Genomic DNA, 230,686 nt, shown 5'->3' with positions numbered 1-230,686 from the left:
TCTTTGAAATGAGCATAAAATGTTGCACGATTGATCATTGCTTCATCGGCGATTTCTTGGATCGTGATCCGCTCCATACTTTTTGTTTCTAATAAACGTAAGAACGCTTCAATAATCATTTTATTGGTACGTTTCACTCGAAGATCGTTTTTCTTCATCATAAAAATCTCCTCACTTTTGGTCGACAAATCGCACATAATTGTTGTTTATCTCACAAACTGACGATTATTGCTTATTGCAATCGCTCTAAATCGTTTTAGAATAGATATATGTAGTATAACAGACGGTTTGTTCAATGTTCAACAAAGCGTCTTTTTAAGAAGGTGGCGAGATGATGAAAATGTACGGAGGTATCGATGTAGGTTCAACGACAGTAAAATTAGTGATTCTTGATAAACATGGTGAAACTCTTTTTGCTAAATACGAACGACATTATGCAGATATCAGAAAAGCAACCATCAATATATTAGAAGAAGCCAAAACAACCTTACAAGATCAGGGGATTGCTTTTGCCATCACTGGTTCTGGCGGTATGGGCTTAGCGGAACATCTACAATTACCTTTTATCCAAGAAGTGATTGCATGTACAAAAACGATCGAAGAAAGGATTCCCGAAACAGATGTAGCAATTGAATTAGGGGGAGAAGATGCTAAAATCACTTTTTTTGGTTCTTCTTTAGAACAACGCATGAATGGTAGCTGTGCGGGAGGGACAGGCGCATTTATTGATCAGATGGCCGCACTATTGAAAACCGATGCAAATGGGTTGAATGAACTAGCCAAAGCATACCAACAGCTTTATCCGATTGCCTCTCGCTGTGGTGTATTTGCTAAAACGGATGTACAACCACTGATCAACGAAGGAGCGGCGAAAGCTGATATCGCTGCTAGTATTTTTCAAGCCGTCGTCAATCAAACGATCGCTGGTTTAGCAGCAGGCAGAAAGATCAAAGGAAAGGTCGCCTTTTTAGGTGGCCCACTTTACTTTATGTCCGAATTGCGCCAACGCTTTATTGAAACGCTTAGTCTATCGACAGAAGAAGTGATTTTTCCAGAAAATCCGCAACTATTCGTAGCATTAGGAGCAGCTTATCACGCAAAAGCTTCAAAGGAAAAAACACTCAGTGAATTAGTCCAGAAATTGAAAAGCCAAGAGCAAGAGTTGCTTCATCCATCTCGTTCTTTAGCGCCACTGTTTCAGAACGATCAAGAGTTAGCTGATTTTCGTAGACGACACGAAAAAGCGAAGGTGCAAGAACGTGCGCTAGCTACCCATCAGGGGGGACTTTCCTAGGTATTGATGCTGGTTCGACAACGACGAAGGTCACCTTGATCAATCAATCAGGAGAGCTATTATTCTCATTTTATGGAAACAATGAAGGACAGCCTTTAGAAACAACCATCAACGTATTGAAAAATATGTATCAGCAAATGCCCAAAGACTGCTTTATCGGTAAAGCGGTAGTGACTGGGTATGGTGAAGCGTTGATCAAGAGTGCGTTGAAAATCGATATTGGTGAAGTCGAAACGATGGCGCATTATAAAGCAGCAAATTTTTTTCAACCAGGTGTCGATTTTATTTTAGATATTGGCGGACAAGACATGAAGGCAATGACGATCAAGGACAGCGCATTGTCTTCGATTCAATTGAACGAAGCCTGTTCTTCAGGTTGTGGTTCATTTATCGAAACATTTGCTAAGTCATTAGGTTATGGAATCCGAGATTTTGCGGTTGCTGCTATTTCAGCTAAGAACCCTGTGGACTTAGGTTCCAGATGTACGGTCTTCATGAATTCAAAGGTCAAGCAGGTCCAAAAAGAAGGCGCTTCTGTTGGGGACATCTCAGCTGGTCTGTCTTATTCTGTGATCAAAAATGCGATCTACAAAGTGATCAAAATCAGAAACCCAGAAGATTTAGGCAATAAGATCGTGTGCCAAGGTGGAACCTTTTATAACGATGCAGTCTTGCGAGCATTTGAAACAATCAGTGGAAGAGAAGTTGTTCGTCCTTCTATCTCAGGATTGATGGGTGCATACGGCGCTTCTTTGATTGCTTTGGAAGAATATCAAAAAGGGGAAATAAGTGAAGTACTCTCATTTGAAGAATTGACTCAGTTGACGACAGAAAAAGAATTGACGCACTGTGGGTTGTGTGAGAATAATTGCTTATTGACGGTCACTTTATTTTCTGATGGTCGGAAATTGATTTCTGGTAATCGTTGTGAACGTGGGGCACAGATCAAAATCAAAAAAGCCGATCAAAAAATCAATTTAGTGGCTGAAAAATCTCGACAATTATTCCGTTACCGTCCATTACGAAAAACAGAAGCTGTCAACGGGGAAATCGGGATTCCAAGAGTATTGAATATGTATGAAAACTTTCCACTTTGGCAGACTTTCTTTCGTGCTTTAGGCTTTCGAGTTGTCTTATCCCCTCGTTCGAGTAAGAAAATCTACGAACAAGGGATCGACACGATTTCAAGCGATACCGTCTGCTATCCAGCGAAACTGGTGCATGGCCATATCCAGTCACTGATCGATGCTGGTGTTCCCTGCATTTTTTATCCGGGCGTGATCTTTGAGCAAAAGGAGAACAATCAAGCGGACAATCATTTTAATTGTCCCATCGTTCAAAGTTATCCAGATGTCATCAAAAATAATGTCGATGCAATTCGGGAAGGACGGATTGATTACCGTCAGCCGTTTTTGAATCTAGCGAACGAAGCATCAGTGGCAAAGACGTTACACCAAACATTTTCTGATTATGGATTTTCAGAAGAGCAAATAAAAGAAGCCTTACACCAAGGATATGAAGCATTAGCCGATTTTAAAAAAGAAATTCAGCAAAAAGGAGAAGAAACCTTAAGGATGCTACATCAGAACAATGAACGTGGCATCGTTCTTGCAGGTCGCCCTTACCATCTAGATCCGGAAATCAATCATGGGATTGCAGAATTGATCACACAAGAAGGCTTCCATGTCTTGACAGAAGATAGCATTGCTCATCTAGGAGATGTGGGGCAATTACGCGTAGTGAATCAATGGGTCTATCAATCAAGATTATATGCTGCCGCCCGAGTCGTCGCCAAATCTAAGGAATTAGAATTAGTGCAATTAAACTCTTTCGGGTGTGGTATCGATGCGGTGACAACTGATCAAGTGGAAGAAATCATGGGGCAATATGGCAAGTTATACACTGTACTAAAAATCGATGAAGGTGCAAATTTAGGTGCCATCAGGATACGCTTGCGCTCATTAAAAGCGGCAGTCGATGCACGAACCAAACAACAATTTCACCCAACAAAACGATTTCTTATACCAGATAAAATCACTTTTACCAAAGAAATGAAGAAAACACATACCTTGTTATTACCTATGTTGAGTCCTATCCATCAATCTGGTTTAGTTGATGTTGCTCTAAAAGCCTCGGGATATCAAGTCGTTTGTTTGCCAAGAGAAAGTGGAAATGCGAATGATGTTGGGTTAAAGTACGTCAACAATGACGCGTGTTATCCAGCAATCATCTCAATTGGGCAAATAGTCGAGGCATTGGAAAGTGGCACATATGACTTAAATCATACCAGCGTGATGATGACCCAAACAGGAGGTGGATGCCGAGCGACTAATTATATCCCACTGCTTCGAAAGGCGCTTGATGAAGCTGGTTTCCCACAGATACCTGTGGTTTCTGTGTCTTTCGGCAATCAAGGGGTAGAATCTTCTCCTGGTTTTACGTTCACATTGCCATTGTTGAAACGCTTAGCTGTTGCTTTTTTATATGGCGATCTTTTTGAACGGGTCGTTTACCGTACTCGACCATATGAGATAGAAAAAGGCACGATTGATGCAATGCACCATCAATGGCTTGAACGAGTGGAACGCAATGTCAAAAATGGTTCTTTGACAAATTTCAATCGAAATATGGTGAAAATCATCCATGCTTTTGACACGGTTCCGCTAACGAACCAAACGAGACCTAAAGTAGGGATTGTTGGAGAGATCCTAGTCAAGTATTCACCTACAGCCAATAATGATATCGTCCGATTATTAGAAGAAGAAGGAGCTGAAGTCGTTGTTCCTGATATCATGGGCTTTATGAATTATTCGCTATACAACCAAATCTGGAAATATGAACATTTAGGTCATTCGAAAAAAAGCAAATGGGTCGCGCAGTTTCTTATCCGCTTGATTGAATATGTTGTAAAGCCAATGGATAAAGCATTAAGGAAATCACAACGCTTTGATGGAATAACACCAATTCATCAATTAGCAGAGGAAGCAAGCCAGATTTTATCAATTGGTAATCAGACCGGTGAAGGCTGGTTTTTAACCGGTGAGATGATTGAATTGTTGGAAAATGATGTGCCTAATATCGTTTGTATGCAACCATTTGGCTGTCTACCGAATCATGTTGTAGGCAAAGGGGTATTCAAAGAGCTTCGTCATCGTTACCCAAAAGCCAACATTACTGCAATCGATTATGACCCAGGTACGTCTGTCGTCAATCAATTGAATCGAATCCGTTTGATGATGGCAACGGCCATGAAAACACTGGATCAATGATTAGTTGGGTAAACTTGAGCCAGCCTTTTTGATTCTGTCGTTTCCGAGCAAGAATAGTAAGAGCTTGTTACTTTAATTACTTATTTGAATAAGAGTGAATGATCATAGTTCTCTATCCAAACGCTATTATGTCGTAGGGCGAGGCAGTGGAATGAACAGCATGGTGGGCTCTTTTTTGTTGAGAATTAGGTATATACCAGTTATAATAAAATAGAAATGAAAGGACGGATAGATGTTATGTCGAATCAATTACCGGTATATATACAAATTCACGATCAAATCAAAAGTGAAATCGAGCAAGGCGTTTGGAAAATCGGAGATCGTCTTCCTTCAGAAAGAGAATTAGCCATCAAATTCAATGTTAGTCGTATGACTTTAAGACAAGCGATCCAAAACTTAGCCGATGAAGGAATCCTTGAAAGAAAAATTGGATCAGGTACGTACGTAGCACGAGAAAAGGTCCAAGAAAAAATGTCTGGTGCAACCAGTTTCACCGAAATTATGGAATCACAAAATCGTGTGCCATCCAGTCGAACGGTTTCTTATTTTCTCACGTCACCAAGTTCGAGTGAAATGGAGAAATTGCAATTAACAAAAGATGATACCATCTTACGAATGGAACGGATTCGTTTTGCTGATGATATCCCTATTTGCTTTGAGATTGCGAGTATTCCGCAAAAAATCATCGATGGATACAGCAAAGCAGAAATTACGGAGTCATTGTACCGAACACTCGAAGAAAAAAGAGGAAACAAGATCGGTGCGGCGAAACAAACAATTTCAGCAGTCTTAGCTTCAGAAAAAATTGCTGAATATTTAGAGGTCAAGCGAGGAGATGCTGTTTTACGTTTAAGGCAGATTTCTTACTTTGAAGATGGTACGCCATTTGAATATGTACGCACCCAATATGTCGGCGACCGCTTTGAGTTTTATTTAGAAAGATGATCGTTCATATCGAATAAAAAGACCAGAGAATAGTCATCGGCATAGCTGCCTTCTATTCTTTGGTCTTTTTCTATATGATCAGACTCATTCTCTTGTTTGAATGAGTTGTTCATGATAAGAAACAGCTCCTTCAGTAAATGTCACTTGACCGCTCAAAAGTTCAATGATTGCTTCTTGGAAAGCAGAGACCTCTTTTTCATTGATCATGCAAACAACGATGACTTTTTCTGTATAGCGGATTTCTTTCACATTCACCTGCTGAAGTGCCAAGTAGTTTTCTATTTTTCCTAGTTGGGGATAGGCAATATGAATCGATAGTTCTTGTTGCAATGTCCCCTCAACGATGCCAATTTCTTGTAATGCGTGGGAAACCGAATGCGCATATGCACGAATCAAGCCGCCTGCACCTAACTTGATCCCGCCGAAATAACGAGTCACAACAGCTGCAACATTGATTAGTTCATTTTTTTTGATTACTTCTAGCATCGGCACGCCAGCAGTTCCACTCGGTTCACCATCATCGCTACTTCGTTGAATCTCATTTTTTTCACCAATCACAAACGCACTGCAATTATGATTGGCTTTCCAATGTTCTTTTTTTGTTTCTTGGATAAATTGTTTTGCTTCTTCTTCTGTTTCAACTCGTTTAAGTGAGCAGATAAAACGTGATTTTTTTATTTCAAGCTCACTTTGACCATTTTCTTTGATCGTGTAATAACGTTCTAACATCTGTTTCACTACTTTCATTGTTTGTTCTCGTCTCTTTTCAAGTATAGAGAATTTTTTTCTGCATGACAATTATGTTAATAGTTGCTTAACGAAGGGAATATGGGATAATAAAGAAAAGTGAGGTGCGTAACATGAAAGAACGAGTCAAAAAGTATGATGCTATCACTCATTATCTAAAGACAAATGGTGGCTCTCAAATCACGCTGACATTTACTCAAATCGATGAGTTGCTTTTTCCAAGTAGTGCTTTGCCCCGTTCTGCACGAGAAAATACCGATTGGTGGGCGAACGACTATAAACATCCTGAAAAAGGCGCCTATGGCTGGATCAATGCTGGCTATGAAGTGGTGGTCATCAATTTAGAAAAAGAATTTATCGTATTCAATCAATTAGTCAAATCCAGTTGGTTATTTGACGAATAACTATTTTTCTAGCTGTTGATCCGATCTCTCGATTCAAGTCCAAATTTAGGTCTAGCTACATATACCAGTATGATCTGAGTCCGAAAGTTTCTGTTAAAGAAATGGCTTGCTGAATCAGTTTCATACTTTTTTTTCATTGAAATCATCGCGTTCGTCCGCTTATTATTTGATTTTCTAATTGGATCAATCCGATTGATTCTGCATGGAGGATTTCCTTTTTGGCGTATCTATTTTGCGAAGGGAGAGAAGTGCATATGCAAGCGGAAGATTTTTTTGGGAGACGATTATTAACTAAAGAAGTATATGGGAATGAACATTCTTATGAAGAATTGAACTATGAAGTGGTAGATGCAGTCACAGTCAAAAAAAAGCAGCTTTATTGCAATCGTTGCAGTCAAACTACCCCTTTGCAAACAGCAAGGCTCAATGCGTCTACCTACTACTGTCCCCACTGTCTGTTTTTGGGGCGTTGCGATACCCAGCAACAGCTCTACTTATTCGAACAACCAAATGGAAAGAAGCGTCATATAAAACACTGTTGGGAAGGCCGATTAACAACACTACAACAGCGGATTTCGGATGATCTATGTGAACGATCGGGTGAGCATTTGGTTTGGGCAGTGACCGGCTCAGGCAAGACGGAGATGCTTTACGCCAGTATCCGAACGACCTTAGCTAAAGGTGGGAGAGTGGCTATCGCCTCACCAAGGATCGACGTTTGCCAGGAATTATACCTACGACTTAGCAAGGTCTTCCCAGAAGAAACGATCCGCCTGCTCCATGGGAAATCAGACGAACCTGATCGCTATGGTTCTTTAGTGATTTGTACGACGCATCAATTGTATCGTTTTTACCGAGCATTTGCTCTTTTAGTCGTAGATGAAGTGGATGCTTTTCCATTTGTGGGGGACCAAGGGTTAGCTTATGCAGTGAAAACCGTACTACAAAGAAATGGCCAACTGATATATTTAAGTGCGACACCCGATAACCAGTTATTGAAAAAAAGCCGAACAGCTATAAGTGTTCATCAGTTGGCTTTACGCTTTCATCAACGATTATTGCCAGAACCGAAATTGCTTTTTTGGAATCAGTGGTCAAATCGCTGTTTGCACCCAAAAAAGAATCAACGATTGTGTCGCTTGATCCAAGAGCTAGTTAAAGAAAACCATGTGCTATTGTTTTGCCCGAGTATCTCTTTAATGGAGCAATTGGAGAAACAATTAAAAAAACAATTGTCTTTTCGTATGACATCCGCCTCTTCAAAAGATGAAGCACGTAGTAGCAAAGTTCAAAATATGAGAGAGCAACATTACGATGTATTTTTGACCACGATGATCTTAGAGCGTGGGGTGACTTTTGAACGGATCTCAGTCATTGTTTTAGGCGCCGACCATCCGGTATTCAGCAAATCATCACTGGTCCAAATTGCTGGACGTGCCGATCGAAAGGGAGGATTCACCAATAGTCAGGTCTATTTTTTCTATGAAGAAAAGACACGTGCTATCGCAAAAGCCTGTAAAGAAATCAAACAAATGAATAAAAAAGGAAAAGAGCAACGAGATGAGATGCGTATACTGTAAGAAAATATTTAGTAGAAATATAACAATTAGTGAATTGCTTGGACTGAAAAAAATAGCGAGACGTTGCCAGGAATGTCAATTCTTATTTCAACGAATACAACAGGAGAGTAGCCATCAGTGCGAAGGCTGCCAAAAAGTATGGACGAAACAGGCTATTGATCAACATGACTATTGCCGAGATTGCTTGCATTGGCGTACGCGTTATCCTAACTATCGTTGTTGTCATCGTGCGTTCTTCCGCTATGATCAAGCGTTCCGTACTTGGCTCAAACAATATAAATTCATGGGGGATATCTTGCTGGCACATACATTCAGCTCAGAGTTACAAGAATTACGAAAACAATACAAGTCGTTTGTTTTTTGTCCGATCCCATTGTCTACAGAAAGGATCAGCGAAAGGGGATTTAATCAAGTGAGTGAACTATTGAGAGCTGCTGGGCTTCCTTTTCAAGAATTGCTGATTAGAGAAAAACACCATACACCGCAATCTAAAAAAACAAGAGAGCAACGTTTGATTACGACCCAACCATTTGTTTATCAGCCATCTACACCTAAAATCAAAGGGGAAAATATCTTACTGATCGATGATGTTTATACGACGGGCCAGACGATGTTCCATGCAGCGACCTGCCTATTGGCGCAGTCACCCAATAAAGTACAGACGTTCTCACTTGCTAGATAAGCTTTTTGTAGAAACGGCCGTAAAATGACAGCGATTTAGTTTGCAAATGCTTACGAGTTCGATATAATAGAAGTAAGAAGAGGGAAAGAGTGGTCCTTCTCCTTCTTGATTGTGGTAGATGAAAGGGGTAGTTTTTATGTTTAGATATAATGTACGCGGCGAAAATATCGAAGTAACTGAAGCGATTCGTGACTACGTAGAGAAAAAAGTAGGAAAATTAGAACGTTATTTCAGCGATGCTCCCGATGCTACGGCGCATGTGAATTTAAAAGTTTATACTGAAAAAACAGCAAAAGTGGAAGTTACAATTCCATTACCTTATCTCGTATTACGTGCCGAAGAAACTTCACCAGATCTATATGCAAGTATTGATTTGGTTGTTGATAAATTGGAACGTCAAATCCGCAAATTCAAAACAAAAATCAATCGTAAATCTCGTGAAACTGGTTTGAATACAGCAAATGCGGCGGTTATGTTCAATAATGAAGACGAAGAAGAAAATGAGTCTGAATTAGATATCGTGCGCACAAAACGCTTGTCATTGAAACCAATGGACAGCGAAGAAGCTGTTTTACAAATGAATATGTTAGGCCATAACTTTTTCATCTTTGAAGATGCAGAAACGAATGGTACAAGCATTGTTTACCGTCGTAAAGATGGCAAATATGGATTGATTGAAACTGATTGATAAATAACGAAATAATAACATGAAAAAAACTTGCAGTGGTCTCTAATGACTACTGCAAGCTTTTTTTTCGGATTGAATAGATAAAAAAGAATATGAAATAATTATGAAGATATCACTTTAATTGTCTTAAGTTATTTCATTTATCCACAACTAATGATAAAATAAGAAACAGAGTCTACATAGTTTGGATATTATATAAAAGGAGATTAAACAACGCATGGCCAATTTTATTCGTTCGATTATCGAAAATGATAAGAAAGAACTAAAACGTTTAGAAAGTATTGTAAAAAAAATCGAAGCTCATGCTGATGATATGGCAGCATTAACAGATGAACAATTACAAGCAAAGACAACAGAATTTAAAGAAAGATATAAAAAAGGGGAAACATTAGATCAACTTTTACCAGAAGCTTTCGCAGTAGTTCGCGAAGCAGCAAAACGCGTATTAGGGTTGTACCCTTACCCTGTGCAGTTGATGGGGGGGATCGTCCTTCATGATGGGAATATTCCAGAGATGCGTACCGGTGAAGGGAAAACCTTGACTGCTACGATGCCTGTTTATTTAAATGCTTTGACAGGAGAAGGCGTTCATGTAGTTACTGTCAATGAATACTTGTCTACTCGTGACTCCAATGAGATGGGTGAGTTATACAACTTCTTAGGTTTGACAGTTGGCTTGAATATCAATTCAAAATCAGCAGATGAAAAACGTGAGGCCTACAATTGTGACATTACGTATAGTACAAACAACGAGCTAGGGTTTGACTATTTGAGAGACAACATGGTCGTTTATCGCCATCAAATGGTCCAACGTCCATTGAACTATGCGATCGTCGATGAAGTCGATTCGATCTTGATCGATGAAGCAAGAACGCCATTGATCATTTCTGGACAAGCAGAAAAGTCAACTGCGTTATATACGCGTGCGGATAACTTTGTCAAACGATTGAAAGAAGAAGAAGATTATAAAATCGATGTTCAATCAAAAACGATCAGTTTGACTGAAGCGGGAATTGAAAAAGCGGAAGAAACTTTTGGTTTAGATAACTTATATGATATCGAAAATTCTGCTTTAACGCATCATATCGATCAATCATTACGCGCAAACTATATCATGATTTTAGATATTGACTATGTGGTCCAAGATGGAAAAGTAATGATCGTTGACCAATTTACTGGTCGTATCATGGATGGACGCCGTTATTCTGATGGCTTGCACCAAGCGATTGAAGCCAAAGAAGGCGTGGAGATCGAAGATGAAACAAAAACGATGGCATCGATCACATTCCAAAACTATTTCCGTATGTATAAGAAATTATCTGGTATGACAGGGACAGCGAAGACAGAAGAAGAAGAGTTTAGAGAAATCTACAACATCCAAGTCATTCAAATCCCTACAAATCGTCCGGTCATTCGTGATGATCGTCCAGATTTGTTATATCCGACATTGACAAGCAAGTTCAATGCAGTCGTTCAAGATATCAAAGATCGTTACCGTAAAGGACAACCTGTTCTTGTAGGTACTGTCGCTGTTGAAACGTCTGAATTACTTTCTGATTTATTGAACCGAGAACGCGTGCCTCATGAAGTACTAAATGCCAAAAACCACTTTAAAGAAGCCGAGATCATCATGAATGCTGGTCAAAAAGGAGCAGTTACGATTGCAACAAACATGGCTGGTCGTGGTACGGATATCAAGTTAGGTCTAGGTGTTCGTGAGTTGGGTGGATTAGCCGTTATTGGTACAGAACGTCACGAATCAAGACGTATCGATAACCAGTTACGTGGACGTGCAGGTCGTCAAGGAGATCCAGGGATGTCACAATTCTACTTGTCTCTTGAAGATGACTTGATGAAACGATTCGGTTCAGAGCGAATCAAAGCCTTCTTGGAACGCATGAAGATCGGTGAAGAGGATGCAGTGATCCAAAGTAAGATGTTGTCGAAACAAGTTGAATCTGCGCAAAAACGTGTAGAAGGAAACAACTACGACACACGTAAAAACGTTCTTCAATACGATGATGTGATGCGTGAACAACGTGAAGTCATCTATAAACAACGTCAAGATGTAATCATGGAGGAAACAAGTCTATCTGAACCATTGATGAATATGGTCAAACGAACGATCAGTCGAGTAGTAGATGCACATACTCAACTTGAAAAGGAAAACTGGAACCTTGAAGGGATCGTTGACTTTGCTGGTAGTACACTGGTTCATGAAGACAGTATTTCATTGGCTGATCTAGAAGGCAAGACACCACAACAAATCAAAGATTTCTTAAATGAAAAAGCACAAGAAATCTTTAATACGAAAGCTTCACAACTAAATGGTCCTGAGCAATTACTTGAGTTTGAAAAAGTCGTGATCTTACGTGTTGTTGATTCAAAATGGACAGACCACATCGATGCAATGGATCAATTACGTCAATCGATCGGACTACGTGCTTATGGACAAAACAATCCACTTGTCGAATATCAAACAGAAGGCTATAAAATGTTTGAAGACATGATTGGTGCAATCGAATACGAAGTAACACGTATCTTTATGAAAGCGGAGATCCGTCAAAACGTCCAACGTGAACAAGTGTCTCAAGGGCAGCCTGTTCAACCAACAGAAGGCGGTGCAAAAGAAAACAGTCGATTGAATGTGAAATCACAGCCTGTCAGCGTCAATAAAGTTGGTCGTAATGACCCTTGCCCATGTGGCAGTGGTAAAAAATTCAAAAATTGTCATGGTAAGAATGAGATGTAATCTTTCCTGTTGAAAGAAATCGTTCATACGGAACAATAAGATTTGATCAATTCAGAAAAGGAACTCACCTCATATGAGAGTGATCGTTCCTTTTCACAAACTAAAATAGATAGGGAATCTTAAAGCATTATTTTTTGTTTTATGACTTCCCTGAGGTCAAGAAGTGCTGAGCCTCAAGAAATAAGGTGGAATCCGCAAAAATCGTTCGTTGAATTTTTGTGGATTCCACCTTATTTCCGAAGAGGTGACTTTTGGGACACACTTACCATTAAGAACGGAATGAAAAAGGAACGTGGCGAGCTTGTCGCATCTTATTCTTTCTGTTCGTTCAAGATTCTGGTAGACTAAATAATGAAGATTAGATAGAAAGAAGGAAATCGAAATGGAAATTTCTGAAATTCGAAACCTCCTAACCGAAATGCAAGAGAAAGTCACAAGTTTTAGGGGGTCTCTTTGACTTAGATCAGCTGGAAGAAGATATTGCTGAAGCAGAAGCAAAAATGGCTGAACCCGGTTTTTGGGATGATAGTGAAGCTGCACAAAAAGTGATCAATGAAAATAATGCAAACAAAGAAACCTATGATCAGTTCAATGAACTCGCACAAGAGTTAGAAGAACTAGAATTGATGGTGGAAATGTTACAAGAAGAGCCAGATGCGCAAATGCAAGAAGAAGCACAAGAGCGAATCAGTGCGTTAGCTGAAAAGATGACGACTTACGAATTAGCCATGTTACTAGACGGATCTTATGACCGCAATAACGCCATCGTCGAGCTACATCCGGGTGCTGGGGGAACAGAATCTCAAGACTGGGGAAGTATGTTGCTACGAATGTACACCCGTTGGTCAGAGCAACACAACTACCAAGTGGAAATGTTAGATTACCAAGCTGGTGATGAAGCTGGAATCAAAAGTGTGACATTATTGATCAAAGGGCATAATGCTTATGGTTATTTGAAATCAGAAAAAGGCGTTCACCGTCTTGTTCGGATCTCGCCATTTGATTCGGCGAAACGCCGACATACGTCATTTTGTTCGGTCGATGTCATGCCAGAATTAGATGACATGATCGACATCGAGGTCAATCCTGATGATTTGAAGATCGACACTTACCGAGCAAGTGGAGCGGGTGGACAGCATATCAATAAAACAGAGTCTGCTGTACGGATCACGCATTTGCCAACAGGAACGGTCGTTGCCAGTCAGGCACAACGCTCACAATTAAAAAACCGTGAACAAGCGATGGGGATGCTGAAAGCGAAACTTTATCAATTGGAAGTTGAAAAGAAAGAACAAGAAGCAGCTGCATTACGTGGGGAACAAATGGAAATCGGTTGGGGATCACAGATCCGTTCTTATGTTTTCCATCCTTATTCGATGGTCAAAGATCATCGGACCAATGTGGAAACTGGAAATGTTCAAGCGGTGATGGATGGCGAGTTAGACCCATTCATCGATGGCTATTTAAAAATGCATATATAGTATGCTTACGATTAGTAGTAAATTGAAATAAAATTGTAAGATTTCGAAAGCAAGCTGAAACATTCCCATGCTATAATGACTAAAGACTGAAAAGATATGGAGAGAACGCCATGATTGAAATGAAGGATGTAATGAAGAAGTACTCAAATGGTACCACAGCTATCCGAAATCTCTCGATCGTCATTGACCAAGGAGAGTTTGTTTATGTAGTAGGACCATCTGGTGCTGGTAAATCTACATTCATCAAATTGATGTACCGAGAAGAAAAAGCAACGAAAGGAACGTTGAACGTTGCTGGACATGATCTGATAAATATCAAGGATCGTGAAGTACCTTATTTACGTAGAGAAATTGGAGTAGTTTTCCAAGACTATAAATTATTACCTCGAAAAACTGTATATGAAAATGTCGCGTATGCGATGCAAGTCATCGGTAGAAAACCTCGTGACATAAAAAAACGTGTCATGGAAGTTTTAGACTTAGTCGGCTTGAAACACAAAGTACGTGTTTTCCCGAGTGAATTGTCAGGTGGGGAACAACAACGTGTTTCGATTGCTCGAGCAATCGTGAATACACCAAAAGTATTGATTGCAGATGAACCGACAGGAAACTTAGACCCAGAAAACTCATGGGAAATCATGAAGTTATTGGATCGGATCAATGCGCAAGGAACCACTGTTGTTATGGCTACACATAACAGTACGATCGTTAATACAATTCGTCACCGCGTAATCGCCATTGAAAATGGCCGGATTATTCGTGACCAAGCGGAAGGGGAATATGGATACGATGATTAGAACCTTTTTCCGCCATTTATTAGAAAGTATCAAAAGTTTAAAACGAAACGGTTGGATGACCATCGCATCGATCAGTGCAGTGACGATCACACTGACTTTGGTCGGTGTATTTATGGCAATTATCATGAATGCGACTAAATTAGCCGAAGACATCGAAGGTAACGTAGATGTTTCTGTGTTCGTTGATATCGGGACGAATGAGAAAGATATGAAAACACTCGAAAAAGAATTGAATGAACTTGAACACGTCAACAAAGTTGAATTTTCAAGTAAAGACCAAGAATTAAAGAAAATCCAGGATCAAATGGGTGATTCTTGGAGTTTGTTTGAGGGAGACGGCAATCCGTTATACGATGTATACGTTGTAACAACGACACAACCTTCTTATACTAAAGAAGTTTCTGAAGAAGCGGCGAAGTTGAAAAATGTTTTCCGTTCGGATTATGGTGGCACTTCGTCTGACCGAATCTTTGATATTGCTGCGGCAGTGCGTACATGGGGATTAGCAACAGCTGCCTTGCTATTGTTTGTCGCGATGTTCTTGATCTCAAATACGATTCGTATCACGATCATTTCACGTCAAAGAGAGATCCAGATCATGCGTTTAGTTGGTGCCAAGAATGGCTATATCCGTTGGCCTTTCTTCCTTGAAGGAGGTTGGATCGGCTTGATTGGAGCCATTATTCCTGTATTGATCCTCACATTTGGGTATCAGGAAATCTACAGATTACTCAACCCAACCTTGTTGCGTTCAAATTACTCATTGATACAGCCACAGGATATCGTTTGGAAAATCGATGCGTTGATGGCCGGTATTGGTGTCATTATTGGTTCATTAGGTTCGATTATTTCAATGAGAAGATTCTTGAAATTTTAGACAAAGATATGAAGCAGACCAGTGGGAGCGATCCTGCTGGTTTTTTTTACAAAAATTTTCATTCTCGAAAAATCTATTTTATAGAAAAATAAACTTACTCTTTCCTGTCTATCTATAGTATTCTTAGGAAGCCGGTTTTTCTGGTAGACAAATCAGTGGTTTTTCTTTACTTTAAAAAACAACTTCGCTATCCTAAGGAGGATAGCCGGATAAGAGGTGAGGCAATGGATATTATTTTTGACAATTTTTCGACGATCTTACTGCTTACGAATACATTATTATCTTTAGTGATCGTTTTTACCGAAAGAAAAGAAACTGCTCAAACTTGGGCATGGTTACTTGTATTGACTTTTATCCCGATCCTAGGTTTTTTCCTTTATATTTTCTTTGGACGTGGGATTTCAAAAGATAAGATATTTGATTTGAAGATTCAGGGAAAGGTCGGTAAGAACTTAGAGATTGAAGAGGATCGACAGGCATTGATGCGGGGATTATACCCACATCCTCCGACTGGACAAGTGGATGTCAAACAGTTGATTTATATACTAACTGTTGGAGAAAGCACGCTGTATACCACAAACAATGACGTTACGTTGTTCACCGATGGAAGAGAGAAGTTTGATCGTTTGATCGAGGACATTGACCAGGCAACTGATCATATCCATCTACAATATTACATTTATCGTAGTGATAGCTTAGGGATCGAAGTGTGCGCAGCATTAACTTCTGCTGCTCGCAGAGGGGTACAAGTAAGAGTTTTACTGGATGCGTGGGGATCGACAGAAGTTTCAACCAAGTTTTTCCATGAGTTAAAAGAAGCTGGTGGAGAAGTTGCTTTCTTTTTTCCGCTTTTTGTTCCTTATCTGAACCCGCGAATCAATTATCGGAATCATCGAAAGATCGTAGTGATTGATGGGAAAATTGGTTATACAGGTGGATTCAATGTGGGAAATGAGTATTTAGGTCTCGTGCAAAAATTTGGTTACTGGCGAGATAATCATTTGCGTATCTATGGTGAAGGAGTCTATGCGCTACAAAATCGTTTTTTGATGGATTGGAATTCTCAACATACAAAAGAAGTACACTATGCGGCGCGCTTTTTCCCAAGTATTGCATCAACCGGTGAGATTGCCTTACAGGTCGTGACGAGTGGACCAGATTCAGAACATGAACAAATCAAAATGACGTACCTTAAAATGATCTCACTGGCCAAGCGGGAAATCTTGATCCAAACGCCTTATTATATTCCAGATGAATCAATCCACGAAGCTTTAAAATTGGCATTGTTATCCGGTGTGAAGGTCCATTTGCAGATCCCCAATAAACCAGATCACCCATTAGTTTATTGGGCAACGTATTCTTTTGCTGCTGAATTGATCGAATATGGTGCTGTCATTGAAACTTATGAAAATGGATTTATTCATGCGAAGACAATGATCATCGATAGCGGAATCGTTTCCGTAGGTTCAGCAAATATCGACGTTCGTTCTTTCCGTTTAGATTTTGAGGTCAATACACTGATCTATGATGAACGGCTCGCAACTCAAGTGCGAGGAGCATTTTTTGAAGATGCAAAAGTTTCTGAGCGTTTGACAAAAGAACGTTACGAGGCTCGGGGTTGGATGATCAAGCTAAAAGAGGGATTGGCTCGACTTGTTTCGCCACTCTTGTAAAAAACTGAACAAAAAAGGACATGAAATAGACTCATAAGAGCAGATTTTCATGTCCTTTTCTATCGGGGCCATTTCTGTAGTTTTATTACAAGAAATGGAGAAAGCGTCTCGCAAGAGCGGGAATTAACTTTTGGGGTATTTCTTGTTTTTTGGGGAAAGCAAGAAATAAGTTAATGCTTGCTTGGTACAGAGACACATTTCAATGCCAGTATAGCATAGAAAAATTTATTGAGATAGTATTTTTTTGATTAAATTAAATTATTTGTTATTTAATAAAATTAATTGATTTTCAAGTAATAGTGAAAATGTTAAAATGAAAATACTTTAGGATTGAAGGAGATTTCTAATGAAAAAATTACGATTATTAATACCAATGATAGCACTATTTATAACAATGTCTGGGTGTTCAAACCTGGTCGACCAAGGAGAATCGATCACAGCGGTGGGATCATCCGCTTTACAACCTTTAGTTGAAACGGTTGCTGAGACATATCAATCAGAAAATCCCGGCAGATTTATCAATGTACAAGGTGGCGGAAGTGGTACTGGTTTATCGCAAGTCCAATCAGGCGCTGTTGAGATCGGTAATTCTGATTTGTTTGCAGAGGAGAAATCAGGGATCGATGCGTCTGCACTGATCGACCATCGAGTAGCAGTAGTGGGCATTACACCAATTGTCAACAAAGAAGTCGGCATCGACAACATTTCGATGGAAGATTTGAAAAAAGTATTTACTGGTGAACTGACGAACTGGAAACAACTAGGTGGGAAAGATCAGCCAATCGTGATTTTGAACCGTGCAGCAGGTAGTGGAACGAGAGCAACTTTTGAAAAATGGGTCTTAGACGGCGAAACAGCGATTCGTTCCCAAGAACAAGATTCTAGTGGAATGGTCCGTCAAATCGTTGCTGACACGCCAGGAGCAATCAGCTATGTCGCATTCTCTTATGTATCAAAAGATGTGGATACACTGAAAATCGACGGAGTCGAGCCAACAGACGAGAACGTCACAACAAATGATTGGACGATTTGGGCTTATGAGCATATGTATACGCGAAAAGAGACAAGTCAATTAACGAAAGACTTTTTAGCTTATATCTTATCAGATGAAGTGCAAAAAAATATCGTTGGAGAGTTGGGTTATATTCCAGTGTCGAGTATGAAAGTTGAACGCGATTGGGAAGGTAATGTGGTGAATTAACCATCTTTACACAAAATTTACAAAGTTAGCACAAAATTTACATGTTATTAAAATCAAATTGATATTCGCTTAGTAGACTGTATAGGTATGTTAAAGGACCAAGGAGGAATCATCTGTGGAAGATGTAAAAAAAGCACTAGTAACTAAATCCAAGCGCTCGAAAATGGAACAACGTGGAAAGTTTATCAGCTTTTTATGTATTGCATTGATTGTAGTGGTTGTTTTAGCAATATTTTATTTTGTTGCCAGCAAAGGGTTAGCGACCTTTTTTGTTGATAAAATCAATGTTTTCGATTTCTTATTTGGAACAAATTGGAATCCGAGCGCACTAGGGCCGGATGGAAAACCAATGGTAGGAGCTTTACCAATGATCGCGGGTTCGTTTATCGTTACTTTTTTATCTGCGATCATTGCAACACCTTTTGCCATCGGAGCAGCTGTGTTCATGACAGAAATCTCTCCGAAAAACGGAACAAAGATTTTACAACCGGTCATTGAACTACTTGTAGGTATTCCTTCAGTTGTTTATGGGTTTATCGGTCTATCCGTCATCGTTCCATTTATTCGTGGCATTTTTGGCGGAACTGGTTTTGGTATTTTAGCCGGAACATTTGTGTTGTTCGTAATGATCTTACCAACGGTTACGACGATGACAGTCGATGCGTTAAAAGCCGTACCAAGACACTATCGTGAAGCTTCTCTTGCATTGGGAGCAACGAGATGGCAAACCACGTATAAAGTAGTCTTACGCGCAGCAATTCCAGGAATCTTGACAGCTATCGTCTTTGGGATGGCTCGTGCCTTTGGTGAAGCCTTAGCGATCCAAATGGTTATCGGGAATGCGGCATTGATGCCAACAAGCTTTACCACCCCAGCTGCAACACTGACATCGATCTTAACGATGGGTATCGGAAATACGATCATGGGTACCGTTGAAAACAACGTGTTGTGGTCTCTAGCCTTGATCCTACTCTTGATGTCATTATTCTTTAATATCGTTATCCGCTTGATTGGTAAGAAGGGAGAATTGAAATAATGAATGCAAAACGTTCTGATAAAATAGCAACAGGTGTCTTATATGTGATTTCAGGCATCATCGTCCTGATCCTCGCTGCGTTGCTTCTTTATATCTTAGTTCGCGGTATTCCACATATCTCTTGGGCATTTTTGACTGAACCGTCAAAAGCGTATCAAACTGGCGGAGGGATCGGAATCCAATTATTCAACTCGATCTATTTACTGATTATCACAATGATCATCAGTTTTCCGATTTCACTGGGTGCAGGAATCTACTTGTCTGAGTATGCAGGTAAAAACTGGTTGACAGATGTTATCCGCACATCCATTGAGATTCTTAGCTCATTACCTTCTGTTGTTGTCGGTCTTTTTGGTTTCTTGGTTTTCGTTATCCAATTCCAATATGGGTTCTCGATCATTTCAGGTGCCTTGGCATTAACCGTATTCAACTTGCCTTTATTGACTCGGACAGTCGAAGAATCTTTACAAGCTGTTCATTACACACAACGTGAAGCTGGTTTAGCTCTAGGATTGTCTCGTTGGGAAACAGTACTTCGTGTCGTTGTTCCTGAAGCGACACCAGGTATTTTGACGGGGGTCATCTTGAGTTCTGGTCGTATTTTCGGTGAGGCTGCAGCGTTGATCTATACCGCTGGTCAAAGTGCGCCAGCCTTAGATTTTACTAACTGGAATCCATTTAGCATTTCCAGCCCGATCGGTATCTTCCGACAAGCTGAAACACTAGCTGTCCACATTTGGAAAATCAATACAGAAGGAACGATGCCCGATGGGGTTTCCGTTTCGGCAGGAGCTTCTGCAGTATTGATCATCGCTGTGTTACTATTCAACTTTGGTGCACGAGCAATTGGAAAACGTCTGCACCGTAAAATGACTTCAGCTTAAGGAGAAGAAGCAGAATGAAAGAATATAATATGAATGAAACCAACATCATCAAAATGGGCGCTGAAAAAGATATCGCGCTATATACAGATGATTTGCATGTATGGTATGGCGATAACGAAGCCATTAAAGGTGTCAATCTTGAATTTGAAAAGAATAAAGTCACTGCATTGATCGGACCATCAGGGTGCGGGAAGTCCACTTATCTACGTTCATTGAATCGAATGAACGATGGGATCGCAAACACGAAGATCACTGGAAAGATCATGTACAAAGAAGTCGATGTCAATGCACCACAAATCGACGTTTACGAAATGCGTAAACGAATCGGCATGGTGTTCCAACGTCCGAATCCTTTTAGTAAATCAATCTATGACAATATTACGTTTGCCTTGAAACAGCATGGGGAGAAAAACAAACAAAAACTAGATGAGATCGTCGAAACTAGTTTGAAGCAAGCGGCATTATGGGATCAAGTCAAAGATAGTTTGAATAAAAGTGCTTTGGCGTTATCAGGTGGACAACAGCAACGTCTTTGTATCGCTCGTGCAATCGCGATGAAACCAGATATTTTATTGCTTGATGAACCAGCGAGTGCGTTAGACCCGATTTCTACTGGGACTGTCGAAGAAACGTTAGTCAACTTAAAAGAAGATTATACGATTATTATTGTGACTCACAATATGCAACAAGCTGCCCGAATCAGCGATTATACTGCGTTCTTCTATCTTGGAAATGTGATCGAGTATGACAAGACGAATAAGATATTTACTAGACCTAAGATTCAGGCAACTGAAGACTATGTGTCCGGTCATTTTGGTTAAGACGGAGGACTTGCTATGACAAAAGAAATTATCTCATCAAAAGATCTTCATCTGTATTATGGGGAAAAAGAAGCCTTGAAAGGCATTGATCTAAGTTTCAATAAAGGCGAGATCACTGCAATGATCGGACCATCTGGTTGTGGGAAATCTACTTATTTACGTTCATTGAATCGTATGAATGATTTGATTCCAGGTGTAACGATCACTGGTAGTGTCGTTTACAAGGGCAATGATATCTACAGTCCTAAAACGGATATCGTTGGACTACGTAAAGAAATCGGTATGGTGTTCCAACAACCAAATCCTTTTCCATTTTCAATCTATGAAAATGTCATTTATGGATTGAAAATCAAAGGTGAAAAAGACAAAAAAGTGTTAGACCAAGTAGTAGAAGAGAGCTTGAAAGCAGCATCTGTTTGGGAAGATGTCAAAGATAAATTGCATAAAAGTGCGTTGTCTTTATCAGGTGGACAACAACAGCGAGTGTGTATTGCTCGCGTGTTAGCTGTCAATCCAGAAATTATTTTATTAGATGAGCCAACTAGTGCCTTAGATCCAGTCTCTACTGGTAAAATAGAAAGTATGTTATTAGAGTTAAGAGAACGTTATACGATGATCATCGTGACTCACAATATGTCACAAGCATCACGTATCTCAGACAAAACAGCTTTCTTCTTAGATGGCAATTTGATCGAGTTCAACAATACGAAAAAAATATTTATGAATCCTGATAAAAAAGAAACGGAAGATTATATCTCAGGACGATTCGGATAAGGAGGAAAGAGGATGTTACGAACACAATTTGAAGAAGAACTATTGAACCTTCATAATCAATTTTACGAAATGGGAATGATGGTTAGTAATGCCGTGCATAAATCAGTGCGCTCTTATACAAAACACGACAAAGTTCTTGCAAAAGAAGTAATTGAAAATGACATTACAATCAATGATATGGAAACACGATTAGAGAAAAAAAGTTTTGAAATGATTGCTTTGCAACAACCGGTGACAACTGATCTACGAACGATCATCACAGTCATGAAAGCAAGTTCAGATTTAGAGCGTATGGCTGACCACGCAGTATCAATCGCCAAGTCAACGATTCGTCTTAAAGGAGAAACAAGAATTCCTGAAATCGAAAAAGAAATCTCTGATATGTCTGATTATGTCAAAAAAATGGTAGATAATGTCTTAGTCGCTTACGTTAAAACAGATGAAAAGGACGCACGTACGATTGCAAACATGGATCATCGTGTGAATGAATCCTTCAATCGGATCTACAATGCAACGATCAAAAATATGCAAGCAAACCCCGAAACTGTTATCAGTGGAACGGACTATGTCAACGTAGCAAGTTATTTAGAGCGGATCGGTGATTACGTAACAAATATCTGTGAGTGGATCGTGTATCTAGCTACAGGTAAAATCACTGAGTTGAACACAAATCATAACGAAGAGACTAATCAAAGATAAAAATCATTCGCTGATTTTTGTCAAATGCTGATCAGTATTTCTGAGAAATAAGCGCCAACTTCCGAAAAGAGAGATATATTTTTGGAAGTTGGCTTTTTTATTAATTATAGAAGACAAATATTTGAGATTTGGCGATGATTCATTATTTATTGTTATCCATTTCATAAATTTTAAGGATCGGGTACATTAGATATCCTGTTCCTTCTAAAAACGAATAGACGGTGTTCAAGAAGCTGACCTTCTACACTAAGCTAAAAAATTGTAAAATATGAAAAACTATTTTTCAATTTTCTTTCTTACTGCTCAGATCAAGTCACTTCTTTCACAACCTCAGAAAGGAAGGCGTATGCAGAAAAAAATTCGATTATTGATCAAATGTTTGATTCTTTGTAGTTGTTTTGTGGCCGCATGGGCAATCCAACATGCCACTGAATGGTACGAAGACCCAATCATGCAAGTACAGCAAGTATCGCTAGAAAATGAACAACAAGTAATCAAAGGAGAATTGATGAATACGCAAGCGAAAGGAACAGAACTCACTCTGTTTATTCCGCACCAAGAAAATCAGATCGAACATGCAAAAGCTAAGACGAATCAACTTTATCTCATACGTAAAATCGGGGATGAATGGCAGATACTCAGTAAAAAGAATGACGGCTGGTTATTCCTTTTTACAAGTTTATTTATCTGTGCGCTCTTATTCGTAGGCGGAAAAGCAGGCATATTCACTTTGATCAGTGTAGGACTCAATCTCTTGTTATTGATTTTACTTCTTCAGGGTTTCACGCAGATCCAAGGGATATCTTTGGTGATGACGAGCATTCTTTTTGTCTTACTAGGAACGATCATTTGCGTTTTTGCCTTAGATGGTTGGCAACAAGGTGGACTGATAAAAATCGTCGCAACAATGACGAGTGTAGGTGTAGCGTTTCTAATTTGTTTGTTCGCAATGGATTATTTGAACGATCAAGGATTACGTTATGAGGAAATGAGTTACTTGACTCGACCGTATCGTTCCGTTTTTTTAGCTAGTTTATTAGTCGGGATGACAGGTGGGGTATTGGATACAGTTGTCACAGTCACGACAACTTTAGATGAGTTGCTGAGTAAACAACCAAAAATAACGATGAAACGATTGTGGCAATCTGGTCAAATGGTAGGACAAGATGTGATTGGCTCAATGACGAATATCTTACTATTCGTATACGTCAGTGGGACGATCCCGATGTTACTTGTTTACTTTAACAATGGTTGGCCTTTGAGAGATGCGGTTGAGCTACATCTCTCGTTGGAATTGCTACGTGTGATCAGCGGAAGTCTAGGCATTGTCCTTTCGATTCCCATTACACTTTTATGCTATTTAAGCCATTTGAAGTATCGGAGGGCGATTTGATGAATGTACTTTTGCTCTTAGCGCTTCTCTTAGTGCTATTGATTTTACTGGTTGGTGGGAAAAATGGGCTCTATACGATTTTAGGTCTGTTCATCAACATCCTATTGTTTTTCCTTCTATTGCTCCTCTATCATTTTCGGTTGCCAATATTACCAAGTGCCATCGTGATATTTTTATTGATCACTAGTGTCACATTGTTTTTTGTTAATGGCTACAATCTCAAGATGAAAGCAGCTTTTCTTAGTGTATTACTTTTTTTAGTAGTTTTCTTAGTGGTGACGCCGCTTCTTTCTGAATTAGCGATCCAAGGGTTTACAAGGGTTGAATTAGATGAACTAACAGGGTTCGATTTACATGTACCTCTGGATTTTTTCGCATTGACGCGCGCAATTTTATTGATCAGTGTGAGTGGAGCCGTATTAGATGCAAGTGTGTCCGTCGCTAGTGCGACGTATGAAGTATATCTCACAGATCCATTACAAAGCTATCGGGAATTAGTAAAATCGAGTATACGGATCGGCAGAAAAATTTTAGCTACAACAGTAACGACCTTGGTTTTTGCTTTTATGGGAAATTGTTTAGCTCTGATATTATGGTTCATTGATCTAGAATTGTCTTTTGGCCAGTTGATCAATGAAAAAACTTTTGTTTTGGAGTATGTAACTGTAGTGGTCACGACAAGTGCAGCGATCCTTGTTTTACCGATAACGTCAGTCATTTCTTCAATTTTATTTACTCGACAGAAAAAATCATCCTAAGAATGAGAGAAAGTTACAACTTAAGTCCTATGACTTTTTCTTCAAATCATTGCATAATATGTATGTAAGGAAAAGCTTGCAAACAATTTTTGCTATAAGGAGGCAATTTCCATGAAAGAAAGAGAACGTATTTTAGAATTAGTTAAAAAAGGCATCCTTTCAACTGAAGAAGGTTTAGACCTATTGGAGAGTATGGCAACTGAAAAAGATGAAAAGCAAATCGCAAAAGAGGCAGATCGTGTACATGCTGATCGTAAAGAAAAAGATGAAGCAAGTCGTTTGATCGATGAACTTGAAAATGGCAAAGCTGAACGTGAAGCAGTGAAACCAGATCCAAGACAAAAAGAACAAGAAGACAAAGAGAATCTAGAAAAAATCTTAGATGAATTGGCGACTGAAGCGAATAAAACTTCTGCTCACTTAGATGAAGTCAACGCAAAACTTTTTGAAAATAAAATTGCACGCAATGAAAAACAGGAAACATTGATGCAATTGAATACAAAAGAAGAGTTGGATCAACTAACAGAAGAAGAATTGACACAACGTCAACAACTGGAGCAAGAAGTCAAAGAACTTGAAGCAGCCGGTGATCTTTTATCTGAAGAGCGTATCAAGCTTGAAGCTGAATTAAAGGATATCCGTAAAAACCAATGGTCTGAGAAAAAAGACACCTTTGCTGAGAAATTTGACTTGCCAGAGGATTGGAAAGAACAAGCAAATGACACATTGAACCAAGTCGGCGAAAAAATGACTGAAGCTGGGAGTCAACTAGGTAAATTCTTAAAGAAAACCTTCCAAAATGTTTCCGTAACAGTGAATGACAATATGGAATGGAAAGATGTCAGCTTACGAGTACCTGGGATCGCCACAACTAAATTTGAACACGAATTTTACTATAGCGCGCCACAAGCAAGTATTATCGACATCAAAGCGGCTAATGGGAATGTCACCTTGAAAACTTGGGATAGCGAAGACGTAAAAGTCGAAGCGAAAATCAAGCTTTATGGAAAAATGGGTGCAGAGCCATATGAAGCTTTTGCTGAACGCAGTCAAATCGAAGTCAATGATGAACACATTTCTTTCCAAATCCCGAACAAACGTGTACGTGCCGATTTAGTCTTCTACTTACCAAAACGCACGTATGACCATACAGCAATCAAATTCCTCAATGGTAATATTGTAGTTGAAGACTTAGATGTAAAAGATATTTACATGAAATCAACAAACGGTAATATCTTGGTTGAGCAAATGGCTGCAACGATGCTTGAGATTGGTGGAGTCAACGGAAATATCGATGTCCGTAATGGAGATATTTTAGATTCAATCATTGAAACAGTCAATGGTACAGTTACTTTTGGCGCAACACCAGAAAACTTAGCGATCTCATTGGTCAATGGGGATGTTCGTCTGACAGTGAAAGAAGATCGTTTGAAGAAAATCGAAGCAAGCTCAGTTAATGGTAACGTCAAAGTTGCATTGCCAACAACTATCGGTATGGACGGTCACGCAAAAACAAGTCTCGGTAGTATCAATAGTCGGCTGTCTGATTATGAAGTGATCCGTGAAAAGAAAGAGCGCACGAATCAAATGTTAGAATTCCGTCGCCTTTCTGAAAATGAAATGGCGAAAATTGAATTATCTACTACAACAGGTAGTATCTATTTAAAAGATACAGATAAATAATTTTTTCGCTTCGACCTTCTGAAAGAGGAAGACGAAGCGAAAATCATACTTATAAGAAACAAACAATCGGTTTATTATTTCAATAAATCTTCCGAAGTAAGATTGTTTTAGCATCTTTCTTCAATTAAAATAGTAGAACAGAGGTGAAAGAAAGTGAAAAAAAAGTTGACAAAATCAAATAAAAATATTGTATTGACTGGTACTTTAGCTGGGATTGCTGAATATCTTGGGATTGATCCAACAGTTGTTCGTGTCATTTACGTCTTCTTAAGTTTAGTTGCATTCGGAAGCCCAATTATTTTATACATTCTGTTGGCTTTACTCGTGCCTTCAGGAAAGAATAATCAACGTCGTTATGGACATGACAACGACTATTATCAAAAAAACAACTACAGAGAACAAACGAATAAACGAAAAGAGGCAGAGAAAATCAACGATGACGAATGGAGTGACTTTTAATGTCTTATCTTCAACGTATTGTTGTTAGTACGCTGACGTTTATCTCTCTGGCAGTTATTTTTCCAAATATGATATTTGTGAATAGTATTTGGACCGCAGTCGTGGCAAGTTTTGTTCTTTCTGTGCTGAATCTATTAGTCAAGCCATTCATTATGTTTTTATCGATCCCCTTTACCTTGTTGACGTTTGGATTATTCACTTTTGTGATCAACGCATTGATTTTACAAATGACCTCCTTCTTTGTCGGAGCAGCTAATTTTAGCTTTTCGTCATTTGGATCAGCAATAATGATTGCAGTGATCATGTCATTCGTAAATATCATCGTTAGCAATCGTAATATGAACAGGAATCGTTAGAAAACAATGCAAAGGACAATAAAGCACATTCAAATAAGTGGAAAGAGGAGGTGGCAATTGTCGCTTCCTCTTCTTATTTGCAAAGAGATGATAGCGATTTCTTGATCGGCGCTTGCCAAAAAAACGAGTGTAATGAAAAGGATATCCCTTGTTTTTTTTATTGGTAGTACTTTTACCGATAGAATGATAAAATAAAAGAGAACAGTTTAATAGAAATGAGGTATACGAATGGCAGAAATGGTAAAAGTTAGCCAATTAGTAGAAAAACTATCATTAGAAATCGTCACTGGTGACGAGCAAAGTCTAAATCGTGTCATCGTAACTGGTGATATCTCCAGACCTGGACTGGAATTGACCGGTTATTTTAATTATTATTCCCATGACCGACTACAGTTATTTGGGAGTAAAGAAATCAGCTTTGCAGAACGGATGATGCCGGAAGAGCGTTTGATGATCATGCGTCGTTTATGCAGTGAAGACATGCCAGCCTTTATCATCTCTAGAGGTTTAGCTGCACCAGAAGAAATGATTCAAGCAGCAAATGAACATGGCATGGCCGTTTTGCGTTCGCCGATCTCAACCTCACGTTTGCTTGGTGAGTTATCAAGTTATTTAGATGGACGATTAGCACCTAGGACTAGTGTTCACGGCGTCTTAGTCGATGTCTATGGACTAGGTGTCTTGATCCAAGGAGATAGTGGCATTGGAAAGAGTGAAACAGCGTTAGAACTGATCAAAAGAGGCCATCGATTAATTGCAGATGATCGAGTGGATGTGTATCAACAAGATGAGCTAACTGTTATTGGAGAGCCACCAAAAATCCTTGAACATTTGATTGAGATTCGCGGAATCGGGATCATTGATGTGATGAATCTTTTTGGGGCCAGTGCAGTCAGAGGATCGATGCAAGTCCAATTAGCTGTCTACTTAGAAGCTTGGGCAAAAGAGAAAAAATACGATCGTTTAGGGTCTGAAGATACTTCTGTTGAAATTGCGGAAGTAGGTATTCCCCAAATCAAAATACCTGTGAAAACTGGACGAAATGTCGCAATCATCATTGAAGTTGCTGCGATGAATTTCCGTGCGAAAACGATGGGGTTCGATGCAACGAAGACATTTGAAGAAAGATTGAGCCGTTTGATCGAAGAAAATTCAAACGGACAATAGCTAGGAGTGAAAGTATGATTGCACAAATCAACCGGGTCGCTTTTGACCTTTTAGGAGTTCCTATTTACTGGTATGCATTGATCATTGTTTCAGGCATTATTATCGCCATGTGGTTAAGCAGTCGAGAAGCAGTAAGGGTAGGAATGAAAGCAGAAGACGTAACTGACTTTATGTTATGGGGATTACCGCTATCGATCATTGGCGCACGCTTGTATTACATCTTGTTCGATTTACCACAGTATATTGCAAATCCGATCCAAATATTCAATATCCGTTCAGGCGGCCTAGCGATTTATGGTGGTCTGATTGCAGGCGGTATCACATTATATTTTTACACGAAATATCACTTCATTGATGTCTGGACGTTCTTGGACATTGCTGCACCTAGTGTTTTATTAGCACAAGCAATTGGACGCTGGGGAAATTTCATGAACCATGAAGCATTTGGACCAGATACAACAAGGAGTTTCTTAGAAAGTCTATATTTACCGAATTTTATTATTGATAATATGTATATCGATGGGATCTATCGACAACCAACTTTCCTTTATGAATCAATATGGAGCCTTATAGGCGTGATCCTCCTCTTATTACTAAGGAAAAAAACACATCTTTTGAAAAAAGGGGAAATCGCACTGATTTACTTGATATGGTATAGTTTTGGTCGTTTCTTCATCGAAGGAATGAGAACGGATAGTCTTTACTTTTTAGATACAATCCGTGTGTCACAGCTTTTATCTGCTGTGCTATTCATTGGAGCAATCGTTCTATTCATCTGGCGTCGAAAAAAAGGCAACTTACCAGATTACGACCGATCTTTAGGAAAAAATCAATTCATTATCTAAAGTCCAAGTCGAAAAAAATGAAAAAATTTGCAGGAGTGGTAAAATGAAATATAGGGTAGCGGTTTTAGGTGCTGGCTCGTGGGGAACAGCATTAGCACAAGTGCTTGCTGAAAATGGTCATGACGTTCGACTCTGGAGTCACCGTGCCTCACAGGTTAATGAAATCAACCAAAAGCATACCAATGAGCGTTATTTACCAAAACACCAATTGCCCAAAACGATCATCGCATACTCGGACATGGCGAAGGCTGTTTCTGATGTAGATGCTGTTTTGTTTGTTGTACCGACTAAGGCGATTCGTTCTGTATGTCAAGAACTCGTTGAGGTTTTGCAAACAAAACCAGTGATCATCCATGCAAGTAAAGGCTTAGAACAAGGAACACACAAGCGGATCTCAGAAGTCCTAGCAGAAGAGATCCCAGCAGAAAAGAGACAAGCAATTGCTGTTTTATCGGGTCCAAGTCACGCAGAAGAAGTGGCTCGTCACGATATTACGACGATTACTGCTGCAAGTACGGAGACAGATGCTGCTAAATTTGTTCAAACACTATTTTTGAATCATTATTTCCGAATCTATACGAATCCTGATGTCATTGGGGTTGAAATGGGTGCCGCTTTAAAAAACATTATCGCAATCGGTGCAGGTGCAATCCATGGCTTAGGTTTTGGGGATAATGCAAAGGCAGCTATCATGACAAGAGGATTAGCAGAAATCAGCCGCTTAGGTGTTGCTATGGGAGCAAATCCGTTGACCTTCATCGGACTGAGCGGTGTCGGTGATTTGATTGTCACTTGTACAAGTATCCACTCGAGAAATTGGCGTACCGGTAATCTGCTTGGACAAGGCCATGAATTAAGCGAAGTCTTGAATAATATGGGCATGGTCGTGGAAGGTGTCCAGACAACACGAGTCGCTAAAGAGTTAGCTGAGACCATGGGGATCGAGATGCCGATCACTCAAACGATTTATGAAGTGCTATATGAGCACAAGAACATAAATGAAGCAGCGACAGAGATCATGTTGCGCGATGGCAAAAAAGAGAATGAATTTCACTAACATTTTTAAGGGAGAGAAAAAAATGAAAGTAAAAAAAGCAGTGATTCCAGCAGCAGGTTTAGGAACAAGATTTTTACCTGCAACAAAAGCGATGGCAAAAGAAATGTTGCCGATCGTTGATAAACCAACGATTCAATTTATCGTAGAAGAAGCGTTAAAATCAGGGATTGAAGACATTTTGATCGTCACAGGTAAAGCAAAACGCCCAATTGAAGATCATTTTGACTCAAATATCGAATTAGAAACGAACTTAGGCGAAAAAGGAAAAACTGAATTACTAAAATTAGTGGAAGAAACAACGGATGTAAACCTTCATTTTATTCGTCAATCGCATCCTAAAGGGTTAGGACACGCTGTGTTGCAAGCAAGAGCATTCATCGGAAATGAACCGTTTGTTGTCATGTTAGGCGATGACATCATGGAAGATGAAATCCCATTGACACAACAACTGATCGACGATTATGAGCGTACACATGCATCAACAATCGCCGTGATGCAAGTACCACACAAAGATACCTCTAAATATGGAATCATCAATCCAGGAGAAGAATTAGAAGACGGCTTATTCAATGTCAAAGATTTTGTTGAAAAGCCTGAACCAAGTAAAGCACCAAGTGATTTAGCAATTATTGGACGCTATTTATTGACACCCGAAATCTTTGATGTCTTAGCAGAGCAAAAACCAGGTGCAGGTAATGAGATCCAATTGACCGATGCAATCGATACATTGAATAAGACACAACGCGTATTCGCACGTAAATTTACGGGTAAACGTTACGATGTCGGCGACAAATTTGGTTTTATGAAAACAAGCATCGAATATGGGTTGACACATCCAGAAGTGGGTGGACCGTTAAGAGAATATATTCTAACATTAGGTAAGTCTTTAGCAGCAGAGACGCCTTCATCTTTCAATCAATCAACAGAAACTTCTGAACCAACTAACAAAAAGTAAACAAGCGAGATGCTTCAGCTGCTGATCAAAATGTAGGTAGTTGAAGCTTTTTGCTATTTTTTATTTGTTTAAAAAATATGAAAATGCTATCCTTATAGCAAGGAAGAGGAGAAGGAGGCTTGATTATGACAGTTGGAGAAATTGCTGGCTTGATTGCAGCAATTGCTTTTGCAATACTTGTGGTCTTTCTAGTACGTGTATTGATTCGATTAGCAAAAACGATTGAAAAAGCAGAGCAAACAGTAACAGAAGCAAACACAACGATTGAAGTCGTTACAAAAGATGTTGATCTTTTATCGAGACAAGTCGAGGGCTTGTTAGTGAAAAGCAACGAATTATTGAATGATATCAACGGAAAAGTAGCAACAATCGATCCTTTATTTACAGCTGTCGCTGATTTGAGCGAGAGTGTATCAGAATTGAATTCTTCAAGCAAACACATCGTTACAAAAGTCGGTGGCATCGGTAAAACAACAGCAAAAGCAACTGTTGCCAGCAAAGTCGGTGGGACTGCGGTGAAATTCTTTAAACACAAAAAAACAACAACAGATACGACAGGAGGAAAATAATCATGGCAAAAAAAGGTGGATTTTTACTAGGTGCAGTGATTGGTGGTACAGCCGCAGCAGTGGCAGCATTGCTACTTGCACCAAAATCAGGTAAAGAATTACGGGATGAATTAGCAGCACAAGCGGATGATTTTCTAGATATGGCTTCTGATTATACAGAGATGGCAAAAGAAAAATCAACTGAATTGACAAGTATCGCAAAAGACAAAGCGCAAGATCTTTCACAACAAGCAGGCAATCTAGCTGGTAATGTAAAACAAACAGTCTCAGACGCAACAGCAGATGCAGGAGATGAATCAGAAGATATTTTAGTGACCTTGAAAGAACAATCAGCTGATTTATCTGATCGTTTCAAAAAATCTGCCGCTGATTTAGGCGACACAGCCACAGCTGCGAAAGAAGACATCATGATCGACATCAAAGATACAGCAGATCAAGCAGGTAGTACTGTAAAAGAAGGCATTGACGAGGCTAAACCAATAACTGAAGATGCAAAAATCTTGTCTGAAATGGCAAAAGAAGATGCAGCTACTGCGAAAGAAGATCTAAAAGATACATTTAAATAAGCAACACTAAAAAGTGAGCAAGAAAAGGCACGATCAGGAAACAACCTGATTCGTGTCCTTTTTTCTCTAATCTTACGTGGAGAGGATATTGTAAATGATTGAGATCAAGAAAAGCGAATCCGAAGAAACAGAAAAGAAAATCATTGGTCTACTGAACGAACAATATATGCAATCATTTTCTACAAATGAGCACTTAACAATTCAAACCATTTCAATCAGTGCATCTAAGGATGAGAAGTGGATCGGTGGCGCAGTGGCATCTTTATTTGGAAATACCTTGCATCTATCATTGCTTGGCGTAGATCAATCGTACCGTCACGAAGGCATCGGATCACGATTAATAGAAGCGGTTCAACAAACAGCATTAGAATATCAATGCTTATATATGACTGTCAATACACAAGATTATCAAGCTAGAGAGTTTTACGAAAGTCACGGCTTTGAAGTGTTTGCTTCGGTGGAAAATATGCCTTTTGTTGGCACAACGAAATTCTATTTAAAGAAACAAATAGTAAATGAACAGGCAACTAACTGATATCAGAAAAAGCAACTAAAAATAAGCGATAACCCGAAAAGAGTTTCTACTTTGGGGTTATCGCTTATTTACAGGTCAAAACGTTTTTTTCACAACCTCGACAAACGGTGTTCAAGAAGCTGACCTTCAACATTAAGCTGAGAAATCAAAAAATATAGAAAGCTATTTTCTGATTTCCCAGCTTACTGCTCAGGTCAAAACGCTTCTTTCACAACCTTACTCCACTACTAATAATTCTTTTGGTGTTGTTGTAAATGGGATACAACCGTCACTTGTGACATAGACGCAATCTTCAATTCTTACGCCTACTTGATCAGGGATATAAATACCTGGTTCTAATGAGAAGCACATGCCTTCTTCGATCACTAGATCATTGCCTGCAACTAGTGAGGGATATTCATGAACAGTTGTACCAATACCATGACCTAGACGATGATTGAAGTATTCGCCGTAGCCGTAGCTTTCAATGACGTTACGTGCGACTTGATCAAGTTCAGCGGCTGTGACGCCTGGACGAACAGCTTCTTGGGCTGCTAATTGAGCTTCAAGCGTGATTTGGTAGATTTTCTCTTGAAATTCTGTCGGTGTTTGGTAGGCAACTGTTCGTGTCGCATCACTACAATAGCCATCCCATACGACACCTAGATCGAACAAGACAAGTTCATTTGGTTGGATCGTGGTACTTCCAGGTGTTCCATGAGGGCTTGCTGCATTTGTCCCCGCTAAAACTAGCGTGTCAAAAGACATTTGAGATACCCCTTGTTTTTTTAGTTGATATTCGATTTCAGCAATAATCGCTTGTTCCGTTACGCCTTCTTTGATGGAGTGAAAACCGATCTCAAAAGCTACATCTGCCCACTTTCCTGCCGCAATCAATTGCTCTTTTTCTTTTGTTGTTTTGATCAATTGCAGACGTTGGATGACCGGAGTCAGGTCAGCAAATCGGACGCTGCTTGTCATTTGTTGCGATAACGCGTCAAAGCGATCAACCGTCAACGCATTTTTTTCGATTCCGATCGTTTTTATTTGTGGATAACGGGTGCGGATCTCTTGCCCGATCAATAGCCAAGGATCTTCATTATCAAGATAACCTCGGACATCATAGGCCCAAGGACTATTTTGTGCATCTTCTACTTCTAACGCTGGTGTAAACAAGAAAGGATCTTGGTCAAGTGGAAGAAACAGAGCTAGTACACGTTCGTGGGGTTCACTTTCATAACCAGCAAAATAGGCGATATGACCTGGATCACTGATATAAGCAAGATCGATTTCTTTTTGAGCCATCCATTGGCGTAATTCATTGATTTTTTCAAGATTCATTTGGACATCCTTCTTTCGCATTTATGGCATGTTTCGATAATTCATTGTACCACTCTTGTAAAAAAAGACCAATTGACTAAAAGTGAAAAAGGTGATTTTTTTCATGAAAACGCTAGTAAAACGGTTGCAATTTCTGTCAATCTTTGATATTCTGTTTTAGAAATGTAAATCGTATTTTCAGAAAAGATATAAAAATAGAATAGGAGAACAACGATGGAAAAACAAACTATCACTATTTATGACGTAGCGAGAGAGGCAAATGTTTCGATGGCTACTGTTTCACGTGTTGTCAACGGGAATCCAAATGTAAAACCAGCTACAAGAAAAAAAGTATTGGAAGTCATTGACCGCTTAGATTATCGCCCAAATGCTGTAGCTCGTGGTCTTGCAAGTAAAAAAACAACGACGGTTGGAGTCATCATCCCAGATGTCAGCAATATGTTCTTTGCTTCATTAGCACGTGGGATCGATGATGTGGCAACGATGTACAAATACAATATCATTTTGGCAAATTCAGACGGAAATGACCAAAAAGAAGTCAACGTACTGAACAATCTTTTAGCCAAACAAGTTGACGGTGTGATTTTCATGGGGCATCATATCACAGATGAAATCCGTGGTGAATTCTCACGTTCAAAAACTCCAGTTGTCTTAGCTGGTTCGATCGATCCCGACGAACAAGTAGGAAGTGTCAACATCGACTATACTTCAGCGACAAAAGATGCAGTGACTAAATTAGCTAAAAACGGCAATAAAAAAATTGCCTTTGTAAGTGGTGCATTGATTGACCCGATTAATGGCCAAAACCGTTTGAAAGGCTACAAAGAAGCGTTGAAAGAAAATGGACTGACTTATAGTGAAGGTTTGATCTTTGAATCAAGCTATAATTTTAGAGATGGCTTGTCATTAGTAGAACGTATCCATAATAGTGGAGCAACTGCTGTTTATGTGACGGATGATGAACTAGCAATCGGTATTTTAGATGGCTTGATTGACCGTGGTGTCAAAGTACCAGAAGAATTTGAGATCATCACAAGCAACAATTCTTTATTGACTGAAGTTGCTCGCCCACGCTTGACAAGTATTACGCAACCATTATATGACTTGGGTGCGGTATCAATGCGTCTATTGACAAAAATGATGAACAAAGAAGAAGTAGAAGAAAAAACAATCATCTTACCATATGGAATTGAAGAAAAAGGTTCAACGAAATAAATCGATTGAGATAAACATCCAGCGATTGATCGAATAAAACGATAACTAAAAGTAGCTGAAATGACAAAGAATAGTCGTTTCAGCTACTTTTTTGTGGAAATAGCAGGGTCAAAGCTTCACCAAAGATAAGTAAAAACAAAAATGAGCCAGATCTTGATATCATTTATCAAGATCCGACTCATTTTTTGAGAAAAAGTAGTGGACTCAGATTGTTTTGTTAATCGTCGTCTTTGTCATCCTCTTTGTTCTGTGGATTTTCACGTTCGAATGTTCCGACAGTATTCCAGTAATCTTTGTAATTTTCATCCGTTCCACCTACACCAAATTTGAAGGTGCTTTTTTCAGGACCATTTTTTGCCCAAAGTGACTCGACAGTTTTGCTAGGTGTATTGATCGATCTTCGGTCCACGGTCACTTTTCCAGGTAATTGTCCTGTAAAGGCAGAAACGTCTTCTTTCTTCACATCAGAAGCAAGTGTGAATTTCTGATCGGTACCAAAAATCGTTGGGTTTACTTGATACACTTGATTGATTAAATTCGCTAAATATTTGGATGAACGTAATCTTGCTTGGGCATCCATTCCGGTATTATCATCGTGTCCTGCCCAACTACTGATCGTGACAGAAGGGGTCGAGACAACTAACCATGAATCTCGGTAATCATTCGTTGAACCAGTTTTACCGATCCAGTCCGCTTGCCCTAAGCTGCCATTGAGACTAGTGATATCATCTTTGAATGGTGTGGTGATTTTTTCATTGATAACGCTACGCAACATATCATTGACGATCGAAGCGGCGGCTTCGGAAAAGACACGCACTGGTTTAACTTCGTGATGATAAATCACATTCCCATCGTTGTCAGTGATCGCATCAATGATATACGCTTGCTGGAATTCACCATTATTTGCTAATGCCTGGAAGCCGTTGGTTTGTTGAAGAGTGGTGACATCGACTGTTCCCAGTGGGGCCGATTCAACACCCCAGTTGGCATTTGCAGGATAGTTCATTTTTGATAGATACGTTTCGTAGGCGTATTGTTTTGAGCCGCCATTGTTCAAAACATCTTGATATAAATGGTAAGCAGGGATATTGTTCGACCATTCCAATGATTCACGAACCGTTTGGAAGGTATTTGATCCTTTATTCGTCGCATTGACGATGTCTTCTCCGGCATTTGAGCCTTCTTGCCAAGTAGTTGCATAGTCAGAAACACGTGATTCTGAACCAACTAAGCCCATATCGATCGCTGGGCCATAAACCAACATCGGCTTGATCGATGAGCCGGCTTGTCTTTGAGTATCAAAAGCATGATTATTTTGGTTCAGCGCATAATTACGACCACCGACAAATCCATAAACTCGACCGGTTTTATTATCCATCAGAACGTTACCAGTCTCAACAGGAGTGCCTTTTCCGTCATCAAGTAAGTAACCATAATTAGCAACACCTGCTTGCATCGCATCATAGATGCCTTTGTCGATCGTTGAATGAATCGTATAGCCTTGATTTTGAATCGTTTGTTCTGCACGTTGATAGTAAGCATTGTAGACGTCTGTATCGGATAGATCTGCGTTATCTTTTTCTCCCAATTGTCTAGCAATGATATCGGTCGCGGCATTCATGATCGTGTAATATAAGAAGTTACGGTCAGTTTGTTCTGCCACTTGTTGACCTAAGAAATCTTTTGTTAAGTCATAGGCTTTTGCTTCTTCATATTGTTCTTTTGTGATTTGGTGTTCACGGTACATGCTAAATAGCACGATGTCTTTTCTTTCTAAGCCGGCAGTAAGGTCTTCTTTCAATGCACCTGTATTGGTATAAGGGCTATAAGTAATCGGACTTTGTGGCAAACCTGCGATAAATGCCGCTTGTGGCAAGGATAAATCGCTCGCATTGACTCCGAAAATCCCTTGCGCAGCTTCTTGGACACCGGCAATATTTTGGCCTTTATTGTTTCTTCCGAAAGGTGAAACATTCAAATAAGTGGAGATGATTTCGTCTTTAGTAAAATGTTTCTCGACTTGTGCAGCCAATAGAATCTCATTTGCTTTACGCTTAAAGGTTGTTTCATCGGTCAAGATCTGTTGCTTGACTAACTGCTGGGTCAGTGTTGATCCTCCAGATGAGCCGATCCCAGTTGCTTCAGAGAAAAGTGCTCGGATCACCGCTTTAGGAACATAGCCTTTATGTTCTTCAAAATATTCATCCTCTGTGCTGATGATCGCAGATTTTAAATAAGGCGACATTTGATCTGAAGGGACAGTTGTCCGCATTAAATCAGTTTGGATCGTCGAGATCTCTGTATTATCGGCATAAACAAGTTTTGATGTTTCAGTTATATTGCCTAACTCAGATTGTAACTCAGATTTGGAAGGTAGCTTTGTATCTTCAACTAGATACGCAAAATAGCCGGCACCAACTCCCATACCTAATGCAGCGAATAGAATGATAAGAACCATGATAAAAACGGTTAATGATTGAAAAACGCGAAAAATGACCTTAGGAACAAACCACTTTTCTTTTGTTTGTCGTGCTTGTTTTCTTCGTGTATTATTACGTGGCAAAGGTTTCACCTCAACTAATGGTTTTATTTCGCTAATTATAGCAAATAATAGAACAAAAAAACAGACATGGCTTTTTTTGTGTCCTTTTTGACCTTTGGTTTTGAGAAAACATTAAAAATACTTCTAGTTATTTTGTATCTGCTCGGATCATTGGACAGATTTCAAACTTTTCTTTCAAATCCGTTTCAGTTAAGATAAAAGAAGAGTGAACAAATCCATTCACTGAGTGACTAGCCGAGAGGGCTTTATAGGAGGAGTACGATGTTATTAGGTTCACATGTCAGTATGAGCGGTAAAAAGATGTTACTAGGTGCTGCAGAAGAAGCAGCCAGCTATGGTGCTTCTACCTTTATGATCTATACGGGTGCACCACAAAATACCCGTAGAAAACCAATTGAAGAAATGAATATTGAAGCTGGAAAACAATATATGGAAGAAAATGGACTGAAGAATCTAGTGGTCCATGCACCGTATATCATTAATTTAGGCAATACAACGAAACCAGAGATGTTTCCATTTGCTGTGCAATTTTTAAGAGAAGAAATCGTTCGAGCGGAAGCATTAGGAGCAACTCAGATCACATTGCACCCAGGCGCACATGTCGGTGCTGGAGCAGAGGCAGGGATCGCAAGGATCATTGAAGGGCTAAATGAAGTCTTGACGAAAGAACAGACCGCACAAATCGCCTTAGAGACAATGGCAGGAAAAGGCACAGAAATCGGCCGAACGTTCGAAGAGTTGGCACAGATCATCGAGGGAGTGACGTTGAATGAAAAGCTATCAGTCACCTTTGATACATGCCACACGAACGATGCCGGCTATGATGTAGCGAATGATTTTTATGGCGTCATTGAAACGTTTGATAAAGTGATTGGTTTAGATCGCTTAAAAGTACTACACATCAATGATTCAAAAAATCCACAAGGTTCACATAAAGACCGCCATGCCAATATCGGCTTTGGTACGATCGGTTTTGATGCATTGAATAAAATCGTCCATGAACCAATGTTCAAAGATGTTTCAAAGATTCTTGAAACACCATATGTCGGAAAAGATAAAAAATTGGCTTATGCCCTTATGGAAAAGAAATTGCGATGTTCAAAGCTGAAACCTTCGATCCAGAAGTATTCCCGGAATTATTAGCAGATGTAGAAGGCTAAGTCAGTCGTATTTTTTGTAAGATAAATACATGTTTAAGAGCAACTGACAAAGGAGGTCGGGACACAAGTGTTCAGCCTCGCGAAATAAAGTGCCATCCACGAAATTTGTTCTTCCAATTTTTGTGGGTGACGCCTTATTTTTTGAAGAAGTTGCTTCTGTTCTCGTTGTTCACTTGATTTTAAATCAAAAGGATAAGGTTATGTTTATTTTGAAAGAAACGGATAATAAAAGAAAACCAATCAAATAAAGAAAATTTGTTGATTATCATTTGCCTTGGAGTTGACTTTAGGGTTTATGATAACCTATATAGAAGTGGAAGGTGATGGAATAAATATCAAAAAAACAGCTGACATGTTTGATTTTAGTGTGGATACGCTCCGTTACTATGAACGTGTAGGAGTCATACCGCCGGTTAGTTGTAATGAGAGTGGATATCGGGATTACATAACAAATGACCTAAATTGGATTTACTTAGCAAAAAAATTTACGTAATGCGGGTTTATCTGTAGAATCTCTCATTGAAGTTGCTCACTTGGCTCAATTACGTGATGCACAAAAGTGGAAAAAGCGCAAAAGCAGATTTTAGTTGATCAGTTAGAAGAACTAGAGGAGATGCAGGAAGTGAGAGAATTGCTGGTTGATAAGATCGAAACGTATGATGAACTTTATTGCGAAGTTCAAGGCTGGGGAAATGACTTCAGATAAAGTCGAAAAATTATGGGTTCAAAAAAAGTAAAAATTTTTTTCTTGCTATGGATCTAACTTCAAGGTTTAGGATAGAAAAGGTAAAGAAGAAAAGGAGGAAATAATATCAACGCAATCAAATTGAACAATGGTGTAGAGATACCTTAACAATGGGATTTGGACCACTAGAAGAAACAGTAGAAGCGGTTTATCAAGCCATCAAAGCAGGATATCAGTTGATCGACACAGCATGACCATGTGCACCACAACAAGTGGAATGGTTTATGGAGAGAATGTTGGCTACAGAAAAATGATAGATGACTATTGATTTGTGAAAGGGATAAAAGCTTAAAACAATCGAATGTGAAAGGACGAAACAATAAAAGCAATAGAAAGAAGTTAGGGAATTTGAAGAAAGAAAAATCTGGTGTCATTTTACCAATTACTTTATTATCCTATTTTTTGATTTTAATGGATAATTCTATTATTTTTACTAGTTCTATGCAGATAGGAGAAAGTTTAGCTTTATCTGCAAGAGCATTTTCATGGGTATCCAGTGCATATACGCATACTTTTGGTGGTTTTTTACTATTAAGTGGTCGCCTTTCTGATTGATTCGGAAGAAAAAGAATTCTTTTAGTTGGTTTATTTATTTTTGGGATAAGTTCATTGCTTATTGGATTATCACAAACAGCAGAAATGTTGATCATGATGGGTGGTGTCCAAGGAGTAGGTAGTTCCATCATTGCTCCGACATCTTTAGCATTGCTCATGGATGCTTATCAAAATAATATGAGGCAACGTGCGATCTCTTATTATGGAGCAACTGCGGGAATTTGTTCAAGTATTGGTTTGTTAGTTGGTTGGGGATTGCCTAGCTTGATTTCTTGGCGCGCTGGTTTCTTGATAAATGTGCCATTTACTCTTTTGCTAGTGGTTTTAACATTGAAATATGTGAGTCCTTCGGAACGTCGAAGGAAACGTATTGATTATTTAGGAAGTTTATTATCGATCCTCGGACTGATAGGAATCATCTACGGTCTTACTGAAGGGAAAAGCAACTTTTTATTAATTGATATCCTATTTTTTGGTTTGTTTATTTTCTGGGAGCGAAGGACTTCTTCGCCAATGCTTCCTCTCGGATTTGTTAAAAATAAGATACGTTCTGGTGCCTATGCTACTCGTCTCTTATTTATGATGGTGATGCTGCCATTTTGGTTCTTTTTACCTCAAATGATGCAAAGTCAATATGGATTTTCAGCGTTACAATCAGGATTTGCTTTTCTACCACTAAAGATAGTTGATTTTATTATTGCGATGCAGTTGCCGAGAATGACTACACGATTTGAAAATAATAGGATATTGTTTGTTGAAGAAATAATACTAGCAATAGGGTTGATTTTACTAGCGGTTTCGAACCCGTTTAATGGTTATTGGCAAACGATCTTTGTTCCTATGATGATCCTTGGATTAGGACAAGGAATGATTTTAGCGCCAGTGACATCTGCTGGTATCTATGAAGCACCTGACGAATTAGCAGGTATCGCAAGTAGTTTGACGAATACCATGCACCAGTGGACCAATTGGTTTGTCATTGATTGTCTCGACTACTACTAATTTTCAGACTGGAATCTGGTGGATGGTTGTTTTTACGATCATAGCTATTGTCGTGGTAGTTATTTATCTTCATGATGAAAAATAGAACTGTCTAATTTAGTAACCACAAAAAAGAAGTAAAGGTCAAAACCTATGCTTCTTTTTTGTCCTGCTTAGAGGGTGAATAACTCACGACAACTCTTGTAAACGCTGTTCATAGCGTTTATTTCCCTTATAAAGATCAACGATCGTCCAAGCGAGTAAGGCGAGTACAGCAATAATGATGATATAGGCAACTTGATCAGCAAAGGCAATCGTCGAGCTAGAAGCTTGATCACCGAAGAAAGCTTCAATTTGTCCTGGGAGTCCACGTAAGTTTAGATACGTCAAACTGATAACGGAAAACCAGCCGAGTACTTTGACGATCAGAGAATTCTTGAAACGATTGCCCATTTCTGCTTGACTGTTGGTCATCATCAATAAAGGAATCATTGAAAAAGGCAAGGCAAAAGCTAAGAATACTTGGGACTCATTCATTAGATTATTAAGTGCTGTATGTTCTTCGATCGTGCCTTTAGAACTAGTGAACAAGACACAAAGTAGCACAGGGATGACGGATAATAGTCGAGTTACTAAACGGCGTAACCAGATCGGCATGCGCATATGGATAAAGCCTTCCATAATGACTTGTCCAGTCAATGTACCGGTAATCGTTGAATTTTGACCAGAAGCAAGAAGTGCTACTGCAAATAAGGTTGATAAAATGCCTGATTTTGCTACGGCGATCAAGACACCGTTACTCATGGCAGATGGATCAGAAAGTGCTTCATACAAACCAAAGAAAGAGGGATCTTGAACTGCACCAGTTTTAAAGACGGCAACCCCCATGATCAAAAGAAGTGCATTGACAACGAAAGCCATCGTTAATTGAATATTGGAATCCCATGTCGAGAAACGAACCGCTCTTGCAATATCTTCTGGATCTTTTCGATCGATCTCACGGGTTTGGGAAACAGCAGAGTGCAAATAGAGATTGTGGGGCATCACAGTTGCACCAATGATCCCTAAAGCTCCAGTCAATGGAGTCTCTCCACCGATTTTTGGTTCTTCAGCAAATGTTTGGCTATTAGGAATAAAGCCTTTGAATAGACTGCTCCAGTCAGGATTTGAAAGCGCCACTTGGTAGACAAAGACAAATAGAATAACGAAAATCAAACAGACAACTAACGCTTCAATTTTACGAAAACCGATCTTTGTCAAAAGAAGCAAGACAAAGACATCCAAGACGGTAATAAAGACAGCAATTGCCAACGGAATATCAAATAATAAATATAGAGCAATCGCTGCACCAATGACTTCAGCGATATCTGTCGCCATGATCGCTAATTCGGTCAAGATCCAAAGAATGACCCCTAACGTTTTACTCGTACGAGCACGAATCGCCTGTGCTAGATCCATTTGGCTGACGATCCCAAGTTTGGCAGCCATATATTGTAGTAACATAGCAATCAAGCTGGACATCAGAATAACTGACATCAGTAAGTATTGGAAATTTTGGCCACCGGTGATCGATGTTGACCAATTACCTGGGTCCATATAGCCGACTGCTACGAGTGCGCCAGGTCCGGAATAGGCAAGTAAGGTGCGGAAGAAACTTTTTCCTTTTGGTACTTTGACCGTACCGTTTACTTCTGAAAGGGATAACCCATTAGTGTGTTCAATCCATTTATGTTTATTCTCGTGATTATTCAAATGAAAACCACCCTTCTATTTCTTTTCGAATTCATTCTACACCCAGAGACGAAAAAATAAAAGAAAAAAATTCGGCTAACCTAAAAATTAAATGTGGCTCGCTTTCTAAATAGGTGTTTTTGTATAATCATGAAATAAAAATGACTTTTTTTACATATTCTTAAGAAAACGCCTTTCTTTTTTTTGTAAGTTTTAGTAAAATGAATCATTGAGAGCAATTAGGAAAAGGAAAGGAGAGATTTACATGGTATCAAACGGAATCGTTGTACTTATTGCAGTTATTGCATTGTTAATCGGCGCAGTCGGTGGATTCTTTCTTGCGCGTAAATATATGAAAGATTACTTAGAAAAAAATCCTCCCGTTAATGAGGAAATGTTAAGATCAATGATGATGTCTATGGGGCAAAAACCATCTGAAAAGAAAATTCGTCAGATGATGCAGCAGATGAAGAACCAAGGGAAGAAGTAGGTTCTTATTCGACAACATCAAAAAGCGGGCTGATTGATTTCAGCTCGCTTTTTTCTTTTTCTCAATTTGAGAAAAGCGCATTCATACCGATCAATGATTATTTTTTATAAATTGTATGACGATCATATTTTTTCGATTGTGATCAACGATATCTGAGGATGTAATTCAACCTCGGAAATAAATGGAATTTTTAGGAGTTAGAAGGAGGAAATATATGTCGATTTTCAGAAAATTGGGTTGGTTTTTTAAACAAGAGAAGAAGCACTATTTGATTGGCGTATTTTCTTTGTTCGCAGTGGCATTAGTGCAGTTGATCCCACCTAAAGTCATCGGGATCATTATCGATGAAATCGCCGATCAAAATATCTCGATGCAAATCATTGCATTGTGGATAGGTGTATTGATCATTGCAGCTTTTTTGCAATATCTTTTTCGCTATATTTGGCGAATGAACATTTGGGGCAGCGCAGCTAGGCTTGAAAAAGAATTACGCCAGCGTCTATTTGCTCATTTTACGCGAATGGATAGTTTGTTCTATCAAAAATACCGGACGGGTGACTTGATGGCTCATGCAACAAATGATTTGAACGCGATTCAAAATGTGGCTGGTGCAGGAATTTTAACATTTGCAGATTCAGTGATCACTGGAGGAACGACGATCATTGCGATGGTTCTATTCGTCGATTGGCGTTTAACTTTGATTGCGTTGATCCCATTGCCATTATTAGCAGTTACTTCAAGGATCTTAGGCTCAAAATTACATGATGCGTTTCGTGATTCACAAGAAGCCTTTTCAAGTATCAACGATAAAACGCAAGAAAGTATCACAGGTGTCAAAGTCATCAAAACTTTTGGTCAAGAAAAACAAGACTTGGAAGATTTCCAAGAAAAGATCGATGATGCGATTGAGAAAAATAAGCGAGTAAACTTTTTAGATGCGCTTTTTGATCCATTCATCACATTGATCATTGGCTTGTCATATGTGGCGACAATTATTTTAGGTGGAAGTTATGTCTTGGATGGTACGATCTCAATTGGACAGATGGTTTCCTTTATCAGTTATATCGGCATGCTTGTCTGGCCGATGTTTGCGATTGGGCGTCTGTTCAATGTACTAGAGAGAGGGAATGCTTCGTATGATCGTGTCAATGAACTATTGCATGAGAAAACACATATCGTCGAAAAAGTAGGAGCAGAAATGACACCAGCAAAAGGTGAGTTGAATGTGGCAATCACACAATTTACCTATCCAGACGATGAACAGCCAGCATTAGAACACATCAAATTTGCGATCAATGAAGGTGATACGTTAGGTATCGTTGGTAAAACAGGTGCCGGTAAGACCACGATCATCAAATTATTGATGCGTGAGTATGACCATTATCAAGGAGAAATCAAATTTGGCGGACGAACGATCAGAGATTACTCACTAGATGCCTTGTTGCGCTCGATTGGTTATGTGCCACAAGATCATTTCTTGTTTTCGATGACGATCCTAGATAATATTCGCTTCTCCAATCCACAGAAATCACCAGAAGAAGTGGAAGAAGCAGCGGAATTGTCGTATATCAACAAAGAAATCAAAGGACTGCCAGAAGGGTACCAGACAATGGTCGGTGAACGTGGGGTCTCCCTTTCTGGTGGACAGAAGCAACGGTTGTCGATTGCTCGTGCATTGATCCAAAGTCCCGAATTATTGATTTTGGATGACGCATTATCCGCTGTTGATGCTAAGACAGAAGAAGCAATCTTACGTAACCTTAAAGCAGAACGGAAAAACAAAACAACGATCATTGCGGCTCATCGTTTAAGTAGTGTCATGCACGCCAATGAAATCATCGTCATCGATCATGGTCGGATCATTGAACGTGGCACACATCAAGAGTTGTTAGCTCTTGGTGGTTGGTACGAACAAATGTGGCAGAAACAACAATTAGAAGCAAAAATTGAAGGAGGTGGCGAATAATGGAAGATCAATATCAGTCGGAATGGTCAAAATCCATGACCTATAAAGAACAAGCTTCGATCATTAAACGGTTGATGCAATTTGCTAAACCCTTTCGCTCGACATTCATCATTGCGATTTTATTTGCTTTAGTATTATCAGTCATCAATGTGCTATTGCCAAGGATCATCCAAACATTCATGGATGATCATTTGGCGAAGCAGTCAGCAACGACACAAGTCATCCTTTTCTTTGCAGGGCTTTATCTATTTGGGGTCATTATCAAAAGTATCATTTGGTTTTTCCAATGGTATTTATATTCGATGGCTTCATTGAAGACCTACCAGCATATCCGGGTGAAGTTATTTGAGAAACTGCATACGTTAGGTATGCGTTATTTTGATCAAACACCTGCAGGATCAACCGTTTCTCGTGTGACGAATGATACTGAAACCTTGTTTGAATTTTGGTATGTTTTTCTGATGGTTTTAACAGGTATTTTTGCGGTCGTCTCGTCATTTATCGCGATGTTCCAGATCAATGAGAAAATTGCGTTATGGTGTCTGGTCTTCTTGCCAATACTTGGTATAGTGATTTGGTATTACCAAAAATTCAGTTCAAGGATCTATCGCAATATGCGGGAACGCTTGAGTCAATTGAACACAAAATTGAATGAATCGATTTCTGGGATGCGGATCATCCAACAATTTCGTCAAGAATCGCGTTTAGCAAAAGAATTTGAGAAAGTCAATGAAGAGTATCTGGCGACTCGCTATGCCATGATCAAGACAAATTCGATTCTTTTGAGTCCAATCATCAGTTTTTTATATGCTTTAGCAATTGCCTTGACTTTGACGTTGTTCGGACTTGATGCGTTACATTCGCCAGTTGAAGTCGGTTTGATCTTTGCTTTCACCACCTATGTTCAAGGATTCTTTAATCCGATGTCACAAATGATGGACTTTTTGAGTGTGTTTACGGACGGAACAGTCGCAGGAAGTCGTATTTTGAAAATCATGGATACGGAAGAATATGCACCACAGCAAAAGGAATCAGCGGATCGGGCGATCACTGCTGGAAAAATCGAATTTCGCAATGTCAGTTTCTCTTATGATGGAAAAAACAATGTATTGAACAATATTTCATTTGTTGCTAATCCAGGAGAAACTGTCGCTTTAGTCGGACATACAGGAAGTGGAAAAAGTTCGATCATCAATGTGTTGATGCGTTTTTATGAGTTTTATGAAGGACAGATCTTGATTGATGACCATGACATTCGGGAATATCCGATCGCTGAATTACGCAATAAAATGGGTCTAGTATTACAGGATGCGTTCTTATTTTATGGGGATATCGCTGGAAACATCCGGATGATGAATCCCGAAATCACAGATGAACAAATACGCGAAGCCGCTGAGTTTGTCCAAGCGAATCAGTTCATCGAAGATTTACCGAAAGGGTATCATTCTAAAGTGATTGAAAGAGGGGCAAGCTATTCAAGTGGGCAACGCCAATTGATCACGTTTGCTAGAACGATTGTAACGGATCCTAAAATCTTGGTTCTGGATGAAGCAACTGCGAATATCGATACAGAAACAGAAGTGTTGATCCAAGAAGGACTTGCGAAGATGCGTCAAGGTCGGACAACGATTGCCATCGCCCATCGTCTGTCAACGATTCGCGATGCAGAGTTGATCCTCGTATTAGATAACGGACATATCGTGGAGCGCGGGAATCATGAGACACTTTTAGCCAAAGAAGGGCTATACGCAGATATGTACAAATTACAAAGTGAGTAACAGGGAAGAATAAAGGTATCTGTTTTTGAAACACTTGTATCGTAAACCGTGATAAAAATAGTTAGCCTCCACTCATAAGTCTTGAATCCCCAAAAACGTGCCAAATTTTGAGGATCAAGGCTTATTTTTTATGATTTGATTGACAGCAGTGGGATTCAAATCATAAACAGTCAGTCGGCTATTCTTACTGTCTGATTAATAGCTGTTCTGGGGGAGTGGTAGTTTCCATGTTAACGTGAAATAATTTTTTTAATAAATTATAGAAATAATAAAAAAGAAAGCGTTGACATTTTAAAATTGTTTCGCTACTATGAAGAAAAGAACATACTGTTGGATAGTGATTGCATCACGCAAGCTAAACCTAATCAGTCACCATGAATCGATTCCATGGCCGACTTTTTGGGTTTTTTTGTTTTTTTTAGGAGTGACAATCATAGAAAGGGGATATTATGCGGATTGAAAAAATTCTAAATAATAATGTCGTTGTCACAAGGGACAAATTAAATCGAGAAATGATCGTTATGGGAAAAGGATTAGCATTCAAAAAAAAGATTGGTGATGCTATTTTAGAAGCGGGTGTGGATAAAGAATTTCATTTGACAGATGATCGACTGTCGAGGCATTTTCAAAAATTAGCGGAGGATATTCCGATGGAATACCTCGAACTCTCCTATGAGATCATCGAGTATACGAAAGAAAAGTTAGATGTGACATTGAATGAATCCATTTATATTTCATTGACCGATCATTTATACAATGCGATCAAACGTTATAAAACCGGCGTTGGATTACCGAATGTTTTATTATATGATATCAAGCAATTATTTCCGAGAGAATACCAAATAGGTAAAAAAACGATTGAAAGAGTCCATCATAAATATGGATTTGATTTATCCGAAAATGAAGCTGGATTCATTGCCCTTCATTTAGTCAATGCACAATCAGAACAAGATAGTATGAACAATATGTACCAGTTTACGAAAACCATTCAGGATATTTTGAATATCGTTCGCTATTATTATCAGACACCCTTTGATGAAGAATCGATTTATTTTTTCCGATTTGTCACGCATCTTCGTTTTTTTCTTAGCCGTGTGATGAACACGTCCCTTACCCAAGAAGGTGAGGTCGAGGAAGAGCTGATCCAGATGATCCAGCGAAAATACCAAACGGCTTCTGGCTGCGTGGACAAAATCGCTTTATTCTTACAGGAAACATTTAATTATCATATGTCAGACGATGAAATTGTCTACTTAACGATCCATCTGGCTCGTTTGGCAGATAATAATCATTTAAAAAATCACTAAAAGGAGGGTCGTGGGTTCAACGAATGAGTACCAAAGGATAGTGACATTGAGTTGGCTAAACCTTCAATCAAACAATTGGAGGAAAAGAACATGGGAAAATACCAAGATTTAGCAAAAGAAATAGTGAAATATATTGGCGGAAAAGAAAATATCAGTACTTTGACGCACTGTGTGACTCGCTTGCGTTTTCGGTTAAAAGACGAAAGTAAAGCAGATGACGAGACATTGAAGAATATGGATGGTGTCGTGACCGTCATGAAAAGCGGTGGGCAATACCAAGTAGTCATTGGTAATCATGTACCAGACGTATATGCAGATGTATTAAGCGTAGCAGGGATTTCAGAGGATGCGGAATTAGCCCCTGCGAAAGGCAATATATTTAATCGTTTGATCGATATTTTAAGTGGTTGTTTCCAGCCCTTTTTAGGAGCTTTAGCAGCTGCCGGGATGGTCAAAGGATTGAATGCATTATTTATCTTTTTAGGATTCTATGAACAGACTTCCGGAACTTATATCATGTTAAATGGGATCGGTGATTCGATCTTTTATTTCATGCCAGTTATTTTAGGGTATACAGCAGCTAAAAAATTCAAATTGAATCCAATGGTCGGCATCGTGATCGGTGCAGCCCTTGTCTATCCGACCGTGCAAGGGCCGGCATTACAAAGTGGATTTGAAGCAGCAAATCAAGGAGCCTCTGCGCCATTAAGTCTCTTGGGTTTACCTGCATATGAAAGTTTCTTGGGGATTCCTTGGGTTGGTGCTTCTTATACATCGAGCGTCGTTCCTGTTATCTTTATCATTGCTTTTGCCGGACAAGTCCAAAAATTTGCGAAGAAGATCGTTCCAACAGTTGTTCAAACGTTCGTTGTGCCGTTTATGGTCTTATTGATTGCTCTACCGATTGGCTTTTTGGTGATTGGTCCAATCGTTAGCTTATTAACAGAGTGGTTGAGTGCAGGTTTCCAAGCATTGATGGATTTTTCACCAGCATTATATGGTGGGGTTCTAGGCTTCTTCTGGCAAGTATTAGTTATCTTCGGTCTACATTGGAGTATCATTCCTTTGGCGATCATGCAGTTGGCACAAAATGGCTCAAGTCAAATGCTTGTAGGTGTTTTTGGGGCAAGTTTTGCACAAACCGCCGTTGTATTAGCAATGTACTTCAAGTTTAAAGACAAGAAAATGAAAGCCTTATGTATGCCTGCGTTTATCTCCGGAATTTTTGGTGTCACAGAACCAGCAATCTATGGAATCACGCTCCCTAAAAAAATGCCGTTCATCTATTCAATGATCGGTGGCTCACTTTCTGGTATCTTTCTTATGATGAGCGGTACGACCGGCTACACAATGGGCGGCTTAGGTATTTTTGGGGTTGTCAACTTTATCAGCGGAAGTGATGCAAGTGGAATGTACAATGCGTTTATTGGCATCGCGATCGCTGCAGTCGTTGGGTTTACTTTGACTTTCTTATTCTGGAAAGATACGGAAGAAGTAGTACCTGAGAAAAAAGAAAGTAAAATCAAAGAAATCGTCAAAACACCGATCCAAGGAGGTATTGCATCTTTAAGCGAAGCAAAAGACCAAGCATTTGCTAAAGGTGCATTAGGACGAGGAATCTTGATCTATCCAGAAAAAGGAGAAGTCGTTGCACCATTTGATGGAACAGTGATGACCTTATTCCCTTCAAAACATGCTATCGGTTTAGTTTCTGAAAGTGGATTAGAACTATTGATCCATGTTGGGTTAGATACTGTACAATTGCAAGGGAAACATTTTGAGTCTTTTGTGAAACAAGGGGATAAAGTGAAACAAGGAGACGTCTTATTGCGATTTAATATCAATGCGATCGAAAGCGCAGGCTATAGTGTAGAAACCCCTGTCATTATTACTAATTCAGCAGATTACCTCGATATCGTCGAGAATCAATCGAAGATCGTGACGAATGGGGATGAGTTAATCACAGCGTTGACTTGATGAGTTCAAAGCCTTTAAGATCAAGGTTTTAGAAAGTTAGCTTAGTATTAAAAAGCATTTTTCCACAGGAGAATGTTTCTAAGTACCAGATTCCCAAAAAAGTCGTAACATCCGAGGGTTTCCTCTCATATTTTGGATGTTACGGCTTATTTTCTTAGAAGTTCAGCTATTTAATTAGAGAGTAGATTTCAAGGAGCAACTTTGTTCTAAATGAATCTCTCTTATCGTTCCCGCTATAAAAGTAGACTAATCGCCATCTGCGATTGAATCGGTAAATAGTTCTTCTTTCATAATGGATGAACTGATCTGCCGTGTATCGACTTTTTGCCCGACTTCGATCAAATAATCGAGGTTCTCACGATAATGTTCAGCAAAGACACAACTATATAAAACATCCAACAAATAGGAGATCGACGTATTGATCGTGAAACTACTGATTTTTGAGTACAATCGTTCACGTGTGGTCAGTCGCAATACCACATCGCTCGCTGTGGACAAACTTGACTCACCGATGCTCGTCAACGATAAAATCGGAACATTTTTTTCTTTCAAAATCTCAGCAGTCCGAAGCATCATCTGATTTTCTCCCGTATAAGAGATCAAGATCGCACAGTTTTCAGGCTGACAATTGTAGGCATCGTAATAAGACTCACCAGAAGTTGGCACGATGGTCACTTCTTGTTTGATTCGATTCATTTTCAATTTGAATGATTGAGCGATCAATGTGTTAGTGTCACTCGAAAATAATATGATTTTATTCGATCGCAGCAGAAGTTGTTTTGCTTGTTGGAGATCGTCGTGCATCAATAAGGATAACGTATCTTGGATCGTCATACGTTCAAGTGCCGCAATCCGATTGGCAATCGTCATGATGCCTTCATTTTCGGAAAAAGGGAGATTGGCGTCCACTTCTTGAAAGTTTCCTTGCAGATATTCTGTTTCAGCGATGAACGCATCTCTAAAATCCACCCAACCATGAAAGCCCATTTTTTTGGCGATCCGAATCAAAGTCGAAGGATGGACATAGCAAGTTTCAGCAATTTGTTGAATCGTTCGATCAGCCAGAGTTGTTTCATTGGCTTGGAGAAAACGGATGACTTCTCTTTCTGAAGGTGAAAAGTTGATTTGTTTGAGCTTTTCCTTTAATAGCATAATTCGATCCTCTTTTTTACGTTTTTTGTTAAAAGTATGTAAAATAATTGTAAACGGTATTATATGGTGTGTCAATGAAACAAATAAAAGAGAAGTGATTCCTTTACTAACTTATTTTGATTAAAAAATTAGGATTTATTTGGTTTTTTTCATTATTTTTCTTTTTGTTATGCGCAATAAATTTACAAAAAATTGCAAGAATATCGATCATTTTGTAAATGGTTATTCAAATTCATCAAAAAGTATTGTGACTTTTATTTACAAAAATGATAATAGAGTTGTAAAAAAGACGAAGGAGTGAGTGTATGAATCAAGGAATCAAGATCGCGACAATTGGTGGCGGAAGTAGTTACACACCGGAACTAATGGAAGGATTCATCAAACGTTACGATGAATTGCCGATTCGTGAAATCTGGTTAGTCGATATCGAAGCTGGGCGTGAAAAACTAGCGATCGTCAGTGAAATGGCCCAACGGATGTGGGATGCTTCTCCATATGACGTGAAAATCTATGCTACCTTAGATCGCGAAGAAGCATTGAAAGATGCGGACTTTGTCACTACACAATTTCGAGTCGGTCAATTGGATGCTCGTGTAAAAGACGAACGTATTCCAGCGTACTACGGCATGTTGGGCCAAGAAACCAATGGAGCTGGGGGGATGTTCAAAGCATTTCGTACGATCCCAGTCATTTTAGCAGTAGTGGAAGACATGAAACGCCTTTGTCCGAACGCTTGGTTGATCAATTTTGCTAATCCAAGCGGTATGGTGACAGAAGCAGTCGTTCGTTATGGGAAATGGAACAAAGTGATTGGATTGTGCAATGTTCCAGTAATGGCAATGATGACAGAGCCAGTCATGATCAGTGAAAAGAAAGAAGAGTTGATTTATAAATTTGCTGGGCTGAACCATTTTCATTGGCACAAAGTAGCGGATGCAAAAGGAAATGATCGTACGGAGGATTTGATCGAACAACTTTATGCGGAAGATAACGGGTTGCCAAAAAACATATTCGATGTGCCATTCTTTAGAGAACAACTAGATCAAATGAAAATGATTCCTTGTGGCTATCACCGCTATTACTATCGTGAAGAAGAAATGTTGGAGCATGCGTTGGAAGAATACCACACGATCGGAACGCGAGCACAACAAGTCAAACAAACAGAAGCGGAATTGTTTGAGCTATACAAAGATCCGCAACTCGATCATAAACCCGAACAATTACAACAACGAGGCGGTGCCTATTATTCGGATGCCGCGTGTGAAACGATTGCTTCGATCTATGGCAATAAAGAAACTCAAATCGTTGTCTCAACGAAAAACAATGGGGCCGTGCCTGATCTACCAGCAGACTGTGTCGTTGAAGTAACAGCGTATGTAGGCGCGCAAGGAGCAAGAAGTGTTGCTTTTGGTTCATTACCTACAGCGGAACGTGGCTGGTTACAAGTGATGAAAAATATGGAGTTGTTGACAATCGAAGCAGCTGTCACAGGTGATTACGGGACAGCGTTACAAGCATTTACGATCAACCCATTAGTTCGTTCTGGTAAAACAGCAAAACGTATGATGGATGAATTATTTATTGCTCATCAAGAGTATTTACCACAATTTAAAGAAGCCATCGATCGTCTAACAGCAGAAGGCATCGAAGTGCAAGATGAATTAGCAAGAAAATTGTCAGAAAAACGTGTAGTGGAAGGAGTATAACAACGATGGGATTTAGAAAAGACTTTTTATGGGGTGGCGCAACAGCTGCCAATCAATGTGAAGGTGGATACGACGAAGGCGGGCGCGGCTTAGCTAACGTAGATGTCGTGCCGATTGGTCCAGATCGTTTTCCAGTGATTACCGGTCAACAAAAAATGTTTGAGTTTGATGACGAACATTTTTATCCAGCAAAAGAAGCCATCGATATGTACCATCACTATAAAGAAGATATTGCCTTATTTGCAGAAATGGGCTTTAAAACTTACCGTCTATCGATTGCCTGGAGCCGTATTTTTCCATTAGGTGATGAGAAAGAGCCAAACGAAGAAGGGTTGAAATTCTATGAAGATGTCTTTAAAGAATGTCAAAAGTATGGAATCGAACCCTTAGTAACGATTACTCATTTTGACTGCCCAATGCATCTAGTCAAAGAATATGGGGCATGGCGTTCGCGTGAATTAGTCGGATTCTATGAAAATCTTTGCCACGTGATCTTTAACCGCTACAAAGGATTAGTAAAATACTGGTTGACTTTTAATGAGATCAACATGATTTTACATGCACCGTTCATGGGGGCTGGCTTGTATTTTGAAGAAGGCGACAATGTAGAGCAAGTCAAATATCAAGCAGCTCATCATGAGTTACTAGCGAGTGCGATTGCCACAAAAATCGCGCATGAAGTCGACCCTGAGAATAAAGTCGGTTGTATGTTAGCTGCAGGGGCTTATTATCCTTATTCATGTAAACCAGAAGATGTCTGGGCATCACGCCAAGCAGATCGTGAAAACTACTTCTTTATCGATGTGCAGTCAAGAGGAGAATACCCAGCATATGCACTAAAAGAAATGGAACGCCAAGGCATCGAGATCAAAATGGAACCAGGAGACCTAGAATTATTGAAACAACATACCGTTGATTTTATTTCATTCTCTTATTATTCTTCTCGTGTTTCAACAACCGATCCAAAACTATTAGAACAAACCGCAGGAAATATCTTTGAATCAACGAAAAACCCTTATTTAGAAGCAAGCGAATGGGGCTGGCAAATTGATCCATTAGGTTTACGGGTAACCTTGAATGATATTTATGATCGTTATCAAAAACCATTGTTTATTGTCGAAAATGGTTTGGGAGCGGTAGATACTCCGGATGAGAATGGCTATGTAGAAGATGACTATCGCATTTCATATCTTGCTTCACACATCCAAGCGATGAAAGATGCAGTCGAATTAGATGGTGTTGATCTTTTAGGTTATACGACTTGGGGATGTATCGATCTAGTTTCTGCTGGAACTGGTGAAATGAAGAAACGCTATGGTTTTATCTACGTTGATCGTGACAATGAAGGTAATGGTACATTGAAACGAACAAAGAAAAAATCATTTGATTGGTATAAACAAGTGATTGCTTCGAATGGTGAAAATCTAGCGAACAAATAGGATAGAATAAGAATGTCTATTGTTTTTGTCTATCGATTTCGAGTATAATATATCTATTCGAAACTCGTAGGCAAAACAATAGACTTTTTGTGTGATTGGCTGTAAAGTAGGCTTACTTGATTTTAAAACGGAGGAATCTACATATGTATGATGTAATCGTAATTGGCGCAGGACCTGCTGGCATGACCGCTGCTTTGTATGCTTCACGATCAAACTTATCAGTAGCAATGATCGAACAAGGGGCACCTGGTGGGCAAATGAACAACACCGCAGAAGTAGAAAATTATCCTGGATTTGATTCGATCATGGGTCCAGACCTTGCGTATAAAATGTATGAAGGTGTTTCACGATTTGGAACTGAAAATGTCTACGGTATTGTCCAAGATATCAAAGATCATGGCAACTATAAAGAAGTCATCTGTGAAGACAAAAGTTACGAAGCGAAAACAGTCATCATTGCAACTGGTTGTATCCATCGTAAATTAGGGGTACCAGGCGAAGAAGAATATGCTGGACGTGGTGTTTCTTACTGCGCGGTTTGTGACGGTGCATTTTTCCGTAACAAACGCTTAGTCGTGATCGGTGGTGGCGATTCTGCGGTAGAAGAAGCTGTGTATTTGACACAATTTGCTTCAGAAGTCGTTATCGTTCATCGTCGTGATGAGCTAAGAGCGCAAAAAATCATCCAAGATCGCGCATTTGCGAACGAAAAAATCTCATTTGTTTGGGATACGATCACTGATGAGATCATCGGAAATGATATGGTCGTTACTGGTGTCAAAGGGCACAACGCAAAAACAGGGGAAGAAATCGAATTAGCAGCTGACGGTGTGTTCATCTACGTTGGACTAGATCCATTAACTGAACCTTTCCGCAAAGCCGGACTCACGAATGCTGCTGGCTGGATTCCAACAGATCAAGATATGCGTACGAATATGCCTGGTGTGTTTGCTATTGGCGATGTACGAGAAAAAGATCTACGCCAAATCACCACAGCAGTAGGCGATGGCGGGATTGCTGGGCAACAAGTGTATAAATACTTGGAAGCTTTAGAAGAAATGCCAAACGCTCAAGGATAACTAATGATTTAAAAAATGAAAGATGTCTGGGACATTAGTCCTCTTGTACCACCTAAAATCGAATAAACGGCGGGAACAGAAGTAACCTCTTCGGAAATAAGGCGCCATCCACACAAATTTGAAGAAAATTTTCGTGGATGGCGCCTTATTTCTCGAGGCTGATTACTTCTTTCCCGACCTCTTTTTCTTATGCTTTGCTATCTAAAAAGAGAATGCTATACTTAGAAAGGAACATATTTTTAGAAAGAGGTGTCAGCTTCATGTCTTGGAAACAAGTTTACGAGCAATGGGCAACTGAAGAATCATTAGAAGAAAATTTAAAAAAACAATTAAAAGAATTAAGTGAAAATCCTGAAAAATTAGAAGATGCGTTCTACGCACCTTTGGAATTTGGTACAGCAGGAATGCGCGGGATCTTAGGACCTGGAATCAATCGAATGAACATCTATACTGTACGTCAAGCAACAGAAGGGCTTGCACAATTTATGGATGAACAAGGAGCAGAAACAAAAAAACGTGGAGTAGCGATCGCTTATGATTCACGTCACCAATCGCCAGAATTTGCGATGGAAGCGGCAAAAACTTTAGCACAACATGGTATTCCATCTTTTGTATTTGAAAGCTTACGACCAACCCCAGAGCTTTCATTTGCGGTTCGTCATCTTAACGCATTCGCTGGGATCATGGTTACAGCTTCTCATAATCCAGCGGCATATAATGGCTATAAAGTCTATGGCGAAGATGGTGGACAAATGCCGCCTGCTGATGCAGACGCATTGACAAAATATGTACGAAACATCAGCAATCCATTAAAAGTAGAAGTTTTAGCAGAAGAACAAGCAAAAAATAGTGATTTGATCACGATCATCGGTGAAGAAATCGACCAAGCGTACTTGGAAGAAATCAAAGCAGTGACGATCAATCATGAATTAGTAGAAACGTTAGGGAAAGAATTGAAGCTAGTCTTCACGCCGTTACACGGAACAGGCAAAATGTTAGGTGAGCGTGCGTTGACTCAAGCGGGATTTGAACAATTTGTCTTGGTTCCTGAGCAAGCAGTCGCTGACCCAGACTTCACCACAGTCAAATCACCAAATCCAGAAGAACACTCTGCTTTTGAATATGCAATCCGTTTAGGCGAAAAAGAAGGTGCAGATCTATTGATTGCTACTGATCCAGATGCTGATCGTCTAGGTGCAGCTGTACGTTTGCCAGACGGTTCATACAAAGTATTGACAGGAAATCAAATCGGCGCTTTGCTTGTCCAATATATCCTGGAAGCTCATCAAGAAAAAGGAACACTGCCAGAAAATGCAGCGGTCTTGAAATCAATCGTTTCAAGTGAACTACCGACCGCAATCGCTAGACATTATGGTGTAGAAATGATGAACGTCTTGACTGGTTTCAAATTTATTGCTGAAAAAATCCAACAATTTGAAGAAACAAAGGCGCATACATTCATGTTTGGTTTTGAAGAAAGCTACGGTTATTTAGTCAAACCATTCGTTCGTGATAAAGACGCGATTCAAGCACTATTATTATTAGCAGAAGTTGCTGCATTTTATAAAAAACAAGATAAGACCCTTTATGATGGGTTACAATCGATTTTTGAAACGTATGGCTATTATGCAGAAAAAACAATCTCAGTCACAATGAGTGGTCAAGAAGGTTCAGCGAAAATTGCTGCACTGATGGAGAAATTCAGAAAAGATGCACCAACTGAATTTGCCGGAGAAAAAGTGTTAAAAACAGAAGATTTCAAGGCACTAACAAAAACAGATGCCCAAGGAAATGTAGAAAAACTAACGACTCCACCTTCAGATGTATTGAAATATACACTAGAAGAAGACGGTTGGATCGCGATCCGTCCTTCTGGAACGGAACCAAAAATCAAATTTTATATTGGTGTCAAAGGTGATTCAAACGAAGCAGCACAAGAAAAAATTGCTGCGCTTGAAGCTAGCATCAAATCAATGACAGAAGAATAAACAGTTGAGACTGACGAAAAAAGTGGTACACTTTAGTAGTCAGTCTTTTTTTGGAGGTGAATCGTTTGTCGGGGAATCAAAACATTCAAGTAGAAAAAGTGAGTCAATTATTCAAGGTATTAAGTGATCCGACACGTTTGAATATTTTACTTTATTTAAAAGATGGTGAAAAAAATGTGACGTCGATCAGTCAATCTGTTCAAATGGAACAATCAGCTGTGTCTCATCAATTACGGTTGTTACGTGAAAACCATGTGGTGAAATCACGACGTGAGGGAAAAACGATCCTTTACAGTTTGGATGACTTTCATGTATTAGATATTTTAGAACAAACGATCAAACATGTAGAGCATCAAAAAAATTAACTAAAGTCATTAAAAAAAGGATTTGAAAGACGCTGATGCGCCGATCAAACCCTTTTTTTATTATTTTAAAAGATCAGAAATCTCTATTTTTCTTCCGAAGTTTCTGTGCCGTAATAGCTATGGTCTTCTAGCTCTAACTCATTCAATATCAATGAAGCCGTTTCTTCAATGGAAAGAGAAGCAACATTGATGACGACACACCCTAATTTTTCATAAAGTTCATTGGCAAATTCCAATTCTGCACGAATTTTTTCGATATCGGAGTACGCAGTATCTGGATTAAGACCATAGGAACGCATGCGTTCTTTACGAATGTTATTTAAAATATCAGGATTATTTGTTAATCCAACAATCTTCTTCGGATCGATTTCCCACAACTGTTTAGGGATATGTGCTTGAGGTATCAGTGGAAGATTCGCTACTTTTAAATTTTTATTTGCTAAAAACAAACTTAACGGTGTTTTAGAAGTTCTGGAAACACCAAGTAAGACGACATCGGCTTCCAAAAAACCTCGAGGATCTTTTCCGTCGTCATATTTCACCGCAAACTCCATCGCTTTGATCCGTTTGAAATAATTTTCATTCAATAAGTGAAGTGCCCCTGGTTGACGTGTCGGTTTGATGCCAGTCAAGCGCTCGATTTCTGCAATTGGCGGAGTCAATACATCAAAGCTGTATAAGTTGTTTTTTTGACAAAATTCATTTGTTAAATCCACCAATTCTTGGTTGATCAATGTATGAAGAACTAATGCTTGTTCTGACAATGCATCATTTAGTGCGCGTTGCAACGTCTCTGGATCAGTCACAAATGTTCGTCGAAATAAACTAAATTCGATTGATGGATATTGCGCCATTGTGGCTTGGGCTAATTTTGTTGCTGTTTCACCTGCAGAGTCGGAAATGACAAAAAAGGTGACGACTTCATTTGATTCGGCAGTCATAAATAAAAAACCTCGCTTGCTTTTTTTTTAGGTTTATTATACCATACTCAAGTGTACATACTTCGTAATCATTTTGATTTGGGGGATAATGATGAATAAACAAACATTGATCGAACAATCTTTAGAAACATTGAAAAATAACGGGTTCAAATACACAAAAAAGCGAGAAGCATTACTCGCATATTTAATCAAACGAAATCGTTACGTCTCTGCAAAAGAAGTCTTTGACTATATGAGTCAGGAATTTAAAGGAGTCAGCTATGATACGATCTATCGTAATTTACATGACTTTTCAGAGTTAGATCTTTTGGAAGAAACGGATTTAAATGGAGAAATGAAATTCCGTTTTCATTGTTGTCAAGGCGAGATTGGGCATCATCACCACTTCATATGTACCGTTTGTGGGATGACAAAAGAAATCCATATGTGTCCAATGAATTATTTTGAAGAACAACTCAGTGGGTGTACCATTGAAGGGCATCGCTTTGAGATATTTGGTCGCTGTGAGAGCTGTCAATAATAATTTCCAATAAAATAACAGGTGATTATTTAAAAAAATCATAAGAATCTCTTGACGGTCAAAACTGCTTTAGCTATAATGTTTATAGAACAGTCTTGTTTCTTGAGATTAATATTTCAATAACAATTACGGTTACTTTTTAAGCTCGGAGGGAGGGAATTAATATGTCAAAAACAGTCGTTCGCAAAAACGAATCACTTGACGATGCTCTTCGTCGCTTCAAACGTTCCGTGTCAAAAGCGGGTACTTTACAAGAATCTCGTAAACGTGAATTCTACGAAAAACCAAGTGTAAAGCGTAAGAAAAAATCTGAAGCAGCTAGAAAACGCAAAAAATTCTAGTTCTTTGATGAATTGGAGTTGGTAGTGTGTCACTACTAAGTAGATTGAACGATGACATGAAGACAGCGATGAAAGCTAAAGATAAAGAATCTTTACAGGTGATTCGTATGATCAAGTCATCTATACAAAACGAGCAAATTAAAGAAGGTCACGACTTGACAGAAGAAGAAGAACTAACAGTGTTGTCTCGCGAAATGAAACAACGCCGTGATTCTTTGCATGAATTCGAGGAAGCTGGACGTGACGATTTAGCTGAAAAAGTGAAAAGTGAAATTGTGATAGTCGAAAAGTATATGCCAGAGCAACTTTCTGAAGAAGAAATTCGACAACTTGTTCAAGATGCGATCACGCAAACAGGTGCTTCATCTGCAAAAGAATTTGGTAAAGTCATGGGAGTTATCATGCCTAAAGTCAAAGGAAAAGCAGATGGAAATCAAGTAAACGCTATCGTAAAAGAACTATTGCAGTCTTGATCTTAGCAAATGAAACTACGGACGCGAAAGTGTCCGTAGTTTTTTTGTGTTCATTAAAAGAATAGTTTTTTGATCAATATTTTTTTGTTTAAAAACGTTTGTTGTTACTTGGTAAAAGATTCATAGATTAAAATAAATTGGGCAACTACTGTTCAAAGACAGGTATCTCTGATAGTTACTAAATGATTAGGTTGTTTTAGTTGAAGAGCGTTTTGTCTCAGTAATCCAAATGAAAACTTTTTTCTCAAGTCGTCTCATTTTATTCGCTATATAGTTTTTCATGATTATGGTAGAATAGGTAAGAACGATTTGAAATAAAGGAGATGTCTATTTTTGACAGAAGCGTCTAGTTCTTTGGATATTAGATTAACAGCAACTGATGATATCAGTATGCTTTTAGGATCACATGATAAACATATCAAACTGATCGAAGAAACAACTGAAACGACGATCCACACAAGAGGTGAAGTGATCCAGATCATCGGGGAAGAAACCGATATTTCTTTGGCTGCTTCCGTAATCCGAACGTTACAAGAATTGATCAAACGAGGGATCCATATCAGTATGCCTGATGTGGTCACTGCCTTGAAAATGGCTCAAAAAGGGACATTGGATTATTTTGTTGAGATGTATGAACAAGAGATCGTCAAAGATCGCAATGGCAAACCGATCCGTGTCAAAAACAGTGGACAAAAAAAATACGTCGATTCTGTCGCCAAACATGATGTGGTCTTTGGCGTAGGACCAGCTGGTACTGGGAAAACATTTTTGGCTGTCGTATTAGCGATTGCTGCCTTAAAAAAAGGTGAAGTCCAAAAAATCATCTTGACTCGTCCAGCCGTCGAAGCAGGTGAAAATCTTGGATTCTTACCTGGAGATCTGAAGGAAAAAGTCGATCCATATTTACGACCAGTTTATGATGCACTGTACCAAATTTTTGGGTTGGATCATACCAATCGTTTGATGGAACGAGGAATCATCGAGATTGCACCACTTGCTTATATGCGTGGTAGAACACTAGATGATGCCTTTGTGATTTTGGATGAGGCGCAAAACACAACAGTCGCTCAAATGAAAATGTTTTTGACTCGACTTGGCTATCAGTCAAAAATGATCGTCAATGGGGACACGAGCCAAATCGATTTACCAAAAGGGACAATGAGTGGATTGATCCATGCAGAACGAACACTCAAACAAATCAAAAAAATCGATTTTGTGAATTTTGAAGCTAGTGATGTCGTTCGTCACCCTGTCGTGGCAGAAATCATCAAAGCTTATGAAAAAGCGGATCTTCATCAAGAATAGCTTTTTTAGGAGGATTACCACATGTTGAACAAAATATTGCAGCAGCTTCAAGCGAAATTAGGGAAAGCTGCAGCTCCATTTCTCTTATTGCTTTTCTTTCTTTTGATGTGTGGGATCACGTTTAGCAGCGTGAAGCAAAAGCCCAATGATTTTAGAGAGGGACAAGTAGCGGAAGAAAGTATCCGTGCCAATAAAACGATTGAGAACACGGAAGAAACTGAACAAAAAAGGAAATTAGCAGCTGAAGCAGTGACACCTGAGTACACCTACCAAAGTGACCTTGCTTCGGAACAAGATCGTCGGATCAATCAACTGTTTGTTTTGATCAGTCGTGCGAATGACACAATCGACAAACAGTACGAAGAAAAAGTCAGTAAGGCAAAAGAAGATGAAAATGTACCAAAGCCAACAGTAGAAGAACGGATAGCCGCATTGAAACGAATATTCGAAAGTTCAAATGCGGATGATGTCGCGTTCTACCAAAAATTACCAAATAGTTTTTACTCAACAATCATGAATATGTCAGAAAGCGAGATCACGACGGTTCGTGATGAAAGTTTGAAATTGATCGACGAACAAATGAGTAAGCAAGTTCGAGAAAGTGATTTAGATAATTTTAAACAAGAAGCAAATGATAAGATCCAGTATTTGAATGTTTCGGCAGAACAACAAGAAATGATCCGCTATTTAGTCGATCAGGGCATTGTTGTGAATGATGTGCTAAATGAAAAACGAACAGAAGAGTTGAAGCAAGAGGCACGTGACTCTATCCAACCCGTCATGATTTTCCAAGGGGAAATCATTGTTCGTGAAGGGAATCAAATCGATGCAACTGCTATGAAAAAATTAGAGTTGTTAGGTTTGACGAGTCAATCTACTTCGATTTTTCCTCTTGTCGCTATGATTCTAGCGGTATTATTGCAAATTGGTGTGTTATTCTACAATTCACTACAGTATAAAGATCTATTCAAACGAACAGAGTATATTCTTTTCTACGTAACAGCGATGTCCATTAGTATTTTATTGATGAAATTTTTCCAAGTCTTTCAAACAGAACAAGCGACATATATTCCGTTACTTTACCCAGCAGCGTTTGTACCGCTTGTCTTAAACTTTTTCTTGAATCGAAGAGCGGGTATCATGGCTGCCTTGTTCCAAGCGGTTTCAGCGCTATTCATTTTTTACAATTCAATTGGTACGAATTTCTTGACTGTGATTTTGGTCTCGTACCTATTTGCCGGCTTTTTAGCAGCGATTTTAAAACGGCAACGTATTTCAGAACAATGGTTCCCAGCAATCATGTGGGTCGTTGTGTTTCCGTTATTGATGGATGTCGTTTTAGTGGTTTATCAAGGCATGAGCTTTAGTGATGGTACCACTTGGTTAACACTTGTATGTGGCTTTATGGGCGCATTTTTATCCTATTTACTGACGATTGGTCTGCATCCCTATATTGAGCTATTAGTGAATGACGACAGTGTGATCGTCCTAAATGAATTGAGTAACCCGAACCATCCATTATTGAAGCAATTGCTAGAAGAAGCACCGGGAACTTATCATCATAGTATGATGGTTGCAAATCTGAGTGCGAATGCAGTTGCTGAAATCGGTGGGCGTTCGTTGTTGACACGTGTGGCTTGTTATTATCATGACATCGGCAAAATCAAACATGCCAGCTTTTTCGTAGAGAACTTACCTTCTGGTGCGGAAAATCCCCATAACTTTTTACTTCCTGAAGATAGTAAACAAATTATTTTTGGGCATGTGACTGACGGTGCAAAGATTTTAGAAGAGTACGATATGCCACAAATGGTGATCGATATCTGTAAGCAACATCATGGGACAACTTTGATGCGTTATTTCTATATCAAAGCAAAAGAACGTAATCCCGAAGTTACAGAGGAACAATTCCGTTACCCTGGGCCTAGACCGCAAACACGGGAAGCTGGGATCGTCAATATTGCGGATAGTTGCGAAGCCGCTGTGCGAGCGATGGATCATCCAACCAGTGAAAAAATCGAAGCTTTTGTGCATAATTTGATTGAAGAACGGATTTCTGATGGTCAGCTTGATGATAGTGGATTGACACTCAAAGAAATCCGCAAAGTTGAAAAATCTCTTGTTAGTGGATTGAGCAGTACCTTCCACTCAAGGATCAAATACCCTAAGATGAAGTCTGAAGCAGAAAAAATGAAACAAGAAAAAGAATAGCAAGAAGGAAGCGATGACTAATGGATATTACATTTATCGATGAAACAAACACTGTATCTGAAACGAAAATCAAAGAAATTGAAGAATTGCTTCAATTTGCGGCAAAAAAACTTTCTTTATCAGATGAGACGGAAATGTCGGTGACCTTCATGGATAATCCGTCTATCCAAGAAATCAATCGTACGTACCGTGGCAAAGACGCACCAACAGATGTGATCAGTTTTGCGTTAGAAGATGAAGGTGAAGACGAGATCCCAGTGATTTTTGAAGAGGACGATGAGCCAATGCCTCGTGTATTGGGAGATATCATGATCTCAATCGATCGGGCAAAAGAACAAGCTGAAGAATATGGTCACTCCTATGATCGCGAACTAGGCTTCTTAGCCGTCCATGGATTTTTACACATCAACGGCTACGACCATATGACACCTGAAGATGAAGCGGAAATGTTTGGCTTACAGAAAGAGATTTTAGATGCTTATGGACTTAAAAGATAAAAGAGAAGAACAAAAAGTAGATAAAAACAAACATTTTTTGATGTCCCTGGAGTTTGCTTTACAAGGAGTCAAAACCGTTTTTGATGAAGAACGAAATATGAAGAAACATGTGGCTCTTGGGATCATTGCTCTGATCATGGGGTTCATCTTTCAATTGGATCGAATGGAGTGGCTATGGTTGCTCCTTTCAGTCTTTCTCGTATGGATCGTCGAAATCATGAACACTGTGTTTGAGAATGTAGTGGATATGTTCACAGACTTCCATTTTCATCCCATTGGAAAAAAAATCAAAGATATGGCAGCTGGGGCAGTGTTAATGACTGCTTGCTTTGCTGTAATCGTTGGGATCATCTTATTTGGTCCAAAAATCTATCAACTGTTTTTTTAATTAAAAGGAGAGTAATTATGTCAGAACATAAATCTGGATTTGTAGCAATCGTCGGACGACCAAATGTTGGTAAATCGACGTTGCTCAATCGGATCGTTGGTCAAAAAATCGCGATCATGAGTGATAAAGCGCAAACGACAAGAAATAAGATCCAAGGAGTATATACGACTCCTGAAGCACAATTGATCTTTATTGATACACCAGGAATCCATAAACCCAAACATCGTTTAGGCGATTTTATGGTAGAAACAGCTTATAGTGCCTTACGTGAAGTCGATGCAGTATTGTTCATGATCAGCGCCGATCAAAAAAGAGGAAAAGGCGACGATTTCATTATCGAACGCTTGAAAAATGTCCAATCACCGGTGTATTTAGTGATCAATAAGATCGACAAAGTCCACCCAGATGAGTTGTTAGGAATCATTGAAGATTATTCCTCGCAAATGGAGTTTGCTCAAGTTGTTCCAATCTCTGCGACAGAAGGAAACAATGTCGAACGTTTGATGGAGGTCTTAGTGGACGAAATGCCTGAAGGCCCTCAATATTTCCCAGACGATCAAGTCACTGACCATCCGGAGTATTTTATCGTTTCTGAATTAATCCGGGAAAAAGTCTTGTTTTTGACACGAGATGAAGTACCCCATTCAGTCGCAGTAGTCATCGATACGATGAAACGTAATGAGAATAATAAAATCCATATCCAAGCTACGATCATCGTGGAGCGTGATAGTCAAAAAGGGATCATTATCGGTAAGGGCGGTAAGATGCTGAAAGACATTGGAACAAAAGCACGAAGAGACATTGAAAATCTATTAGGAGACAAAGTCTTTCTAGAACTCTGGGTCAAAGTCCAAAAAGACTGGCGAGACAAACGAGTCTATTTACAAGACTTTGGTTATCGTCAAGACGAGTATTAAACAAGGTTGTGAGAAAGCCGGTCAGCTCCGAATAGTAAGGCGGAACGTGGGAAAATAGCTTTCCATATTTTTTCACGTTTCGAGTTACTATTGACGGAGCTGTCTTTCGAACACCGTTTATCATAGGTAGTGAAAGAAGCGGTCAGTACTGAGTAATAAGTCAGGAAAATCGAAAATGGCTTTTTCATTTTTGATTTTATTGGCTTGTTATTGAAGAGTTGCTCTTGAACACCGGTTATCCAGTTATAGAAGTTAGAGGACAACTAAGTCATGGAAGCAATGAAGCGTCTGGAATCAAAGTAATAGTTACTTTTGTCTCGACTTCACGGATGCTCGAATGGCTTTTTCCTTCTTTTCGATATATAAAGAAGCAATCTACGTTAAAGTCAGAGGAGGGGTGACGATGAGTCAGCTTGCAGAATCAAAAGGAATCATCCTTTCTAGTCGCAACTATAAGGAAAAAGATAAATTAGTCAAGATATTTACAGAATCGGCCGGAAAAATGATGTTTTATGTCAAGGGGATCCATCGTCAAAATCAACCGATTGCACCCGCATTGTTGCCTTTTACGGAAGCAATTTATATTGGTCATTTTCATAATGAAGGTTTGTCCTTTGTGAACAGTGTAAAAGATGTCCACTCGTTTCGTAAGATACAAGAAGATATTTTTCTTAGCGGTTACGGGACTTATTTGTTGAACTTAGTGGATGCGGCAATCGAGGATCGGCAATATGATCCGAATCTATTTCAATTTACACACCAAGCTTTGCAACGCATGGATCAAGGAGATGACCCAGAGATCATTACGAATATTTTTGAGATCCAATTATTGCAACGTTTTGGGATCTCTCCGGTTTGGACCCACTGTGCAGTGTGTGGAAAGACGCAAGGAAAATTTGATTATTCATCCAAGTATGGTGGCGTCTTATGTGAAAATCACTGGGAGTTAGATCATCATCGGTATCACGCGGACCCACGTGCAGTTCACTTCGTGCGGCTCTTCTCAGCAATCTCGTATGATCGCATCAGCGGGATCGACCTCAAAGAAGAAACCAAACAAAAGATTCGCCAATTGATTGATCTGTTATATGAAGAATACGTGGGCATCCATTTGAAAAGTAAAAAGTTTATTGATCAAATGAAAAGTTGGGAACATATCATGAAACCGACCAATGAGGCAACGAAGGAAAATCCTGCAGAAGAATAAAAAATCATTTGAAATAATGTTTTTTTTTCAAAAATATTTGACAAAGTACTTGGTTAACGTCTATTATAAAGCCTAGATAGTAACTATTGTTTTTTCAATAGACGAATGTCATTTATGAAGGGATATTCAATAATCACATACGTACGATGATCAAGATCAGTAGAAAATCAAGTGGCACAAGCGAGTTCGGGAGAGTGTGAGCCGAATGCTAACGGTTTTTGAAGAGGCACTTGTGAGTACGATCAACGAAGCTGCCGAGTCGCTCGGAAGTAGGGTGGAACCGCGAAGATATTCGTCCCTATGTTTGTTTACGCAAACATAGGGACTTTTTTTGGTACTATTTTTGATTCTTGGTTAAGATGAGAGGGGTAATTATATGAGTAAGAAGCAAACAATTCAAGAAATGATTTTGACATTACAAAAATTTTGGTCATCGAACGGTTGTATGCTGATGCAAGCATACGATACAGAAAAAGGGGCAGGTACAATGAGCCCTTACACGTTTTTACGAGCAATCGGTCCAGAACCTTGGAATGCCGCTTACGTTGAGCCATCACGTCGGCCAGCTGATGGTCGTTATGGTGAGAATCCTAACCGGTTATATCAACATCATCAATTCCAAGTGGTGATGAAGCCATCACCAGAAAATATCCAAGAACTTTACTTGGAAAGCTTGCGTTTGTTAGGGATCGATCCGTTGGAACATGATATCCGCTTTGTTGAGGACAACTGGGAAAATCCTTCGATGGGGTGTGCCGGTGTTGGTTGGGAAGTCTGGTTAGATGGCATGGAAATCACGCAATTTACGTACTTCCAACAAGTCGGCGGTTTGCCATGTAAACCAGTCACATCAGAAATCACTTATGGATTAGAGCGCTTAGCTTCTTATATCCAAGAAGTGGAAAGTGTGTATGATCTTGAATGGTCAGCAGGTGTCAAATATGGCGAGATCTTCAAACAGCCTGAATACGAACACTCAAAATATTCATTTGAAGTGAGTGATCAAGAATTATTATTAAGTAATTTTGATCGCTTTGAAAAAGAAGCGAAACGTTGTATTGAAGAAAATCTGGTCCATCCAGCATATGATTACATTTTAAAATGTAGTCACACCTTCAATTTATTAGATGCTCGTGGTGCAGTATCTGTGACTGAACGTGCTGGCTACTTGGCTCGCATTCGTAACATGGCGAAATCTGTGGCGAAAATCTTTGTTGCAGAACGTGAAAAACTTGGATTCCCATTGCTGAATGATCAATCAGAAAATCCAACGACTGTTAAGGAAGGTGAATAAGATGGCAAAGGACTTATTATTAGAAATTGGTTTGGAAGAAATGCCAGCGCATGTTGTGACACCAAGCATGAAACAATTAGAAGAAAAAACAGTAGCGTTTTTAACGGACAATCAATTGACCTACGAGGCACTCGAAACATTCTCGACTCCGAGACGTTTGGCGATCAAAGTAACAAATGTGCCAGAACGTCAGGCTGACAGTGAAGAAGAAGTGAAAGGTCCAGCAAAAAAAATCGCATTAGATGCTGAAGGCAACTGGTCTAAAGCAGCTCAAGGATTTGTTCGTGGGCAAGGATTGACGACAGACGATATCACCTTCCGAGAAATCAAAGGTGTGGAATATGTTTATGTGACGAAATATACTCAAGGTAAACCGGCAATCGAAGTCTTGACAGGATTGATCGATGTTATTAAAAGCATGACATTCCCTGTGACAATGCACTGGTCTTCCTTTGACTTTGAATATATTCGCCCCATTCATTGGATCGTGGCACTATTTGGAGAAGAAGTGATCCCGTTTGAATTTTTGGATGTGAAAACTGGACGTACTTCTCGTGGGCATCGTTTCTTAGGTGAAGATGTGACAGTTGCTCATCCAGCAGAATATGAAGAAAAGCTATCTGAACAATTTGTAGTTGCTTCGCCACAAAAGAGAAGAGCAATGATCATGGAACAAGCGACTCAATTATCAACAAAAAATGATTGGCACATCGATTTTGATGAAGACCTACTTGAAGAAGTCAATAATCTAGTGGAGTATCCAACTGTCTTTGCTGGTGATTTTGAAGAAAAATATCTATCTGTACCGGAAGAAGTACTCGTGACTTCCATGAAGGAACACCAACGTTATTTTGATGTACGAAATGCTGAAGGCCAGCTATTACCACATTTTATTGCTGTGCGAAATGGCGATCGTGTGAAGCTGGATAATGTCATTCGTGGGAACCAAAAAGTACTGACTGCGCGTTTAGAAGATGCGGAATTCTTTTACAATGAGGATAAAAAATTCCCAATCGAACATTATGTCAATAAGTTGAAATCAGTGACTTTCCATGAAAAGATCGGTAGTATTTATGAAAAAATGCAACGTGTGCAAGTGATTGCATCTGTTATCGGTAAATCTGTCGGTTTATCGGGGGAAGAACGAGATGCATTACAACGTGCCGGCGAAATCTATAAATTTGACCTAGTGACGAACATGGTTGGAGAATTTCCAGAACTTCAAGGAATCATGGGTGAAAAATATGCGTTGTTGCATGGAGAAGATCCAGCAGTTGCGACAGCGATCCGTGAACATTATTTACCGATCGCTAGTGAAGGTGAATTGCCAGAAACGACGATTGGTGCAGTCTTAGCCATTGCCGATAAATTAGATAGTATTTTCTCTTTCTTCACTGTAGGGATGGTGCCAAGTGGTTCAAACGACCCTTACGCATTACGTCGTCAAGCATATGGGATCGTTCGGATCATTGAAGCAAAACAATGGGCTTTCCCATTGGCACAATTACAACAAGAAGTGAATGTTGCAATCAATGAAAATCAAGAGCGTTTCGGGTTAGCTTTCGTTCAAGGAACTGATGTGATCGACTTTATCAAAGGACGTTTACGCCAACGATTGATGACAAAAGCCATTCGCCACGATGTGATCGATGCTGTCTTGAATGCGAAGGAAAGTAATTTGACAACCGTTTTTGCAGCTGCACGTCTGTTGAAGGAACGTTTGCAAGATGAAAACTTCAAACCATCGATGGAAGCTTTGACGCGTGTGATGAACCTAGCGAAAAAAGCCGAAGGAACAACGAATGAGATTGATCCAAGCTTGTTTGAAAATGAAGCAGAGCAAGCATTGTATGAAGCAGTTGAGAAAGTGAAAGCTCAGTTTGCGGAACGTACACTTAAAGAGAACTATGAGCAATTAGTCAGCTTAAGACCAGTTATCGATCAGTATTTTGATCAAACGATGGTCATGGTCGAAGATGAAGTTGTCCGTAATAACCGTTTAGCACAGTTGCAACAAATTGCTGACATGGCATTAAGTATTGCTAGTCTGGATCAAATCATTACAAAATAAAAATGATCAAGTGAAAGCTTGAAACGAAAAAAGGTTTGGGATGCGAACATCCCAAACCTTTTATTTTTTACGTTGCTGTTTACCGGCATTTCGACCGTTAGCATTTTTCTTGGTGGCTTGTGTATTGATTTTTTTTGTTGTTTTCGTTGTTTGTTCAGGTGTCACATCTTTGCGAGGTGTCACGACTTGTTTCGGTGGATTTTGTTTCAATTCTTCTGCGACCTGAGCTTTTAATCGTGGCTTCATGATCACATTGGTGATAAATGTTTGTAGACAACTAAAGATACCACCGACTACCCAGTAAAGGGTCACTCCTGCAGGCGCACTGATTGACATAAAGACGATCATCGCAGGTGAAACGATCAACATAGTGCGCATGGTTTTTTTCTGTTCTTCAGGAATACCGATCGTTGAGATATACCCTTGGATAAGGTAAGCAATCCCGGCAATCGCAACTAAGAGCAAACTTGGATTCCCTAAATCGATGCCATAAAAAGTCGATTCACGGATACCTTCTGTATAGCGAGCAGTGAAGTACAGCGCTGAGAAGATCGGCATTTGGATCAATAAAGGTAAACAACCGATTCCTCCTGTCATACTTAACCCATTTTCGCGATACACTTGTTGCATCTCTGCTTGTGCAGCCATTTGTTCTTCACGTGTCGTCGCCGCTTTTAGTTTTTCTTGGGCGGCACTGACCTGAGGTTTCAATGCTTGCATTTTTTCAGATTGGATCATTGTCTTTTTCGATTGACTAATTCCTAAAGGTAAAATGATGATTCGGACGATCACAGTCATCAAGATAACAGCCCAACCGTATGACCAGTTGAAATTCTGCACGAGATATGTAATCGCTTGTCCCATAGGTTGTACTAATACGCGATAGACGATTCCAGATGTATCAGGGTTTCCTTCAGCATCCATTCTGACACAACCAGATAAGAAAAGTAAGAGTGTTACAAGACCAGAACCTAGTAACCAATTTTTCCATTTATTCATAAAATACTTCCTCTATTAAAATTTTTACACAAGCTTAACTATACTAAAAATATGAGAATAATTCAATGAACTTCATAGAAAATTCAAATAATTGCCTGAAGTTTAGCCGATCATGCGAGGGACAGGGAAGAGCACATAAAAGAACAGAGAATTGAAACGACCATCTTCCAGTAGATGGCAACAACGACTTTCTTCATATGTGCTTTCAAGAAGAAACATTTAGCCAATCACATCAAATTTCTTTCGTTCTTCCATCATCGGATGTTCTTGCAAGTCGACATATTGGACACGACCACTGGGACTAGGTGATTGCTTGACTTCTTTGATGAACTGATCGATGGTTTCCTCCTCACCAGCGGCTTCGATCGTCACCGAACCATCTTCTTCGTTTTTAACTGTTCCTGTCACACCCAATTGATCAGCGACTATTTTTGTCATATAACGAAAACCTACACCTTGGACACGCCCTTGAACATTCATTTTAACTTTTTTCATTTGAAGCACCACTCTTTCCTCTATTTGATAAATTTATGATAACGATTTTTTATAAAACTAACAAGCCCAACGATTGATTCCATGCTATAATGAAGTGAGGTGGAAAACGTGAAAAAAATTCAATCAGCAAAAAATCCTAGAATCAAAGAAATAAAAAAATTACATAAAAAGAAGCACCGCGAAGAAGTACAGGAGTACCTGCTTGAAGGGTTTCACTTGATCGAAGAAGCTGTGAATGCCAAAGTCATACCTAAAGAGATTTTTTTGACAGAACGAGGCTGGTCAGAATGGGGGACATGGGTCGAACAACACGCATTGGATTGCTTTTTAGTCACTGATGAGGTGATGGCGGTGATCTCTGATCTACCAACACCACAAGGAATCGTGGCAGTGATGCCGCTAGAAGTTAGCCAGGTGTCAATAGATACAGGGGGCTGGTTGCTTTTAGACAATGTCCAAGATCCTGGAAATGTCGGAACGATGATCCGAACAGCAGATGCGTTTGGTTTAGCAGGTGTGATCTTAGGGAAAGGCTCAGCTGATATTTATAGCACCAAAGTTTTAAGAAGTATGCAGGGAAGCAATTACCATTTACCAGTTATCTCACAAGAGTTAGACACGTTCATTCCTGAATTGAAAGAAAAAGGATTTGCGATATACGGAACAGAACTCAATGAAGAAGCTGTTTCTCTTCCAACCGTCGTACCAACAAAAAATTATACGATCATTATGGGAAATGAAGGGCAAGGTGTGCGATCAGAATTATTGGCGCTAACTGATAAAAATATCTATATCCCAATGAATGGCCATGCCGAGTCATTGAATGTCGGCGTAGCTACAGGCATATTGTTGTACCATCTTTCTTCTTGATTAAGGAACTATTAAGCTTTTTGGATTTTTAATCAACCTCACTAGAATATTCCGAATATGAATGATATACTATGTACAATTTCAACGATAAATGAAATTCAAAAAGGTGGCAGATCGAAAATTATGACAGAAAAATGGCGTGAAGACGAAGAATACATGTCTTATATCGAAGATCTATTAGAAACAGAAGCAGTACAAAAATTAGCTGATTATATCCAACATGTACATTCGACAAGATTGGAACACTCGATCAGTGTTTCTTATTACAGTTACAAATTAGCAAAAAAATGGGGTGGAGATGCAAGAGCCACTGCACGTGCAGGACTTTTACATGACCTATTCTATTATGACTGGCGTACAACAAAATTTGATGAAGGCACACATGCGTATGTGCATCCTAGGATCGCTGTGAAAAATGCAGAAAAGATTACTGAACTTTCTGATTTAGAGCGCGACATCATCTTGAAACATATGTGGGGGGCAACGATCGCTCCACCAAAATACAAAGAAAGCTATATTGTGACATTTGTTGATAAGTATTGTGCAGTGAAAGAAGCGGCGCAACCAGTAACGGATACAATGAAACAAAAATGGCAACGATATTTTGGAAAAGAACAGTCGATCTAACTATTTGACCAGCTGAACGGAAACAGTCGAAGGTCCCGATCATGGGAAACCTTTGACTGTTTTTTTGTGCGAAAGTAGTTGACGAAATAAGATTTATAAGGTTAACTCTTTAATAGGTGAATGTACATAGATGAAAAAAGCATAAGGGGGGTGATGAGATGCGATATGTATCTTATTTAGCAGAGTTCAAGGACTTCAGTTATTAAGCTTACTTTGTTGAAGGACTCTTTTTTCTTCAAAGTAGCTACTTTTGAAAGAAGAAAGGACTCAAAAAATCATGGAAACAACAATCAAAACGTATCAATATTTCTTTATCAAACGAGAAATCGAGCAACTCTTAAATGTCTATCATTCAGTGAATGATAAAAAAACTGTCGCAACCGTTCAAGCATTAGCCACAGAACGAATCAATGAGGTAGTAGAAAATGATCCACAAGTAACTGCCTTACTTGCACCATTTGTGAAGCAAGTTATGGACACAAACTTGAAAAAAGAAAAAGCGACAGAATTGCTCGAACGTTTAAAAGAACATGTTGCGCCATTCAAGCAACCATCAAAAATCCAAGTGGAAAAAATATTCCGAAAAGTGAAAAAGTTGAAACAACCAGATTGGCAAACATTGGATCTTAAAGAGCATACTTATGTGGGCTGGAATGATCCAGGAACACAGAAGAAATATCTGCTTTATTATGCAGATGAGCGGCTACAAGGTGTCCATGGCACACTTTCTCCAACGATCATCAAAGGAGTATGCGCGATTTGTCATAAGACTTCGAGTGTTTCGATGTTTCTTTCTACGACAAAGTCAGGATCAGATGGCACGTATACTAAAAAAGGAAATTACATTTGTCATGATAGTGATCAGTGCAATCAACAACTAGTAAAGCTAGCACCATTTTATGAATTTACAGACATCGTGAAGAAAGAAAAATAGCGCCATTGTTTTTCTTGAGAATGTATGATAAAATTTTTGTAAATGAATAGGTGATGGTGTTCGCCTTTAAATGTCGATCGATAGATGACTAATGACGCCTACTAAAAATCGGGGAATCCGTTTTTAGTAGGCTTTTTTTGTGGGGAGGAATAGAAAAATGGATCAACGGTTAATTAGTCCATTCAAAATAGGGACATATATGGTGAAATGGTTAGTGATCACTGCTTGTTTAGGCATACTAATGGGAGGACTTTCCGCTTTTTTTCTAAATAGCTTGACCGTGGTGACGAATTTACGAGAAGCACATACTTGGTTATTGTATCTATTACCAGTCAGTGGGGCATTATTTGCTTTTCTTTATCAACGATACGGCGGAAATGCCAGTCGTGGGAATAATCTGGTTATCGATCAAGGGAATGGTGGGGAAGAAAAAATCCCACTCCGATTGATTCCTTTAACGCTTTTCGGTACGATCACGACGCATCTCTTTGGCGGTTCTGTCGGTCGAGAAGGAACAGCAGTCCAAATGGGTGGCGCTTTAGCTGAAAATCTAGCAAGGGGATTAAAATTGAGTCCTATCGAGCGAGAGGTGCTGGTCATCAGTGGAATCAGTGCAGGATTTAGTTCAGTGTTTGGGACACCTTTAGCAGGCACATTGTTTGGACTTGAAGTACTAGCAATTGGAAAGATGCGAACAGAAGCAATCTTTCCCAGTTTTTTTGCTGCTTTATTTGCTAACTTCGTAACGGAAAGCATTGGCGTCACACATATCCATTATAAGATGGGGGAAATTCCAGGGTGGAGTCCTGCACTCTTTGGCAAACTGATGGTGGCGGGTATCGCTTTTGGGATTATTGGTTGGGTTTTTAGTCGGTCCATCGTCTTTTTGAAAAAGTGGTATCTAAAATGGTTCAAACATCCAATCACTAGAAATTTTATAGGTGGAGGAATTGTCGTAGTTGCGGCACTGATTTTACAAACACAACGCTACTTAGGTCTTAGCTTGCCTTTATTGCAAGATGCGTTTGCCGGAAAGGCACACGCCTATGATTTTATCGGTAAGTTAGGATTTACTGTCCTTTCTCTAGGCGCTGGCTATCAAGGTGGGGAAGTGACCCCTTTGTTTGAGATTGGCGCAACTCTAGGGGCAACTTTAGCGCCGATCTTGCATGTTTCGATTCCTTTTCTAGCTGCATTAGGATTTATCGGTGTATTTTCTGGAGCGACGAATACACCAATTGCATGTTTTGTCATGGGCATCGAATTATTTGGAGGAGAAGCAGCTAGTTTCTTTTTTATGATTTGTTTGATCAGTTTCATGTGTTCGGGAAATAACGGAATCTATTCCGCACAAAAAGTAATGATCAAAAAAGGGATTTTATTTTTACCAATGAAAAAAGATCAGAGAGAATAGTTTACTGATTGAAAGAAAAAAAGAAGTTGCATGAATCGCAACTTCTTTTTTTTAGACAATAAGTGTGATCAAAGCTAATAATCCAGTCAGGCCAAGGATGATACCACATACGATCATGTGACGTTTTTTATGTAACATCAAGATCGCGATATATTCTCTAAGAAAAGCATTCGGCAAATAATAAAAGGCTGTTTTTGCACCAATGCCATTGGCTTTTAACTGTGCTTGCTTCGCAAAGAGTCCTGCACGGAAAATGTGGTAATTGTTTGAACTGAAAATCGCACGATAAGCGCCACCGCCAGATTCACGATCCATCAATTCTTTGGAGAAACGCATATTTTCTAAAGTGGTTGTTGAATTTGTTTCAACTAAAATGTCCCGCTCCGGAATCCCTTTTTCTAAGGCATAGTTTTTCATGGCAATTGCTTCTGGTAATTTTTCGTCTGCACCTTGACCACCAGACATCAAAAGAATCGGTGGATTGAGCGTAGCATGACTCTGAGCCCAATAAAAAGCAATTGCTTTGTCGATCCGTTTGGCTAGGAGAGGAGAAACACGTTCCCCGTTAATCAGGCCTGCGCCTAACACAATAATATAATTCTGGTTATAACGTGGTCGGTTGAACTGATATAAGAAAGAGACAGTCATAAAATTATAGAAGACAATAAACAGATAAATCAAGATGACTGCTATACCAGAAAGAAGAACATTGATCCACGCTGGTAAGTAGTTGATTAAAAATACAGTGGCGATTAAATATAGCGTTAAGGCAATCCCTAGCAGTAAAGTCAAAAGATTAGCTAGTGAACGTGATTCTCTTTTTAAGACGATGATGCCATTCCAAATGAGAAAAACGACTAAAATATATATACCAAATAGTAAAATCAATAAAGCTGGTACTGCAATCAAAGCAAAAATCCCACCAATAAAGATATTCTGCGTCTCAAAAAGTAAGAGTAATAAATAAGCGCCAAAACTAATCAAAAATAAATTGAAGATTAAACCATTCAGTAGTCGCCTTTTTTCGGTAAAGTAAAAAAAAGCAAAGATACTGAAAAAAGCGAGAGGGATCAAGAAATAAAAACTCGCATAAAAAATCTCTAATACAATGAAGTACGTAAGCATCATTGTAAATGTCCAAGTACCACAATAAAAGAATAGCGCGGGATCTTTTTGTTTCCTGCGCCAGATGATGATCCCAACCATCCCTATGATATAGAGAATCGAAAAAATCAAATCTCTTGTTAAATTCATAATACCAACTCCTTTTTCTAATCGTGGAGTCATCACTGCGAATGAAAAGGAAACAGCTGATTAGCAGACTAGTGATGATTATTCAAGTGTTACTCGCCCCTCATAGACCAACCCTACAAGTAACAATCTACCATCTACAGTATAACGAAAAATTTGCAAAAATGCTTTTATAAATAGAGAAAAAATAGAAAATACATTTATTTTCTGTAAGCATCAGAAAAATACCCAAACAGTAAAGGTTGGTGGCGTCTCGTCGATTCGTGAAGAAGAGCCAGCATTTACTGCTTGGGTAAGTAGTGGGTTTAACTATTTGGAATTTTTATTTAGAATAGATTACTGAAAAAATTAGTGACATTGCGCCAGCCAATCACAAAGATATTAGCTTTTTCAACCGAACTAGCAGTGATGATATCTGTGCTTGGAGAGGCACCATCTTCTAAGTAACCTAATTGATCATCGGCTAAAGTGATAGTGGCTGTGCCAACCTTTGTGCCTCTAACGATCGGTGCTTCAAGTTCATTATCTTTTACTTTTGTCTCATCGATCTTAGGTGTGATCGTCAATTGACCCGTATCCATATCATTTCTGACCCAGACACTGACTGGGCTTTTTAATACGACATTGACAGAAGTTTCTTTTCCGTTTTTCACATCGATCGATTTGAGTGAAGGAATGCTTGCGTTTGCTTTGCCGATTTCTTTGACTGACCAGTTATCATAGCAATAATCCATCAAGCGAGCCGTCTCGGTGAACCGAACGCTTGGGTTTTGCTCATGACCTTCAGCATTCAATATGACTGTAATGATGCGTTTGCCGTCTCGTTCGATGGTACCGACAAAACAAGCACCAGCAAAATCAGTTGTTCCAGTTTTTAGCCCATCAACGCCTTCTTTGAAGTTGATAAAACCAGGAAGCATCCAATTCCAATTGACCATTTCAACCGGGGATTGTGTGTTTTCGCCAAACATTTTTGTTGTAGTGCTCGTCACTTCTAGTACCTCAGGAAAATCGAGTAACAGGTGACGTGCGATGATCGCTACGTCTTTTGCGGACATTTGATTTTCCTCTGCTTCGCCAGTGCCTTCTGGACGATTTGCACCGAGGTAAACATTGTTTAATCCAGAAACATTGACGATCGTTGCATTTTCAATGCCCCATTCTTTTAACTGGTCATTCATGACAGTCAGAAATGCTGTTTCACTACCAGAGATCTTTTCAGCTAAAGCGACCATTGATGCGTTGGCTGATTGGATAAAGGCAGAGTCAAAAAGTTCTTTTACAGTATAGGTATTCTCCTTATGTAAGGGAACATTCGATAAATTAGGTGCAATGCTTAATGTTTCAGCATAATCGGAGATGGCCACTTCATCATCCCAGGATAATTTTCCTTCTTTGACTTGGTCGAGTACGATGTACAACCCGATGATTTTTGAGATTGACGCGATCCCCATTGTTTTTTCTCCGTCTTGGTCGTATAAAATTTTTCCACTTGTTGCGTCCACAGCAAATGCTGCTTGGGAATTCACAGAAAATGCTTCATCTGCCTGTACGGATAAAGTTGGCACGAATGATCCTAACGTCAAAAGAAGCGTTGCCAACAGTAAAGCGAAATATTTTTTCTTAGTGCCCATGTCCAATCTCCTTGTTTTCTAATTTGATTTGCTACAAATTAAAATTTTATCAGAGAGTGTGCGTAGTTTCAATCTTTCTGAAAAAAACTTTAGATAAACCAAACGAACACAAGAGGATAGTTAGCGTTGATTCTTTTTGACTCGTACAGGTTGAGCCTCGGGTTCATTTAGACGAAAGGCAGTGAATACAAGTAGAGCAGTCATACATAGTAAACTAAATATCATCAATAATTGCATAAAAACACCTCGATTTCTACTTTTCTTTATGTTATCAGTTAGGTATGAATAATTTCGCTGTGAAATGTAACGAATCATTGATGAAATTTTGAAGAATAGTTGAAGAAAACAATCCTTAGTCAGAGATGATATTGTAAACGTTTTTTTGTCTAGGGACCATTTTGTTTTATGGATAAAAATGGTTGTGGTAGACTTTAGTTAGTAGTATTGAAGAAATGATTTTTAGGAGGGGTACGTTTATGGCGAAAAAGGATAGAGAGTTACTGTCACAACTGACTTCAAAAGGTGTCAAAGGACCATTTATTACTATTATGCTAAACACTCACGTTGCACATCAAGATGTGGAAAAAGATCAGATCAAATTCAAGAACTTTGCAAAAGAAGCAAAAAAACGTTTTGAAAAGAAATATGCGGAGCATGATTGGTCGAATTTTCAAAAAAAAATCGATCAACTACTAGAAGATGCTTCATTTTGGCGCAGTGCCACTGCGAGTGTCGCGGTGATTTTGTCTCCTGAAAGTACGATTGTTCATCGTTTGAGCATTGCAGTAGATGATCAATATTATGTAAGTGACCTACCTTATTTATTAGCGATCATTAAAAATGGACATTTTAACTACTCTTATTATTTACTGGGATTGAATCGTGATTCAATGAAGCTTTACGAAGTAAGCAACAAACAAGTAAAAGAAGTTGATCTACCCGAAGGAGCACCTACAGATGTGGTGACAGCTTTAGGATCTGAGTTGACAGGTGGAGGTATCAACTACTCGTCAAATGGTAGTGAAGGCTCAACATTCCATGGGGTGAATCCTAAAGACGAAGAAGTTGAAATTGACTGGATCAATTATTATCAAGCGGTCGATGAATTTCTTAAAGACAGCTTGGATAATCCTGAAAAATGGCCTGTGTACTTGTATGCTTTACCTGAAAATCAAACAATGTTCAAAAAAGTGGCGAAAAACCCTTATTACCGTTCAGATGTTGCGATCTCAGCTTCACCTGCCCAATTATCTTTAAAAGATATCGAAGCAGGTGCGAAGAAACTTTCGGATGAACTGGCAGCGAAGGAAGCAAGTAGCTACAATCAATTGTTAGATAAAAAATTCTTGGATCAACTAGTGGACATCGTGCCAGCAGCGAAAGAGGGAAAGATTTCTCACTTATTTATCGCAACCTCTAATCTAGCTGACGGATTTGGTGAAGACCCAGAAACAGAGTACGACCGTCGACAAGTGTTGAATCAACTAGCTGACGACGTGATCACCAATGGTGGACAAGTCTTTATCTTGGATCAAAAAGATGCGCCTGACGAAAAGAGTTTGACCGCGATATTGCGTTATTAGTCTCTAGGAACAGTACCTAGAAACGATTGATCATCCATTTAATAAGAGAGAAAAAGTCATGCAGATCATTTATATGATTGCTTGGCTTTTTCTTATTTCTAAGGGGGAAAGATCAGAAAATCAGCAGGTTGAAAAGTGAATTTTTTTTAAGCACAAATTAAAAACGTTCGTTTTTTTTGGAGAAATAAGCAAAAGAATGAAAAAAAAATAAAAAAATATCAAAATTTACTAGCTAAACTGTAATTAATGTGCTACAATAACTATGTAGTTTTTGTTCGGTAATCTTGGTAGTTTGTTTCAAATAAACATCTTCCAGATATTCACCATTCAAGTAATTGCAAAATATGTGTTTGATACACAAGGAGGATTTTTATTATGGAAACAGGTACAGTGAAATGGTTTAACTCAGAAAAAGGTTTCGGTTTCATTACAGCAGAAAATGGCAACGATGTATTCGTTCATTTCTCAGCTATCCAAGGTGATGGATTCAAAACTTTAGAAGAAGGCCAAACAGTAAACTTTGATGTTGAAGAAGGTCAACGTGGCCCTCAAGCAACTAACGTTGTTAAAGCTTAATTAACCCACTACTAAATAAAAGCTCAGTCTGCTAATCCCTAGCGGTCTGGGCTTTTTTGTGTTTTTTTTCATATGCTCTGATTCTCTACACCTAAGAACATCGCCTAGCATGGTTGGATGAGTGATAACGAAGAAGGAGGGGAGTGAATTTACTGTTTCTCTCAGTAGCAAATATGACAACAGATGTATGCTTTAGGTTGATTTCCTAAGAATTTTCAAGTGATTTGTAGTATAATTTCAAAAGAAGACTAGAGGGAAGAGAAGAGGAAGATATGTTGAAACCGAAAACCTATGCAGTCGTCGATATTGAAACGACTGGGACAAATCCAAAAGAAGATCGCATTATCCAATTTGGATGTGTCATGATCGAAGATGGGCGGATCACCTCTCGTTATTCGATGGATATCAACCCTGGGCGAAAAATCTCCAAACAGATCCAGCATTTAACAGGGATCACCAATCAACGTGTCCATCGTTCACCCTATTTTGAAGATGTAGCACAAACGATTTACAACCTTCTAGCGGATACCATCTTCGTGGCGCATAATATTTATTTTGATTATCAGTTTTTGAACCATGAATTGACTCGCTGTGGCGTACCTAAATTAAATATTCCGGGAATCGATACAGTCGAGTTGGCCCAGATATTTTTGCCGACCGAACCGAGCTTTCGTTTAGCTGATTTGTCAGAAAGTCTGGGTTTTATCCACGATAATCCCCATCAGGCAGATAGTGATGCGGAAGTGACAGCACAGTTGCTCTTGCTGATTGAAGAACGGATGCGTCAGTTACCTTTAGTGACGCTTGAACAGATCGTGAAACTGAGCAATCATACAGGGATGGATACCAGATTATTCATCGAACAAATCACCAACGAACTGAGAAAGCAGCCACCACCTTTATCAGATGAACTGGAAATCATCGAGGGAATCGCCTTACAAAAAAAAGAAGTCGAACTATTTTCAGAAGTTTACTATGGCCATAAAGATTATCCAAGAAAAAAACAAGCGAAAGAAAAAATATTTGGAAAAACGTTGATGTATCGTAAAGAACAAAATCGTCTGATGAATGTTGTCTACGATCATTTTACCAAAGATGAATCAAAAAATTTGATGATCGAAGCAGCGACTGGTATGGGCAAGACGATTGGCTATCTATTGCCTCTTAGCTATCTGGCCACACCGGAGAAGCCGGCAGTGATCAGTACGGTATCGCTTGTTTTACAAGAGCAGATCATGGAAAAAGATATTCCTTTGTTGAATCAATTATTCGACCAACCGATCCAAGCGACGATTATCAAAAGCTACCGCCATTATCTCGATTTGCAACGATTTAAAGCCACACTCCTTGAGCCAAAGGAGCAAAAACAATATGCACTCTATCAAATGACAGTTCTTGTCTGGCTGACGCAGACAAAAACAGGAGATTTAGATGAGTTACATCTAACGAATTTGAATCATGCTTTTTTTGCAGATGTTTCGCATCGCGGGCTTGACTTTTTAGCGAAAAAACAAGCGTTCTATGAACAAGATTTTATTCGATTTTTGCATCGACAAATCAAGCAAAGTAACTTCTTGATCGTCAACCATGCTTTTTTAGTCCAAGAAACACAAAGAAAGCTGCCGTTGTTGCCTAAAAGTCCTTATTTATTGATCGATGAAGCGCATCATTTGCCTGAGATTGCTGAAAAAGTCAATGATCGACGATTCAGTTTGAGCTATTTTAACAAGGAAGTACAATTATTCGAAGAACCTGATCGTTTGTTCGATCGCTTCAAAGGCTATCTTCCAGCCAATCATGAGGGCCAGCGCTGGCTTGATATCTACAAAGAAGAGTTGTCTGCGCTTCGTGAGGCACAGCTTTGTTTAGCTGAAGGTTTACTTGAGATCATACCTCAACAAAAAAGACAAACTTACGCCGAAGAAGTCATGATCACAAAAGAGGACTTGGATAATTTATCTTTTGAAGCAAGTACAGCCATTGACCATCTTCATCTTTTTTACCAAGAAATAAAGGAATTGCAGTACAGGATCCGTTCAGGCTTAGAGGTGCTTCAAGAAAGTTGGACAAAGCGAATGCGTGTCGATCTTGCAAGTTTGTATACTTTGTTTGATCGTTTAAATCAACAAGCAAGTTTTATGGAAGAGTGGTTGGAGAATTGGCAAGAAAGTTTAGTCCATTGGTTTGTTCCGGGTGTCACCCCTCAGCAGACAATGTTCCATCTCCACGATTTCACTGCCGCACTGATTCCCAATACAGTTTGGTATCAGCGCTATGAACGGATTTTATATATAGGAGGGACATTGAAAGTGGGGCCAGATCGCCAATATTTGGCGAAACGATTAGGAATTGAAGGGGCTCCGCTGAAAGTCATTGCCTCTCCTTATGATTATGAAAAACAAGCACGGATCTTCGTACCAAAAGAAGCACCAGAGATCAATCAATTAAGTGGTACAGCGTATGTCGACTATCTAACGGATGTGTTATACCAGTTGATCAGACAAGAAAAAAGACCGATCCTGGTTTTGTTTACTTCTCATGATGTTTTACAAAAGGTGTATCAACGAATGCATTTGACAATGCTTGAACAAGGAAGAGAGATTTTAGCTCAAGGGATCGGTGGCAGTCGTGAGAAACTATTGAAACGTTTTGTTCTTTCTGATATGAGCGTGCTATTCGGTGCAGATAGTTTTTGGGAAGGCGTCGACCTGCCAGGAGATGCGTTACAACTAGTCGTCATTACGCGGCTGCCATTCGATCATCCAAAACGTCCAATGGTCAAAGCGAGAAATGCATATTTGGAATCGGAAGGCATCAACCCTTTTTACCAAGAATCCTTACCAAAGGCAGCACTGAAGGTCAGACAAGCTTTAGGTCGCTTGATTCGTTCGGAAACGGACAAAGGTGTTTTGCTGATTTTAGATCGACGTTTGGTGACCGCAAAATATGGCGCGAGGATCATTCATGCCTTGCCTAAAAAGATGCCTGTCCAAGAGGCGCCTTTTGAACAAATTTGTAACGATATCCATGATTTCTTAAACAAAAACGAAGAAATTAAGCCATAATCGAGGACTATTTTCACCTCGAAATCTGTTATAATGGACATCAATGAAAAAAGAAGGAGCGACAGTCCTTGAAGAATCAGATAAACAAAGAACATACGATCAATCGCATCTTGCTGGGCTTGATCATCGCTTTATTAGCAGTAATCGTGATCAGCACTATTTTTTATCTGCGTGCGACACGCCCAATGACGCAAGCGAAACAAGAGGCGACAAAACTAGCTGAACAATATGCAAATCTTGAGGAAGTGGACCAATTCTATTGGTTTACTCGGGAAGCCACTTATTTTTCATTAACAGGCCAAAACGATAAAGGACAAGATATTGCAGTAATCATACCTAAATCGGGTGAGCGTGTGAAAGTATTAGAACAAAAAGCAGGCTTGACCGAAGAAGCTGCCCGACAAGAAATCAGCAAACAGCATCCCGATCAACAAGTGGAAAAAGCTTCTTTAGGGATGTACAAAGAGGAACCGGTATGGGAAGTCATTACCAAAACATCAGATGACCAGTTGAATTATTATTTACTTTCTTTTAAAACGGGAGAGGAAGTCAAAGTCATTAGCGGGGTATAGAAAAGACGGATGAAAGGATAGATTGGATGAAACAGTCAAAAAGAGTGGAACGCTTAGAGCCTTCCATAACACTAGCAACTGCAGCAAAAGCAAAGGCACTGAAAGCACAAGGGAAAGACATTATCAGTTTGACCGTAGGAGAACCTGATTTTGCTACACCTGAAAATATCCAAGAAGCAGCGATCGCAGCCATCAAGAATGGAAAAGCAAGCTATTATACGCCAACAGCGGGTATTCCAGAATTAAGACAGGCAATCGTTTCGTATCTGGAAACCTATTATGGCTTGACTTACGATGCTTCTCAGACGATTGTGACAGACGGGGCGAAATTTGCTCTCTATGCCTTATTCCAAACAATCCTAGATCCAAAAGATGAAGTCATCATTCCAGTACCTTATTGGGTAAGCTATGGTGAACAAGTCAAGTTAGCAGAAGGTGTCCCTGTTTTTGTCACTGGTCAAGAAGTCAATGATTTCAAAGTGACCCTCGAACAATTGGAACAAGCACGTTCTTCCAAGACAAAAGCAGTCATCATCAACTCTCCTTCTAATCCGACAGGGATGATCTACACAAAAGAAGAACTACAAGTTATAGGTGAATGGGCAGTAAAAAACGATATTTTAATAGTTGCTGATGATATTTATGGCCGATTAGTTTATAATGACAATGAGTTTACTCCAATTGCAACGATTTCAAAAGCAATACGTGAACAGACGATAATCATCAACGGTGTATCAAAAACCTATGCAATGACAGGCTGGCGTATCGGATATGCAGTCGGCGATCAAAAAATCATTGATGGGATGATTGCGATTGCGTCACAATCAACTAGTAACCCAACTGCAGTCAGTCAATATGCGGCTGTCGAAGCATTACAAGGGGAACAAGATACCGTTGAAGAGATGCGCAAAGCATTTGAAGAACGTCTAGACATCGTATTTCCGCTTGTTGCTGATTTGCCCGGGGTGTCGGTCAAAAGACCACAAGGCGCATTTTACTTGTTTCCGAATGTGAAAGAAACGTTAGCGATATGTGGCTATGAACAAGTGACGCCGTGGGTCGAAGATTTACTAGAAGAAGCAGGGGTTGCTCTGGTTACAGGTGAAGGTTTCGGCGCACCGGAAAATGTTCGTTTGAGTTATGCGGCGAATCTAGCAACGTTAGAAGAAGGAATCCGACGAATCCAACGTTTTATTGAGAGTAAAAGTCAAAACGAATAGAAATTATTATAGGACAAAGGAGAATTTTACGTGGAACAAATTCAAATCATCGATTCAAAAAAACATGTAGGCGAAACAGTAACGATCGGTGCTTGGGTCGCTAATAAGCGTTCAAGTGGGAAAATCGCCTTTTTACAATTACGAGATGGGACAGCATTCTTCCAAGGAGTTGTCGTAAAAAGCGAAGTGCCTGAGGAAGTTTTCCAAATGGCAAAAAATCTTTCTCAAGAAACATCGATCCTTGTGACAGGTGAGATTCGTGAAGATAGCCGTTCTAAATTTGGCTATGAGATCGGGATCACGAACATTGAAGTAGTGAGTGAAAGTCATGATTATCCAATCACACCAAAAGAACATGGAACAGATTTCTTGATGGATCATCGTCATTTATGGTTACGCTCTTCTCGCCAACATGCAGTGATGCAGATTCGAAATGAAATCATCCGTGCAACCTACGAATTTTTCAACAACAACCAATTTGTTAAAATCGATCCACCGATCTTGACTGGCTCTGCTCCAGAAGGAACCACCGATCTATTTGAGACGAACTACTTTGATCAAAAAGCATATCTGTCACAAAGTGGTCAATTGTATATGGAAGCTGCTGCAATGGCATTTGGTAAAGTATTTTCATTTGGACCAACTTTCCGTGCTGAAAAATCAAAAACACGTCGTCATTTGATCGAATTTTGGATGATCGAACCTGAAATGGCGTTCACGCATCAAGAAGAAAGCTTAGAAGTACAAGAACAATACGTTGCTTTCTTAGTTCAAAGTGTATTAGATAACTGCGAGTATGCTTTAGATGTCTTAGAACGTGATAAAGAAAAATTAAAAACTTATACTAAATTACCTTTCCCACGTATCACATATGATGATGCCATCGAGCTATTGAAGAAAAATGGCTTTGACGATATCGAGTGGGGCGATGATTTCGGTTCACCACACGAAACGTTCATTGCGAATTCGTTTGAACAACCTGTCTTTATCTTGAACTATCCAAAAGCGATCAAACCATTCTACATGAAACCACATCCAACAAGAGAAGATGTCGTGATTTGTGCAGATATGATCGCACCTGAAGGATATGGCGAGATCATCGGCGGAAGTGAACGTGCGACTGACTATGATTTCTTACTTGAACAAATCAAGAATCATGGCTTAGACGAAAAAGAATACTCATGGTACTTAGATCTACGTAAATACGGATCTGTTCCACATTCTGGTTTCGGCTTAGGCTTAGAACGTACAGTGACTTGGATCTCAGGGATCGATCATGTACGTGAAGCCATTCCATTCCCACGTTTGTTAAATCGTATTTACCCATAAAAAATAAGACGCGTTCCACGAAAATCGTTCATCGCATTTTCGTGGAACGCATTTTTTTAAGAAGTTGTTATAAAATCACTATTGTTCCAATTCCTTCTTTCTTTGGCTAGATGTGTGTGGGATAATAACATAAAAGTGGCATAGAAAGTAGGATGTGTGATGGAACAACGACTTTTATTCATTGGTGACAGTATCACAGATGCGGGTAGAGGAACTGGCGATCTCGGTCATGGCTATGCACTGTTAACAGCAGCAAAATTGGCTGCGAGTGATCCAGAAAACACGTGGACATTTGTCAATCGCGGAATTGGCGGAAATAAGTTAGCGGACCTTAAGAAGCGCTGGCAAGCAGACTGCATCGATTTGAAACCGGATATCGTTTCGATTTTGATCGGTATCAATGATACATGGCACAATGTAGGCGAGCCTGCAGCATTTGCGACAAAAGAATCTTTTGCGCGTTTTGAAGCAGATTATCGGTATTTACTTGGTCGTTTAGTGGAAAGTGACATCAAAAAAATCGTCTTGATGGAACCATTTGTTTTGCCCGAGCCTGACGATCGGAGAAGTTGGCGTAGTGATCTTGATCCAAAGATCCACTTGATTCGTCAAATAGCAAAAGAGTATCAAGCAGTTTTTGTCCCGTTAGATGGAACGTTGAATTCTTTAGGCATTTCATATGGCTATGAGAAATACACAGGGGATGATGGTGTCCATCCGACACTACTGGGTCATGAAACGATCGCCAATATTTGGATAGAAACGGTCAAAAAAAGAAAAGAGTGGTTTGAATGATCATTCGTCCAGCAACCGAAGCAGATCTACCAATGATCAATACGTTGATCAGGCAACAAGCAAATCGATTCTTGGAGGAACTAACGTTGCCAGATATAAACGATCCATTGAATATATCGTTTATAGCAGCACACGATGACGCAGAAAAACAAATGATTTTCGCTTTTGGACAAGCGAGACAAATCGAAACGACTGAAGCAGATCAGCAAGCATGTGAACTAGTTCAAACGATTTTTGCAGCAGTCGATCAAGAAAGAACAGTAGCCGCTCAGTTTATAGAGCTGTGGTTATTAGAAGCAAAAAAACGTAAAATCAAGAGAGTCGATTTCAATGTTTTTTAACGTAAGGCTCTTATTAGAATGGAGAAAGAAACAATGAGTTGTATTGGAAATATTATTTGGTTTATTTTTGGTGGTTTACTCGGAGGACTTAGTTGGGCGGCAGCAGGTGTATTATGGTGTATCACAATTGTTGGTATTCCGGTCGGGCTACAATGTTTCAAACTAGCTTCTTTATCGTTTGCACCCTTTGGAAAAGAAGTCATTTATACAAACAATGGCGTGTCTTTGATCGTCAATATCATTTGGTTGATCGTGTCAGGGTTGCCGATTGCTTTAGGTCATGTCATCAGTGGGATTTTACTTTGTATCACGATCATTGGTATTCCTTTCGCAAAGCAATCCTTCAAACTAGCACGCCTAGCGTTGATGCCATTTGGGGCAGAAATCGTTTAAATAGTCACTAATATAAAAGTAACTCTCTTGTACAGTTGGTTGTCTGTCCAAAGAGTTACTTTTTTTACACTTAGCGAGTGATATCTGTATGTTTTTTAGGTATTTGCTTACTCAAAAAATGCGCTTTGTTGGTTGTGTCTACTACGCGATGATTAAAATTCGCTGGTATAAGGGACGTTTGTGTTGGAGAAGTTGGAAGTGGCACGTCTGTGGCATTATTTTTAGAGGTCTGTCTATCAGAAAACATCCTATCTTTGACTGTTCCCCCAAACCGCTGACTCTTGACTTTTACTTTTTGGCGAAAGCCCTCTTTTAATGGTTGGTCCGTTCCATCGATGATTGCGTTGATGTGAGCATCCAATGGTTTCAATCGTCTGGAATTATCATAAAAAAAATGATAATAATAAGGTGCGACCTCGATGGATTGATTTTTTACAAATTTTTTAGGTGTTTTAGGATCTTCGTAGACTTTCAATAACCTTGTATTAATAGAGTAAGAGGGAATGATGACAAAGCTAGTTGGATCATCCTCTCTTAAATTTTCAATGATGGGCTGAACATCTCTTTTTTTCCCATCATCATAGTCAATCGTATGTTTAAAAGAGTGCTTCAAGTCATTTTTTTCTCTGTTTCAATAAAAAAGGAAGCTTGATCATTTTAATCAATTTTGAAAATTTTCTTTTCCTTTCTTTCCGACTATTTTGAAGTTGGCAGCTTTTCCTAGTCGCAAAGATGGTATTGATCGTTGAAATCAATCATGTATTTCCTCCTTTATTTTCTATTGTAAAAGTTTATCATTCGTCACTTTTACCTAAGAAACTTCATTTACATCTTAAAGAAATAATGACTCTCTCCCAAACGATACTTCAACCATGATCTGTTATTACTATGATTTGACATATGAATAATTGTTCATGTATAATAACTTATGAAGAGATAGTCATATGTTTAGTGAGGAGGGACTTGAAATGAAAAGTTATCAATTAGAAGGTTTGGATTGCGCAAATTGTGCGATGAAAATCGAAAAAAAAGTACAAGCAATACCCGGCGTAAAAGAAGCATCGGTCAATTTTGCAACTGGGAAAATGATGATCGATGCAGATAAAGCTGTCATAGAAGCGATTGAAAAACAAGCAACAGAAGAAATCCATCAATTAGAACCAGATGTCAAAGTAATTGAAGTGAAAAATCAGACAAGTAAAAATCATGAACCAGAAAAAGAAAATAAAACAGCATTGTTACGTATCGTCATAGCGTCAATTAGCTTACTTTTATTGTTTTTATGGAAGCCTGCTGAGCCAATTCGTTTCATTACTTTTTTCGCCATTTTTGTTCTCATCGGCTTTGATGTTATTAAGCAAGCGTTCGTCAATATTCGTAAAGGACAAGTGTTTGATGAAAACTTTTTAATGTCGATTGCAACGATCGGTGCAATGATGATCGGTGAATATCCAGAAGCAGTTGCTGTCATGCTATTTTATCAAATCGGTGAGTATTTCCAACATTTTGCGGTCGATCAGTCTCGTCGGTCAATTCGTGAGTTGATGGCGATTCGACCGGAAATTGCTCATGTGATCACTGAAATCGGCTTGGTAAATAAGCAACCAGAAGAAGTGCAGATCGGTGAGTCAGTCATGGTCAAACCGGGTGAAAGAATTCCTTTGGACGGAACGATTTTGAAGGGACAATCCCTCGTAGATACATCTGCATTAACAGGAGAATCATTGCCTAAAGAAGTGATGAGTGGTGAAAATGTATTAAGTGGTTTTATCAATAAGACCCATCCTTTAACCATCGAAGTTAAAAAGAACTATGAAAATTCGACAATCAGCAAATTATTAGAACTGGTGGAGACAGCAAGCAGTAAAAAGGCACCTGCTGAAAAATTTATCACTAAGTTTGCTCGTTACTATACGCCGATCGTCGTTGCTTTAGCTGTTCTTTTAGCAACTGTCCCACCCTTACTTTATGGAGGAGATTTTTCTGAATGGATTTATCGAGCATTGACATTTCTAGTGATTTCTTGTCCATGTGCATTAGTCATTTCTGTTCCACTTAGTTTTTTCGGAGGAATCGGTGGAGCTAGTAAACGGGGATACTTGTAAAAGGTGGAAATTATCTAGAACTTTTAGCTCGTACAGAAACAGTGGTATTTGACAAAACAGGGACCCTAACAAAGGGGGATTTTGCCGTACAAAAAGTTATTTCTAACATTGACGAGAAAGTATTTATCAAATATGTGGCGAGTCTAGAAAATGTGTCGACACATCCAATCGCCAAGGCGGTCATGGATACCTATAGTGGCCCGTTATATGAAATTGAAGACCCTGCAGAAATCGCTGGAGAAGGAATCAACGCACAGGTTAAAGGACAAGAGGTACTTGTCGGAAATCAAAAATTATTGGCTCGCTATGGAGTCGAGCAACCAGAGAATCATGAAATAGGAACATTGATCTATTTAGCGATTGACAGTCAGCTCATGGGGTATTTAGTTATTGCGGATACGATCAAACCAGATGCAACTTTTGCTATCGAGACATTGAAAGAAGTCGGCGTCAAAAAGACAGTGATGTTGACAGGTGATGCTCAAAAGATTGCAGAACAAGTTGCAAAAGAGATAAGGGTCGATACATTCTATAGTGAACTGCTTCCAGAAGATAAGGTAGAAAAATTAGAAGCATTGATGAGCGAAACGACTCAGAAAACTGCATTTGTAGGTGATGGGATCAATGATGCACCGGTATTAGCTCGAGCAGATGTGGGAATCGCCATGGGTGGTTTAGGCAGTGATGCAGCCATTGAAGCAGCCGATGTTGTCATCATGAACGATGAGCCATCAAAACTTGCAGAGGCGATTCAAATTTCAAGAAAGACGTTGAAAATCGTCAAGCAAAATATTGCATTTGCTATTGGAGTAAAAGTAATCGTATTGATTCTCGGAGCTATTGGCTTTGCTTCTATGGGAAACGCAGTCTTTGCCGATGTGGGTGTGACCCTGATAGCAGTTTTAAACGCCATGCGTGGATTATCTGTCAAAAAAGTCAAATAAACAGTCAAAAAAGCACCGTTAAACCACAGAAATCATTTATTTGAGGACTGTGGTTTTTTTGTGATTAAAATAACTGCAAGTTTTTAACTGTTCTGAAAATTCCAAAATAGTTAGAAAATAATTCTTGTTTATGCGCCTTTAAATTAGGTTTTTGGGGATAAAATGAAAAATAAATGTAAAAACAATGTGTTTTACCTAAAATAATCCACAATTAAAATAACGAAGTGTTGTAAACATTATGAAAATTGAATATGATAGTCAATGAATAATTATTAAATATTTATAAAGGAGAAATCAGATGAACGAAAAACAACTGCGCTGGTTTACAGTAGCGTTGATTGCATTCAACATGGTCTGGGGTATGGGAAATGTCGTCAATAACTACGCGCAACAAGGAATCTCAGTAATCACTTCATGGTTATTGATCCTAGCTATTTATTTTATCCCCTATGCACTGATCGTCGGTCAATTAGGATCAGCATTCAAAGATAGTAAAGGGGCGTTAGTTCTTGGGTAGAAAACACTACTTCGAATAAACGCTTAGCTTATTATGCTGCCTGGACATATTGGGTCGTGCACATTCCATACTTAGCACAAAAACCACAAGCGATTTTGATTGCAGCTGGTTGGGCAGTTCAAGGAAATGGCGATATCGTCAATACGATGTCTGTCCAAATGGTCGCAGTGATCTCATTGATCATTTTCTTAGCTTTCTTGTATCTATCAACAAAAGGCTTATCAACGTTGAAAGTTATCGGTGGTTTAGCAGGTACAGCGATGTTCGTCATGTCATTATTATTCATTTTACTTGCTGTTACTGCGCCATTCATCAATCCAACGATGGAATTTGCGACAGCAAATATGAACCAAGTCAAAACGTACATTCCTAAATTTGACTTTAGTTACTTTACGACTGTTTCGATGTTAGTCTTTGCTGTAGGAGGCGCTGAGAAAATCTCTCCTTATGTTAATTCTACACGTAACCCGGCAAAAGAATTTCCAAAAGGGATGATCTTTTTAGCAGCGATGGTCGGTATCTGTGCTGTTTTAGGTTCTGTGGCAATGGGTATGTTATTTGCAAGTGACAATATTCCTAAAGATTTAATGGCAAATGGTGCGTACAGTGCCTTCCAAATCTTAGGTAATTATTATGGTATCGGTAATGCGTTGATGATCATCTATGCATTGACGAATATGGTCGGTCAAATTTCTGCTTTGGCATTTTCTATTGATGCGCCATTGAAGATCTTGTTAGCCGATGCAGATCCAGAATTTGTACCAAGTTGGTTACGTAAACGTAATCGTAAAGGAACGTTGGTCAATGGTTACATGTTAACTGGTATCTTAGTCGGTATCATCATTCTATTACCGATTATTGGTATCAAAGATATGAATGAATTAGTTAAATGGTTGACGAACTTAAATTCAGTCGTTATGCCAATGCGTTACTTGTGGGTATTCCTAGCCTATATGATGTTGAACAAAGCATACAAAAAATTCACCTCAGAATATAAGTTCGTGAAAAATCCTAAAGTTGGATTCATCTTTGGTGCTTGGTGTTTTGCTTTCACTGCGTTTGCATGTATTTTGGGAATGGTACCAAAAGTGGAATACGCTGCTGATCCACAAGCTTGGTGGTTCCAATTGATTTCTAATATCGTCACACCAATCATTTTGATTTTATTAGGTATGATCTTACCAGCAATCGCACGTCGTGATAATAAGAAAAATCCATTGAAAGAACCAGTTTCTCAACTTTAAAATAAGATATGACCGAATCAATCCAACGATTGGTTCGGTCTTTTTTTGCGTTATTAAGAATAAAAGGTAAAATAAAAAGATGACCATTTGGAGGAGGACAAGATGAAAATAATGATTATTGGACAGTCGGGTGCAGGTAAATCCACACTTGCAAGAAGCTTACAAGTAACGACAGGAAGCCCACTTTTAGCTCTTGATCGATTGTGGTTAGCAACGGACTATGGAAAAGCTGCCAAGCAGTGGTTGTTAAAAGAACAAGAAAAATTTATGGTTGAAAACAAGGAATGGATTATTGAAGGCAATTATCTATCGATTGCAAAAGATAGAATTAAACAGGCTGACTTGATCCTGTTACTTCGCTTGCCGAGACATATCGCGATGTATCGTGTGATCAAACGTTCGATCAAACGAAAATTAGATAAAAGTACCCGTCCAGATGTTCCAGAAGAATTTATAGAAAAATTCGACAAAGAATATTGGGACTTTTTACTTTTTGTTTGGCGTTTCAAGAAAGAAAGGGAACCCTTGGCAATCAAAAAAATCTATGAACAAGGAGCAGAAGGAAAATTAGTCATTTTGAATGGTTCACGACAGCAAAAAAAATTCCTAGAGCAATGGCGAAGTAAAAGTAGTTGACACGTTTCGTTTACAAGTGTAATCTATATTTAGAATTTAAGTTTACGTTTGTAAACGAAAAGGAGAGTGATACATATGGAAGAAGTGAAAAAACCAATCAAAATCAGTGACTCAGAATGGGAAATCATGCGTGTCGTCTGGACATTAGGTGACACCACAGCTCAGGAAATCACACAGATCCTTTCTGAATCAATGGGCTGGAAAGCAGCAACAGTCAAAACGTTATTAGGACGACTTGTTAAAAAAGAAGCGATTTGGACAGAACAAGAAGGAAAAAAATTCATTTATCACCCAGCAGTGTCTGAAACGGAAACTGTACAAAGTGCTGCTGAAAATCTATTCTCACATATTTGCGCCAAAAAAATCGGCGAGACGATTGCAGATCTTGTCTCAGAAGCAACTTTAACACAAGCAGATATTGACCAAATCATGGCAGAATTAAAGAAAAAAGAGCCAGTAACAAATATCCAGTGCAATTGCATTCCAGGACAATGTCATTGCCATCAAAACAACTAGGAGGAAACCAGGGATGAAAACAAAAGTAACAATCAAAGGAATGAGCTGTAAACATTGCGTTGCAAGAGTGGAAGAAACGGTCAATGCGCTACCGGGTGTAAAAAAAATCAATGTCAACTTAAAAAAAGAGATTGGAACTGTGTCATTAGATGAAACAGTGATTCAATCATCTACGATATGTCAAGTAATCAATGATTTAGGCTATCAAGCAGAGGTGATTTAAATGGAGTATCCAGCTAAAAAAGACACACTCGTGATTACTGGAATGACTTGTGCCAATTGTGCTGCACGAATCGAAAAAGAGTTGAATGAACAGCCCGGTGTATTATCTGCAACTGTTAATCTGGCAACAGAAAAAGCGACGATTAATTATCAGGAAGTATCAATTGAAGAACTGATCCAGAGTGTTGAAACCATTGGTTATGGTGCGATTTTATATGATGAGGCCCATAAGCAAAAAATTGCAGAAGAGAAGCAAACTTATTTAACAAAGATGAAGCGAGATGTCATCATAGGTGCTATCTTGACGCTTCCTATGATGATCGCGATGATTGCAATGATGTTAGGTTTTCACGGAACACTTGTCCATTTTTTTCATGATCCATGGGTCCAACTGATTTTAGCAATTCCTGTCCAATTTTATATTGGTTGGCGCTTTTATGAAGGAGCGTATCATGCCATCAAAACAAACGCACCCAATATGGATGTGTTAGTGGCAATCGGTACGACCGCCGCATTTGCGCTTAGTGTATATAATGGTTTTTTCAGTATGCATTCATCGGACTTATATTTTGAAAGTAGCAATATGATCATCACGTTGATTTTGTTAGGGAAATATTTGGAACACACAGCCAAAAGTAAAACCGGCGATGCCATCAAGCAGTTGATGTCTCTTCAGAAAAAAACAGCACAGGTCATAAAAAATGGTGAAGAAAAGACCATACCAATCGAGGAAGTAGAGATTGGGGATATTTTACTCGTCCGACCGGGAGAACAAATCCCAACAGATGGGAAAGTCATCAAAGGGAATAGTGCGATCGATGAAGGAATGTTGACGGGAGAAAGCGTGCCAGTTGAGAAAAAAATGGGGGATCTACTCTTCGGTGGAACCATCAATTCTACAGGGATTCTTGAAATGACGGTGACCCAAGTAGGAAAAGGAACTGTCCTCTCACAAATCATCCAAATGGTGGAAGATGCCCAAGGAAGTAAAGCACCGATCCAAAAAATTGCTGATAAGATTTCTGGTATTTTCGTACCTATCGTTTTAGTCATTGCTTTCTTTACCTTAATAGTCACTGGACTCATCAGTGGCAACTGGGAACTGGCAGTGATCCATAGTGTTTCAGTGCTGGTTATTGCTTGTCCTTGTGCGTTAGGCCTAGCGACACCAACTGCAATCATGGTTGGTACAGGATTAGGCGCACGAAAGGGTATTTTGATCAAAGGTGGCGAGGCATTAGAAGCTGCGACACATCTAGATACGATTCTTTTAGATAAAACTGGTACGATCACACAAGGTAAACCAGTGGTCACAGATATTATCGGTGACGAAGAAGTATTAACGATCGCCACCACATTAGAGCAAGGCTCAGAGCATCCTTTAGGTAAAGCCATTGTGACTTATGGAAAAGAACAGGAGACCACGACTTTGCCTGTGGTTCAAGCAAAAGCACATCCGGGTGCTGGGATCAGCGGGGTAATAAATGAAAAATCTTATTTTATTGGTACGAGAAAACGACTAGTGGAGCTGAACGTTTCATTTGAAGCGTATCAAGAACAAGCGTTACAATTAGAACGACAAGGAAAAACCGTGATGTTTCTTGCAGATGACAGACAGGTATTGGGGATGATCGCTGTGGCTGATCAGATCAAAGAACACGCACAATCAGCGATCCAACAATTACAAGCCCAAGGATTGGCAGTTTATATGGTCACAGGGGACAATCAATCAGTTGCAACGACGATTGGACATGAAGTTGGTATTCCAAAAGAACACATCTTTGCTGAAGTATTACCTGATGAAAAAGCAGGATATGTCGAAAAATTGCAAAAAGAAGGAAAACAAGTGGGAATGGTCGGTGATGGTATCAATGATGCCCCCGCTTTGGCTTTAGCAAATGTCGGTATCGCCATGGGAAATGGCACCGATATCGCCATGGAAACAGCAGATGTAACGTTAATGAATAGTCAACTCTCGTCGATTGGACAAACGATCGAACTTTCAAGTGTGACCTTGAAAAAAATCAAACAAAACTTATTTTGGGCATTTATTTATAACACAATTGGCATTCCGTTTGCTGCGTTTGGCTTATTGAATCCAATCATTGCCGGAGGAGCGATGGCCTTTAGCTCAATCAGTGTGTTACTCAATTCATTAAGTCTAAACCAAAAAATGAAGAAATAAACGGTTCAACAAAGGAAAGGACAGAATGAAAATGAACGAGCAAAAAAAACAAACGATGCACGAGCATCATCATGATGAAATGAAGCAACAAACGAACATGACACACCATAAAATGGATCATACGAATATGGACCATACAAAAATGAATCTCGAGAGCATGGCACATGAGTATCACTCAATGGATCATAGTTCCATGGATCATCATGACCATATGAGCGGCGGGATGGATCATTCGATGCACATGGGGAATTTTAAACAAAAATTTTGGTTGTCATTGTTGTTAGCGATTCCGATCATCTTATTTTCTCCCATGATGGGCATGGAATTTTCCTTTCAAGTGACTTTCCCTGGCTCTGATTGGCTCGTCTTGATTCTAGCGACCATCTTGTTCATCTATGGCGGACAACCCTTTTTAAGTGGCGCTAAAATGGAATTGAAACAAAAAAGTCCAGCAATGATGACCTTGATTGCTATGGGGATCAGTGTGGCCTATGTTTATAGTGTCTATTCTTTTATCGCAAATCTTATCAATCCACATACTCATGTGATGGACTTCTTCTGGGAATTGGCGACGTTGATCGTCATCATGTTATTAGGGCACTGGATCGAAATGAGTGCCGTTTCTAATGCAAGTAATGCGTTACAAAAATTAGCAGAATTATTACCTGAAACGGTCAAACGATTACGAACAGATGGGACAGAAGAGACAATTTCTTTAAAAGAGGTCAAAGAGGGCGATCATTTAATCGTTCGAGCAGGAGATAAAATGCCAACGGATGGGAAGATCCTGAAAGGTGAAACAATCGTGGACGAATCTGCCGTAACTGGCGAGTCCAGAGGGGTCAAGAAGCAAACATCTGATCCAGTGATCGGGGGTTCGATCAATGGAGACGGCACTATTGAGATCGAAGTGACTGGAACTGGTGAAAATAGCTATTTAGCCAAAGTCATGGATATGGTCCGTCAAGCACAAGGTGAAAAGTCAAAACTAGAATCTTTGTCTGACAAAGTAGCAAAATGGTTGTTTTATGTCGCATTGATCGCCGGTCTATCGGCATTTGTTGTGTGGCTCTTTTTAACCGATTTACCAACTGCTTTAGAACGGATGGTCACCGTCTTCATTATTGCCTGTCCCCATGCATTAGGTTTGGCGATTCCTTTAGTTGTTGCACGTTCGACGTCGATTACGGCTAAAAATGGGCTGTTGCTCAAAAGTCGTCGCGCCTTAGAACAAGCCAATGAGTTAGATGTCATCATGCTGGATAAAACAGGTACGTTGACGGAAGGGAAATTCACCGTCACTGGTATCGAAAGCTTAGACGATGATTATCCTCAAGAAGAACTATTGAAATATCTAGGTGCCTTAGAGGCGAACGCCAATCATCCGTTAGCCATTGGGATCATGCGTTATTTGAAGGAACAAAATATTTCTCCTTATCAAGCTGAGAATCAAAAGAATCTTTCAGGGGTTGGCTTAACTGGAACAGTAGCAGATAAAAATGTAAAAGTAGTCAATGAAAAAGAAATCAAACGTTTAGGACTTAAAATTGCAAAAGAACGACTAACTCCTTACGAAGAACAAGGGAATACAGTCAGTTTTCTATTGATCGATGATCGTTTAGTGGGATTAGTGGCTTTAGGCGACATCATCAAAGCAGAAGCAAAAACCTTTATTCAAAGACTCAAAGAAAGAAATATCACTCCGGTGATGTTGACTGGTGACAATCTACATGCAACAGAAGAGGTCGCACAATACTTAGGTATCGAAGAGTATTATGGCGGACTTTTACCAAATGACAAGGAAGATATCGTCAAACGTTATCAGGAACAGGGGAATAAAGTCATTATGGTCGGTGATGGAATCAACGACGCCCCAAGTTTAGCACGTGCGACGATCGGGATGGCGATTGGAGCAGGAACCGATATTGCGATCGACTCAGCGGATGTGGTTTTGATCAACAGTGATCCAAAAGATATCTTGCATTTCTTAGATCTAGCCAAACAAACGAGAAAGAAAATGATCCAAAACCTATGGTGGGGAGCTGGTTACAACATTCTTGCCATTCCTTTAGCAGCAGGTATTCTTGCACCAATCGGGATTTTGTTAAGCCCAGCGATTGGAGCTGTCTTGATGTCATTGAGTACCGTAGTTGTAGCACTGAATGCGTTGACGTTGAAGATCAAAGAATGATCATTTTTAGTAAATAATTATGGAATAAAGAGTGAAACGACGATGTCAATACGGTCGGGACAGAAGTGTTCAGTCTCAAGAAATAAGGCGTCAGCCACGAAAATTGTTTTTCAAATTTTTGTGGCTGGCGCCTTATTTACGAAGAAGTTACTTCTGTTCCTGTTGTTTATCCGGTTTTAGGTGATGGGAGAGAACGAAGGTCCCACTTTTTTTGTCGTTGGTATGATTTACACAAACGAGAGACGTTGGTTTAATTTCTGGTTAATTTTGTAAATTAGTAAAATAATAAAAATAAAAAATATTTCTTTGCGTACTTTATATAAGAGACATTTTCAGAGTATTGATGAACCACTCTGGAAAAACTATTGATAGAGTGAGGTTAAGCAATGAATTGGCAAACATTACTAACAAAAAATGCACAGAATATCTTTTTACTGATCAACCAAATGAAAGATTTGGCATGGAAGAAAAGCGACTTAGCCAAAAGGATGGATGTCGATGTCAAAACGATCGATCGTTATTTGAAGCGATTGAAATCAGAGGATTATCCCTTAGAATTAGCGTATGACAAAAAAGAAGTCCAACTGGTCTACCACCAAGCATACAATGAACCATTTCTTTTGTTTGAATTTTTGATTCGATCGGATTCGTTCTGTTTATTACGGGATCTGATTTTACAAAGGGAATACTCCTTCGAATACGATCGTTCCGCACAAGAGCGATTAAAAAAATGGTTAGGGGATTATCATCTTTCTTTTTCCTACAAAAAGCGGCAAATCTATGGTTCTGAACGAAAAATCAGATATTTACTTTTTTGTTTTCTCAAAGAGTTCCCAACTTTTTTTAAGGAAGACCATGAGCAAACATTTTCAGAACTATTCATCCAACTTCTAGATCATCGTGCCAAACATACAGATATTGAGATTTTTACAAATCATCAATTGTTCTTCTATGAGATTTTTCCAGAACTACTCTTTCGCTCTGAACAAAAGCTTCCGACTAAAGAAAAGAATTATCGGGCTATCTTGCGCCTGAATAGCCATTTGATCACAGACAAGCGGTGGGAAAGGATCGAAAAAACCTCCGTCTATCAAAAATTATCGATCGTTACTGAAAAATTAGATTCATTATTTTGGTTGACGAATGATTTTGAAAGTTCCAACAAAAAGAACATAACAAGAGTACTATTCCAAGAGTGGTTAAAGTATTCAATAGGTCTTCATGATCGCTTTATCTATGAAGAAGCTGTTGCCTACCAAGCATTAGCAGACACGATCCCTAATTTTATTGAAAAATCAAACCAATTTCGTATCGCTTTGCAACAAGCTTTGTTTCAGCCAACAACCGATTGGGCAAGGATGTTGCTGAAATTATTAAATGAACGAGGCTATCTGGAGATGTATGCACCGGAAGTAAAAATCGTGTTCTTTTTTCGCTATGATCATGAAGAAGCTAGACGACTTGCAGCCATTTTAGATAAAACGTTACGTCATCGCAAACGCACATCGATCCACGTATGTACCAGGAGTAAGCCACCTAGTTATGCTCAACTTGTCATCACAGACCACTTTTTTTCTGCTAGTCTCACTAACGATCAGAAAACTTATTTTTATCAAGATTCACTTGGAATCGAAAAACTATTATCAGACATCGATTATTGGATCAACACAAAAATAACTTTTACGAGTAAACGAATCATCGAACGCTAGAATATGCTATAATGGACTGGAAAAACAAAGGAGGAAAATCCATTGGAATTAAAGAAATTAGAAGTACCTACATCTTCGATTACAGAAGTGAAAAGATCGCCGATGGATGTGTTTGACCAAGCTAGAAAAGCTGAAACAGGCGTATATATTTTTAATCGTGAAAAAGTTGCTGGTGTGATGTTGACCCAAGAGCAATATGAGACGTTGTTGCAAGAATTAGCCACGCTTCGCCAACTCGTTACTACAGAAACAGAAGAAGCAAAAACAAATGGAACTGAGACAAACGAACCATTCACAAAAAATCGCACGGCCATCGTATCCACTTCTGAATCGTTAGATGAATTGGTCAGCGCCTTAAAACAATATTTAGTTACAGGTGTGTCTATCTCTGCTAAAAATCTTGATGAACGAATGGTGGCATTAGGATTCATTACGAAGAAAACTGGTTTTGGCGGGGTTGTTGATATGCTCAATGAATTAACAGAAACGGGTAAAATCAATTACCAATTAAGGAAAAAACCAAATGGTAAAATCGTGATCGCAGAAATCATCGGTGAACAAGATAGTCAATCTCAACTATTCGATAAGCTGATCATCAAAAAAATCTATTTACATGAAATATAAAAAACTACGAAGTGTTGCCTTGACTGCTTCGCCAAATATCGAACCTTGGCCAAAAAGAAATATAAAAATAAAAGTAGAGCCCTCTAACGACCGCTAACCGTCTCTGGGTGCTTTACTTTTATTTTGCTATCTAAAAAAGTGAACGCTTATTTTACTTGCTTACGCGAATAGGCAAATATACTTCCCCAAATGATTCCTAATAATTGTGGAAATAAGTAAATACCAGTGAGTAGTAAGATGATCTGTTCAGGGGAAAAGGATGATATAAAAAATGCCATTCAGTACATTTAGCAAAACATAAATAAGAGGTGATCGTAGAACAAAGATTGCCAAGATCCAATGTTCCTAAACGATTGGCTCGTCTCAACGTAAAACCAAGAAAAAAAACCCAAAATATCAATAGTATAAATAGGATGACTGAATGATAGTAATAATCTAAAAGTAGAGCGAGATAAAAATAAGGCACACACATCGATAAGTAGATTGTATTTTTTATGTAGAATAATTGCAAAGGTACATTCCTCCAAGTCAGTTCTCCTTGGTTTTTATTGTAAAATCAAACAATTAATAATCCATTCTTTTTAGAAATATTCTGAATAAAATGAATAAACTCTCATTGCTTTATTCTTAAAAAACTAGTCTTTCCCCTCAGATTTTTTAGAGAAATAGCATATAGTATGATAGATGGAGTGTCTTTTGGGAGGTTTTGTATGAAAAAGAGAATAAAACTAGAACAATTGTATTTGTTTCTTTGGTTTTCCCCAATTTTTCTTTTGCCTTTTACATGGGTGAATGCAGTAGTACAAGGTGCCGAGATTCTTGGCATCATCAATGGAAGTGGCTTTATTATTTCCAAAAATTTTCCGACATTGACCCTTTTTTATTTTTTGATCAGTGTGAATTTGATCGTTTCAAAAACATTTATAAAAAAGTATAATTGGCATTTGATCCAGTTTTCTTCTATGCTGGTCTTTACATCTTATTTTTCGATATTACCGAGGATCATCATCGGTCCGAATGGATTAAGTGAAAGTGGACTAAAAGATACAAGCTATTCTGCGATGTATTTTTTGACCATCAAACCTTGTTTTTATGTAGCGATTGCTTCCTTTGCGTTAGCAGTTGGCCTATTCTATTATACAGAGATCCGTGAACAATCCTTACTTATAGAAAAGATTTAGTTTTTTGTAGGACGTCCATTTTCGGACGTTTTTTTGTTTTACGATATATTTACACAACTTAACAATAACTTTACATATTCAATATCTAGGATTTACAGTACCCTGATACAATCAATTTGTAACTAAGAAAGGGGCATATAAATGAAAAAAGTTTTATTTTCTTTAGGAGTATTAGGTTTTATCTTAGCTGGATGTGGTTCTGGTTCAGGAAGTACGGATGGATCAGCAAGCAACTCGGCTAGTTCAGATAATCAAGTAAAAATCGTAGCGGTCGGTTCAACCGCTTTGCAACCTTTAGTTGATGCTGCACAAGAAATGTTTACACAAGATAACCCCAACTATCAGATTTCTGTTCAAGGTGGCGGAAGTGGAACTGGTCTTAGTCAAGTAGCGTCAGGTGCTGTAACAATCGGAAACTCTGATGTATTTGCAGAACAAAGAGATGGAATCGATGCAAGTAAATTGGTAGACCATCGTGTAGCAGTTGTTGGAATGGCACCAATCGTAAATAAAGATACAGGCGTTGAAGATATTACAAAAGAACAATTGATCGACATCTTCACTGGTAAGATCACTAACTGGAGTGAACTAGGCGGAGCAGATCAAGAAATCAACGTCATCAACCGTGCAAACGGAAGTGGCACTCGTGCAACCTTTGAATACTGGGCATTAGATGGCGCTGTACCAATACAATCTCAAGAACAAGATTCATCAGGAACAGTTCGTCAAATCGTTTCACAAACACCAGGCGCGATCAGCTATTTAGCTTTCTCTTATTTAGATGATTCTACTCAAGCGTTGAAAATCAACGGTGTAGAACCAACTCCTGAAAATATCTCAGACAATAGCTGGGAAATCTGGTCTTATGAGCATATGTATACAAATGGCGAACCAGAACCAGAAGTGAAGAAGTTCTTAGACTTCATGATGACTGATGCCGTTCAAGAAGGACCAGTTAAAGATTTAGGCTACCTACCAATCAGTATGATGAAAGTTGAGCGTGACGCAGAAGGTAATTTATCATAAGATTGAATCCATCTTTCAATCACATGTTTATTCATAACGACTACCATAGATCATTAAGCTTAGTTCCTCGCTGAGGATCTAAGCTTTTTTAGTTTGTTGTCCACTCTACGTTTTTGTTTTTTCATATGACAGTTTTGAAAGAAGAATATCAGTTATATCTGAGGATTTATTGGACGAAATGACGTATGGTTAAAGAGTAGAAAAAAAGTTGAGGGATTAGTTATGAGAAGAAAAGATAAACAGCGAGAAAAACAGATACAGCAAATGTTGGCACAATTAGAACGCATTGATCCTAACAAAAATGAAGGGCTGACAGACACACAGGTACAAGAAAGAATACGTGTTGGCGCTGTCAATCAAGCAACGAGTTCTACATTTAAAACGAATAAGCAAATCGTGATGGAGAATGCCTTTACTTATTTCAATCTGATTTTTTTAGTCTTAGCGATTCTTTTATGTGTCGTCAACTCCTATAAAAATTTGACTTTTTTACCTGTCATATTGGCAAATACGGGCATTGCAATCTATCAAGAGATTCATTCCAAGAAAATTTTAGATCAGTTGAGCATGTTACATGCCGCAACAGTCAAAGTATTACGGAATGGTCAAGAACAGAAGATAACTATCGAAGAGTTAGTTCTAGATGATCTCGTCATTCTAAAAACAGGAGACCAGATCCCTGCAGATGGAAAGATCATAGACGGTAATCTACAAGTGAATGAAGCGCTATTGACTGGTGAAGCGGATGAGATAAGTAAGGGAATCGGCGACGAATTAATGTCGGGAAGCTTCATCGTCGCGGGTAATGCGAAGGTTCAGTTGACACGAGTCGGCAATGAATCTTATATTGCCAAATTAACGATGCAGGCAAAAGAAATGGGGACAGGAGAACAATCAGAGATGATTGCTTCGTTAGATAGGATCATCAAATGGGTAGGGATCATCATTATCCCCATTGGATTGACCTTATTTTCTCAAAGCTATTTTTACAATGGCAATACGTTGAGGGAAAGTATTGTTTCGATGGAAGCTGCGTTGATCGGTATGATTCCTGAAGGACTGTACCTACTAACGACGATTGCTTTAGCAATGAGTGCGACACGCTTAGCGAAACAACAAGTGTTGCTTCATGACATGAAAAGTATTGAGACGTTAGCACGAGTGGACGTATTATGTGTCGATAAAACAGGAACAATCACTGAAAATGCGATGGACGTTCAACGTGTGCTGATTTCTGAGAATTCTTTAGCAAAACAAACAGCAGATCAGTTAGATGAATTACTTGGTGACTACGCACAGGCAATCGAAGCTGACAATGAAACGATGCAAGCAATCAAAAATTACTTTACGAAGCATTCTGACAGGGAGGCAACAGCAAGTTTACCCTTTTCTTCTGTGAGAAAATATAGCAGCGTGACATTTGCGGATAAAACGTATGTCCTTGGAGCACCAGAAATGGTCTTGCGTGAAGCGTTCACAAATTATGCCTCTGAATTTAGCGCTTATACGGATCAAGGCTATCGTGTATTAGTTTTTGGTGAATACCAAGGGGTACTGTCACAAGAAGACTTGGAAGAAGCCGTTATCCCGTTAGGTTATTTATTGATTGCTAATCCGATTCGTCAAGAAGCGAAAGCGACGTTTAATTACTTTAAGAAACAAGAAGTTGCTATCAAAGTGATTTCTGGAGATAACCCAGCGACAGTTTCTCATGTTGCAACACAAGCAGGTATTTCAAACGCGGAGCAATATGTGGATGTCTCCTCGTTAAGGGAAGAAGAATTTCCAGAAGCAATGGAAAAATATACCGTCTTTGGCCGTGTCAAACCAGAACAAAAAAAGGAATTTGTCCGTTTACTAAAAGAGAAGCATACAGTGGCGATGACTGGGGATGGTGTAAATGATATCTTAGCGATGAAAGAAGCCGATTGTAGTATTGCGATGGCATCAGGGAATGAAGCGACGATGCAAGCTGCACAAGTGGTCTTGTTGGAATCAGATTTTTCTAAAATGCCAGAGATTGTTGGCGAAGGCCGGCGTGTCGTAAACAATATCGAACGGTCTGCCAGTCTTTTTTTAGTAAAAAATATTTTTTCATTCTTACTGTCTGTTTTTTCTGTTCTTTTTGCATTCACTTATCCATTAGAACCTTCACAAATCACATTGATTAGTTTATTTACGATCGGGTTACCTTCCTTTTTATTAGCATTGGAAGAAAATGAAAACCGAATCGAAGGCCGATTCATTGAGAACGTCTTGGAAAAAGCCATTCCGGGTGGTTTGACCGATATGATGGTGGTAGGCGCTTTAGTCGTGGGTGGTTCAATTTTAAATCTGAACAAAACCGATACGTCGACAGCCTCAACTATGTTGCTGATCGTTGTTGGCTTTTTAGTCCTTTATAAAATCTGTCAACCATTGAATCAATTTCGAACACGGATCATGCTATTTTGTGCAAGTGGAATCGTCTTTTCTGTTGTCTTCTTGCATAAACTATTTTCAATATCAGCCATTTCTCCAGTGTCTATCTTAATGGTGGTCATGCTCTTTTTCGCAGCAGAATCCATCTTTCGTCAGTTGACCTTTTTCGTGGAAAAATATTTGCATTTAGGTAAGATCGATACGACACGTACGAAAAAACGTTGGAGAAAAGTATTTCCATTTTTCAAGAAGTGAGCGAAGACTTGTTGGGTACAAAGAGATAGCGTCAGCCTCCTAAAACAGAAATGTTCTTGGAGGTTGACGCTTATTTCATTTATACCTATCTGGTTCACGATTAATTGATTTTAGGGATCATCACAATAAAGGTAGAGCCAATACCAGGATGACTTTCGATTTCCACTGTACCATGAAGTAAATTCACGTATTCTTTCACGATCGACAATCCTAATCCTGTACCACCTGAATGGCGACTACGCGCTTTATCTACACGATAAAAACGTTCAAAGATGCGTTCTTGATCTTCGCGATCGATACCAATACCAAAATCTTGTACAGAGAAAATCAGCTGATCGTGGCTTTCGTAGCGAATGATGATCTCACTTTCTTCTTTTGAATATTGGATCGCATTTTCAAACAAGTTTTTGATGATCGGGTAAAGCAAATCAGGATGTGTCGTAAAGGCAGTATTTTCTCCAATCAATTTGATCGTCAACTGTTTTTTCCGAATCATTGGTTGATAGCTTTGGATCACCTGTTGGAAATAAGGCTCCATATAGATCGTTTGGGTTTCATGTAAACTCTCTTCGTCTTTTGATAACTGAATAATTTCTCGGATCAGCTTATCTAAACGAATCGCATCTTTTTGCATGATCAATAGAAATTCAGTCAGTGTGTCGGGATCTTCTTTTGCACCGTCCAGTAAAGTCTCAGTAAACCCGATCAAAGAAGTGACAGGTGTTTTTAATTCATGTGAGACATTGCCGACAAAATCTTTTTGCATTTTTTCTAAATGTCTAACTTTTGTCAGATCATAAGCAACACCTAAAATTTGTCCAGTATCCTCTGAACTATTGAAATAACGCAAGCTGATATCCAATGTTTGCGTACCGTCAGCAATCGTGACTTCTTGATGAACGATTGGTTCAGTCGGAGAAACTTGATGGATCAATTGGATCAATTTTGGTTCGCGGATCACTTCTGTGTAATGTTGATTTTCTTGATAGTCTTTCACACCTAGATGGACTTGCATTTTTGGATTAAGCAAGCGCAGTGTGGCATTGGAGTCAATCAGAAAGACACCGATCATCAATTCATTCAACAAGCTGTATAATTGCTCTTCCGTCGTCGTATAGGCGCGATACATTTTGGTCATCTGTTCACTCAAGCCATTGATCGTCTGATATAATTCTTCCCATTGATCAGAAGTCTGCATAATGATCTCCGTTTGTTCCGGGTTCTTGACCATCTTTTTCAAAACAGGAATCACTGTTTTGAGTGGTTGGTTCCGTTGGTAAATCAGATAGTAGATCATAAATGTCAATAAAAGAAAGAAAACCAAGAAGAAACCGAATACCCAACGGCGAAAACTTTCCGTTCGAGGAAGAAAGCCACTTGTAGGTTCAGCGATGCGAATGATCGCTACCAATTTCCCATTGACTTTGATAGGCAAGGCGACATAAAGTAATTCTTCGTTCAATGTCGTACTCTGACGAAGCGAAGTGCCAAGCGTACTGCCTTCTAAGATCGCTTTGATTTCCGGACGTGTTTTTCTTTGTTCATGCAGAGAGGATTCTTCCGTGTCATAAATGATCGTGCCAGTTTGATCGATCAATGTCACTCGTTCATTGGATTGATGGACAAAATCATCCAGAACTGCTTTATTACTAGCAGAAGCTGGATTCTCGACATCTAGTTGACGAGCCAATAACTGCGCTTTTTTAGTCAAATAACTTTCTTGCTGTTCGATGATCTGTTGTTGGAAATAATGGGAGATGATCTGCCATCCACCAAAAAATAAGCCAAGTAACAAGACGAGAAAAAATAAGCGCTCGGAGAATTTTTTCCATTGGTTTTTCATCGTTTTGGTTCCTGGAATTTATATCCAAAGCCCCGAACAGTCAGTAAATATTTAGGATGTTTCGGATCACGCTCGATTTTTTCACGTAAATGACTGACATGGACATCAACAATGCGACTTTGTCCAGAAAAATCAAAATTCCAGATACGATCCAACAGTGTATCTCGGTCGATCACTCGATCTTTGCGTTTCATGAAATAAACAAGCAACTCAAATTCTTTCGGCGTGAGTTCGATCGGTTGGTCCTCAATCGTCACTTGATAATTCGTCAAGTCGGCTTTGATTTGTCCAATTGATAAGTATTCTGGTTCTGCCTCATCAGATTGAGTTTTACGCGGCTCGATTCGACGAAAGATGGCTTTCATCCGCGCAAGGACTTCCCGAGGACTGAAGGGTTTCGTCAAATAATCATCCGCACCGATCTCCAGTCCGATGATTCGATCGACTTGATCATCTTTAGCTGTTAGGATCAATATAGGTGTGTCATTTTTTTCTTGACGAAGTTTTTGTGTGATCGCGATACCATCGATCGAAGGAAGCATCACATCTAAAATAATGAAATCATATGAATGTTCTAATGCAAGATCAAGACCTTCTTGACCATCTGCAGCACTGGTTACTTTATATCCTTCTTTTTCAAGATTGAATGTCAGTAATGTTACAATTGAGGGTTCGTCATCAACAACTAGTACTTTTTTCATAAATTCTCCTTTTGATAAATTTCATCTCCTTTATTTTAGCACAGAATCGGAGGCAAGGACTATTTAACCAGCTAAATAAATGGTATAATATAAAAGCAATTTGCTCAGCTAAAGGAGAAAATGTCCGATGATTGGTATCAGTGCTTGTTTAGGTGGCGTCTCATGTCGCTATGATGGCCGGGAACAAACAATCCCTGCCTTAAAAAAACTCGTGACAGAAGGTCAAGCAATCATGATCTGTCCAGAAGTAGCAGGAGGTTTGCCCATTCCAAGAGAACCAGCAGAAATCGTTGGTGGTGATGGGTTTGATGTCTGGGATCATCAGGCAAAGGTCATGACGATCTCTGGAGAAGATGTCACAGAAGCCTATAAAAAAGGTGCGATCAATGCTTATCAAGTTCTAAAGGAAAAGCAGATCTCAACGTTGATCTTAAAAGCAAATAGTCCTTCCTGCGGCTCGTCAACTATCTATGATGGTAGTTTCACTGGTAGTCTGAAAGAAGGCATTGGTGTAGCCACCGCCTATTTTCTCCAACAAAAAATCAGTGTCTGCTCAGAAGAAGAGTGGATGGATCAATGAGGTGAGTTGAATGGAAATTGAGAAAACCAATCGGATGAATGCTCTTTTTGAATTTTATTCGACACTGTTGACTGAGAAACAAATGAATTATATGGAATTATATTATGCAGATGATTTTTCACTTGGAGAAATCGCTGAAGAATATGAAGTCAGTCGCCAAGCAGTTTATGATAATATCAAACGTACGAGCAAGATCTTGGAGAATTACGAAAAAAAACTCCACCTTTTTTCTGATTATGTCGTTCGTGAACAGTTGTTGACAGAATTGACGAACTATATCAATGAACAGTATCCTGAAGATCAAACGCTGCAAGGATACATCAAAAAAATTCAAGAAATCGAAGAATAACAAAAAGGAATGAATAAAATATGGCATTTGAAAGCTTAACTGAACGCCTACAACAGGCGATGTCAAAGTTACGAAAAAAAGGAAAAGTCTCTGAAGCTGACGTCAAGGAAATGATGCGCGAGATCCGTCTTGCGCTATTAGAAGCCGATGTCAACTTACAAGTAGTCAAAGACTTTACAAAACGTGTGCGCGAACGGGCAGTTGGAGCAGAAGTGCTTGATAGTCTTTCTCCAGCACAACAAATCGTAAAGATCGTGGATGAAGAGTTAACGATCACTCTGGGGTCTGAAACAGTTGAATTGACTAAATCACCTAAAATCCCGACTGTCATCATGATGGCTGGTTTGCAAGGGGCAGGTAAAACAACGTTTACTGGTAAATTAGCGAATTATTTAAAGAAAAATGAAAATGCTCGTCCCTTATTGATTGCAGGTGACGTGTACCGTCCTGCTGCCATCGACCAGTTAAAAGTTTTAGGACAGCAATTGGATGTTCCGGTTTTTGATATGGGAACAGATGTGAGTCCTGTAGAAATCGTTCGTCAAGGGATGGAACTTGCAAAAGAAAAGAAAAATGATTACGTATTGATCGATACAGCTGGTCGTTTACACATTGATGAAACATTGATGGATGAATTAAAACAAATCAAAGACTTGACACAACCTAACGAAATCTTACTCGTTGTCGATGCGATGACTGGTCAAGATGCCGTCAACGTTGCGGATAGCTTCAATCAACAATTAGGGATCACAGGGGTCGTCATCACAAAATTAGATGGAGACACACGTGGGGGAGCGGCGCTATCAATTCGTTCAGTGACAGGTGCACCGATCAAGTTCATCGGTTCTGGTGAAAAGCTGACTGACTTAGAAGTCTTCCATCCAGATCGCATGGCAAGTCGTATCCTTGGTATGGGGGATATGTTGACGCTGATTGAAAAAGCGCAACAAGACTATGATGAGAAAAAAGCAGAAGAGCTTGCGCAAAAAATGCGTGAGAACTCATTTGACTTCAATGATTTCATTGAACAATTGGATCAAGTCATGGGTATGGGCCCAATCGAAGACTTATTAAAAATGATCCCAGGAATGAATCAAATGCCAGGAATCGAAAATATCAAAGTTGATCCGAAAGATGTTGAGCGTAAAAAAGCAATGGTTTATTCGATGACACCTGCAGAACGTGAAAACCCAGACCTATTGAATCCAAGCCGTCGACGCAGAATTGCTGCTGGTTCAGGAAACAGTGTAGTGGAAGTCAATCGTATGATCAAACAATTCAAAGAATCCCGTAAGATGATGCAACAAATGTCTAAAGGGGACATGAATATTCCTGGCATGGACCAAATGTTCGGTACCGGTGTCAAAGGTAAGCTAGGAAAAATGGCGATGAATCGCATGATGAAGAAAAACAAAAAGAAAAAGAAGAAAAAGAAATAAATAGTAATCAAGTGCAAAAAAACTTCGAAGACGTATTTAATTTTGTCTTCGGAGTTTTTTCATACATTGTTTGAAAATCCTAAAAGGAGTGAGTCGATGCAACGCTGTCCATGGAGTGAATCAACTGAAATGATGCGTGAGTACCATGATACGATTTGGGGGGTACCTGAATATGAGGACCAACGATTGTACCGTAAATTAATGCTTGATATCAATCAAGCAGGTCTCAGCTGGCAAACGATCTTGAATAAAAGCCAAGCTTTTGATGAAGCTTACGACCAGTTTGAACTCGAAAAAGTCGCTAGCTATACTGACGAAAAAATCGCAGAATTGATGAGAAACAAAGGAATCATCCGCAATCGCCGGAAAATTGAAGCGGCAATCGCTAACGCACAAGCTATTTTAGCCATGCAATCAACCGGACTGAGTTTTTCTGATTACCTCTGGTCCTTTGTCAATGGCGAAGTCGTGATCGGAAACTATCAAGACCAAAATGAAGTGCCAACTACTAGTGAACTCTCTGATCGCCTCTCGAAGGACTTGAAAAAACACGGCTTCAAATTTATTGGAAGTACGACCATTTATGCCTTTTTAGAAGCGGTAGGGATCATCAACGATCACCTGACCACTTGTTTTCGCCACCAGGAAATCAAACGCTAAAGGAGAAGGATAATATGTCTAAGCTCTTTTTTTACGGAGCAATCAGTATGGATGGCTATCTAGCAACAACTAATGATGACTTACAATGGCTCTTCGATACGCCTACTGGGGAAAAAACAACCTATGATGCATTTTATCAAACCATCGATACAACGATCATGGGCAGAAAAACGTATCAAGAAGCCAAAAAATATTTAGATACAGCCAAGATCTATCCAGAAAAAACCAATTATGTCTTTTCAACAGACAAAGAATTGAAGTTGGAGGATGCTAGGGTCGTTCACGAACATCCTGTAAGCTTTCTCAAGGGGTTGAAGGAATCAAGTGAACAAAGGATCTGGGTAGTTGGTGGCGGTAGTTTGCTCAAACCAATCATTGAACAGCAACTGATTGATGAATGGTACATTCAAATTGCGCCTGTATTACTCGGAAAAGGGATTCGTCTTTTTCAAGAAGGAGATTATGTACAGCGGTATCAATTGGTGGACACGAAACGCTTTGGTGAGTTCATCGAGCTTCACTATCGCAAAGAAGAGCATAAAGAATAGTAGGTCACACAAAAAACCACGAAACAACATGCTGTTTCGTGGTTTTTTGTAAAATTAGCAAGACACTAAGCGTTCAATTTTCCAGCGAAATCTAGATACGCATCTAAAATCGTTTGGAAGAAATCAACGGTTCCTTGGATAATATTGCCATCTTCATCAAGTAAGTTAGTGATATTTCCGATATACGCTTCTGGTTGTTGTAATGTTGGGACATTTAAAAAGACTAATGATTGACGTAAGTGATGATTTGCGCCAAAACCACCGACTCCACCAGGAGAAGCAGTGACCACTAAACCAGGTTTTTTATCCCACACACTTTGACCATAAGGACGAGAACCAACATCCAAGGCATTTTTCAATACAGCTGGCACTGAGCGGTTGTACTCAGGAGTTACAAAGATCACGCCGTCTAGATCTTTGACTTCTTCACGGAAACGTGTCCATTCTGCAGGTGTTTGCTCAGGTGTTTCGATATCTTCGTTATAAAAAGGAAGGTCATCGATTTTTACAAATACGCTCTCGTATCCTTCCGGTAATAAGTCCGCAAAAGTTTCTGCAACTTTCTTATTGTATGAATCTTTTCTTAAACTTCCGATGAAAAAACCAATTTTTTTTGTCATAAAACAATTCCTCCTTCAATCTTTCTATATTTATCTTACAAAAAATAAGTAAACTGAGCAACTAAAAACACTTGGGTTATTTTAATGTGTGATCGAAAACATAAGAAATGCTTATGGATAGGGGATTTATAAGCTTCCTATGTTCAACCTTGATGATTCAAAAAAGTAAGAAGAAATCCTTAGAAAAGGACACTAACTATTTAGAGAAAGAATAAAAATAGAAAAAAATCAGACTGTAAAGAAAAAAAGCTTTACAGGGTAAAAAAAAACTGGTACACTACATCTTGTGAATAAAACAATGGAGGTGGAAATATATAATGGCAGTTAAAATCCGTTTAAAACGTATGGGTTCTAAAAAGAGTCCTTTTTACCGTATCGTCGTAGCTGATTCACGTTCTCCTCGTGATGGACGTTTCATCGAAACTGTAGGTACTTACAACCCTTTGAAAGACCCTGCAGAAGTAGTTTTAAAAGAAGATTTAGTACTTGACTGGTTATCAAAAGGTGCACAACCTTCAGATACAGTACGTAACATCCTTTCAAAAGAAGGCGTTATGAAAAAACATCATGAAGCTAAATTCTCAAAGAAATAAGGTGACCGGATATGAAAGATTTAAGCGACTTAGTCTTAACAATCGTTCGTCCGTTAGTTACTTATCCTGATCAAGTCCAGCTAGAAGTCGTTGAGTCGGAAGATTTTTACGAATACAATCTAACTGTGGCTCCCGAAGATATCGGTCGTATCATCGGTAAACAAGGACGCGTTGCGAAAGCAATCCGCACGATCGTTTACGGAGTACGAATCAATGCACCGAAAAAAGTGCGTTTGAATATCATCGACAATAAAGAATAAACTGTTTCGTTTTCGCGAAACAGTTTTTTTGTGTTCTTTAGAGATCATATTTGGCAAAAACAGGTACAAAGCGTATCCTTAATACTAAGAGAGGAGTGTTTCGAATGAAAAAAATAGGTTTGATCAGCTTATTCGCAGTTGCTTTACTCGGTGCCTGTCAATCACCAAGTGAAACGAGTCAAGAAACGACAAATGAAACAGTTCGTACGACAGAAACCAGTACTTCAACGGAAGAGATAGGGTCATCTTCCGTAAGTAGCAATGAGACAGCCTCATCAGCTGAAACAAGTACGAGTACGCAAGAAAATTCGACGCAAACTGCCTTTGAGCAATTGCAAAAAGAGTATCCAGACACACCGATGCCCAAAGAGATCCCAGTTGGGTCATCTAACTTGAACATCGCAGCAACGATGACAAAACAAGGCTTTTCTGTCTTATACTATCAATCAGAACAAGCGCTACCACTAAACGACGCTTCATTGAACCAATCAGAACCAATCGCTTCTTACCTTTATCAAGATGACTTTGCATCTTCCCAAGAAACACTGAACACGATTCAGCCATTTACGGTCGATACTGGAGGAAGACAAGTCGATCTCGGTTATAACATTGTCGGTTATCAACAAGGTGCTGCTGGTTCTTCGATTCTTGAATGGCAAGAAGGAAATTGGCGGTTACGAATACGTGCCAGCAATATTGATGGACAAGATCCTGTACCTTTGGCCAAACAGATCGTGACTTACTTGGAGTCTGCCCGATTACCTGCACCGGAAAAAGTCGGAACGATCGAAATCAATATGGCCGATGGCACGAATCAAAATACTCGAATCATTTGGCAAAAACCAACCACTGTCTATACGATCACGAATCAAGATTCGATGAATGCATTAAAAATGGCTGTTTCCATGGAACAACAATAAAAGAAGACTAGAATTGCCAAGAACCGCATGCTAAAATAGACAGGAAACGATAGAACACTCTGAGTCCAAAAGTAAATCGTGACCAAGCAGAGTGACAAGAATCATGAAAGAAATGAGGACAAAAGTTGACTGAATATCTAAACGTTGGCAAGATTGTCAATACCCAAGGAATCAAAGGCGAAGTCCGTGTCATCTCAACCACAGATTTCCCTGAAGAACGTTACAAAAAAGGTGAAGTTTTGACACTCTTCCAAGAAGGAAAAGCTCCTGTAGAATTGACTGTAAAGAGTCACCGCAAACACAAAAACTTTGATTTACTCAGCTTTGAGAATCATCCTTCCATCAATGATGTTGAAAAATACCGTGATGGTATCTTACGTGTATCAAAAGAAAACTTAGTTGAATTGACAGAAAATGAATATTACTACCATGAAATCATTGGCTTGAAGGTCATTGATGAAAACGAAAAAGAACTAGGAAAGATCAAAGAGATTTTATCTCCAGGCGCAAATGACGTTTGGGTCATCCAACGACCAAAGAAAAAAGATGCATTGATCCCATATATCGATTCCGTCGTTCAAGAAGTCGATCTTGAAAATGGGTTGGTTCGTGTGACATTATTAGAAGGATTGATCGATGATGAAGATTGATGTATTGACTCTGTTTCCACGAATGTTTGAAGGCCCGATGGGGGAATCAATCATCGGTAAAGCAGTAGCAAAAGAATTACTAGAAATCAATGTTTCTAATTTCCGTGAGTATTCGGATAACAAACACCAAACGGTCGATGATTATCCATATGGTGGTGGGGCAGGGATGTTATTGAAAGTCCAACCCATCTATGACAATATCAAAGCTATCGAAGAAAAACATCCAGAGACCAAAAAACGGGTGATTTTACTTGATCCGGCTGGTAAACCATTCAATCAAAAAATGGCAGAAGAATTTTCGGAAGAAGAACATCTGATCTTTATTTGTGGACACTACGAAGGCTATGATGAGCGCATCCGCTCGCTCGTAACAGATGAAGTCTCATTGGGAGATTATGTACTGACTGGTGGGGAGTTAGGTGCCATGGTCATGATTGATGCGACGGTTCGACTATTGCCAGATGTTTTAGGTAACCAGACATCTGCCCAAACAGACTCGCATTCTACTGGTTTACTGGAACACCCACAATATACAAGACCAGCAGAATTCAAAGACATGAAAGTACCAGAAGTATTGACCAATGGTAACCATAAATTGATTGAAGAATGGCAACTAAAAGAATCCTTACGCCGGACATATCTTCGACGGCCAGACATGTTAGAAAAATTAGACATGACACCACAAATGGAAAAAATGCTAGTGGAGATCCAAAAAGAAGAAGCTTGAGTTGCAACAAATAAATAAAAAATTTCTTTACACTCACCATAGAATATGATAGTATTCTATGGTGAGTGTAAAAACACTTAACTATTACGATATTCCGCTGTGAGAAATTACTCATAAGAATGTTTGGAATAAGGAGAAGAAAACAATGAATCCATTAATCGAAGAATTAACAAAAGAACAACTACGTTCTGACATTCCAGCTTTCCGCCCTGGTGACACTGTACGTGTTCATGCGAAAGTTGTCGAAGGTACTCGTGAACGTATCCAGTTATTTGAAGGTGTTGTAATCAAACGCCGTGGTGCTGGAATCAGCGAAACTTATACAGTACGTAAAGTTTCTAACGGTGTAGGCGTTGAGCGTACATTCCCATTGCACACACCACGTGTTGCAAAAATCGAAGTTGTACGTTACGGTAAAGTACGTCGTGCGAAATTGTACTACCTACGTGCATTACACGGAAAAGCAGCTCGTATCAAAGAAATCCGTCGTTAATTTCTTATTATCAGACAGAGAAAGAACCCTTGAATTTTCAAGGGTTCTTTTTTTTGCTTTACGACAAGTAGGGTTCGTGAATTTAAATTAAATGAATATCATCGAGGATCAATCGAAATGTAAATCCCCCTTTTTAATGGTGGTTATGATTTTACTGTTTTTTGATAAACGTATTGATTTGTACAGCAAGTTCTTTAGTTGCTTTTTTGATTTCTTCTTTTGCTAAGATTGCTGAAACCATAGCAAAGCCTTGGACAGGGAAGGTTTTGAATTCTGCAATCGTTTGTTCATTGAGCCCACCGATCAAAACAACAGGAATCGAAACGTGTTGAAGGATCTTCTTGAGTTCTTTTTTTGATACGATGACGGCATCTGTTTTAGTAGAGGTTGGCAACATCGTCCCTACACCTAAATAATCTGCCCCCAATTGTTCAGCGGAAATTGCTTGTTCCAGTGTTTGAACGGAAGCACCGATGATTTTTTCAGGTCCAATCATTTTTCTCACCACAGCCACAGGAAGATCTGTTTGGCCGATATGAACACCGTCTGCATCACAAGCTAACGCAATGTCTACTCGATCGTTGATGATCAATGGAACATTATATGGTTTAGCTAATCGTTTTAATGCGATCGCTTCCTCATAGAAATCTCGTGAGTTGGTTTTTTTTTCTCTCAACTGTAAGATGGTAATACCTCCTTCAAGGGCTTGTTGCACTGCTTCTTGGAGGGACTTTTTTTTCAGCAGTGACTGATCGGTCACTAGGTATAAGGAATAGTCGATGTCATTTTTCAAGATAGTTTCCTCGCAGTAGTAATGTTTCCCTATTAATGCGGCTGATTTCATCAATCAATGCGATCCGAAAACTTCCCGTACCAGCTGTTTGTTCCAACGCAAGCTCACCAGCAATTCCCATGGTAAGAACGGCTGTGGTTGTGGCGTGAAAAAGATGTTCAGGAGAACCTCCACAAAAGCTAGCAATCAATGAAGTGAGCATACAGCCAGTGCCAGTGATCCGACTCATTTCAGGACAACCATTGTGCACTAATATTTTACGCCGCCCATTAGAAATCACATCTGTCGCACCGGTGATCACTACAATACAATTGTGAGCGATTGCTAATTGATCAGCAATCCGTTGGGCTTCTTCAATGGAGCTTGCATCATTTGCCGAGGCATCGACACCTTTCGTCGTGCTTGCGATTCCTGCTAAAAAGCGGATTTCTGAAATATTGCCACGAATCACTGCACATTTTAGGTTTTCCATGATCGTTTTCGCTGTCTGATTACGAAACTGTGAAGCCCCTGCACCGACTGGATCAAAAATAATCGGACTGCTTTTTTCTTTGGCTGTTTGCCCAGCTAATAGCATCGAAGCTACGGTACGTTCATTTAAAGTCCCCATGTTTAGTACCAATGCCTGTGACATTGCTGTGATTTCCGCTACCTCTAACGCATCATCAGCCATGATGGGTGAACCACCGATCGCAAGTGTAACATTCGCACAATCACTGACCGTTACATAGTTCGTGATATGGTGGACCAAAGGATTTTTCATACGGACTGTTTCTACAGCTGTTTTTAAAAATGTATTCATTGACTTTCTTCCTCCTTAAGACCATTGCGATAGAGTGAATAGAAATGATTGGTTGGGCCATGACCTTCGCCCAATTCTAGTGAATGTGCGATTGCAGTAGTAATATATTTTTTTGCCTTGGAAATTGCTTGGTCTAATGGTACGCCCAAAGCGAGTTGTGAGGCAATCGCTGAAGAGAAGGTACAACCAGTGCCATGGGTGTTTTTTGTGGCGATTCGTTCAGACGTATAGGAGTAAATAGTTTTCCCATCATACAATATATCAGTGGCTTCACCTGAGCGATGGCCTCCTTTGATCAAAACTGCAGCGTGACATGTTTCATAAATGGCTTTTGCTGCTCGTTCCATTTCTTCCAGGGAAGTAATCGATCGATCTGCAATTTTTTCTGCTTCTGGAATATTTGGGGTGATTAAAGTAGCTAATGGTAAGACGTTTTTGATCAATGTGTCGATTGCTTGTGGCTCCATTAAGGCATCGCCATTTTTTGCATACATCACAGGATCTAGTACAATATTTTTAGGTTGCCATTCCTGTAGACTGCTTGCGACAGCTAACATCGTATCTGCACACGACAACATACCGATTTTAACTGCATCAGGATAGATGTCCTCGAAAACAGCTGTCATCTGTTCATTGATAATTGTTGGTGCGATGTTTTGGTATGAGATCACACGAGCGGTATTTTCAGCAACTACTGAGGTGATCACAGACATTCCATAAACACCATGAGAGGCAAATGTTTTTAAATCGGCTTGGATACCGGCACCCCCGCTACAGTCTGAACCGGCAATAGTTAGTACTTTTTTCATCAGATTCCTCCTTAAAATAGAAAAAAGACATTCTTCCCGTATAGAAGAATGCCTTGATTGTTTCGATTTCGCATCAACAAAAAGGACATTTGCTCCCTACGCTGGTATCAACCAACAGGTTCAAAGGGTCAGGTTTTACCTTCTCAACGCGATAACGTCCCCCTGCAAACAAAATCATATTTAGTTACGAACCAATGATATCTGAAAAAAGCAGAAGATTCAAGTTTTACAGGAGCAAGCCTACACTGAGTAGCTAAAAGCAACAGTTTACTTTCTCTCGAAGTAGCGTTCTTATATGAATTGCTAGTGCGTTTCTCAAGATTGTATACTAAAGAAAAACGATAGAATATTCTAAGTGTACTATGCAATAGATCAAAGCCAAACTTTTGGAGGGAATCTCATGACAGAGTTAAGTAATCTACCGAATGTAGGAAAAGTATTAGAAGAAAATTTACGAAAGATTGTTATGACAACGGAAGACAATTTAAAGAAAAGGAAACGGAACAGATATTTTTTGAAATTCGTCAAAAGATGGACAGTGGCGCCTGTCTGCATATGCTATATGGAATCGAAGGAGCGAGAAAAGGCAAGCCTATAAAAGCTTTAACAAAAGAGGGGATAGAAAAAGTTAAAGCAATTAGCATCACTCATAAAAAGACATTAAGTCAGATTTTTTTTGGGAATTCAAAAAAAGTCTGACTTAATTATTTTCTTCTACGTAGCTATACTGAAAGCGTAAACAAAAAAAGGGGTGATAGCTTATGACAAATTGGCTGAACATTGAGGGGAAAACGATTATTGTAACCGGAGGATCTTCTGGTATCGGGAAATGTATCGTCGAAAGTCTATTGGAGCAACATGTCAATGTAGCAAATTTTGATATTAAAGATTCGACACTTAAACATCAACGATTATTATATGTAAAAACCAATATAACATTACGACAAGAAGTAGAAGCTGGAGTGACAAAAGTAAAGGATCACTTTGGTACGATAGATGGTTTGGTCAACAATGCAGGCATCAACATTCCACGCTTATTAGTGGATAAAAAGCAAGCGCATGGGAGATATGAATTATCCGAGGAAGTATTTGACAAAATCATCGCAATTAATCAAAAAGGATTGTATTTGATGACTCAAGCAGTAAGTAGAATCTTAGTTGCTAAAGGAGAAGGAGTAATCATCAATATGTCTTCTGAATCAGGACTTGAAGGTTCAGAGGGGCAAAGTGCTTATGCGGCAACGAAAGCCGCTGTCAACAGCTTTACTCGATCTTGGGCAAAAGAGTTAGGAAAATCAAATGTTCGGGTAATAGGGATTGCCCCAGGAATCATGGAGGAAACCGGATTACGCACATTTTCTTATGAAGAAGCCTTGGCCTATACTCGTGGCATCACGATTGGAGAGCTTAGAGCAGGTTATGCCAAAACGAGCACGATTCCATTAGGTCGAAGCGGGAAATTACAAGAAGTCGCTGACTTAGTTAGTTACTATCTATCTGATCGTTCGAGTTATATCACTGGAGTAACCACAAATGTGGCCGGAGGAAAAACTAGAGGATAAAAAGTGGGGGAAGTAAATGACGGTGGTGAACAGATGGTATCAAATTTTACAATTACTGGTTACCCACAAAGAAATGAGGATCGGCAGTTTGAAACAACAGCTGAATACAAGTACGCAAACGGTTAAAACCAGCATTGAATCTTTAAACGAAGAATTGATTGGAATTGCAGAAATCGTTCAACATAAGAATGATTTTCATATCGAAATTGAAAATTTTGAAAAATTTGATTTGATAATGAACGGCAGTTTGAAGCGGAAGAGTGATTTTAATTCTTGCAGTAAAAGAGTTTTCTTTATCGTCAAGAAGCTGATCGAGCAAAAAGGTTTTTTGCTGATCGATGATCTGTCAGAAGCATTAGGGGTCAGCCGAAGTACTGTTGTCAAAGATCTACGAGTGATGAAAAAACTGATTTCCTCTTTTAATGTCGAAGTGATTGGAACGCCGAATCGTGGACTGCGTATGCGTGGAGAAGAACTGGATCTACGACTGTTACACCTTCATTATGTACAAGAATATTTTGCTGAACGTCCATTACGAGAACGCACACAAGATTTTGTAGAACACTTAGTTCAAAAATTTAATTTACCTAAAAATCAGGGGCTTCTTTTGAAAAAAACGATTTCTATTACAATGAAACGACTCCTTAAAGGAAATATACTGGTAGAGTTGCCAAATGAATATATGGACCTTATGACGAGTCATCCTGCTTTTGTCGAATTGATCCATCATTTGGAATATGAATATAGCATCACACTAAGCCAAACAGAACAAGCTTTTCTCAGTTTTCCTCTTAATATAAGTGCTATTGCTGGCATGGATAAGTCTACTATTGATGAGCAAAAAATCGAACAGTTATTTCAACAAATGATAGAGAAAATCCATAAAAATTTACTAGTAGAATTTGATGAAACCTTCTTAGTTCATGAAATAAAAGAACACTTCATTTACATGATCAATCGATTGATTTTTCGAATAGAGCTTCAAGATCTGTTCAATGGTGAAATCGAATCCCAATATCCTCTAGCCTATGAACTGGCAAAAATTGGTCTTCAGCAGATTGGGGAGCAATTACAACGAGTGGCTCCAACTGTTGAAATCAGCTATATCGCTTTTTATTTTGAACTTGCATTGAGGAAACAAACCAGTAACAACGAACACAAAGAAATTGCGATCGTCTGTAATACCGGAAAAGGAACAGCTTTGATTATTCGCCGTCAATTGGAACGGATTTTGGGTCCTCAAATCAGCATGGTCCATTTTTCTGAGGAGGAGTATCAGCAGGAAGACTTAGACCGATATTTTGCTGTTTTTACAACTATTCCTCTGAAAAATGTAAAGAAACATACGCCAATCATTCGCTTGATCAATCTATTCAACGAAACTTGGTTGCAAGAAGAGTGGCGTAAAGCAGAAAAGTTGAGAGCCGCAAATGTTCATCATTTAAAATTAGATTTTGAGATTTTAAATGAAAAGAAACCCTACAAACAAAATCTTGATCATATGCTTGAATCTCTTGAGAGCAAAGGTTTAGTCGATCAAGAATTTAAGGAACAATTGTTTATTAGAGAAAAGTTAAGGAGTACGATTTTTGAATATGGCATTGCTTTTCCTCATGCCATCAATAAAAAATCTGCTGAAATTATTTTATCAGTGGGTATCTTTAGGAAAGGGATCTCCACGATCAATGGACAAGTGCAAGTCGTCTTGTTGTTAGCCATTCCACAAGATCTAACGATGGAAAAAGAATTGCTAAAACTATATGATCAGCTTTTTGCTGTTATTGGCGATCCTGGATTTAGAAGTGAACTATGTCGTTTGGATGATTTAGTTGAGTTACGAAATTGGATGATACGAAAGGGGGTCATAACATGAATTTCATATATATATTCGGCGCATTTGCACTTGTTGCTTACGGACTGCAAGTGTTATTTGGAATGAAACAAATTAAGCACTTTAATCAAATCTATCTAGAAATGCGCAGAAAAGGGAAGGTGGCTATCGGTCGTCGATCCGGAAAAATCAAAGCAGGAACGATCGTCATGTTTGCTATTGATCATAAAGGGATCATTATTGATGCGCGAAAGATGCAGGGCGTGACTGTTCTAGCAAAATTTCGTCTATTGCCACAATATATCGGAACAGATATCCACTACATCGACAGCTATCATCCATTGGTGCGAACAGAAAATAAATTGGTGCAACAAGCAATGGCAAATGCCAGAGAAATCTATTTGCGAGTAGAATTAGGCAATTATCAAGAAGAATTGCCACCTTCCCCACTTACGATGCTTGGCATTCAATTCAGTTTATGGAAAAAACAATACCTATCAAGAAAAAGGAGTGTTGAATAATGGAATATATCACAAAATTTGCGGAGGGCTTCATCGGTTTATTTGAAACGGGTGCGGAAACTTTTATATCTTGGATGACTGGTATCGTCCCTGTAGTGTTGATCCTAATGGTAGCCATGAATACACTGATTGCTTTCTTAGGTGAAGAACGAGTAACTAAAGTTGCCAAACTATCAACGAAGAATCCCGTCACAAGATATTTGATCTTACCTTTTTTATCTGCCTTTATGTTGGGAAATCCGATGTCTTTTACAATGGCTCGCTTTTTGCCTGAATATTACAAGCCAAGCTATTATGCTTCTCAAGCACAATTTTGTCATACGAGCAATGGCGTCTTTCCACACATCAATCCGGGTGAATTATTTGTTTGGTTAGGAATCGCCCAAGGAATCACAACCTTAGGATTAAATTCAATGGAATTAGCTGTGCGTTATATGTTTGTCGGTATTCTTATGAATTTTATTGGTGGTTGGGTGACAGATTTTACCACCGCATATGTTTGTAAACAACAAGGGGTTACTCTAAGTAAAACTGTAGAAACAGCGACAGAATAAGGAGGAAGTGGGAAAATGAGCTATCACAGTATTCGAATTGTAAGAGGAACTGGTGGGTTCGGAGGACCATTAGTGATCACACCAACAGAAGAAAAACACAAATTCATTTATATTACTGGCGGGGGAGAAAAACCAGCAATCGTCGATAAAATTGCTGAATTGACAGGCATGGAAGCAGTCAATGGCTTTAAAACTTCTATCCCAGACAATGAAATCGTTTTAGCGATCGTTGATTGCGGGGGGACGTTGCGTTGTGGGATCTATCCAAAAAAAGGAATACCTACGATCAATGTCGTACCAACGGGAAAAAGCGGACCATTAGCACAATACATTACAGAAGACATTTATGTATCGGCAGTAGGGGTCAATCAAATCACACTGACGACTGAAGAAAGCACAATCGGTCAATCTGTCAACATAGAAAATAAGCGTGCACCAGTACGTGAATATAAATACGATACAAGCAAAAAAATTACTGAACAAAAAGCTGAACAGCAGAATTTTATTGCCAAAATCGGCATGGGTGCAGGAAAAGTAGTGGCCACTTTTAATCAGTCCGCACGCGAAGGTGTACAGACGATGATCAATACGGTCATTCCATTCATGGCATTTGTTTCTTTGTTGATCGGGATCATACAAGGATCTGGTATCGGTAATTTCTTTGCCAATATCATGGCACCTTTAGCAGGAAATATTTGGGGGTTGATGATCATCGGTTTTATCTGTTCCTTGCCGTTTCTTTCACCATTATTAGGACCTGGGGCAGTAATCAGTCAAGTCATTGGGACACTGATCGGGGTAGAGATCGGAAAAGGCAATATTTCACCACAACTCGCTTTACCTGCGTTATTTGCAATCAATACTCAAAATGCTTGTGATTTCATCCCTGTCGGACTAGGCTTAGAAGAAGCAGAGGCTGAAACAGTAGAGGTTGGCGTGCCTTCCGTTTTATATTCACGCTTTTTAAACGGTGTACCTAGGGTGTTAGTCGCATGGATAGCAAGCTTTGGAATGTATAGTTGAATCTAGGAGGAAAAAAATGTTAGTTTATTCAACAAAAGTCACTTCGATTGGCGCAGAAGCTACGCTCTTTAAAGAAGAGAAGATCGTGATACTATTTGGAAAAGATGCTCCAGATATGCTATCAGCCTATTGTTACAATATTGAACTTCAGCCAATCCACGGAGAGATCAAAGTAGGACAACAGTTGTTCGTCGATGAGACAAGCTATCGCATCACGTCTGTCGGAAATTTGGTCAATGATAATCTAAAAGATCTTGGACATATCACAATTAAATTTGATGGAGCGGTGATACCTGAACTTCCAGGTACTTTATATGTCGAAGGAAAAGAAATCGTTGAGATTGGTATCAAGACTAAAATCAGTATTAAGTAAAATACAGAGCAACAGATCTGTTGAAAGGACGAATGAAATGGAATTCATGTTAGATACGATAAATATTGAGAAAATTAGTTATTATCAATCGTTCCTCCCGCTATCTGGAGTAACGTCGAATCCTTCAATCATCAAAAAAGAAGGAAAGATCGATTTGTTTGCTCACTTGAAAGAAATCAAGCAGCTCATTGGAAAAGCAAGTTTACATGTACAAGTAGTTGGAGAAACAACGAAGGAAATCTTAACTGATGCCCAAGTAATCATGGATCACCTTGGTAAGGATATCTTCATTAAAGTACCAGTGAACGAACCAGGACTGGCTGCCATTAAACAATTGAAAGCCAAAGGAGTACATGTCACTGCTACCGCTATCTACTCTGAGATGCAAGGATACTTAGCAATTGCTGCAGGTGCCGATTATGTGGCACCTTATTATAACCGTATGGAAAATCTGAATATCGATGCTGTTGCTATTATCAAAGCATTATCAATGGAAATCGAACGAACGCAATCTCAGAGCAAGATCTTAGCTGCTAGTTTTAAAAATGTTGCACAAGTCAATCATACTTGTCGTCAAGGGGCGCACAGTATTACTGCGTCACCAGATATTTTTGCACAAGTTTTCGATATGCCTTCCATTCATAAGGCAGTGACAGATTTTAAGAAAGATTGGGAAGAGACATTCGAGGTCGAAGATGTGAAAGCATTAGGAGAGTCAGAGCAATAAGTTCTTCCAAATAAAAAGAATAAAGAGTCAATAGAATGGTTGGTCTATCCGTTCTATGACTCTTTTTAAATAACGTCATATTTATAATATCCATCCATAATCAAATAGTCACCGTGTAATTAAACCAACAATGGAATGGGAACTTCATATGTTTATATACATATAGTTGATATCGTAAAAAATGATTTTTTTATGCAATTCCACAAATGAGCATATCTACTTTATGACTGGATGTTTACGTAAAAAATGAACGGTTTATTTCATCCGTTGAAGCAAGAATGATTACATTATTTTCTGTACCGATTTTGTTAAATAGGAGTGGGAATAACTGTTTTAGTTGACTATTAGTAAATAGACCTTTATAACTGACAACTAGTCTTTCTAAGTGATATAATTTATATAAATAGTAGATTAAAAATAATCGTATGTATATTTTAAAGTAGGCTTTTATTAACGAAGGAGGCAGTTGATGAGGATCATAATTGTTGGAGGAAACCACGCGGGGATTGCCGCAGCACTTCGTATTCGTGAGGAATATCCAGACGATGAAGTAATCGTATTTGAAAAAAAAGATGAAATAACATTTGTATCCCAAACAATTCCATTGTTTTTGATGGGACATCAAGATATCCACTCCCAAGCAAATTATGCAACACCGCATGAAATTATTGCTCAAGGAGTGGATTTGCGCATTCAAAAAGAAGTAACCAACATCGATGCGAAAAAGATGACGTTGAATTTTAGAAATGTTTTAAGTCAACATGAGCACGAAATATCTTATGATCGATTGATCATGGCTGTGGGTTCGTATCCCAATCTTCCTCCAACTGGCGGAAAACTGAATGAGACACTTTTTCTTCTGAAAGAGCGTAAAGATGCTGAAGCAATTGAAAAATTTATATCAGAAGCCCATCATGCGGTAGTGATTGGCGCTGGACTGGTCGGTGTAGAGATTGCTCGTATCTTAGCCCAACGAAAAATGAAAGTCACTTTGATCCAGTCAAATGCAAGAATTCTTGACAAAAATTTGGATGAGAATGCCGCAATCGAAGTAGAGAAACAACTAGAAGAAGAAGGTATCCAACTATTACTAGGTACTAAAGTGACAAGCTACCATACAATTGATAAAAAAATCTGGAGTCGTCCTAAAATCGAAGTTGAAACTTCTTCTGATTTAACTATCCGTGCAGATGGCGTCTTTGTTTCTGTTGGCTTCCGACCAAATTCGTTCTTATTAGCTGGACAAGTCGAAACCGGTGACCGTGGAGCCATCGTCGTTGATAAGTACATGTATACAACAGATGATTCGATATTAGCGGTAGGGGATTGCTCTACGACTTATATGGACTTGACTAAAGAAAATATTTATAATCCTCATGCTTCCGATGCGTTTCGTCAAGGGCTGATCGCTGCTGTCAATATCCACGAGAAAAAGCAAGAAGTAGCAATGACCACTGGAACTTATAAATTCAATATGGATGGATTTACCATTGCGAATACAGGAATCACACTCAATCAAGCAAAAAAATTCGGATATGATGCAGAAGAGGTACATTATCAGAATCGTTATCTAGAGCGTGGTGGTCAGTTTGTACATGAATCAATCGTTAAATATTCACCAATTGATAAAGATAAAAAAAATCATTATTCAAGTATTTATCTTGTATATGAAAAGCAAACTAAAAAAATCTTAGGATTGCAGGTTTTAGGAACAGTTGATATTTCTCAATATGTCAATATCATCAGTTTAGCCATCCAAAAAAATGTGACTGTGCCAGAAATTGAATTTACAGATTTCTTTTTTGAACATGGCTACAAGAATCCTCTAGGTTTCACAAAAATATTAGCCTCTTTAGTTAGGGAAAAAGAAAGAGAGAGTGGTCATGATGGCAAAGAAGAAAGATCAATTGAAATTAAATAAACCAGATAAAGAGATGTCAAAAAAACAAAAGCGAATGATTGAAGCTGGCGCACTGTTGACAGTAGGTACTGGTGCATTTATCGGTGGCGTCACGATTCCAAATCTTTCTGCCTCTGCAGACAGTTCCTCTTTGTCCGAAAAGCGACTTGTTGAAGATGAGACCATCCAAGATATTGAACATACTTCTGTGGATGAATTGAATCAATCCTTACAAAAAGGTCAAAGTAGCAGTGTGAAGACAAATACTGGCTTTGTAGCTAAGCTAATGGATCAACTACCAAGTAAAGAAAAACTTTCTTCTATGTATGAAGGAGAAGGGATTAAAGTCAGTGATAGTCATACAGCATATGATATCCAACAAATTCTAGGAATCAAAGATGCGGACGTTTATTACCAAACTTCTACTTTATCTACAAGTGATGCGCAAGTAATGAAAATATCAAGCTATCGGCAATTGATCCAAGCAAATCCTAATGTGAAGGTAACTTCACAAGATAATTATAAAACGGTCTCTCCTCATTTATATGAATCCAAAGAAAAGGCTTATGAAGATTCTGCAAACTGGAAAGATTCAAAAGTAGTTGCAAGTACGAGAGAAAAATCCTTAAGTTTCTCATCTAAATCAAAACCTGAAAGCACCAACTTTACCGCGGATGATGGTGCAGTATTAGGAAATATGAAAATCGATACAGGCTTTTCTTTGAACGTGAAAGCAGAAAATGGTCAAGGAAAATTAACGGATGAGAACAAAAGTGACTTTGAAGATGCAATGGAGAAGAATTTTTCCATCGCTTATGAAGGTAGTACCTATTATGCAGTTTATCATGATGAGTCTATTTCTACCGACCATGGTAAAAATCAAGCAGATGGTTACTTCACGTTTTCTTCGTCGACACATGGATTGCCTTTAGAGATCAGTGGTCATTACTTGGTCTCACCTGTCCAGTTCGGTAGTACAGTCGACAGCCTGAAAACGTCTTTATCCTTGCACGGTGTACGGAGTTTTGAGAACACCGATTCTTGGTTAAATACAGATGAATCCAATATCAATGTAAAAGTAAATTTCGTTGATCAATTAGCGGATGAAAATACAACTTACTATGAAATCCAAGCAAAAGATCAAGTGATCGAGTCATTGAAATATGAATATGTGACCGTTAGTTTAGATGAGCAAAAAGCCACTGATCCAACTACAGTATACGCAGATGAGATGTCGATGCCAACGTATAGTGGTTCTCAATCAGGTATTAGTCCTGGGGGAGCAGTTGATGGTAATCTTGCCGAAGACGCAGCTGGGTTAGCAGGATGGAATCAGATAGCAACGTTTTCTGGTGGCGGGTATGGCGGACACACGATTACAGCGAATTCGGCAGTAACTGTGAAAACAGGATATCTTTCTCAGACAAACTTTTCTTCAGTTATAAGTACGGTCAATATAACAGTAGACGGTGTGTCTTATAATCAGTTTGTTGCTCAACCAATCATGGTCAATGGGGTTCAGCATGCTGGCTATTTAACCGGAGCAAATGGAAGTGGCAGTGATTTTACGATCGTTGTGAAAGATACGAACTTTAATATCTACCAAATTGGTGGAGAGTTTGCTTATATTTCTTCATCAATGAAGGATATAGCTTCACCAGATGCAACAATACCGGATGCAACTAATCCACAAGTTACCCCAGGAACAATTACACCAGAAGTCGATCCAGGCGCCGGTGGAGGAGAAACTAGTGATCCTGGAACAGGTACGCCAGAGGTAGACCCAGGCACAGGCGGTGACACTAATCCAGAAACAGGCACACCAGAAGTCGATCCAGGCACAGGCGGTGAAACTGATCCAGAAACAGGCACGCCAGAAGTCGACCCAGGTACAGGCGGCGGAGAGACAGATCCGGGAACAGGCACACCAGAAGTCGACCCAGGTACAGGCGGCGGAGAGACAGATCCGGGAACAGGCACACCAGAAGTCAATCCAGGTACAGTCGGTGAAACTGATCCAGGAACAGGAACGCCAGAGATAGACCCGGGTACAGGCGGAGAGACTGGTCCTGATACAGGAACGCCAGAGATAGACCCAGGTACAGGCGGAGAGACAGATCCGGGAACAGGCACACCAGAAGTCGACCCAGGTACAGTCGGCGGAGAGACAGATCCGGGAACAGGCACACCAGAAGTCGAATCAGGCACAGGCGGTGATACTGATCCAGAAACAGGCACACCAGAAGTCGACCCAGGTACAGTCGGCGGAGAGACAGATCCGGGAACAGGCACACCAAAAGTCGAACCAGGTACAGTCGGCGGAGAGACAGATCCGGGAACAGGCACGCCAGAAGTCGAACCAGGTACAGTCGGCGAAACTGATCCAAGTACAACAACCCCGGAAGTCAATCCAGGTACAGTCGGTGAAACTGATCCAGGAACAGGAACGCCAGAGATAGACCCAGGTACAGGCGGAGAGACTGGTCCTGATACAGGAACGCCAGAGATAGACCCAGGTACAGGCGGAGAGACTAATCCTGATACAGGTACCCCGGAAGTCGAACCAGGCACAAGCGGCGAAACTGATCCTGATACAGGAATGCCAGAGATAGATCCAGGCAAAGTCGGCGAAACTGATCCAGGTACAACAATCCCGGAAGTAGACCCAGTTACAGTCGGCGAGACAGATCTAGGTACCGGCACACCAGAAGTCGACCTAGGCACGACAACACCAGAGGTAAATCCAAGCACCGGTGGTGGTGGAGGAACTGATTTAAGTAGTACCACACCAACTGAGACAACCTATACAGATAATCAAATTGCAAGAACCCAAGTATTAAGTGATACCAGCTCTAACGATGGATTATCTAGTAATAACCAAACGACTAACACACAAGGGACAAGTGACTCTGAAGATGTTTCAGGTAAGCAATTACCTAAGACTGGTTCAACTTCAGGGATGTTTGGAAAAATTGTTGGTGGGATACTTGTTGCTTTTGCGGGATTCTTTGGACTATTCAAACGTAAACGTCGTGAATTACAAAAGGATGAAGATCGTGTCGAACGTGTTATCAAAGAGGAAGATGAAGAACAAGAAAATAAAGAGGAAAATAAGGATAAAAAGTAGAAAATAAGATAATATAGAGTACTTTTACCTCGATAAGCAAGAAATCGGAACATAAGTACTTAGCCTTGAAAAAAAGGCACCATCCACAAATTTGTTTTAGTAGATGGTGCCTTATTTCCGATGATGTCACTTCTGTTTCCGCTGTTTATTCAGTTTTAGGTGGGTGATAGGACTGATGTCCAGACACTTTATTTTGAAGTGGTCATTTTGACTCCACTCATTCTAACTAGAGAATGGATAAAATAAAACGATACAAAACAACCCATGAACCCCCGAAAATAGTTTCCTATTTTTGGATTTCATGGGTTGTTTTCGAATAGCTATTAGTTACAATGCTTATTCTGCTAGATTTTTATTAGGTTGTTCATCTAGAATAGGCGAACTCTCATTCACTAAATCAATCGCCTTAATAGTTAAAAATTGAGTTTGAAATTGTAATAGTTTTTTCATAAAAAATGAAATGAGATAAATAGAGATGGTCGAGATAACCGCTTGTCTTATCCCAAGAATCACAAGGTTTAGAACTATGATCACGGTATTTGTCAGTAAAACGCCTAGAGCATGTTCGATCCCAAAATATTTTTTGAAAATCAATGGTGGAACTGTAACCCCGCCGTTTGACGCGCCGATTTGATAAAGAATGAATATTCCAAGACTAAATAGAAAACTGCCAGCGACTAAAGCGATTGGGAAATGTTGGGTGATTACCAAAGCCGGTGTGTATGCTAAAATAATCGGAAATATCAAACTACCTATCAGAGTTTTAAAAAAAACTGCTCTTTCCAGAAAGATAAAAGCTAAACAAAGCATCGCAAGATTGATTGCCCAAACAATCAATGTCCGGTCGATCAACAAGACCATTTCTAGAAGAAAACCAATTGATCCTACGCCCGCTGAAGCAATTTGATGTGGAAGCAAAAACATATTTAGTCCCACAGTAATACTAATGATTCCAACAATAATCACAGGTAATTTTTTTATTTCTGCTTTCACACGCGTATTCCTTTCGTTTTTCACTATTTCTATAATTATAGCAAGTAGTCCAGTTAAGAAAGTAACAACTTTTTCAGACTAAACTGAAAAAAATATTACGCGGGTTTGTTGCTTATTTGTTGACTAGATAATTATTTTCTTGTAAAGAATGTGCACGATTTTGTTTCATTTTTCGATACTCTTTAGGTGAGATTTTTTCTTTTCGCTTAAAAATAGAACTAAAATAATTTGGATCATTGTATCCCACTTCTGAGGCTATGACAGATAGTTTTGAATTGGTTTCCCGCAAAAGTCGCCTAGCCATGCTCAAGCGTTGTTCAGTAAGATAGTCAATAAATGTTTGTCCTATCCCTTGAGAAAAAATCGTACTGAAATGTGAGCTACTCAAATGGACATGGTCAGCCACTTCTTTAAGAGAAAGCTCTGGTTCAAAATAGTGGTTTTCAATATACGTGACGGATTGTTCGAGTACTTCTTTATATTGATTCATGTGATTCTCAAGTACCATTTCTTTTAAAAAGTTAATCATTTGTTCAACGTATTGGACGAAGAGAGGCGTGTCTGACAGAATGTTCGGAATTTCTTCTGTAGAGGTAAAAGAAACGACTTGATTGGTTTGGTTTTGACGTATCGTTACTAATCCATTCAACTCATTAATGATCAGATGCCTAACGAAAAGTGGATCGGCATGTTGATTGGTCTGTTTAACTAACTTCTCAACAAATGAAGAAATTTCGCTTTTTCTGAGTAAACGAATGGCTTCTTTTAGATCAAAAGATTGTCCGTAATTGCCAAGCTTTTTTTCATAATCTAAATAAGAAAGAATTTTTATTTTAGGATCGATCTTCAAATAACTGAGCAAATGAACAGCAGTCTGATAACTATGTGGAATTTCGCTGATTCGTTTCACAGGGTATCCGATTCCAATAACCAAATCATCTGTCGTATGCCCTAATGTTTTGTGAGAAAGCAATGCAACCTGATTTGCTTTTTTTTGTAATAGCTCTTCATTTGGATCAAAAATCAATAGTTTGATGAATCGTGAAGAAAGGGAAGAAAAAAGTATTTGTTTATCGTTATTGAATAGCTCAGCCATCTTTTCATGAAAAATATCATAATCTGAAAAAAATTTATTTGTATGATTTGCGATCAAAAGAACCATATATTTATTTCCGGCGATTTCACGTTCAAGTTTTCGACCTTCTTCAATTGCTTCTGACAGTAGTAACTGATTATTGAACAGGGCATTCAAGTAGAAGTTTTTTTGTACTTCTAAGGAATAGCCGTTTGTTTCTTTAGACTGTTTCGATAAGGAGGCAGCTTCTAGTTTTTGAATGATTTGTTCTAGGCTTTTTTGTAGTTCATTAGGTTTGATCGGTTTTAACAGATACTCTGCTACTTGAAGTTGAATCGCAGCTTTTGCATACGTAAATTCATCATATCCACTAATAAAAATGATTTGGATATCAGGCAAGAGTTTTTTTACTTCATTGGCTAGTTCAATCCCATTCATAAAAGGCATACGAATATCTGTCAATAAGATATCTGGTTTCTGCTCGGCAATCATTGATAAAGCAAGTTCACCATCGCTGGCATCTTCAATAGAGCCCAATGGTAAAAAGGTTGAAAACTCAGTGATGATTCTCTTCAATGATTCGCGAATCAAATGTTCATCTTCTGCAATAAAAATTTTATACATTTGCTTCATTCCTATCTATATTTTTTGTAGGGACAACGACATGGATGACCGTTCCATGATCGATCCGACTAGTAATCTTAATACTTGCATCGGTTCCATAGTACAAAAGCAAGCGTTTGTTGACATTAAAGAGTCCATATCCTTTATGGAAATTAGTATCTAAACCATCTGCGAGTTCTTGGTTGATCTCCTCTAACTTGGTTTCAGTAATCCCTTTTCCGTTATCAATGATCCAAAAATGGATAAATTCTTCTTGGTCTATATACGCTTTTACATTGATTCTTCCTGGCCGACGTACCAATTTAGTTCCATGATAGACCGCATTTTCAATCAATGGTTGAAGAATCATTTTCAATATTGGATGAGTATTGACTTTTGGATCAATGGTTAATTGATAAGATAATTGGTCTCCATAGCGGATTTGCAAAATCTTCAGGTAATTGTCGCAATGTCGAATTTCCTGTTCGACTGGTATCCAATCTTTTCCCTGGCTTAATGAAATGCGGAAAAAGTCAGATAAGGCATATGTCATTTCTTTGACTTTTTCAATTTCACCCATTTCTGCCAAGACCAAAATGGCATCTAAACTATTATAAATAAAATGGGGAATGATCTGAGCTTGTAATGTCCTGACTTCACTTTGCGCAAGATTATATTGCTTCAACGCATTTTCCTCTAACAAAATCACTAAGTTATCAGCCATATCATTCATGCTATTACTTAATTTTTTTAACTCATTATTTTGTGGAGTTTTGATCCGATGATTTAAATGTCCTTCTGCTAATGCATCAGCCATTTTGATCATTTCATCCATAGGCTGTTGAATTTGGTACATCATTTTTGTGTTGAACTTTCTTGTCAATAGGAAAATCAGCACGATGATAACAGCCTCGATGGTGGAGAGAATCACTAAGGAACTGCGAACTTCTTCACTTTTTACGGAAGCTGCATCGATTTCGATTTTGACAAAATCTTGTAAGATGTCATGAGCAAGTTTGACCGCAGATTCAACATGTAACATCAATGCTTGATTCTCTGCGAATGTTTCTTTTTGATAAATATTTGCAATGATTTTGTCTAAATAGTCAGAAACATTATCAAGAGAGCGCAAAACGATATTGAGTGTTGCTAATTCTTGTGAGTTTTGAGTACTGACTTTGATCGCACTGATTTCTTCTTTGATACGATTGATCTGGTTGCTCTGTTGGAATTCTTCGGGTGTGATCTGTCCGTAAGTTAATCCAAGAGCTTCTTCGATGATTGTTTCTTCTACGTTACTTGCGATTTGATTAGCAATCGAGATATTATGGATACTTTTTTCATAGGAAAAAAGATAATGTGTATAAAGTGCAATGCTAATGATCAAAGGCGTGATTGCTAAAGATAACATGAGCCAGCTTGTATGTCGAAGTAGTACTTTAATGCTTTCGTTCTTTTTCATTTTACCTCCTAATATCCCCGCGGTGGGATCGTTGAAAAATCATTTTGGTCTGAGAACACCGTATCAGAAACGTAGATATCTTGTGGAATCGCTTTCTTTTCGAAGTAGCGTTTGACTGTATTGGCTACTAGTTCACCCATAAAAGGATTGCATTCCACCACACAGTTGACATTTCCTTTTTTTAATTGATCGATTATCTCTTTTTGTGCATCAATGCTGACAATCACAAAATTCTTTTCGAGTTTTTTTTCCTTGATCGCATCTAAGGCACCTAGTGTCATTTCATCATTGTGAGAATAAATGACATCGATTCCCTCAAGTTTTCCCTCATCAATGGCTTTTGAAAATTGTTCTTTGGCTTTTAAGCGAATATAGTCTCCGGTGATCGCTTGCCTGACATGGATTCTTGGGTCGCGAGCGATGGTTTCTAAAAAGCCGTCTGATCGCAAGCGAGTGGGAGATGTGTTTTCTGAACCACGTATCTCAAATACTTGGATCGATTCTTGTGTTTTTTGCTGGTAATGATTGGTGACGTAGAGGCCAGCTCGACTACCTTGTGCTTTGAAACTTGAACCAATATGGGTCAAATAGAGATCTTGTTTTTGCGTTGTGATGTTGCGATCAACGATGATGACTGGGATATTCGCTTCTGTGGCTTCTTCCAAAACAGAATCCCAGCCAGTTTCTTCGATAGGAGATAACACGATCATATCGACTTGATAGGCAATAAATGTCATCACATCTTGTATCTGTTGTTTTGGATCAGAGTAACTATTTCGGTGAAGGACTTGGAAATTTTGTTTTTCTAGTGCTTCTTTGATGGACTGATTTTGAACTTTGCGCCAATTACTTTCGGTGCCCGCTTGAGAAAAACCAATGGTCAACTCTTTTTTTGTAGGCTCAGTAGAGTTGAAAGCACACCCAGTCAACAGCAGGCAAAAAGCTGCCAGAATAAAAAAACTTTTGTTCTTCATAATGAATCTCCCCTTTTATCTATATCATATAGCGTTTTCAAATTTCATATTAGCATGTTTGTCAATTTCGTAAGAAAATCAAGAATCGTCAAAAAAAAATGAAGAAAAATCAAAAGTTTACATAAGTTTACGAGGGAATTTATAGAAACACAGAAAAATAATCAATGAAAGCGTTTTATATTTAAACTATGATGAATTCATCAAATAAGTATTTGGAGGGACACACATGAAACGAGTTGGGAAAAATTGGTTGGTAGCAATTGTTTTTTTATTAGTGTCAGTAACAGTATTTGCTGGTTGTAGCGATGGCAGTGCAGCCGGAGATGAAAAAGGGTTCGTCGGTATTTCGATGCCAACAAAATCTGCAGAGCGGTGGATCGCAGATGGCGACAACATGGTCAAGCAACTAGAAGAAAAAGGATACAAGACAGATTTGCAATATGGAGAAGACAAAGTAGAAAACCAAGTGGCACAAATCGAAAATATGATCACAAAGGGAGTTGATACGTTGGTTATTGCATCGATTGACGGTTCAGCATTGACAGATGTCTTAGAAAAAGCACATCAGGCGGATATCAAAGTCATTGCGTATGACCGTTTATTGATGAACTCTGAATATGTCGATTATTATGCAACATTTGATAATTTTGGTGTAGGTGTTTTACAAGCTTCTTATATCGAAGATAAATTAGGCTTAAAAGATGGTGCTGGACCATTTACGATCGAATTATTTGGCGGTTCACCTGACGATAACAACGCATTGATCAATTACAATGGTGTGATGTCGATTCTTCAACCTTATATCGACAGCAAACAATTGAACGTCTCATCAGGTCAAACGAAATTCAATCAAATCGCGACGCTTCGTTGGGATGGCTCAACCGCACAAGCACGTATGGATAACTTATTAAGTGCTAACTATACAGATGAACAACTAGATGCGGTTCTTTCTCCTTACGATCCAATTAGTTTAGGGATCATTTCTTCCTTAAAAGGAGTAGGGTATGGCTCAGCTGACAAACCACTTCCAGTTATCACAGGACAGGATGCAACGATTGCTGGAGTGAAATCTATCATTGCAGGAGAGCAAACACAAACGATCTTTAAAGATACACGGGTGCTAGCTGATAATACGGTAGAGATGATCGAAGCAATCAACAATGATAAAGAAGTGCCGGTCAATGACGAGGAAACCTACGATAATGGCGTGAAAGTTATTCCAACTTATCTAGCTAACCCTGTATCTGTAGATAAAGAAAACTACAAACAAGAGCTGATCGATACTGAGTATTACAGTGAAAGTGATTTAGGCCAATAAGAGGGCATTAAATAAAAGGGCTTTGGAACATTTGTCCTCTTGTACTCCTTAGAACCGAATAAACGGTGTTTAGAAGCTGACCTTCAACATTAAGCAAAAAATCGGAGAAATATAACCAACTATTTTTCAATTTTCTCTCTTATTGCTAAGGTCAAAATGCTTGTGGCATAACCTCAATAAACAGTGTTTCAGTAGTAGCTCCTTCAAAAATAAGCGTGAGATCTCAAAATTTGAAGAATAAATTTTAGTTTTTTCGCTTATTTTTCGAAGTTGAGCGCTACTATCACACTCTCGATTAGGAAGTGAAAAAATGGCAGATTATATTTTAGAAATGAAAGAAATCATCAAAGAATTCTCTGGTGTTCGTGCGTTGAACAATGTCAATCTCCGTATCAAACGTGGAGAGATCCATGCCCTTTGTGGCGAGAATGGTGCAGGAAAATCCACATTGATGAATGTGTTGAGCGGCTTGTATCCTTATGGCAGCTATTCAGGCGAAATCATGTATGACGGTGAGGTATGTCAATTTAAAAATCTTAGAGATAGTGAAGCGAAAGGGATCGTGATCATCCACCAGGAATTAGCTTTGAGTCCTTATCTATCGATCAAAGAAAACATTTTTTTAGGGAACGAACAAACAAAGCATGGCATGATCGACTGGAACTTGACTGAACGAAAAACAGAAAATCTACTAAAAACAGTGGGCTTGAAAATCGATCCGAATACCTTAGTTTCGCAAATCGGTGTCGGGCATCAACAGTTGGTGGAAATTGCGAAGGCTTTTTCTAAAAATGTTCGATTACTCATATTAGATGAACCGACAGCAGCACTGAATGAAGAAGAAAGCGCCAATCTGTTAGCCTTGATCAAGGAGTTTCGCAATCAAGGAATCACTTCGATCATCATTTCGCATAAATTGAATGAAATCGTTGCGGTGGCGGACAGGATCACAATCTTACGAGATGGCCAAACGATCGAAACGTTAGAAAATACAGCAATCAGTGAAGAACGGATCATTAAGGGGATGGTTGGTCGTGATTTAACGAATCGTTACCCTGATCGTCATCCTGATATCGGCGAGGTTTATTTTGAAGTCAAGGATTGGACGGTCCACCATCCATTGACAACCGACCGAATCATCAATGATCATATCGATTTTTCGATTCGACGAGGAGAAATTGTTGGTATCGCCGGATTGATGGGAGCAGGACGAACTGAATTTGCCATGAGTATTTTTGGTCGATCATATGGAAGCAATATCAGCGGCAAGGTTTTTAAAGACGGAAAAGAATTAGTGATCAAAGATGTTTCTCAAGCAATTGATCATGGGTTGGCGTATGTGTCCGAAGATCGTAAATCTGTTGGCTTGAATCTTTTGATGGACATCAGAGAAAATACGACGATTGCTAGTCTCGAAAAAATTAGTCGAAGTGGCATTTTAGATCAAGAAAAAGAAGTGATCGAAGCAGAAAACTTTCGGAAAAAAATGAGGACCAAGGCCACCAATGTGTTCCAAAACGTGGGTAGTTTAAGTGGTGGGAATCAACAAAAAGTCGTTTTAGCTAAATGGTTGATGACAGAACCGGAAATTTTATTTCTGGACGAACCGACTCGTGGTATAGATGTCGGGGCGAAGTATGAAATCTACACAATTATTGAAGAAATGGCTGCCTTAGGAAAATGTGTCTGTATCATTTCTTCTGAACTACCTGAGATCATCGGTATGTGTGATCGGATCTATACCATGAATGAAGGGAAAATGACGGGAGAAGTGCTTAGAGAAGAGGCAAATCAGGAGTTATTGATGAACCTGATGACAAAAGAAGAGGAGGCAGTGGGCTGATGGAAAATGTCACAAAAAAAAGTCAGGAAAAAAAAGCTTGGAATGTGAAAGAAAAGATCTTAGATATCTTTAGTAAATATAGTATGGTCATTATTTTGGTCGCTTTGTTGATCGCTTTTCAACTAATGACCGGCGGGATCTTTTTAAGACCGCTGAATATAACGAATATCGTGCTGCAAAACAGCCATATTTTGATTTTGGCTGCGGGAATGTTGTTGGTCGTGCTTTTAGGCTACGTGGATCTATCGGTAGGTTCAGTCATGGCATTTGTAGGAGCGATGGCGGGTATGTTAATGGTCAATAACAACATCAGCCCATGGCTCGCAGTCCCTTTATGTTTATTAGTCGGTGGGGTGATCGGCGCATGGCAAGGCTTTTGGGTCGCTTATGTAGGGATTCCTGCGTTTATCGTGACACTTGCCGGTCTATTGATGTTTCGTGGCTTGACACAGGTTGTATTAGGAGGGCAATCTTTAGCTCCTTTCCCTGGAGGTTTCCAAAAAATCTCGACGGGGTATTTACCAGATATCTTTGGTGTTCCTGGAATGCACTTATTGACGTTGATTTTAGGTGTCGTGTTAGCTGTTAGTTTAGTATTTGCTCAATGGCGTGCGAGAGCGCGAAGAAAAGAAAATTTATTTGAAGTACCATCATTGAACGCATTCTTGATCAAAGCGGCATTGACGATTGTTCTTGTCTTAGGATTAAGTTATATCTTTGCTTCATACCAAGGATTTCCAGTAATATTGATTATTTTAGGTGTAATTGTTGGGATATATGGATTTTTGACCAATCGGACAGTTGCGGGACGACAAATTTATGCCACAGGTGGTAATTTGAAAGCTGCTCAATTATCTGGGATCAAGACGAAGAAAATAACTTTTTGGGTATTTGTGAATATGGGCGTCATGGCTGCTTTAGCAGGACTGATCTTAGCTGCACGTTTAAACGCTGCTACTCCTCAGGCAGGGACTTCGCTTGAATTAGATGCGATGGCATCTGTGTACTTTGGAGGAGCTTCGACTTCTGGAGGAATTGGAACGATCACTGGAGCAATCGTTGGTGGGTTAGTCATGGGCGTGCTGAACAATGGGATGTCGATCATGGGGGTCGGAGTAGACTGGCAACAAGCAATCAAAGGCTTGATTTTATTGCTAGCTGTCGTATTGGATATTTACAATAAAAAACGCAAAATTTCTTAAGGTGGCGAACAGATGGAAATGACAGAGGAAAAACGGATATTATTGATTTGTACCGCTGGGATCACTTCAGGTCTGCTAGTAAAAAATATCCAAAATGCAGCAAATGAAAAAGGTGTACCGCTACATGTATACTCTGCACCAGCAATCGTGGCAGAGCAGGCAATCCAAAACCAGCAGATTGACGGACTGATGATCGGTCCACAATCAGAATATGAATTGGAACGATTAAAAGATTTTCTGACGGTGAAAGCTGTTCCTTACAAAATGATTCGGAAAGAAGATTACGAAACATTTGATGGAGAATCTGTCTTAGCAGATATCTTACAATTTTTTTGAAATCACTTGAACTAAAAGCTGAAAACAGAGCAGTTATTCCTTACAAAGCGCTAACAAAAAGAAACTCACAGATATTTTTTCCTGTTAATAAGCCTTTCCAAAACAAGTTGTGCTACAATGATATCATATAATTGTTCGGACAACTTACGTCGGAGTGAAAGGATTGGCAAAGTAATTATGGATAAAACAAAATATCAAATGATCGCAGATGAGATAAAGGATAAGATCATTGACCAAATTTTCAAACCAAATGAACCGATACCGCCTGAACTCCAATTACAAAAAGACTATCAAGTCAGCCGTCATACGGTAAGACAAGCGATTGGATTGTTAGTCAATGAAGGGTATCTGCGTAAAGAGAAAGGCTCTGGAACATATGTCGATGACGCGTATAAGAAAACATCAGAAAGTAGAAAAAACCAAAAGACGATTGGCGTGATCACGACGTATTTATCGGATTATATATTCCCTTCGATCATCCGAGGAATTGAAAAAACGTTGAGTGAACAAGGATATTCACTCTTATTAGCGAGTACGAATAATGATCATCAACAAGAAAAAAACTGCTTGGAAAAAATGTTGCAGTTTGGTGTAGATGGCTTAATCGTAGAGCCAACAAAAAGCAATGAATATAATCCGAACCTTGCGCTCTATGTCCGATTGAGAGAACAAGGGATTCCGATGGTCATGATCAATGCTGTCTATGAAGAATTAGCGGTCGCCTCGATTTGTGTCGACGATGTAAAAGTTGGCTTTAAGGGGACGGAGTATTTGATCCAGCAAGGTCATCAGCGATTACTGTTCATCACGAAAATCGATGATTTACAAGGAAAATATCGGATGAAAGGCTTTATTCAAGCGTGCGAAGCCTACGGTATCCAATTTTCGCCGGAAGATATCCTCACCTACACGACTGATTCACGTGGGAAACTAGGTGAAAAAGTCCTCTTACAGCTAAAGGAAACGGCAAGTACCGGCATCATCTGTTACAACGATCAAGTTGCTAGCCAGTTGCTTGATGAAGTGATCGCGAAGGGTTATCAAGTACCGCAGCAATTGTCGATCATCGGAAATGATGATTCCTCGTTGAGTCAGATGGGTGCAGTGAAACTGACCACTTTAACTCATCCAAAAGAGCGGATGGGGAAAGATGCGGCAGAATGGATCATTCACACGATCCAAACAGGCAATCAAGGAGAAAATATCGTCTATGAACCTAGGTTGGTGATCAGAGCTTCAGTTGGTGCAGCAAAGAATGGCGAGTAGCTAAGGGGAAACTATAAGTGTACCAGATACGATAAAAATTTATTTGATGAACATTAGTCAATGTCTAGCAAGAGTATTTGCTCTTAAAAAGGTAAAGAGGAGGAATTTGCTCTCTTTGCCTTTTTTATATGGCAAATGTGAATTTAGCAGGAAAAATAAAAAAAGATTTATGTACGAACAGATAACTATATTTCCGTTGACATGTACGTACAAAAAGTTTTATACTATAACTATCATAAAGAGAAACAAAGGGGGCGTTTGACATCGAAGCGAAAGAAACTAGGTTGAAACAAATAGAAGCGATTCGCACAGGGCAAACAGCACTAGGCATTGAGCTAGGATCGACGAGAATCAAAGCAGTGCTGATCGATCAACACTATGAGCCAATTGCAGCTGGAAGTTACGATTGGGAAAACCAGTTAGAAAACGGTATTTGGACCTATTCACTTGATGAGGTTTGGAAGGGGTTACAATCGAGTTATCAGCAATTAATCGATGTGGTTTCTGAAAAGTATGACACGACACTGACTACGATAGGAGCTATCGGCTTTAGCGCAATGATGCATGGTTATTTGGCATTCGATCAGCACGATGAATTGCTTGTTCCTTTTCGCACGTGGCGCAATGCCATTACCGCAGAGGCAGAGGAAAAACTGAGCAATGCCTTTCATTATACGATCCCACAGCGTTGGAGCATTGCCCATCTATATCAAGCAATTTTAAATAAAGAAACACATCTACAAAATCTTAGTTACTTTACAACTTTAGCCGGCTACATCCATTGGCAGTTGACCGGACAAAAAGTATTAGGAGTTGGAGATGCCTCTGGAATGTTTCCGATTGATTGTCAAACGAAGGGATATGATGTACAAAAGATTGCTATTTTTGATCAATTGGCACAAACAGAAGGTTTTATGCAACCTTTAGAAACGCTCCTTCCAGAAATTCGTTTGGCTGGTGAGGTTGCAGGGACGTTGACTGAAAGAGGAGCAAGGCTCTTAGATCTGTCGGGAAATTTAACCGCAGGGATTCCTGTTTGCCCACCAGAAGGGGATGCCGGCACCGGTATGGTCGCAACGAACAGTGTGGGGATACGCACAGGGAATGTTTCAGCTGGGACATCGGCTTTTGCAATGATCGTATTGGACAAAGAGTTAGTAAATATCCATCCAGAAATTGACCAAGTAACAACACCTGACGGAAGCCCTGTGGCAATGGTGCATACAAACAATTGCTCATCAGAAATCAACGCATGGGTCAAGATTTTCAAAGAGTTCAGTGAGAGTCTTGGTGTGACGATCGATACACAGCAGATTTATGAAACCTTATTTTTGAAAGCGCTACAAGGAGATGGCGACTGTGGAGGATTACTCAGCTACGGGTACCACTCTGGAGAAAATATCACAAAAATGGAACAAGGCAGACCATTATTCGTGCGACAGCCGGATAGTAAGTTTGATTTAGCGAATTTTATGCGGATGCACCTTTCAAGTGCTTTTGGGGCGATGCGTCTAGGGATGGAGATACTTAAATCCGAACAAGTCACGATCGATCGTTTAGTCGCACATGGTGGGATCTTTAAAACGCCGAAAGTTGCTCAAACGATTCTAGCTTCAGCGATGGAAGCACCTGTTACAGTCATGGAAACAGCCGGAGAAGGAGGCGCTTGGGGGATTGCCTTATTAGCTGCTTATCTCCGAGCGGCAGAGGGTATGACTTTGGAAGAATTTTTAGCAAAAGAGGTATTTTCAACTAGTGAGGGTCTGACAATCGATCCCAAAGAGGCAGATTTAAAAGGTTACGAAAAATTTATTAAGCTGTATGAAAAAGGGTTGCCTATCGAAGTATCCGCGATCGTATCAATGGAAGAAGGAGTGAGAGAATGTTAGAAAGTCTGAAAGAATCTGTTTATCAAGCAAATTTAGCTTTACCAAAACAGGGACTGATCAAATACACATGGGGGAATGTCAGTGCATTTGATCGGGAAACGGGTTATTTTGTCATCAAGCCTAGCGGCGTAAGCTACGAGAAAATGAAAGCAGAAGATATGGTCGTTGTTGATTTGAATAATCAAGTCATCGAAGGTGAACTAAATCCATCTTCCGATACACCGACACATGCGGTTCTTTACAAACATTTCCCGGAAATTGGTGGGATTTGTCATACGCATTCGACATGGGCAACGATCTGGGCACAAGCGGGTATCGATCTACCTGCCATGGGTACGACTCATGCAGATACTTTTTATGGGAGCGTTCCTTGTGCAAGATTTTTATCACAAGAAGAAATCGATGCTGGTTATGAACACGAAACCGGCAATGTGATCATTGAGACATTCCAAAATAGAAATATTGATATCATGGCAATTCCAGGAGTGTTGTTACATGGCCATGGACCATTTACTTGGGGGAAAGATGCTTCCCAAGCGGTGATGAATGCCGTTGTACTGGATGAAGTGGCGAAAATGAACTTATTTACTCGCCAATTGAATAGTTTTTCCGAACCATTGCCCCAACGAATATTAGATAAACATTATTTACGCAAGCATGGCAAAGATGCGTATTATGGCCAAAAAAAATAAAAAATAGAGGAGTTACAATCATGTTAGCAATCAGTAAAAAAGAATTTTGGTTTGTCGTAGGTTCACAACATCTATATGGAGAAGAAGCGTTAGCGCAGGTCAAAAAGAATGCAGAGACGATCGTTACGGCACTAAATGATCACCAAACGTTGCCTTATCCGATTGTACTAAAAGAACTAGCAGTAACTGCTGATACGATCACCTCGATCATGAAGGAAGCGAATTACCAGGAGCAAGTAGCAGGTGTTATCACTTGGATGCATACTTTCTCACCAGCAAAAATGTGGATTCGTGGCACGCAATTGCTGCAAAAGCCCTTATTACATTTAGCTACTCAATTTAACGAGAGTATCCCATGGGAAACGATCGATATGGACTTTATGAACTTGAACCAAGCAGCCCACGGGGATCGGGAATATGGTTTTATTAATGCACGTCTCAATAAGAAAAATGAAATCGTTGTTGGTCATTGGCAATCAGAAGATGTACAACGCCGAATTTCAGACTGGATGCATGTGGCTGTAGCTTATAATGAAAGCTTCTCGATCAAGGTCGCTCGTTTTGGAGACAATATGCGTAATGTGGCTGTGACCGAAGGAGACAAAGTAGAAGCACAGATCCAGTTCGGCTGGGTGGTCGACTATTATGGGATTGGCGATTTAGTCAAAGTGATCGATGAAGTCACTGATGAAGAAGTAGCGTCATTATTTGAAGAATATACACAACTTTATGATTTTGATTATGCAGATTATGATCATGACACTTGGGAGGCACATGTCAAAGTACAAGCAAAACAAGAAATCGGAATCAGACGGTTCTTGGAAGCGGGCAATTATAATGCTTTCACAACAAACTTTGAAGATCTTTACGGTATGCAACAATTACCTGGCTTGGCAGTCCAACGATTAATGGCAGAAGGCTACGGATTTGCCGGTGAGGGGGATTGGAAAACAGCTGCTTTGGATCGGATTTTAAAAATCATGGCACAAAATAAAGACACAGGTTTCATGGAAGATTACACCTATGAACTGACACCAGGAAAAGAAGCAATTTTACAATCTCACATGATGGAAGTAGATCCGACATTGGCAGTCAATCGACCAAAAATCGTTGTTTCGCCATTATCGATGGGTGATCGAGAAGATCCGGCTCGTTTGGTGTTTGACGGGAAAGCAGGCGATGGTGTCGTGGTTTCCATGGCAGATTTTGGCACGCATTACAAATTGTTGATCAATGAAGTGGAAGCCTTCGAACCAACGGAAGAAGCCCCACATTTACCAGTGGCACGCGTACTTTGGAAAGTCAAACCGAATTTCCATGAGGGGGTAGGTGCTTGGATCCGCACGGGTGGCGGACACCATACCGTTGTGTCATTGCACCTTACGACTGAGCAGATCCAAACGTGGGCACGCTTGGTTGATTTAGAAGATATTGTCATCAAATAACTTAAATGATCCATTGAAAGACTTTGGGACTTTAGAAAAACTTACGTCTAACATTCTTTTTCAACGAAGTAGAGCGTTATGATGTCATTTCTTTGAGATTCAAGTTAAAGTTAAATAAATACCGTAATGTTATCAGCTGATTAAGGGATAGCACATACGAGCAGTCGAAAGAAGCGACGAAGATGAGTCTGGACACTCTGGTAAAGGCCAGACTCATTTTTTGTTCTTTTGTAGGACTAGCAATGATTAAAGGGGTGTTCGATATGACAAACATAGACAAACAAATAGAATTCGAACAATTAGATGCTTGGTGGCGGGCTGCAAATTATATTTCTGTTGCTCAAATGTATTTAAAAGATAATCCATTATTACGCCGTCCGTTAACTAAAGACGATGTAAAGACACATCCTATTGGACATTGGGGAACGATTGCTGGACAAAATTTTGTGTATGCACATTTAAATCGTGTCATCAATAAATACGATTTGGATATGTTTTACATAGAGGGCCCTGGTCATGGTGGACAAGTGATGGTATCTAATTCTTATATTGATGGCAGTTACAGTGAGATCTATCCTGAATTTACAGAAGATGAAGCAGGATTGGCACATTTATGTCGGGTATTTTCTTATCCTGGCGGAATTGCATCCCATGCCGCGCCGGAAACACCAGGATCGATCCATGAAGGTGGAGAACTTGGCTATTCACTTGCCCATGCGACAGGTGCGATCCTTGATCATCCGGATGTGATCGCGGCGACAGTTGTAGGCGATGGCGAAGCAGAAACAGGTCCATTAGCTGGCGGTTGGTTTTCAAATGTCTTTATCAATCCAGTCAATGACGGTGCGGTGTTACCAATTTTGAATTTGAATGGCGGAAAAATTTCGAATCCAACCATCCTTGCCCGCAAGAGTGATGAAGATCTTCGAAAGTATTTCGAAGGAATGGGCTGGAAACCTTATTTTGTTGAGGGAACAGACCCAGAGGTTGTTCATCACATCCTGGCTTTAACGCTAGACACAGTGATCGAAGAAATCAAAGAAATCCAAAATGAAGCAAGACAAGCACCTGCGGAATCAGCCACGATGCCAAGATGGCCCGTCATTATTTTTCGGACGCCAAAAGGCTGGACTGGACCAAAGACGTGGGAAAATGAACAAGTGGAAGGAACGTTCCGCGCCCATCAGGTGCCAATTCCAGTTGATTCAGAGCATATGGAACACGTCGATCATTTGATTGATTGGTTACAGTCTTATCGCCCGGAAGAGCTGTTTGATGAACAAGGAAGAATCAACCAAAAAATCAAGGAGCTCGCACCCAAAGGCAATCGTCGGATGTCGACAAATCCAATCACAAATGGCGGGATCGATCCCAAACCGTTAGTCATGCCTGATTGGAAAAACTATGCAGTGGATACTGCAACACCAGGAGCTGTCGTTGCACAAGATATGATGGTCTTTGGAGAACAAGCCAGAGATGTAATCACGAAGAACCCAACCAATTTTCGGATCTTTGGCCCGGATGAAACAAAATCCAATCGCTTGAATAAAGTCTTTGAAGTGACAGATCGACAATGGTTGGAACCTAAAGATGCTTCAGATGAGTGGCAGTCTTCTGTAGGAAGGGTCATTGATGGACAACTGTCGGAACATCAAGCAGAAGGATTTTTAGAAGGGTATGTTTTGACAGGACGGCACGGCTTCTTTGCTAGTTACGAATCTTTTTTACGTGTTGTTGACTCGATGTTGACGCAACACTTCAAGTGGATGCGTAAAGCTAGTGATCAGCCTTGGCGGAAAAACTATCCTTCATTGAACTTGATTGCCACATCGACTGTGTTTCAACAAGATCACAATGGGTATACCCACCAAGACCCTGGGGTGTTGACTCATCTAGCAGAGAAGAAAGCAGAGTTTATTCGCGAATACCTGCCTGCAGATGCGAATAGTTTGATGGCTGTGATGGATCGCGCGCTACAAGAAGAGCAAGTCATCAACTTGATTATTTCCAGCAAACATCCACGTCCGCAATTTTATTCTGCAACAGAAGCAGAAGAATTAGCCAATGAGGGGTTGAAAATCATCGATTGGGCTAGTACCGTTTCTGCGAATGAAGAGCCAGATTTAGTGATCGCAGCAGCAGGCACAGAACCAAATCTTGAAGCACTTGCGGCAGTCTCGCTATTGAATCAAGCATTTCCACAATTAAAAATCCGCTTTATCAACGTGGTAGATATCTTGAAGTTAAGATACCCATCTGTTGATCAGAGAGGGCTAAGTGATGAAGTGTTTGACACGTTCTTTACGAAAGACAAACCAATTCTGTTTGCTTTCCATGGGTATGAAGGCATGATCCGGGATATTTTCTTCTTACGACACAATCACCGATTGATGGTCCATGGTTATCGAGAAAATGGCGATATCACCACGCCGTTTGATATGCGCGTCTTTAGTGAATTGGATCGCTTCCACTTAGCGCAACATGCAGCGGTAACTGTGTACGGTGAAGAAGCGACAGCTTTTGCTGAAGAAATGACGCAACAATTGAAAGAACATCGAGAGTATATTCGTAAAGAAGGACATGATCTGCCAGTAGTGGAAAACTGGAGATGGGCGGAGTTAGCTCGGGTGAAGGAATAATAACTAAGAATGGCACTAGTGAAACGCGGCTCTATCCGCCTTCGCTGGTGTTTTTTTAGCAATCTTACATTTAGTTCCTTTCACAGAATTTTAGTGTGTGAAAAATCAAAGCAACCTATTAGTTGTTTGAACAATCGGGCATGCATAAAACAAGTGTTTTGTGCATGCTTATCCATGGAGATTAAAGCCGTAAGATAGCGCTCTCATTATCGCTATTTAAGCATATATTTTGACTGTTATGGTTATAATTATATAATGTTATAAGCATAAAAATTCATTTAAAAAATAAAGTGTGTTATTATTTTTTTGATGAGAGATATCGTAAGAAAATATTTAGATTATACATAGCTCTTTTTTTATTTTAAATAACTCTATCAGTCATTCCGTTGTTTTTACATAATAGTCTTTGATGGATTTTCTTTTTCAAGTGAAATTTAGTAGAAATGGACCTGATCTCAAATGCTATTTGAAAAAATGATAAAAGTAACGACTTTTTACAAGTCTTCTATATTCAAATTGCAATAGTTTGGACAAAGGAGGTAAATCTGTGGGGATAAGGAATAGAAATCAAACCAATATTCAACCGTTTTTTATAACTTTTATTATTATTATGGTGTTCTTCTTTGGAGGCGTTTGCTCTTCTGTTTTTGCTAATGTCGACCAAATCCAGCCAATGAATGTGTTGATCGATAATGGCGAAGTGGCGTTATCACTCGAAGACACAGATAAAGGGATACAATTTAAACTAGATCAAAATTCGTCTGAAGTTTTACAATTTTCCGTAAGTTTGATCGATTCTAAGGGGGAAAAAATCCCTCTCATGTTAGATGATAAATTACTCGGTGAGAGTCAGGTGTTGACAGAAGAACAATTTTCTACCCTATATTTTACCCAACCAACTAAACCTGTTCGATTATTTGTCAAGTACAAGTCCACAAATGGAACATTGACGAATCTGACACCCCCAGAAGGAGAAATTCTTCCATTTGCTGAACCAGAAAATAACGATCAATCTGCTACTTCAGAGAGTCAAGCAACCGAAGTAACGAGCGGTACCATTGAAGAAAATAGCGAAACTGGAGAAAATCAGGAAACGGCTGAGACACAGCAATCAACCAGTGAAGCAAAAGTAGCGGAAGAACAAAGCTCGACTTCTTCTGACTACCAACCACCCAAGGCACGAGTAAACCAAGCTTTTGCAACAGGCACGGGTTCTCAATACGTACCACCGGGAGCTATGCCTATCAGTGGCGCTTTTGCCGCACCAAATGGTGGGGCAGTCGTTTCAAATGTCACGAATACGAATGATAATGGTGGAAAACCATTTTCACAAATTTCTCTTTCGGGGAGTAATAACTGGACCTCGATTTGGTCAAATGACGCGTATCGTTTAGATTTTACGAAGTCATTTTCACAACGTGTCTACGTCAATTTTGGTACACAACAAGCAGACGGCGTGGCATTTGTCATGCATAATGATGCTAGAAAAACTACAGCCATCACGAATTCACGAGCAGTAGGCGTAGACGGACAAAATTTGGGTGTCTACGGAGCAACTGGCGGATACTATGAGGGATTAACCCCGCGTACGCCAGAAACAACCGCTATTAAAAATTCATTTGCGGTTGAATTTGACTTGTTTGCAAATGAAGCAGTAACTGGTAGAGCTCGCTATGATGCACAAATTCCTGCTGGAAGTACGCCACACATGGCATATACCTTTCCCGGCAATCTAATCCGAACGTATCAACCAATCAATGCTGTAAATGGTGATTTAGGAGCAAATGATTGGTTCACTTTGACCCTCGCTAATCCCGGACGGATCAAACACAACAGCTTGATCCCCCTTAATGGAGCTGTCAGTACAAATGTCCAAGATGGGACATGGTACGAGTTCAATTATAGCTTTAATAGCACAACACATAACTTTACGTATTCATTCAGAAATCCTATCAATGGGGCAAAAACTACTGACACGACGGTTTCTTGGGGAGAGCTGAACTCGGAATTGCAGTTAGCCACCAACAACAATCGTGCCTATTGGGGATTTACAGCGGCAAACGGAAGTGTATCAGGACAAGTTCGTTTTGCTTTTACACAACCGCCGATACCGACAGGAGCGACAGTGACGAGTAGTGTATTAGATAATACGAATACCTCTGTGACTGTTCCTAGTACTGACACGAGTAAAAATAAATATTTGATCAGTGAGCAGCCTGCTAAGATTCAATCCACAATCAAAGTAAACACAGGCGAAGCACCCTTGAATACTACGAGGTGGACGACAGTGCTGGATGCGAAAGCAATTAATTTGGCAACAAATGCGACAGTCATACCGACGATCACGAAGACGACTGCCATAGGGGTAACATCAACCATTGCCCCAGCAAATTTATCAACAGTCGTGACAAATAACGCAACGACTGGCGTGATCACAGTGGTCACGACGTTAGCCAATAACGCGGTCAATCTCAATCCAGGAGATTCAGCGACACTGAGTTATTCAGCACCAACAAGAACATTGTCAGCCGATGCACTAACTAGTTACGGAAGTTCAGTCTTGGCAAATCCAGTGGGGACGACGCCAAATGATACAACAAACGTCACCTACTATGGCGATACCGTGTATTATTGGGTTAGAAAAACGGACCAATTTACGGCTTTATCATGGGAAAATGTCAATACGGTGACCAATTTTAGTGAGACATTGGATATCTCTGCAAATCGCAATCCTGGGTATAAAAAAACATTCTATTGGAAAGATTTGGATGTCGGCGATCGATTAAGTTTCAAATTGAGAAAAGGAACGACTTATCTAACCGATGTTCCATTCTCTGATGTCACGACAACAGGGGCGACAAATTTTAATGCAAATACACAGTTAGTGATCCCTACGAAATATTTTGATTATGGAGAAAATAAATTTGTCATTGAAGTATACTCCTCCGGAAAAATGACGAAACCCGAAGAACCGGCAGCATCATTGAATCTGATGGTAACCTACACTGGAGAATTAAGACTTGAACAGGCACCAAGTACATTCAAATGGACGAATCGAAAGGTTCGTCAAAGTAAAGGGATCTTGGATCGTGATGCGGGCAATAGCTTAGAATTAAAGGTATGGGATTCGAGAGATCCACGAACAACAAGAAATTGGTCGGTTGGTCTTTCAATCACGAGTGGAACGAGCGCACCTTTTTCTTTCGTCTGGAAAACAAGTCCTACGAGTGCGGTTCAAAATTTGGGTAATTCATCAATCAAAGTGTTTGATTCTTCGAGTGTGACCCCGACTGGTTATCTTTATACGCTGAATATGAGTGAAAATACGGGAGTGTTGTTAAATAGCTCAAAACTGTTGCCTGTGGGTGATTATAGTGGACGAGCAACAGCCAATTGGAAGCTATATAACACGGCTACGATCGAATAAGGAGGCGATGAGATGAAGCGAATAACTATGAATCTTTTGTTCCTGCTTAGTTTTGTTTTGTTCACTGGCTTTGTGCGAGTCGCTCCTGCGTTTGCCAACGAAGTGATTGCTTCCGATCAGCAAGAAATCCAGTTTGAATTATATGAAAAAGACGAAGTGAGTCCCATAGATAAGAGTGAAAGTGGAACGACCAAATCGCAAGCGAAGTGGATGCTTCCGCAAACGGGTAGTTTGTTGTATGGAACGTCTGCATTTCTCGGTACATTGCTGATTGGATTTGTCGGACTGATGTATCGATTAAGGAGGCAGAAGCGATGAAGCCTAAAATCAAATGGTTGCTACTATTTATCTTGCCCCTGATGTTTGTTTCCCCTTCAAAGATCCGAGCATCTTCCGTGGGTGAAGAGAAAAAATCAGCAGTGAATGTCCAAATCATCGAACCTGCTATTTATTTAAAGAAAGTGATACCACCAACATTTGATCGCTACCCAGTCCCTGAGACGGACATTGAAGTACTAGCAAAGCAAGATTTAGTGATCGAAGTGGTTGACAATCGTTCTGGAACGAACGGGTGGAAACTCGATTATTCATTATCTGCTTTTAAAAATCAGCAGGAATATGCAATAAAACTTTCTCTGAAAGATGGACAGTTGATAACAGAAGAAACAACCGTCTATCAAGTCAATGATATAGAAAATATCAGTCATGGCGAAACGCAAGAACTCATCAAAGTCAGTCAAGGAACGAAACAAAACTTTCGATTGATCATCCCGAAAGAAAGTATTAAGTTGAGTATTCCTGCTAATAGTCCAAGTGGTACCTATAAAGCGATACAGACGGTCAACCTCGTAAATGTGGTTGCCGATGTAGATTAATTGAAAATCAAGGAGGAATAAAAATGAACCACAAAACAAAAACATTAAGTGCAGTATTCACAGGGTTGGTTTTAGTAAATATAGGTGGAGTAGCAGCATTCGCAGCAGAGGTACCAGGACAAACAGGAAGTACACCAACGACTGTAACGATCACCGATGCTACTTCAGGAGATTTAAGACTTGATGCCGTTCCAGCGACTTATGCGTTTGAGACGGAAATCGAAAATAGCACGTATTCACTTAGCACTGGAACGATCACGACACCAGGAAATATCGTTGTTTCAAATGATAGCATCGCACAAGCTTGGTCAGTGAGAGCAACTGTTGCGAACAACCAATTGACACGAGCAGCTGCGCCAGCCACATTTGATGTGAATTCATTCCAAATCAATGGTGCACAATTAGTTGGTACAGGCGCAACTGGTATTGTCGCTCGATCAGCTACTACACCAGATGCCGGAAATAATACCGGTCAAATCACCACTCCGGTAACATCGATCGCAATTGGTTTTACCGATCCGAGCAATGTCTTACAAGTAAATAATGTCTTGAACGGTACGATCAATTATCAATTGTACAATACGGCAGATGCTTCTTAATGGCTGTGTCCAAATTGAGAAGATTGGAGCAATCGCATTCAGCGATTGCTTCAATTCTTTCTATAGGTTTTTGTTCATGATCAAATCGACGGGAAAAACCAAATGAATCGATAAATGAGGTGTAGTGATGCGGAAAATAATTTTAGCCATTTGTTTCATGTTTGCTTTTTGCTTCCCTTTGGTCACCGAGGCAGAGACTGAGAGTGACGTAGGCTTTCATATCAAAGCAATTATTCCACAAAATCAAGTCGATAAAAAATTAACTTACTTTGATTTACAACTAGAACCTGGTCAAAAACAAACGATCAAGTTCCTGATAGAAAATACATCGAATGAAGAGTCAACTTACCAGGTTGGAGTAAACCAAGCCTATACGAATGATCAAGGGTTTATTGATTACACGCAATCAACTGATGAACCAGATATACCAGAAGAATTTCAAATCGACAACATTGCGAAAGTCCCAGAAAGCATCACTTTAGCTGGTGGGAAGTCACAAGAAGTTAGCGTTGACCTCACAATGTCGGAAAAAGATTTTGATGGACAAATCTTGGCAGCCATCCATGTTATGAAAGCAGGTCAAGCGGAACAAGAGGGCCAAATCGTTAACAATTATGGCTATGTCTTAGGATTGAAATTAATGAATAATACGAATGAAGTGCAAAGAAAGCTGGAATTGGAAGGCGTCGAACCAGCCATTTCATTTGGGAAAACAAGTGTGGTAGCAACTTTGAAGAATCCAACGATGGATGCGATTGGTCATTTGAAATATAATGCTGAGGTGAAAGATGCTGCGGGGGATACAGTAAAAGAAGTATCCTATGACAAAGAGATGCAAATGGCACCCTTATCAACGTATCGATTCGCGATCGACTGGGATAATGAACGTTTAGAAGCAGGAGATTATTCCTTGCATTTAGAAGTCGCTGATGCAAAAGACAATGAATGGGCGTTTGACCGCGAGTTTACGATCAGTAAAAATGAAGCGAAAGAAGTGAATAAGGTAGCGATCACTGAAGTTAATCAACAATCAATCCCAACTTGGGTATATGTAGTTGCGGGTGTTTTACTTGGAATAATCATTCTCTTGCTGATTTATTTTCTGTTCATACGTAAGAAGAAAAAAGAAGAATAACCAAAAGGGGTTGTGATCCTTATGTTAACACGAGTCTTAGCATAGGGATCACAATCTCTTTCTGTTAATTAGCGTTTTTTATAGAAATAGTACAGCACACTGATGAAAAAAATCACAGACAGCAGTAGACCAATCTCATAATAAAGAAACACCCGCACAGAGTCATAAAAGTAATACGTCGTGATTTTTACAATAAAGAAAATCACAGGACACGCAGCTAAGAAAATCGAAAAAGTGCGCTTAGTTATTTTAAAGAAATAAAAGAATGCTAGTGCGGCAATGCTAAAAGGAAACCAAAATAAAAATTTACTTAATTGGACCAACATCATTCACTCCTCTATCAACTTTATAACCCAATAATACCATTTTTTTGTTATTTTTAAAAATAATAATAATATCATAACGAAATTTTTTTTTTGGTTAAAATTAAAAAATAAGAATTTTTTATTGGGATAAGCTTGTTTTTATTGTTTAGTGATGTATTGATCATGAAGGATATTCTTTTTTTAATAACGCTAAAAAAGATATGAACACATACCTTTGTTATGCATCGACTATTTTTTTAAAATGACATTTCCGAATTAGATTTCAGAAAATGTAGAATCATTTCGGTGATCCATGGGCAGTCTTGTCGACGGAAACTGAACGGTTGATAGCCATTATAACGAGAGATATAATCGTTTTTCCAACCTTTTGTTTTTGTTTGTTTCATTTTGAGTAACTCGATCAATGGTTCTAACGCGTCTTTGTCGAGTTCTTTGCAGTGAGAAGCAATGTAAACAAGGTCTGTTAGGGATAAAACATAGCCTTGTGAAAACCTATTTTCTGTAATATGGGCAGAAATAGGTATGTTAGCACACAAAAAAATAATATAGTGTATCAAGTGACGAACACAATGGATGACATTCGTTTAGGTTTGAAAAATTCATTTAATCGCAAACTTTTATCAATTAATGGCTTGTTAAAATAATTGTCAAATACAATTGATCGAAATTTGTCATTGAGGAAAAAAGAAATCAAGCACCTTTTAGCTGATAAAAAAAAGAGGTACAGGAAAACGATTCACAAGAAGCAGCTCAAACAGAACAGAAGAAGGTTTCAGAGGATCCTAGCGTACCTGAAAATCAATTGCCAACTGCTGAACTTGAAACTCAGCCAACTATAAATACAGCTGAATCATTGAGTGATCACAATAAACAGCATTCGGAAGAACCTACACGCCAGAACGAACCTAAACTATCAGATGAGGGAAATGCTCCGGTAATTGCTGAAGATGCTGAACAATCAACAGCTAAAAATTCTGTGACAGTAGCAGATCAGAAACAAACGGATAAGAAAATGAATAATATCGAGTTACAACAATTGAAACGAATCGAAGATTTAAGCAATCAGTTGGAACATAAAGCGAGTGAGAAAGAAAAAGATACGATTAAAGATTTAACGCAGACACAAACATCAGAATTGATTCGATCAATGGAAGTAGCTGTCGAAGAAAAAAACAAACGAGTTTCCGTTAAAGAGACAGAACTTGAAGTGGGATATATGAAACGTAAGTCAAAATTCATACTCGCAGCATTGTTCAGTTTGTTTGGGTTTACTGCTTCTTTAGTGGACTTATCTGAATTCGATGTTCAGTAGCCTAACTTTTTCGGTGATTGGGCCTATCAGGAAGAAATCTCAGCTGAAGAGGTTGAGAATCTACCTAATTTTGATGGTCAGAATGTTGTTATTCAAGTAAACGGCAATAACCCCAGTTTTACAGCTGAAGAGATGTCAATAGATGCTGGGACCTGGCAAACATTTTCGGATCTCGATTCACTAAATCGTGTCGGTGTCGCAGATGCACTGTTACATCGATCGATGATGCCGACAGAAGAACGAGGGGATATTTCAAACGTATACCCTACTGGTTGGAATCAAAAAAAGCTTGAAAATAATATTTGGCTCTATAATAGAAGCCATTTAATTGGATTTCAGATGACCGGTGAGAATGATAAAATGATAACTGGAAAAACTTGTTTACCGGAACACAACAACTGAACCAGATCCACATGGTTCAATTTGAAAATGAAGTGGCCAACTATTTAAGAAAAACCAATAACCACGTCCGTTATCGGGTCACTCCGATATTCAGAGAGCGAGAATTATTGCCCAGGGCGATTCAAATGGAAGCACGCAGCGTTGAAACCAACGATATTCAATTCAATGTGTTAATCCACAACGTGCAAGATGGTTTATCTATTGATTACAGTACAGGCAAAGCGAGTATAAATTAAGTTGAGAAGGTATTTAATATTTCTGTTTTCGCGATATTAAACTAGAAAATATATAAAAGGTGAAATTATATGGATGAAAAAGCAAAACAAAAAATTGTTAAGTTATTTGCTTTAGCAAATGATGCAAACGATGAGGAATCAATGTCAGCACTAGTAAAAGCACAAGAGTTGATGCTCCAGCACAATATAGATGAAGAAGATGTCTTTAGCTATAAGCAGGAACAAAAAACGGAGGCAGTGATTAATACGATCATATACGAGGGACGTTCTCAAAAATGGCTCTACCGACTTGCTTTGATTATTGCTAAGAACTTTCGAGTTCGTTATTACTATGTATCGGGTCCTCCAATTGAACTTCATTTCGTTGGAATCGAATCAGATGTTCAAATCGCTCAGATTACATTTGAATATGCTCGTGGAAGTGTCAGCTATTGTGCTAGACAATTTTTACAATTACCGGAGATACGTCGGAAATACAAGCGGAAATGGCAGCTGAAGCAAGATTATCTTGAAGGCTATTTACGTGGATTGACTGAAACTTTCAAGAAGCAGGTGCTAACAAACGGCTATGAACTTGCCTTACAAGTACCGAAAGTTATAGAAATCGCAGTTGAAAAGATTGGACTTGTTCCTGGAAAAGACACGTCCCATGATGTAAAAGATAGAGAAGCATTTTACTCCGGATATGCAGATGGGGTCCGCTTTACTGACAAAGAGAGACTAACTGTTTGAAGATATTCAAACAAAGTATCAAAGTAACTGCCATGGAAAATATGATTGAGAGGAATAAAAAATAATAATGGAATGTATGAGGTCAGAAACTTAATAGTTTTTGACACTCATTGTAGTTATCAACTCATAGCTTATTTAACGGTCATTTATTTTTGTACGAGAATAAATTTCGGATAATAAAAGTCCTTGAGATGCAACTATTAGATTAAGCGTTCAAATAAGCTAATTGGATCATATTAGAATATAAAGCGCGCAATCCAATAGTTAACTGAGGATTCAAAATGATCAGTAAATTGTGGACTACTAAGTTTATTGGGTTTCTACTGATAGCTAATAAAAGAAAAATACCAGATGTATGCTTGGCTATACCTTAAATTAATAACTATACGGAAATGAATATAAAGAATGGAATGGCAACAGTTTTTTTGACAAATTTTATAAGGTGCAGAACTTCTTTCCGTATGCTATTCCGATTGTCCTTGACAATGAGCCTCCTCGGATGTGACGATCTTCGGCAGGAGCTAACAATTAAAGTTAGACTGCCTCGCTAGCGTTAGCACATCCGAGCTCATTATCAAGGATTCGCTGCGCCAATCTCTGGTTACGGTAACCAACCGGTGTCTCGTAGCCAAGTGTACCGTGCAACCGAAGGTGGTTCCACCAATTGACATAGTCAAATAACTCCAAATCCAATTGTTGTAAGGTTTCAAATGTGTATTGATAGACAAATTCTACTTTCAACGACTTATAAGTTGATTCAGCTACGGCATTATCAAAAGGACAGCCTTTATGACTCAATGATCGATTGATGTCAAAAGTTGTTAATAATTCATCAATAGCTTGGTTATCAAACTCTTTTCCACGATCAGTATGAAAAATCTCAACCTCTGTCAGAGGTTGTTTGATACGGCTAAATGCTTTTTTTACTAGAACGGCATCTTTATGTTCTCCACAAGAATAGCCGAGAATTTCTCGATTGAACAGATCCAAAATGAAACAGACATAATTCCATTTTTTCCCGACTCGTACATAAGTCAAGTCTGTTACGATCGCTTCTAATGGGTTGTCTCTTAAGAATTTACGATTCAATACGTTTGTCGTTTTGGCTTCATTGCAAGTAGAATGATGTACTTTAAAATAAGCAACAGTATAGCTCGATTTTAATCCTCTATTTTTCATGATTCTACTAATTTTTCGTCGGCTGATCTGAATGCCTCGTTTTGATAAGGCTTTTTTTATTTTTCTTGAGCCGTAGGCCTTTCGGCTGCGGATAAATTCTTCAGCGACTGCTTCTTCAAGTTCTGATTCGTCTTTCTTTGGTTTTGATTGATAATAATAGGACTGACGTGATAGACCTAATATTCTGCACATCGCTGATATAGGGTAAAGATGCTTATTCGCATCGATTACTTGTCTCTTCGTCCGAATATCAGCGCTGCTTGCTTTAAAATATCATTTTCCATTTCTAATTGCTGGTTTCTTTTACGTAGTTCTAACAATTCTTTTTGTTCAGGCGTAAGATTATCTTTTTCTTTGAATGAACCACTCGTTTTAGATTGCTTTACCCATTTGTCAAATGCTGAAGCCGTTAGTTCATATTCTCGAATGATTTCTACACGTGGCTTTCCAGCTAAGTAAAGATTGACGATTTGTTGCTTGAATTCTTGTGAAAAAGTTCTTCGTGTTCTCTTAGACATAAAAATTCCTCCTGGTATTTTTTCTTCTAGTCTACACACCTTAATTTTTCTGTCTAGTTAATTGTAGCCTATCCATTGTCTTATATTAATGGAGTAGCGTTACAATTTTGTAGCGCTACTCTCTTTAAAGGAAGGGGTAGACGAATGAAACAAGCAAATACATATCGAAAAAATAAAATCCAACAAGTAGGTGTAGTACTCCTTATGGTGTTCTTTAGTTTTTTGGCATCGATGCGCGTGAGCGCAGAAGAGGGAACATTGAATTTTTATGTAACACCGGAATTCTCGGACAACCAAAAGTCAGGCAACGAAGGTTACTTTCAGTTAACCCTGGCACCGGATGCGACAGAAAAGCTAACGTTGAAACTACAAAACGCAAACGCAGAAGCTAAGAAAATCCAAATCACCCCACATACTGCTTATACTAACGTGATGGGGGTCGTAGAATACGGACAAGATGCGAAAAAAGCAGACCCTACACTCAAGCATTCGCTGGCTGAGTTGATTGAACAACCAGAAATTATTGAGCTTGGTGGCAATGAAACAAAGACCGTTACGCTTGATCTGAACATGCCTAAAGAAGCCTTTGAAGGTTTCTTAGCGGGTGGTTTACGGATCGAAGAAGTCAAAGAAGACACAACAGAAGAGACGAGTAACGAAGAAGGAGTCGCCATCCAAAATGAGTTTGCGTATATCATCGGTGTGGTGGTGAGTAACAGTCAAGAGACCGTGCAACCTGATTTAGAGTTGTTGGATGTTTTTGCCGATCAACTCAACTATCGCAATGTCATCAGTGCCAATCTACAAAACTTCACCCCGACATTTATCAATCGTTTGGAAATCGAAGCAACGGTTCAAAAAGTGGGCGAAGAAGAAATTTTATACCAAGTCAGTCAAGAACAGATGCAAATGGCGCCAAACTCCAATTTCAATTTTCCGATTTCCTTAGATGGGGATCGCTTTCGTAATGGTGACTACGTATTGAAAATGACGGCACGTTCAGGAGAAGAGGAATGGCAATGGGAACGGAATTTTACGATCGATGCAGATGAAGCGCGTGCATTGAATCGAGCGGATGTGATGCTCGATACGAGCATCAATTGGTGGATGATTGGCTCAATCATATTACTTGTTTTACTGCTGGGGATCATTCTTTATCTATCTAGGCATAACAGAAAAAAAGAGTAAGCGAATAAGAGGAATGAAAAGGAGTGAATACAATGTCCTCAAGTTTAAGAAAATCAATATATTTTGTAGTGATGATAATTCTAATGATTCAAACAGTATTTATACCGTTAGGAATGGTCTATGCAGAAACAATGATGGAAACAAAGGAACAGGAACAACAAGTAGAATCTCCACCTATTGAGAATGATTTAGAAGATCAGATAAGTTCACCAATCTTTTTCTTTACCCAATCACAAATGCAAGGAAAGGTAAATGAACCAATACAAGTAGATATTTTTTCAAATCAAAAAGTATATGAAATTAGAATCAAATTACCACCAAAAGGGAAAATTGATACAAATAATTTGTTGGATAGTTTGGAAATTAAAAAAACTTCAGATGAAAATATTTGGTTAATTCGATCAGAACTTGCGCAAGATCAATTTACTTTACCCATTTTATTCGAAGAATCTGGAGTATTTGAGGTATCTATTGGTGAAGAAAAAATGACTATAGAAATAACTGAGGATGAGAATATACTAATCAAACCTGATACAGATAATAAAGAAAATGAAATATCAGAATCTTTTGAAGAAAGTTCGACAAACATTCCCAAAGATACGGAAGAAAAAAATTTAACAAAAAATACCAATGAATTTATTGAGTATAATGATATAAAAACTGAATACGTAGAGATTTCTAATTGGAACCAATTAGTTCAAGCTATTGAAGACAATTCAGTGAAAAAAATAAAATTGATGAGAGACATATTTACTTTTAGTAACGATAATTTTAAGCAAAGAACAGAAAATCTAGAAATAGATGGTAATGGATATACCTTGTATTTGGAAGGAAACAGCATATTGCTAGGCGATCCTCCGAGAGATACAGAAAAAATATTACATTTAAATAACATAAATATTTTATTTTCCGCTATTAATAAGGATTTTATAAGAGGAAACGATTCAGTAGCTGGTGGACGATGGCGGATTCTAATTGAAGACACCATAATTTCTGGATCACGTAGGGCTGTAGACGCCAGAAGATCTGAAGTTATCATAAGAGGAAATACAAACATAAGGACCAGTAGATCAAATTTTGCATTAGGAAGTTTTGTTGTTGAAGAAAACAGTACGTATACGAGCATAGTATTTAATAGTCCCAGAGCTGCTGTATGGTATCCAAGGAATGTTTTTGGCGCTGCTGTCACAGGAAAAAATTCTGAGTTTTTAGTAAAAAAAGGTGCTACTGTAAATTTTTATCGAGAGAATAACAAGAATGCGAATCAGCCAGCTGTCTTTCGTCACTTTCAAAACTATATAATTGAGGAAAAAGCAAAAGTAAATTACTTTTATCAAAATCAAGAGGGTGGTGTAGCGCCGCTAGGAGATCAAAGTGCCTCAAATAATCGACCACAGAACTACACTGTAAAAGATAATGGTGAACTCAATATTTATACATCAAACCAAATGGGAATTCAATTTAGTAGAAAGGGTACTAGTTTACGAACAGAACAAGGTGCAAAAATGAAAGTATTGTTGGTTAATCAGGATAATAATATTATCCCAGAACTTCCTTCTTCTCCTGGTGAAAGTATTGAGGATGGACCTTATGAACCTGATGATGAAGATGAACCTGATACTGAATTAAATGCTATTATTAGCTTAAAAGGTGCAGACACTAAATTTTCAATAATAAACCCTCGAAACGTAGAGATTAGAAGTAATGCCGCTACCGATTTATTCTTTCTAGCAACGAGAGCTGAGGTAAGTATTCTCGATTCATATATAAGTGTTTGGCAAAACAGAGAATCTCTTTGGGAACAACCGAATCTTGTAAGTTCAACTAGTCGAGGATTTGGTCAGATTGGAAAAAACATTATGAATTTTAGTGACCCTAGATTTGATATCACCAATGAAAACTATAAACGAATAAGTATAGCTGGAAGTAAAGAATATCCTGATGAAAAATCAGTCATAAATATTTTTTATCTAGATCAAAATGGAAATACTGTATTTCCTAAAGAACAAATAGAAGGATATATCGATATACCTATAAAAATAGAAAGTGCTATTCCAGATGGAATAATTAGCCAATCGAATTATTCCATTCAAGATATTTTGACAGAAAATGGATTTTATGATGAAGAAACGTATGAATTTACTCCTCTCGATATAAATGCAAGTTTAACGTTTATGTTTGAAACACAAAAGGGCGGAAATATCACTATACGGTACACTGATGGAGAAGGTAAAAAATTATTGGACGATGATATAATTGAGGGAAACTTGAATGAACCGTATACTACTAACCCAAAAGAAATAGAAGGTTATGTTTTAAAAGACAAACCGGTAAATTCGACAGGGATTTTTAAAGAATATGAACAAATGGTGACGTACATTTATGAACAGCAACAATACTCCTTATCTTTCGAAGCTATACCGAGTGAAGGAGGGAATCCCTCAGCAGAAAAAACGACCATGCTTGAAGGAGAAAACACGTTGTTAAAAGCGAATCCGAATGAAAAATATCAATTTGAAAAATGGGAAGTGATCGGCTCAGGTAGTTTAGTATCAGATAAACAAAATCCAAATACACAATTTACTATGGGATCCGAAAACACAAAAATACGTGCGGTATATAATGAAAAAAAATTGGACGTAGAAACTAAAACTCAAGATATTATTTTAGGAAGTGATACAAAAGATATTGATTTAAAAAAATTCATAAAGTCAGTTTCTGAATCACCTAAAGGTCATGTTGTTGAAGATTTTCATGTTGAATTGATTGATGAGTTTGATCTTCAAAGTGTAGGTAAAAAAACAACAACTATCAAAGTAACTACTGATCACCTTTCAAAAGATGTAGTTGTCTCTTATAACATCATTTGGGGCATAGTATTGGCTTTAAGGCAACTCAGGGGAATGAAACTAAATTAAACGAGTTTACTAGTTCACTCAGTTTATTAACTGGAGAAAAACCACAGCTAATTCCGACCTTTGGAGAACAGAGCTTACGAACACAACGTGTGGGAACACGCCCTCATATTAATATTTATAGAAACTCAGAGGAACATAGTTTATTATCTCATGCTCTGAGGTTAATAACATTTACAGATTCTATAAATAAGATGATTAATGAATGGAATGAGAATTTGACCGATGTATCATTGAATTATGGAGATGTTACTAAAATTAATACAAGTACAATTAATAATCCGGTAACTAATGAATTAGGAAATAATGTGTTTGTTTCTCGAAATAATGACATGCGTCTAGAGACGCAAGGGTACCCGTTTGCGTATTATATGTTGACTAGAAATGGCTATCATCTATTGCGTGTGAATCAATTAACTACACGAAATGATATAGTTGTTCCATTTGGTGCATCAAAAGAAGAAATGTCTCAAATAGCATCGACTTTTTTCTCATACCATGAAGAATTTACGGAATTAGAAAAAGAACAGTTTAGTTTTGAATTTGTGAGATTTGATAATACACATAGTTCAAATACAGATAAAGAGGGAGTTATTGCAGTAACACAAACAATTGAAGGAGAAGGTGCGTTTACTGTTAATTATGATGTTGTATTCGAAGTAGATTCCCCTTCACCTATTGCTCCGTTAGATCCATTGAATCCGGAAGTAGAAGTGAATCCAGAAAGTAAGCCTGACCCACTAGAAAATCAGGGTCTATTGAGTATTGATTTCGTTTCTTCCTTTAAATTTGGTTCACAAGCTATTTCAGCTTATGATAAAACTTATCATGCACAACTACAACGGTTATTGAATGAGGATGGAACGGTAAACGAAATGGAAGAACGACCAAACTATATTCAGATCAGTGATCGTCGACTAGAATCTGAACGTAATGGTTGGGAATTAGCCGTGACACAAAAAGAACAATTTAAAAGTAAAGAACAACAATTGCTTAATGGTGCCAGTTTAATTTTTTCAAATCAACAACTCATTACTGCTCAAGGTGGAACAGCACCTAGACTACAATCTGTTACCTGTGAGTTAATACCAGGTAATCGTTTTACTTTGTTAAAAGCACAAGGTGATGAAGGAATAGGTACCTGGATTTATCGTTTTGGTGATGCCGATACAGCAAAAGAGAGTGTTACTCTCAACGTGCCCAAAGGGGCAAATCCAGAGGCGATAAGTTATTCGACAACGTTGATATGGGAATTGAGTTCAGTTCCTGACAATTAGAAAATAGTTCAATTTATTCTCTCATTCTATGACCTTAGACTCTCTAATAAATCGGACTTTCCTAAAAAATGAAAATATAAAAATAGATGAATTACTATGGTTAAATTAATAAGTAGAAAAATTTTTCTATTTAATCCCATCAATTTGAAAGGAGCATACAATATGGAAACACCTCTAACGAAGAATAATTATATGAGTCAGTTTCAAGAAAACATGCAAAGAGATAAAAGAGACATTGAAGAACTAGATGACTATTTGATACAACAGTTCGAGCAACTTGATCAATTGATAAATACAATTTCATCAGATAATTTTTTCTTAAAGCTTCCTATAATTCTAGGAATTGATGCAAAATTAACACTAATTACAGAGTTAATTCAATTTGATCAATTAAAAATAAAAGAGATTCTGCGAATAGTTGAAACAGACTATTCTACGTACTTCAAGGAAATTTGTGAGCTTGATTTAAGTGCAAAGAACAAATATTCGATGGTATATAATATATTATAAAAAATTTACTTATAAAATAAAGTGTGCAGAAAATCACAGTAAATAATAAATTGGCTGAGAGTTTGGGGCAATTAAACAAACTTAAACGGAGGATGCAGCTGACTTAGCAACAAACTATGTCATTCAATTATTTATTTCTGACTCTACAGAGACAGATGTAATACAGGGCATATTAACACTGACTTTGGCATTATAGATGTAGTGAGTGATAAAGATGATGCGACACTAGATAGAAATGGTGAAATATAGTTTTTACGAGATTATAGAAATGCATAACGTTTATAGCGTTACTTTAGTATGTGTCCGTTGATTCAAGCATGAATTGGTGACTGATTGTCTTAATCATTTTACGTGAAATTATTTTTTATCTCCTCATCTATAAAAGAAAACAAAAGCAAACGGATAAAGGTGATGAGAAGGAGTGAATGCAATGCTCTTAAGATTAAGAAGACTAATGCTTTTTTTAGGAACGATAGTTCTATTTATTCAAATAGTATTCATACCAACAAGAATGTTCTCTGCAGAGATAACGATAGACACAGACGAACATGAACAACAAGTAGAAATACCACACGAAAGAAACTCTTTAGAAAATTTGGCTGATGCTCCTCACCTTTTCTTTACTCAATCTCAATTGAAAGGAGCGGTAAATGAACCGATAAAGGTGAATATTTTTTCTGATCATGAAGTTTCAGAGGTGCGAATCATCTTACCCGAAGAAGCAATAATCATCAGAGAGCAGTTACCAGAAGGAACTTCAGTTGTACAAGGAGAGCAGCCTCATGAATGGTTGATTCAGTCAGAACAGGCTAAAAATACGTTTGCCCTTTCGTTGGAGTTTGACATGATTGGAAACTACGAACTATCGGTTGAAGAAACCACAGTTCATCTTGAAATCAGTGAATGTGAAGAAAGCGGTGACAATAATTCAAGCAGTACAGACATAGATCAGACGTTAAATACTGATATAAAAAACGAACGTAATGTGACTAATCTTTTAATAAATCCAAATTTTGTATTCAATAGAGGAGTGGAGACAACTATCCCTCACTGGGAATTAGCATCATCTACAACGCCGGTTGATGCCCTTTCCAGAAACTTGACTATTTCTCAAGCAACAACTGCAGCAGGTTGGAATAGATTAAGTGACTCTACTTTTCAAATAGGATCACATGCGGCATTGCAAGTTGAACGTCTAAGCGGAACTAGAACTTTAATGGCTAGTCAAACAATTCAAACTGTTCAAGGTCATACGTATGATGTACAAGTAAATGCAAGAAGAATTTCAGCTACAGGGAATTTAGCTATAACTGCTTATAATGGTAATGGGGTAATAGCTGGACCTAATGCATTAAACAGTGCATCGTACTTTTTAAGTTCAAATTACCAAATTTACAGAATGAGATTCACGGCAACTTCTGATCAGACTACGATTGGCTTTCGATTGGATGGACTAAACACAGCTATTACCCAGACTAGAGTAACTCCAGTTCAATATGCATTAAAATTGGAATCACTCCCATCCGTTGGTGGTAATACACAAGCCGATATGGATTTATTGAGTCAAGGGCAAAGTACCAAAATTGGAGCAACGGCTAACTATGGTTATCGGTTTGTCGGTTGGCAGGTGAATACTGGCACGAATGTAGTAATTGATGACCCAAGTGCAACCAATACGACAATTGCTATGGGAAATTCTGATGTTACTCTTCAAGCTTTATTTGAAAAAGAGGGAAGAGTTTTTGTTAATCATATTGATTCTGTGGGAAATAGGTTAGCAGATTCGAAAGAACTCCGGGGAGTTATTGGCGAAAGCTATGAAACAAGCGCATTGGAAATAGAAAAGTATAAATTAATTGAGAAACCAACGAATGCTCAAGGGATTTTTACTGAAGAGAATATAAATGTAACGTATATTTATGATGTTTCTCAAGTTAGTCCTGTTGATCCATTAGAACCAGATATCTATGTCGATCCAGAAAATAAACCAGAACTGCCAGAAGATCAAGGTTTATTAAGTATTGATTTTGTTTCTCAATTTAACTTTGAGACGCAAAAAATATCTGTTAGTGATCAAATTTATTATGCACAACCGCAACGATTATTAAATGTAGATGGAGCAGTAAGCGACAGCGAGGAACGACCAAATTTTGTGCAGATTAGTGATCGTCGTTCCGTCAATGAACGTAATGGTTGGCAGTTATCGGTTACTCAGTACGAGCAATTCCGTAACGAAAGTGGACAGGAATTAACCGGATCTGAAATTCAGTTATTCAATCAAGAACTAGTGACTGCACAAGGTGGAACTACACCTGAACTACAGGAAGAATCCATGCAAAGAATTTTACCAAATACAAGAAAAGTACTTATACAAGCAAAAGGAGAATCTGGGACAGGGACATGGATCTATCGTTTTGGGGATCAAAATACAGCAGATAAAAGTGTGGGTCTCTTTGTACCTAAAGGAACAAATCCAGAAGCAACTAATTATTCGACCAAGTTGACGTGGGAATTAAGTGCAGTTCCTGACAATTAAAAAATAGAGTATGATTTTTTTAATTCTCTAAATCTTTCGACCCTTTCATAAATCAGATCTTCACAAAAATGATAATCTAAAAAATATTAATGGTTTAACGTTGAAAATCAATAAATAGAAAGAATTTTATAGTTAATCATCCCCATAGGAAATAAAGAAAAAAGAAAGGATTATATAAGATGGTAGCAGCCTTAATGAAAGATGAATATATGCGCCAGATTCAAAAAAATCTGTCACAAGAAAAAAAAGAAAACGAAGCACTAAATGAATACTTGGTACAACAGTTCGAACAACTGAATCAATTGACAAGCACGATTTCACCAGACAATTTTTGGGAAAATCTCCCTAAAATTATAGGGATCGATGCGAAACTAACACTAATGGCTGAAATAATTTGTTACGACTATAGTAAATTGCCAATAAAAGAGATTTTGCGGCTTGTAGAGACGGACTAACGTACGTATTTTAAGGAACTTTGTGGCAATGATCTGAGTGCAAACTATAAATATTCGATGGTATTTAATGTAGTATAAATTTCTAAGAAAAGGAAACACCTAAGAACTACTTAGGTGTTTCCTTTTCCACTCTCTTACCAAGATAACGATAAATGGTTGTTCAAGAAACGTTCCATCGTTCGGCAATCGTCTTAATAGACGTATCGTTATCTACTAGAGTCTTCAGTAATTCCAAATCCACCTCTCAGGACGACCACCAAACCTTCCTCTTGCACGTGCAGCTTCTCTTCCAGCAGCCGATCCAAGCCAAAATCTATCATCTCAGGCATTTGTTAGATTCGGTTTTAGATGAAGAATAGCAACAAACCTTTCAGCAATTATTCTATTTTATCGAACAGAAAAAATTGAATCTACTAACAACAGCGCCTATCTATCCAATTTCTGAATATCGTCATGCATTAGTAATGGTGGAAAGAAAAAAACAAAAATATTTTTAAGCTTCGATGTTGACGAATAGGACGACTGATCGAAAACAGAGGCTGGAACATTAGTCCTAGCGCATCTCCTGAAGCCGAATAAATGGCGAGAATAGAAGTGACCTCTTCGGAAATAAGGCGCCATCCACGAAAATTGTTCTTCAAATTTTTGTGGATGGCGCCTTATTTCTTGAGGCTGAACACTTCTGTCTCGGTCTCTTTTTTGTGGAGAAAATAATAGTGATATTTTTTTATGTATTTTCTAAATAAGCAGGCAAAGACAAATAAGTGATTGTTTCCATTAAAAGGCGCCAATCCGCAATCGTCGGAACATTGGAGATTCGATGGATTTGGCAAATCTGTTCATCGATCAGATGGAGATCATAATTACAAACAACTAGATCAGCTTGATACATTTCGATTGATTCTTTTGTTACAGCATGTTCGATTTGAAATTCGATCGTTGACCGTTGCGTAAAAAGTGTCTCAATCTCATTCAGGATATAATCATCTAAAGATGGTGGTCCTTGGATCGTAAATATAATGCGTAAATGCCGCTTCGATTGTTTCATTAAAAGTGAAGCATGAAATGTTGTCAACGCAGCTGCAAGATAGTCAATATGAACAAAACCGAACAAAGGATTATTTTTTAGAAGAGTCAATTTTTCAAGCCACACTTGGTAGATTGCAGAATATCGTTCCTTCATTTGCGTCACCATGGTGGGTGAATGTAATTCATAAGTATGGCTCATTTTAGAAAGTAAACGTGCATTGACCAAATAAGCTTCCATTTTTTCTAGCGTACCGTCCTTGACCATATGTTCTGGGAAAACAGTCGCTAGAAAACGTTGGATTGCTTCGATGACACCAGGAGACTCTTCTCGATAAAATGCATAGGAGCGACCATCATCTAAATTGTTTTGACGTGTGTAGGAAATACAATGAAGTGAGACCAAGTATAACCATATTATTTCATTTAAGGAAAGTGTTTCTTTTGAGCGTGAAAGATAGTAATCCTGCAATAATGGTTCAAGCGAAGAGAAGCCTTTGCTGTTTTTGATCAACACTTTAATACTTCGATTCAGGCTACATAGCTTTTTGCATTTCCATCGTACTTTTGCAATGGATAGCCACAGAGCGGCACGAAAATGACTGAAATGTAAAAAAGCGTGATCTCTTTTATGTCCTTCGTCGACTAAATACTGAGCATCGATTTCGCTATCAGCATCAATGATCGCACTGTCGCCAAAGCTTGAGTAAAATGCAAAAAAACAAAAACGAATATCTTCTTCTTTACCTGATAAAGTCAATGGTCCGGTGGTGATCGTCACACTAAATTCTTTCAAGAGGTTATTCATATGACGAATCGTTTTAAAAATCGTACTTCTAGAGACCATCAAGGTATCGGCTAGTTCATCGGTTGAGTAAGTCATATTATGAAGTAACAGATCCATGATTTGGTAAGTGAGGGTTCTTTTGACTAATAAGGTGATCATCGAATCGATTGTCATTGCTTTTTTGTATTGGAATGATAATAAACCTTTTTGATCGATTTTTAGTGAAACACAATGCTCAATCAGTGCTTGATTGATTTCATCAATATCCTTTTTTAGTGTAGGTTTTGATTTCTCTAAGTTAAGTGCAAGTTCATTGATTGTTAATTGGTTGGTTTTATGTACTAAATTTAATATTTGATATTGTCGTTTAAACTGATTATCAAGTTGTAAGGTGATGGATAAATTTTCCATTATTCTAGCTTCCAATCTTTTTTTTCTGTAAATATGTAAGTAATCGATTTTGACTATAAAGATAAAACACATAGGTAAATAAGGTAAGGGGAAAATATACCTATTATAATTATACAAAAAAAACAAACGTTTGAAATAAAAAATCATTATAATTAAAAAAATTTTTCATAATCAGTAAGATCAGCTAGGGATAAAAATGTTTTTTTATATTTTTTGTTATTTTGAATAATTTCGTTATTTTTTTAGTTGGCAATATTTTTTGCCTGTGAAGATTTCTTTGGTGTATAGTGTGATATTTTTTTCTAAATAACAAAAAAAAAGTATCTTTAAATTTCTGTAATTAATAAAAATATCGATTGTAACAAGGATTTCTAAATGTAAATCAATTTTATAGTATTTTATTTTTATTTATTTTAGAAAAATAAAAATAAAAAAATTTTTTAATAGTGTTATTATAATAAAAAGATGTAGAAATGATAGTTGTGTAAAAACGTTATTTAACATCGCGATTTCATCCTGATTAAGAAGGGGGGGACATACATTCAATTAGTTGAATATAACTAGTGGATCTTTCAAAAAACATGAATAGTCCATTATGACGGTTGGTTGATTTATTTTAGAGGGCTTTTGTTTATGGAATCAACCATTAAATAAGAAAAAATTATGAATAGAATGAAGTAACCCATGTACATTGAGTATAACTTTCTGCCAAAAAATCAGCAGATTACGTCACGTCAAGTAATACGTATAGAGTAGGAGGAAGAAATGACTCATTTTTATAAGAAACAATTTTTACATATTATTGTAATTATCTTGCTGCTTTTTTCGTCATTAGGCAATAGTATCAGTGTTATTGCTGAGGCAATCAACGAGTTAAGGGTAGAAGAACATGTAGAAGATGTTAGCCAAACGCAGGAAACAACAGAAGAAACATTGGTAGAAGGTGATGAGACGATTGAGGATGAGAGTGAACGAGTAGAGGTATCAACCGAAAAAGTGGTGGAAGGTGGAACTTTAGTAGAAACGGAGCCAAGAGGTCTGCAACAGCTAAATAGTTTAAATAATTTTTGGATTTCTCAATTCTTGCAGGGCAGTGCTAGTGGAAATCGTACACAGTTTCCAACAACTTTTAAGAATTATTTTTTAAATGATAGCCGGGCATCCATTGTATGGTCAGGCAACAATCAGTTAGGTAACAGAATTGGAAATAGTATTGAAGGGCGAGTTATGCTGCCTAGACAATTTTTATACCGCAATACTAACGATTTATTGTATGCAGGTGTGAGTTATTCAGAAATGCCTGCAAAAAGTCAGTATCAATTCGGAGTGAATTCGGTTGAACATAGCAATGAAGATTTTCGATTTACTATTAAAGAAACAAATCCTTATCAAATAAAAGCGCCAGTTCTATCTCCCTCAAATAGTAATGAAGGTTCCTTAGCTGACTTTCAACAATATACTATACGTGTTGAAAGAGTCAGAGACGCAAAAAATACAAGTCAAAGGACAAACGCTTTTTCGGTTGATTTGGATTGGGTTTTCAATACGTATTTTTATTATGCCGCTAATTATATTCATATGTATTATGCAAACTATTTTGCAACAGTTGATCAAGCAATTCGTGGCAGTTTTATAGAACTACCCGCTCATACTTTGACGTCTGCTAGAAATCCATCACAAGGAGCTAGTGCGAATCCAACGGCTCCTGTGACCGTATTAGCACAAGGTGCAACAACAACGGTGACTGCTGCAGCACCAGCGACGGGGTATCAGTTTGCGGGATTTGATGTAAGTGGTACAGGAAGTTCGATCACGAATGTGAATACAGCCAATCGAACAGGTACGTTTACGATGGGATCTCAAAATACTAAAGTTACCGCTCGTTATGAGTTGACTAATCGAATGCTAACTTTAGCACGTTCACCACAAGCTGGAAGTGCCAGTAATCCAACTACGCCGACGACCAATCTGTTGGTGGGGACATCAACGAAGGTCACAGCAGATACACCTTCTCCTGGTTATCGTTTAGCCGGCTTCAATGTGACAGGTGACGGTAAGATTACAAATGTTGATTTAGCAAATCGCACAGCCACTTTCACCATGGGAACTGAAAATGCGACAGTCACAGCTGAGTATGCTTCGACGGTCATTCGCAATAAAGCGGATCTTGGGAAATTTTTACGAAGCGAATTTCCTTATGATTCAAATGAACAGACGTACGCGATCGAACCAGAGATAAATCAAACGATTGACATGTCCGGAGAAGGTGGTTTTACAGGTCGTAGTCAATTTTCTGGTAATCTGATCGGAAATGGTACAATCATCAAAAACCTTTCATTAGTAGCTTCAGGAGCTTCTCTTGGATTGATTCAAACGATCGATGGCGACAACCTTTCACGTATAGAAAACTTGAAATTAGAAGGATTACTCGTTAATAATACCAGAACACACTCTAATGTGGCTGGGATCATCGGTCAAGTAGCGAGTGGGAAGTCAGTTGAGCTTGAAAATATCACGATCGATGAAAGCAGTCAAATTGCTGCTAGTCAGCCTGATGGTAATGCAGGATTGATCGGGAACAATCAAGGTTCAGTAATGATCAAAAACAGTGAAGTTTTAGGAACGTTGCATAGCAACACCGCCAACGGACTGTTAGGTGGACTTGTTGGTGCAAATGACGGGCCGTTGATCATTGATAGTAGCCTTTCTCAAGTTACTTTTACTGGAGGTGATTCATACACATTAAATATCGGCGGACTAGTGGGTGCAACCAGTAGCGAGGTAAGGATCACTGATTCTATAAGTGAAAGCCAAACAATCATCAATTCATTAAATGGGACATATCGAGGTGGTATGATTGGTCTAGTGAAATTCTCAGGAGAGGTCACGATCCAACGAAGTATCAATGCTGGTGATATGCGAGGAAATAATAGTTATGTGGGCGGATTCATCGGAAGGTTGTCAGGAAATGCTAGAATTGAGGAAAGCTATCACAATGGGCACGTCCAAGGAAATACAAGTCTAGGAACTGCTGGGTTCATTGGTAAGGCCGATAGCGATGGTGTTCTTGACATCATGGATAGTTATAGTATCGGCTCTTCCAATGGTAATGGTGTGATTGGGAACAATCAATTAACGGATTCTGTGACACTCAGCCAACTCTTTGTCGCAGGATTTACAGGGGGGAACCCATTACTTCAGGTACGATGGGTATCACGGCGACTAATGTTTATTTTGATTCCAGTACGACGAATAAGTCAACGACGACTGGAGTTGGAGAAGCGAAAACAACGCTAGAGTTGATTGAAGAAACAACCACTGCACTAGGTTTCGGAAGTCGTTGGCAAACTGACTTTTCAGTGGATCAGCGCACGAATAAAACCTATCCATATCTTAGTTGGCAGACCCAAAATACCCAACCATCTATGTTTTTTGAAAGTATCGATCCGATGGTTGATCATCCAGTGACAGGCAATCAAGTGTCCGTAACGTTAGACCTAAAACAAGAGCCATTGAAACTATTCAATCCATATAGTTCTGGCTTAGCAGGTGAAGCCACAGAAGGAACTTTCGGTTTCAATCAAGGCAATGTTAAAAATGTATCAATTGGGGTGATCAATCAACAAGGAGTTGTGGGCTTTACCGCACGGCGAATGAGTTTGACACTGGGGCGTGATCCCTTAACAGGAAGTGCAGCTGATCCAATTGCTGTCCAGACGAATTTTATCGAAGGGGATACAACAACGATTCAGGCGGCTGAAGCAAATGCTGGATATCGTTTTGTTGGATTTAGCGTGACAGGCACAGGAAGTATCGTAACAAATGTTGATCAAAAAAATCGAACAGCTACTTTTTCGATGGGGACAGAAGATGCAACTGTGACAGCAAATTATGTGCAAACGGTCATTCGAACAGCAGAGGATCTAAGTCGTTTTTTGAACAGTCAAGTGCCTTTTGATGAAGATGATAAAGACTATTCGATTGAACCAGAAGATGGAATATCAATCGATATGGCAAATGCAGGAACTTTTTCAGGCAGACGAGTGTATGGAGCGAAATTGATCGGTAATCATGCGATCATCAAGAATTTGACGTTGACTAGTGGAGAATTAGACTTAGCTTTTATTCATTCAGTCGGAAACGATCCTTTACGAATTGAGAATCTAACATTTGAAAATCTAAGGGTGTCAAATACTAGAGGACAGTCATATACCAACTATACTGCAGGAGTGATTGCCCAAATCAGCACAGGGAGTATTGTTGAACTTGATAATATCAGGATAGACAGTAAAAGTAGTATTGTTTCAAACCAGTCAGATGGAAGCGGGGCTTTTGTTGGAAACAACACTGGACAACTAATAATTACGAATAGCCAAGTATCAAGTAATCTTCATTCGAATACTTCAAACGGTCTACTAGGGGGTCTCGTCGGTCGCACGACAGGCGTGCTTACCATGGGGCACTCTAGTTCAAAAGTGAATTTTACTGGTGGGAATAATTATACTTTGAATTTAGGCGGTTTGATCGGTCAAGCATCTGGTACAGTAACGATTACCGACACGCTTAGTGAGACGCGCTCGACAGTTAATTCTTCAACTACCAGCTATCGTGGAGGACTGATTGGCTATGTTACAGAAATTGGTCAAGTTCAGATTGAACGCAGTATCAATTCGAGTGATATACGAAGTGGGAATAGTTATGTTGGCGGGTTTATTGGTCGTTTAGCAGGAAATGCGACGATCAATGAGAGTTATCATAATGGATATATGCTTGGAAGTCTATCCAATGGTTCCGCGGGATTTGTTGGTAAGCTCGAAGGAAATGGTCACTTAACGATGATAGATAATTATAGCGTTGGTTCAACGAACGGACATGGGGTGATCGGAATAGTCGATTCGACTGCAACTGCAAAGCTCACAAACTTGTTCGTCGCAGGTTTTACTGCAGGTGAAGCAATTTCGAATACTACAACTGGGATTACAGCAAGTAATGTTTATTTTGATGCAAGCACTACAAGGAAAACGACGACAACTGGTGTGGGTGAAGCTCGTAGTACTACAGGATTGATCGATAGAACTATAACTGAGCTTGGGTTTGGTGAAAAGTGGCTCACAGGTTTTGCTATGGAGAGCAGTGCTAATCGAACTTATCCCTATTTGAAGTGGCAGACGAACGGGTCACAAACATCCGAGTTCTTTAACTCGATCCAACCAGAAGTAGATACAGCTGTCTCAACAAACCAAGTAACAGTAACTCTAGATCTTGCAGGACAACCTGTTTACTTATTCAATCCATATCAAGCGGAATTGGCAGGAGAGATCACAACAGGTACATTCCAAATCAATCGGAATAATGCCGAACGTTTTTCCATCGGGGTCATCAATGAACAAGGCGTCATTGGTTTTACTGGTATCGGAAATTACACAGATTTCCAGCCAAAGAATCAAGTCTTGAACTATGGATATGGGGAAACAGATTACCAGGCAATGGACTTTGTCACAGTATTCAAAGATCAAACGGAAACAAAGGATTATGACGCACGTTTTGTAAGTTTTCCTGATTCGTTGAATGGTAAATCTGCACGAGTAGAGGTTTCGAAAAATGGCACAGTATTAGCTACGGTCGATGTGCCAGTCACTTATCAGTTTGGTCATTCTTTGAATATACGAGGAATTAAATATACTGACTTCGATCACGATACACGGGCTGCAACATTTAGTTTGAACCGAGATCAAACACAGATTACTGCAACTTATGAATATGGATTATCTAATCAAGAGATTCATTACAGGTTCGCGAATGAGCTTTATTATGAATTTAAACACTTTGAAGGTTCCACTATCAAAAATGGTCCATTGAACAATATGACTGCTGATACAGTTTTTTCAGTAGAGGGTGGAGACTTAGTGAAGATTTTGGATGGTTTCGGAACAAATCGAAGACTATCAGTTGCGAAAGGCGAGATCGTGGAAATTTTCCATGCAGAGGTCAATGGCAGACTGGACAACTTCAAAGATAACGTGGTGCAGCCAAGAATATCGGATAATCGAAGTCGTTATCAAATTACCGCGAATGGATTTGAACGATTAAACATTGATCGTTTAAATCCAAGGGAACAAAAAGCAACGTTAGGAATGTCTCGTGAAGATATGGATCGTCAAATTGGACGATATTTGGATATCAGTCAATATCCTACCTTGAAAATTGAAGGGTTCACCCAATATCCCAATACGTCAAAAGAAGGAGCGACGACTGGCAAAATCGTTGTCAGCGAGTCATTGGTTAATGGCGAAACAGCTACATGGGAGTATACCATTCCTTTTGTGGTGGAAAGTGATCTAGCAATCCATGTAACGTTACCGGTTCGGATGGCCTTTAACGTCTTAGACGATCAAGTGACTAGCGATGATTACCAAGTGGTCAATCATTCGACAACGACAGAACTGACAGTTTCCTTCCATACCAAAAACGATGTGGAATTAGCAAGTACTTCGAATATTGTCTTTTTAGATTCATTGGAACAAGAGGTGACAAGCGAATCGATGTTTTTATATTTGCAACGAAGAGGTGCGACCTTATCTGACAAGCCTTTAGTTGGACAAGAAAGTACTTTTGCTGGTGCACAGTGGACTGAATCAATGTCAGCAGATTCTCGAATGTCACTTCATTTTACAGGGAAATATTTTGGTGATGCCACACAAAATAATAAAGTAACAGGCAAGCTAAGTTTACACCTTGCTGCGAAGATAAATTGAACACACACAAGAAGGTGAACATGATCACACAGAAACTAAGTGAAAAGAATGAACAACAAAAGAAAAAAAGATTACTGGCAATTCTTTTATTATTGCTCGTGTTAGTTGCGATTGGTTGGTATTGGTATGCCAATAACCAACCAACGCAGATTTTGTCGGATGATTTTCCCGAGATCAAACATGCGGAAAAAATGACAGGAGACCAATTGAAAAAATATGCCAACCAAGCAGTAGACGATAGTAATGTCACTATCAATGTGTATCCGGAAGTCAGGGTCAATGCGGATGGTAAAACGGGAAACATTTGGATCCAAAACTTACCGACCAATCGTTATGGGCAGCAAGCAATATTGTCCATAAAGGATTCTAAAGAAACACTGTATGAAACGGGTTTATTGGAGCCTGGATATGAAGTAACCGAATTAACATTGGCAAAAGAGTTAACGACAGGCACGCATCCAGGAGTAGTGGAATTAGAGTTTTATGATTTAGAAAATAAAAAGCTTATGGGTAAAACGACGGTTGACGTGACCATCAATGTCAATCAGTAAAGACGGAATAAAGCAATCATGCTTTAGAATATAAAGAGATAAATAAAGGAGATAACAAAATGAAAGTAAAAAATATTTTAGCAACAGGATTGATGTTCGGCACGATTTTAGCAACAGGGGCAAGTGTTCAAGCTGATATTATCATCAACGGAGCGGACCAAACGATCGATAATTCAATAGGTGGGTCGATTGATACGACTGCAGATGTGGAGATCAATGGAACTTTAGGATTTGATAACACAGATCCTGAAGCGCCAGAACCAGGAAATCCAGATAAGTGGTTGAATGTGACGTTACCATTAAAAGCTGTTTTCTTCACTGAACCAGAAGACTATAAGACGATTTTAGGTGGAGAGCATAAGATCACCAATCATTCGGGTCGTCCAGTAAAAATCAGTCTAGGAAGTTACACAGTTTCTTCTGGAGATATCTCAGCAATCGATCAGTTAACGTTGGTTGTTAGTTTAGGGAGCAACAATCTTTTGATTGAAAATGGGGCAGTAAATTCAAATTTATCAGGAGACTTGATGACCTTGGCTTCACCGAATGCACGTCCTAGTGATCTACAAGGAGATAGCGCAGCGACTTTTACTTTTAAAGGAGAAGTTGATACTGATATTCTTGATTTTCCAACGGATAAAGGAGCAATCTCAATTGCAAGTACGTTGACGTTGAACATTGAAGCCCTAGATGAAGCTGGCGATCCTTATCCATAGTTCAAATTGTGAGGTGATTGGATGAAACAAAAAAAACAAACAATTCTTTGTTTGTTCATGGTTTTAGGTCTATTGATCGTTGGATTGCCACAGATGCTCATAGAAGCTAGTTCTAATACAATTGAAGTCATTGGAGAGCTAGAGTTTGACTCAAACGCTACACAAGAAACAAGCCCTACAAAGCCGAATACTAGAGATCCGAAAGAATCAGTGACACCAAGCGCTCCGCCTAAGAAGAATGTTTTACCACCATTGGGAGAAACAACACAAATATTGTACGTTTTGATAGGCGCGATTTTGTTTTTGATCGTTCTAGTTAGTTATCAAATTATTAGTGACAAGCGTCGAAATCCAAAAAAAATGATTAAAATCATTGTGAACGATTCATCTAAGAAATAAATAGAAACCGTAGATTGAAGAATCTGCGGTTTTTTTATGGGAAAAAGCTTTATAACAGCGTATTCGATATTTACCACAATTAGAATCATTTGTTAAAAAAATCACTTGACTTAGAGTTCGGTTCAAGGTGTATGATTAAGCAGAAATAAAGGAGGGAAATTCATGTTATTAAAACGAATAAAAGGTCCTCAAGATCTAAAGAAATTGAAACAAGAAGAGCTTCAACAAGTGGTAGAGGAAGCACGTGCCGCGTTATTGGAAAAAATCAGCCAATACGGTGGACATAATGGCCCAAATCTAGGTGTTGTTGAAATGACGGTGGCGCTACATTATGTGTTCGATTCACCAGAAGATCAATTTGTTTTTGATGTCTCACATCAAACTTATGTGCATAAAATGTTGACAGGAAGAGCACAAGCGTTTTTGGACCAAGCGCATTACCAGGAAGTCTCAGGTTACACGAACCCATTAGAGAGCGAACATGATCTCTTCACGATCGGTCATACATCGACTTCATTGTCTTTAGCAAACGGTCTAGCTAAGGCAAGAGATTTGAAAAATGAAACAAATAATGTCATTGCAGTGATTGGCGATGGGTCTTTATCGGGTGGCTTAGCCTATGAAGGTTTGAACAATATTTCTGAACTAGGCACGAATACGATCATTATCGTCAATGATAATGACCAGTCGATCGCAGAAAATCATGGGGGACTTTACAAAAATCTCAAAGAGCTAAGGGAAACGAATGGTCAAGCTACGAACAATTTCTTTAAAGCATTAGGACTTGATTATCATTATCTGGAAGCAGGCAATGATTTAGCTGCTTTGATCGAGTTATTCAAAGAAGTAAAAGATCAAAATACGCCGGTTGTGCTACATATCCATACCGTCAAAGGAAAAGGATACTCCTTTGCAGAAGAAAATCGTGAAAAGTTCCATGCGGGTGGACCGTTTAGTCTCGAAACAGGTGAGTATCTGCAATCGAAAGGGGAAGAAACCTACAGCAGCATAACAACAGACTTTTTATTACGCAAAATGGCTGAAGATCCGACAGTAGTAGCCGTAAATGCAGGGACACCGATGATTTTATTTTCGCCAGAGCAACGCCAACAAGTCGGGGCAAAATTTGTGGATGTAGGAATTGCTGAAGAACATGCGGCAACGATGACTGCTGGTTTAGCCAAAGGCGGAGTAAAACCAGTATGGGCAGTCCATTCACCGTTTTTACAAAGAAGTTATGATCAAATCTCCCATGACTTAGCGCTGAATCGCTTATCAGGTACAATCCTCGTGACACTTGCTTCTGTAAACGGAATGAATGATGAAAGTCATTTAGGGATCTTTGATATTCCATTTTTGAGCCATATCCCTAATTTAGTCTACTTAGCCCCAACTACGAAAGAAGAGTACTTAGCGATGCTTGAATGGTCGATCGATCAAACGGATCAATTAGTGGCAATCCGCGTACCAGTCGGTCCAATCACTTCTTCTGGTGAAGTAGATCGGACAGATTACAGCCAGTTATATAAGAACAAAGTCATTCAAAAAGGCGAAAAAGTAGCAATTATAGGTGTAGGTAATTTTTATGGTTTGGCAGAAAAAGTGGCTGTTGAATTAAAGAAAACTCTCCAGCTAACTGCTACGGTGATCAATCCAGCATTCATCTCTGGGATAGACACTGAATTACTAGATGAACTCAAAGAAACCCACGATATAGTAGTTACACTTGAAGATGGTATCTTGGAGGGCGGGTATGGACAAATGGTTGCTGGCTATTTGGGGGATGCTGCGATCCTTGTACAAACTTACGGCTTAGATAAAGCATTTCATGATCGTTATGAAGCATCGGAACTATTAGCGGAAAATGGTCTGACAGTAGAGAATATCGTGGGAAATATTGAAGAAACGCTCGCTGATCAACGATAGTCAAGTTGAAGAAGCGCTTATTTCTAGAGAAAGAGTTGAAACTAAGCGAACTTACACCTGAATCAAATTTATAAATAAAATAATTGAACAATTAATTACTGAAACAGTGACTGGCTTTCAATGCTGAGGATATTGTATTGAAGCAAGCCACTGTTTCTTTATCGGCATTTTTATCTGAATGTCACTAGAAAATTAGGATGAGTATTTTGGTGATTGCAACAGAGTGCATTATGTTGTAAATCCTTATCGCTTAACAAAAAGTGCCAGATTGAAAATGAATCCCAATTGGAAAAAAACAGCGAATAGCATGGGAGATAGTTAGCTTGATATAGTGATTTGGATCATTTTTCCAAATTCAAGGCGGGCGATCGTTGAAATAGCTTGTTACTATTTTACAAATTCGAGGGTCACGATCAGTGCAGTGTGTTTCTGATAACACAGATGACCCTATTGAAGTGTGTGGTAGGGGGCCGTCAAGAATTTTTGGAAGCTGGTGCAGTTTAACTAATCGATCAGTTTTTTAATTTGCTAAGACGCATAGAAACGATTTAAGAGAAGCGAGCTGTTACGATTGGAATCGATCAACCATAAAGAAGTCTGGGTAGAAGCCTTTAAACTTGAGCAATAAGGTGGCGTCCACGAGATTCGTTCTCCAAATTTTGTAGCTGGTGTCTTATTTTTTTTGCAGAGGACACTACTATTTTTGCCGTTCATTCGGTTTTTGCTAGTGCGAGAGGGATAATGTCATATTTTTTTGCTAAAAAAGCATAAAGTTGCAAAATAATGCAAAATGTCGTATCCTAGGTAAGAGGAGTGAGCGTCATGTTAAAGGAAGAACGCATCCAGCGTATTAAAACAATGATTGATCAAGAAAAAAGTGCTTCGATTGAAGATTTAGCAGATCGCTTAGACGTGTCTAAAGATACGATTCGCCGCGACTTGATCCAGTTAGAAAAACAGCACCAAATCAAACGGACCCATGGCGGTGCTTTAGCGCTTCAAAAAGAAGCAACGATCTTTGATTATGAGAAACGGTCATCGATCCTAAATGAAGTGAAAAAACAAATGGCTGAGCAGGTGCTTGAAATAATGGCAGATCCTTCCTCAATCATCTTCGATTCTTCGACTACAGTGGAAGCAGTGATCAGAGAACTACCGGACAAAAAAATCCATGCGGTGACTAATTCTTTATCTCACGCTTTATTACTAGCCAATCATCCGAAAACAGCTATTTCCTTATTACCCGGTAAATTACACAAAGAACAGTTGTTTTTATTTGGAACGGAAACAGTGGAACAGTTGAAAAATTATCAAGCAGACTACACACTACTTGGAGTATTTGCGTTGTCAAGCGAAGGACTGTTCATCCATACAGAGGAAGAAGGCTTAGTAAAACGTCAGATGATCCAACAAGGACGTAGCGTGATCGCGCTAGCGGATCATACAAAACTAGATAAAACTGGTTTTTATAAAGTTTGCGACTTATCAGCCATTGATTATTTGATCACGGATCAAAAGCCTCCAAAAGCATTAGCCAAAGCACTGACTGAGAACCATGTAGAACTCATAGAAGCGAGGAAGAATGAATGAAAAAAGAAAACATCCAGTTAACAACTATACCAAAACCAGCGATTTTTCCTGATGTTTCCCCTGTCTTTTTAACAGAGGAGACGATCACCGAACGAATCAACAAAACGATCGAACGCATGAAAGACGAAGCGATAGATCTGTTGGTGATATATGCAGATAAAGAGCATGGTGGTAATTTTGAATATTTTACAGGCTTTATTCCGCGATTTGAAGAAGGATTATTGGTGTTAGATCAATCGGGCAAATTCACGATGATCCTTGGGAATGAGAATCTAAAAATGAATGCACATGCGCGTATCACTGCTGATTTGATCCATTATCCAGCATTTTCTTTACCGAATCAACCAATGGACAATGAACAAAATCTGTCAGCTATTTTTGCATCATTAAAGGTGGCAGATAGAAAGAAAATCGGATTAGTCGGTTGGAAGTTGTTTACGTCTATGACACAAGACAATAGCCAATTGTTCGATGTACCATTTTTTATCGTAGATGCGCTAAAACAAGCAATCACTGTGGAAACTGCTATCGTCAATGGCACTCATCTATTGATTGGTGAGGAAGGGGCGCGTGTCATGAATAATGCAAATGAAATCGCACACTACGAATATGGGGCAAATCTTGCTTCATCTTGCATGCTACGTGCATTAGATGCCATTGAGCTTGGTGTGAAAGAATCCGAGATCGGAGAGTTGTTGCACGGACAAGGACAAGCGAATACAGTGATCACGATTGCTGCAACTGGACGCCGTTTTGAATTTGCGAATCTTTATCCGACAGCAAAAACGATCCAATTAGGTGATCCACTGTCATTGACGACAGGCTTCAAAGGTGGCTTATCCAGTCGTACAGGATTTGTGATCGAAGAAGAAGCTCAACTGCCGGTAGAACAAGCCGATTATCTTGATCGAGTAGCAAAACCATATTATGCAGCTATCGTTAGTTGGTTAGAAGCTATCCATATCGGAATGAAAGGGGCTGATCTCTATCAGTTGATTGAAACAGTCTTGCCACAAGCGACCTATCATTGGCATTTGAATCCCGGACACTTGACGGCGGATGAAGAATGGTTAGCCTCACCCATTTATTCTGGTTCGCAAGAAATCATCAAGAGTGGTATGATCTTCCAATTAGATATTATTCCTTCTGTATCAGGATATACTGGAGTAAGTGCAGAAGAATGTGTGGTACTTGCAGATGAAGGATTGAGAAATGAAATGAAGGCACAATATCCAGACATGTGGGAGCGGATTGTTAGACGTAAGCAATATTTAGCGGATGTCTTGAAGATTCATGTAAGTGAAGAATTGCTGCCTCTATCAAACACTGTCGGTTATCTCCGTCCGTTCTTTTTAGCCAAAGAAAAGGCATTCTGTGTAGATTCAGTTGAATAAGCAACCTCCCTTCTTAACGATCGAGTAATCTGGTTGAGAGGGGGATTTTTTTATTTAAGTGCAAAAGAGTATTTTCGTTAGGCCTACTTTATTGTATAATATGTAAACGATTTCTTTTTGTGGAGGTAAAGATGAAAAAGGTTTTATTGATTGATAATGGACGTAAATATTTTTCGAAAGAACAATTGATCCAGATCATAAAAAAAGCAAGTCAATGTCGATACACGGCGATTTCTTTTGCACTGGGAAATAACGGATTACGCTTTTTACTGGATGACATGGCGCTGACTGTCAAAGGAAAAGCTTATTCCAGTCAGTCAGTCAAAGAAGCATTGATTGCAGGAACAAAACAGTACTATGATGATCCTAATGGCACTTATTTGACTGAAACAGAAATGGCAGAGTTAGCTAGTGTGACTAAGGAAAAAAATATGGAAGTGATCCCGCTTATCAATACCCCTGGACATATGGATGCGATTCTAACAGGAATGCAACAATTAGGCATCGAACACCCTTGTTATCAAACGTCGATTCGAACACTTGATTTGGATAATCAAGAAGCGGTCGCTTTCACGAAAGCACTACTTGAAAAATATGTGAGCTACTTCTCAACGATAACTAGTTCCTTCAATATAGGTTGCGATGAATTTGCCAATGATTTAACTGATGGCGGGTGGCGAGGACTCCAGCAATCTGGGAAGTATCGAGATTTTGTCACCTATACCAATCAGTTGGCTCAACTGGTCAAAACCTATGGGATGATTCCAATCGTATTTAACGACGGCATCTACTACGAGGAAAAAGAACAATTTGGTCGATTCGATCAAGACTTAATGATTGCCTATTGGACAGCGGGATGGGACAACTATCACGTCAGTTCTGCGAAATTTTTACTTGATCAAGGGCATCGACTATTGAATACGAACGATCACTGGTATTGGGTCATTGGTCGAAAAACAAGTGAACAAGGACATTACTCCTTTGATACAGCAAAAAACGCACAAGCGACAATCTCAACGGCCACTGTGGTTAGCGGTACTGAGTTACTGGTAATGGGGAGTATGGTCGGTATTTGGGCAGATGAGCCACAAGCAGAGTTTGTACTGGCTGATCTGTTTGAACTACTAGAAACAACTGTAAAACAATAGTCAAGACAAAAAACTGTCGTTCGATGGCGTACATAGTTGCTCATTGGAAATCAGTTTTTTTGTTATTTTTTATTGTTTAAAATGAGAGTCCATTCATTTGAAGCTATTTTCATTCGTTTTTTTATTGACAGTAATTCGTTACTAGCGTATATTATATTTTATAAATCGTAATCATTACTATTTGTAATTTTGGATGGTTTGATCAAAGTTTCAAATAGGGCAATGATAGAATTACTAAAAAAAGTGAGAGAAGGGGAAAAAATGCGTCAAAACATTACATTAGAATGCAAGGAAACTGGTGAACGAATCTATCTGACGAGTAAAAACAAAAGAAATACACCGGAACGATTAACGTTAAAAAAATATTCGCCAAAATTAAGAAAGAAAATGCAATTTACAGAAGTAAAATAAAGTGAAATGAATGTTCTAGAAAATAGGGGGTTAAAATGGAGAAGCAAGACCTTTCAAGTGCATATAGACGATTGAAAAGCCCGAATATCAAAACACGAAAACGTGCGCTTAAACTCATCCAACAATCAAAAAGATTGAAGAATAAATACTAATAGTAGTAATATCATTGGTTTCGATATATCTCCTTTTTTTGCTGTATAACGATGATAAAAAACGTGTTATACTATTCAAAAATAAAGGGGGCGAAACCAATCGATATCAAGTATACCTATGCAACGATCAAGGATTTACCGCGAATTGTAGACATTTATAATCAGTCTATCGCATCGAAGCAAGCAACGGCGGACCTAGAACCGATAACGGTTGACTCGAGGTTCCCTTGGTTTGAGGCGCATCATGCTGATTCTAGACCGCTTTGGGTAATGCGGCATGGTGATTATATCGTTGGTTGGATCAGCCTTAGTGATTTTTATGGTCGGTCTGCGTATCAACAGACAGCGGAAATCAGTATTTATCTAGACCCGGTAACACGTGGTCATCATTTAGGCAAGGCCGCACTTGGCTTTGTGGAAACTCAACTGCATCGTTTAAAAATCCAGACAGTGCTTGCATTTGTTTTCGATGTGAATCAGGCAAGTAAAAAGTTATTTCTCAAAAATGGATATGCCGTTTGGGGACATTTGCCAAAAGTTGCCAACATGGGCAGTCAAGAAAATGATCTGATCATTCTAGGAAAAAAATATCAAAATCAATAATAAAGATGTACATTTTGTCCATGTGACAAAAATGTATGTCTTTTTTTTGCATCTTACTACACAAATGACTCATTAAGTGCTAGACTAACAGATGAAACAGGTATTGATATCTGTATTAATATTATTTATATTTATTATGTAACGACCATGTAAATATCGTTGAAAAGGAAGATGTCTCATGTTGTTTAAGGAAAAACAAGGCGTAGAAACTGTATCAGAAGAAGTAGTTAAAGAAAAACAAGGTTCAACAACTGTAGTAGAAAGTTTAATCAATCATCAAGTTGATTACGTATTCGGTATTCCAGGAGCGAAAATCGATGGAGTATTCAATGAATTAGAAGATCATGGTCCAGAGTTGATCGTGACGCGTCATGAGCAAAATGCTGCCTTTATGGCGCAAGCAATTGGTCGTATTACTGGAGAACCAGGTGTGGTGATTGCGACAAGTGGGCCAGGTGCAAGTAATCTAGCAACCGGATTAGTCACAGCGACAGCAGAAGGTGATCCTGTGTTGGCAATCGCAGGCCAAGTAAAACGAAGTGATTTATTAAAATTAACACATCAAAGCATGAACAATGCCGCGTTGTTTGAACCAATCACAAAATATAGTGCAGAGATTCAAGATCCGGAAACAATTTCAGAAATTATCGCTAATGCCTACCGAATGGCAAAGAGTTCGAAAAAAGGCGCTAGTTTTATCAGTATCCCTCAAGATGTGGTGGATGCACCAGTCAAAAGTGATGTCATCAAACCATTACAAGATCCTAAATTAGGCTCAGCATCTTCAGGAGATATCGACTATCTAGTTGAACGGATTCGTGAGGCGAAGTTACCAGTATTGTTAGTTGGAATGCGTGGATCAAGTAAAGATGAAACAGCAGCCATTCGTCAACTTGTTGAAAAAACAGGATTGCCTGTGGTAGAAACTTTCCAAGCAGCCGGTGTGATTTCTCGTCAATTAGAAGACCACTTTTTTGGTCGCGTCGGTCTCTTCCGCAATCAACCAGGAGATATGCTGTTAAAACGGAGTGATTTAGTGATTGCGATTGGTTATGATCCAATCGAATATGAAGCGAGAAATTGGAATGCTGAAAAAGATGCTAGAATCATCGTCATTGATGAAACACCAGCTGAAATCGACAGTTACATGCAACCAGAACGTGAACTAATCGGGGACATTTCTGCAACCTTAGATTTACTGACAGAGTCATTAGAAGAAGCACAAGTATCGGTAGATGCGCAAGAATATTTAAATACGTTGCAAGAAAAGTTGAAGGCACGAGATATTTGTGAAACCAGTAGTGAAGACGGGATCTTACATCCATTAGAAGTAATCAATACACTGCAATCGAAAGTAACGGACGACATGACTGTGACGGTTGATGTAGGTAGTCATTACATTTGGATGGCCCGCCACTTTAGAAGTTATGAAGCGCGTCATTTGCTATTCAGTAATGGCATGCAAACATTAGGAGTCGCACTTCCTTGGGCGATCTCTGCTGCACTGGTTCGTCCAAATACGCAAGTAATCTCTGTGTCAGGAGATGGTGGCTTCTTATTTTCTGCCCAAGATTTAGAAACAGCTGTGCGTAAAAAACTGAATATCATTCATTTGATTTGGAATGATGGTCGTTATAATATGGTCGAGTTTCAAGAAATCATGAAATATGATCGAGCATCAGGGGTTGATTTTGGTCCAGTTGATTTTGTTCAATATGCCGAAGCTTTTGGGGCTAAAGGTCTGCGAGTAAGCAATGCAGAAGAATTGGCATCTGCCTTAGAAGAAGGATTTGCGACAGAAGGGCCAGTCATCATTGATATCCCGATTGACTATCGAGATAATGAAAAATTAGGTGAAACGATCTTACCGGACCAATTTTACTAAGGGGATGTTCAGATGACAGAGAAACTATTATATCAACATGGGACATTAGGTGCGCTAATGGCGGGACTGATGGACGGTACTACTTCCATCGCGGAGGTCTTGAAGTACGGTACACTAGGTCTTGGAACGTTACATGGATTAGACGGCGAAGTGATATTTTTAGACGGTGAAGCCTATCAAGGTAGATCAGATGGCGCATTGATCCATTTGTCTGGAGAAGAGTCCACTCCTTATGCGGCAATCACTGCATTTTCAGCGGATCGTTCATTTGCAGTCAAACATCTATCTAGCGAAGCATTAAAAGAACAAATCCTAAAGGACGCAGCAGGGAAAAATCTCTTTTTAGCAGTCAAGATCAGCGGTTTATTTAAAGATATGCATATCCGGATCATGCCAAAACAAGAGAAACCATATCGACGTTTAGCGAAAATCTCAGAATCCCAGCCAGAGTTTCATCGATCAGATATTCAAGGGACCATTGCTGGTTTTTATACACCGGAATTATTTCAAGGGGTGGCTGCTGCAGGCTTCCATTTGCATTTTATTGACGATGAGAAAACATTTGGAGGACATATCCTTGATTTTACTGTGTCGCAAGGAACAGTAGAAATCAGTCAAATAGAATCTTTGGTGCAACATTTTCCGACGAATGACCCGACTTTTATCCAAAATGAAATCGACTATGCAGATCTAGCTGCTGAAATCGAGCAAGCAGAATGATCATCTAGTCATTAAGAATCAAAAACAAATCATAGCGTTGCTCCTTGAATTAGGCTATAATTTTGGGCATAGAAGGAGTGATTTTGGATGTTATGGACAGAAAAAGAAAAAAGAGATGCTTATGAAATTTTGCTACTCCAACAAAAAGGTCTTTTAGAAGCGGAAGACAACTGGTTAGCCAATTTAGCTAACTCCTCTGCATTATTGAATGAAACTTTACCTCAAACAGTCTTTGCCGGCTATTATTTATATGATAGACAAGAATTAATTTTAGGTCCTTTCCAAGGTAGAGTGTCCTGTACCCGTATCAAAATGGGAAAAGGTGTTTGTGGCGAAGCAGCCGAAAAACAAAAAACATTGATCGTTGCGAATGTGAAAACCCATGAAAATTATATTTCATGTGATTCAGCCGCACAATCTGAAATCGTAGTGCCGATGATCAAAGAAGGTCAATTGATCGGAGTACTTGATATCGATTGTGGTGTGACTGAGGGCTACGATGCTTTAGATCAAGAATTTTTGGAACGATATATTGAGTTATTGTTAGGTGATTTTCCTGTAAATGTTATGAAATAAAGTGAAAAAGAGTTGAAAAAAGGTGTTTGATCACTTTTTTTCAACTCTTTTTTAGTTTATTGAACATTTTTGTTTTCATAATCTAATTTTAATGTTATTATCATTTTATAAAATATTAAAGAACAAGAGGAGAATGGGTTATGACAAGCGAAACAATCGTTTTAGGACAAAAATATGTATGTCATCCAATCGGCATCAAAAATAAAGTAGTCGGAGAAGTAATCGTAAAATTAGAAAACTGTGTGATTATGAGTGTAGAGGAATATGATCGTACAGATCACTTAGATATTCTAGAGAAATGTGGAAAAGTTGTCGCAAAATATACAGATATTTTTGAGTTGAGTCCCGTTGAACAAGTCTTTCAGTCACCAACCAAGCTGTACACACAAGCAATGGTATCTTAAAGTGATGAATACACCTAGCGCCTATCAGGAAGTCTGATTTGAATAAGCCATTGTTAGTTATCAGACTTCCTTTAATTTGCATACATAATAGAAGCAATTGAACATTCATACATAATCGTTAAGAAATAGAATACTCGAATACAGACAGTTGAAGAAGGGGCAAGTTAAAAGGGAAAATAACTTTTATCTTGCTTCTTATTCTTTTTACTTTACAAAAGGAAGTAAATGATCTATATTATTGATAAGTCAATAATTGATTAGTCAACGATGGTAGGAGGCAATATTATGGAGCTGAGAAAGTTAAGTCAATTGCTTTATCAGATAAAAATCATCAGTCAAGAAGGAACAGCTTTATTTGAAAAAGAAACTGGATTTAGTTTAACGAGGTACGAGATCTTGATGTTCTTACAAAAAAACGGGGAATGTTTGCAAAATAAGTTACAGAGCGATTTAAAAATCGATTTGGCAGCTATTTCACGTCATCTAAAGATATTAGAACAAAAAGGATATGTGATCAGAAAAAGAAATGAGAACAATAATCGTGAAGTATTCGTTTCTTTGTCCGATAAAGCAGTGAATGAATTGACTGAGTGTGAAAAAAATCATCAAGAATCAGATGACTCCCTGTGTGTTTCGCTATCAGATGAAGAAATCGATCAACTGACTCAATTACTAGATAAATTATACTAAAAATCAAAACAAAGAAAGAAGCGGTTAAGTAATGAATAAAACTCTAGCAAACAATGATTTTTCTGATATCGTCTTTGGCAGAAAATCAATCCGTGTGTACGACGAAAATGTGAAAATCCCTCATGAAGAAATGTTGGAAATGATCCAAGAAGCAACAACAGCACCATCTTCTGTGAATCTACAACCTTGGCGCTTTGTAGTAGTTGAAAGCGAAGAAGCAAAAGCAAAATTGAAACCATTGATCCGTTTTAACACAAAACAAAATGATACATCATCTGCCATGGTCTTGATTTTTGGTGATATGAATTGCTATGAATACGGAGAAGAAATTTATGATCAAGCTGTGGAAGAAGGCAAAATGCCAGCAGAAGTTCGTGACGAACAACTAGCAGCGATCATTCCTTATTACAAAAATTTCACACGTGAACAAATGAATGACGTAGTGAAAATCGATTCAAGCTTAGCAGCTATGCAATTTATGTTAACTGCACGTAGCCATGGATATGATACAAATCCAATCGGCGGATTTGAAGCAGACCAATTAGCAGAAGCTTTCGATTTGGACAAAGAACGTTATGTTCCTGTGATGATCTTGTCCGTTGGTAAAGCGGTCGATCAAGGCTACGAATCTGTTCGTTTAGCTTCAGAAAAAATCACTTCTTTCAAATAGAAAGAAAAAGGAGACGGACGAATGATCATCATCAATGCAAAATTTACCATCAAAGAAGCGAAACGCGCTGAATTTTTAGAAGAAGCGACACAATTGATCGAAGCGACTAGAAAAGAAGACGGTTGTTTGAGTTATCAATTGTATGAATCAACGGAACAAGTAAATGTCTTTGTGATGGTTGAAAATTGGCGGGATGAACAAGCAATCGAAGGACATAACCAAAGTCCATTGTTGCAACAATTGTTCAAAAACATGCCTGAATATGCAGAAAAAGAAACAGAATTGAATGTTGCGAAAACACTTGCTTAAAACAATTCGCTGAAACGCTCTTTTGCGATCAAAGTAGCTAAAGTAGAAAGAACCTTCACTTTAAGAGGGAGCAAGAAAAGTCTAATGTCTATTTATCTCTTAGATCTTTCTTGTTTCTCTCAAGAAGTGAAGCATCTATTTGAAAAGCAATCAACCATATTGAAAAAAAACTACATATGTGGTATATTATGTAAGTATCTTGAAAATACCGTAACCCATTTTATTAAGGGGACGTTACGGATTCGACAGGCACAGTTCGAGCTTGAATTGCGTTTCGTAGGTTACGTCTACGCTAAAACGTTACAGTTAAATATAACTGCTAAAAACGAAAACAACTCTTACGCTTTAGCTGCCTAAAAACAGTTAGCGTAGATCCTCTCGGCATCGCCCATGTGCTCGAGTAAGGGTCCTAACTTTAGTGGGATACGTTTCAACTTTCCGTCTGTAAGTTGAAAAAGAGAACATCAGACTAGCGATACAGAATGCCTGTCACTCGGCAAGCTGTAAAGCGAACTTCTAAATGAGTTGACTATGAACGTAGATTTTTAAGTGGCGATGTGTTTGGACGCGGGTTCGACTCCCGCCGTCTCCATTCGGAGAAATCATATAAGTAGCAAAAACACTGTTGTACCAACGATTGTACAGTGTTTTTGCTACATTTTTTTGTTTTGACTCCGGTCAGCTCATTGCTAGGTAATTGGCAAAGTTAGTTGTTTGAATCCTTATTTGAAAGGTCTGAAAATCTATATCTGTATGCGCGCCATTTGAAATAGGGTCGACTAATCCAGGTTTTGGACTTAATGCTACTCCGTAAAACAAAGCGTGCTGTGCAGCCTGTGCGATCGTACCGATCAGTTTGTGGTCAGTCAATTTTTTTACGCTCCATTTCAGCTAAAATAAATTGTAATGAACGAACTAAATGCTCATGTGTGATCAAAGTGATTTGTTCTGCATTTTTTGTTTGCATCCCGCGATAGATCAGCCAATGTTCTTCAAGGGCTTTATCCCTGCGTTTAGAAGAGCGAATGGCGATATCGTGAAAGTAAACTAAGTAAGCTTGTAATTCTAAGACAATGGATTTTAAACGGAGCATTTGGCTTTTTTCATAGATGAACGTATTGAAGTCCGAAAAATTTTGCAAGACTTTTTCTGTTTGATCTGCTTGATTATAGCTTTCACCTCGTAATAATAGTTCTTTTAGCTCAATGAACTCTTGTTTTGTCATCTGATTCATTGCCTTGATCGTGGCAAGTGTATCTAAAGATTTACGGATATCATAGATTTCGTAAGCGTCTTTTATGTGGATACCTTTGACGACGATGCCGATTTTGGGTACGCGTTCAAACAATTTTTCATTGACTAATTGTTTCATTGCTAAGCGAATAGGTGTACGGCTGATATTCAATTCTTCGGCTAAGACTTTTTCGTTGAGCCACGTATTGGCAGGAATATCGCCAAGAATAATCGTTTTACGAAACGCTTCTTAAATAAGCACATACAATGTCTTATTTTGTGTGAGGTCCAAATTTTTACGTAATGCTTCAACAACTTTGTTCATTTCTTCTCCCCCTTTCTACTTTAGCTATAAAAAACTAAGTCAATGAATAAGTCTCTCATGCTTTATTCTGCACCTCATGAGAAATGACTAAAACGTGAATGACTTTTATTTTACAAATCGGAATAAAGTATCCGTATGGAAAACTCTGAGAAATTGTTCTGTAACATCGAAAAAGAGAGTATCAATTGTTTTCTACTCTTACGGAACACTTCTCAGAGTGGACATCTACTTTAGACGGTTGTTTTTATTGGGAAATATAAAATGGCAGATAGCAAAAAGAATAATTGTGACGACAAAAATAGTAAAAATACCTAAGGCATATTTTCCAACTTCTCGTTGCCGTTTTCCCATATCCAATCCGGTCAAACGTAACCAAAGATAGATAAAAGCAACTAAAAGGCTGAGCAAATGGAAGGCTTGACCCATCAAAGAGGCGAGAGCTATTTGCATATTCGTAAAGCCATAGGTATGTCCGGCTTCTGCTAAAACGGGTAATACTCCGAAATAAGAACCATCATTTGAAATAAAGAAAGTACCGGGCGCTGAAATCAACGCAAGGACTAATCCCCAGCATCCTGCTAATTGTTTTGGAATAAGATAAGTAAAGCTATTCGCGAGTGCTTCAGCCATACCGGAACCTTGGAAAAGCCCCTGAAAACTCCGCTGCAAAAACTAAAATAACGACTTGCACCTCATCGCTACCATTTGCACCAATACGTGCGGATCGATCTTTTTAGATGTGGGGAATTGACTATTAAAGCAATGCATGTTCCTACTAAAAATAATAAAAGAGGTGGTAAGACAATAGAAGAGATAAACGAGCTAGCAACCAACCAGGCAATCAACACGATCGTGAGTATCCCATTGAATACAAAAATTTTAGGACAGCGCATTGTGACTGTTTCAGGATCGGTGTTTTTAGTGATTTCTTCAATTAAAGAGAGTTAGTAACGGGGGAGAGATCTATCGTTGACTAGATAAAATTTACTAACCATGAGATAAACGAACGATGGTTAAATCCTCAGTCCTTGGCTAAAATGAAATGAAAAAAGAAACTGCGTGAACAGTCCCTTTTGGTAGCAATGCTAAAGATGGTAGCAAAGATTTAACTTATTTCTTTTTATCATGTTTAAGCAGTTCCACAATTAAAGTCATTTAACGTTACTGTCAAAAATTTATAGCCTATTGCCCTAGTTAGAGTCCTTGAATTCTAGATGATAACTAGGGCTTTTTTACATGATTCAGCCATTTATATGGAATATCGAATCGCTAATTGTGAGAGAGCAGACGATCAAATCAATTCAAAATGCTTCAATGCGTGAACGATCCCGCCTTCGGTATTTTTCTTCGTAATGAAGGTTGCAAGTTCTTTTAACTCATCGTAAGCATTGCCCATCGCGATTTTGTGATCACAAGCTTCAAGTAAGGCAAAATCGTTCGGCCCGTCACCAAAACCAAAAGTTGGGACATTCTCTAATTTTAATGTTTCTTTTAAGCGTTTGACCCCTGCACCTTTTGAAATACCTTTTCTGACCGTATCGATCGAATAGGGACTATTGCGGTAAAAAGTCATGTCAGGGAAACGTTCATGATAATATTCATCACCTGATTCGGAAAGAATCAGCAACATATTGATCGGATGATCCTGAAAAGCGGAAGGATCGATTGGTGGCACATCTGAATGGATAAAGCCATAAGCTTTTCTCATGGTCTCTGTGTGATGAGTACTCCAAATGTTCTCTCTATTATAAAAACAAAGGGCATGACCTTGCTCTTCGATATGGTCACGCATTTTTTGACATTCTTCTTTAGAAAAGCGTACAGAATAAATTACTTCTCCCTCTACGCTAATACAAGAACCGTTCATTGTTACAGCGGAAGTAATACCTGCATCACGCATAATTTGTTTGATTTCCATTTCAGTCCGTCCAGTGGCGATAACAGGTAGGATATCATTTTCTTTTAATGCTTGGATTGCTGCGGCGATCTCAGGAGTTATTTTAGAATGTCCATCTAATAAAGTTCCATCGAGATCGAAAAATGTGATTGCTTGATAGTTTGTCACAAATAAAACTCCTTTTTCATTTGAATATCTTTATCTTATCAAAGAATGAACAAAAGACAAACGTTTCGTGAAGAATTACTGAACTTATTGGTTCAGCAACCATTTTAGAGTATACTATAGACAGAGATTGGAGAGTGAAATCATGATTTTTTTAACAGTTGGTCTTTTTTTGACCTTGATAGGGCTCTTATTTTTAATTTTGCCTTCTAAAGGTAATTTACCTTTCTATGGTTATCATTCAGAACGTGCCACCAGATCCGACGAACATTGGCGGATTGCCCAACGAACAAGCGGAAAATATTTCTTGATTTTCGGATTATTGATGACCTTGATCGGCTACGGATTAAAAATCACAGGACATACCAATTTTTTTATTATTGAAATGTTACTCTTAGTGTTTCCGATCATGCCGATTTTTATATTAACAGAAAAAAAATTACAAACTTACGATTTGATAAATGGAGGAGACGAGCATGAACATTTTAATGATTGAAGATAATCAATCCGTATCTGAAATGATGCAGATGTTTTTTTTAAATGAAGGATGGGAAGCAACCTTCAAATATGACGGAAAAGAAGGATTAGATGCGTTTTTAGAGAATCCGCAACATTGGGATATGGTCACGTTGGATCTTAATCTTCCGACAATGGATGGCATGATGGTTGGACGAGAAATCCGAAAAGTTTCAAGTACGGTACCAATCATCATGTTGACCGCCCGAGATTCTGAAAGTGATCAAGTGATCGGTTTGGAAATGGGAGCTGATGACTATGTCACTAAACCTTTTAGTCCCTTGACATTGATTGCACGTATGAAGGCATTACACCGTCGTAGCGAATTGGTAGAAACAAAAGAAGAAAATCCATTATCTGAACAAAATTTTGACATCCAAACCGATCACTTCAAGATGAATACGAAAACGCGTGAAGCCTACTTGAATAACCAACCGATCGATGGATTGACACCAAAAGAATTCGATCTTTTATTTACATTAGCAAAAAAACCAAGACAAGTGTTTTCAAGAGAACAGTTATTGGAACTAGTTTGGGATTATCAATATTTTGGTGATGAACGAACCGTCGACGCCCATATCAAAAAACTTCGTCAAAAAATCGAGAAAGTAGGCCCACAAGTGATCCAGACAGTTTGGGGAGTAGGCTATAAATTTGATGATTCAGGTGTTGCCTGATGCGCTATTTATACCAACAATTACTGGCATTTTGTGGGATGATCGCGATGATCATCTTGATCGTCGGTATTTCTTTTACGCAATTGACCAAGCAGACGATCGAAGAAAATAATTACCAACAACTTTTTGGTTATGCCGAGTCGGTGGAGAAAACGACCCAAACCTTTGCGGATACGTTTCCTCAATTTAATCAAGATCAAGCATTCCAAAATGCGTTGGAACTGACTGAACAAGTATTAACTGAACAAAATGTCAATTTTATCTTTATTGATAAATATGAGCGAGTGATCTATCCAACTGCTGGGGTTTACTTGAATTTTACGATTACAGCAGATCAATGGGAAAGTTTGAAAAGCGGTCGCCAAGTCAAGTTTACTTCAAATAAAAATATCGCAGGAGAGAATCAAGCCACTTCCTATGCTTTGGTTCCTTTCAACTTGAATCATGAGTTTTATGGGGGATTAGTTGTAAGCCAACCAGCCAGAAACATCGACAATAGCGTGCGTTCAGTCACCTTGAATCTCTTCAAGGGCTTCATCTTCTCAAGTATTATAGCAATCATCGCAAGCTATGCCTTTGCGGCTTTCCAAGTCAAACGGATCAATCGTTTGAGAAATGCTACAAAAGAAGTCACAAATGGCAACTTCGATGTGCAATTACCTGTAAATGACAAAGATGAATTTGATGAATTAGCAGACGATTTCAATAAGATGACCAACTCACTGAAAGAATCACGAGCAGAAATCGAGGAACAAGAGAATCGGCGCAGACAATTCATGGCAGATGCTTCTCATGAAATGCGGACACCTTTAACAACTATTAATGGCTTGTTAGAAGGCTTGGAGTATAATGCCATCCCAGAAAACCAACGGGAAAATGCCATTAAATTAATGAAAAATGAAACCGAACGTTTGATTCGTCTAGTCAATGAGAATTTAGATTATGAAAAAATCAGAACGAATCAAATCAGTATGGTCATCAAAAAATTTGATGGGACAGAAACGTTAAAAAATATTGTCGCTCAATTGGAAGCAAAAGCAGAAGCTGCGGGTAATCAATTGATTTTAGAAGCACCTGAACAATTAGACGTATACGCTGATTATGATCGATTTGTACAGATCATGGTCAACATTATTCAAAATGCGATCCAATTCACTGAAAATGGAACGATCACAGTCTCTTTAGAAAAAGGCTATCTTGAAACGATCATCAAAGTGACCGATACCGGTATTGGTATGTCAGAACAACAAATGAAAAGCATATGGGATCGCTATTACAAAGTTGATCCTTCTAGAAAAAACACAAAATATGGCGAATCCGGCTTAGGGTTACCAATCGTTCAACAATTAGTTCGATTGCACAAAGGAAAACTCGACGTAATAAGTGAGTTAGGAAAAGGCACGACATTTACTGTAAAATTACCAGATGTTGAAATCGAATGATAACTAAATCAAAAACCGTTAAAACAAGGCTTCTTTCTTGTTTTAACGGTTTTTTTATAAAGATTAACAAACACAAGTCAACTAGCTTCTTTACAATCAGTGACATATGGACTTTCGGCAATGGAAAGATCATGAGTCATCAATAAAATCGAAAAAGAATGATCGTTGACTAAATCGCAAAGATTTGTCAAAAGATCTTGAATCTCGATAATCGATAAATCATCGATAGGGTCTTCGATGATCAGTTTCTTTTTATCTGCGAGAATCGCATGCATCAGTTGCAATATGATTCTTTCATACGTGCTCAATTCACTTACTGATTTTTTGAGCAGCGAGGAATCTATCATTAGCTTAGCTTGCGCTTGTTCCTGTTTGGCTTTTTTTTGTTTTTCGGGGATGTCCAAAAATACTTGTTCTTTTAAATTAAGGTATGGGAAGAACGGCCAATTTTTTTGAACGATCATCAGATCAGTTCGTTCTGAAGCAAGGAGTTGTGCTTTGATCTCTGTGAAAATCACCTGTTGTTCGGCTTGCGAACCGATCAGAACAGTAAAACCGCTAAATGATATCAGTGAATCATGTTGGTTCATCAATGATCAGCTTCTTTCTTTTTAAAAGTCGATTTGAAATCATGAAAAGACCGGTACTAAGTAATGTGCTAATACTAACTAAACAAATGATCGTCTGTCCGATCCCTTTTAAGGTATCTACTAAAAAGTTATCGCTAAAAAAATCGATCATAAAAAAACTATTTTGGTCAATCGAGATCGATAAACCATTTCCAGAAGAAAAGACACTTGGTAAATTCGGTAGTTCGAAGAAATCTAACAAAGTCAAATTGATTTTTTGGAGTAAAGCTTGATAGCCATTTTGGAAAGCAAAAACGATCAAAAGAACGCCAAGGCAACTAAGAACTAATGGAATCAAGGATTGCCAAAAAATAAAGAAGAACATTTTTGGTTTGGAAAGACCCGCTAATCGCCAATTGATGATTTCCATACGATGACGATAGAGTGAGAGTAAAAAGAAAAAAAAGAAACACAAGGCAAACAGTGCTAGTATACAACTGATCACAACCAGATAGGCTTGTTGAAGCGTTTCTGATGAAGGTAAGTTCTCTTTGATATCAGAAGCATCAAATATCAACACCCGATCTTGGATTTGTTTGTGTAAAGTGGTTTGTAGATTATATAAGTTGAAGCTGATCAATAATAGAAAAGCAGAAAAGCTTGAAAACAAAGTATATAGAAATGTTTGTTTTTTGTAGTAAAGTAATCGTGCGGTAGAATAACGGATCATATTCATACTTTTCACCTCAAGAATAGTATAAAAAATGAATATGAATAAAGTATGAAAATCATTTAGTGAAAAACCGAAATAAAGGGAGGCTGATCAAGTAGGACAAGCAAAGGGAACCTGAAGGCGTATAAAAACTTCTTTAGTAATGCTATTCTTTTGGTCGTACTATGAGATCTAGTGCAAAACTAATAGGGAAATGTATCAATTTCAAGATCTATGAACAAGCGATGAATCCCCAAGAATCTAATGATTTGTCTGGGATCTTAATCCTTTCAGACTTAGAGTAGGTATGAGGGGGAAGAGGTATATTTAATATGGTTAGTAGCATCTCTTTGCACTTTCAATCGTGCTGGTAAGAAAAAATTACTGAGTAGAAATAAGCAAATCTATTTATATCTCTAGTTATAGATCAAAAAAACACCCGAAGAAAGGATTTCCTCGAGTGCTGTTCGTTGAGTGATAACATTAGCTACTTGTTCTCACGTTGTTCATTCGTTATTTTCCACTGAATCTTCACTATCCGTGGGTTCCTCAGTAGGAATACCATGGATATCTTGGAAGGTTTTAGTTTCGTACAGATTTTGTGTCGTTTGGTTGTTGTTCTCACTGAAGACGCTTGTTGATTTGTCACCAAGTGAACGTTCGGTATCACTTAGATGTCGCAAACCATTTTTGTAATCAAACTTAGAAGTATCAAGTGGTTCTAAACCACTTTCTGTATAAAATCGAAGTAGATCGCCATTGTTGATCTGGTCTGAAACGGCGAGTTGCTTGCTGACTGCTTCACGTAAGGCAGTAACTTCTGCTTGTTGTTCTTCAGTCATATCGGATAGGACTTCACCTGTTTGGGTATTGTAGACAGCTCCACCATAATAGGTATACTTAGGTGAAACGAAGTCACCATCACGGAAAGCGACTAACTGGTTATTATCAGGTGAGAAGAGATCTTGTCCTAATTGGATATAATTTTTTGAATCCACACCTAACAAATGAAGCAATGTCGGTAAAGCATCGACTTGGCCGCCGTACGTATGGTTGATTCCGCCTTTTGTTTGTCCGGGGATATGGATCATATATGGCACGCGTTGCATCGCTGCATTATCAAAATTTGTCCATGTCGAACTTGTTTTACCAACTAATTCAGCTAAAGATTTGTTTCTTGTATTAGAGATCCCGTAGTGGTCACCGTATAAGACGATGACTGAGTTTTCATACAAGCCACTTGCTTTTAAATAGTTGAAGAATTCTTCTACCGCTGTGTCTAAATAGTTAGCTGTCGCAAAGTAACCATTGATTGTTTCATCATTCGTATTAGCTACAGGGAATCCAGCTTCCTCATTCGTGAATTTTGAATAAGGGAAGTGATTCGATACAGCAATGAATTTTGAGTAGAATGGTTGTTGCATCCGTTCTAAATATTGGACGGATTGTTCAAAGAATGGTTTGTCATGTAAACCGTATTGGAATGAGTTATCGTCATTCACGTCATAGTATGAAGCATCAAAGAAGTAATCATACCCAAAACTCTTATAAGTTTCGTTACGGTTCCAGAATGTACCAGCATTCCCATGGAACGCTGCACTGGTATACCCTTTTGTTTGTTTTAAAATATTTGGTGCTGCTTGGAAAGTATTCTTACCACCAAGTTGAGTGAATAGTGATCCTTGGTTCAAACCGAATAATGAATTTTCCATCAATGTCTCTGCATCACTTGTTTTTCCAGCTTTTACTTGATGGAAGAAATTGTCAAAACTGAATGTTTCATTACTGTGGAATAAACTATTCAAGAAAGGTGTTACTTCATGTTCTACGCCATTTTCGTCTTTCAGTTTATAATCGATCACAAACTGTTGTAAGCTTTCTAAATGGATATAGATAACATTCTTGCCCTCAGCTAATCCATAAAGATCTTGGTTTGGTTGCGCATAATGTTCTTTGACGTAAGTGGCTACTTCTTTCATGTCATTTGGACTTGCTTCAGCTCGTACTTGGTTCGTTTGGTACGTTTGGATACCGTCGTATACCATGAACGCGTTCAGTCCAAGATATTTAACTAAATAATCACGAGAGAATGTACGTGTCAATAACTCTGGGCGATCCGCTTCAGCTAAAAATAGATTTCCAGAAAAGATCATCACTGCTAAGGTAGTAAAGGCAAACGCCATTCGAGCGCGCACAGGACGTGGGTCCATTTTGATTTTTTTCGTTGCTAAAAGCGCAATGATCAAAATGATATCGATCCAATAAAGGACATCATAAGGACGGAATAACCGTAAGGCACTTTCGCCTAAACCACTTGCGACTTTTCCGGCGCCTAGGATCGCGTTGATCGTAATAAAATCAGTGAACTCACGATAGTAGATGATGTTAGAAAATAAGAGCAAGGTCAACAAGAAATAGATGACTAGCATCGTGATATACGCTGCTTTCGTTCGTCTAACATATAAGGCAATCCCTAAAAGAAGGATAGTCGTTGCGATTGGGTTGATGAACAAGATAAAATATTGGATGCCACTCTCGATCCCTAAATGGAAATCAAATAGATAAGTAGCAATCGTTTTGACCCATAACAAAACGGCTAGTAAAGTAAAAAATCCGAGCCTTTTATTTAAAAAAGCGGGTGTTTTTATTTTCAAATTAATCTTCCTTTCTGCACTCTTACATAAAAAAAGAGTGGCATGAAACATACTCACGACTCACGTACTCCTAACTATTTTACTAGTAGACCAAAATAGTGTCAATTGAAAGTACAAATCAAGCTTGATAGATTAAGATTTTCTTTAAGATCGCTAAGTTTTGTGCAAAAATCTACACATGAAGAGGGAGGACAAAGGTGCGCAGCACTGAGAAATCATCATGGAAAATCGAAAATCATTCTTCAAATTGTCGTTTTTTCCAAATTTTTTCTGAAGGAGCTACTTTCGGAACACGTGTATTTAGTTTTAGTGGGAGATAAGGAGTTTTTATTTTAGCTCTTTTCTAAGGGGAACTACCTACAAGACAAGGAATCTCTAAGACAAGAAGCGTGTTTTTTGTTATACTAAAAGGGAGAATGAAAAAGCAGGTGAGCCAATGAAACTAACAATAAAAAAAAGAGTAGTCAAGAAATTTTTAAAAGGCTATCCATTGATCCAAGAAGAAGATCTAGTGCAAATGAAAAAAACGACAGAATGGGTAGAATTAATTGATCAGCAAGGAAAATTTTTAGGAAAAGGCTATTTAGGAAAACAAAACAAAGGAATTGGTTGGGTACTCAGTCAAAAGGATGAACCATTTGATCAATCATTTTTTGAAATAAAATTTTTGACAGCTAAAGAAAAAAGGACAAGCTATTTTAATGATGAGCAGACAACAGCTTTTCGTTTGTTCAATGGAGAAGGAGATGGGATCGGTGGTTTGATCATTGACTACTACGATAGCTTTGCTGTCTTTTCTTGGTACAATGAAACCTTATATTTGGCTCGTGGAGTTCTATTAAAAGCTTTTCAAGCTGCTTATCCTGAAATTGTCGGAATCTACGAAAAAATTCGCTTTGAAACAACACAATTACCGGAGAGCCAGCATGTGACTGGAGAAGAGGCCAAAGAACCACTACTTATCCAAGAAAATGGAGTGACTTATGCCACTTATTTGAATGAAGGCCTGATGACCGGAATTTTCCTTGATCAAAAAGAAGTCAGAGGCGCATTGATCGATGGCTTAGCTTTAGGGAAATCAGTACTGAATATGTTCAGCTATACCGGTGCTTTTTCTGTAGCTGCTGCTATGGGTGGGGCAATAGAAACGACAAGTGTAGACCTAGCAAAACGAAGTTTGAAAAAAACTCGTGAACAATTTGAGGTCAACGGGTTGATACCTGATGCCCATAAAATCATCGTTATGGATGTTTTTGAATACTTTAAATATGCACAACGCAAAGGTTTCTCTTATGATGTAATCGTTTTGGACCCTCCAAGTTTTGCTCGGAACAAGAAAAAAGTCTTTCGTGTAGCTAAAAATTATGGTGAATTAGTGAAAGATAGCTTGTCGATCTTAGCCGATGAAGGAATCCTGATTGCCTCAACAAATGCAGCCAATGTGTCGATTGATCAATTTCGAGCAATGATTGAAGATGAACTAATCTCTGCTGAGTATCAATACCAAATCAGCGGCGTTTATCGTTTACCTGATGATTTTCAAACCATTGATTCTTTCCCGGAAGGAAATTATTTAAAGGTATTTGTTTATGAAATAAAAAAATAGAGAGGGCGTGAAGTAAATGTTTCAAGTAAAAGGAGTAAGATTTGGTACTGGACGTCCAAAAGTCTGTGCGCCCTTGACTGGTACAACGCGCGAGGAACTTCTGAGAGAAGCAATCCTGGCGAGGGAAGCCGGTGCTGATTTGGCTGAATGGCGTCTTGATTGTTATCATGATGTCTTCAACAAAGTTCAACTAAAGGAAACGTTAGTGCTGATCTATGAAATGTTAGAAAGACTTCCATTGCTTTTGACTTTTCGAAGTTTAGAAGAAGGTGGAACGCAAGATATTTCAATCAAAGACTATCACGATCTGTATAAATTTTTGATCGACACAGAATTAGTGGAAATGCTAGATATTGAGTTGTTCAAAATCGAAAGTATGGAAAAGGATCTGCTCCATGATATCCACCGCCGCCAGATCCCACTGGTCATCAGTAGTCATGATTTTAAAGAAACACCAGCAGATCCGGTCTTGCTGTACCGTTTGAATATGATGGAACATTTTGGTGCAAGTATCGGAAAAATTGCTGTGATGCCAAATAATGAACGTGATGTTTTACGGTTGATGGAATTGACTCGTCGCGCTCATGCGTTTGTGTCGATGCCTCTAGTCACTATGTCAATGGGTGAACTTGGCATGGTCTCTCGACTTGCAGGCAACGTGACAGGTTCAGCCATCACTTTCGGTGCGTTAGATGCGACACGAGCTTCTGCACCTGGCCAATTACCAGTTAAAGAATTAAAACAAATCATTAGTTTACTCAATGAAAATTAAGCTAGACGAAGGTGAAGATTTTGGCAAAGAAGAAACCAGTAAAAACTAATGCTATACGTATGGTAGAACAAAAAAAGATTGCTTATACAGAACATGAATATGCTTGGGATGAAGCACATATCAGTGCCTCATCCGTTGCTGCTCAGTTGCCAGGAAGTGAATCACGAATTTTTAAAACATTAGTAGCAGTGGGGAATAATACAGGCCCGATCGTTGCCGTTATCCCTGGAAGCACTGAACTTGATTTAAAAAAACTAGCAAAAGTCTCCGGCAATAAAAAAGTAGAAATGCTCCATCTCAAGGACTTGGAAAAAACGACCGGATATATTCGAGGTGGCTGTTCACCAATTGGTATGAAAAAATTATTCCCAACATTTATTGAAGAAAAGGCAAAAGAATATGACCAGATCATTATTTCTGCTGGAAAACGCGGACTGCAAATGGAACTTGCTCCAGAAGCAATCGCTGAGTTGACCAATGCGACATTTGTCTATATCAAAATTTAAAAACCACAAACAAAAAGCAAAACAAATGCTGAAAGATCGATCCATGAAAGGCGAACGATACGCGTTGCCTTTCATGGATGTTTCATGCAAGCAATGTTTTGCTTTTTTGTCTCTTACCATTGACTTTGCAGCGCTGCGTGCATTCCTGAAACACGTCCCGTAGCAAAAGCTGCCGTGATATTAAAGCCACCTGTATACCCATTTACATCAAGTAATTCACCGCCAAAAAACAAGCCGTTCAATACTTTGCTTTCCATGGTTTTTGGATTGACTTCTTTTAATGAAACTCCACCACCAGTAACAAAAGATTTCTCGATGGGAAATGTCTTATGGATCAATAGCTCAAAGTTTTTACATAATTCAGCAAATTCTTGGATTTGTTTTTCAGATGTTTGGCTACCAGTTAGTTCGGTCATTTCTAGCCGTTCAAGATAAAATTGGAGTAGACGTTCAGGTAGAAAACCACGCCACGAATTGATCAAATTCTTTTTCGACTCCTTACTTAGTTCCACTAACTCCCGTATCAGTTCTTCGACTGACTTCATCGGGAAGCAATCTAAAGAAACAGTTACAGGTGCCTGCGTTTTTTGTAGCTCATTGTTGATGAAACTGGAACACCTTAAAGCTGCTGGTCCAGAGATCCCAAAATGGGTAAATAAAAGATCCATCGTGTGTTCCGTGATCACTTTTCCTTTTTGGTTCAAGACACGTAACGTGATATCTTGTAAAGAAAGACCTTGCAACACTTTATCCGCAATAAATGACTCCTCAGAAATCAAAGGAGACTCTGTTGCATAAAGTGGTGTGATCGTGTGGCCTACTTTTTTGACCAATTTATACCCATCACCCGTTGCACCAGTAGAAGGATAGGTGCGTCCACCAGTCGTCAAAATGACGCATTTTGCTTTAAATTCATCAAATTCAGTACGCACACCATAGATTTGGTTGTCCTTATGGATCAATTTTTCTACACGTTCACCAAAAAACATCGTGACGTTCAATTCATTCAGACGATGAACCAGCGCTTCAATGATCGTTTTTGATTTATTTGTCACTGGAAACATCCGTCCGTGATCTTCTTCTTTTAAGTGAACTCCTTGTGATTCAAAGAATTCCATGATGTCAAAATTGTTGTATTGAGAAAACGTACTATATAAAAATTTACCATTTCCTGGGATATGCGCAATCAAATCATCAACAGGGCGATTATTTGTGACATTACATCGACCGCCACCAGTCATCAATAATTTTTTACCTGCTTTTTTATTTTTTTCGATCAACAAGACATTGGCACCATACTCGGCTGCACTGATTGCGGCCATCATACCACTTGTTCCTGCGCCAACAACAATCACGTCATAAGTTTTTTTCATTTTCTCACCTCACAGAGAGTGTAGCATATTTGAAGACGATGCGCAGAAAATGTTTTGACCTATGATTGAAATAAGCTAAAATAAAGTCAGATGAATAAAGGAGCGTGAACCTATGTCAAATGCAAAAGAATACGTACAAGCGATACAAGAAAAACTTCACCAAAAAGATGACGGCCAAATCGAGTTTCTGCAAGCGGTCGATGAATTTATGCCTACGGTCATCCAATTTTTAGAAAAAAATCCAGAATACATTGAAAAAAATATTCTAGGGATTTTAGTTGAACCAGAACGAGTGATCCAATTCCGTGTTCCTTGGCAAGATGATCAAGGGAATTGGCAAGTGAATCGTGGGTATCGTATTCAATACAATTCAGCCATCGGACCATATAAAGGTGGCTTACGTTTTCATCCAAGTGTCAATTTAAGTATTTTAAAATTCTTAGCATTTGAACAAATTTTCAAGAACAGTCTGACAGGCCTACCAATCGGTGGCGGTAAAGGCGGAAGTGATTTTGACCCAAAAGGAAAATCGGATAATGAAATCATGCGCTTTTGTCAAAGTTTTATGTTGGAACTGGCAAAACATATCGGACCTTCAATTGATGTGCCGGCAGGCGACATCGGTGTAGGTGCTCGTGAAATCGGCTATATGTATGGTGCCTATAAACGATTGAAACAATATGATGCAGGCGTTTTGACAGGGAAACCTTTAGATTTCTGGGGAAGTAAGATCCGAACAGAAGCAACAGGGTATGGCTTAGTTTATTATGTGAAACATCTATTGAACGAAGAACAAGATTCATTTGCTGACAAAACAGTGATGGTTTCAGGCAGTGGGAATGTGGCAATCTATGCAATCGAAAAAGTCCATGAATTAGGAGGGAAAGTGGTTACTTGTTCTGATTCAGGTGGCTATATCTATGACCCAGAAGGTATCGATCTTGATCTATTAAAAGAATTGAAAGAAGTTAAAAGAGCCCGTTTAACAGAATACGCCAAAGAACGCTCATCGGCTGAATACCACGCAAATGAATCGGTTTGGACTTTGAAACAAGCGGCTGATATTGCTTTACCTTGTGCAACACAAAATGAAATCGATGGACAATTGGCAGAGATCCTTGTAGAAAATGGCGTTAAAATCGTCGCAGAAGGTGCGAACATGCCATCCACATTAGATGCTGTTTCAGTCTATGAAAAAGCAGACATCTGGTATTGCCCAGGAAAAGCTGCCAATGCTGGTGGTGTAGCTGTATCTGCGCTAGAAATGAGCCAAAATTCACAACGATTGGTGTGGGAAAGCAGCCAAGTTGATGCGCAACTTGATGAGATCATGGCAACGATCTATCAAACATGTCGTCAAACTGCCAAAGAATTTGGCAACGAAAAAAATCTTTTGCTTGGCGCCAATGTGGCAGGTTTTGAAAAAGTCGCAAAAGTAATGGCTATGCAAGGTTTAGTCTAAAAAATTGGAAGTTTCTTGTAAATATTAGAAGCTTCTCGCATATTTGCTTGAAAAATAATAAAAAAAAACGTAAAGTATATCTGTAGATTGAAACTTTTAAGGAGGAACAAAAATGGCACACATTCATTTTGACTATTCAAAAGTTGCACCATTTGTCAATGAACATGAGTTAGGCTATATGCAGAGTCAAGTTACTGCTGCAGACAAATTATTGCGAGAAGGAACTGGCGCAGGTAGCGATTTCCGAGGATGGATCGACCTACCTACGAACTACGACAAAGAAGAATTTGCTCGTATCAAAGCTGCTGCTAAGAAAATCCAATCTGATTCTGAAGTCCTTGTGGTCATCGGTATCGGTGGTTCTTATTTAGGTGCTCGTGCAGCAATCGATTTCTTACAACATACCTTCTACAACTTGTTGGGAAGCGACAAACGTCAAACACCACAAATTTTCTTCGCTGGAAACTCAATCAGCTCAACTTATCTTGCTGACTTGATCGAAGTGATCGGCGACCGTGACTTCTCAGTAAATGTCATTTCAAAATCAGGAACAACGACTGAGCCAGCCATTGCATTCCGTGTATTCAAAGAATTACTTGTTAAAAAATATGGTCAAGAAGAAGCAAACAAACGCATCTACGCTACAACAGACAAAGCAAAAGGGGCTGTTAAAGTAGAAGCAGACGCAGAAGGATGGGAAACATTTGTGATTCCTGATGATGTCGGTGGACGTTTCTCTGTATTGACAGCAGTTGGTTTATTACCGATCGCCGCAAGCGGAGCAGATATCGATGCCTTGATGCAAGGTGCTGCCGATGCAAGCAAAGCTTATTCAAGCGACAAACTTGAAGAAAACGAAGCTTACCAATATGCAGCAATGCGTAATATTCTTTACCGTAAAGGCAAAGTTACTGAATTATTGATCAACTACGAGCCAGGAATGCAATATTTCTCTGAGTGGTGGAAACAATTATTCGGCGAATCAGAAGGTAAAGATCAAAAAGGAATCTACCCTTCAAGTGCAAACTTCTCAACAGACTTGCACTCACTTGGACAATACATCCAAGAAGGACGTCGCAATATCTTCGAAACAATCGTAAAAGTTGAAAAACCACGTAAATCGATTACAATTCCAGAACAAGCAGAAGACTTGGACGGACTTGGTTATTTACAAGGAAAAGAAATCGACTTTGTAAATACAAAAGCTTTTGAAGGTACATTATTAGCTCATACAGACGGCGATGTACCAAACCTATTAGTTAAAATCCCTACAATGGATGCTTACACATTAGGTTACACTATGTACTTCTTTGAAATTGCTGTTGGCATTTCAGGTTACTTGAATGGTATCAACCCATTCGACCAACCAGGAGTAGAAGCTTACAAGAAAAACATGTTCGCTTTACTAGGTAAACCAGGGTTTGAAGAGTTGGCGAAAGAGTTGAACGATCGCCTTTAGGATAGGGTTTAGAGAAGATTCTTAGTAATGAAAACGACTAAACATGTAGGCACCATTTTATTTTTGGTACTACAAATGGTACTACATGAAGAAAGACAGCCAGTTATTGGCTGTCTTTTTTTGATGTAAATTGGACCACTTGACCAAATGCTTTCTTATCTTGAGTATTTAAAAAATTATCTGATTTACTTACAGCATGTTCTTTGACAAGGAGAGAGAGGTGAGCATATATCTTGGGGATAGATATTTCTTTACCACCGAGTATAAATGGAGTGAGAAAATATTTATGGAGGTAGTATAGTATTATCAAGGTTGATCGACAAAAAAAGCCTACTAAATTTTTTTTAACAATAAAACTGTGTTTCCTTTTGCATCAGTTAGTGTGATCATTCCTTCCTTAGATACTCGATAAAACCCTACCGATCCTGATCCTCCTTGTTCAAGAATTGATTGACTTTGTGCATTGAATAGATAGTCTGATTCAATCATTTCATAGAAAGCAATCACAATGTCCTCATTTTGTAATTCAGGAGAATCACTGATAAGTACTTGCATTGCTCGTTCCTGAGAGGTTATTGCATTACCTATAAGAGGCGAAGAAGCATCCGTTGATTCCGTTGTTACCTCAGATGATTGAGTAGAATTTATAACCTCTTGAATTTGTGAATGTTTAAATACTGATGAATTTTCTTGAGACGAACTTTCTTCATTCATTGAACTTATAGATTGGATATCTGACTCTGTATTTTTTGAGGTAGTTGTCTCATAAGCAGCAAGTAAAAGAAGACTAGTTACCATACCAATAAAAACAATTTTTTCATTATAATTTCTCCCATATATATTATTTATCGTACACTTCAAATATATATTGTAAAAAGATAAGCCATCCAAATTACCATTATCATACTAATAATCTTGAATTAAGCTATTATAATTAACGGTATAAAAGAAGTGTGGTTACTAAGGATATTATTCATCAGAGAAAAATATTTATAATAAAAATATATACATGGTGATAATAATAACTTACATTAAACTTGTTTTGACTAAAGATAGATAGCATAAACTCTAATTAAGTTGTGCGAGAGTTATTATTTGTGTTCTTAGCTGCTACATGGTATATTAAATAAGTAATCTAATTTGAAACGTAATCTGAGGGATATATTCACACTATAAAAACTCCTTTTACCAAGTAATGTTAATTGCAACAAAACACGTATGATCTACGTAATAGGAGGAAATATATATGAATAACGGTACAGTAAAATGGTTTAACTCAGACAAAGGTTTTGGATTTATCACAGGTGAAGATGGACAAGATGTGTTTGCACATTTTTCAGCGATCCAAGGTGAAGGCTTTAAGACTTTAGATGAAGGTCAAGCAGTTACTTATGATATCGAAGATGGTCAACGTGGACCACAAGCAGTAAATATCAATAAATAATTCAATAGACGAATTTGAACCATCTCCTTGTGAGATGGTTTTTTTGTTATTAGAAATAGATACGAAAATTTTGGAAACATTTGAAAAATCAAGTAAACTATTATTTAATGATCAGTAGGTAGAGATAGCAAGAATCACCATAAGTGGTTGATAAGTGATACATGAAATTCTATATCATTCATAAAATTCAAAGAACAATAGATGATTCTTCCGGACATGAGAGAATGGATCGATCAAAAAGGAATAACTATTCTGTCACTTTATTAAGTTTTTGAAACATCACGCTATTTTTGATATGCGTAAAATCAGAGAATCAAATGCGCTTAAAGTAATTAGAAAAGAGGAAAAGTATATGGAATATGTCATTATAACCCAAAAACATTCTGATTGGCTTTCAGTAGCTAATTCTATCCGTCAATTTGAATGGAAAGCAGCAAAATATATAGCAGATAAAATGGAAAAACAAGAATTTACAGATTGGGAATCCGTGATTATTGCAAAAGATGGAAATCATGTTGTAGGATTTTGTACTCTTGTAAAAAAAGACATTATTGATACGAAGGACTACACGCCTAACATTGCCACTGTTTTTGTCGCCCCAGAATATCGAGGGAAACATATCAGCCAAAAATTAGTTGCAACAGGTGAAAACAAACTAAAGGAAATTGGTTTCAGTAGTGTATATATAACAACTCAACATGAAGGGTTATATGAAAAATGGGGTTATCAGGAAGTAACTAAGGAAAACGATCGGTTTGGACGATTGATGCGAGTATTAGAAAAAAATTTGAAGAATGAAGGATCCGAATGAATAGGATCGGTTCATACTAAGCGATGAATCAGTTAGTTGAATAAGTAAAACAAGTATGCAGACATCTTCGTTCGTGTTTGTTGAACATCGATGTGACGTTTTCGTAAGCTTACTCTTAGTAAAAATCAATGGAGATCTCATATTTTTTCATAGATCATTGGTAAGATTAAGCGGATTCAAAAAATTGATAGGAGCATTTTTTCATGAAGAGAATTTTAGTGATTATTTTTAGGTATAACAGTTTTATTAAGTGGGAGTATGTTTTGGAATAGTAAAGATGTGACAGCAAAGGAGGAACGTGGCTCTAGTCTTCTAGGTTCTACCATGAGAATAGAAGGAAAAAAGTATAAATGGAGAGAAGCGTCATTTGGTGGCACGAACAGAGGATATATGATCAATCCAGATAAATATCGCTACCAATTGCCCCCAAATCCACATAAAGATCCTTGGTACAAATAAAAACCAAGTGAAGTTTTATAACCAAGGTGCTGATCAAATTGAAAAGCAGGCAAATGAAGGAAAATGGCAGAGCAAAGGATGGCCTGATACTATCCAAAATATTACGATCCATGGCATCGAGTACACATTGACAAAATAAAAATGTGAATGGTACAAACTTATCCTACTAGAATGATAAATCAAAAGAATAAGCGTAAATGTTTGTATTCTTAGGTAATACATGGTATATTAAATAAGTAATCTAATTTGAAACGTAATCTGAGCGATATATTCACACTATAAAAACTCCTTTTACCAAGTAATGTTAATTGCAACAAAACACGTATGATCTACGTAATAGGAGGAAATATATATGAATAACGGTACAGTAAAATGGTTTAACTCAGACAAAGGTTTTGGATTTATCACAGGTGAAGATGGACAAGATGTGTTTGCACATTTTTCAGCGATCCAAGGTGAAGGCTTTAAGACTTTAGATGAAGGTCAAGCAGTTACTTATGATATTGAAGATGGTCAACGTGGACCACAAGCAGTAAATATTAATAAATAATTCAATAGACGAATTTGAACCATCTCTTTGTGAGATGGTTTTTTTGTTATTAAAAAGTCCTAAGAGGAAAACTATATGGACTACTTGATCTTGACAAATAGATGTTCCATCTGGCTAAAAGGGGCTAACTATATTAGTCACTTTGATTGGAAAACAGCAAACTATATAGTGAATAGTGGAGAAATGAAGAAAAAATTTGTAGATTGGGAATCAGTGATCAGCGCAAAAGAAAGAGACAAAGGTGTGGGATTTTGGACTCGTATAGAAGAAGATATTAGCGACACAAATGGATATACCTTTGATATTTTAACTATTTTGTCACATCAACATATCAAGGAAAGCATTTGAGCCAGAAGTTAGTTTAAATAAGTGAACATCTATTATGGGAAATAGATTTTAGTGAAGTTTATATAAAAACATAACATGAAGAGCTATATGAAAAATTGGGATATTGAGAAGTAACTAAAGGAAATGGTTGGTTTGGGCAGTTGGTGTAGGTGATAGAAAAGAATTTAATAGGAAAAGTATAATATAAACTTGTCATAAGGTTTTATTATTTTTTAGATTTAAAACGAATAAATCCGAGACAAAATTTTACTTAACTATTCCCGCCCAAATAATCACTGAGCTACACAAAGGACATGGTTCAAAAGTGCTATATAACCAATATCCCTCAGGTAATATATGTGTTTTTAATTGCTCACACGCACTTCTGACGGCGTTTACTTCAGCATGAGAAGTGGGATCATGCTCATCTAAGACAGTAGTTTTTCCGATGGATACAATCATATTTTTGTTGTCTACAACAGCAGCAACGATGGAATGGTCTTGCCTTTGTAACTGAATCAATTTATGCATGATACTTTTTTGAGGATGAAAATTCATAGTACATTCTCCTGAAATTTTATAAAGTTATTGTAACATATTTTTTGTTGATGAAAGAAAAAAGCAGAATTGGTGATGAAGAAAAAAACAGTAAGCAAATCGCTTACTGTTTTTAATAAAAATGATTTGTCCCAACGAAGGTAGTCATATTATATCGAATTATACTTTTTGTAAAATCTATTATTTTGTCTTTTATAGAAAAAAATATAAAACTACAAGACTTTGAGAAAAAAGACCTGTAGCTTATTCTGTATTAAATCAAAAACCGATAACAACTCTCTGGAAGACCATAAAGTCTTGTCAGTTCTTCCACTTCTCTTGGGTAGGTTTCCGTATCTTCTTTGTACAAGGAAACGATCAAGTTCGAAGCAAAGCAGTTAGCTTCGCTTTCAGACTTGCTTCTTGAATTTCTAGAGGATACATAGTAACTAGATATTTCTCGATGGAACAAAGCGTGTCCAAGTTCATGGGCACAAATGTAAAAACGTTCTTCTGATTCTTTCAGTGAGTTGTTCAATAAAATAATAGGGGAGCCTAATAGTTCTTGAAACTGTCCTTTTGGATTATCGAGAAAAGAAACATATCTGATTTCGATTCCTAATTTTTCAGCAATCACAAAAGGATTGGCGGTATCATAGGTACGCTTCAGTTCGCTTACTAATTTGATAATATCCATCTCCATATATGCTCACTTCTCTTTGCCACGTTTTCGAAATTCCCAGAAAAGCCCGTCAATACATCTTTCACACGTTGCTTTTCTTGTTCTGTCAATGTTTCTCCACCATACGCCATATTGACATTTGAATTGAGCATTTTGTCTAACTCAAATAAATCATCTTTATTTGCCCATTTTGGCGCTTGGTTGCTGCCTAATAAGAAATCAGTTGTTACCCCAAAATAATCCGCTACTTTTTTTAAATTTTCCGACTTTGGTGAAACGCGATCCCATCTTCGGATCTGGCCATTAGAGATTCCTACGGCACGTTCGACTTCAGCAAAGGTTACTTTTTTTTCTTCTGCTAATTGTTTGATTCGCGCAACTAGTGTCATAAGGAACCACCTTTCTTGAAATTTAAATAGCATAAAAGTTATTATTGTTGACAATTAGCTTTTAAGCTATTATAGTTTGTTTATACACTGATTCAATTGTTCGAAAAGTTAAGAATAAAGTTACTTAAAAGTTCTTTCGATAGAGCATGCTTAAGATTGAGCGTATTCCGATGATTTCTATTGACTTCATAATAGCTTAAAAGTTATTCAGTGTCAAAGATGATGAACATTGAATTGTAATCAGATTGAAGTAATCTGTGGCGATAGGTAAGATCAAACAAAGGTAAAGTATTCCAGAAAGTGGAGGGTGAGCACAATGATTGTAGAGAATGCTGTGGTATTGAATGAGTTTAGAAATCTTGTAAGTAATGTGTACATTCAGATTTTTGTATTGATTCTATGTCTTGATTTTATTAGCGGTATCTGTCTGAAAACAGGAAAAAAGAAACGATTCAAACGTTCTGTGATTAAAGATATGATCAAATATTTGTTGATTTTACTTATTGTTTTGATTGCTTATCCTTATCTAAAAATTACAGGTTTTGAAGCAATTGGTATTGCTTTGGTTTTTTCGTATTGTGCAATCTATGGCTTGTCTGTTATTGAAAATCTAAGGAAACTAGGAATACCTGTACCTGATTTTGTTAAAGTACGTTTGAAAAAATGGCGTGATTTCTCAGAGGAGCAGGGAAGAACAAAAAATGATCGATAGGATTTTCTTAAAAGTGCTGCTAAGATATTCTTATTATTTGGAGCAAACAAAAAGACGTTTCTATGGCTCGTTTAGCCAAAAACGTCTTTTAATTCTCTCTAGAATTATCAGCTGACATGAAAAGGGAACACTCCTTAGTTAGATTCGTGTAGCGCTTTTACTGCTTGCTCAATGGTGATTCCATAAGCGATATGTTGTTCGTTCAGTGCATCGATTGCCATGAAGCGATTCGTTGAACTATCAAATGCTACACGATAGCTGATGCTTGTTTTTGTGAATGTCATAGATATCTCTCCTTTCATTGGTATTTGTGTATTCATGAAACTTTTCATAAAAATTCCGAATACACCTTAAGTTTAGCACCATTTTAAAATTTGGGCAATAAATGTGCTATAAGATAGCTGTTACTAGTTTACTTGAAATTAATTCTCTGAGATTCCCATCAATAATCCAATCATCAATAAGATAAATATACCAGTTTGAATATAGACCATCATTATTCACCTCTTTAAGCCTAGTGTATCTCTTTTTTGGTTCCGACTCACGAACAGTGGGGGATAATGTTCAAACAAAATTGTCATATTTTGGGTTGAAATGACTGAAATAATAGCAGAACAGGAATCAAAATAGTGAAAATTGAAAGCGTCGAGCAAACACTTGCTTTGAGATATTTCGCAAACTTCATTATAATAAAAGAAAGGGGGCGAATCGCTATGCAAAAAAGAAAAAATTCTGGTAAACTAAGCATTTTTCTAGCAGTTATATCTGCTATCCCTGCTGTTTTAGCAGTCGTTCGAGCTATTAAGGAATCAAAGCAAAGATAAACTAAACAAAACGTGTCGCTTACTTATCCAGTGGGATAGTGAGCGACACGTTTTTATATTAACCAACACCAAGAACAAAGTTTAATAACTTGTCAGAGTAAGTAATTTCTCCTTCAGAGTCTTTGATCGTATCATTCAATGCTTTCATATCATCTGTAATGATACCATCTACACCATAAAACATCATCCGGCTCATATCGTCTGCCTCATTGGGTGTCCATACATAGACTTTCTTGCCATCTTGATGGGCAGAATCAATGAAATTACGATTGATCGTACTGTACTCCATGGTTAAGAAGTCGGCAGGTGTTACTGGAGGACCAACTAGATTAAAAGGCAAAATATAGCCAACGTAAAAATTAGGGTTTTCCGCTTTTAAATCGGACACTGTTTGGTAAGTCAAACTTTGTAAAATATGTCTATGCGTTAAAATAGTTTCTTCGTATTTTTCAACAAAATTTTTAACTAAATCATCCGAGTCTTTTCGAGTCGTTTTGATTTCGATCAATAATTTTTGGTTCAGTTCATTTGCTCGGTTTAAATACGTATCGAATGAAACCAATGGCTCTTTGGCACCATTTTCAGTCACAGTTAATTTTTCCAGTTCTGCTAAAGTTAGGTCTTGCGGTGCTTTATTGACTCCAGTCAAATTTCTTAAATTGAAATCATGCATGACCACGAATTGACCATCTTTTGTTTCTTGGATGTCCATTTCTACATAATCTGGATGATAATCTTTGCTCGTCTTTTCTAGTGCAGCTATCGTGTTTTGTGCGCTGTTTCCTAAGCTAACGCCACGATGGGAAATCGTTAGAGGTTTTGTTTCAGAAGCAGATGTCAGGTAATTCATATTGTAAATACAAACACCAACACCGAAGAAAACAGCAAATAAAGTAAACGCAGTATTTTTTAAAGCTGTGTGTTTTTTTGGCACTTCTTGTGAAGAGAACCAGCTGGGAATATCTGGTAAGAAACCTTCATCATCCATAAAGTCTACAATGACGTAAAAAATTCCGACGGTGGACATCACGATATTGAACAAAAGAACACCTTGTAAGAGTGTCATGGCAAAAACAGCACTAATCAATGAGTAATCGGAAAAATATTCCTCAACAAAGATCTGACCTGACAAGATCGCCAAGTAACTGATTGTTGAAATCAATAAAATTGTACCACTGATCACTAAAAATTGACCTGAAATCGCAAAAAAACGTGCTTTGGTCAAACGCCAACTCTCACGGATCGCTTCACGAAATGGGCGATCTCTTAAAATCATTTCAGGTAATGCAAAGATTAAACGAATGCCGATATAACCGAGGAAGACATAGACGAGTAGAAAAGAACTTACGATGATCCAGCGATTAGTAAAAATAAAATCCATAATAAATGCAGGGATTTTTATTTTAGAAAGTAAATCTGAATTAAAACTTAACCCGCTGATCGGTAAAATCAAAAAAAAGTAAGCTAAGAAAAATAAAAAAATCATCGGACGAACTTTTTTTATTTGTCGGATGGTCAACTGCAATAATTGCTTCAATGAAATTGGTTCTTGTTTTTTGATGAAATAAACACTCATTAGCAAAAAAGTAAACTCAAAATAGACTAAGAGCAAAATCAACAATAAGACAGCAATCAAGGAGAAGAAAACTCCTGGATGTTGCGAAATCAGTGTGGGGATATTATCCGTTGAAAGATAATCGATCGACCCACGTTGTAAAATCAAGCGTGTCATACTACCAAGCAAAGGCAAACAAATAAACAAAATAAACCCATGCATTAGAACTACATCACGAAAATAAGCTTGTGTTCCTTTCAAGAAATCCCAAGCATTTCCTAAACTTCGTTTTAAATAAACGATCATTATTATCACCTACTCCTAACATTATAGCGCAAAAAACATAAAAAAGGAGTACTGCAGGAACCTTTCATTGCAGTACTCACAGTGTATCTATTAAGAAATCATCCTAACAAGCCAGTCAGGAAGTTACCACCATAAATCAATGCCATGCTGTACAAAAAGATCGATAAGGGTTTAGCAATCAAAATAATCAACGTGTATTTTTTGACTGAGATATTTGTCAAGCCAGCCATTAAACACAAGGCATCGTCTGGTGCTACTGGTAAAAAGATCGCTAGCGCAAAAAGCTTTTCAAAACGACTTTGGTTTTCTAGCCAACCAATATATTTGTCATATGTTTTATCACTAATCATCGACAGGATAAATGGTTTTCCATATTTTCTACCTAATAGGAAAATAATGATCGAACCGATACAAATACCAACATAATTATAGATAAAGCCAGCGTAAGGACCAAAAATCAGGACACCTGCTGCGGTGCTGATCCCTCCAGGAATGATCGGTATAACGACTTGCAGTATTTGGATCAAGATAAAGATTATCGGTCCTAAAATAATTGAATCACCTACAAGACCTCTTAATGCGTTCAAATCTTTAAAGACGCCTAGATTAATAAAATAAATCGTGAGTGCAATTGATAAACCAATACCGATGATCGATATAATATTCATTAATTTACGAGATACTGCAACGTTCATCCCTAGTCAACTCCTTCGAAGTTTTCATCTGATAATTGTATTTTACCTGAAAAGCGTAACTGCGCGCCACTATTTCAAGTGAGAAACAACAAACAATTTTGTAAGTTCAAACCAAGTATAGAGGATGAAACAAAATAAAACATCCATCTAGAGTCTTATTTACTTAATTTTATGATCTATAAAACTTTCATGGCTATTTCACATTTAAATCCGGCGAAAAATCTTGATGTTTAAAATTGGCGAATCATACATGATTTCCACATCATCGATCAGATTCCCAAGTAATCGATAGGATTCTTGGCCATGGGAAGGGGTACCTAGCAATTCGTGGTAATAGATCTCCATACTAGGATCTCTAGGTGTATTCAACAGTGAGGCCAATGTATTCAAATCTTTTGGCGAATTTTTTGTTGTTCCTTGAAATTCGATATATAGTCCTTCATCTGTATATTCTAAGCCAATACGAATCTCATTGATCTCATGTTCGTAAAAATACGTGAGAAATTCATCAATGATCCTCTTTGATAGTTCTTTTTCCATTTCCATGTGCGTTCTTTCCCTTCCCTGCAAACGTAAAATTTTCTAGGATAGGCACTAGTATACCAGCAATAAATCCCGTTGAAAACCCACTATTATATAGATTCAATCCTCCGTGTAATGTGCTGAGATTATGGACAAGAGTAATATGTAAAAAGCCTGCAATCACTCCATAAACGCCGCCATAAAATCCACTGATCGGGGCAAGGCCTGTACCGAAAATCGCAGCTACGAGCATGGTTGTTTCGGTCATATCATGCATTGTTCCTAATATTGAGGCAATGTAGATACCAATCAAAATCGGAAAACAATTTTTAACATGACTTCCAAATGAGCTGAAACCAGCTACTGAGATGATTCCTCCCACCACAGGTCCATTTAGCACACCACCGACCAGCAAGACATACGACATCAATAACAAGCCAACCAAGCCCATATTGATCAAGGTGGCGCCGATACCTGATGTGCCGATGAAATCTGTTGTAAGTTTTCCAGAAGACTCAAAGATTTCACGTAATCCTTTCAATTTGAATGCATTAAAGAAGAAGCCACAAACAGCGGTTAATAAAAAGAATAAAAAAATGATCCAAGTCAATTCATGATGGTAATCAGTCGAGAGAATCGAATGCACTTCGATCGAATAACTAAATTGCCGAAGGATACCTGTCACCAACATAGCAATCAACCCTGAAGTAAAACCGATATTATAAAGTGTAAAACCACGATGAAAGGTCAGAGTCTGAACAGCTAGGATCGGCAATAAAAAGCCAGCGATCAAACCGGCTAAATTACCCAGGAAAGCACCTTGAAGGATTGGTAAACCCATTCCGAATGTAATATAGCTGACAACAGGGGAGAGTGCACTACCAAATAAGCCAATCATTACATATTGAGAAAATGGTTTGTGCATAAAATAGGCATATAAATAAACACCGAGGATAATGGAGATGGAATTGTATAGATTTTTCCCAAAGAATGAAAAACCTGCGACAGTCAATATGGAAGCAAACATCGCACCATTCAACATGACTTTATGGCGATAGGCTAGTAAGACAGAAGATAATGTGAGGAGTCCTACATTCATAAATGCGCTTCCAAATCCACCTAAAGCAATATAGTCGGTCAAAAGATTACTGGGGGAGGTTATGATCACCATTAATCCTACGAGGTTATTCGATAAAGAATCGCTAAGCAAGCCAATAATCAAAAAAAACACGCCTGTAAAAATAAGGTAAAAATAGTTTTTTCTTTGAGAAATGATTCTTTTTTGGGGATGAATATAAATAACGTCACTTTTATTCTTCATTACACACCTTCTTTTCCTTTTTATTTAACTATAACTTGAAAGAAAACTTTAGGTCAACTTAAATTCAACACAAAATCAAAAATTGTAAGGGGAAACAAATTACGTAAAAAAATATTTAGAAAATTGAGAAAACCAATAAAAAACACATATATGCTTTAAAATATAACAATTTAGGTATATTATTTGCAATAATTGATCAATATCGGTTAAAATAAAAGAACAGAGACTGTAGCATGAAGTGGGGGAGTTTATTATGAGAAGAAAAGTCTATACGAAGGATCAAATTCTGAAAGCTGCATATGAAGTGGTTGCTAAAGAAGGATTTAAAGGTTTCACTGCACGAAATATCGCGAAAAAGATGGGGATATCGACCCAACCGATTTACTTAGAGTTCAAAAACATGGAAGATTTAAAAAATACGCTATTAGATGTCATCTTCCAACAGTTAGAAGAAGAAGTGTTTCCTGTAGAGCGTACAGGAGATAAAATCATCGATTTAGGATTGAATTATATTTATTTCGCTAAGAAAAACCATAGCCTTTACATGGCTTTATATATCGATGAACATGGAAATGGTCAAAAGATGCATGATTTTTCTTATAATTATTTCCGTAAGTTATTAAAAGAGGACGCCCGATATAAAGATTTATCGGAAGCGTATATTGATGCGCTTCATACTGGTACTTGGGTAACCATCACTGGTATTGCTTCATTGATGTCTTCTAGTATCATGCATCCTACAGAAGAGCAAATCATTTCGATCATCAAAACGACGGTCGATTCTGTACTTGCAATTGAAAATCCAGAAAAAATACGCTAATTACAACATCATGAGGTTGAGACAGAAGTTTTTTAGCCTCGAGAAATAAGGCGCTATCCACGAAAAACGTGCTTCAAATTTTAGTGGATGGCGTCTTAACTTTCGAAGGGGTTACTTCTACTGTTAACGCCGTTTATTCGTTTTTTGATGGTGAGAGGACGAATGTCCCGTAAGCTATTTTATTCCAATCATGTAATTTGAAAAGTGTTTTCGGATTTAAACATAACTGTTGCGGTATTTAAATGACCAGTTTACAAAACAAATAAGATTAACAGGAGTGCATAATACCTCTTGACATTTTTAGAAAAAAGATTAAAAATAGTAGGCATGGAAGGTTGGCAGAGTGGTAATGCACCGGACTCGAAATCCGGCGAGCCGCAGTAATGTGGTGCACGGGTTCAAATCCCGTACCTTCCTTATATACCAACGTTTAGACACGATTTAGGTCGTGTCTTTTTTGTTGATTTTTTACCCTGAAATATTTTTTGACTCCCCTTTTGGTACTCCTTTTATGTAATTTGCAAATTTTCAAATATGACCGATTCATGTAGAAAGAAAGTTCTCTGTAAAAGAAAGAAACAATAAGGAACAGCCTAGCTATCCCTTGAAAATCAACCGCTATGACAGTCTTTGCAACAATGAGAACAACCATCAAAACTTTTAGATGAGTGGGTTGTGTTTGCTTTATGTAAGGCTTCTTCACATGTAGAAAATATGCCAATAAAAAGTGCATCCTCTGGACAATGCGTACATGAGATCACGTGGACTTCGTGATTTCCTCGCGCATCTGTTTTTTTGTTAAAATAATAAATTGCCATCTATATCTACCACCCTGATTTATTTCAATGTCTTGCACATTGATATTTAAATTATACTGGAAGGTTGAATGAACATGAGGATTATTTTTTCGTTAGGATGGAAGAGGTTGTTTTAAAAAATTCTTGAAATAAGCAGGATAGAAGAAAAAATTGTATAAAAGTAGTGATTGCCGATTTTGATTTTTATCATCGAGCTTCAAGTGGTTTTTTTTATTGCGATATGAAAATCGGCGAGTCCATTACTTTAGTAAACGATAAAAATTTATTTACAAGAAGATAAGCGCAGAAATCTAAACGACGGTGTAGTCTTTTTGGTTTGTGCGCTTGCTTTCTTGTATTCAAGTATTCTGTTCTCTTTTTTATATAGATTTTCTATTTATCTGAAATCAACTAATATAGCCATGATTTTTTAAGGATTTTTGATGTTCACAAGGTATTCCAACGATTGTAAAAGGAGTTATTTTAGTCGTCGTTGTTTGGCCATTCCATTCATAGGCGTAATTTCTGCCGTTCCAATTCGTGTCGCAAGCGAAGCAGTGATATTCAACTTCTATTCTTCCAGTTGAGTCTTCTGCTTGAATCCAGCCGATAGACTGAGCGGTGCCGTTCGTAATATTCGCTTGATTTAAATCCCAATCATAAGGATCTGAGCTAAAGGCGCTCAATGGTGTAGCAGGTGTGTTTAATGCCTTTTCCAAAATTGGATCTTGGGTTTGTCCTTGTGGAGTTGTTTGATTTACTAGCTGTTGATCATTTGGGCTTGTTGTTTCTGTCGTGGTTAATGAACGTTCGGTCCTTTTTGTCTGTGAAGTTTTCGTGGTTTCTTGAACTGTCGTGTTTTGAATTTCTGGTGCAAATAACGGGAATAGCATGATACCTAATATAAATGCCCCAATAATAGTTGTTACCCCTAACAATATCCCTAATAATACTTTTCCGATTTTCATGTTCATCCTTCCTAACTTTAAAATAAAATATGTTCTTAGATTGAGCATCTCCGAAATTCGTTTTTTCGTCAAGTGATTTGATAGCAGGTTATAGTTATTGTATATTGGTTTTTATTTCTTGAAATTTACCTATTCTATAAAGTGAAGCAGGTAGTGCAAAGAGATACTTAGTTATTTTCAAATGAAATAAGAGGCGAATAAAAAGTTTTTTTAATATTATGCCAAGTAGTTCTCACTTCTACCAAACAGAATAACGTACTTTTTTTTTCACGCATGATGATTTTCTTACATGCGGACGTAAAAGACAGAGATGGATAAAAAGCCTTCTATCAAAGCGCAAGCAAAGAAAATCTTAGATTGAAATAGAAAATGAAATCGCTTGTTATTTTGAAGATATATGTCTACAAAAATCTCCCTATTTATGAATAACATGAAATATTTGTAAACTATAGAAGAATCCAGTAGCTTCCTAGGATAAAACATGTTAAATTAATTGTTGAGTCTACTTTTTTTAAAGATAGAGAGTTTTCATTTTATTTGTTTTCATGTGACGAAATTGTAAGAGTGAAAATCATTCATTCTGAATGCCTTCCTGTGATAAGATTCATGTGGACATAATAATGGAATAGTAATTTTAGTAGGATGTGAAATAAATGTGCGGAATCGTAGGATTTGTTAATGACAAAGATAATAAAAAAGCAATCATCAATGACATGATGGATCGCATCATTCACCGTGGACCGAATAGTTCCGGTGAATACATTGATCGTGATGTGGCTTTGGGTTTCAGACGTCTAAGTATTATTGACTTAGAAGGGGGCACACAGCCCATTTACAATGAAGACCAAACAAAAATCATTATTTTTAATGGAGAAATCTACAACTATCAACCACTTAGAAAAGAATTGATCGATGCAGGTCATATTTTTAAAACCCATGCAGATACAGAAGTTTTATTACATGGCTATGAAGAATGGGGAACTGAGTTATTGCAAAAAGTACGTGGAATGTTTGCTTTTGCGATTTGGGATAATGAGAAAAAAGAATTATTCGGTGCAAGAGACCATTTTGGGATCAAACCATATTACTATGCTGAAATGAACGGAACTTTGATGTTTGGTTCTGAAATCAAGAGTTTTTTACCACATCCAGATTTCAATAAAGAATTGAATCGGGAAGCATTGAAACCATATATGACGTTTCAATATTCTCCTTTAAATGGGGAAACATTCTTTAAAGGCGTCTATCGTTTACCAGAAGGTCATTATTTCACTTACAAAGATGGCCACATGGATATCCAACAGTATTGGGATGCGAACTTTGAAGAAAAAGGCACACAAAGCCGTCAAGAATGGATCGATCAAATTGATGAAACAGTGAAAGCATCGATCGAAGCACACACGATCAGTGATGTGGAAGTTGGCTCTTTCTTATCAAGTGGGGTCGATTCAAGTTATGTGACTTCTGTTTTGAAACCAGACCATTCTTTCTCAATAGGCTTTGATGATAAAACCTATAATGAAGCAATCGAGGCACGTAAATTAACAGAAATGCTTGACTTGGATAACACCGCAGCTGTCATTGATGGAGACATGTCCTTTAAGGCTTTCCCTTTGATTCAATACCATTTAGATGAACCAGATTCTAATCCATCTTGTGTACCGTTGTATTTCTTAGCGAATCTTGCGGCACAAAGTGTACGAGTCGTTCAATCTGGCGAAGGGGCAGATGAATTATTTGCTGGCTATCAATCATATGGCTTCCACACAAATTCAAAATTTATCCGAGTGATTGCTCAAGGATTGAAAAAATTACCAAAAGGTACTCGCTATAACTTAGGTAGAAAAATCGGCAAGATGCGTAATTTCCATGGTAGGATCCATTTATATGAATCATTAGCGCCTGCCAAAGAATATTTTATCGGACATGCACGGATCTTTGAAGAAAACGAAGCGGCCAACCTGTTGACGCCAGAATTTCAACAAGCCCCAACAGTTAAAGAAATCATGGCAGAACATTATGCAAAAACTGAAGGAATCCAAGACGAGATTAACAAGATGCAATATGTTGACTTACACCAATGGATGCCAAAAGATATTTTGTTAAAAGCCGACAAACTTTCAATGGCAAGTTCACTGGAAGTGCGGGTACCACTTCTTGATATCGAAGTAATGAAATTAGCGCAACAAATCCCAAGTAAGTATTTATTGAATCAAAACAATACGAAAGATGTCTTTAGACAAGCTGCGAACAAGCATCTGCCTGAAGAATGGTCAAATCGTGTAAAACTTGGTTTCCCTGTACCGATCAAAGCTTGGCTGAAAGAAGAACATGGCTATCACCAAGTAAAAGAATTATTTGAAGCTGATTTTGCGACAGAGTTCTTTGATCAAGCTAAAATCATCCAATTACTTGATGATCATCATGAAGGTAGAAGTGAAGAACAACGTAAGATTTGGACGATTTTCAGTTTCTTGACGTGGTACAAAGTTTATTTTGTGGATGAAACGATTCCCCAAGCTGAACCAATCCAATATGTAACAGTTTAGACGATCCAACAATGTTTCTATTGAACGCAAAAACGAAGAGTGCCGATCCATAATGGGCAGACTCTTCGTTTTTTGCCGTCAATCGGAATGAGTTGATTTTTTATTCAAAGGGACGATAGTATACAATCAGTAATGGACTTCTCGCTCAAATGTGCCATCTTTTTTATAGATCATCAAGGATGTTTCTTTATTACGAGCTACTTCTTTTCCTTTTTCAATGGCGTCTTCTTTATGATCGAAGTGATTGCTTGCTTTTTCAGCGCCTTTAGAGCGAACGATCCAATGATCTTCTTCGAATTTGACTTCGACTGTAGCGTCTAATAATTTAGCCGCTCGCGGATTGCTCTCATGCTTGTCCTTTTTTTGTGGATTTTTCTCTTTTGAGAAAGCTTTCTTCTCTTTTTCATCTGCACTTTCAACCCATTCTTTCGCTTGACTGATCGCAATCGGGATTGCTCGATCATCAGGATAACCTTCATCTAAAAGCGCATTGCCGATATCGATTGCTTTCTTTTTAGTCAACTCTTCTAAGTTCTTCATGGCTGGTGGAAAATCTTTCATATTCCAAGGCATAGCTAAGTCCTCCTAAAAGAATAATTGATTTTACTACTATAACAAGTGTAATCTCAACTTGGTAAAAAGAAAAATCATCTGTTTCAATTTTTGCTGTGCTTGTTTTTTGCTCGTCAAGTAGAACTACTTAACAAAATCGTGAAAAAGGCTAGTAATCTGATAAAAATCATGGTAAGATAATCAAGTCTGAGAGTCATCTTAGAGGATTCTAGTATAAATGGGAGGGAAAATCATGCGCGTAAACATTACTTTAGAGTGTACTTCTTGTAAAGAACGTAACTACCTAACTAACAAAAACAAACGTAACAATCCTGATCGTTTGGAAAAGCAAAAATATTGCCCACGCGAACGTAAAGTTACTTTGCACCGCGAAACAAAATAATATGTCTAAAAAAGTTTGGGTCTGTACCCAAGCTTTTTTATTTTTAGTATAATCAAGTAGTAGATGAAAGGAGCGATTCAAAATGTTTATTTCCATGTGGGCCCAAGACAAGAATGGATTGATCGGTAAAGATGGGTTATTGCCTTGGCGTTTGCCAAATGATATGCGTTTTTTCAGAGAACATACGGTGGATCGTTTATTAGTGATGGGGCGTAAAACATATGAAGGCATGGGCGACCTATCTCTTCCTTATCGCCACATCATCGTGTTGACTACCCAAAAAGATTTTGAGGTCAAAGAAAATGCAGAAGTCATGCATTCGATCGATGAATTATTGGCTTTTGCTGAGACTGTTTCAGAAGATATTTATGTTTCTGGTGGAAGTCGGATCTTTCAAGAACTTTTGCCCCAGACTGGGATTATTTGGCGAACACTGATCGATGGTGAGTTCGAGGGAGATACGTATATTGGAGAGATCGACTTTAGTGATTTTGAACTAGCAGAAGAACATATCGGTATCACGGATCAAGAAAACCATTATGCCCATCGTTTTCAAAAATGGGTAAGAAAGTAAGCTCTGATCATTGATGCAGAAAATGGATGATTGAAAGAAATAAAAGGAGATGTTCAAGATCATGGGCGCATCTTTTTTTATAGAGAAACAGCTAAGTCAAGCGAGCTTTGCTCCTTAAGATTTAGCTGTTTTTTATGTTGTATAAAGAACATATAAAGAAATTTCTTGAATATTAACACTATCTTTATAGTCCTTTGTCTATGATGAAAACAAAGGAGAGGAAGAAAATGATCTTATTTTTAGGTTGTATCAGTATTATTTTGTTAGCTTATCTATTCTGGTTTTTATTTAAGGGGGAAGAGCAATGATGAGTGCAGTATTTCAAGGGTTGTTTTTCTTTTTTATTCTACTTGTTTTAGCCGCACCTCTTGGGTGGTACATCAAGTTGATCATGACAGGGGAAACACCAAAATATGTACGTTTCATCCAACCAATCGAACGCTTTTTTTATCAATTGATAGGTCCTGAGAGTCAAAGGAAAATGACGGCGAAGCGTTATTTAGCGCATGTGTTGGGTGTTGGAATCTGTTCTTTGCTATTTTTAACCGGGTTATTGATGGTCCAAGGTTGGCTTCCTGGCAATAATGGCGTGGAAAATCTGTCATTTGATTTAGCCGTGAATACAGCAGTTAGTTTTGTGACAAATACCAACTGGCAAGCCTACGCGGGAGAATTGACACTGTCGAATACGACGCAAATGCTTGGTTTGACTGTTCAAAATTTCTTGTCAGCAGCTGTAGGTTTAGCGGTTCTTTGTGCATTGATCCGCGGCATCGTTCAAAGGAAATCAAGCCAATTGGGCAATTTTTGGCAAGATCTAATACGTAGTTTGCTTTACATTTTTTTACCACTTTCATTAATTACCGCTGTACTTCTGATTTCCCAAGGCGTGGTTCAAACGTTTAGTCATGGGATGTCTTACACTGGTTTATCTGGAGAATCTTTATGGTTATATCTAGGACCTGTGGCCAGTCAAGTAGCCATCAAGCAATTAGGAACCAATGGTGGTGGATTTTTTGGTGCCAATTCCGCTTATCCATTTGAAAATCCGACGATCTTTTCTAATTTCATCGAGAATCTCGCCATCTTGTTGATCCCTACAGCATTGATTTTTGCTTTTGGTTACTGGGTCAAAGAATGGAAACAAGGTCGAACGATTCTAATCGTTTCGTTTGTTTTTCTTTTTGCAGCTTTTATAGGTGTAGCAATTAGTGAATATCATGGACTCGTTTTTACGGATGTACTGGGTTCACAGAATATGGAAGGAAAAGAAGTACGTTTTGGTGTGGGATGGTCAAGTTTATGGGCTGTTAGCACAACAGCAGCATCGAATGGATCCGTCAATGCGATGTTGGACAGTTTTACGTCTCTCGGTGGTGGTATCCCGCTTTTCTTGATGCAATTAGGGGAGATTATCTTTGGTGGTGTGGGTAGTGGATTATATGGCATGTTGGCATTTCTACTACTGACTGTTTTTATCGCTGGGCTACTTGTCGGGCGTACGCCAGAATATTTAGGCAAGAAAATCGAGGCTTTTGATATCAAAATGGCTAGTTTAGTGATTTTGACGCCGGTATTATTGACATTATTTGGTACGATGGCCGTTTCGCTGCATCCTGATGTTTTAACTTGGTTGACCAATAAAGGGCCTCATGGATTTAGTGAGTTGCTTTATAATGTGACTTCTCTAGCAAATAATAACGGGAGTGCATTTGGTGGGTTGTCGGCAGATACACCGTTTCTAAATCTTTTAGGAAGTGTCTTGATGTTGTGCTCTCGCTACATTCCGATCGTTGCTATTTTGTTTTTGGCTGAAAACATGGGAAGAAAGAAAACGATCGCGATCAATGATGGAACACTTTCAACAACGAACGGTACATTCATCTCTATGTTGATGATTGTTATCCTTATTGTCGGAGCATTAAGCTTTTTACCAGCCTTGGCGTTAGGTCCGATCGCTGATCATTTTACCTTAAGTTAGAAGGAGTAAAATCAAATGAAAACTATTTATGTATGGGCAATCAAAGAAGCCTTTGTCAAATTAGACCCAAGACAACAAATCAAAAACCCAGTGATGTTCATGGTCTACATCGGAGCGATCTTAGCGACGATCCTTTGCTTTGAGCAAACAACGGTGCCTTTATGGTTTACTATAACGATCACCTGTTTGTTATGGATTACCTTGTTGTTTGCAAATTTTGCCGAAGCAGTCGCAGAAGGTCGCGGAAAAGCGCAGGCAAATAGCTTGAAGCAAGCGAAAAAAGAAGTGATCACTTATAAGATCAATCGCTTAGAAGATATTGAAAACCAAGAATTTATTGAGATCAAATCTTCTGATCTCAAAAAAGGGGATCTGATATACGTAGTATCGGGTCAACAAATTCCGGCGGATGGTGATGTGATCGAAGGAGCTGCTTCCGTGGACGAAAGTGCCATCACAGGGGAATCAGCGCCAGTGATCCGTGAATCAGGGGGCGATCGAAGTGCCGTTACTGGTGGGACGACGGTGGTTTCTGATTACCTGGTGATTCGTGTGACATCCGAAAATGGACACTCCTTTTTAGATCAAATGATTTCGATGGTGGAAGGAACTCAACGAAAGAAAACCCCGAATGAGATCGGGTTACAAATCTTTTTGATCACGTTAACGATCATCTTTTTAGCGGTCTCTGTTAGTTTAGTTCCTTTTACCGAATTCAGTAGTCAGCTGTCAGGGAAAGGGGCGCCGATTGCGACGATCGTTGTCATTGCTTTATTCGTATGTTTAGCGCCAACGACGATCGGTGCATTGATTTCATCGATCGGAATTGCTGGAATGAGTCGGTTAACGAAAGAAAACGTGATCGCAATGAGTGGTCGTGCCATCGAAGCAGCGGGAGATGTTGATGTATTACTGTTAGATAAAACAGGAACGATTACTTTAGGAAATCGTCGGGCAAGTGAATTCTTACCTGTCAATGGCGTCACAGAACAACAATTAGCTGATGCAGCACAACTCTCATCTTTGGCAGATGAGACGGCAGAAGGCCGTAGTATTGTCATTTTAGCTAAAGAAAAATTTGCTTTGCGGGAACGTATTTTTGAAAAATCCGAAGTGAAATTCATTGATTTTAGTGCGCAAACCCGCATGAGCGGCATGGATTATCGTGGCGATCAGATCCGTAAAGGTGCCGCCGATACGATCAAGAAATATGTGCAGGCACGTGGTGGACAATACCCAGAAGAATGTGATCAAATCGTTGCAAAAGTTGCCCAAGCTGGCGGAACTCCTTTGGTGGTTGTAAAAAATGATCAAGTGATGGGGGTCATTTATCTCAAAGACATTGTAAAAAATGGCGTACAGGAAAACTTTGCAGATATGCGTAAAATGGGGATCAAAACTATCATGATCACAGGAGATAATCCTTTGACAGCAGCGGCGATTGCGGCTGAGGCGGGAGTCGACGACTTTCTCGCAGAAGCAACACCTGAAAATAAAATGAATCTTATTCGTGACTATCAAGAAAAAGGACATCTTGTAGCAATGACAGGTGATGGAACGAACGACGCGCCAGCATTAGCACAAGCAGATGTGGCAGTGGCAATGAATACAGGGACACAAGCAGCAAAAGAAGCAGGCAATATGATTGATTTAGATTCTAGTCCCACGAAGCTATTGAAGGTCGTACGTATCGGTAAACAATTATTGATGACTAGAGGTGCCTTGACCACATTTAGTATTGCAAATGACGTCGCAAAATATTTTGCTGTGATCCCAGTCTTGTTTTATGGGATCTATCCCGAATTGGCCCAGTTGAATATCATGGCACTAGGTAGTCCTCTTACAGCGATTTTATCGGCTGTTATCTATAATGCAGTGATTATTGTCGCATTGATTCCTTTAGCGTTAAAAGGAGTCAAGTATACAGAAAAACCTGCTAGTCAGATTTTGCGGCATAATTTATTGGTCTATGGATTAGGTGGTTTAATTGCCCCATTCATATTCATCAAAGTGATCGATCTCGCTTTGAGTTTTTTCTTAATATAAAAAGAAAGACATTTTGCAGAAAGAAGGAATTCACCTATGAAAAAGATCCTTAGAGCACAGCTTAGTTTTTTATTCCTCAGCATACTAGTCCTTGGCGGGCTATA

Annotated in this window: 199 protein-coding genes, 1 tRNA gene, 1 other RNA gene, 11 pseudogenes and 2 riboswitches (2 of these 214 cut by a window edge); of the genes and pseudogenes, 167 read left to right on the top strand and 45 right to left on the bottom strand. The window is 38.6% G+C overall.

What is annotated here, in order from left to right:
* On the bottom strand, positions 1-161 hold the 5' portion of the coding sequence (locus CYK55_RS09310) for a TetR/AcrR family transcriptional regulator (RefSeq protein ID WP_126134232.1). Its footprint begins 448 nt before the window's first position; 161 of the gene's 609 nt are visible here — the first part of the coding sequence; the start codon lies at positions 159-161; its stop codon lies beyond the left edge, outside the window.
* Between the two features lie 173 nt (positions 162-334).
* Here CYK55_RS09310 and CYK55_RS09305 point away from each other — a divergent pair.
* Both CYK55_RS09305 and CYK55_RS09300 read left to right on the top strand, forming a co-directional pair.
* A pseudogene (locus CYK55_RS09305) lies at positions 335-4,563 on the top strand (acyl-CoA dehydratase activase-related protein).
* 237 nt (positions 4,564-4,800) lie between these two features.
* A complete protein-coding gene (locus CYK55_RS09300) occupies positions 4,801-5,508 on the top strand; it encodes a GntR family transcriptional regulator (RefSeq protein ID WP_034687427.1) in 708 nt (235 codons plus the stop codon).
* A gap of 84 nt (positions 5,509-5,592) precedes the next feature.
* Here the strand turns inward: CYK55_RS09300 and CYK55_RS09295 are convergent, their stop codons facing one another.
* Positions 5,593-6,237: a YigZ family protein gene (locus CYK55_RS09295; protein ID WP_034687564.1), complete on the bottom strand. Its 645-nt coding sequence runs from the start codon at positions 6,235-6,237 to the stop codon at positions 5,593-5,595.
* Positions 6,238-6,368: 131 nt separating this feature from the next.
* Between CYK55_RS09295 and CYK55_RS09290 the strand changes: the two genes are divergently transcribed.
* From CYK55_RS09290 to CYK55_RS09160, 27 genes are all read left to right on the top strand, one after another.
* Complete coding sequence (locus CYK55_RS09290) at positions 6,369-6,659, top strand: DUF7662 domain-containing protein (RefSeq protein WP_034687426.1); 291 nt, start codon at positions 6,369-6,371, stop codon at positions 6,657-6,659.
* Positions 6,660-6,913: 254 nt separating this feature from the next.
* Complete coding sequence (locus CYK55_RS09285; protein ID WP_126134435.1) at positions 6,914-8,239, top strand: DEAD/DEAH box helicase; 1,326 nt, start codon at positions 6,914-6,916, stop codon at positions 8,237-8,239.
* Complete coding sequence (locus CYK55_RS09280) at positions 8,220-8,921, top strand: ComF family protein (protein WP_034687423.1); 702 nt, start codon at positions 8,220-8,222, stop codon at positions 8,919-8,921. The genes CYK55_RS09285 and CYK55_RS09280 overlap by 20 nt, the downstream gene beginning before the upstream one ends.
* A gap of 136 nt (positions 8,922-9,057) precedes the next feature.
* The gene (hpf, locus tag CYK55_RS09275; RefSeq protein ID WP_010734910.1) at positions 9,058-9,609 is read left to right on the top strand and encodes a ribosome hibernation-promoting factor, HPF/YfiA family; all 552 of its coding nucleotides are present in this window, start codon (positions 9,058-9,060) and stop codon (positions 9,607-9,609) included.
* 217 nt (positions 9,610-9,826) lie between these two features.
* On the top strand, positions 9,827-12,361 hold the full coding sequence (gene secA, locus CYK55_RS09270; protein ID WP_034687421.1) for a preprotein translocase subunit SecA: 2,535 nt from the start codon (positions 9,827-9,829) through the stop codon (positions 12,359-12,361).
* Positions 12,362-12,743: 382 nt separating this feature from the next.
* Positions 12,744-13,842, top strand: a protein-coding gene (gene prfB / locus CYK55_RS09265; RefSeq protein WP_206437464.1) for a peptide chain release factor 2 whose coding sequence is annotated in 2 segments (ribosomal slippage) — positions 12,744-12,815 and positions 12,817-13,842 — 1,098 coding nt in all. Because the reading frame shifts where the segments join, the coding sequence is not laid out codon by codon here.
* Positions 13,843-13,952: 110 nt separating this feature from the next.
* Entirely contained in the window at positions 13,953-14,639 is a 687-nt protein-coding gene (gene ftsE / locus CYK55_RS09260) for a cell division ATP-binding protein FtsE (protein WP_010734913.1), read from the top strand.
* Complete coding sequence (gene ftsX, locus CYK55_RS09255) at positions 14,632-15,516, top strand: permease-like cell division protein FtsX (RefSeq protein ID WP_284592157.1); 885 nt, start codon at positions 14,632-14,634, stop codon at positions 15,514-15,516. The genes ftsE and ftsX overlap by 8 nt, the downstream gene beginning before the upstream one ends.
* 224 nt (positions 15,517-15,740) lie before the next feature.
* The gene (cls, locus tag CYK55_RS09250) at positions 15,741-17,189 is read left to right on the top strand and encodes a cardiolipin synthase (RefSeq protein WP_126134230.1); all 1,449 of its coding nucleotides are present in this window, start codon (positions 15,741-15,743) and stop codon (positions 17,187-17,189) included.
* 346 nt (positions 17,190-17,535) lie between these two features.
* A complete protein-coding gene (locus CYK55_RS09245) occupies positions 17,536-18,390 on the top strand; it encodes a phosphate ABC transporter substrate-binding protein PstS (RefSeq protein WP_034687412.1) in 855 nt (284 codons plus the stop codon).
* A gap of 115 nt (positions 18,391-18,505) precedes the next feature.
* Positions 18,506-19,426 (top strand): phosphate ABC transporter permease subunit PstC, encoded by a 921-nt coding sequence (gene pstC / locus CYK55_RS09240; RefSeq protein WP_034687410.1) that lies wholly within the window; start codon positions 18,506-18,508, stop codon positions 19,424-19,426.
* The gene (pstA, locus tag CYK55_RS09235) at positions 19,426-20,310 is read left to right on the top strand and encodes a phosphate ABC transporter permease PstA (RefSeq protein ID WP_010734918.1); all 885 of its coding nucleotides are present in this window, start codon (positions 19,426-19,428) and stop codon (positions 20,308-20,310) included. The genes pstC and pstA overlap by 1 nt, the downstream gene beginning before the upstream one ends.
* Positions 20,311-20,324: 14 nt before the next feature.
* A complete protein-coding gene (pstB, locus tag CYK55_RS09230) occupies positions 20,325-21,131 on the top strand; it encodes a phosphate ABC transporter ATP-binding protein PstB (protein ID WP_034687407.1) in 807 nt (268 codons plus the stop codon).
* Between the two features lie 15 nt (positions 21,132-21,146).
* Positions 21,147-21,905: a phosphate ABC transporter ATP-binding protein PstB gene (pstB, locus tag CYK55_RS09225; RefSeq protein WP_010734920.1), complete on the top strand. Its 759-nt coding sequence runs from the start codon at positions 21,147-21,149 to the stop codon at positions 21,903-21,905.
* A gap of 12 nt (positions 21,906-21,917) precedes the next feature.
* A complete protein-coding gene (phoU, locus tag CYK55_RS09220) occupies positions 21,918-22,604 on the top strand; it encodes a phosphate signaling complex protein PhoU (protein ID WP_010734921.1) in 687 nt (228 codons plus the stop codon).
* 346 nt (positions 22,605-22,950) lie between these two features.
* A complete protein-coding gene (locus CYK55_RS09215) occupies positions 22,951-23,997 on the top strand; it encodes a YibE/F family protein (protein WP_126134229.1) in 1,047 nt (348 codons plus the stop codon).
* Positions 23,997-24,755, top strand: a complete 759-nt coding sequence (locus CYK55_RS09210) for a YibE/F family protein (RefSeq protein ID WP_034687399.1) — start codon at positions 23,997-23,999, stop codon at positions 24,753-24,755. Before CYK55_RS09215 ends, CYK55_RS09210 begins: the two co-directional genes overlap by 1 nt.
* Positions 24,756-24,866: 111 nt before the next feature.
* Positions 24,867-26,438 (top strand): daptomycin-sensing surface protein LiaX, encoded by a 1,572-nt coding sequence (liaX, locus tag CYK55_RS09205; protein ID WP_126134228.1) that lies wholly within the window; start codon positions 24,867-24,869, stop codon positions 26,436-26,438.
* A 153-nt stretch (positions 26,439-26,591) separates the two neighbouring features.
* A complete protein-coding gene (locus tag CYK55_RS09200) occupies positions 26,592-26,897 on the top strand; it encodes a PspC domain-containing protein (protein WP_010734926.1) in 306 nt (101 codons plus the stop codon).
* Positions 26,897-27,253, top strand: coding sequence for a phage holin family protein (locus tag CYK55_RS09195; protein ID WP_010734927.1), 357 nt, complete (start codon positions 26,897-26,899; stop codon positions 27,251-27,253). The genes CYK55_RS09200 and CYK55_RS09195 overlap by 1 nt, the downstream gene beginning before the upstream one ends.
* Positions 27,254-27,481: 228 nt before the next feature.
* Positions 27,482-28,420 carry an HPr(Ser) kinase/phosphatase gene (hprK, locus tag CYK55_RS09190; RefSeq protein WP_010734928.1) on the top strand — a complete coding sequence of 313 codons (939 nt, stop codon included), beginning with the start codon at positions 27,482-27,484 and terminating at the stop codon, positions 28,418-28,420.
* A gap of 14 nt (positions 28,421-28,434) precedes the next feature.
* Complete coding sequence (lgt, locus tag CYK55_RS09185) at positions 28,435-29,265, top strand: prolipoprotein diacylglyceryl transferase (protein ID WP_034687395.1); 831 nt, start codon at positions 28,435-28,437, stop codon at positions 29,263-29,265.
* Between the two features lie 43 nt (positions 29,266-29,308).
* Positions 29,309-30,322 (top strand): NAD(P)H-dependent glycerol-3-phosphate dehydrogenase, encoded by a 1,014-nt coding sequence (locus tag CYK55_RS09180; protein WP_126134227.1) that lies wholly within the window; start codon positions 29,309-29,311, stop codon positions 30,320-30,322.
* A gap of 22 nt (positions 30,323-30,344) precedes the next feature.
* Positions 30,345-31,277, top strand: coding sequence for a UTP--glucose-1-phosphate uridylyltransferase GalU (galU, locus tag CYK55_RS09175; RefSeq protein ID WP_034687391.1), 933 nt, complete (start codon positions 30,345-30,347; stop codon positions 31,275-31,277).
* Between the two features lie 125 nt (positions 31,278-31,402).
* A complete protein-coding gene (locus CYK55_RS09170; protein ID WP_071866768.1) occupies positions 31,403-31,846 on the top strand; it encodes a DUF948 domain-containing protein in 444 nt (147 codons plus the stop codon).
* A gap of 2 nt (positions 31,847-31,848) precedes the next feature.
* The gene (locus tag CYK55_RS09165) at positions 31,849-32,412 is read left to right on the top strand and encodes a YtxH domain-containing protein (RefSeq protein WP_126134226.1); all 564 of its coding nucleotides are present in this window, start codon (positions 31,849-31,851) and stop codon (positions 32,410-32,412) included.
* Between the two features lie 94 nt (positions 32,413-32,506).
* Entirely contained in the window at positions 32,507-32,947 is a 441-nt protein-coding gene (locus CYK55_RS09160; protein WP_034687386.1) for a GNAT family N-acetyltransferase, read from the top strand.
* A 216-nt stretch (positions 32,948-33,163) separates the two neighbouring features.
* On the opposite strand, the gene CYK55_RS09155 is transcribed toward CYK55_RS09160, so the two are convergent.
* Positions 33,164-34,267 carry an aminopeptidase P family protein gene (locus tag CYK55_RS09155; RefSeq protein WP_126134225.1) on the bottom strand — a complete coding sequence of 368 codons (1,104 nt, stop codon included), beginning with the start codon at positions 34,265-34,267 and terminating at the stop codon, positions 33,164-33,166.
* 213 nt (positions 34,268-34,480) lie between these two features.
* Here CYK55_RS09155 and ccpA point away from each other — a divergent pair, with 213 nt between their 5' ends.
* Complete coding sequence (gene ccpA, locus CYK55_RS09150; protein WP_023520019.1) at positions 34,481-35,482, top strand: catabolite control protein A; 1,002 nt, start codon at positions 34,481-34,483, stop codon at positions 35,480-35,482.
* A 217-nt stretch (positions 35,483-35,699) separates the two neighbouring features.
* On the opposite strand, the gene CYK55_RS09145 is transcribed toward ccpA, so the two are convergent.
* Positions 35,700-38,045 (bottom strand): transglycosylase domain-containing protein, encoded by a 2,346-nt coding sequence (locus tag CYK55_RS09145; protein ID WP_126134224.1) that lies wholly within the window; start codon positions 38,043-38,045, stop codon positions 35,700-35,702.
* A 261-nt stretch (positions 38,046-38,306) separates the two neighbouring features.
* On the opposite strand from CYK55_RS09145, the pseudogene CYK55_RS09140 reads away from it, so the two are divergent.
* The 4 pseudogenes from CYK55_RS09140 to CYK55_RS09125 all read left to right on the top strand — a co-directional run bounded on the left by CYK55_RS09140 (position 38,307) and on the right by CYK55_RS09125 (position 41,592).
* Positions 38,307-39,205, top strand: a pseudogene (locus CYK55_RS09140) (deoxyribonuclease IV).
* 328 nt (positions 39,206-39,533) lie between these two features.
* Positions 39,534-39,942: pseudogene (locus CYK55_RS13825) on the top strand (MerR family transcriptional regulator).
* 74 nt (positions 39,943-40,016) lie between these two features.
* Positions 40,017-40,141: pseudogene (locus CYK55_RS13820) on the top strand (aldo/keto reductase); the annotation flags it as partial.
* Positions 40,142-40,298: 157 nt separating this feature from the next.
* A pseudogene (locus CYK55_RS09125) lies at positions 40,299-41,592 on the top strand (MFS transporter).
* 83 nt (positions 41,593-41,675) lie between these two features.
* On the opposite strand, the gene CYK55_RS09120 reads toward CYK55_RS09125, so the two are convergent.
* A complete protein-coding gene (locus CYK55_RS09120) occupies positions 41,676-43,238 on the bottom strand; it encodes an Nramp family divalent metal transporter (protein ID WP_034687375.1) in 1,563 nt (520 codons plus the stop codon).
* Between the two features lie 244 nt (positions 43,239-43,482).
* On the opposite strand from CYK55_RS09120, the gene CYK55_RS09115 reads away from it, so the two are divergent.
* The 5 genes from CYK55_RS09115 to CYK55_RS09095 all read left to right on the top strand — a co-directional run bounded on the left by CYK55_RS09115 (position 43,483) and on the right by CYK55_RS09095 (position 50,735).
* On the top strand, positions 43,483-43,707 hold the full coding sequence (locus tag CYK55_RS09115; protein WP_010734944.1) for a YneF family protein: 225 nt from the start codon (positions 43,483-43,485) through the stop codon (positions 43,705-43,707).
* Positions 43,708-43,921: 214 nt separating this feature from the next.
* Positions 43,922-45,673, top strand: coding sequence for an ABC transporter ATP-binding protein (locus CYK55_RS09110; RefSeq protein WP_126134223.1), 1,752 nt, complete (start codon positions 43,922-43,924; stop codon positions 45,671-45,673).
* Positions 45,673-47,451: an ABC transporter ATP-binding protein gene (locus CYK55_RS09105; protein WP_034687370.1), complete on the top strand. Its 1,779-nt coding sequence runs from the start codon at positions 45,673-45,675 to the stop codon at positions 47,449-47,451. Before CYK55_RS09110 ends, CYK55_RS09105 begins: the two co-directional genes overlap by 1 nt.
* 449 nt (positions 47,452-47,900) lie before the next feature.
* Positions 47,901-48,758, top strand: a complete 858-nt coding sequence (licT, locus tag CYK55_RS09100) for a BglG family transcription antiterminator LicT (RefSeq protein WP_019723114.1) — start codon at positions 47,901-47,903, stop codon at positions 48,756-48,758.
* Between the two features lie 90 nt (positions 48,759-48,848).
* Entirely contained in the window at positions 48,849-50,735 is a 1,887-nt protein-coding gene (locus tag CYK55_RS09095) for a beta-glucoside-specific PTS transporter subunit IIABC (RefSeq protein WP_126134222.1), read from the top strand.
* A gap of 246 nt (positions 50,736-50,981) precedes the next feature.
* On the opposite strand, the gene CYK55_RS09090 is transcribed toward CYK55_RS09095, so the two are convergent.
* Positions 50,982-51,887, bottom strand: a complete 906-nt coding sequence (locus tag CYK55_RS09090; protein ID WP_034687367.1) for a MurR/RpiR family transcriptional regulator — start codon at positions 51,885-51,887, stop codon at positions 50,982-50,984.
* Between the two features lie 305 nt (positions 51,888-52,192).
* Between CYK55_RS09090 and CYK55_RS09085 the strand changes: the two genes are divergently transcribed.
* From CYK55_RS09085 to CYK55_RS09065, 5 genes are all read left to right on the top strand, one after another.
* Positions 52,193-53,593, top strand: coding sequence for a 6-phospho-beta-glucosidase (locus CYK55_RS09085; protein WP_034687366.1), 1,401 nt, complete (start codon positions 52,193-52,195; stop codon positions 53,591-53,593).
* 5 nt (positions 53,594-53,598) lie between these two features.
* The gene (locus tag CYK55_RS09080) at positions 53,599-55,032 is read left to right on the top strand and encodes a 6-phospho-beta-glucosidase (RefSeq protein ID WP_019724140.1); all 1,434 of its coding nucleotides are present in this window, start codon (positions 53,599-53,601) and stop codon (positions 55,030-55,032) included.
* A gap of 143 nt (positions 55,033-55,175) precedes the next feature.
* Positions 55,176-56,111 carry a thioredoxin-disulfide reductase gene (trxB, locus tag CYK55_RS09075; protein WP_034687362.1) on the top strand — a complete coding sequence of 312 codons (936 nt, stop codon included), beginning with the start codon at positions 55,176-55,178 and terminating at the stop codon, positions 56,109-56,111.
* 260 nt (positions 56,112-56,371) lie between these two features.
* On the top strand, positions 56,372-58,099 hold the full coding sequence (locus tag CYK55_RS09070; protein ID WP_126134221.1) for a phospho-sugar mutase: 1,728 nt from the start codon (positions 56,372-56,374) through the stop codon (positions 58,097-58,099).
* Positions 58,100-58,164: 65 nt separating this feature from the next.
* Positions 58,165-58,464 (top strand): ArsR/SmtB family transcription factor, encoded by a 300-nt coding sequence (locus CYK55_RS09065; RefSeq protein ID WP_034687357.1) that lies wholly within the window; start codon positions 58,165-58,167, stop codon positions 58,462-58,464.
* 83 nt (positions 58,465-58,547) lie between these two features.
* On the opposite strand, the gene CYK55_RS09060 is transcribed toward CYK55_RS09065, so the two are convergent.
* Positions 58,548-59,405 (bottom strand): pyruvate, water dikinase regulatory protein, encoded by an 858-nt coding sequence (locus tag CYK55_RS09060; RefSeq protein WP_034687355.1) that lies wholly within the window; start codon positions 59,403-59,405, stop codon positions 58,548-58,550.
* A gap of 91 nt (positions 59,406-59,496) precedes the next feature.
* Between CYK55_RS09060 and CYK55_RS09055 the strand changes: the two genes are divergently transcribed.
* The 11 genes from CYK55_RS09055 (at position 59,497) to glyS (ending at position 70,629) form a co-directional block, all read left to right on the top strand.
* Complete coding sequence (locus tag CYK55_RS09055; protein ID WP_034687353.1) at positions 59,497-59,925, top strand: Fur family transcriptional regulator; 429 nt, start codon at positions 59,497-59,499, stop codon at positions 59,923-59,925.
* A gap of 164 nt (positions 59,926-60,089) precedes the next feature.
* Complete coding sequence (gene rpsU, locus CYK55_RS09050) at positions 60,090-60,266, top strand: 30S ribosomal protein S21 (protein WP_002356740.1); 177 nt, start codon at positions 60,090-60,092, stop codon at positions 60,264-60,266.
* A gap of 26 nt (positions 60,267-60,292) precedes the next feature.
* On the top strand, positions 60,293-60,739 hold the full coding sequence (locus tag CYK55_RS09045; RefSeq protein ID WP_010734957.1) for a GatB/YqeY domain-containing protein: 447 nt from the start codon (positions 60,293-60,295) through the stop codon (positions 60,737-60,739).
* Between the two features lie 333 nt (positions 60,740-61,072).
* Complete coding sequence (locus CYK55_RS09040) at positions 61,073-62,044, top strand: PhoH family protein (protein WP_010734958.1); 972 nt, start codon at positions 61,073-61,075, stop codon at positions 62,042-62,044.
* 21 nt (positions 62,045-62,065) lie between these two features.
* Positions 62,066-64,255: an HD family phosphohydrolase gene (locus CYK55_RS09035; protein WP_034687352.1), complete on the top strand. Its 2,190-nt coding sequence runs from the start codon at positions 62,066-62,068 to the stop codon at positions 64,253-64,255.
* Between the two features lie 20 nt (positions 64,256-64,275).
* Positions 64,276-64,752: an rRNA maturation RNase YbeY gene (ybeY, locus tag CYK55_RS09030; protein WP_010734960.1), complete on the top strand. Its 477-nt coding sequence runs from the start codon at positions 64,276-64,278 to the stop codon at positions 64,750-64,752.
* Entirely contained in the window at positions 64,736-65,140 is a 405-nt protein-coding gene (locus CYK55_RS09025) for a diacylglycerol kinase family protein (RefSeq protein WP_200868949.1), read from the top strand. Before ybeY ends, CYK55_RS09025 begins: the two co-directional genes overlap by 17 nt.
* Positions 65,141-65,157: 17 nt before the next feature.
* Positions 65,158-66,057 carry a GTPase Era gene (gene era / locus CYK55_RS09020; protein ID WP_010734962.1) on the top strand — a complete coding sequence of 300 codons (900 nt, stop codon included), beginning with the start codon at positions 65,158-65,160 and terminating at the stop codon, positions 66,055-66,057.
* A 403-nt stretch (positions 66,058-66,460) separates the two neighbouring features.
* A complete protein-coding gene (gene recO / locus CYK55_RS09015; protein ID WP_019724240.1) occupies positions 66,461-67,264 on the top strand; it encodes a DNA repair protein RecO in 804 nt (267 codons plus the stop codon).
* A 376-nt stretch (positions 67,265-67,640) separates the two neighbouring features.
* Positions 67,641-68,558: a glycine--tRNA ligase subunit alpha gene (glyQ, locus tag CYK55_RS09010; protein WP_126134220.1), complete on the top strand. Its 918-nt coding sequence runs from the start codon at positions 67,641-67,643 to the stop codon at positions 68,556-68,558.
* Between the two features lies 1 nt (position 68,559).
* Positions 68,560-70,629 carry a glycine--tRNA ligase subunit beta gene (gene glyS, locus CYK55_RS09005; RefSeq protein WP_034687344.1) on the top strand — a complete coding sequence of 690 codons (2,070 nt, stop codon included), beginning with the start codon at positions 68,560-68,562 and terminating at the stop codon, positions 70,627-70,629.
* Between the two features lie 60 nt (positions 70,630-70,689).
* Here glyS and yidC read toward each other — a convergent pair whose 3' ends face one another.
* Together yidC and CYK55_RS08995 are read right to left on the bottom strand one after the other, a co-directional pair.
* A complete protein-coding gene (gene yidC, locus CYK55_RS09000) occupies positions 70,690-71,628 on the bottom strand; it encodes a membrane protein insertase YidC (RefSeq protein WP_034687341.1) in 939 nt (312 codons plus the stop codon).
* Positions 71,629-71,847: 219 nt separating this feature from the next.
* Positions 71,848-72,123, bottom strand: a complete 276-nt coding sequence (locus tag CYK55_RS08995; RefSeq protein ID WP_034687338.1) for an acylphosphatase — start codon at positions 72,121-72,123, stop codon at positions 71,848-71,850.
* A 108-nt stretch (positions 72,124-72,231) separates the two neighbouring features.
* On the opposite strand from CYK55_RS08995, the gene CYK55_RS08990 reads away from it, so the two are divergent.
* The 4 genes from CYK55_RS08990 (at position 72,232) to CYK55_RS08975 (ending at position 75,968) form a co-directional block, all read left to right on the top strand.
* Positions 72,232-72,993 carry a TrmH family RNA methyltransferase gene (locus CYK55_RS08990; RefSeq protein WP_126134219.1) on the top strand — a complete coding sequence of 254 codons (762 nt, stop codon included), beginning with the start codon at positions 72,232-72,234 and terminating at the stop codon, positions 72,991-72,993.
* A gap of 123 nt (positions 72,994-73,116) precedes the next feature.
* On the top strand, positions 73,117-73,620 hold the full coding sequence (locus CYK55_RS08985) for an HD domain-containing protein (protein WP_010734969.1): 504 nt from the start codon (positions 73,117-73,119) through the stop codon (positions 73,618-73,620).
* A 277-nt stretch (positions 73,621-73,897) separates the two neighbouring features.
* The gene (locus CYK55_RS08980) at positions 73,898-74,554 is read left to right on the top strand and encodes a FusB/FusC family EF-G-binding protein (RefSeq protein ID WP_034687562.1); all 657 of its coding nucleotides are present in this window, start codon (positions 73,898-73,900) and stop codon (positions 74,552-74,554) included.
* A 40-nt stretch (positions 74,555-74,594) separates the two neighbouring features.
* A riboswitch (Fluoride riboswitch) is annotated at positions 74,595-74,662 on the top strand.
* 49 nt (positions 74,663-74,711) lie between these two features.
* On the top strand, positions 74,712-75,968 hold the full coding sequence (locus CYK55_RS08975) for a voltage-gated chloride channel family protein (protein WP_034687333.1): 1,257 nt from the start codon (positions 74,712-74,714) through the stop codon (positions 75,966-75,968).
* Positions 75,969-76,019: 51 nt separating this feature from the next.
* Here CYK55_RS08975 and CYK55_RS08970 read toward each other — a convergent pair whose 3' ends face one another.
* Positions 76,020-77,222 carry a YdcF family protein gene (locus CYK55_RS08970; RefSeq protein WP_126134218.1) on the bottom strand — a complete coding sequence of 401 codons (1,203 nt, stop codon included), beginning with the start codon at positions 77,220-77,222 and terminating at the stop codon, positions 76,020-76,022.
* A gap of 323 nt (positions 77,223-77,545) precedes the next feature.
* A complete protein-coding gene (locus CYK55_RS08965; protein ID WP_126134217.1) occupies positions 77,546-78,853 on the bottom strand; it encodes a serine hydrolase in 1,308 nt (435 codons plus the stop codon).
* Positions 78,854-79,329: 476 nt separating this feature from the next.
* Here CYK55_RS08965 and CYK55_RS08960 point away from each other — a divergent pair, with 476 nt between their 5' ends.
* The 9 genes from CYK55_RS08960 (at position 79,330) to CYK55_RS08920 (ending at position 88,727) form a co-directional block, all read left to right on the top strand.
* Complete coding sequence (locus CYK55_RS08960) at positions 79,330-80,436, top strand: hypothetical protein (protein ID WP_126134216.1); 1,107 nt, start codon at positions 79,330-79,332, stop codon at positions 80,434-80,436.
* A 375-nt stretch (positions 80,437-80,811) separates the two neighbouring features.
* A complete protein-coding gene (locus CYK55_RS08955; RefSeq protein ID WP_005875554.1) occupies positions 80,812-81,012 on the top strand; it encodes a cold-shock protein in 201 nt (66 codons plus the stop codon).
* A gap of 275 nt (positions 81,013-81,287) precedes the next feature.
* A complete protein-coding gene (locus tag CYK55_RS08950; protein ID WP_206437480.1) occupies positions 81,288-84,077 on the top strand; it encodes a helicase C-terminal domain-containing protein in 2,790 nt (929 codons plus the stop codon).
* Positions 84,078-84,145: 68 nt separating this feature from the next.
* Positions 84,146-84,649, top strand: coding sequence for a DUF5590 domain-containing protein (locus CYK55_RS08945; protein ID WP_034687322.1), 504 nt, complete (start codon positions 84,146-84,148; stop codon positions 84,647-84,649).
* Between the two features lie 26 nt (positions 84,650-84,675).
* Positions 84,676-85,869 (top strand): pyridoxal phosphate-dependent aminotransferase, encoded by a 1,194-nt coding sequence (locus CYK55_RS08940; protein ID WP_034687319.1) that lies wholly within the window; start codon positions 84,676-84,678, stop codon positions 85,867-85,869.
* 30 nt (positions 85,870-85,899) lie between these two features.
* A complete protein-coding gene (gene asnS / locus CYK55_RS08935) occupies positions 85,900-87,198 on the top strand; it encodes an asparagine--tRNA ligase (RefSeq protein ID WP_034687317.1) in 1,299 nt (432 codons plus the stop codon).
* Positions 87,199-87,357: 159 nt separating this feature from the next.
* Complete coding sequence (locus CYK55_RS08930; RefSeq protein ID WP_126134214.1) at positions 87,358-87,993, top strand: SGNH/GDSL hydrolase family protein; 636 nt, start codon at positions 87,358-87,360, stop codon at positions 87,991-87,993.
* A complete protein-coding gene (locus CYK55_RS08925) occupies positions 87,990-88,334 on the top strand; it encodes a hypothetical protein (RefSeq protein ID WP_034687313.1) in 345 nt (114 codons plus the stop codon). Before CYK55_RS08930 ends, CYK55_RS08925 begins: the two co-directional genes overlap by 4 nt.
* A gap of 33 nt (positions 88,335-88,367) precedes the next feature.
* Positions 88,368-88,727, top strand: coding sequence for a YccF domain-containing protein (locus tag CYK55_RS08920; protein ID WP_034687310.1), 360 nt, complete (start codon positions 88,368-88,370; stop codon positions 88,725-88,727).
* 70 nt (positions 88,728-88,797) lie between these two features.
* Here CYK55_RS08920 and CYK55_RS08915 read toward each other — a convergent pair whose 3' ends face one another.
* Positions 88,798-89,340, bottom strand: a complete 543-nt coding sequence (locus tag CYK55_RS08915; protein ID WP_241234768.1) for a hypothetical protein — start codon at positions 89,338-89,340, stop codon at positions 88,798-88,800.
* A gap of 355 nt (positions 89,341-89,695) precedes the next feature.
* On the opposite strand from CYK55_RS08915, the pseudogene CYK55_RS08910 reads away from it, so the two are divergent.
* The 12 genes and pseudogenes from CYK55_RS08910 to CYK55_RS08850 all read left to right on the top strand — a co-directional run bounded on the left by CYK55_RS08910 (position 89,696) and on the right by CYK55_RS08850 (position 106,503).
* A pseudogene (locus CYK55_RS08910) lies at positions 89,696-91,776 on the top strand (heavy metal translocating P-type ATPase).
* Between the two features lie 298 nt (positions 91,777-92,074).
* Positions 92,075-93,537 (top strand): annotated as a pseudogene (locus CYK55_RS08905) (APC family permease).
* Between the two features lie 102 nt (positions 93,538-93,639).
* A complete protein-coding gene (locus CYK55_RS08900; protein WP_126134213.1) occupies positions 93,640-94,173 on the top strand; it encodes a topology modulation protein in 534 nt (177 codons plus the stop codon).
* Between the two features lie 75 nt (positions 94,174-94,248).
* Positions 94,249-94,689 (top strand): CopY/TcrY family copper transport repressor, encoded by a 441-nt coding sequence (locus CYK55_RS08895; RefSeq protein ID WP_034687306.1) that lies wholly within the window; start codon positions 94,249-94,251, stop codon positions 94,687-94,689.
* A 13-nt stretch (positions 94,690-94,702) separates the two neighbouring features.
* Positions 94,703-94,912, top strand: coding sequence for a copper chaperone CopZ (copZ, locus tag CYK55_RS13815; protein WP_034687305.1), 210 nt, complete (start codon positions 94,703-94,705; stop codon positions 94,910-94,912).
* Positions 94,913-97,096: a heavy metal translocating P-type ATPase gene (locus CYK55_RS08885; RefSeq protein ID WP_034687304.1), complete on the top strand. Its 2,184-nt coding sequence runs from the start codon at positions 94,913-94,915 to the stop codon at positions 97,094-97,096.
* A 55-nt stretch (positions 97,097-97,151) separates the two neighbouring features.
* Positions 97,152-99,287: a copper/silver-translocating P-type ATPase CopB gene (copB, locus tag CYK55_RS08880; RefSeq protein ID WP_241234805.1), complete on the top strand. Its 2,136-nt coding sequence runs from the start codon at positions 97,152-97,154 to the stop codon at positions 99,285-99,287.
* Between the two features lie 386 nt (positions 99,288-99,673).
* A complete protein-coding gene (locus tag CYK55_RS08875; RefSeq protein WP_034687303.1) occupies positions 99,674-100,996 on the top strand; it encodes a hypothetical protein in 1,323 nt (440 codons plus the stop codon).
* A gap of 42 nt (positions 100,997-101,038) precedes the next feature.
* The gene (locus CYK55_RS08870) at positions 101,039-101,620 is read left to right on the top strand and encodes a prevent-host-death protein (RefSeq protein ID WP_034687302.1); all 582 of its coding nucleotides are present in this window, start codon (positions 101,039-101,041) and stop codon (positions 101,618-101,620) included.
* Between the two features lie 710 nt (positions 101,621-102,330).
* Positions 102,331-102,801: a hypothetical protein gene (locus CYK55_RS08860; protein ID WP_034687300.1), complete on the top strand. Its 471-nt coding sequence runs from the start codon at positions 102,331-102,333 to the stop codon at positions 102,799-102,801.
* Between the two features lie 141 nt (positions 102,802-102,942).
* Positions 102,943-103,827 carry a phosphate ABC transporter substrate-binding protein PstS family protein gene (locus CYK55_RS08855; RefSeq protein WP_034687299.1) on the top strand — a complete coding sequence of 295 codons (885 nt, stop codon included), beginning with the start codon at positions 102,943-102,945 and terminating at the stop codon, positions 103,825-103,827.
* A 222-nt stretch (positions 103,828-104,049) separates the two neighbouring features.
* A complete protein-coding gene (locus tag CYK55_RS08850; protein ID WP_126134211.1) occupies positions 104,050-106,503 on the top strand; it encodes a cation-translocating P-type ATPase in 2,454 nt (817 codons plus the stop codon).
* 100 nt (positions 106,504-106,603) lie between these two features.
* Here CYK55_RS08850 and CYK55_RS08845 read toward each other — a convergent pair whose 3' ends face one another.
* Both CYK55_RS08845 and CYK55_RS08840 read right to left on the bottom strand, forming a co-directional pair.
* Entirely contained in the window at positions 106,604-108,346 is a 1,743-nt protein-coding gene (locus tag CYK55_RS08845) for a sensor histidine kinase (protein ID WP_034687294.1), read from the bottom strand.
* A complete protein-coding gene (locus CYK55_RS08840; protein WP_010734999.1) occupies positions 108,343-109,047 on the bottom strand; it encodes a response regulator transcription factor in 705 nt (234 codons plus the stop codon). The genes CYK55_RS08845 and CYK55_RS08840 overlap by 4 nt, the downstream gene beginning before the upstream one ends.
* A 127-nt stretch (positions 109,048-109,174) precedes the next feature.
* Here CYK55_RS08840 and CYK55_RS08835 point away from each other — a divergent pair, with 127 nt between their 5' ends.
* From CYK55_RS08835 to CYK55_RS08815, 5 genes are all read left to right on the top strand, one after another.
* The gene (locus CYK55_RS08835; protein ID WP_034687292.1) at positions 109,175-109,627 is read left to right on the top strand and encodes a DUF523 domain-containing protein; all 453 of its coding nucleotides are present in this window, start codon (positions 109,175-109,177) and stop codon (positions 109,625-109,627) included.
* A 10-nt stretch (positions 109,628-109,637) separates the two neighbouring features.
* Positions 109,638-109,976: a putative DNA-binding protein gene (locus CYK55_RS08830; RefSeq protein ID WP_010735001.1), complete on the top strand. Its 339-nt coding sequence runs from the start codon at positions 109,638-109,640 to the stop codon at positions 109,974-109,976.
* A 20-nt stretch (positions 109,977-109,996) separates the two neighbouring features.
* Complete coding sequence (gene ffh / locus CYK55_RS08825; RefSeq protein WP_010735002.1) at positions 109,997-111,415, top strand: signal recognition particle protein; 1,419 nt, start codon at positions 109,997-109,999, stop codon at positions 111,413-111,415.
* Between the two features lie 96 nt (positions 111,416-111,511).
* Entirely contained in the window at positions 111,512-112,075 is a 564-nt protein-coding gene (locus CYK55_RS08820; RefSeq protein ID WP_126134210.1) for a DNA-3-methyladenine glycosylase I, read from the top strand.
* 14 nt (positions 112,076-112,089) lie between these two features.
* Entirely contained in the window at positions 112,090-112,623 is a 534-nt protein-coding gene (locus CYK55_RS08815) for a dihydrofolate reductase family protein (protein ID WP_126134209.1), read from the top strand.
* A gap of 65 nt (positions 112,624-112,688) precedes the next feature.
* Here CYK55_RS08815 and CYK55_RS08810 read toward each other — a convergent pair whose 3' ends face one another.
* On the bottom strand, positions 112,689-113,243 hold the full coding sequence (locus CYK55_RS08810; RefSeq protein WP_019722768.1) for an NADPH-dependent FMN reductase: 555 nt from the start codon (positions 113,241-113,243) through the stop codon (positions 112,689-112,691).
* A gap of 317 nt (positions 113,244-113,560) precedes the next feature.
* Between CYK55_RS08810 and rpsP the strand changes: the two genes are divergently transcribed.
* From rpsP to rplS, 6 genes are all read left to right on the top strand, one after another.
* Positions 113,561-113,836: a 30S ribosomal protein S16 gene (rpsP, locus tag CYK55_RS08805; RefSeq protein ID WP_010735006.1), complete on the top strand. Its 276-nt coding sequence runs from the start codon at positions 113,561-113,563 to the stop codon at positions 113,834-113,836.
* Positions 113,837-113,847: 11 nt separating this feature from the next.
* Positions 113,848-114,096: a KH domain-containing protein gene (locus CYK55_RS08800; protein WP_010735007.1), complete on the top strand. Its 249-nt coding sequence runs from the start codon at positions 113,848-113,850 to the stop codon at positions 114,094-114,096.
* Between the two features lie 104 nt (positions 114,097-114,200).
* Positions 114,201-115,016: a hypothetical protein gene (locus CYK55_RS08795; protein ID WP_126134208.1), complete on the top strand. Its 816-nt coding sequence runs from the start codon at positions 114,201-114,203 to the stop codon at positions 115,014-115,016.
* Positions 115,017-115,141: 125 nt separating this feature from the next.
* The gene (rimM, locus tag CYK55_RS08790; RefSeq protein WP_010735009.1) at positions 115,142-115,666 is read left to right on the top strand and encodes a ribosome maturation factor RimM; all 525 of its coding nucleotides are present in this window, start codon (positions 115,142-115,144) and stop codon (positions 115,664-115,666) included.
* Positions 115,656-116,393 (top strand): tRNA (guanosine(37)-N1)-methyltransferase TrmD, encoded by a 738-nt coding sequence (gene trmD / locus CYK55_RS08785; protein WP_200868947.1) that lies wholly within the window; start codon positions 115,656-115,658, stop codon positions 116,391-116,393. The genes rimM and trmD overlap by 11 nt, the downstream gene beginning before the upstream one ends.
* Before the next feature lie 145 nt (positions 116,394-116,538).
* Positions 116,539-116,886, top strand: a complete 348-nt coding sequence (gene rplS / locus CYK55_RS08780; protein ID WP_002286913.1) for a 50S ribosomal protein L19 — start codon at positions 116,539-116,541, stop codon at positions 116,884-116,886.
* A gap of 151 nt (positions 116,887-117,037) precedes the next feature.
* On the opposite strand, the gene thiE is transcribed toward rplS, so the two are convergent.
* The 3 genes from thiE to thiD are packed head-to-tail and all read right to left on the bottom strand — an operon-like array spanning position 117,038 to position 119,290.
* A complete protein-coding gene (thiE, locus tag CYK55_RS08775; RefSeq protein ID WP_126134207.1) occupies positions 117,038-117,679 on the bottom strand; it encodes a thiamine phosphate synthase in 642 nt (213 codons plus the stop codon).
* Entirely contained in the window at positions 117,669-118,481 is an 813-nt protein-coding gene (thiM, locus tag CYK55_RS08770; protein ID WP_034687274.1) for a hydroxyethylthiazole kinase, read from the bottom strand. Before thiM ends, thiE begins: the two co-directional genes overlap by 11 nt.
* A complete protein-coding gene (gene thiD / locus CYK55_RS08765; RefSeq protein ID WP_126134206.1) occupies positions 118,478-119,290 on the bottom strand; it encodes a bifunctional hydroxymethylpyrimidine kinase/phosphomethylpyrimidine kinase in 813 nt (270 codons plus the stop codon). Before thiD ends, thiM begins: the two co-directional genes overlap by 4 nt.
* A 76-nt stretch (positions 119,291-119,366) precedes the next feature.
* Positions 119,367-119,464, bottom strand: a riboswitch (TPP riboswitch).
* A gap of 226 nt (positions 119,465-119,690) precedes the next feature.
* On the opposite strand from thiD, the gene CYK55_RS08760 reads away from it, so the two are divergent.
* The 10 genes from CYK55_RS08760 (at position 119,691) to CYK55_RS08715 (ending at position 130,908) form a co-directional block, all read left to right on the top strand.
* Positions 119,691-119,888 carry a hypothetical protein gene (locus tag CYK55_RS08760; RefSeq protein ID WP_241234767.1) on the top strand — a complete coding sequence of 66 codons (198 nt, stop codon included), beginning with the start codon at positions 119,691-119,693 and terminating at the stop codon, positions 119,886-119,888.
* Positions 119,889-120,051: 163 nt separating this feature from the next.
* A complete protein-coding gene (locus CYK55_RS08755) occupies positions 120,052-120,852 on the top strand; it encodes an SDR family oxidoreductase (protein ID WP_034687265.1) in 801 nt (266 codons plus the stop codon).
* 16 nt (positions 120,853-120,868) lie between these two features.
* Entirely contained in the window at positions 120,869-122,725 is a 1,857-nt protein-coding gene (locus CYK55_RS08750) for a BglG family transcription antiterminator (protein WP_034687263.1), read from the top strand.
* A complete protein-coding gene (locus tag CYK55_RS08745; RefSeq protein WP_034687261.1) occupies positions 122,722-123,204 on the top strand; it encodes a transcriptional regulator GutM in 483 nt (160 codons plus the stop codon). The genes CYK55_RS08750 and CYK55_RS08745 overlap by 4 nt, the downstream gene beginning before the upstream one ends.
* Positions 123,204-123,758: a PTS glucitol/sorbitol transporter subunit IIC gene (gene srlA, locus CYK55_RS08740; RefSeq protein ID WP_019723990.1), complete on the top strand. Its 555-nt coding sequence runs from the start codon at positions 123,204-123,206 to the stop codon at positions 123,756-123,758. The genes CYK55_RS08745 and srlA overlap by 1 nt, the downstream gene beginning before the upstream one ends.
* Before the next feature lie 15 nt (positions 123,759-123,773).
* Positions 123,774-124,781, top strand: coding sequence for a PTS glucitol/sorbitol transporter subunit IIB (gene srlE, locus CYK55_RS08735; RefSeq protein ID WP_126134205.1), 1,008 nt, complete (start codon positions 123,774-123,776; stop codon positions 124,779-124,781).
* Between the two features lie 16 nt (positions 124,782-124,797).
* On the top strand, positions 124,798-125,154 hold the full coding sequence (locus CYK55_RS08730; RefSeq protein ID WP_034687255.1) for a PTS glucitol/sorbitol transporter subunit IIA: 357 nt from the start codon (positions 124,798-124,800) through the stop codon (positions 125,152-125,154).
* A gap of 37 nt (positions 125,155-125,191) precedes the next feature.
* Positions 125,192-125,881: a fructose-6-phosphate aldolase gene (locus CYK55_RS08725; protein WP_034687252.1), complete on the top strand. Its 690-nt coding sequence runs from the start codon at positions 125,192-125,194 to the stop codon at positions 125,879-125,881.
* 469 nt (positions 125,882-126,350) lie between these two features.
* A complete protein-coding gene (locus CYK55_RS08720; RefSeq protein WP_126134204.1) occupies positions 126,351-127,802 on the top strand; it encodes an FAD-dependent oxidoreductase in 1,452 nt (483 codons plus the stop codon).
* On the top strand, positions 127,768-130,908 hold the full coding sequence (locus CYK55_RS08715; RefSeq protein ID WP_126134203.1) for an LPXTG cell wall anchor domain-containing protein: 3,141 nt from the start codon (positions 127,768-127,770) through the stop codon (positions 130,906-130,908). The genes CYK55_RS08720 and CYK55_RS08715 overlap by 35 nt, the downstream gene beginning before the upstream one ends.
* 336 nt (positions 130,909-131,244) lie before the next feature.
* On the opposite strand, the gene CYK55_RS08710 is transcribed toward CYK55_RS08715, so the two are convergent.
* From CYK55_RS08710 to CYK55_RS08695, 4 genes are all read right to left on the bottom strand, one after another.
* Positions 131,245-131,901 carry a YitT family protein gene (locus CYK55_RS08710; protein ID WP_034687814.1) on the bottom strand — a complete coding sequence of 219 codons (657 nt, stop codon included), beginning with the start codon at positions 131,899-131,901 and terminating at the stop codon, positions 131,245-131,247.
* 112 nt (positions 131,902-132,013) lie between these two features.
* A complete protein-coding gene (locus CYK55_RS08705; RefSeq protein WP_126134202.1) occupies positions 132,014-133,600 on the bottom strand; it encodes a response regulator in 1,587 nt (528 codons plus the stop codon).
* Complete coding sequence (locus CYK55_RS08700) at positions 133,593-135,041, bottom strand: sensor histidine kinase (protein WP_126134201.1); 1,449 nt, start codon at positions 135,039-135,041, stop codon at positions 133,593-133,595. The genes CYK55_RS08705 and CYK55_RS08700 overlap by 8 nt, the downstream gene beginning before the upstream one ends.
* An 8-nt stretch (positions 135,042-135,049) precedes the next feature.
* The gene (locus tag CYK55_RS08695; RefSeq protein ID WP_126134200.1) at positions 135,050-136,015 is read right to left on the bottom strand and encodes an ABC transporter substrate-binding protein; all 966 of its coding nucleotides are present in this window, start codon (positions 136,013-136,015) and stop codon (positions 135,050-135,052) included.
* A gap of 226 nt (positions 136,016-136,241) precedes the next feature.
* On the opposite strand from CYK55_RS08695, the gene chvE reads away from it, so the two are divergent.
* The 14 genes from chvE to CYK55_RS08625 all read left to right on the top strand — a co-directional run bounded on the left by chvE (position 136,242) and on the right by CYK55_RS08625 (position 154,681).
* Positions 136,242-137,333 (top strand): multiple monosaccharide ABC transporter substrate-binding protein, encoded by a 1,092-nt coding sequence (chvE, locus tag CYK55_RS08690; RefSeq protein ID WP_034687809.1) that lies wholly within the window; start codon positions 136,242-136,244, stop codon positions 137,331-137,333.
* Positions 137,334-137,643: 310 nt separating this feature from the next.
* A complete protein-coding gene (gene mmsA / locus CYK55_RS08685) occupies positions 137,644-139,176 on the top strand; it encodes a multiple monosaccharide ABC transporter ATP-binding protein (RefSeq protein WP_034687808.1) in 1,533 nt (510 codons plus the stop codon).
* Positions 139,176-140,378, top strand: a complete 1,203-nt coding sequence (gene mmsB, locus CYK55_RS08680; protein ID WP_034687805.1) for a multiple monosaccharide ABC transporter permease — start codon at positions 139,176-139,178, stop codon at positions 140,376-140,378. Before mmsA ends, mmsB begins: the two co-directional genes overlap by 1 nt.
* Positions 140,379-140,390: 12 nt before the next feature.
* Entirely contained in the window at positions 140,391-140,714 is a 324-nt protein-coding gene (locus CYK55_RS08675; RefSeq protein WP_126134199.1) for a PTS sugar transporter subunit IIB, read from the top strand.
* A 177-nt stretch (positions 140,715-140,891) separates the two neighbouring features.
* The gene (locus CYK55_RS08670) at positions 140,892-141,980 is read left to right on the top strand and encodes a GntR family transcriptional regulator (RefSeq protein WP_034687801.1); all 1,089 of its coding nucleotides are present in this window, start codon (positions 140,892-140,894) and stop codon (positions 141,978-141,980) included.
* A 284-nt stretch (positions 141,981-142,264) separates the two neighbouring features.
* Positions 142,265-143,869, top strand: coding sequence for a xylulokinase (locus CYK55_RS08665; protein WP_034687800.1), 1,605 nt, complete (start codon positions 142,265-142,267; stop codon positions 143,867-143,869).
* Positions 143,863-144,561, top strand: a complete 699-nt coding sequence (locus CYK55_RS08660) for an L-ribulose-5-phosphate 4-epimerase (protein WP_034687798.1) — start codon at positions 143,863-143,865, stop codon at positions 144,559-144,561. The genes CYK55_RS08665 and CYK55_RS08660 overlap by 7 nt, the downstream gene beginning before the upstream one ends.
* 20 nt (positions 144,562-144,581) lie before the next feature.
* A complete protein-coding gene (araA, locus tag CYK55_RS08655) occupies positions 144,582-146,006 on the top strand; it encodes an L-arabinose isomerase (protein ID WP_034687797.1) in 1,425 nt (474 codons plus the stop codon).
* A gap of 263 nt (positions 146,007-146,269) precedes the next feature.
* The gene (locus tag CYK55_RS08650; RefSeq protein ID WP_126134198.1) at positions 146,270-148,645 is read left to right on the top strand and encodes a phosphoketolase family protein; all 2,376 of its coding nucleotides are present in this window, start codon (positions 146,270-146,272) and stop codon (positions 148,643-148,645) included.
* A 547-nt stretch (positions 148,646-149,192) separates the two neighbouring features.
* Positions 149,193-152,072, top strand: a complete 2,880-nt coding sequence (locus CYK55_RS08645) for a hypothetical protein (RefSeq protein WP_126134197.1) — start codon at positions 149,193-149,195, stop codon at positions 152,070-152,072.
* A gap of 12 nt (positions 152,073-152,084) precedes the next feature.
* Entirely contained in the window at positions 152,085-152,390 is a 306-nt protein-coding gene (locus CYK55_RS08640; RefSeq protein WP_034687793.1) for an LPXTG cell wall anchor domain-containing protein, read from the top strand.
* Positions 152,387-152,947, top strand: coding sequence for a hypothetical protein (locus CYK55_RS08635; protein ID WP_034687791.1), 561 nt, complete (start codon positions 152,387-152,389; stop codon positions 152,945-152,947). The genes CYK55_RS08640 and CYK55_RS08635 overlap by 4 nt, the downstream gene beginning before the upstream one ends.
* A gap of 23 nt (positions 152,948-152,970) precedes the next feature.
* Positions 152,971-153,546, top strand: coding sequence for a hypothetical protein (locus CYK55_RS08630; RefSeq protein ID WP_126134196.1), 576 nt, complete (start codon positions 152,971-152,973; stop codon positions 153,544-153,546).
* 127 nt (positions 153,547-153,673) lie between these two features.
* On the top strand, positions 153,674-154,681 hold the full coding sequence (locus CYK55_RS08625) for a DUF916 and DUF3324 domain-containing protein (RefSeq protein ID WP_241234766.1): 1,008 nt from the start codon (positions 153,674-153,676) through the stop codon (positions 154,679-154,681).
* A gap of 562 nt (positions 154,682-155,243) precedes the next feature.
* Here the strand turns inward: CYK55_RS08625 and CYK55_RS13810 are convergent.
* On the bottom strand, positions 155,244-155,393 hold the full coding sequence (locus CYK55_RS13810) for a hypothetical protein (RefSeq protein WP_241234765.1): 150 nt from the start codon (positions 155,391-155,393) through the stop codon (positions 155,244-155,246).
* A gap of 467 nt (positions 155,394-155,860) precedes the next feature.
* On the opposite strand from CYK55_RS13810, the gene CYK55_RS13805 reads away from it, so the two are divergent.
* The 4 genes from CYK55_RS13805 (at position 155,861) to CYK55_RS08605 (ending at position 157,689) form a co-directional block, all read left to right on the top strand.
* Positions 155,861-156,319, top strand: a complete 459-nt coding sequence (locus CYK55_RS13805; RefSeq protein WP_241234764.1) for a hypothetical protein — start codon at positions 155,861-155,863, stop codon at positions 156,317-156,319.
* 132 nt (positions 156,320-156,451) lie between these two features.
* Positions 156,452-156,721 (top strand): DNA/RNA non-specific endonuclease, encoded by a 270-nt coding sequence (locus CYK55_RS13800; RefSeq protein ID WP_235186297.1) that lies wholly within the window; start codon positions 156,452-156,454, stop codon positions 156,719-156,721.
* A gap of 11 nt (positions 156,722-156,732) precedes the next feature.
* A complete protein-coding gene (locus tag CYK55_RS13795; RefSeq protein WP_241234763.1) occupies positions 156,733-156,957 on the top strand; it encodes a DNA/RNA non-specific endonuclease in 225 nt (74 codons plus the stop codon).
* A gap of 69 nt (positions 156,958-157,026) precedes the next feature.
* A complete protein-coding gene (locus CYK55_RS08605; RefSeq protein ID WP_126134195.1) occupies positions 157,027-157,689 on the top strand; it encodes a DUF2786 domain-containing protein in 663 nt (220 codons plus the stop codon).
* Positions 157,690-158,223: 534 nt separating this feature from the next.
* Here CYK55_RS08605 and CYK55_RS08600 read toward each other — a convergent pair.
* Positions 158,224-159,386 (bottom strand): IS3 family transposase gene (locus CYK55_RS08600; RefSeq protein ID WP_109114490.1). Its coding sequence is split into 2 segments (ribosomal slippage): positions 158,224-159,110 and positions 159,110-159,386, totalling 1,164 coding nucleotides; the frame shifts between segments, so codons are not numbered across the junction.
* A 144-nt stretch (positions 159,387-159,530) separates the two neighbouring features.
* Between CYK55_RS08600 and CYK55_RS08595 the strand changes: the two genes are divergently transcribed.
* The 6 genes from CYK55_RS08595 to CYK55_RS08570 all read left to right on the top strand — a co-directional run bounded on the left by CYK55_RS08595 (position 159,531) and on the right by CYK55_RS08570 (position 168,267).
* Positions 159,531-160,574: a DUF916 and DUF3324 domain-containing protein gene (locus tag CYK55_RS08595; RefSeq protein WP_034687767.1), complete on the top strand. Its 1,044-nt coding sequence runs from the start codon at positions 159,531-159,533 to the stop codon at positions 160,572-160,574.
* A 32-nt stretch (positions 160,575-160,606) separates the two neighbouring features.
* Positions 160,607-163,492 (top strand): MucBP domain-containing protein, encoded by a 2,886-nt coding sequence (locus CYK55_RS08590; RefSeq protein WP_126134194.1) that lies wholly within the window; start codon positions 160,607-160,609, stop codon positions 163,490-163,492.
* Positions 163,493-163,683: 191 nt separating this feature from the next.
* Positions 163,684-164,766, top strand: a complete 1,083-nt coding sequence (locus CYK55_RS08585) for a WxL domain-containing protein (protein ID WP_126134193.1) — start codon at positions 163,684-163,686, stop codon at positions 164,764-164,766.
* Between the two features lie 162 nt (positions 164,767-164,928).
* Positions 164,929-165,276 (top strand): DUF7006 family protein, encoded by a 348-nt coding sequence (locus CYK55_RS08580; RefSeq protein WP_034687765.1) that lies wholly within the window; start codon positions 164,929-164,931, stop codon positions 165,274-165,276.
* A 430-nt stretch (positions 165,277-165,706) separates the two neighbouring features.
* Complete coding sequence (locus CYK55_RS08575; RefSeq protein ID WP_126134192.1) at positions 165,707-167,812, top strand: WxL domain-containing protein; 2,106 nt, start codon at positions 165,707-165,709, stop codon at positions 167,810-167,812.
* A 179-nt stretch (positions 167,813-167,991) separates the two neighbouring features.
* Complete coding sequence (locus CYK55_RS08570; protein WP_051536113.1) at positions 167,992-168,267, top strand: DUF7006 family protein; 276 nt, start codon at positions 167,992-167,994, stop codon at positions 168,265-168,267.
* 160 nt (positions 168,268-168,427) lie between these two features.
* On the opposite strand, the pseudogene CYK55_RS08565 reads toward CYK55_RS08570, so the two are convergent.
* Positions 168,428-168,567 (bottom strand): annotated as a pseudogene (locus CYK55_RS08565) (helix-turn-helix domain-containing protein); the annotation flags it as partial.
* Positions 168,568-168,994: 427 nt separating this feature from the next.
* Positions 168,995-170,491, bottom strand: a complete 1,497-nt coding sequence (locus CYK55_RS08560) for a helix-turn-helix domain-containing protein (protein WP_126134191.1) — start codon at positions 170,489-170,491, stop codon at positions 168,995-168,997.
* A gap of 765 nt (positions 170,492-171,256) precedes the next feature.
* On the opposite strand from CYK55_RS08560, the gene CYK55_RS08555 reads away from it, so the two are divergent.
* The 20 genes from CYK55_RS08555 (at position 171,257) to ssrA (ending at position 191,985) form a co-directional block, all read left to right on the top strand.
* Positions 171,257-173,788: an InlB B-repeat-containing protein gene (locus CYK55_RS08555; RefSeq protein ID WP_126134190.1), complete on the top strand. Its 2,532-nt coding sequence runs from the start codon at positions 171,257-171,259 to the stop codon at positions 173,786-173,788.
* On the top strand, positions 173,698-177,246 hold the full coding sequence (locus CYK55_RS08550; protein WP_126134189.1) for an InlB B-repeat-containing protein: 3,549 nt from the start codon (positions 173,698-173,700) through the stop codon (positions 177,244-177,246). The genes CYK55_RS08555 and CYK55_RS08550 overlap by 91 nt, the downstream gene beginning before the upstream one ends.
* 20 nt (positions 177,247-177,266) lie before the next feature.
* A complete protein-coding gene (locus CYK55_RS08545) occupies positions 177,267-177,797 on the top strand; it encodes a hypothetical protein (RefSeq protein WP_034687761.1) in 531 nt (176 codons plus the stop codon).
* Positions 177,798-177,856: 59 nt separating this feature from the next.
* A complete protein-coding gene (locus CYK55_RS08540; protein ID WP_034687760.1) occupies positions 177,857-178,513 on the top strand; it encodes a hypothetical protein in 657 nt (218 codons plus the stop codon).
* Positions 178,514-178,534: 21 nt separating this feature from the next.
* On the top strand, positions 178,535-178,912 hold the full coding sequence (locus CYK55_RS08535; RefSeq protein ID WP_051536110.1) for a hypothetical protein: 378 nt from the start codon (positions 178,535-178,537) through the stop codon (positions 178,910-178,912).
* Positions 178,913-179,074: 162 nt separating this feature from the next.
* Positions 179,075-180,838, top strand: coding sequence for a 1-deoxy-D-xylulose-5-phosphate synthase (locus CYK55_RS08530; RefSeq protein WP_034687759.1), 1,764 nt, complete (start codon positions 179,075-179,077; stop codon positions 180,836-180,838).
* Between the two features lie 822 nt (positions 180,839-181,660).
* Complete coding sequence (locus CYK55_RS08525; protein WP_126134188.1) at positions 181,661-182,428, top strand: DeoR/GlpR family DNA-binding transcription regulator; 768 nt, start codon at positions 181,661-181,663, stop codon at positions 182,426-182,428.
* Positions 182,425-183,822, top strand: a complete 1,398-nt coding sequence (locus tag CYK55_RS08520; protein ID WP_126134187.1) for a M24 family metallopeptidase — start codon at positions 182,425-182,427, stop codon at positions 183,820-183,822. The genes CYK55_RS08525 and CYK55_RS08520 overlap by 4 nt, the downstream gene beginning before the upstream one ends.
* A gap of 131 nt (positions 183,823-183,953) precedes the next feature.
* On the top strand, positions 183,954-184,970 hold the full coding sequence (locus CYK55_RS08515) for a family 20 glycosylhydrolase (RefSeq protein ID WP_034687756.1): 1,017 nt from the start codon (positions 183,954-183,956) through the stop codon (positions 184,968-184,970).
* 261 nt (positions 184,971-185,231) lie between these two features.
* Entirely contained in the window at positions 185,232-185,381 is a 150-nt protein-coding gene (gene rpmG, locus CYK55_RS08510; RefSeq protein ID WP_034687754.1) for a 50S ribosomal protein L33, read from the top strand.
* A 35-nt stretch (positions 185,382-185,416) separates the two neighbouring features.
* The gene (locus tag CYK55_RS08505; RefSeq protein ID WP_126134186.1) at positions 185,417-185,533 is read left to right on the top strand and encodes a putative metal homeostasis protein; all 117 of its coding nucleotides are present in this window, start codon (positions 185,417-185,419) and stop codon (positions 185,531-185,533) included.
* 51 nt (positions 185,534-185,584) lie between these two features.
* Positions 185,585-186,136 carry a GNAT family N-acetyltransferase gene (locus CYK55_RS08500; RefSeq protein WP_051536109.1) on the top strand — a complete coding sequence of 184 codons (552 nt, stop codon included), beginning with the start codon at positions 185,585-185,587 and terminating at the stop codon, positions 186,134-186,136.
* Positions 186,137-186,314: 178 nt separating this feature from the next.
* Positions 186,315-188,021, top strand: a complete 1,707-nt coding sequence (gene alsS, locus CYK55_RS08495) for an acetolactate synthase AlsS (RefSeq protein ID WP_034687753.1) — start codon at positions 186,315-186,317, stop codon at positions 188,019-188,021.
* A 12-nt stretch (positions 188,022-188,033) separates the two neighbouring features.
* Complete coding sequence (budA, locus tag CYK55_RS08490) at positions 188,034-188,741, top strand: acetolactate decarboxylase (protein ID WP_034687752.1); 708 nt, start codon at positions 188,034-188,036, stop codon at positions 188,739-188,741.
* A gap of 87 nt (positions 188,742-188,828) precedes the next feature.
* Positions 188,829-189,317 (top strand): GAF domain-containing protein, encoded by a 489-nt coding sequence (locus tag CYK55_RS08485; protein WP_126134185.1) that lies wholly within the window; start codon positions 188,829-188,831, stop codon positions 189,315-189,317.
* 140 nt (positions 189,318-189,457) lie between these two features.
* Positions 189,458-189,721: a hypothetical protein gene (locus CYK55_RS08480; protein WP_034687749.1), complete on the top strand. Its 264-nt coding sequence runs from the start codon at positions 189,458-189,460 to the stop codon at positions 189,719-189,721.
* A 285-nt stretch (positions 189,722-190,006) separates the two neighbouring features.
* Positions 190,007-190,411 (top strand): MarR family winged helix-turn-helix transcriptional regulator, encoded by a 405-nt coding sequence (locus CYK55_RS08475; RefSeq protein ID WP_034687748.1) that lies wholly within the window; start codon positions 190,007-190,009, stop codon positions 190,409-190,411.
* A 31-nt stretch (positions 190,412-190,442) separates the two neighbouring features.
* Complete coding sequence (locus CYK55_RS08470; protein ID WP_010735080.1) at positions 190,443-191,081, top strand: nitroreductase family protein; 639 nt, start codon at positions 190,443-190,445, stop codon at positions 191,079-191,081.
* Between the two features lie 21 nt (positions 191,082-191,102).
* Positions 191,103-191,390 (top strand): putative quinol monooxygenase, encoded by a 288-nt coding sequence (locus CYK55_RS08465; RefSeq protein WP_023519920.1) that lies wholly within the window; start codon positions 191,103-191,105, stop codon positions 191,388-191,390.
* A gap of 227 nt (positions 191,391-191,617) precedes the next feature.
* Positions 191,618-191,985, top strand: a transfer-messenger RNA (tmRNA) gene (gene ssrA / locus CYK55_RS08460).
* Positions 191,986-192,068: 83 nt separating this feature from the next.
* On the opposite strand, the gene CYK55_RS08455 is transcribed toward ssrA, so the two are convergent.
* From CYK55_RS08455 to CYK55_RS08440, 4 genes and pseudogenes are all read right to left on the bottom strand, one after another.
* Complete coding sequence (locus CYK55_RS08455) at positions 192,069-192,260, bottom strand: triphosphoribosyl-dephospho-CoA synthase (protein WP_034687744.1); 192 nt, start codon at positions 192,258-192,260, stop codon at positions 192,069-192,071.
* A pseudogene (locus CYK55_RS08450) lies at positions 192,253-192,948 on the bottom strand (GntR family transcriptional regulator). The gene CYK55_RS08455 and the pseudogene CYK55_RS08450 overlap by 8 nt, the downstream one beginning before the upstream one ends.
* Before the next feature lie 244 nt (positions 192,949-193,192).
* Positions 193,193-193,865 (bottom strand): annotated as a pseudogene (locus CYK55_RS08445) (CitMHS family transporter); the annotation flags it as partial.
* Positions 193,866-194,239: 374 nt separating this feature from the next.
* Positions 194,240-195,013 carry a Cof-type HAD-IIB family hydrolase gene (locus CYK55_RS08440; RefSeq protein WP_126134184.1) on the bottom strand — a complete coding sequence of 258 codons (774 nt, stop codon included), beginning with the start codon at positions 195,011-195,013 and terminating at the stop codon, positions 194,240-194,242.
* A 142-nt stretch (positions 195,014-195,155) separates the two neighbouring features.
* On the opposite strand from CYK55_RS08440, the gene CYK55_RS08435 reads away from it, so the two are divergent.
* From CYK55_RS08435 to CYK55_RS08425, 3 genes are read left to right on the top strand one after another with little or no spacing between them, the layout of a single operon-like run.
* A complete protein-coding gene (locus CYK55_RS08435) occupies positions 195,156-195,506 on the top strand; it encodes an SdpI family protein (RefSeq protein WP_034687740.1) in 351 nt (116 codons plus the stop codon).
* A complete protein-coding gene (locus CYK55_RS08430; protein ID WP_034687738.1) occupies positions 195,487-196,203 on the top strand; it encodes a response regulator transcription factor in 717 nt (238 codons plus the stop codon). Before CYK55_RS08435 ends, CYK55_RS08430 begins: the two co-directional genes overlap by 20 nt.
* A complete protein-coding gene (locus CYK55_RS08425) occupies positions 196,203-197,645 on the top strand; it encodes a sensor histidine kinase (protein WP_126134183.1) in 1,443 nt (480 codons plus the stop codon). The genes CYK55_RS08430 and CYK55_RS08425 overlap by 1 nt, the downstream gene beginning before the upstream one ends.
* A gap of 77 nt (positions 197,646-197,722) precedes the next feature.
* On the opposite strand, the gene CYK55_RS08420 is transcribed toward CYK55_RS08425, so the two are convergent.
* The 3 genes from CYK55_RS08420 to CYK55_RS08410 form a co-directional block, all read right to left on the bottom strand.
* A complete protein-coding gene (locus CYK55_RS08420; RefSeq protein ID WP_034687733.1) occupies positions 197,723-198,235 on the bottom strand; it encodes a hypothetical protein in 513 nt (170 codons plus the stop codon).
* Positions 198,222-198,950, bottom strand: coding sequence for a hypothetical protein (locus tag CYK55_RS08415; RefSeq protein ID WP_126134182.1), 729 nt, complete (start codon positions 198,948-198,950; stop codon positions 198,222-198,224). The genes CYK55_RS08420 and CYK55_RS08415 overlap by 14 nt, the downstream gene beginning before the upstream one ends.
* A gap of 482 nt (positions 198,951-199,432) precedes the next feature.
* Positions 199,433-201,631, bottom strand: a complete 2,199-nt coding sequence (locus CYK55_RS08410) for an LTA synthase family protein (protein WP_404830910.1) — start codon at positions 201,629-201,631, stop codon at positions 199,433-199,435.
* Between the two features lie 385 nt (positions 201,632-202,016).
* Here CYK55_RS08410 and CYK55_RS08405 point away from each other — a divergent pair, with 385 nt between their 5' ends.
* Genes CYK55_RS08405 through ybaK form a run of 3 tightly spaced genes read left to right on the top strand, consistent with a single transcriptional unit; the run spans position 202,017 to position 204,464 of the window.
* Positions 202,017-203,186: a class I SAM-dependent rRNA methyltransferase gene (locus tag CYK55_RS08405; RefSeq protein ID WP_034687729.1), complete on the top strand. Its 1,170-nt coding sequence runs from the start codon at positions 202,017-202,019 to the stop codon at positions 203,184-203,186.
* Between the two features lie 16 nt (positions 203,187-203,202).
* Positions 203,203-203,958: a type I 3-dehydroquinate dehydratase gene (gene aroD / locus CYK55_RS08400; protein ID WP_034687728.1), complete on the top strand. Its 756-nt coding sequence runs from the start codon at positions 203,203-203,205 to the stop codon at positions 203,956-203,958.
* Between the two features lie 20 nt (positions 203,959-203,978).
* Positions 203,979-204,464: a Cys-tRNA(Pro) deacylase gene (gene ybaK / locus CYK55_RS08395; protein ID WP_034687726.1), complete on the top strand. Its 486-nt coding sequence runs from the start codon at positions 203,979-203,981 to the stop codon at positions 204,462-204,464.
* Between the two features lie 113 nt (positions 204,465-204,577).
* Here the strand turns inward: ybaK and CYK55_RS08390 are convergent, their stop codons facing one another.
* Positions 204,578-205,837, bottom strand: a complete 1,260-nt coding sequence (locus CYK55_RS08390) for an NAD(P)/FAD-dependent oxidoreductase (RefSeq protein ID WP_034687724.1) — start codon at positions 205,835-205,837, stop codon at positions 204,578-204,580.
* Between the two features lie 112 nt (positions 205,838-205,949).
* Here CYK55_RS08390 and gdhA point away from each other — a divergent pair, with 112 nt between their 5' ends.
* Both gdhA and CYK55_RS08380 read left to right on the top strand, forming a co-directional pair.
* A complete protein-coding gene (gdhA, locus tag CYK55_RS08385; RefSeq protein ID WP_034687723.1) occupies positions 205,950-207,299 on the top strand; it encodes an NADP-specific glutamate dehydrogenase in 1,350 nt (449 codons plus the stop codon).
* Between the two features lie 112 nt (positions 207,300-207,411).
* Positions 207,412-208,758, top strand: coding sequence for a glucose-6-phosphate isomerase (locus CYK55_RS08380; RefSeq protein WP_034687722.1), 1,347 nt, complete (start codon positions 207,412-207,414; stop codon positions 208,756-208,758).
* 333 nt (positions 208,759-209,091) lie between these two features.
* Here the strand turns inward: CYK55_RS08380 and CYK55_RS08375 are convergent, their stop codons facing one another.
* Positions 209,092-209,649 (bottom strand): hypothetical protein, encoded by a 558-nt coding sequence (locus CYK55_RS08375; protein WP_241234762.1) that lies wholly within the window; start codon positions 209,647-209,649, stop codon positions 209,092-209,094.
* A gap of 355 nt (positions 209,650-210,004) precedes the next feature.
* On the opposite strand from CYK55_RS08375, the gene CYK55_RS08370 reads away from it, so the two are divergent.
* The 5 genes from CYK55_RS08370 (at position 210,005) to CYK55_RS08350 (ending at position 212,370) form a co-directional block, all read left to right on the top strand.
* Complete coding sequence (locus CYK55_RS08370; RefSeq protein WP_010735111.1) at positions 210,005-210,202, top strand: cold-shock protein; 198 nt, start codon at positions 210,005-210,007, stop codon at positions 210,200-210,202.
* Positions 210,203-210,554: 352 nt separating this feature from the next.
* Positions 210,555-211,013 (top strand): GNAT family N-acetyltransferase, encoded by a 459-nt coding sequence (locus tag CYK55_RS08365; RefSeq protein ID WP_034687719.1) that lies wholly within the window; start codon positions 210,555-210,557, stop codon positions 211,011-211,013.
* Between the two features lie 258 nt (positions 211,014-211,271).
* Positions 211,272-211,472 (top strand): hypothetical protein, encoded by a 201-nt coding sequence (locus tag CYK55_RS13790; RefSeq protein WP_235186293.1) that lies wholly within the window; start codon positions 211,272-211,274, stop codon positions 211,470-211,472.
* A 352-nt stretch (positions 211,473-211,824) separates the two neighbouring features.
* On the top strand, positions 211,825-212,022 hold the full coding sequence (locus CYK55_RS08355) for a cold-shock protein (protein ID WP_010735111.1): 198 nt from the start codon (positions 211,825-211,827) through the stop codon (positions 212,020-212,022).
* A 75-nt stretch (positions 212,023-212,097) separates the two neighbouring features.
* A complete protein-coding gene (locus CYK55_RS08350) occupies positions 212,098-212,370 on the top strand; it encodes a hypothetical protein (protein ID WP_034687717.1) in 273 nt (90 codons plus the stop codon).
* Positions 212,371-212,616: 246 nt separating this feature from the next.
* Here the strand turns inward: CYK55_RS08350 and CYK55_RS08345 are convergent, their stop codons facing one another.
* The 3 genes and pseudogenes from CYK55_RS08345 to CYK55_RS08335 form a co-directional block, all read right to left on the bottom strand.
* On the bottom strand, positions 212,617-212,907 hold the full coding sequence (locus tag CYK55_RS08345) for a nucleoside deaminase (RefSeq protein ID WP_051536107.1): 291 nt from the start codon (positions 212,905-212,907) through the stop codon (positions 212,617-212,619).
* 253 nt (positions 212,908-213,160) lie between these two features.
* Positions 213,161-213,589: an ImmA/IrrE family metallo-endopeptidase gene (locus tag CYK55_RS08340; protein ID WP_019722947.1), complete on the bottom strand. Its 429-nt coding sequence runs from the start codon at positions 213,587-213,589 to the stop codon at positions 213,161-213,163.
* A 6-nt stretch (positions 213,590-213,595) separates the two neighbouring features.
* Positions 213,596-213,957, bottom strand: a pseudogene (locus CYK55_RS08335) (helix-turn-helix domain-containing protein).
* 316 nt (positions 213,958-214,273) lie between these two features.
* On the opposite strand from CYK55_RS08335, the gene CYK55_RS08330 reads away from it, so the two are divergent.
* A complete protein-coding gene (locus CYK55_RS08330; protein ID WP_034687712.1) occupies positions 214,274-214,669 on the top strand; it encodes a phage holin family protein in 396 nt (131 codons plus the stop codon).
* Between the two features lie 134 nt (positions 214,670-214,803).
* Here the strand turns inward: CYK55_RS08330 and CYK55_RS13495 are convergent, their stop codons facing one another.
* The 5 genes from CYK55_RS13495 to CYK55_RS08310 all read right to left on the bottom strand — a co-directional run bounded on the left by CYK55_RS13495 (position 214,804) and on the right by CYK55_RS08310 (position 219,892).
* On the bottom strand, positions 214,804-214,953 hold the full coding sequence (locus tag CYK55_RS13495) for a hypothetical protein (protein ID WP_164546244.1): 150 nt from the start codon (positions 214,951-214,953) through the stop codon (positions 214,804-214,806).
* Between the two features lie 598 nt (positions 214,954-215,551).
* Positions 215,552-217,351, bottom strand: coding sequence for a glycerophosphoryl diester phosphodiesterase membrane domain-containing protein (locus CYK55_RS08325; protein ID WP_200868951.1), 1,800 nt, complete (start codon positions 217,349-217,351; stop codon positions 215,552-215,554).
* Positions 217,352-217,452: 101 nt separating this feature from the next.
* Positions 217,453-218,049: a TVP38/TMEM64 family protein gene (locus CYK55_RS08320; protein WP_034687704.1), complete on the bottom strand. Its 597-nt coding sequence runs from the start codon at positions 218,047-218,049 to the stop codon at positions 217,453-217,455.
* Positions 218,050-218,253: 204 nt separating this feature from the next.
* Complete coding sequence (locus CYK55_RS08315; protein WP_200868950.1) at positions 218,254-218,589, bottom strand: hypothetical protein; 336 nt, start codon at positions 218,587-218,589, stop codon at positions 218,254-218,256.
* Positions 218,558-219,892 (bottom strand): DUF1576 domain-containing protein, encoded by a 1,335-nt coding sequence (locus tag CYK55_RS08310; RefSeq protein WP_126134181.1) that lies wholly within the window; start codon positions 219,890-219,892, stop codon positions 218,558-218,560. The genes CYK55_RS08315 and CYK55_RS08310 overlap by 32 nt, the downstream gene beginning before the upstream one ends.
* A gap of 253 nt (positions 219,893-220,145) precedes the next feature.
* Here CYK55_RS08310 and CYK55_RS08305 point away from each other — a divergent pair, with 253 nt between their 5' ends.
* Together CYK55_RS08305 and CYK55_RS08300 are read left to right on the top strand one after the other, a co-directional pair.
* Positions 220,146-220,712 (top strand): TetR/AcrR family transcriptional regulator, encoded by a 567-nt coding sequence (locus tag CYK55_RS08305; protein ID WP_034687698.1) that lies wholly within the window; start codon positions 220,146-220,148, stop codon positions 220,710-220,712.
* Between the two features lie 329 nt (positions 220,713-221,041).
* A tRNA-Ser gene (locus tag CYK55_RS08300) sits at positions 221,042-221,129 on the top strand.
* Positions 221,130-221,916: 787 nt separating this feature from the next.
* Here the strand turns inward: CYK55_RS08300 and CYK55_RS08295 are convergent.
* On the bottom strand, positions 221,917-222,477 hold the full coding sequence (locus tag CYK55_RS08295) for a hypothetical protein (protein ID WP_126134180.1): 561 nt from the start codon (positions 222,475-222,477) through the stop codon (positions 221,917-221,919).
* Between the two features lie 653 nt (positions 222,478-223,130).
* On the opposite strand from CYK55_RS08295, the gene asnB reads away from it, so the two are divergent.
* Entirely contained in the window at positions 223,131-225,026 is a 1,896-nt protein-coding gene (asnB, locus tag CYK55_RS08290; protein ID WP_034687692.1) for an asparagine synthase (glutamine-hydrolyzing), read from the top strand.
* Positions 225,027-225,152: 126 nt separating this feature from the next.
* Here asnB and CYK55_RS08285 read toward each other — a convergent pair whose 3' ends face one another.
* Positions 225,153-225,599, bottom strand: coding sequence for a DUF2188 domain-containing protein (locus CYK55_RS08285; RefSeq protein WP_126134179.1), 447 nt, complete (start codon positions 225,597-225,599; stop codon positions 225,153-225,155).
* Positions 225,600-225,816: 217 nt separating this feature from the next.
* Here CYK55_RS08285 and rpmG (CYK55_RS08280) point away from each other — a divergent pair, with 217 nt between their 5' ends.
* The 5 genes from rpmG (CYK55_RS08280) to CYK55_RS08260 all read left to right on the top strand — a co-directional run.
* Positions 225,817-225,981: a 50S ribosomal protein L33 gene (gene rpmG, locus CYK55_RS08280; RefSeq protein WP_373865805.1), complete on the top strand. Its 165-nt coding sequence runs from the start codon at positions 225,817-225,819 to the stop codon at positions 225,979-225,981.
* An 82-nt stretch (positions 225,982-226,063) separates the two neighbouring features.
* On the top strand, positions 226,064-226,555 hold the full coding sequence (locus tag CYK55_RS08275) for a dihydrofolate reductase (RefSeq protein WP_034687688.1): 492 nt from the start codon (positions 226,064-226,066) through the stop codon (positions 226,553-226,555).
* 304 nt (positions 226,556-226,859) lie between these two features.
* Positions 226,860-228,536: a potassium-transporting ATPase subunit KdpA gene (gene kdpA / locus CYK55_RS08270; protein ID WP_126134178.1), complete on the top strand. Its 1,677-nt coding sequence runs from the start codon at positions 226,860-226,862 to the stop codon at positions 228,534-228,536.
* 15 nt (positions 228,537-228,551) lie between these two features.
* Positions 228,552-230,582, top strand: coding sequence for a potassium-transporting ATPase subunit KdpB (gene kdpB / locus CYK55_RS08265; protein ID WP_126134177.1), 2,031 nt, complete (start codon positions 228,552-228,554; stop codon positions 230,580-230,582).
* Positions 230,583-230,618: 36 nt separating this feature from the next.
* Positions 230,619-230,686, top strand: partial view of a potassium-transporting ATPase subunit C gene (locus CYK55_RS08260; protein ID WP_034687681.1) — the start only. Its footprint extends 454 nt past the window's final position; the window shows 68 of its 522 coding nt (coding positions 1-68); its start codon is at positions 230,619-230,621; its stop codon lies beyond the right edge, outside the window.

This window comes from Enterococcus mundtii (assembly GCF_003957375.1).
Lineage (GTDB): Bacteria > Bacillota > Bacilli > Lactobacillales > Enterococcaceae > Enterococcus_B > Enterococcus_B spodopteracolus.
Note: the sequence above shows the minus strand (reverse complement) of the source record. Positions and strands in the feature narration are given on the sequence as shown.

What these genes read in the sequence shown, in the direction of transcription:
- CYK55_RS08845 (WP_034687294.1), bottom strand. Translation starts at nt 108,346, where the DNA reads ATGAAAAACCAATGGAAAAAATTCTCCGAGCGCTTATTTTTTCTCGTC.
- hpf (WP_010734910.1), top strand. Translation starts at nt 9,058, where the DNA reads ATGTTTAGATATAATGTACGCGGCGAAAATATCGAAGTAACTGAAGCG.
- CYK55_RS08985 (WP_010734969.1), top strand. Translation starts at nt 73,117, where the DNA reads ATGACAGAAAAATGGCGTGAAGACGAAGAATACATGTCTTATATCGAA.
- CYK55_RS08310 (WP_126134181.1), bottom strand. Translation starts at nt 219,892, where the DNA reads ATGAAGAATAAAAGTGACGTTATTTATATTCATCCCCAAAAAAGAATC.
- CYK55_RS08895 (WP_034687306.1), top strand. Translation starts at nt 94,249, where the DNA reads ATGGAAGAAGTGAAAAAACCAATCAAAATCAGTGACTCAGAATGGGAA.
- CYK55_RS09300 (WP_034687427.1), top strand. Translation starts at nt 4,801, where the DNA reads ATGTCGAATCAATTACCGGTATATATACAAATTCACGATCAAATCAAA.
- CYK55_RS08590 (WP_126134194.1), top strand. Translation starts at nt 160,607, where the DNA reads ATGTCCTCAAGTTTAAGAAAATCAATATATTTTGTAGTGATGATAATT.
- glyS (WP_034687344.1), top strand. Translation starts at nt 68,560, where the DNA reads ATGGCAAAGGACTTATTATTAGAAATTGGTTTGGAAGAAATGCCAGCG.
- CYK55_RS08515 (WP_034687756.1), top strand. Translation starts at nt 183,954, where the DNA reads ATGAAAAAGGTTTTATTGATTGATAATGGACGTAAATATTTTTCGAAA.
- ftsX (WP_284592157.1), top strand. Translation starts at nt 14,632, where the DNA reads ATGATTAGAACCTTTTTCCGCCATTTATTAGAAAGTATCAAAAGTTTA.
- CYK55_RS08535 (WP_051536110.1), top strand. Translation starts at nt 178,535, where the DNA reads ATGAAACAAAAAAAACAAACAATTCTTTGTTTGTTCATGGTTTTAGGT.
- CYK55_RS08965 (WP_126134217.1), bottom strand. Translation starts at nt 78,853, where the DNA reads ATGGGCACTAAGAAAAAATATTTCGCTTTACTGTTGGCAACGCTTCTT.
- CYK55_RS08925 (WP_034687313.1), top strand. Translation starts at nt 87,990, where the DNA reads ATGATCATTCGTCCAGCAACCGAAGCAGATCTACCAATGATCAATACG.
- CYK55_RS08285 (WP_126134179.1), bottom strand. Translation starts at nt 225,599, where the DNA reads ATGCCTTGGAATATGAAAGATTTTCCACCAGCCATGAAGAACTTAGAA.
- CYK55_RS09160 (WP_034687386.1), top strand. Translation starts at nt 32,507, where the DNA reads ATGATTGAGATCAAGAAAAGCGAATCCGAAGAAACAGAAAAGAAAATC.
- CYK55_RS08505 (WP_126134186.1), top strand. Translation starts at nt 185,417, where the DNA reads ATGGAGAAGCAAGACCTTTCAAGTGCATATAGACGATTGAAAAGCCCG.
- CYK55_RS08370 (WP_010735111.1), top strand. Translation starts at nt 210,005, where the DNA reads ATGAATAACGGTACAGTAAAATGGTTTAACTCAGACAAAGGTTTTGGA.
- trmD (WP_200868947.1), top strand. Translation starts at nt 115,656, where the DNA reads ATGAAGATTGATGTATTGACTCTGTTTCCACGAATGTTTGAAGGCCCG.
- CYK55_RS08675 (WP_126134199.1), top strand. Translation starts at nt 140,391, where the DNA reads ATGGAAATGACAGAGGAAAAACGGATATTATTGATTTGTACCGCTGGG.
- CYK55_RS09170 (WP_071866768.1), top strand. Translation starts at nt 31,403, where the DNA reads ATGACAGTTGGAGAAATTGCTGGCTTGATTGCAGCAATTGCTTTTGCA.
- alsS (WP_034687753.1), top strand. Translation starts at nt 186,315, where the DNA reads ATGTTGTTTAAGGAAAAACAAGGCGTAGAAACTGTATCAGAAGAAGTA.
- ftsE (WP_010734913.1), top strand. Translation starts at nt 13,953, where the DNA reads ATGATTGAAATGAAGGATGTAATGAAGAAGTACTCAAATGGTACCACA.
- CYK55_RS08355 (WP_010735111.1), top strand. Translation starts at nt 211,825, where the DNA reads ATGAATAACGGTACAGTAAAATGGTTTAACTCAGACAAAGGTTTTGGA.
- CYK55_RS08315 (WP_200868950.1), bottom strand. Translation starts at nt 218,589, where the DNA reads ATGGAAAAAGAACTATCAAAGAGGATCATTGATGAATTTCTCACGTAT.
- CYK55_RS09080 (WP_019724140.1), top strand. Translation starts at nt 53,599, where the DNA reads ATGGGATTTAGAAAAGACTTTTTATGGGGTGGCGCAACAGCTGCCAAT.
- CYK55_RS08330 (WP_034687712.1), top strand. Translation starts at nt 214,274, where the DNA reads ATGATTGTAGAGAATGCTGTGGTATTGAATGAGTTTAGAAATCTTGTA.
- CYK55_RS08995 (WP_034687338.1), bottom strand. Translation starts at nt 72,123, where the DNA reads ATGAAAAAAGTTAAAATGAATGTTCAAGGGCGTGTCCAAGGTGTAGGT.
- CYK55_RS08940 (WP_034687319.1), top strand. Translation starts at nt 84,676, where the DNA reads ATGAAACAGTCAAAAAGAGTGGAACGCTTAGAGCCTTCCATAACACTA.
- CYK55_RS08420 (WP_034687733.1), bottom strand. Translation starts at nt 198,235, where the DNA reads ATGAACCAACATGATTCACTGATATCATTTAGCGGTTTTACTGTTCTG.
- CYK55_RS08425 (WP_126134183.1), top strand. Translation starts at nt 196,203, where the DNA reads ATGCGCTATTTATACCAACAATTACTGGCATTTTGTGGGATGATCGCG.
- CYK55_RS08800 (WP_010735007.1), top strand. Translation starts at nt 113,848, where the DNA reads ATGAAAGATTTAAGCGACTTAGTCTTAACAATCGTTCGTCCGTTAGTT.
- CYK55_RS08960 (WP_126134216.1), top strand. Translation starts at nt 79,330, where the DNA reads ATGGCGAAAAAGGATAGAGAGTTACTGTCACAACTGACTTCAAAAGGT.
- CYK55_RS08480 (WP_034687749.1), top strand. Translation starts at nt 189,458, where the DNA reads ATGACAAGCGAAACAATCGTTTTAGGACAAAAATATGTATGTCATCCA.
- CYK55_RS08920 (WP_034687310.1), top strand. Translation starts at nt 88,368, where the DNA reads ATGAGTTGTATTGGAAATATTATTTGGTTTATTTTTGGTGGTTTACTC.
- rpmG (WP_034687754.1), top strand. Translation starts at nt 185,232, where the DNA reads ATGCGTCAAAACATTACATTAGAATGCAAGGAAACTGGTGAACGAATC.
- CYK55_RS08835 (WP_034687292.1), top strand. Translation starts at nt 109,175, where the DNA reads ATGATTGGTATCAGTGCTTGTTTAGGTGGCGTCTCATGTCGCTATGAT.
- CYK55_RS08470 (WP_010735080.1), top strand. Translation starts at nt 190,443, where the DNA reads ATGAATAAAACTCTAGCAAACAATGATTTTTCTGATATCGTCTTTGGC.
- thiD (WP_126134206.1), bottom strand. Translation starts at nt 119,290, where the DNA reads ATGAAAAAAGTACTAACTATTGCCGGTTCAGACTGTAGCGGGGGTGCC.
- CYK55_RS08430 (WP_034687738.1), top strand. Translation starts at nt 195,487, where the DNA reads ATGAACATTTTAATGATTGAAGATAATCAATCCGTATCTGAAATGATG.
- budA (WP_034687752.1), top strand. Translation starts at nt 188,034, where the DNA reads ATGACAGAGAAACTATTATATCAACATGGGACATTAGGTGCGCTAATG.
- kdpB (WP_126134177.1), top strand. Translation starts at nt 228,552, where the DNA reads ATGAAAACTATTTATGTATGGGCAATCAAAGAAGCCTTTGTCAAATTA.
- copZ (WP_034687305.1), top strand. Translation starts at nt 94,703, where the DNA reads ATGAAAACAAAAGTAACAATCAAAGGAATGAGCTGTAAACATTGCGTT.
- rpsU (WP_002356740.1), top strand. Translation starts at nt 60,090, where the DNA reads ATGTCAAAAACAGTCGTTCGCAAAAACGAATCACTTGACGATGCTCTT.
- CYK55_RS09105 (WP_034687370.1), top strand. Translation starts at nt 45,673, where the DNA reads ATGGAAGATCAATATCAGTCGGAATGGTCAAAATCCATGACCTATAAA.
- thiM (WP_034687274.1), bottom strand. Translation starts at nt 118,481, where the DNA reads ATGAATACATTTTTAAAAACAGCTGTAGAAACAGTCCGTATGAAAAAT.
- CYK55_RS09070 (WP_126134221.1), top strand. Translation starts at nt 56,372, where the DNA reads ATGTCTTGGAAACAAGTTTACGAGCAATGGGCAACTGAAGAATCATTA.
- chvE (WP_034687809.1), top strand. Translation starts at nt 136,242, where the DNA reads ATGAAACGAGTTGGGAAAAATTGGTTGGTAGCAATTGTTTTTTTATTA.
- CYK55_RS09215 (WP_126134229.1), top strand. Translation starts at nt 22,951, where the DNA reads ATGCAGAAAAAAATTCGATTATTGATCAAATGTTTGATTCTTTGTAGT.
- CYK55_RS09025 (WP_200868949.1), top strand. Translation starts at nt 64,736, where the DNA reads ATGGACTTAAAAGATAAAAGAGAAGAACAAAAAGTAGATAAAAACAAA.
- CYK55_RS08725 (WP_034687252.1), top strand. Translation starts at nt 125,192, where the DNA reads ATGGAATTCATGTTAGATACGATAAATATTGAGAAAATTAGTTATTAT.
- CYK55_RS08555 (WP_126134190.1), top strand. Translation starts at nt 171,257, where the DNA reads ATGACTCATTTTTATAAGAAACAATTTTTACATATTATTGTAATTATC.
- CYK55_RS08415 (WP_126134182.1), bottom strand. Translation starts at nt 198,950, where the DNA reads ATGAATATGATCCGTTATTCTACCGCACGATTACTTTACTACAAAAAA.
- CYK55_RS08660 (WP_034687798.1), top strand. Translation starts at nt 143,863, where the DNA reads ATGTTAGAAAGTCTGAAAGAATCTGTTTATCAAGCAAATTTAGCTTTA.
- CYK55_RS08885 (WP_034687304.1), top strand. Translation starts at nt 94,913, where the DNA reads ATGGAGTATCCAGCTAAAAAAGACACACTCGTGATTACTGGAATGACT.
- pstB (WP_034687407.1), top strand. Translation starts at nt 20,325, where the DNA reads ATGAAAGAATATAATATGAATGAAACCAACATCATCAAAATGGGCGCT.
- CYK55_RS08530 (WP_034687759.1), top strand. Translation starts at nt 179,075, where the DNA reads ATGTTATTAAAACGAATAAAAGGTCCTCAAGATCTAAAGAAATTGAAA.
- CYK55_RS08545 (WP_034687761.1), top strand. Translation starts at nt 177,267, where the DNA reads ATGATCACACAGAAACTAAGTGAAAAGAATGAACAACAAAAGAAAAAA.
- CYK55_RS08900 (WP_126134213.1), top strand. Translation starts at nt 93,640, where the DNA reads ATGAAAATAATGATTATTGGACAGTCGGGTGCAGGTAAATCCACACTT.
- CYK55_RS08815 (WP_126134209.1), top strand. Translation starts at nt 112,090, where the DNA reads ATGTCTAAGCTCTTTTTTTACGGAGCAATCAGTATGGATGGCTATCTA.
- CYK55_RS08550 (WP_126134189.1), top strand. Translation starts at nt 173,698, where the DNA reads ATGGGTATCACGGCGACTAATGTTTATTTTGATTCCAGTACGACGAAT.
- licT (WP_019723114.1), top strand. Translation starts at nt 47,901, where the DNA reads ATGCGGATTGAAAAAATTCTAAATAATAATGTCGTTGTCACAAGGGAC.
- CYK55_RS08830 (WP_010735001.1), top strand. Translation starts at nt 109,638, where the DNA reads ATGGAAATTGAGAAAACCAATCGGATGAATGCTCTTTTTGAATTTTAT.
- CYK55_RS08760 (WP_241234767.1), top strand. Translation starts at nt 119,691, where the DNA reads ATGACAGAGTTAAGTAATCTACCGAATGTAGGAAAAGTATTAGAAGAA.
- asnB (WP_034687692.1), top strand. Translation starts at nt 223,131, where the DNA reads ATGTGCGGAATCGTAGGATTTGTTAATGACAAAGATAATAAAAAAGCA.
- CYK55_RS08305 (WP_034687698.1), top strand. Translation starts at nt 220,146, where the DNA reads ATGAGAAGAAAAGTCTATACGAAGGATCAAATTCTGAAAGCTGCATAT.
- CYK55_RS08970 (WP_126134218.1), bottom strand. Translation starts at nt 77,222, where the DNA reads ATGAATTTAACAAGAGATTTGATTTTTTCGATTCTCTATATCATAGGG.
- ffh (WP_010735002.1), top strand. Translation starts at nt 109,997, where the DNA reads ATGGCATTTGAAAGCTTAACTGAACGCCTACAACAGGCGATGTCAAAG.
- CYK55_RS08860 (WP_034687300.1), top strand. Translation starts at nt 102,331, where the DNA reads ATGAAAAAGAGAATAAAACTAGAACAATTGTATTTGTTTCTTTGGTTT.
- CYK55_RS08745 (WP_034687261.1), top strand. Translation starts at nt 122,722, where the DNA reads ATGAATTTCATATATATATTCGGCGCATTTGCACTTGTTGCTTACGGA.
- CYK55_RS08410 (WP_404830910.1), bottom strand. Translation starts at nt 201,631, where the DNA reads ATGTTTCATGCCACTCTTTTTTTATGTAAGAGTGCAGAAAGGAAGATT.
- CYK55_RS08595 (WP_034687767.1), top strand. Translation starts at nt 159,531, where the DNA reads ATGAAACAAGCAAATACATATCGAAAAAATAAAATCCAACAAGTAGGT.
- CYK55_RS09290 (WP_034687426.1), top strand. Translation starts at nt 6,369, where the DNA reads ATGAAAGAACGAGTCAAAAAGTATGATGCTATCACTCATTATCTAAAG.
- CYK55_RS09195 (WP_010734927.1), top strand. Translation starts at nt 26,897, where the DNA reads ATGTCTTATCTTCAACGTATTGTTGTTAGTACGCTGACGTTTATCTCT.
- lgt (WP_034687395.1), top strand. Translation starts at nt 28,435, where the DNA reads ATGATTGCACAAATCAACCGGGTCGCTTTTGACCTTTTAGGAGTTCCT.
- aroD (WP_034687728.1), top strand. Translation starts at nt 203,203, where the DNA reads ATGTTTCAAGTAAAAGGAGTAAGATTTGGTACTGGACGTCCAAAAGTC.
- cls (WP_126134230.1), top strand. Translation starts at nt 15,741, where the DNA reads ATGGATATTATTTTTGACAATTTTTCGACGATCTTACTGCTTACGAAT.
- CYK55_RS08475 (WP_034687748.1), top strand. Translation starts at nt 190,007, where the DNA reads ATGGAGCTGAGAAAGTTAAGTCAATTGCTTTATCAGATAAAAATCATC.
- CYK55_RS08955 (WP_005875554.1), top strand. Translation starts at nt 80,812, where the DNA reads ATGGAAACAGGTACAGTGAAATGGTTTAACTCAGAAAAAGGTTTCGGT.
- CYK55_RS08365 (WP_034687719.1), top strand. Translation starts at nt 210,555, where the DNA reads ATGGAATATGTCATTATAACCCAAAAACATTCTGATTGGCTTTCAGTA.
- CYK55_RS08980 (WP_034687562.1), top strand. Translation starts at nt 73,898, where the DNA reads ATGGAAACAACAATCAAAACGTATCAATATTTCTTTATCAAACGAGAA.
- CYK55_RS08340 (WP_019722947.1), bottom strand. Translation starts at nt 213,589, where the DNA reads ATGGAGATGGATATTATCAAATTAGTAAGCGAACTGAAGCGTACCTAT.
- CYK55_RS08695 (WP_126134200.1), bottom strand. Translation starts at nt 136,015, where the DNA reads ATGAAGAACAAAAGTTTTTTTATTCTGGCAGCTTTTTGCCTGCTGTTG.
- copB (WP_241234805.1), top strand. Translation starts at nt 97,152, where the DNA reads ATGCACGAGCATCATCATGATGAAATGAAGCAACAAACGAACATGACA.
- CYK55_RS09115 (WP_010734944.1), top strand. Translation starts at nt 43,483, where the DNA reads ATGGTATCAAACGGAATCGTTGTACTTATTGCAGTTATTGCATTGTTA.
- CYK55_RS13790 (WP_235186293.1), top strand. Translation starts at nt 211,272, where the DNA reads ATGTTTTGGAATAGTAAAGATGTGACAGCAAAGGAGGAACGTGGCTCT.
- CYK55_RS08500 (WP_051536109.1), top strand. Translation starts at nt 185,585, where the DNA reads ATGATAAAAAACGTGTTATACTATTCAAAAATAAAGGGGGCGAAACCA.
- glyQ (WP_126134220.1), top strand. Translation starts at nt 67,641, where the DNA reads ATGAGTAAGAAGCAAACAATTCAAGAAATGATTTTGACATTACAAAAA.
- CYK55_RS08650 (WP_126134198.1), top strand. Translation starts at nt 146,270, where the DNA reads ATGACAAACATAGACAAACAAATAGAATTCGAACAATTAGATGCTTGG.
- CYK55_RS08715 (WP_126134203.1), top strand. Translation starts at nt 127,768, where the DNA reads ATGGCAAAGAAGAAAGATCAATTGAAATTAAATAAACCAGATAAAGAG.
- CYK55_RS08810 (WP_019722768.1), bottom strand. Translation starts at nt 113,243, where the DNA reads ATGACAAAAAAAATTGGTTTTTTCATCGGAAGTTTAAGAAAAGATTCA.
- pstB (WP_010734920.1), top strand. Translation starts at nt 21,147, where the DNA reads ATGACAAAAGAAATTATCTCATCAAAAGATCTTCATCTGTATTATGGG.
- ybeY (WP_010734960.1), top strand. Translation starts at nt 64,276, where the DNA reads ATGGATATTACATTTATCGATGAAACAAACACTGTATCTGAAACGAAA.
- CYK55_RS08700 (WP_126134201.1), bottom strand. Translation starts at nt 135,041, where the DNA reads ATGAAAAAGAACGAAAGCATTAAAGTACTACTTCGACATACAAGCTGG.
- srlE (WP_126134205.1), top strand. Translation starts at nt 123,774, where the DNA reads ATGAGCTATCACAGTATTCGAATTGTAAGAGGAACTGGTGGGTTCGGA.
- CYK55_RS09285 (WP_126134435.1), top strand. Translation starts at nt 6,914, where the DNA reads ATGCAAGCGGAAGATTTTTTTGGGAGACGATTATTAACTAAAGAAGTA.
- galU (WP_034687391.1), top strand. Translation starts at nt 30,345, where the DNA reads ATGAAAGTAAAAAAAGCAGTGATTCCAGCAGCAGGTTTAGGAACAAGA.
- rpmG (WP_373865805.1), top strand. Translation starts at nt 225,817, where the DNA reads ATGGGAGGGAAAATCATGCGCGTAAACATTACTTTAGAGTGTACTTCT.
- CYK55_RS08380 (WP_034687722.1), top strand. Translation starts at nt 207,412, where the DNA reads ATGGCACACATTCATTTTGACTATTCAAAAGTTGCACCATTTGTCAAT.
- CYK55_RS09110 (WP_126134223.1), top strand. Translation starts at nt 43,922, where the DNA reads ATGTCGATTTTCAGAAAATTGGGTTGGTTTTTTAAACAAGAGAAGAAG.
- liaX (WP_126134228.1), top strand. Translation starts at nt 24,867, where the DNA reads ATGAAAGAAAGAGAACGTATTTTAGAATTAGTTAAAAAAGGCATCCTT.
- CYK55_RS09155 (WP_126134225.1), bottom strand. Translation starts at nt 34,267, where the DNA reads ATGAATCTTGAAAAAATCAATGAATTACGCCAATGGATGGCTCAAAAA.
- pstA (WP_010734918.1), top strand. Translation starts at nt 19,426, where the DNA reads ATGAATGCAAAACGTTCTGATAAAATAGCAACAGGTGTCTTATATGTG.
- CYK55_RS13795 (WP_241234763.1), top strand. Translation starts at nt 156,733, where the DNA reads ATGGTTCAATTTGAAAATGAAGTGGCCAACTATTTAAGAAAAACCAAT.
- CYK55_RS09090 (WP_034687367.1), bottom strand. Translation starts at nt 51,887, where the DNA reads ATGCTATTAAAGGAAAAGCTCAAACAAATCAACTTTTCACCTTCAGAA.
- mmsB (WP_034687805.1), top strand. Translation starts at nt 139,176, where the DNA reads ATGGAAAATGTCACAAAAAAAAGTCAGGAAAAAAAAGCTTGGAATGTG.
- hprK (WP_010734928.1), top strand. Translation starts at nt 27,482, where the DNA reads ATGGCAGAAATGGTAAAAGTTAGCCAATTAGTAGAAAAACTATCATTA.
- CYK55_RS08975 (WP_034687333.1), top strand. Translation starts at nt 74,712, where the DNA reads ATGGATCAACGGTTAATTAGTCCATTCAAAATAGGGACATATATGGTG.
- CYK55_RS08435 (WP_034687740.1), top strand. Translation starts at nt 195,156, where the DNA reads ATGATTTTTTTAACAGTTGGTCTTTTTTTGACCTTGATAGGGCTCTTA.
- CYK55_RS09180 (WP_126134227.1), top strand. Translation starts at nt 29,309, where the DNA reads ATGAAATATAGGGTAGCGGTTTTAGGTGCTGGCTCGTGGGGAACAGCA.
- CYK55_RS08635 (WP_034687791.1), top strand. Translation starts at nt 152,387, where the DNA reads ATGAAGCCTAAAATCAAATGGTTGCTACTATTTATCTTGCCCCTGATG.
- CYK55_RS08705 (WP_126134202.1), bottom strand. Translation starts at nt 133,600, where the DNA reads ATGTATAAAATTTTTATTGCAGAAGATGAACATTTGATTCGCGAATCA.
- CYK55_RS08345 (WP_051536107.1), bottom strand. Translation starts at nt 212,907, where the DNA reads ATGAATTTTCATCCTCAAAAAAGTATCATGCATAAATTGATTCAGTTA.
- CYK55_RS09210 (WP_034687399.1), top strand. Translation starts at nt 23,997, where the DNA reads ATGAATGTACTTTTGCTCTTAGCGCTTCTCTTAGTGCTATTGATTTTA.
- CYK55_RS08485 (WP_126134185.1), top strand. Translation starts at nt 188,829, where the DNA reads ATGTTATGGACAGAAAAAGAAAAAAGAGATGCTTATGAAATTTTGCTA.
- CYK55_RS13800 (WP_235186297.1), top strand. Translation starts at nt 156,452, where the DNA reads ATGTCAATAGATGCTGGGACCTGGCAAACATTTTCGGATCTCGATTCA.
- CYK55_RS08640 (WP_034687793.1), top strand. Translation starts at nt 152,085, where the DNA reads ATGAAGCGAATAACTATGAATCTTTTGTTCCTGCTTAGTTTTGTTTTG.
- CYK55_RS08730 (WP_034687255.1), top strand. Translation starts at nt 124,798, where the DNA reads ATGTTAGTTTATTCAACAAAAGTCACTTCGATTGGCGCAGAAGCTACG.
- CYK55_RS08875 (WP_034687303.1), top strand. Translation starts at nt 99,674, where the DNA reads ATGAATTGGCAAACATTACTAACAAAAAATGCACAGAATATCTTTTTA.
- CYK55_RS09165 (WP_126134226.1), top strand. Translation starts at nt 31,849, where the DNA reads ATGGCAAAAAAAGGTGGATTTTTACTAGGTGCAGTGATTGGTGGTACA.
- CYK55_RS09060 (WP_034687355.1), bottom strand. Translation starts at nt 59,405, where the DNA reads ATGACTGCCGAATCAAATGAAGTCGTCACCTTTTTTGTCATTTCCGAC.
- CYK55_RS13810 (WP_241234765.1), bottom strand. Translation starts at nt 155,393, where the DNA reads ATGAAACAAACAAAAACAAAAGGTTGGAAAAACGATTATATCTCTCGT.
- secA (WP_034687421.1), top strand. Translation starts at nt 9,827, where the DNA reads ATGGCCAATTTTATTCGTTCGATTATCGAAAATGATAAGAAAGAACTA.
- CYK55_RS08575 (WP_126134192.1), top strand. Translation starts at nt 165,707, where the DNA reads ATGCTCTTAAGATTAAGAAGACTAATGCTTTTTTTAGGAACGATAGTT.
- CYK55_RS08630 (WP_126134196.1), top strand. Translation starts at nt 152,971, where the DNA reads ATGAACCACAAAACAAAAACATTAAGTGCAGTATTCACAGGGTTGGTT.
- CYK55_RS09095 (WP_126134222.1), top strand. Translation starts at nt 48,849, where the DNA reads ATGGGAAAATACCAAGATTTAGCAAAAGAAATAGTGAAATATATTGGC.
- gdhA (WP_034687723.1), top strand. Translation starts at nt 205,950, where the DNA reads ATGTCAAATGCAAAAGAATACGTACAAGCGATACAAGAAAAACTTCAC.
- araA (WP_034687797.1), top strand. Translation starts at nt 144,582, where the DNA reads ATGTTAGCAATCAGTAAAAAAGAATTTTGGTTTGTCGTAGGTTCACAA.
- CYK55_RS08320 (WP_034687704.1), bottom strand. Translation starts at nt 218,049, where the DNA reads ATGAACGTTGCAGTATCTCGTAAATTAATGAATATTATATCGATCATC.
- CYK55_RS08525 (WP_126134188.1), top strand. Translation starts at nt 181,661, where the DNA reads ATGTTAAAGGAAGAACGCATCCAGCGTATTAAAACAATGATTGATCAA.
- CYK55_RS09055 (WP_034687353.1), top strand. Translation starts at nt 59,497, where the DNA reads ATGAATAAACAAACATTGATCGAACAATCTTTAGAAACATTGAAAAAT.
- ccpA (WP_023520019.1), top strand. Translation starts at nt 34,481, where the DNA reads ATGGAAAAACAAACTATCACTATTTATGACGTAGCGAGAGAGGCAAAT.
- CYK55_RS08465 (WP_023519920.1), top strand. Translation starts at nt 191,103, where the DNA reads ATGATCATCATCAATGCAAAATTTACCATCAAAGAAGCGAAACGCGCT.
- CYK55_RS08390 (WP_034687724.1), bottom strand. Translation starts at nt 205,837, where the DNA reads ATGAAAAAAACTTATGACGTGATTGTTGTTGGCGCAGGAACAAGTGGT.
- CYK55_RS08605 (WP_126134195.1), top strand. Translation starts at nt 157,027, where the DNA reads ATGGATGAAAAAGCAAAACAAAAAATTGTTAAGTTATTTGCTTTAGCA.
- CYK55_RS08520 (WP_126134187.1), top strand. Translation starts at nt 182,425, where the DNA reads ATGAAAAAAGAAAACATCCAGTTAACAACTATACCAAAACCAGCGATT.
- CYK55_RS08405 (WP_034687729.1), top strand. Translation starts at nt 202,017, where the DNA reads ATGAAACTAACAATAAAAAAAAGAGTAGTCAAGAAATTTTTAAAAGGC.
- CYK55_RS08570 (WP_051536113.1), top strand. Translation starts at nt 167,992, where the DNA reads ATGGTAGCAGCCTTAATGAAAGATGAATATATGCGCCAGATTCAAAAA.
- era (WP_010734962.1), top strand. Translation starts at nt 65,158, where the DNA reads ATGTCAGAACATAAATCTGGATTTGTAGCAATCGTCGGACGACCAAAT.
- CYK55_RS08840 (WP_010734999.1), bottom strand. Translation starts at nt 109,047, where the DNA reads ATGAAAAAAGTACTAGTTGTTGATGACGAACCCTCAATTGTAACATTA.
- rpsP (WP_010735006.1), top strand. Translation starts at nt 113,561, where the DNA reads ATGGCAGTTAAAATCCGTTTAAAACGTATGGGTTCTAAAAAGAGTCCT.
- phoU (WP_010734921.1), top strand. Translation starts at nt 21,918, where the DNA reads ATGTTACGAACACAATTTGAAGAAGAACTATTGAACCTTCATAATCAA.
- yidC (WP_034687341.1), bottom strand. Translation starts at nt 71,628, where the DNA reads ATGAATAAATGGAAAAATTGGTTACTAGGTTCTGGTCTTGTAACACTC.
- CYK55_RS09280 (WP_034687423.1), top strand. Translation starts at nt 8,220, where the DNA reads ATGAGATGCGTATACTGTAAGAAAATATTTAGTAGAAATATAACAATT.
- CYK55_RS08930 (WP_126134214.1), top strand. Translation starts at nt 87,358, where the DNA reads ATGGAACAACGACTTTTATTCATTGGTGACAGTATCACAGATGCGGGT.
- CYK55_RS08585 (WP_126134193.1), top strand. Translation starts at nt 163,684, where the DNA reads ATGATTAATGAATGGAATGAGAATTTGACCGATGTATCATTGAATTAT.
- CYK55_RS09035 (WP_034687352.1), top strand. Translation starts at nt 62,066, where the DNA reads ATGTTGAACAAAATATTGCAGCAGCTTCAAGCGAAATTAGGGAAAGCT.
- kdpA (WP_126134178.1), top strand. Translation starts at nt 226,860, where the DNA reads ATGATGAGTGCAGTATTTCAAGGGTTGTTTTTCTTTTTTATTCTACTT.
- CYK55_RS08795 (WP_126134208.1), top strand. Translation starts at nt 114,201, where the DNA reads ATGAAAAAAATAGGTTTGATCAGCTTATTCGCAGTTGCTTTACTCGGT.
- CYK55_RS08820 (WP_126134210.1), top strand. Translation starts at nt 111,512, where the DNA reads ATGCAACGCTGTCCATGGAGTGAATCAACTGAAATGATGCGTGAGTAC.
- CYK55_RS08750 (WP_034687263.1), top strand. Translation starts at nt 120,869, where the DNA reads ATGACGGTGGTGAACAGATGGTATCAAATTTTACAATTACTGGTTACC.
- CYK55_RS09085 (WP_034687366.1), top strand. Translation starts at nt 52,193, where the DNA reads ATGAATCAAGGAATCAAGATCGCGACAATTGGTGGCGGAAGTAGTTAC.
- CYK55_RS08295 (WP_126134180.1), bottom strand. Translation starts at nt 222,477, where the DNA reads ATGAAAATCGGAAAAGTATTATTAGGGATATTGTTAGGGGTAACAACT.
- CYK55_RS08560 (WP_126134191.1), bottom strand. Translation starts at nt 170,491, where the DNA reads ATGGAAAATTTATCCATCACCTTACAACTTGATAATCAGTTTAAACGA.
- CYK55_RS08855 (WP_034687299.1), top strand. Translation starts at nt 102,943, where the DNA reads ATGAAAAAAGTTTTATTTTCTTTAGGAGTATTAGGTTTTATCTTAGCT.
- CYK55_RS08850 (WP_126134211.1), top strand. Translation starts at nt 104,050, where the DNA reads ATGAGAAGAAAAGATAAACAGCGAGAAAAACAGATACAGCAAATGTTG.
- CYK55_RS08625 (WP_241234766.1), top strand. Translation starts at nt 153,674, where the DNA reads ATGCGGAAAATAATTTTAGCCATTTGTTTCATGTTTGCTTTTTGCTTC.
- CYK55_RS08350 (WP_034687717.1), top strand. Translation starts at nt 212,098, where the DNA reads ATGGACTACTTGATCTTGACAAATAGATGTTCCATCTGGCTAAAAGGG.
- mmsA (WP_034687808.1), top strand. Translation starts at nt 137,644, where the DNA reads ATGGCAGATTATATTTTAGAAATGAAAGAAATCATCAAAGAATTCTCT.
- CYK55_RS08720 (WP_126134204.1), top strand. Translation starts at nt 126,351, where the DNA reads ATGAGGATCATAATTGTTGGAGGAAACCACGCGGGGATTGCCGCAGCA.
- trxB (WP_034687362.1), top strand. Translation starts at nt 55,176, where the DNA reads ATGTATGATGTAATCGTAATTGGCGCAGGACCTGCTGGCATGACCGCT.
- CYK55_RS08275 (WP_034687688.1), top strand. Translation starts at nt 226,064, where the DNA reads ATGTTTATTTCCATGTGGGCCCAAGACAAGAATGGATTGATCGGTAAA.
- CYK55_RS13495 (WP_164546244.1), bottom strand. Translation starts at nt 214,953, where the DNA reads ATGACATTCACAAAAACAAGCATCAGCTATCGTGTAGCATTTGATAGT.
- rplS (WP_002286913.1), top strand. Translation starts at nt 116,539, where the DNA reads ATGAATCCATTAATCGAAGAATTAACAAAAGAACAACTACGTTCTGAC.
- CYK55_RS09295 (WP_034687564.1), bottom strand. Translation starts at nt 6,237, where the DNA reads ATGTTAGAACGTTATTACACGATCAAAGAAAATGGTCAAAGTGAGCTT.
- CYK55_RS08755 (WP_034687265.1), top strand. Translation starts at nt 120,052, where the DNA reads ATGACAAATTGGCTGAACATTGAGGGGAAAACGATTATTGTAACCGGA.
- CYK55_RS08670 (WP_034687801.1), top strand. Translation starts at nt 140,892, where the DNA reads ATGGATAAAACAAAATATCAAATGATCGCAGATGAGATAAAGGATAAG.
- CYK55_RS08540 (WP_034687760.1), top strand. Translation starts at nt 177,857, where the DNA reads ATGAAAGTAAAAAATATTTTAGCAACAGGATTGATGTTCGGCACGATT.
- CYK55_RS09245 (WP_034687412.1), top strand. Translation starts at nt 17,536, where the DNA reads ATGAAAAAATTACGATTATTAATACCAATGATAGCACTATTTATAACA.
- CYK55_RS08580 (WP_034687765.1), top strand. Translation starts at nt 164,929, where the DNA reads ATGGAAACACCTCTAACGAAGAATAATTATATGAGTCAGTTTCAAGAA.
- recO (WP_019724240.1), top strand. Translation starts at nt 66,461, where the DNA reads ATGAGTCAGCTTGCAGAATCAAAAGGAATCATCCTTTCTAGTCGCAAC.
- srlA (WP_019723990.1), top strand. Translation starts at nt 123,204, where the DNA reads ATGGAATATATCACAAAATTTGCGGAGGGCTTCATCGGTTTATTTGAA.